Source organism: Streptodolium elevatio, assembly GCF_053592165.1.
Genome location: NZ_JBSFVE010000007.1, coordinates 27,249 through 257,934, shown reverse-complemented (window position 1 = coordinate 257,934; position 230,686 = coordinate 27,249). Strand labels below are relative to the sequence as shown.

The following is a 230,686-nucleotide window of genomic DNA, read 5'->3' as shown; positions in this document are numbered from 1 at the left end:
GGGCGTGCATGAAGTCCCCGCCGACCTTGACCAGGTAGAGGGCCTGGGCGAGGGCGGCGGCGGGCGCGACGGCGAGCACGAGGACCGTGCGCCGCCTCGGCAGGCCGAGTCGGGCGTAGAGCACCGCGGCGGCGGTCAGGAACAGCAGCGGGATCCACAGTTGGTAGGGGCGGTTGAAGTCGGTGACGTAGTCCCAGCCCCTCCCCCACTGCGAGTCGCCGGCTTCCTTGGTGACCGCGGGCATCGGCACGAGTTGGCCGTAGTAGCCCATGCGGAAGACCTCGTACGCCGCCGGGAGCGCTCCCGCGGTCACCGCCATCCCGACCCGCGTCCACCCCGACGCCGGCCCGAGCAGGGCGACGGCCACCAGGAACGCGACCGCCGTGATGCCCAGGTCGGGCCTGATGAGCGGACCGAGGCCGAGGTAGCAGGACAGGCCGAGGAGACGCCGGGCGGGGACGGCGCCCGGCCAGGCACACCACACGGACACCAGCAGCGCCCACGAGGTGCCGATCCAGAACAGGATCAGGCCGATCTCCATCCCGGCGGTCAGGAAGTCCCACACCGGTTCGACGACCACGAAGACGAGCGCTCCGGCGGGCAGGAGCAGGCGGGTCGGGGCCAGGCGCCGGTGCAGGCGGCAGGTGGCGGACAGGGCCGCCCAGAAGCCCAGGACCGCCAGCAGGAGGCCGAGGTAGACGGCGTTCTCGGCGTCGGAGAGCGGGCTCGGGTAATGCACCGCCACCAGCAGCCACTGCCACGCGGTGCTCGTGGACGTCTCGACGCGTTCGCCGACGTTGTAGACCGGGCCGTTGCCCGCGGTGATCTGCCGCACGACGCGCGTGAAGATCAGGCCGTCGTCGGTCATCCAGCGCTGGTTCCAGCCCATCACCGCCAGGAACAGCGTCGGCACCGCCATCGCCAGGAGGTCGGTGCGGCGCCGCGGGCGCGCGGATCCTGGTGCGGGTGCCGTGCCCCCACGGCGGTCCGGCCGGATGGCGGCGAGAAATGTCACACGGTTCCCGTCTCGTCGGTGTCCCGGCCGGTCAGCGCACGGACCCTGTCTCCGTCCACAACGTAGACGAAGGCACCGGACACCACGGGGGCGACCATCGTGAGCGTGCCGTACCAGGCCCGCCACCACCACAGCTCGCGGCCGTGGGTGCGGTCCAGGACGATGAGCACCGAGTCGCTGTGCGAGCGCACGCACACCACCGGGCCGTCGGCCAAGACCGGGAGCGTACGGTCCAGTTGGCCGCCGACCGCGTCGAGGGGCCGACGGGCCGGGATGGGGCCGCTCGTCCAGCGCACCGATCCGTCGGCGAGGTCGACGGCGTGCACGCGGCGGTCCTCGCCGCGCAGGTACGCCTCCGCGGAGTCGACGGCGAGGGACAGCCCGGCCGTACCGCCGGACCACGGGATGCTCCACAGCTGGGCGGCCTGCGCGGGGCGCAACGCCCGGAACTCGCCGCCGCCGAGGACGTAGAGGACGCCGTTCTCGAGGATCGCGGTGTCGCCGGGACTGATGTCGCGGTGCACGAGGCCGCCGTCCTCGGCGGCGCGCACGACGTACGAGCCGACCTCGGCGGTCCCCGGGCGGAACCGGGCGCACAGCACCCAGCCCCGGTCCACCGCGGTGACGATCGAGTCCTCGGCGTCGTCGCGCCACAGCAGTTCGCCGGTCCGCGGGTCGAGAGCGCGCATCGGCTCGCGGCCGTCGCCGCTCAGGTAGACCGCGCCCGCGTCGTCTCGGGTGAACGCCGTGCGGCGGGCCTCCCGGCGGTTCCACAGCAACTCGCCGGAGGCCGGGTCGAGTCCGAAGAGCTCGGTGTGGCCGCCGATCGCCGCGAGCACCCCTTCGGCGGGCTCGAACACCGCGTGCAGTCGGAACGCCCGCTCGGCGCGCGCGAGTCGCGAGGTGCCGCGGGCCCAGAGGCCGCGCGCGGCGGCGACGTCGGTACGCCAGCGCTCGGCCCCGGTGATGGCGTCCAGCAGGGCGATGCGGGTGCCCTGGGTGACGTACACGCGCCCGCCGCGGGGCTCGCCGACGATACGCCAGCCCGGCTTGCTCCACACCGGCTCGCCGGTTTCGGGGGCGAGGGCCACGAGGCTCTCGCCGCCGGCGAAGACCAGGCCGTCGGACATGAAGAGGCTCTGCACACCGGGGATTTCCCGGGTCCAGAGGCATTGTGCGCCTAATGCGGCGGCTTGTTCGGCCGGTTCGGCGGACGTGGCGCCGGCAGTGGCTGTGCCGCCGGCGGTGGCCGCGGGGTCGTCGCCGAGTTCGGGTGAAGTGGGGTGCGCGGAGCCGGTGGTGGCGTCGTGGGCGGAGTCGTACGCCGGGTCGTGCGCGGCGTCGTGCTCGATGCCGTGCTCGATGCCGTGCTCGACGCCCGGCGCGGAGTCGTGTTCGATCTTGTGCTCGGCGTCCTGCTCGACGCCGTGTTCGACGCCGACTGGTGTCGCCGCTTTGGCGGGAAGTTTCCCGCGGCTGCTCACGACGGCGCTTCCGGCACCCGCGGCCCGCTTGCGCGGCGTCTTCGGCTCCTTCTGCCGCCCCTTCGGGTTCGGGGCGGCGCCCGCCTCCGCCGTCGCCGTCCCGACCACCGCGGCCGCCTGCGCGGGTACGCGGCGCTGACGTGCCCTCGGGATCGAACCCTTGGCCACGGCCGCCTCCGCGGCGGTCTCCGGCACCTGCGGTGCCACGTCGGTCGCGGCAGGAGCGTGCACAGGCCGTGGAGTGGCGAGCGCTGTCCCGATCGGCGGTTCCCCCGAACCGGCCGGCTCGGCGTGGGCGCCGATCGCCCGCCGCGCGGCGCGCGGCAGATGGGTCGCCAGTTCGCCGACGGGGCGGCCGAGTTGCGCGACGATCTCGGCGACGGTCGGCCGGGACTCGGGAACCGGATGAAGCAGCCGCGCGGCCAGTGGGGCGACGCCGTCCGGGAGGCCCGCGGCCGATACGTCCTTTCCGCCCCATGCGTCCGACTCCTCCGGCAGGTGCCCGCGGGCACACAGGAGCAGCAGCACCCCCAGCGCGTACACGTCGGCCGCCAGGGTCGCGTCCGCGCCTTCGGGCGGCGCGAACGCCGGACCGGTGAGCGGCACGAGGGCGCCCTGCGCGCCGCCCTGCCCGGGTCCGCCGAACACCCGGGCCAGGCCGCCGTCGACGAGCTGCGCGGTGGTCGCGGTCACGAGCACGTTGCCCGGGGTCACGCCGCCGTGCGGCAACTCCGCGTCGTGCATGGCGGCAAGGCCCCGCGCGACCCCGGCGACGATGCGCAGCGCCGCGTGCGGAAGCGGTCCGGCCGCGGCGAGGACCTCGACGAGCGAGGCGCCGGGGACGTACCGGCGGGCGTACCAGGGCCGTACGCCGTCAGTGCTCCACTCGACGATGCGTCCCGCGCCCAGGTTGCGGACACGGGAGAGGTCGCCCATGACCCCGGCGAAGCGCATCGCGAAGTCCGGGTCGGCGCGCAGCAGGTGAGGGTGGGTCAGTTTGACGGCCAACCGTCTGCCCTGCGGCGTCCTGGCCATGAACACCCGGCCGAATCCTCCCGCGCCCAGCACGCCGACCAACTCGTGGTCGCCCAGGCGGTGCGGATCCCCCGGTTCCAGGTCACGCATGGCGAAGACGCTATCCGACAGACGGGGCATGCCACATCCGCCGTGGCACCCGAACCAACCGTTCGTCACCGCCGCGGACCACCGGTACCCTGCCTGACGTGCGTTCTTTCCGCCTGGGCAAGGAAACCGACCTCGACACGATCATCACACTGGAGGCCGAACCGGACGCGGCGCGCTGGTTGTGCGACATCGGTCGCACCTGGCACGACCTGGTCCTGGTCGACCCGGCCCAGGAACACGTGGTCGTGCTTGAGGACGACCGGGTCGTGGGCTTCGGTGTGCTCGCCGGTCTCGCCCGCGAGGACAAAGCCGTCGAGGTGCGGCGGATCGTGGTCGGTACGGCACACACCGGGCACGGCCACGGGCGGGCACTGCTGCGGGAGTTGCTGACCAGGGCGTACACCGTCCACGGCGCCCGGCGCGTCTGGCTCGACGTCAAGGCCGGCAACGACCGTGCGCACCGCCTGTACCTGGCCGAGGGTTTCGTCGACGAGCCCGACGCCGATTCCGCGCCGTTCGTCGAGGCGGACGGCACGGTCACGCCGCTGATCGTGATGGGCCACGCGGCGGGGCTCGCGCGGTTCGGGCGCGACCTCCAAGAGGTGGTGGTCGACTGCGCCGCACCGTACCGCCTCGCGGTCTTCTGGGCCCGGGTGTTGGGCGGCGACGCGGTCGAGCGGGACGCCGCCTGGGCGTACGTCGACCCGCCGGGCAAGCCGCGCGTCGCGTTCCAGCGCGTACCCGAGGGCAAGTCGGGCAAGAACCGCCTGCACTTGGACGTCCAGGTCACCGACATCCCCGCGGCGACCCGCGCGGTCGAACTCCTGGGCGCGGTAAGCCTGGGCGGCATCGTCAAGGACGACCAAGGCGCCTTCCAGGTCCTACGGGACCCGGAAGGCAACGAGTTCTGCCTGGTCGGAGACTGAACGACCGCCCCTGCGCGCCACCGCCAACGCCGGTCGAACCACTCCCGCGACTCGGTAGTCAGGCGGCGTTGGGGTGGGCGCTGGGCCTGGGGCCCATGGCGTTGACACGCTTGGGCGGGCGGAGTTTGACCATGCGGCGGGTGCCCCACACGCGGTCGTAGACGTACGTCGCGTGGATTCCGGCGCTCAGCACCGTGCGGCGGGCCCGCGACCAGTTGAGGAGGCTGCCCATCCGCGCCATGACGGCGAGGCTGACGTCGCGGTTGACCTTGATCTCCGCGCGTGCGGTCTTCTCCAGCGCGCGCTTGATCTGCAGGCTGCCGCCGACCGCGGTACGCCGCAGCAACTCCTCGTGGCAGTACGCGAGGTGGTTCTCCTCGTCGTCGCAGATCATCCGGATACCGCGCCCGATGTCCGGGTCGTCGCCCAGGTAGCGGCGCAGCAGCCGCATGTCCTCGGCGGCGCGCTGCTCGGTGACCCGCGAGTGCACGAGGTACTCGACCACGTCGGCGTCGGTCATCGGCTCGTCGCGGCGCAGGCGCTCGTGGGCGAGTCCGATGCCCTGCCGTTCGAGCAGCATGCAGTAGTCGGTCTCGGGCGGGACCTCGACCGGGTCGAGGCCGCGCCGGTGGAGCATGGCGTTGAAGATGCGCCCGTGCTTGTCCTCGTCGGCGCCGTGCCGCGCGACCTTGGGCGCGAGTTCCGGATCGGGGACGAGGGCCGCGATCCGCCCGTTCTCCCAGCCGCCCTGGCTCTCGCCCTTGGCGGCGATGCTGCAGAACAGGCGGAACGCGTCGTCGTCCTGGTGGATCTCCTGAAGAATGCCGCGTGCGCTGAGCATGACCGGCCACCCTTCCCCGCAGGTACCGCATAACCACAAATGAACGCAGATACCGACAACGGTAACGCAACCCTGAGTGACTGTCCTGTCAACGTTGCGTGGCCGAAACCTTACTCTCAGCCGATCGTCGCGCCCTCGGCCTGCTCCGGCCGGGCCCTGTCGGGTTTCGGGGCAGGAACCCCGGGGCGTCCGCCGCGTACCAGCAGCACCACGAGCACGGCCGCGACGAGTCCCACCACGCCCGACATGAGGACGACGGCGTCGAGGCCCGAGGCGTACGCCGAGTCCGCCGCGCCGGGCGGCAGGCCTGCGCCGCCCCCGCCCTCGGTGAGCCGGGCCGCGGCGCCGTGGGCCCCGGCGACCCCGGCGTCCCGCAGGACGGTCTCGGCCTCGCCCTGGAACACGACGCCGGTGACGGCGATGCCGAGCGCGAAGCCGAGCTGGCGGAAGGTGTTGAGCGCGCCGCCCGCCATGCCGGCCCGCTCCGGCGGCACGGTGGCGAGGATCGCGGACGCGAGTGCGGGGGTGCCGAGGCCGACGCCGACGCCCGCGACGATCAGGCCGGGTAGGAGGACCGTCCAGTCCGATCCGGCGTCGATGCGGGTCAGCAGCAGCGCGCCGGTGCCGATGAACAGCAGGCCGCCGCCGATCGTCCAGCGTGCCGGTACGTCGTGCAGCAGCCGCCCCGCGGCGCCCGCCACCACGAACGCGACGCCGGCCAGCGGCGCGAGCATCAGGCCCGCGCGCACCGGGCTGTTCCCCAGGTGTGTCTGGAGCCACAGCGACACCTGCGGCATCCACGCGAATGCGGCGATCTGGAGGGTGAGTCCGGCAATCAGGATGCCGGTGAACGACCGGTCGCGCAGCAGGCGCAGATCTAGCATCGGTGCGGCGCTGCGGGTCTCGACCACGCCGAAGAGGACCACGGCGACGGCCGCCGCGGCGAAGGCGCCTCGAACCGTGGCGTCGCCCCAACCGTGTTCACCCGCACGGATGAAGGCGTACGTGAGCGCTCCCGCCGCAAGGGTGAACACCGCCGCGCCGGGCACGTCCACGCGCGTCGTACGGTCGCCGTGCGACTCGCGCAGCCACCGCAGGGCGAGGAAGAGTGCGACGGCCCCGACCGGCAGGTTGATCAGGAAGATCGCGCGCCAGCTCACGTGTTCGGTCAGCAGCCCGCCGACCACCGGCCCGAGTGCCGCCGACGCCCCGGAGACCGCGCCCCACACGCCGAAGGCCACCCCGCGGTCGCGGCCCTGGTACGCCGCCCCGATCAGCGCGATGGCGGTGGCCAGCATCGCCGCGCCGCCGATGCCCTGGACGACGCGCGCGGCCACCAGCGTGCCGGTGCCGGGCGCGAGGCCGCACAGCAGTGAGGCGATGGTGAACACGACGAGGCCGACCGCGTACACGCGTTTGCGGCCCACGATGTCGGCGAGCGCACCCACCTCCAGGAGCAGGGCGGCGAGGGCCAACGCGTAGGCGTCGAACACCCATTGCAGGTCCGCATAGGTCGAGTCGGTGTCGTCGGCGATGTCGGGCAGTGCGACGAGCACGACGGTGGTGTCGACGAGGAGCATGAACGCTCCCAGGCATACCGCGACGAGCGGTCCCCATTTGCGCATGGCGTCTTCATTTCTCGCGTTGGAGCGGTGCGGTGAGTGGTGGGTGGAGCAGCGCTCGGGCGGTGCTCGGGTGGTGCTCGGAGTGGTACGCCCACGCTCCTGGCGTGCCGCAAGGTCAACCAGTCAGCGGCCGCATTCGGCGGAAATCCGCCACGAGTACTCTCTTGTGGATGGAATCCTCCACTCCCCGCACGACCGTCGGCACGACCGGCACGCCGGTGACGCTCGACGCGATCGACCGCGCGCTCATCCACGCCCTGGAGATCGACGGCCGCGCGCCCTTCGCGCGCATCGCCGGGGTGATCGGCGTTTCGGAGCAGACGGTCGCGCGCCGCTACCGCCGACTCCGGGGCACCGGCGTCGCGCGCGTGGTCGGCCTGGCCAACCCGCAGCGGCTCGGCCTGACCACGTGGGTGGTACGCATCCGCAGCACCCCGGACGCGGCGTTCGCGATCGCCGAGGCCCTGGCCCGCCGGCGCGACACATCCTGGGTCGAACTCACCTCGGGCGGCACGGAGATCAGCTGCGTCGCGCGCCTGGGCAGCAACGCCGACGCGGACAATCTGCTGCGGCACACGCTGCCGCGTACGCCCAAGGTCGTCGACATAACCGCCCAGTGCGTGCTGCACATCGCCCATGGCGGGCCGATGAGCTGGCGGGAGAAGTCGGCGTGGCTGACCCCCGATCAGGTCGCCGAACTGGACCCCGGCCACGGCCCTTTGAACCACGATCTGGACACCGGACCGAGCGGCGTGACGCCCACCGAGGCGGACACCCGGCTATTCGAGCAACTGGCTCGCGACGGCCGTTCCGGCTACGCGGAGTTGGCGTCCGCCGCCGGGCAGTCCGAGTCCTGGGTGCGCCGGAGGATGGACGAACTCCGCCGTGAGCGCCTGCTGTTCTTCGAGCTGGACGCCGATCCGGCGGCGCTGGGCCACCGTACGACCGCCGCGCTGAGGATGTCCGTGCCGCCGTCGCACCTGGCCGACGTGCTCGCGAAGCTCAGCCTGCATCCCGAGGTCGTCTTCGCGGCGGCAACCACGGGTGCCACCAACGTCATCGCGGTCGCCTGCTTCCGCGACGAGACCGAGCTGTACGGCTACCTGACGACGCGGATCGCAGCGCTGACGCGGGTCACGTCGGTCGAGACCACCACGGTGTTCCGCCTGCTCAAGCGCGAAGGGGCGATTTTGACCACCCTGCGACCAACCGGCGCCCGCTGATCGAACACGCCCCGGGTCATCCCGCACACCCCGCGGGCCAGATCGCCTTCGTGTGTCTCTCGGATGCTCGGGCGATCTGGTGTACAACGGGTCGACTGATCAAGTTCCGGGAGGTTGGGCCGTGAAGTTCGACCGGCGCGAAGTGGAGGCGGAGTTCGCCCGTTGGTGGTCGATCGGCAACGCCGGCGAGGACTGGGCTTCCTGGGCGCAGCTCTACACGCCTGACGCCTACTACATCGACCACTTCTGGGGTCCGCTGCACGGCCGGGACGAGATCGACCTGTGGATCCACGCCGTCATGAAGGGCGTCCCCGAGATCTACGGCGTGCTCGACTGGTACACGATCGAGAACGGGATCGTCACGTTCCACTACCTGAACCGGCGGGACAACCCGTCCGACGAAGGGCCGCCGTACTGGGACTTCGCCGGGCTGTCCGTGCTCTGGTACGCCGGCGACGGGCTCTGGTCCAAGGAAGAGGACTTCTGGGACCGCACCGGCGCCCGCGACACGAGCGTCGAGTACGCGGCGGCATGCGAGCGGGCCGGCCTGACCGAGCCTCTTCAGCGCATGACGCGAAAGCACTGGCCGGACGCGCCCTCGTGGGCACGCCACGAGGCGCCCCCGTCCCCGTCCTGGCTCACCCGCGACAACGTCCCCGGCATCACGAAGCCGCGCGAATTGCGAGACCTTCTGACCCGCCTGCGCGGCTGACGACCCCCGACCACCACGACAGTCGAGACCCCTCGCCCGCCACCGTCAGACCGGCGGCCCCTCGGCGGCCCGCCTCGCGTCGGCGGCCATCCTCAGGTCGCGCGAGTCCTCGACGGCCAGCCGGGCGAAGCTGATCATCCGCGCGAGATCGCCTCCGGCGCATACCAGGATGTCGTCGATCACATCCTCGTCCGGCGTGATCTCCGCGTAGCAGTCGTGCCACGCGAACTCGACCAGTTCCAAAAGGTCCAGCGCCGCCGGAGCCGCGTCCGCCCCCATCGCGGCCTCGACCTTCGCCGCGCGCTCCGCACGACGTGCCGCCCGTCCCACCACCATGGCAATTCCTCTCCGTCCGGCTGTCGTTCGGTTTCCCGCGACCACACCGTCGCATCTTCCCGACACCGGAAGCATCCGCAATGCCCGCAGCCGGCGAAGCGAAAGGCCGGTGGGAGCGCGAGTCGGTTCCGCTGCCGACGGGCGGGAGGCCGGCTCCGGGGCGGGGGCGGGCGGGATTCTCGGGTGATGCCACCTTGTCATATACCCCCCTGGGGTATATTTTCGATGGATGCGGACGACACAAGAGAACACGGCAGACCTGGGAGCGACACCGATGCACATGAGCGCACCCCCCTGTACGTGCGGTTCACGAGCGCCACCCCGGAGCCGAGCACCGCCTCAGAAGAACGGAAGGGACTCGCCATGCGCCTCTTTGCCATCCGTGACTACCGCTACCTCTTCAGCGCCCAGATCATCGCCCTGTTCGGCACCGGGCTGACGACGGTCGCCCTCGGACTTCTCGCCTACGACCTCGCCGGCCCGAGCGCCGGCGTCGTCCTCGGCACCGCCCTGACCGTCAAAATGGTCATGTACGTGCTCATCGCCCCCATCGCCGCCGCGTACCTCGGGCGCTTCCCCAGACGGACCGTCCTGGTCCTCCTCGACGTAGTGCGGGCCGCAGTGGCCCTGGCCCTTCCGTTCGTCAGCGAGGTCTGGCACATCTATGTGCTGATCGGCCTGCTCCAGGCCGCGTCCGCGGCGTTCACCCCGACGTTCCAGGCCGTCATCCCCGACGTCGTCACCGACGAGTCCGACTACACGCGTGCCCTGTCCGCGTCCCAGGTCGCCTACACCATGGAGAGCCTGCTCAGCCCCGTCCTCACCGCGGTCGCCCTGGCGTTCATCAGCTTCAACTGGCTGTTCCTGGGCACTTCGGCCGGGTTCGTCGTCTCCGCGTTGCTCATCCTGCCCACGCGCATCCCCGAAGCACGCCCCAGCGCCCACACCCGGGTGTGGGACAAGGCCGCGGCGGGGATCAGGACCTTCCTCGGGACCCCGCGGCTGCGCGGCGTCATGGCGCTCAACCTCGTGGTCGCGGCCGCGGGATCGATCGTCGTCGTCAGCACCGTCAACTACGTCCGCGACGACCTCGGCGGCTCGCAGTCGGACGTCGGATGGATGCTCGCCGCCTCCGGCGGAGGGACGCTCCTGGCCGCGCTCGTACTGCCCCGCGTACTCGACCGGGTCCCCGCCCGCGCGACCATGATGACCGGCGCCGGCGTGCTCGTCGGCGGCACGGTCGCCGCGGTGGCCCTCGTCGCGGCCGAACTGGCCACGCGGACCGGTACGGCGGTCGTCTGGGCCGTGATCGGCGTCGGCATGGCGCTGGTCGTCACACCGACGGGCGCCGTCCTGCGCGCCTCCGTCGCACCGAACGCGGTGCCGGGGGTGTTCGCGGCCCAGTTCTCCCTCTCGCACCTGGCCTGGCTCGTCACCTACCCGATCGCGGGATGGCTCGGCACGAGCGCGGGCTTCACGCTGACCTGGTCCGTTCTCGCGGGCCTCGCCGGGACGGGTGCCGTCGCCGCGCTCCTCCTGTGGCCGCGCCACGACGCGCGGCAGGCGCTGTCCGGGGTTCCGACCACCGTCCGGAGCGCGTCCCGGACGGGCAGGTCCGACCTGGTCAAAGCCGTGTGACCGGGGGCTTCCGGCGGGCCAGGGCCGGTACGCCGACCGGCCCCGGGACTTCGGTCGGCCGCGGCAACGCGGGCCAGTAGTGGTCGGTGAACAGCCGTGCCACCAAGGCGCCTCGGGTGGAGACGCCGGTCTTGCCGAACACCGCCTTGAGGTGGTCGCGGACCGTGTGCGGGGAGATGAACAGGGCGGCGGCGATCTCCGCGGTGGACCCGCCGCGGGCGATGAGCTGAGTGACCTGGAGTTCGCGCGAGGTCAGGCCGTACGCCTCGGCGACCAGCACCGCGAGATCGCCCGCCGCGGCCGGCTCGACGACCAGCGCCACCGGCCCCGGTTTCCCGCCGATGCCGGTGAGGCACGACGCGTGGCAGGTCAGCCAGCGGCCCTCGGTGGTCCGGATGCGGATCCGCGCGTCGCCGTCGTCCCGGCCGTGGGCGACGGCGCGCGCCTGAAGTGCCGTACCGATGACCCAGATCGGCAGGTCGAGCCCGAGCGGCGAGGGGCAGGACGGTCCCTCGGGCAGCAGCGCGAGGTGCTGCCTGGCCTCGTCGTTGACGGACGTCGCCTCGCCCGCCTCGTCGAAGAGGATGAGGCCGGTCGCGGGCGCCCCGCTGCCGGGTGAGACCGCGGGCGGCCGGGCGAACCGGCGCAGCCGTTCGGCCAGGGGGCGGGAGAGGTCGGCGAGCAGCGCGGTCTCGTCCGGGCGGAACGCGGTCGCGTCGGCCGTGCGGAACAGGCTGACGAGGCCCCAGGGGCGGTCGGCGATCCGCAGGACGGCGCGGAGTTCGTCGTACACGCCCTGGTGCCCGAGCAGGCGACGGAAGCGGGTGCTGCGCGCCGGGAGGCCGCCGGTTGCCGCGCGAAGTGCCGCGGCGGGCACGGGCGCGCGGGCGAGTTCGCGGAACGGCAGGACGTTCTCCTCCAGCAGTTCGCTCTCCCAGTACGCGGCGCAGCCCTCACCGGAACCGAGGTTCTCCACCAGCATCGGCGCGGTGATCAGGCCGGTCTCCGGGTCGGCCGCGGTCCACACGGCGCAGTCGAACGGCACGCGGCGCCGCAGATCGGCGGAGGCCAGGTTGAACAGCTCGAAGGCGTCGCGGGCCCGCTCACGAGTTCGTTCGAGGGTCTGTTCGCCGGGCCGGGCGCCGAGCCGTTCGCCGGTCGGCAGCGACGAAGGGCGTGGATCGGTCATGGGTATCCCTCCGCAGGTCAGCCTGCCTCTACATGCGAGTGGCGTCCACCCCCCGATTGAGGGGGTCGGCCTCCGCCCGTTCACCCGTGTTCGGGGGATGGGGCTCTCCGGCCTTTGCGGCAAAGGTCGTTGGCACACGACCGACGGAGAGGGCGGACATGGACATCGCAATCATCGGAGGCGGCGCGGCAGCGGTCGGCCTCCTGGACGCACTGGCCACATCGGCCCCGGCGACCGCATCATCTGTGCCCGGGAAGGACGCCGCGGGCCGGACGGGCGGTACGGTGACGATCTTCGAGCCGTCGCCGTGGCTGTGGCGGGGACGGGCGTACGGACCGGACCTGGACGCGGTCCTGGTGAACGCGCCGCCGGCCATCATGTCCATCCGCGCCGACGACTTCGGCCACTACGCGGCCTGGCTCGGCGAACGCGGCGCGGACCACCTCGATCGGCTCTTCGACCGACCGCTGGTCCCGCGGGCGCTCTACGGCGAGTACCTGGCAAACACCGCCGAGAAAGCCGTCGCAGCACTGGGCGAACAGGGTCGGCAGGTCGAGGTCGTGGCCGACCGCGTCACCGAAGTCGCCCGCGCCGGGGCCCGCTTGGCGTTGCGTACGGAAGGCGACGCACAGGTACGCGAAGTGGGCCAGGTGGCACTGTGCGTGGGCGGCGGAACACCGCCGGACCTCTACGGCCTCGCCGGCCACCCCGGGTTCACGGTCGACCCGTATCCGCTGACGGACACCCTCGAACGCGTCGGAGCCGACGCGGACGTGGCGGTCATCGGCAGCGGACTGACCGCTGTGGACGTCGTCGTGTCACTCGCGGCGCGCGGGCACGCGGGGCGGATCACGCTTCTGTCGCGCAGCGGCGTACTGCCGCACGTGTGGCAACGCCCGGTCGAGCGGCGCCCGCGGCACGTGACGGTCGAACGCGTCGCCGAACTCCACCAGGCGCAAGGCGGCCTCGCACTCACCGACCTCGTGGGCCTGCTGCGCGCCGAACTCGCCGAGGCAGGCGAGGACTTCGACGACTTTGCGGCCGAGCTGCGAAGCACCGGGCACGACGATCCCGTCGACCGTCTCCGGCGGCAGATCGCCGCCGTCGACGACCCGCGCATCGGCCGCCGCGTCCTCCAGGTGACCGCGCACACCGTCGGTCCGTACGCGTGGCGCCTCCTGCCCGAAGCCGACCGCGCCCGGATACGCGGCCACCTGCGCACCGCCACCAGCGTCGCGTCGCCCATGGTCCCGGTGAACGCCGTACAGCTCATGGCTCTCCTGGACTCCGGCCAACTCACCCTGGCCGCCGGGCTCGACACGATCGAGATGCGCGACGGACGGTTCCGGGTGCGTACCCGGGACAGCGAACACACCGCAGACCTCGTCGTCAACGCGGTCAACCCGTCACCGCAGGCGGTCCCGGCCGCGGCGCGGGGGCCGGTGCAATCCGTCGTGGACGCCGGGCTCGCCACGATGCACCCCTTCGGCGGCGTGACCCCCGCCGACCCGCGCGTGCACGTGGTCGGGGACCTGGTCGGCGGCGGGTCGTTCATCACGTCGAGCATCCCCGGCCTCGCGGCCCAGGCTTCGCGTACGGCCCGGGCGCTGTCCGCGGCCTGAGGGTCCCGGCCCCGCCGCATCTGCTGTCAGCAGATCTGCCGTGGGCAGATACCGAGGTCACAGGGCCGCGGCGGTGCGCAAGGTGGAGGCATGAGCGAAAACGGCAAGCCTCCGATGTTCCACGAACGTATGCGGCGTGACCTCTACGACCAGCGCGTCCTGGTCCTCGACGGCCCGCTGGACGACGACAACGGCGCTCTCCTCGCGACCCAGTTGCTGAGCCTCGCGGCGGACGACCCGTCGGCGGACATCTCCCTGTGGATCCACTCCCCCGGCGGGTCGGTGCCCTCGATGCTGGCGATCCGCGACGTCATGCGGGTCATCCCGTGCGACGTTTCGACGCTGGCGCTCGGCATCGCGTACAGCGCCGGGCAGTTCCTGCTCTCCTCGGGTACCCGGGGCAAGCGCCGCGCGATGCCACACGCCCGCGTGCTCATGCACCAGGGCTCGGCGGGGATCGCCGGGACCGCCGTCGACATCGAGTTGCAGGCGAACGACCTGCGCCACACCCGCGACACGGTGCTCGGCCTCATCGCCCAGGACACCGGGCAACCCGTCGAGCGGATCTTCGAGGACTCGCTGCACGACCGCTGGTACACCGCGCAGGAAGCCCTCGACTACGGCTTCGTCGACGCGATCGTCGAGCAGTTCGACGACATCGCCCCGAGCGGCGCGGCACGGACCGCCGCCAACACCGGATTCCGAGGAGGCCCGCGGTGAGCACCTACACGATCCCGAACGTCATCACACGCAACTCGCGCGGCGAACGCATCATGGACGTGTACTCGCACCTCCTGGCGGAACGCGTCATCTACCTGGGCACCGGCATCGACGCGGGCGTCGCCAACGCGCTCGTGGCCCAGATGCTGTTCCTGGAGGCCGACAACCACGAGCAGGACATCCAGCTCTACATCAACTGCGAGGGCGGCGACCCCAGCGCCATGCTCGCGATCTACGACACCATGCGGTACGTCCGCCCCCACATCGCCACCACGTGTGTCGGACAGGCCATCGGCGTCGGCGCGGTCCTCCTCGCGGCGGGCGAGGCCGGCAAGCGCGCCGCCCTGCCGCACACGCGCGTGGTGCTCCACCAGCCCGCGGCCCAGGGGCGCGGTGCGATCCCGGACCTGATCCTCCAGGCCGACGAGGTGGTACGCGTCCGCGCCGACATCGAGCGCATCCTCTCCCGGCACACCGGGCAGACGACCGACGCGCTGCGCGCGGACACCGACCACGACCGGGTCTTCACGGCCGCCGGCGCCAAGGAGTACGGCCTCGTCGACCAGGTCATCGCGGAGCGCTGACCCGCGCCGCGACCCGGCCCGCGACCCGCGCGGGGCCGGCGGACGCACCCGCCGACGCCCCGCGCGGTACGTCACACAGCCAGGGCGTACGCGGCCCGGCAGACCGGCGACCGGTGGACGGCATTGGCGACACCGACGGACGCCGCACTCCGCAGGTTCTCGCTCACCGCGATCGTCAACTCGACCAGCGTCACGTCCAGCGCGCCCGCGAGTGCCGCGATCATCTCGCTCGACGGCTCCTTGATGCCGCGTTCCACCTCGGAGAGGTACTGCGGGGACACCCCGGCACGGCCCGCCGTCTCGACAAGGGTCTCGCGGCGCTCGTGGCGGAGCGTACGGAACTGGTCGCCGAGGACATGGCGCCACAGCGGCTCCCGCACCGACGCCCCCGCCGGCCGGGGCGCGCCCCTGCCGGGCACGTCGCCGTCGGTCCCCGAACGCCCGCCGTTCGGTCGGTCGGCATTCGAGTCGGCACCTCTGCCACGCCCCGAAGGCGCGCGGCCCGCAGTCACAGGATCCGCGCTCGCCGGGGCGACAACGGACGGGTCGGCAGTGGACGGAAACAGCGGAACAGTCTCGGCCATACCCCATCGTAGGCAGCCAACCCCGAACCACAGGAGCATGTACGCCCCCAGCGAAATCCGTTCACCCCGCCCCCAAACCGACATGACGCGTGCTGGGGGGACCTTCGCAGCAGGGCGTTGTGGCTGCCCGGGGTGCGGTTGCCGGAGGGCCGGGTGGGCGTGCGGGGGCTGTTTCGGGGGTGGGCTACATCCTCACCTGGAGGGACGTGACGGCCCAGGGGGCGCCGTCGGCGCGGGACAAGGAGATCATCACGGTCTGGGTGAGCGGGGTGCCCTTCCAGCCGTCGCGGCCGACCGGTGTGGCGGTGACCTGCAAGGTGTGCACCGACGTGTTCGTGGTGTCGGGGGGCCGGCCCATCTCGTCGGCGAGTTCGACGGTGACGGACACGTACGCCCGGTGCGCCGCCCACTCCCGCCATTCCGCGCCGGGCCCGGCCACCGGTGGATCGCGTCGCAGTTGGGCGGCGAACTCGGGGGTCAGGTACGGGGCCGCGCGCAGGGACGCCTCCCGTTCGCCCGCGTCGGTGGTGGTGTCGGACGCCCACATGGTGACGACGGCCGCGCGTGCGGTGGCCACCGCGTCCGCACGGTTCACTTCGCCCGCAGCCGGGACGCCGGGCGGCGCCGGGGCGGGGCTGCGCACCGGGAGCGGCTGGGCGGAGGCGGACAGTTCGGGGGATGGTGTGGCCGGGGCTACGGAGGTGGTGGCGGGCAGCGGGCCTGGCGGCGAGCCGACGGTCCCGGTGGGGCCGCCGCCGCCCGGGGGGAACGGGGTCACGCTCCCGGTCGCGGCGCCGTGCACCGGGAACGGCCCTGTCGCGGACGCAGGTTCGGTCGGCGGCGCGGACGACGGCGATCCGGACGAGCATGCCGTCAGTCCGCTCACCGACGCGACGGACAAGACGAGCGCGGCGGCTGCCGTGCCGAGCGTGGTCCGGCTGCGGATCTCCGCGGGGTTGCGGGCGGTTCTCATACCGGCTCCGTGTAGCCGTTGACGGTGTAGCGGCGGATCATCCAGTCCTTGTCGTCGTAGATGGAGGCCGGCGAGATCCGCACGCGCAGCGGGTCCTGCGGTGCCTCGATGATCTGGTTGTTGCCGATGTAGATGGCGATGTGGCTGTACTGGCTGGTCCCTCTGTTCCGGTAGGCGATCACGTCGCCGGCGCGCATGTCGTTGCGCGCGACCGGGGCGCCGTACTGTGCCTGCGCGTTCGCCGGTGGGCTCATGATGAGGCGCTGACCTTGCGGCAGGTGCTTGGTCGCCTGGTAGAAGACGAACTGCACGAGACCGGAGCAGTCGAATCCGGTCTCGCCCTCCGCGTTGGGGCGGTCGCGCGAGCCGTTGTCGGGGCCGTTGATGCTGCCGCCGCCCCACACGTACGGCAGGCCCAGTTGTGCGTGGGCGATGCGCAGCACGTTGGCGACGAAGCTCCCCACCGCGACCGGGTCCGCGATGGGGGCCGGGAGCGGGGCGGAGTATTTCTCCAGCAGCTTGAGGATCTTGACCACATACCTCTGTGTCTCGGCGTAGGGAGGTATGCCCCGGTGGATGCGCACGCCGCACGGTCCGGCGTTGTACGCCGCGAGCATCAGCTCCAGGACGTCGCCGCGTACTTCACCCGCGACCGGGGGCTGGATCAGGCGGCCCAGCCGCTCGTCGAAACAGCGCAGCTTCCAGGTCCCGTTCTGCATCTGCTTGATCTCGGCGGCGAGTTGGCAGTCGTAGCGGGCCTGGGCCATGATCGCGTCCGCCGGGTCGAAGGGACTGACTCCGTTGCCGTTCTCGTCGCGGCCGAACGTGGCCCAGGTGCCGGGCATGAACTGGCTCAACCCCTGCGCTCCCACCGGGCTCACCGCGTTGGGGTTCCACGACGACTCGGCGTCGATCTGGGCGGCGATCAGCGCCGGGGAGACCTCGGCGCACATGGCACCCGCCTTCTCGATCCACGAACGATGGGCCACCGGGACGACGTCGACCGCCAGCACGCCCGAACGCCCGGTGCTGGCCTGCCGTTCCACCTCGGCTTCCCGGTAGGCCTCGGCGGCCTCGGGGATCCAGGTGCAGGACCCGAGGAAGAACGCGACGACGGCCAGGACCCCGAGGAAGGGCCCGGCCAGGAGCATGGCTCGCATGGCGTCAGCCGCCGAACGACTTTTCCTTGCCCATCGCGACGCCCTGGGACGGCGCCCGGGCCGGGGCGCTGACCAGCGCGGCGATGGGTTTGCGTACCTCCGACACGACCTTGGCGCCGACGTCCCCCGCGGCGGTGACCAGTTGGGTCAGTCCGGCCACCGCCACGGTGACCATCGGCGCCGTTCCTTCGTGGATGCCGGCCATGCGCGTTCCTCTCTAGGGGTCGTCGGGCGTTCGGGCGAAGTACGGTCCGCCTCAAATGCGTTCAGAAGTTGGCGCGGAGAACCTGCGTGCGGGCGAGGCGTTCAGGCGAACAGGAAGAACTGGGCGAGTGCCGTCGACGAACCGGCGAGCACCGATGCGGCCAGGACCACGAAGGCCCCTTGCGCCGTCTCGCCGACGCCGCGGGATCGGGCGAGCGCGAGGCGTCCGGCGGAGATGAGGATGCCGACGACGCTGGCGCTGAGGGCGATCCACGTACCGACGGAGAGCAGTTCGCCGAGCGGCTTGGTGACCCCGGGAGGTGCGCTGAAGTCGGTGCGGCTGTACTGGTTGCTGTCCATACGCGGCTTGACGCGGTACGCCCCGGTGAGCACCGGATTGTCGGTGTCGCACTGCGAGATGACCGCGCCGTCCTGGGCGTCGTTGTAGGGCGGCACGTTCTGCGGATCCGAGCGCGACAGGTCGTCGATCAGCTTCCGCCACTGGGTGCACACGCCCTGCGCGCGTTCGGTGCGGAGGCCGTGCAGGTTGAGGCACTGCCGCCGTTCGAGGCCGTTGCCGCCGCGGAAGGTGTCGCAGGGTTCGTCGCGGAGCTTCGCGAAGTCGACGCTGCCGTCCGGCGAACCGTTGCGGGCGGCCCAGCGCCCCAGACTCATGTCGTCGTCCTTGTCGTTGACCCAGTCGCTCTCCCTGGTGGTCGGCCGGAACCCGCTGCCCTGCTTGCCGTTGCGGCAGTACCAGAGGAACCGGCTGCCCGCGGTGTCCTCGGGTACGAAGAACGAGTCGTCGCGGCCCGCGCATTCGTGCATGTCGTCGTCGGCGGGCAGCAGGTTGGGGCGGGCGCGCACGTCGGACCCTCCGGCCGTGCCCGCCGCGGTACCGACGCCCGGTCCGACCGCGGGCCCGACGACAGGGCCGACGACCAGCACCGCCACCAGCGCGGCGAGCACCGCGGCGGCGCGCGTACGGCTCACTTGGCCCACCGCCGGTTCGTGTCGTTGATGGCGAGTTCGGCCTGTGTGAGGGTGACCGCGACCGGGATGCCGGGACGGCCGCCGACCTTGACCATGAACTTGCCGAGGCCGGGCGGGGCGGACTTGCGTCCGGTTCCGGCGTCCCACGACGGCGGCGTCGCCCAGTCGACGATCATGCGCTGCTCGGCGTCCGTCATGCCCACGACGTCGGTCAGCTGCGGCATTTCGGCCCGGGGCAGGCCGCCGCAGATCACCATCCCGGCGCGCTCCACGAAGCCTTTCGCCTTCATGCGGTCCTCCTCGGCGCTCAGCGCGACGAGGTCGGACATCGTGTGCGTGATCATGGCCATGCCCACGCCGCGCTGCCGGTTGAGGCGGGTCAGCGCGTCGACCCGGTCGACGAGCCCCCGGCCCGCACGCAGCACGCGCCACAGCTCGTCCAGGATCACGAAGTAGTTCCGCTGCGGTTCGAGGCCGGCATCGGCCAGTGCCTGGGCCACCGAGATGGCTCCAAACCCGTACGTCCAGCAGGCCAGCAGCGCGGCGGCCTGCAGCTGCATCTCGTTGTCGTCGAGGCTGCTGATGTCGAAGCAGACCGGCCGGTCGCGCCGCATCGGCTCGGTGGTGGGCTTCGAGAACATCGTGCCCATACGACCGCCGCCGACCAGTCCCACGAGTGAGGCCTCCAACTCCTCGGTGATCGCCTGGTACCGGGTCATGTCGTCGCGGTCCAGCGCCGCGGCCCGGACCTCCGGCGGCGCGGACCTGATGACCGCGAGCAGGTCGGCCAACACCGGTACGCCGTCGTGACGTTCGTCCAGGATCCGCAGGGCGGTGTTGAGCACCGTCTCCTCGCGGTCGGTGGGGGCGTGGCCGCGCAGCACGGTGATGAGCGACGCGACGGCGTTGAGCCGCCGTCCGTGCGCCTCGGCCAGCAGGACCTGGCGTGCGGAGGCGGGCAACCGCGGTGCGGCGTCCACGACTTCGCCGGGGTCGAGGATGTTGAGGTACCCGCGTCCGTGGCCCAGGGTGATGACCTGGCCGCCGAGCGCGTGGATGAGGTCGACATAGTCGGGCTTGAGGTCGCCGAAGACGAGTGGCTGCACGCCGTACCCGGACAGTCCCAGCGCCTGCCGTCGGACGATCGTCGACTTGCCCAACCCCGGTTTGCCGAGCACGAATTCGCTGGGGTTGAGGATGAGGTTGGCGCGCTGGAACCAGCTGATCGGATCGCAGCACAACGTCGCGGCGCTGGTGAGGGTGTGGCCGATCGGCACGCCGGTGATGGGTGTTCCCGAGCCCGCGCCGAACGGCCAGAGTCCGCAGGCCTGCACGGTCGTCGCGCGCCATTCGGGGGCGGCCTCGATGTACGCCGCCGAGCCGCGGCCCCATCCGTCGTGCCCGCGCGCCGGGGGGACGAGGCCGCCCCCCACGCCCGGCAACCCGACGCCCGGCATGCCGCCACCCGGCATGCCACCGCCTGGAACCACACCGCCCGGTCCTTCGCCCGCCGGCCATCCGGCGGCACCGGACGCGGAACCGCCGCCCTTCCGGCCCCCGCTCCCCCACCAAGTCCTGCCCCGGCGCCGTCCCGGAGCCGCCTCGAAGGCGGTCATATCGACTCCCTGAGCTTCTGCGGTACGTGCAGGTGCGACGGCAACACCAGGCCGAGCGGCAGGGTCGCCGCGAAGGCCGTGGCCTGCGCGCCGAAGACGCGGCGGAGCAGGACGCGCGACGACGAGGCGAGGCTGTCCACGGTCGACGCCGCGAGCTTGAGCGCCTCGGCGGAGTCGACAGTCGCGGTCACGAACATCCCGAAGCGCACCACGCCCGCGCCGGTGGCCTCCTCGTGGGCCGCCTGCTCGGCGGCGCGTACCGCCACCGAGTCGCGCGCGTTGGGGATCTTCGCCTGCTTGGCCTTGAACAGCGCGTCCTTGCGGTCGCGTTCCACGAGCCGGGCGGCGGTGCCCGGATCGTGCGGCCGGTAGACCAGGGTGACGCGCTTGCGCAGGATGTCGGCGTGCGGCAGCACGAGACGCAGCAGGATCGAGGAGAACACACCGCCGCGCGGGGCCTCGGACATCGACCAGGTCACCGACCAGCCGCTGTCGTGCCGGTAGTGGTCCCACGCCTCGACCGCGCTCATCGGGCCGGTCTCCGACCAGGGGATCTCCTCGCCCTCGCCGTGGCTGCGCTCCAGCGTGGCCGCGGCGCGCGGGTCGTACGCGACGCGTACGGCCTCCGCCAGTTCGCGCGACGTCATGGGCTGGGCAGGGCCCGCACCCGTCATCTGCAAGGCGTCGCACAGCCCCGGCAGCCGGGACCCGATCCCGGCGGCGACCTCCTCGACGGACATGCGGGCGCCACTGATGCGGGAGACACCCGAGTAGGTCAGGGCCACCCACGTGGACAGCCTGGCCGAGCCCTTCGGGTACGAGCGCACCACCTCGCGCAGCACGTCGATGGCCACGGTGGGGGCGTCGGCGGCGAGGTTGTCGGTCACCTCGCGGCGCAGCCGCTCGCCGGAGTCCGGTGCCGCCTCGATGGTGACGGACGCGCCGACCAGCCCGGGTTCGTGGCCGAGTTGGCCGAGCCACTGCCCCCAGTAGCCGACCCAGGTGTCGATCTGGTCGCCGTCCACGAGCGAGGCTCCGTCGGCCTCGCAGGACAGCACGACGGTGTGGTGGCCGACACCCGGGAAGGACACCAGGGCGAACGGGCGGCCGTGCGCGTCGGTGGACGCGTACACCGAGGACGCCGCGCCGACACCGGGCAACTCACAAGTCCCCGCCGGGATTTCGCTGAGCGGACCGGAACGGAACAGGTGCTTCCCGGCCAGCTTCCCGCGGATCCAGGCGACCCGCGCGGTGATGCGCTGGAGGCCGTTCCTGCCGTGCTTGTCGCGGAACACCAAAGGCAGCAGGGCGATTCCGAACACCACCGCAACGCCGACGGCCATGACCATCGACACGAACATGACGATGATGAACAGCAGCATCCCGGTGAACAGCAGCAGGGTGCCCGCCGCGCCGATGCCGCCGATGCCGGGCGACAGCGGTTTGCGCCAGTTGCCGTACGTCCGCGGTCCCAGGGGTTCCGTGGTGGGGGTGGAGTCCATGACGGGTGCCTCGCCTTGCCGGGTAGGGTCCGTTCCGCCGCGCCGGGCTAACGGCGGATGATCTTGCCGACGACCTTGGTGGCGCCGCCCACGGCCTTGGCCCCGGTGACGAGCATGCCGCCGGCGAGCGCCGCGTTGGCGCCGTCCGATCCGGCGGCCGGGCTCACGATGGGCGTGACGATCCGGAGCAGTGCCGGGAGCAGGATCGTGATGAGCATCAGCACGAACACCCCGCGGAACTGCATCTCGGTGGTGAGCGGGTCGTTCGTCTGCGGCGCCCACATGCGCGCGCCCGCGACGAAGACGAGCACGGTCGCGGGTTTGAGCAGGATGAACGCCGCGAGGTACGACAGGTGCCCGCGCATCCAACTGCGGCCCGCCTCCGTGTTGGTGGCGGCGGTGGCCAGTGGCAGCGTGCCGGTCAGCACGATGACCATGAAGAACGCCACGGTCATGTAGAAGTAGTTCATCAGGCTGCTGGCGATCAGGCACACGACGACGATCAGGAAGACGAAGAAGTTCAGGTTCGAGTCGGAGATGGCGCCGGTGAGCGTGGCCAGCGCCTCCTTCGTAGCCTTGCTGGTGTTCTCCGGCGTGATCTCCTGCGGGTTGCTCGGGTCCAGGCCGCGGATCAGCACCCACGACGAGAAGTAACTCGAGGCCCGGACAAGCGCGTTGACCACCATCACGGACAGGCCCGAGACGACGATCAGAGTCGCGATGCTGCGCAGGACGTCGCGGGCGGGCGTCGCGTCGCGGGTCAGCGCCATCCGGACCGCCGCGATCAGAATCGAGACGATCACCAGGAAGTACGTGATGACGTTGGTGTGCCGGACCAGGAAGTCGACGTTCTGCTCCAGCTTGTAGCCGGTGTCGTTGTTGATGACCGGGTCGGGCGAGTTGACCCACCAGGTGGAGACGGTGGCGGCCGCGGCGCCGAGGTTCACCTTCGTCCACGCGATGGGGTCGTCGAGGAACTTGATCGACGGGTCGTACCCGGCGGTGGTGACCGGCCGCGAGTCGCCTCGGTCGCACGCGGCGGCGGCCACCGTGCCGCAGGCGCTCGGCTGTTCCGGGGTGCGTTCGCCGTACTTGAAGTGGTCGTGGAACGCCTTGGTGGCGGCCCGGCACTTCTCCAACAGGCTGGTCGGCCCGCCGCCGGGCAGGCGGTCCTCCGGGCACAGCGACTTGTTGCGGTCCTCGGGCTTGTTCGGGTCGACGCGCGGGTCGACGCAGCTGATCTTGCGCTGCGTCCGCGGTTTCAGGAATTCACAGGGACTGCTGGCGTCCGCGTTCTCGTTGTTGTTTCCCCAGAACGAATCCGGGCCGTACGTGTCGCTTTTCGGGGCGACCGCGCGTTTGTCCGTCTGACCGGCGCACTGCTCGGTGCACAGCCCCGCCCAGGATTCCTGCTCGGCGACCAGGTCCTTGTACTCCTCGGTGCCCGACGTGAAGTTGAACCAGGGCGGTCCGCCGGAGATGTTGTCGGGCTGCCACCACCCGTTGATACGCTCGTTCTTCTCGTTCCGCAGCACCACCGAAGTCGACCAGTTCTGCTGCGGGCAGACGTAATACCACTGCGATCCGCTGATGTTCATCGGGATGTAGATGCACGAGTCCTCGTATTTGAGGTCGGACGGGCCGGTCTCCTCCGCGGTCGCGCTCGGGACGGAGCCGGGCAGCAGCCCGAGCAGGAGTCCCAGCACCAGCAGGACGAGCACGGCCTTCGCGGAGCGACGCGCGCCGGTCATGCGTCTCCCCATTCGACGTAGCCCTCAGGGCCGGTGGCGATCTGCTCCATGAACGCGTCCGAGCCGTCGTCGCGCATCTGCAGCTTCCAGTCCCCTTCGGCCCACAGCACGGTGTGGACGCTCGCCCGCAGTTCGCCGTTCGACATCCGGAAGAGCAGGGCCACCGCGGCGGACTGCGGGGAGTAGCTGACGAATCTGAAGCCGGCCAGCCGGGCCAGCCGGTCCGCGGCCGGCGGGACCACCGAGTCGACGGTCGGGCCGGGCTGCCGCTCGCGCAGCCGCACGTACGCGTCCCGTCCCGGACCCGGCACCACCTGCCGCTCGACCAGGCTGCGCCAGTCGGGCGCGACCGGATGCCGGATCACGATGTTCGCGGCGGCGAGCAGCGCGCCCGCGGGCGTCGGGGCGAAGCAGCGCGCGACGCTGCCGACCCGCTCGGCCGGCCCGGCCATCCGCGACAGCGGCACCATGAGCCCGCGGTAGTCCACCCATTCGATGTGCGACGGCACCTGCGTGGGCTGCGCGGTCGGGCTGTCCTGGAAGGACGGGCACGAGCCGTCCGAGGAGACGGCGGGCCGCGGCGGAGGCACCGTCACGCCGGGGGCCGCCGGATTGGGCGGTGGGGTGGGAGACGTGCCGCCGTCCCCCACGCTCGTGACGGGGCCGCTGCTCCCGGCGGGATCGGCCGCGGCCGCGCGCGGAGCGGTCGTGGTGACGTCCACGATCAGCAGCACCGCGAAGACCAGCACGACGACCAGCACCAGCGCGGCGCCGATGAAGCCCGGCTGGGCGAGCGAGCCGCGATCCGCGCGCCACGCGCCGTCCGCGGCCCGCTCGCCTCGCCTGCGACCGAACAAGGGGATCTCCGTCTTCCACTGGGGGAGTTGCCGGGACCGGGGCGGATCCCGCCCGACGGCCGAAAGAGAGCGCGCGAGAGCACCCAGGGCGCTCGCGGGAATGCGCGCGGGACGCCTCGCGGGTCAGCGCGCGACGACTCGCGGGAAGCTCACGGGCAGGCCCGGGAGGCTCATGGGCGGGCGCCGGCAGGCGCGGGAAGCCGCCCGCCGTCCGTCAAGGTCCGGCGACGATGCCGACGATCGCCGAGGCCGAGCCGACGATGACACACGCGGCCATGGGCATCAGCAGGCCCGGAATGTGCACCTCGCCGCCGGTCTTGTGGGCGTACGCCATGCGCCCGGCGGTGGCCAGGAGCCCTGCCACGCACAGCCCGAGGACGATCCACGACCCGAAGGCGAGGAGTTTGGAGAATCCTCCGGTGAGGCTTTCCGGAATATGCGCCCCGCCGGGTTCCAGAATCGTTTTCGAGTTGTCCGGCGGCGGTGGAGCCGGGGGCGGCGCAGGCGCCATGGGCGCGCCGAGCGACACGTCCCACGAGATCCAGAGTTTCAATAGCGCGTCCATATGACCCACCCTGCGCGAAGTATCGGCCTTGCCCGTGCGTAAATGCGGTCCGGTCGCTGACCCGTCCAGTGTAGGAACGCCCCGAGCAGGCTTGATTGGACAAACGCGCCACAATTCCAGGGTGTACCACGGGATTTGCCCGAGGCATCTTGACGAACTCGGGCGAGGGGCCGGATGGTGGGCGGCACGGCGCCCGCAACTCCCCCTCGGGGCCGATGTTTTCCAAATGCGCCGGCACGGCGCCCGGCCCGTCTGGAGTGCACCGCCGCGTGCATGCGGGTCCGGGCCGACCGCGCCGCCCGCGAGAACGATCGGCGGAGACATCCTGCGATGACGAACCGTGTCAAGTCCCCGGGTGCCGAGCGCACCGGGCCCGCGCGCGACGCCCCCCGCCGGGCACGGGCCGTCGAGGCCACGCCCATGGGTGCGGTCCGGCTGCCCGGGCTCGCCTTCGCGCACCGGCTCGTGGCCGCACGGGACGCCTACGGGCGACCGTACGCGCTGCTCGCCGCCACACCCGGCACGCACACCGCGGTGCTCACGGCGGAGGGCGGCGGCACGCTCGGGCCGGGCGCCACCGGGTCCGGGCGTGCCGGGCCCGAGCGTGCCGGGTCCCCATCCGCTTCCAAGTCGGCCGTCTCCGCACGGGCCGTGTCCGAGTGGGCGGAAAACTGGACGGAGGTGATCGCGTCGCTGGGCGACCATCCCCACCTCGTCGCCGCCACCGTCGCGGTCCGGGTCGACCCGACCGGCCTTCGCGGCCATGTCGGGCTGACCTGGCGTACCGCACCCGAGGGACGCCGGTCCCGGTGGCGCCTCGGCGGGACGGGGGCCGTCGAGGCGGCCGCCATCGTCGGCGCAGCGCTGCCACGAGTCTGCTCCACCCTGGAATCCGCCTTGGACACGGCCGTCGTGCCGCTGACCACCCAGGCGCTGAGCGGACTTGTGCGCAGCGCGTACGACCCGAGCGTCGCCCGCATGGTGGACGCGATGCCGGCCTCGGCCGCGGAGGGACCCAAGTGGGGCCAGGCGGCGCCGCGTTCGTCACTGGACGCCTGGGATCACCTGGCGCACGACGGATGCGCCTCCGTCACGTGGGTCATGTCGGGCGCCCCCGACCGCGAACCGTTCGCCGGCCTGGTCGGGGACGGCCTGCCGGGTGCCACGACCACGCGGCTCGCGCTGTTGCACCGACGCCCCGTCGCGGGCCACGCCCCGCCGCACGGCGGCTCGCGGGCCATGCGCCCGACGACACTCCTGACCGCGACGTACGCGACGGTGCGCCAAGCCCGGGACGCGGCGCTGGACCACTTGTCCCTGGGCACGCAGGTCCGACTGCGCCGTGCCTACGGCTGCCAGGCGGCCGCGTTCGCGGCCGCGCTGCCGCTCGGCGTCCAGGTGCCCACCGGGCTGCGGCCCCCGCAGACCCCGCGGCACGTCCCGTGAGGTACGCCGCACCGCCGCCCGACCGCGGCACCCGAACCACCCGAACCACCCGCACCGGCTTCGGAAGGATCCTGCGATGAGCGCCACGACCCGTCGCCGCGGGCCGTACCCGTTCAGCGAACTCCACGTGCTCCTGGGCCTCGTGGTCGTCGCTTTCCTCGGCTGCGGGGTGGTCTGGCTGGGTGCCTATCTGGCCACGCCGGCGGGTGCGCCGAAGCCGCCCGCGTCGCCCATCACGATGATCTGGCACCTGCGCAACGGCCGTTACACGTGGCCCGGGGCCAAGGCCACCTTGTACGCGTCCCTGCTCGGCGCGGCGTTCCTCAGCTCGGCGCTGATGGTGGGGGTGTCGGTCCTGCTCCGCAAGCGTCGCCGGGTCAAGGTCGACCGCGCGATCCCGTACTTGGCCAGGCCGCGGGACCTGATGGCCACCACCACGCGGGGCGTACGCGAGACCGCCGACAAGATCGGCTACGGGCATGTGGACCCTCCCGGTGTCGCGGTGGGCCGCCTCGTGCGCGGCGGCCAAATGCTGTGGGGTTCCTGGGAGGACATGCACGTCGACATCTGGGGACCGCGTACCGGGAAGACCTCGGCGCGGGCCATCCCCAACATCGTGGCGGCCCCCGGCGCCGTCGTCGTGACGTCCAACAAGCGCGACGTCGTCGACGCCACCCGGAACTCGCGGGCCCGCCGCGGGCGCGTGTGGGTTTTCGACCCGCAGAACCAGGCCAACGAGCCGCCGTCCTGGTACTGGGACCCGCTGGAGTACGTGAACGGCAAGATCACCCTCGCGGTGAAGACGGCGAGCCGCATCGCGTCCATCAACCGCGCCGAACACGTGCGCAGCGACGCGTACTTCGAGCCCGCCGCGGAGGAGCTGCTGGCGAACCTCCTGCTCGCCGCGTCGCTGGACGGACGGGTGATCACCGCCGTCTACACCTGGCTCACCCGGCCCGCGGACGACGCCCCGGTACGCATCCTGCGCGCGCACGGCCACACGCTCTCGGCCGACTCGGTTCTGGCGATCGTGAGTTCGCCCGAGCGGCAGCGCGCGGGCGTGTACGGCACCGCCGCGCAGATGGCGTCGTTCCTGACCGCACCGAGCATGACCGAGTGGGTGACACCCGGCAGCGACCCCAGCCGACCCCGTTTCCGCTACAAGGAGTTCGTGCGCGACGCGACCGACAGCCTGTACCTGCTGTCGGAGGAGACGAACAAGATGGCGGCGCCGCTGATCACCGTCTTCACCGCCGCGCTGGCCGAAGAGGCGGAGAACCAGGGCACCGCCGGGCCGGGCGGCCGACTGCCGACCCCCATGCTGTTCGTCCTCGACGAGGCCGCGAACGTCTGCCCGTGGAAGGCCCTGCCCGACAAGTACTCGCACTTCGGATCGCGCGGCATCGTGATGATGACCATCCTCCAGTCGTGGGCCCAAGGGGTGTCCGCGTGGGGCGAGACCGGCATGGCGAAGCTGTGGGGCGCCGCCAACGTGCGCGTGTATGGCGGTGGCGTACTCGACACCAAGTTCCTCGCCGACCTGTCGTCCGCCTCCGGGGTGTTCGAGCCGCACACCGTCGGCGTCAGCTACTCCACCAGCGACGTCTGGAAGCGCAACATCAGCACCGGGTCCCGCTCCGAACCGGTGCTGGACGTCCCCGACCTGGCGTCGCTGCCGCGCGGACGCGCGTTCGTGCAGGTCAGCGGAAGCCCGCCCGCTCTCGTGCGGACCGTGCCGTGGTGGGACGGCGACCACGCCACGGAGATCCGCGCATCGCTCTTGGAACACGGGCCGGCGCCTCGCACCGAGGCGGTTCCCGGGAAGGCGAGTGCCGCATGATCCTGGTAGCCGAACCGGCGGACCCGGAACCGGCTTTCGACTCGTTGGAGGCGTTCGTACGCGACTACCTCGCGGAGGTCCTGCGCAGAAGGCTCAACCGGGCCACCGCCATCTGGTGCCCTGCCTGGTGGAAGCACCCGGAGGCGATCGCCCGGCTGTCCGTGTTGTGGCGCTCGTTCGAGCACATGCGCGGAGATCCGGCCGTGGGCCTGTCGCGTTGGTGGCTGGACCACGCGGACCCGCACATGCGCCAGTTGATGGACCCGACGTACGGGCCCTTCGCCGCCTGTGACCCGGAGAGCGGCCACGGCGAATTCCCGCCCGAACCCCTGCCGTTGCTGCCCGCACCGCCGGAGGTCGCGGAGCACCCCATGCTCAATGTGCTGCCGTCGCCGGCCGGGCGCGCGGACGGATCCACCACCAAGGGGCCCACGACCACGGGCCTGGCTTCAGCCGACTGATCTGCCTGGCCTGCCTGGCCTGCCTGGTCCAACTGTTCCGAGTACTCCGAGTGATCCGACTGGTCGGCCGATCCGGCGCGTGATGCGGCCGCGGGGCCGGGACCCGCGTGCTAGAGCAGCCGGTCCCGGGTCTGCTCCAGCCTCGCCCGGGCGACGTCGGCGCGCGGGGAATCGGTGATGCCCAATGTCTGGTAGGCGGCGACGAGTTCGCATCCGAGGCCGAACGCCTGATCCGGGTCGTCAACGTGGCCCCAGCTGTAGTGCGCACATTCGGCGAGGCCCAGGACCCACCCGTCCACCGCGGTGCGCAGCCGGAACCAGGCGAGTGCCGCATCCGTGTACAGGCGGGTGGCGCGTACGGCATCGCCCTCGAGGAACGCCAGATACGCCCGGATCTCGCCGAGGGCGACGGCCTCCTCGGCATCGGCGTCGGGCTGGAGCTCCGCCAGCAGGCGGAGCGCCGCGGGGTGGTCGCCCGACTCCGCGAGACCGTGTACTTGGTCGAGGACCTGTACGTGGTGCACGCCCGGCCGAGGCAGCGACGGGTCTCCGGTGACCTCGGACGGGTGGGCGACGGCCCGGACCGGGCCCGCCGAGCCTGCGCTCGCGGGCACGAACTCCGGTTCGTGTCGCGGAGGTTCCGCATATGCCACCGGCGGCCTCGGGAGTTCCTCGGTAACCGTGCTCCTGCGCCGCCGCAGCAGACCGCGCCGCTCGGAGGCGGCCGGTACGGGCGGCCCCGCCTCGGTGACCGCTCCGGTGGGATCGACGATGAGCGGGAACAGCGTCCCGTCGGCCTCCCGGGCATCGACGCGGACCGGACGGCCCAGCCCTTGCGCGGCGTGGGCGGCCCGGCTCATCGCGGCGTCCCTGGCATCCTCGCCCGGACCGTGGACGACGGGTTGGCCGTCCACCTCGGCACGCCCGTCGGGCGACATCCGGATCGTCACCACCGGCCAGTCGGGGACGGCCGTTTCGTCGATCATCCAAGGGCTCCCGTCGGCATCGCGGGCTGGCAGAGGTGGGGCGGGCGGGACTTGCCGTCGCAACGGACCGCCGACAGGCGTCAGCGGCAGACCGGGTCGGCGCGTATGGGCGTGACTCCCGTCGGGCCGCGGACGAGTGTCGCCACGACGACGCACCCGTCGCGGGTCATGGGCGGGGCGGCGAAGACGGCCGAGGTCTCCCCCGCGGACACCAAACGGTGTTCCAGGACGGCGCCTTCACGGCTCTGCGCGACGACCATGAAGCCCACCGCCTCGCCGGCTCGCTCGGGTGGCTGCCAGGTGACCTGGACCTTGTTCTCGAAGCCGCTGAGGGCCAGGGTCCGGGGCATGTACGCGGACGCCGGCCCGGGCGGTGCCGCGGCGGGCGGCGGTTGCGCGGCCGATTGCGGGGGGCCGTTCGGGCGCTTCGCGGTCTTCTCCCCGTCGCCGCCGAGCACGAGGGCGGCGGCCACCACGGCGGCGACGGCGGCGACGCCGCCGAGGATCCAGAGGAAGCGGCGGCCGCTCGACGAGTACACCGGCGGATCTTCGGCACCGTCGAAGGCCCACGCGAACGACCGCTCGGCCTCCGCGGGTGCCGGGCCGCCGCCCCTGCCGTCGTCGCCCGGGTCGGGGTGATCGGGGCGTTCGGGGCCGTCGCTTCGCGGGGTCCCGGCCCAGTAGGGCGGATTGCTCGGCGCAGCGGTGGACCGTCCGCCGTCCGACCACCACAGCGGGATCCGGAGGGACACCTCGGCCGGTACGGCGTCGAGGTTCGGCGGCGCTGCCGCATCGCCCGGCGGTGGCGGCTCGCCCGGTTGTCGCGGCTCGACCGGCAGTTGTGGCTCGACCGGCAGTTGCGGCTCGACCGGCGGTTGAGCCTCGACCGACGGGTCCGGTTCAGCCGGCGGGCCGACCTGGTGCGGCGATTCCGCCTCGGGCCCGACTGCCGCCGCGAGCGCCGAACCCAACTCGGGTGCCGACTCGGGTCCCCGATCGGGTCCCGGATCGAGCGCCGGATCGAGTCCCGGGTCCGGCGGCGGCACCAACCGTCCCGCGGACCGGCTCCCCGCCGGCCCGCGCTTCTCCAGCGACACGTCGACCCGTACGTGCCCCTCCGGCTCGTCCCACGGCGTCACGTCGGCGGTACCGCCCGCAACTGAGCCGCCAGTTCGGTGCGGTTGGCCACACCGACCTTGGCGTACACCCGCGACAGGTGCACCTTGACCGTCGCGCGCGCGATGACCAGGCGCTCCGCGATCGCGGGGTTGAGCAACCCGTCCGCGGCCAGCCGGGCGACGGCGGTCTCGGTCGCGGTGAGGCTCGCCCATCCGCGGTCGGCCCGGACGCGCTTGCCGCGCGTACGGCGGAGGTATCCCGCGACGTCGTCGAGCGTCATGCCGGCGCCTTGCGCGTACGCGGCCTCGCGCTCGGACGCGTCCAGCGCCGTGTCGATCGCCCCGCGCACCGCCGCGTAGGCGGCCTGGCGGTACGGCTCCCGCACGGCACCGCCCGAGGCGTCCGCGGCCGCGACGAGGCACGCGGCCTGCGCCGGACGTCCGCGGGCCACCGCGATCTCGCCGAGGAGTTCCAGCGCGGCGACGGCATGTGCCGGCATCCGCGCCGCGAGGCCGATGCCGAACGCCTCCCGGGCACGCATCTCCGCGCTGCCCGCGTCGCCCGCGGCCAGGTCCGCGTGTGCCGTGCCCAGCGTCGCGGTGGCCTCGGCCACCCGGTTTCCCAGGTCCCGAGCCAGGATCCGGATGCCCTCGGCGTGGCGCCGGGCGGCCGCGGTGTCCCCTTCGGCGAGTGCCGCGCGCATCAGGATCTCCAGGCCCCGCCAGGCCAGGGCCGCGCTGCCACCGCGCTCGCGCTCGTACAGTTGCATGCCGGTGGCACGGGCGGCGGCGTTGTCCCCCGCGGCGAGTTCGGCGCACCCTCGGGCGTGCAGGAGTACGCCGACGCCCCACGGCACCGGTTCGCTCTCGCAGCGGGCCAGTTCGGCGGCGACGAGGGCCGCCGCGCGTTCCGGGTCGCCTTCGTCGACCGCGGTGAGCGCGAGGATCTGGACCGCGCCGTTGTGGCAGAAAGTGCGTACGTCGCAGCCGCCTCGCCCCGGTGTGTCCCCGCCGGTCAGTTCGAGCACCCGCTCGGCCGACGCCCGTGCCCTGGCCGGGTCGTGCCGTGCCCTGGCCTCGTGGGCCTGGCACCACAGCGTGAGCGCTTCGATGTAGTCGAAGCCGAAGATGTAGGCGAGGCTGGCGCTTTCCTCGGCGGCCTCGCGCATGGCCGTGTAGTCCTCCTGCCACATCAGACTGAGCGTCAGGTTGACGAGCGCGTCCCCGAGGACGACCGGGTCGTACGATCGGCGGGCCAGGTCGACGGCCTCGCGCATCACCGTCTGCGCCTCACGGGCGCACGTGGCGGCCAAGCTGCTGCCGAGCCGGACCAGTGCGTGCGCCCGGGCCCGGGTGTCGCCGGTCAGGCTCGCGGAATCCACCGCGGCGACCGCGTAGGCGTGGGCGTCCGAGACGTTGCCGAGCCAGAAGAGCAGCGCCGATTGGTTCGCCAGCACGACGGCGCGCGCCGGATGCGGCGTGCCGGGCGCGGCCTCGAGGGCGCGGGCCGACGCCTCGGCCGCGATCGTGAGGCGGCCGGTGACGCGCCAGTAGAAGCCGAGCGCGGCGGCGAGGCGCAGCGCGTCCTCCGGGTGGTGTGCGCAGGCGTGTTCCAGGGCGGCGTGGAAGTTGGCGGAGGCGTCCTCGAGTTCCTCGCGCCCCTGGAAGTCCAGGACCCACTGTGCGGCGTCGGCGCGCTCGGCCAGCTCGACGTAGTAGCGCAGATGGCGGTCGGCGGACGGGACGCCCGCGACGGGGTGCACGGCCGGGTCGTGGGCGGAGTACACCTGCTCGCGCGCGTAGTCGCGGATCGGCAGCAGCATGCGGAACCGTTCGCCGAGGGGCGTCTCGCGGCGTACGACCAGCGACTTGGCGACGAGGGCGCGCAGGTGGCCCGGTACCGCCTCGGGGGGCAGGTCGTCGTCCGCGCAGACGGCGATCGCGGCCTCTTCCGACCACTGGCCCCGGAACTGCGACAGGCGCCGGAACAGCACCCGTTCGGGGATCGACAGCAGTGAGTAGCTCCAGTCGAGTGATGTGCTCATGGTGCGGTGCCGGGCGTCGCCGCCGCGGCGGGTGGCGGAGAGCATGTGCAGGTTGAGGCCGTCGGCGATCTCGTGGACGGTGAGCATGCGGGCGCGCGCGGCGGCCAGTTCGATCGCGAGCGGGATGCCGTCCACCGCGCGCACGATGCGGCGTACGTCACCGACCGCGGAGGGTGAGACGTCCAGCGTGCGGCGGACCAGGCGCGCGCGGTCGATGAACAGGCGGACCGCCTGGTTGTCGTGGCCGCCCGCACCCTCTGCCTCGGAGTCCACCGCGAGCGGTTCGACGTGCCGCACGGTCTCGCCCTCGGCCCGCAATGGTTCCCGGCCCGTGGCGATGATCCGCACGCCGGGGCAGTCGGTGAGCAGTGACTCGGCGACTCGGCGTGCCTCGGCGGTCAGGTGCTCGCAGTTGTCGAGGACCACGAGGACCTCTCGGTCGCCCAGGAGTTCGGTGAACGACCTGGGCGGCAGGCCGCGCGCCTCGGCGCCGCGCGTGGCCGCTCTCAGGACCGCGTCCTCCAGGCGGCCGTGCGAGCAGATCGGGGCGAGGTCGACCAGGACGACCTCCTGGCCGCGGTCGGCGCGCAGCCGGGCGACGCGCATCGCCAACCGCGTCTTGCCGATGCCGCCGGGGCCGACGAGGCTGACCAGTCGCGCTCCGTTCGCGAACACCCGGGCGATGTCAGCCAGTTCCCGTCGGCGTCCGACGAAGCTGGTGGCGGTGTCCCGGTGCCGTAGTACTCGGTCCCCGTTCACGTCGGCTCCGCCGGTGCCCGGTCGAATGTGCGCCGCTGTACCGCTGTGCGTGTCGAAGTGGCCACAAGAGTCCCCGCATCCCCGTTGCGTCGATTCCCCTTCGGAATCGTAACGCCAATCTTCCCCCGGGATTTCTGGAAAAAGGCGCCATCATTCCGTGGGTTTACCGGTCGGTTTGCCCGAGGCGAATATCGGCGCGTATTTACACGTCCGCCGGGTGTCCGGCGCACATCATGGATTCCACGCCGTACCAGGTGTGTTCGCGATGCGGCCGACGGGCCGGCGGGTTGGGGTGGGGAATGCAGGGGCGCGAGTCCGAGTACCGCATGCCGGAATGGCTGCTGGGCCGCGACGAGATGATCGAGGCGTGCGCGGCCCGGGACATCGGGGCGGTCTTCCGGCTCGCGAGGCGGCACACCGGTTGTTACAACAGCAGGCTCGCACGGCTGTGCGGGCTGACACCGAGCAGGGTGGGCGAGTACATCTCCGGGCGGTCGCACGCGCAACAGCAGCAGGTGATCGAGCGGGTCGCGGACGGCCTCGGAATTCCCGGGCACATGCTCGGCCTTGCGCCGCGTCCCTGGGAATCGGGTGACGTACCGGCGCTGCCCGCACCTCGTGTGCCCCGGATCGGCGGGGAGCCCACCGGTCCGCCGTGGCCCGGGAGCGGGGAGCACGAGGGCGCCTCGTCGGGCCACGACACGGCCCTGGCGGACGCGTTCGACGTCGGCTTCGCGGAGAACGCCGAGAAGGTCGTCGAACTCAGCACCGAAGTCGCCCTGGACATCGCGGTCGGCGGCCACGCCCGCGTCCTGTACCGGCACGTGCTGCTCAACCTCGGTGAACGGCCCATGGCCAGGTTCGCGCGGCAGGTGTGGTTCGAGCAGACCTCGGGGCGCATCTCGCTGGTTCCGGTACGGTCCCCCACCGCCGGAACCGCGCCCTCGCACGCGGTGACCATCCGGCGGGTCCACGAGACGGAGACCTTCCTGAAGTTCGCGTGCCTGATCACCCCGCCGCTCGCGCCCCGGGAGTCGTTGGTCTTGCAATACCTGTGCACCGGAGGGTTGTTCGTGAACGACCATTACTGGCGGCAGGACATCGTCCGGCCGACCAAGCAGCTCCAGTTGACCGTGCGTCAACTCGGGGTCGCCATACTGCGCGGTTGCGACGTGTTGGAGGAGCAGGCCGACGGCCGGGAGGCGCCGTCGTCCTCGGGTGTGGCCTGGACGCACCGCGAGGACGGCACGGTGCTGATCACCTGCTGCCGGGCCGACCTGCACGCTCCCCGTGCGCTCACCCTCCGCTGGGACGTGGCGGCCGCGGGGCGTCCGGCGGCCGAGGGGCCCGTGGCCGCGCCCGACGGGTTGCCGATCGGTACGCCGGCCGAGGCGTAGGGGGTGCCGAGTCGCCGGGACGCCTGCCACACCCGGGCAAGTCCTGGGTAACGGCCTCGGCCTCCCGGCATCGGCCCCGGCGCGCGAAAACTGGCTCGCGGCGGGGCCCGCGCATCCGGGCGGACGGCCTCCGCCGCCCGTGCGGGCCCGCCCTGTGCAAAGGACCGCCGCGATGCCCTCCGCCCGTCCGAACGACCGTGACTGGACCGCGACCAGCGACCGGGCGGTGATCGGCGTCAAGGGCGCGGGTCCGCGCTCGGAACGGGGGCAGCCCCCGACGGACGATCCGTGGCTCGGCCCGTGGGCGTACGCCGCCTGGGACTTCGCCCCGGCCGAACGCCGGCAGGCCGTCGTCCTCGGCTACCCGGTCCCGCACCTCGTGGTTTCCGGGGACCGCGTCGCCGTCGCCGGCGTGTGGACCCGGCGCCACACGCACGAACTCCGGGGAACCGGCAGCGTTCTGGCGGTCGAACTGCGGCCGGGCGCGCTCACCGCCCTGTTCGGCGACCGGGACGCCTCGGCGCTCGTCGACCGCGTGGTGCCGCTGGCGCACTGGACGGGCACCGGAGACGCCGCAGCCCTGCGCGACGCCCTGGCCGCATCGGCCGGGCCCGCGGACATGGTCGCCGTGCTCTCCGAACGGCTGGCGCGATGCCGCGGCCGCGAACGCGAGCCGGTGTGGGCCCGCGACGTCCTGGAGGCGGTGCTCGCCCCCGGCCGGAACCGGCAGGTGCGTGAGGCGGCGGACCGGCACGGCCTGTCGATCCGGTCGCTGCAACGCTTGTTCCACACGCACCTCGGCACCGGGCCGAAGTCGGCGATGCGCCGCTGCCGCATCCTGGGCGCGGCCGCGGCGCTGGTGCGCGCGCCGGATCCGTGGACGCGGGTCGCCTCCCAGTTCGGCTACTTCGACCAGCCGCACTTCATCAACGACTTCAGCCGCAGTCTGGGGGTCACCCCGGCCGCCTTCGCCGCCGAATGCCGGAGGGCCCGCACCTCGGGCGACACCGCCGTGCAGCGGCTTCAACCGCGCGGGCGCCCGTCGGCACCGCGTCCGGTGCCGTGACGCCCGCCTCAGGACCCCGCCCGTTTGCGGTCCGCCGCGGCGGCGCGGTGCACGGCGTACGTCCGCGCCAGCGCGCCGAAGCGCAGCCGCCCCAGCACGTCGGCGGCCCGGGCCCGGCGGCTCCCGGCCATGGCCGGGCCCAGGCCGCAGCGCACGGTCTCGGCGTGGCGGGCGCAGTCGTCGACCACGCGCGGGGAGGCGTCCTGGCCGCCGAAGGAGACCGCGTCCACGATGCCGGCGAGGGCCAGTGCCGCGGACCCGGCGGACTCCCCGAGGCGTTCGGCGGCGAAGCCGCCCACCTCGGTCGACGTCGCGCTGCGCGGCACCGGCGGCCCGACGCGGCCCAAGTCGTCCAGTACTTGGTCCCAGGCTCCGCGGACGCGCCAGCGCGGCGAGCCGCGGGCCCGCCGCCGACGTACCAGTGCCGGACCGGACAGACCGACCACGACATAGCCGCCGACGAGCAGCGCGGCGGCCGCCGCGGCGGCCAACACCGATGCTTCGCCGAGTCCTTCGTCGCCGCCGTGCGGAGCCGACGCGGCGGGCGGGTGCTGCTCGTCCTCGATGGCCCGATCCACCTCGTCCCGGCCGGGTGCCCGGTCGGCGGCCGGGGGCGGCGCGGCCGGGACGGGCGCGGGCGTCGGCACCTCCTCGGTGGGCGGGGCCACCGCCGAGGTCGTCGTGCCGACTCCGGGGGTCGGGAAGAAGGGCACCCAGCCGACGCCCTCGAACTGCACCTCGGCCCACATCAGTACATGGCCGCCGCGCACGGGTGTGGCCTCCCGGGTGTCGGCCTCGGGCACCCGGAAGCCGACCACGACGCGGCTGGGCAGCGCGAGCGTGCGGGCCAACAACACGAAGGCGGTGGCGAATTGCTCGGGCGTGCCCTGCTTGCTGGTCTCGAGGAAGTACTGCATGTGCCGGTACGAGTGCCCGGGGATGGCCTGCGGGTCCAGCACGGCACGGGCGCGCAGCCAGGCGGCGAGCAAGACGGCCTGCTGGTACGGGAATCCGGCGCCCTTGGTGGCTTCCTGTGCATAGCCGCGCAGTTCGTCGACCACGGGGATCGGGGCACCGGAGGCGTCCCGGTCCGGGAGGCGCAGCGCGGCGGCCGAGTCGCCTGCGGCGGCGTACTCCACGGCCCGCGGATCGTGCGCGACCGGTCGGCTGGTCACCTGATAGCGCATGCCGGGGTGCAGGGGTGTCGTGCCCGCCAGGACGCCGGTGTCCGGGTCCACCGCGACCGCTTCGTCGGCCGCGTCCACGCGCAGCGGTCGGTCCGCGGCCGGGAGGAAGACCCCGGTCAGGTCGCCGACCACGACGTCCTGGCGCAGGGTCGGGCCAAGGTTCGCGGCAGCCGAACTCGCGTGCGCTGCCGGGGGGATGCGACCGCCGGTGGGCTGGAAGGCGTCGCTCGGCAGCCACGAGACGCCGTCGAAGTCCTGCATGGCGGCGAGCCGGTAGAGGGTGCCGCCGGGGGTCGGTGGCGGTCCGGTGACGGTGAAGAGCAGCGTCTCGGGCTGCTGCAGCCACGAGGAGATGTAGGCGAGCGGGTTCGTGCCGCGCACGGTCAGCGGCTTCGGGGTGTCGACGTGCGTGCGGGGGTCGAACGCGTGGCGGCCCGCGCCGGGCAGCAGCGGCGCCACGACGGTGGCGGGGACCGCGAGGAGCACCGCGAGCAGGGCGGCCGCGACGGTCTGGCCGCGACGCCGTACCGGCCCGCGCAACGCCGGTACGACGACGGCGACCGCGCCGAACGCCGCGACCAGCGGCAGGGACGCGCCCGGGGCTCCGGTCGCCAGCAGGATCGCGCCGACGAACAGCAGCGTCGCGGGCAGTACGGGAAGCGCGGAATAGCCGGTACGCAGGGCGAGTTCGGCACCCACCGCGGCGGCGGCCCAGACCGCCGCGGGGGCCAGGACCGTCCCGCCGCTTCCCGCCGGCACCGGGGTGACGGTGGTCAGGGCCTCGGACGGCGCGTCGGCGAGGCGGTGGAACAACTCGGCCGCCGCCCCCGGGGTGGGCCAGATCCCGCCGGCGAGGTGGTCGCGGGCATATCCCGCGCATCCGGCGGCCACCGCGATGAGGACGCTCACGGCCGCCGCGACCGGCGCGGGTGCCCGCACCCCGCGGTGCAGCGCCGCCGCGAGGAGTACGGGGACGGTCGACGCCACCAGGGCGGGCACGAGGACTTCGGACAGCCCGTAGACGCGGTGGAACGCAAGGCCGACGGCGAACGCGAGCATTCCGATCGGAATCAGCGCGGCCACGCCTCCACGGGCATGGGTATCGGCCGACATGTCAGCCCCTTTCCTGGCGTGTCAGCTTCCCGGCGTGTCAGCGCGGGGGCCGCCATATGCCCGCCACGTCGGCCGGCGTCTCGACGGTGATGTGGCGTACCGGTTCACGGGCGGCCCCGCGGGCGGCGTCAAAGGCGGCTGCACGGACGGCACCTGACGCGGGGTCGGACGCCTTCGCCGTGGCGCCGGTCGGTGTCGGAGGCCCGTCGGCGCTGCCCTGGCGGGCGCCGACCCGGACGACCACGACGTGTTCGTAGTCGCGCGCCGCTGCCGCCAGGCGCCTTCCGGCGGTGGGGTCCGCGTGGCCGGTCACCAAGGCCAGCACCCCTTGCGCGGATTCGCGGCGCAGCTCGCCGATCGGGTCGGCCGCGCCCGCGTCGGATCCGTCGGATAGTCGTACGTCGGTCAGGAACGCCAGCAGTGCGGCGGCGTCGACGCCCCGGCCCGACGCACCGCCCAATCCCGCGCCGCCTGTTCCGGTACGCAGCCGCAGCGGGAAGTTGTGCACGGCGGCGGCGCTGCCCAGCGACGCCGCGACGTCGACGGCCAGTTCGAAGTCGGCGTCAGGACTGCGCCCTTGGTAGGAAGCGGCCCGGCAGTCGAGCAGCAGGGTGGTGACCGGCAGGCTCACGTCGGCCATTTGACGCACCATAAGCCGACCGGTGCGGGCGGTCGCCCGCCAGTGCACACGGCGCAGATCGTCGCCCTGCGTGTAGTCGCGCAGCGCGTGGAACGTCGTCGTGCCGGTGTCCGCCGTATCGGACGTCGGCCCTTCGAGGTGGTGTTCGCGCCCGGAGGGTGGTAGTTGGGTACGGGTGACGCGGGGCTGCACGAGGAGCGTCGCCGCCGCGCCGATGGGGATGGTGCGGTGGGCCAGGCCGAACAGGTCGCGGCGGACCAGGTGCAGCGGGCCGACGGGGATGCGGCCGCGGCGGGCGGTGGGCAGGACGTACCGTGCGGTCACGGTCGCGCCCGGGGCCAGCACGGGGAGGCGTACCGAGACGGCGGCGCCGTCGCAGTGGTCCTCGACGATCAGGCCGCGGCAGGGGCGGCGGCCCTCGTTGGTCACACCGACCACACCCCCGGCGGGGTCGCCACGGGCGACCCGGGCGGGGTTGAGCCTGCGCTCGGCGGTGAGCCGGGGAGCGGACGACGCGTCCGCGAGCGCGACGCCGACGAGCACGAGGCCGGTCAGCCCGAGCGCCGCCGGTTCCGGGTGACCGGCCGCCCAGCCGCCGCCGAACAGCAGTACCGAGACGGCGAGGACGGACCAGCCCGCGGGTGTCGGGCGCGGCGCGGCGGTGCGGGTCATTCGCACTGCCACAGTTCGGGCGAGAACGTGCCCTGGTCGGAGTTCGGCGTGCGGATGTAGAGGTCTGTGGTCCAGCCCTGGTAGCCGTTCCAGGTCACCTTGTCCCAGACGCTGCTGCGCACGTTGGTGCCGTCGCGCGGGACGGATTCCCCGGTGGTCTGGCAGTGCACGGTGATGGGGCCCGTGTAGCCGGAGGGGATCTGGGCGACGGACCGGGTGCCCGCGACTCCGGGGCCGCTGCGGATGCCGACGGTGACCCCGTCGTTGGCGTTGGGTCCGACGTTGTAGACGCGGCTCGGGGGCCGCAGGTCGGCGACCGCGGTCGCGGCCGGGCCGGTGCCGACCTCGTTCGATGCGGTCACCGTGATGTTGTACGACGTGCCGTTCGCAAGTCCGTTGGCCGTGGCGGACGTTCCGGTCGCGGTGGTGCCGCCCGGCGTGCCGCCGGATGCCGCCGACCACGCGACCTTGTAGGTGACCTTGGATCCGCCCGCGTTGGCCGGCGCCTTCCAGCTGACCGTGAACCCGTGGCCGTTGCGGGGCACTTCGGCCTTGACCGAGGTGGGCGCGGAGACCAGGACGCACGGCCGGACCGGCGTCGAGGCGGCCGACGCGAGCTTGGTGGCGCCGAATTCGGCGACGACCTTGAAGCCGTACTCGCGTGCGCAGCCGAGTCCGGTGATGACGAACTGGAAGGGACCGGACGGCCCGACGGATGCGGGGGTCGCCTTGGCGCCCGCCGGGAGGTCGGCGACCGAATAGCGGTCGGGACGGGCGCCGGGGGAAGCGGCGAACACGAGCGTGATGCGGCCGGGCCCGGACTCCGCCTTGGGCGTACCGGGCGCCTGCGGCCGGGGTGCCGGAGGCGTGGACGGCGGGTTGGACGTCGCAGGTGTCGAGGGCGCGGGCGTCGAGGCCGGGGGCGTCGTCGCGGGCGGCCGCGTGGTGCCCGGCGCGGGCGGCGCGGAGGTGCGCGTCGGCGGCGCGGTCCGCGTCGGCGGGGCCGGTGCGCGGGTCGTCGGGGGGACCACGGGCCGCGTCGTCGGGGCGGGCGGCGGTGCCGGGGGCCGGACCGGCGGCGGCTGCACGGGGGGCGGCTGGACCGGCGGCGCGGGGGCGTTCGTGGGCGGCGGGACGACCGGGGTCTCGGTGACCCATTTGGTGACGGTCACCGCGGGGGCGGGCGGAGTCGGACGCGGCGAAGGCGGTTCGGGGTCGCCGGGCGGTCCGGGCCGGTTCGACCCGCCGGGTGTCGGCGGCGTGCTCGCCGAGGTGGGGCCGGGCGAGCCGGAGGCGGCGTCCGACGAACCGGGTTCGGGGCGGTCCGAGGTCGTGGACGAAGGGCGGGGCGCGGTCGGGTTCGTGGTCGGCGACGGGGTCTTCTCTGCGTCGGAGGGCGCACCCGGCTTGTACTTGTCGACGGGATGCACGGTGCCCCGCGCGTCCACGACCACTGCGGAGGCCTGCGTCTGGTCGTTGGCCCACAGCAGGCCGTCGCGTACGTCGATCTCCAGCGGGCCGGCGCTTCCGGTGACGCGCACGGCGGGAGCGAAGGCGGCCGCGGCCGTGTCGTAGACGATGAGTTGACCGGCCGCGCGATCCGGTACGTACACGCGGTTGCCCAGGACCTCGGGCGCCCCGTAGTCGCTCTGCCCGGCAGTCGTCAGCGGGGCCGCCTGGACCGCGCCGTCGTCGATGTTCAGCAGCACCAACTGCCCCGACGAGGTCGCCAGGATGGGCAGCAGGGGTCCTTCGGTGCGCTCCGGGATCCGCACCGATTCGGGGGCGGCCTTGGCCACCGCGTCGGGCAGGTTGATGGTGCGCACCGGCCCCTGCGGACCCATCACCTTGACCACACCCGCAGTTGCGTCCGTCACGACGGGCCGGTTGTCGGAGATGGTGAGCCGCAAGGTGTGCCCGGGCTCGGCGATCGGCAGCGGCGCGGTCGGCACGGTCCCCTGGATCCGGACGAGTTGGCCGGTCGCGGGAAGCGTCACCCAGAGATTGCCCGACGCGTCCGCACCGGACGGACCGAGCGGGCGCGACCCCAGGTCGATGGCGCCCGACAAGGGCGCGAGCGACACCGGGTCGATCGGCTGGACCGTTCCGGCGCGCGGGTCCACCAGCCACGCCCGGCCGCCGCCGACCGCCAGGGCCAGGCCGTCCGTTCCGTACGAGCGGGTCTGCGGCACCGCGAGCTGCGCCGGATCGATGCGGCTGACGGTGCCCGTCGCCTGGTCCAGGACGAGGACGACGGAGCCGTCCGTCCCGACCTCGATGGGCCCCTCGCCCGCCCCGGGCAGTTCGACGCGCCCGTCGACCTGTCCGGTGGTCCCGTTCACGTGGACCACGGTGTTCGCCCGCGAACTGGACAGCCAGTTGCCGAGGTCGGCCAGCGAGACCTTCGCCCCGGCCGCACCGCTCCCCAGCACCACGGACGTCGCCACCAGCGCGAGGACGACGACGAGCGCACCCCAGCCCGCCCATCGGCGCGGCAGACGGGGCATGAAGCGGCCGGCGGGGGACTGCACGGACTGGGGAATCATCGGTGTACTCCGGATCTCCGGCGCCCGCGGGGACGTTCGCCGCGTCTTACTGTGCGCACCGGACCCATGGCAAGGCATGCAAAAACGCGTCGAATGCGCCCGCAGGCACCGACTTTGGGCGGCCGATGGAAATACGCGTCATATTCCGGGGAAGTGAACGTGCGGCGTTCTGCGAGCGGGTTCACGGGCCTAACCTGAATGCGCGTCAATGCCGTTGCCGCGAATGCGCGCACAACGCCGCGGCCAGGAAGGAACGCGATGAACTCCGGCAGGCTGCCGAACCCGTGGCTGCCGCGCCCGGACCCGGTCGGCGAACCGGTCCCGCCCGCGGACAGCGGCGCCGGGACGCGCTTCGCGCCGGTGCGGCCGCAGGCGGGGCTTGCCGCCGAACCGGCGTCGGACGGCCCCGCCTTCCGGTCGGTGCCGGCCGACGCCCCCAACCCGCCCTGGTGGTGGGTGGGTTGCCATGGCGGCGCGGGTGTGTCGACGCTCGCCGCGGCGGTGCCGGGCGGGCGGGACGCCGAGCGCGCCTGGCCGTTGCCGCCCGCCCGGCGTACGAGCAGGGTCGTCCTGGTCGCCCGCACAAATTCCGACGGTCTGCACGCCGCGCAGGACGCCGCCCGGCAGTGGGCGGCCGGTCGGGTGCCGGGCGTCTCGGTGCTGGGGCTGGTGGCCGTGGCGGATGTGCCCGGGCGCCTTCCCCGGTCGCTCGCGGCGCTTCTGCACCTGGTCGGCGGGGGCGTGCCGCGGCTGTGGGTGGTCCCGTGGATCGAGGCCCTGCGCCTGGGCCGTCCACCGACGGGGACGATGCCGAAGGGGCTGCGCATTCTGGCGGACGAACTCGGCCCGCTGAGAGTGGAGTTGTCGGCGGGTGACTGACAGCGCCTCGGGCGGGGCACCCCCCGGGGCGGGCACCGCGCACACGAGTACGGCCGGGACCCGCCCCCAGCCTGTGGGGCGGTTCCCGGCCGTGGCGCGGCGAATGTTGCTCATCCGCCGTGGTCGGCGATCCGCGTCAAGCGGCGCGTTTTGGACCGTGCTCCGCGCTCGGCGGGCACTCCGGTAGCGGCGCCGCGGCGCGGGCGAACGTGTAGGGGGTCACCCCCAGGGTGTCGGCGAAGTCGCGGGCGAAATGCGAGTCGTCGAAGTATCCGAACTCGGCGGCCAGTTCGCTCCACTTGTCGGGCGCGTTGCGCTCCAGCCGGGCGGCGGCGTGGTGAATGCGGGAGCGCCGCAGCAACCACTTGGGGTTGACGCCGAGTTGGTGCAGGAACAGGCGCTGCACCGTGCGGATCGACAGGTGGAACTCGTCGGTGAGGTGGGTGACGCGGTTGATCGTGCCGTCGTTGCGGATGCGGTCGATCATCGCGCCGATGCGGTCGCGGTCGCGGCTGTCGGCGCACACCCGGTGGCCGCGCAGGTTCCGCTCGAAGGCGGCCTTGAAGGCCGGCAGGCCGTCGCGTACGGCCGCCCGCAGGTCGGTGTCGAGTCGGTGCGCGCGCAGGCCCCAATCGGTCTGGGCGAGCAGGCGGACGCTGTCGGTGTGCTCGGCGGCGTCGCCGCCGATGAGCCCGACGGCGGCGCCCGGCCGCAGCGCGGCACCGTAGAAGGCGCCGCTCCCCGCGACCGGCGTCGTGTGGCGGTTGCGCAGGATGCCGTGGAAGATCAGGCGGTTGCCGTGCAGGACGACGTTGGGCTCCGGGAAGCGCAGGGACACCACGGTGGCGTTCAGCGCACCTGGGCGCACGGCCCAACGGGTCACCCAGAATCTGTCCACGACGTGGGCGAATTGCGGACTGGGGCGAAGAGACTCGGCGGTGACGTCGACGCCCGACGCCCCGATGACTCCGAGGGCGGGGTCCGTCCACCATTGCGTATCGGACGGGAATGAGCGGCGCATGGGAGTCTCCCAATTGCTGGACAATTGCTGGAGAGTCGGTCGACCGGACGGACCGGCACCAGGGGGGCGGTGCGTCCTGTCGGTCGATGGGGGGTGCGTTGTCCACTCTGCGCCGGACGCGCCGCGGAAACCTGACCCAGGTGGCGTATTCCTACGGCCGGTGCTCGGCCGCGTTCCTACGGCCGGTGCTCGGACAGACCGAGGGCGGCGAGTTCAGTACGGTTGCCGACCCCGAGCTTGGCGAAGACGTGTGCAAGGTGGCTCTTGACCGTGCCGCGCGCGATGAACAGTTCGGTTGCGATGTCCGCGTTCGAGAAGCCGCGCGCGGCCAGCCGGGCGACGTTGAGCTGCATGGGGGTGAGGCTTTCCGGCCCGATCACGGGTCTGCCTCGGCTGCCCCGGCCGCGGGCGGCGAACTCGGCGAGTTGCCGGAGGGTGACCGACCCCGGCTCGACGGCATGCATCCGCGGATCCGGGACACCTGCCCACGATTCCGCGAACTCGACGTCCCACCAAGTCTTTTCCTCAGGGAAGCGGACCAGGGACCGTTCCACGCGGGCGGCGCGCACGCCGGAGAAGAGCCGTACCGCGCGGTCGTGGCGGCCGCGGCGGGCCGCGAGGACGGCGAGCGTTTCGAGGACGTCGACGGTGTCCACCCACCAGTCGTTGTCCACCCCCGCGGCAAGGGCCGCGTGGGCGTACGACTCGGCGTCGGCCAGGTCACCGCGCAGCAGTGCGGCGCGGGCAAGTCCGCGGTCGGCGACGGCCTGCGCGCGGCGGTTGCCGAGGCGTTCGGCGACGCACGACAGGTGGCCGGCCTGCTCGACCGCGGCCGCGGCGTCTCCCTCCGCCAGGGCGGCCAGCATGCGCAGTTCCTGCGCGTGCCAGGCGAGGTACCCCGCCCCGTCCCGCTCACGCCGGAACACGGCGGCGGCGATGTCGTGTGTGGTGGCCGGGTTGCCCAGTGCCAGTTCGGCGGCGGCGAGGGCGAGTTGCAGGACGCCGTTGCCCCACCGCACGACGTTGCCCTGGGAGCGCGCGAGTTCGGCGAGCACCGCGCGCCTGGCCTCGTGCGGGTCCCCGGCCATGACCTCGACCAGAGCGCGGGCCTCGACCGCGGCGTTGCCGAGCAGGAGGTCGGAGCCTGCCGCCAAGGCCGCCGCCTGGTCGGCGAGTTCACGGGCGGCGGGCAGGTCGCCGGCCAGCCTGGCCTGATGGGAGCGTCCCCAGATGGCCCAGAAGCGCCCCGCGTCGAAGCCGCTTCGGCGGAAGGCCGGTTCGCCGCGGTCGGCGATCTCGGCCATGCGCGGGTAGTCGTCCTGCCACACGTAGCTGGTCGACAGTGAGCTGTACGCGTCGGCCAGCGCGACCACGTCACCCGCGTCCCGGGCGACGGCGACCGCGCGTTCGAGCAGCGGCTGCCCGGCGGAGGGCCGCATCATCATGGTCGCCGTGCCGACCCGGTTGAGTGCGTGGGCGTGCGCCCGTTCGTCGCCGACGCGCTCGGCCATGGCGATCGCCGACGTCGCGTCGTCCATGGAGCTGTCCAGGTCGCCGATCCAGAAGACCAGCATCGCGCGCATGGCGAGGACCCGGGCGCGGGCCCAGTGGTCGGCGTCCGGGGTGGTGTCCAGCACCCGGCCGAGGACCCGGACGCCTTCCGCGTACCGCCCCTTGACGCGCCAGTACGAGCCGAGTGCGGCCCCGATCCGCAGCGCGTCCTGGTGGCCCGCGTGCGCGGCGTGCTCCAGCGCGGCCCGCAGGTTCGGGGCCTCCTGGTCCAGGCGCGCCCGCCCGTCCGGGTCGAAGGCCCACATCTCGTCGTCGGCGCGTTCGGCGACCGCGAGGAACCATGCGCGGTGCCGGGCGGCCGCCCCGTCCGGGCCGTACACCTGCTGGTGTGCCGCGTGGTGCTCGGCGGCGTACTGGCGGATGGGGGTCAGCATGCGGTACCGCGTCTCGCGGGCGTGTTGGGCGACGTCGACCAGCGACTTGTCGATGAGCGCCATGAGGTGTTCGCGCAGGGCCTCGGGCGGCATCCTCCCGTCCACGCACACGTACTCGGCCGCGGCCAGCGTCCAGCCGCCCTCGAACACCGACAGCCGCCGGAACAGCGCGGCCTCCTCGGGGGTCAGCAGCGCGTGGCTCCAGTCCAGCGAACGCCGCATGGTGCTGTGCCGGGCGTCACCGCCGACCGGCAGCGGCGTGCCCACGGCCCCGGGGACCGGGGCGCCCACGCCGGAGACGGGTGCGGGCACGCTGCGCTCCAGGTCGGCGGCGATGCGGCACGGCGACGTGACGCGGCCGCGGGCGGCGGCGAGTTCGATCGCCAACGGGATGCCGTCGAGTTCGTGGACGATGTGTTCGACGGCCGCGCGGGCGGCGTCGGCGCAGGCGTCCGGGCCGCCGGCGTCGCCGGCCCGGTCCAGGAACAGGCGCGCGGCGTCGGACGGGGGTACGTCGTCCGGTGCACTCCCGGTCGGTTCGTCCAGCCGCGTCGGCAGCGGCGGAACCTGCCACACCGCCTCCCCCGGCAGGCCCAGCGGTTCCCGGCTGGTGGCCAGCACCCGCAGCTCGGGGCAGCCCTCCAGCAGCGATTCGACGACGTGCCCGGCCGCCTCGGTCAGGTGCTCGCAGTTGTCGAGGATCAACAGGCCCGGCTGGTCCCCGACATGGTCGATGACGGCGTTGATCGGCGGACGCCCGCCGTGCGCGCCGATCGCCGCGGCGTCGAGCACGGCGGCGGGGACGAGGTGCGGCTCGGTGACGTTGGCGAGGGGCGCGAAGACCGGGCCGAACACCGGCGCGGCCGGAGCGGCGGCGGCGCGCGGGGTGGGCACCGGACGGGTCCAGGGCACCTCCGGCGTCTGCCAGCGGGCGGCCGCGCGTACCGCGAGGCGCGTCTTCCCGATGCCACCGGGGCCCACCAGCGTCACCAGGCGGCGCGGCCCGCGCAGGGCCGCGCCGAGCGCGGAGAGCTCGGCCTCGCGTCCGATGAACGCGGTGGTCGGCTCCGGAAGCCCGGTGACGCCGAGCACCGTCGTGTTGTCCGCCATAGGTTCGTCCCACCACCCAAGGGCACGACGGCGGCCGGCAGTCCGGCGCAGCCCTGTACCCATGCTCGAACCGCACACCTGCCGGCCCGGCTCGGGGCCCGGCGCGATGTGCGACACCGGTCGGCCTTGGAGGACGACGGCACCCGCCGGGCGGTTCGGGACATCGCGGATGTCGAGGGACTTCCCGCAGTTCAGGGGCACTTCGGCAACCTGGCGCGGTTACTTGGAGCTCTGTATGGGGACGTGTCCCGAAGGCTCGGAGGCGGTGGCAAAGCGCCGTGTTTTTCCGCGACTTCGCCGGCGAGCGGAGCGACGATCACAGGGTGAGCCTCTCGTCGTCGTCCGCTCCCGTTCCGGCCCCGGTCCCGCCGGCCGGCCCCGCGTCCGAGCCCTTTCCCGACGGATCCCCCGGCGCCTCGGCGCTCCCGTTGTTCCGCGAGTGCTTCCAGGCCCTGGGCGACAACATCGAGCGTGTCGTGAAGGGCAAGCGCGAGGTCGTCGACCTGGCCCTCACCGCGTTGTTCGCCGAAGGGCACCTGCTGCTGGAGGACGTGCCGGGAACCGGGAAGACGACGCTGGCCCGGGCGCTGGCCGCGTCGCTCGGAGCGGACTGCCGCCGCATCCAGTTCACGCCCGACCTGCTGCCCTCGGACATCACCGGGGTCTCGGTGTTCCGGCCGCAGTCCGGCGACTTCGTGTTCATGCCCGGACCGGTCCTGACCAACATCGTCATCGCCGACGAGATCAACCGCGCGTCGCCGAAGACGCAGTCCGCGCTGCTGGAGGTGATGGAGGAGGGCCGGGTCACGGTCGACGGGACGGCGCACGCCGTACCGCGGCCGTTCATCGTGGTGGCGACGCAGAACCCGGTCGACATGGCCGGCACCTATCCGCTCCCCGAGGCGCAGCTCGACCGCTTCCTGATGCGCCTTTCGCTCGGGTATCCGGACCATGTGTCGGAAGTGGACGTGGCGTGCGGGGACTCCGGGTCGGCGGCGGTCGACCGCCTGCCGGTGATCGCCACCGCGCACCACGTCGCCGAGTTCACCGACTTCGTCCGTTCGACGGTCGCGGTCGCCCGGCCGGTGGGCGACTACGCGGTACGCCTCGCCGCCGCCACCCGGGTGTCCCCGCACGTCCGGCTCGGGGCGGGGCCCCGGGGCAGCGTCGCGCTGGTCCGGGCGGCGCGCGTGCGGGCGGCCGCCGCGGGGCGGGCGTACGCGGTGCCCGACGACGTCAAGGCCCTGGCCGGCCCGGTCCTGACCCACCGGCTCCTGCTCACCCCGGACGCCGAACTCGCCGGCGCCGGCGCGGCGGACGTCGTGGCCGAAGCCCTGGCGACGGTGCCCGCCCCGCGGCCGCTCCACGACGCGTCGGAGGGCGACGGATCGCGTCGTACCGCCGCCAAGCGCTGACGCCGGGCCGCGGCTGCCGCCCGGCCGCGCTGACGGCCGAGGGCCGCCGCGGTCACCCGGCGGCGGCTCCGGGCAGGGGCAGGACGTCGAAGTCGTGCATGCAGACGGGCGCCGTCAGGGCGTTCAGAATGCCGGCGGCGGCATCGTCCACGCTCATCCAACCGGGCCCGTTGTCGTAGAGGTAGCCGCGGTTCTCCCAGACGCCGGCCAGCTCGCCCAGCAAGTCCCGGTCCCATTCGGCGTGTACGCCGGTGCCCAGCACGGGCCCGACCCCGGCGGAGGCGAAGCACACACCGGCGTGCTCGGCCCGCCACGCGCGCACCGTCTCCTCCAGCGCGGCCTTGCTGGCGTCGTACGGCCCCATGCCCGGCAGCGGACGCCCGACCGCGGACGCCGAGAGGAACACCGCGCGACCCCGCGACTCCTCCAGGTGGGGCAGCACGGCCCGGCAGACGAGCGAGGCGCCGACGACGTTCGTGGCGAGGACGCGTCCCCACAGGTCCGCGTCGGCGTCGGCCATCCGTACCAGCGGATCGACGCCGGTCGCGTAGACCAGGGCGTCGAGTCCGCCGAGTTCGTCGCCGATGCGGGCGGCGAGTGCGTCGATCGACATCTGGTCGAGGACGTCGCAGGTGACCGGTATCGCGTCGGGGCCGGCCTCGTCGGCGGCCTCGGCCAGCAACTCGGCGCGGCGGGCGGCCAGGACGACCCGGGCGCCGGCCTGGGCGGCGTGCCGGGCGAGGGCCCGTCCGATGCCGGACGACGCGCCGACGACCAGGACCCGGCGGTCGTGCAGCGGTGCCTTGCCGTCCGTCGCGCGGTCGGCTGCCTCGAAATGCTCCATGACGTTCTTCCTCCGTGTGCTCTTTCCGGCCGCCCGCCCGGGTTCGGGCGCGGCGGCCGGGTTGCCCGACTACTCCTGCGCGTCGAGCAGTTGGGCCAGGCAGGCGGACGCCGGGTTGTCCCGCCAGATGGTGCGTCCGGGCGGCATGAGGCCGCGGTCCTCGGCGCGGTTCATCGCGCGTATGACGATGACCGTGTAGCGCATTGCGGCCAGCACCTCCCAGACGTGGGTCTCGGCGACGACGCGGCCGGAGTGGGCGGCGTAGGCGGCGCGTTGCTCCTCGCGGGTGGGCTCGCCGGGCAGCCGGGGGACGCCGATCGCCTCGTGCGACGCACGGTCGAACATGAGCCACCAGCCGAGGTCCAGCTCGGGCGCGGCGATGGCGGCGGCCTCGAAGTCGGTGACGCAGACGCACCGGAAGTCGCGCCAGATCATGTTGCCGGGGCGGGCGTCGCCCCACGAGAAGGCGTCCGGCGCGCAGGCGGCGGACGCGGCCGGGAGCCGTTCGCGCAGCCAGGCACGGGCCTGGTCGAGCACCGGATGCTCGCGGCCGCGCAGTTCCTTGTCCGCGCAGTCCTCCCAGATCCGGAACTGCGTCACCGGGGAAGGTGTCTCGGCTTCGGGCACCAGCCATTCGAGTCCGGCCGCGCGCCAGTCGAGGGTGTGGAGTGCGGCGAGCACGCGCAGCCCGTCGTCGATCATCGCGGTGCGCTGCCCGGGGGCGGCGTCCCGGAAGAAGCCCTCGACCGGGTACGGCGGGTTCTCGACGGGGACCTGTCCGGCGACGAACTCCATGAGGAAGAACGGCGCGCCGAGCGGCCTCGGGTCGGGGTTGTAGCCCAGCAGTCCGGCGAGGGGGATGTCGGCGCCGCTGCCGTGCAGGGCCGACATCACCCGGTACTGGAAGTCGATCTCGACGTCGAACCCGGGGACTTGCTGCGGGTACATCGCCGGGCCGGTGCTCTCCCGGCGCAGCACGAGGGGGTGCGCGGTGCGCGCGCCGGCCTCGGTCCAGGTCGCGGTGCAGAAGACCGTGTCGGCGGAGAACCCGCTCCCGCTGGGCCGTCGTACGTCGGAGACCACGACGTCGCCGGCGTTCGGCCGCACGGCGGTGAACCAGTCGGCCAGGGCATCGGCAAGGACCGAGTCGTCGGACACCGTCAAGATTGACTCCAGGGGATGCGCCGGGTGGGCAAGCGGCCCTGGCAGGGCCGATGCAGGGCACATCGTGATCCCGTTAGTGGATGAAGTCAAGCATGTTGTGCCCGCCCCGCCCCCCGGAAAAGGCCCGGCGCCGGCCCGTGTCAGCCCAGCCGGTGACCCGTCACCGCCGACGCGAACGACCGCACCGCACCGATGACTTCGGCACGGGTACGGCGCCCCGCGAGGATCTCCATCTGGTAGCCGTCCTCCAGCGCCACGAAACTCGCCGCGAGCATCCTCGGCGGATCGGTGAGCGTGAACGTGCCCTGCGCCTGACCGAGGATCAGCACGCCGTAGTAGACCGCCGCCTGACGCTCCATCAGCGCACTGTCGAGGGCCGCCGCCTTGGGGTCGCGGAGGCTGCGCGGCCAGAACTCGAAGAGCATCCGCACGAGGCGGTCGTCGGGCCCGGACGCGACGCCGGACTCGATGCAGATGCGCAGGCGCTCGGCGGCGTCCTCGACGCCCTCGACGGCCGCCTCGCGGGCGCCACAGAAGCGCTCCATGGCCTGCTGGAAGGTCTCGTACATCAGCGCGTCGAGGTCTTCGTAGTAGTACAGGACCGCCGCCGGGGTGACCCCGGCCTCCTCCGCGACGTCCCGCAGCCGCAGGCCCTCCAGCCCGCGGCTCACCAGCGCCCGCTGGGCGGCCTCGCCGAGCTGCGCGCGCCGCCCGTCCTGGTCCTTGCGCCGTGCCACCGCGCCCCGACCTCCTTGTCCGCCTGAGTCCGCCCGAGTCCGCTTGAGTCCATTTGTGTCCGTTTGGGCACGCTTGGGTCCACGCGGGTCCGCCCGGGCCGTGCCGGGGTCCGCCGCGAGGGGCCCCGCCCATTCCCTGAAGTTGACCACAACGATACATAGCCCCCTCTTGACGGGATCCTGACAGGTTCCTTAAATGCTCGTTTAAAGAAACTCTCATTTAAAGAATTCCTCAGGAGGCGCTGTGATCACCGACCCGGTACGCGACGATCCGCCGCCGCACCCGTCCCCCGGCACCGGCCCGGCCCCGTCCGACAAGGGGCTGCGTACCGGGTCGGTCGGGCTCGCCGCCTCCGTCGCGCTCGGGCTGTCGTCGGTCGCCCCGGCGTACAGCATCGCCGTCACGCTCGGCTTCGTGACGCTCGTCGCGGGCGACTTCGCGCCGGCCGCGCTGCTGCTGGGGTTCGTCCCGATCCTGCTCACCGCGTTCGCGTTCCGCGAGCTGAACCGGGAGATGCCGGACTGCGGCACGACCTTCGTCTGGAACACCCGGACGTTCGGGCCGTTCGCCGGGTGGCTCGCGGGCGGCTGGGTCGTGCAGTGCGCGACGGTGATCGCGATGACGGCGTTGTCCCAGGTCGGCTCGACGTACCTGCTCGACTTCCTGGGCCTGCACTCGCTCGCCGACGACAGCCTCGCGGTCACCGTGACGGCGGCGGTCGTGCTGGCGCTGGTGACGGCCGTCGCCTACCGGGGCATCCAGCTCGCCGCGGTGGTGCAGTACCTGCTGCTGGGACTCCAGCTCATCGCCCTGGCCGGCTTCGGCGTCGCCGCCTTCGCGCGCGACGGCGCGGCGGCGCCGTCGCTGTCGTGGCTCAACCCGTTCGGCTTCGACGGCACCGGCGCCTTCTCCGAGGCCGTGCTGCTGTGCCTGTACATCTACTGGGGCTGGGACGCGCTGATCACGGTCAACGAGGAGACCACCGACAAGTCCCGGATCCCGGGGCAGGCCGCGGTCATCTCCACGCTGGTGCTGCTCGCGACGTACCTGTTCACCGCCTTCGCGGCGATCTCCTTCGCGGGCACCGGCACCGAGGGCCTGGGGCTCGGCAGCGCGGACAACGCCTCAGACGTCCTGGCCACCCTCGGGTCGCCCGTCGTCGGGGAGTCCTTCGCCAAGGTCGTGGAGCTCGCGGTCTGCGTCTCGGCCATCTCGGCACTGCTGACCTGTGTGGTCGGCAGCTCGCGCGCCACCCTGTCGATGTCGGCACACGGCGCGCTGCCGAGGTCGTTCGCCCGCGTGCACCCGCGCTTCCGCACCCCGACCACCGGCACCGTCTTCTTCGGCGCCGCGGCGGCGGCCACCCTCGCCGCGCTCACGCTGCTCTCCGAGGACTTCCTCGGCGACGCGATCCTGTGCATCGGGCTGCTCATCGCGTTCTACTACGGCGTGACCGGCCTCGCCTGCGCGTGGCACTTCCGGCGTACGCTGCGCGACTCGACGCGCAACCTGCTCCTGCGCGGCGTCCTCCCGGTGGCCGGCGGCCTGATGATGCTCGCCGCCTTCACCCGCAGCGCGTACGACATGTTCGACCCCGGCTACGGCTACACCTCGCTCGGCGGCGTGGGCGGCGTCTTCATCCTCGGCATCGGCACGATCCTGCTCGGCGCCGCCGCGGCGCTGTTCGCCCGGACCCGCTACCCCGGCTTCTTCCGCGACGGACGCCGCACCGTCACCGAAGTCACCGTCACCGACGAGTAGACCGGCCCCGGTCCCCTGCCCCGGGAACCCGCCGCGACCTCGCCCTCGACCTCCTTCGCACCCCTGGCTCCCTCGCCCCCTCGCAATCCCCTGGCCCCTTGCACCCCCGGCGACCACCCGACGCCACGAACTCCCGGAGACCCGGCACCTCATGCACCGCACACGCAAGCACACCGGCGACCGCACCCTTGCGATCGCCGCGCTCCAGACCGCCCCCGTCCCCCACGACCTGGACGCCACCTGGGAGCGCTTCGCCGCCCAGGTGCGGGCCACGAAGGTGACGTTCCCGCAGACGCAACTCCTCGTCGCCCCCGAGCTGTTCCTCGCCGCCGAGGCCCCGCTCCTGGAGGCACGTGCGGACTGGATGGAGGAAGCCGCCGTCCCGATCCCCGGGCCGCTCACCGACGACCTCTGCTCGCTGGCCCGCGAGACGGGCCTGTGGCTGGTCCCCGGCACCCTTTACGAACGCGCCGACGACGGCACCATCTACAACACCGCAATCGCCGTCTCACCCGACGGTGAGATCGCCGCCCGGTACCGCAAGGTGTTCCCCTGGCAACCGTACGAACAGACCGCTCCCGGCAGCGAGTTCGTCGTCTTCGACCTTCCCGCTCTGGACACCCGAGCGGGCCTCGCCATCTGCTACGACGGCTCGTTCCCCGAGACCGCCCGGCAACTCGCCTGGCTCGGGGCCGAGGTCGTCATCCAGCCCACGCTCACCACCACGCGCGACCGCGAGATGGAACTCGTCTGCGCCCGCGCCAACGCCTGGACCAACCAGGTCTACGTCGTCAATCTGAACGCCGCCGCGCCCGCCGCCGTGGGACAGAGCTGCATCGTCGACCCCGAGGGCACGGTACGCCAGCAGGCCGGACCCACCGACGAAGTCCTCGTCGACATCCTGGACCTGGACGCCGTCCCCCGCACGCGCACCCACGGCTCCAACGCCCTCAACCGCCCCTGGCACCAACTCACCGCGTACGGCCAGGACATCAAGCTGCCGATGTACGGCGGCACGTTCCACCCCTCCCCCCACATCTGACCCGCCCCCGCCCCGGCAGGCGGCGGCGCGCGCTACTCCAGCGCGGGTTCCGAAACGGCGTGCGGGCCCAAGGGCACGGCGCTCTCGCCGCACCAGCGTTCGACCGCGGCTATGCGCGGCAGACCTGCAGAAGCACCGGCACCGCAAAGGCCGACCACATCCGCCACCGGCTCGTCCCCGCGTCCGGTACCGCGACGACTCCCCACCCCGTCGGCTTCGCCCGGCGCAGGCGTGGTGTGCCGCCGACCACGAGGCGGGCGGAGCGGAATCGGCCCGAACCGACGACGACGCCGCGGGGCCGGACTCCCAAGTACCGTGCGCCGAACAGCAGCCACAAGGGCCATGTCCCCAGCAGCACGAGCAGGCTGCCCGCAATCGTCAACGGCAACGACGCGGAGGAGTCGAGCGGATCGGACTCCAGCGACACATAGACCAGCGCGGCGAACAGGGGTGCGACGGTCGCGGACACCACACGCTGGTTGCGTCGAAGACGCGCTTCGACAGGAGAGGTTCTCGGCACCGCGGGATCATCGCAGTGCGGATGCCCCGGGGCCACAGAGGCATCCGACCCGCGCGGCAGGCGTCCGACACGCCCGCCGGGTGATCCGCTCCGGCGTCGGATCGGACGCGCGCCGGGCCGTCTCCGACGCTCGCAATCTCGAACCGTCGGGTCAGTCCTTGCGGCCGGTTGCGGCGATCGTCACGCCCAGCCCGATCATGGTCAGGCCGCCCGCGCCCCCGACCGCGGCCAGGCGGCGCGGCGAGTCGGCGAACCAGCCCCGGGCGGTGGCCGCGGTCAGCCCCCAGATACTGTCGAAGACGATCGCTATGGCGTTGAACACCAGGCCCAGCAGCAGCATTTGCAGCACCACGTGACCCTGGCCCCGGTCGACGAACTGCGGGAGCACGGCGGCGAAGAACACGATGGTCTTGGGGTTGGCGACCCCGACCGCAAAGCCTTCACCCAGCGTGCGCCACGTCCCGTGGCGCGGGGTCTCGCCCGCGAAGGCCGCGTGCAGCGAACCGCGTTGGCGTATCGCCTTGACACCGAGATAGACGAGGTACGCGGCCCCGGCCAACTTCAGCATCGTGAACACCAGCACCGAGCGCTCCACGACCGAGCCGACGCCGAGGGCGACCGCCACGACCAGCACGTACGCGCCCAGCGTGTTGCCGACGACCGTCGTCAGCGCGGCGCGGCGCCCCTGCGCCAGGGCCCGGCCCACGACGAACAGGACGCTGGGTCCGGGAATGATGATAAGGAGGAAGGACATGGCCGCGAAGGCGAAGAGCCGGTCTGTGGACACCATGCGCCTATGGCTACCACGCCGCTCACGGGGACGGACATCGCATTTCCGCGCGACCTCCCGGCGTCACCCGATGGCGATGCGGGGATGCTGCGCCGGGTCCAGCCAGCGCAGTGTGGCGGCAAGGAAGTCCTGCGGCACGGACACGCAGCCCGCGGTCGCGCCGGAGCCGTTCACGTGCAGGAAGATCCCCGCACCGCGGTACCGCACCGCCGGGGAGCGGTTGAAGTCGATCACCACCGAGTAGCGGTACGCCGGGTCGTGCCGGGCGAGGCGCTCCGAGCCGTTCGTGGCGCTCTCCGGCAGGGTTCGGTCGAAGCCGCCCTGCGATCCGAGTCGCATCTGGTTGTAGTAGGCCGAGTTGTTGTCCTGCACCCACCAGTGGTCGGCACCCACACGCGTGTACGGCATCGCCGTGCCCGGGTCCGCGTTGATGCCGAACGCCTCGGTGAGGGTGTACGTCCCACTCGGTGTCGTACTCGTGTTCTGGGTGCGTGACGCCCCCGGCACCACGCCGTTCGCGCCGATCCGCGCGTTCTCGGTGACGGTCAGCCTGGTCCAGCTCCCGTCCGCCCGCCGCTGCCAGGTGGCGACCGTGGCGTACGAGCCGCGGGCCGTCACGGTGATCAACTGCCGGGCGTCGCCCAGCTGCACGGGCACCGGGAAAGCGGGCGGCACTGGCTTGGCGGCCGTGGTGGCGGGCGCGGGCGGCCGCGTCGTCGCCGCAGGCGGCGCACTCGGGCTCGCGGTGGTCGGCTTCGCCGTGGCCGACGGAGATTCCGCGGGGGGCGTCCCGGTCGCCGTGGGGGTCTCGGGAGCCGGTGGCGTGGTGGGCACCGTCGCCGGCGGGGCGCTCCCCAGGGACGGCGCACCGGTCGACACGTCCGGAGCCGAGACCGGCGCCGCGGCCGGAGCCGGCGTACCCGGTGCGGCGCCGCCACGGTCGCCACCGCCCCCGCAACCCGCCACTGCCGTCTGCACGATCACGGCCGCCAACAGCCACGTCGCCAGTCGCCGTGCTCGTCTCACGGGCCCCCCTGCTCGGTCGTTTCCGGCCACCCCGCCGCAACGCTATCCGGTACCCGCGTCTCCGGCTGCGGTCCTGGGACACGTATCCCGGCGCGTGCGACGATGAGCCGGTCGGTCCGACGTCGGCATGCGCGCGGGCGGCGACGCGGTGACGCGACGCCGCGGGCGCGCAACTGCGGTGAGGGGACGGTGTGCCATGTTCTATGCGTTCGGTTTCGAGCGTCTCGGCGTGATCGTGAGCGACCTGTACTTCGTCGATCCCGAGCCCGAGGAGGGGCAGGAGGGCGCGGAGCGGGGCGTACGCCTGGAGCTGCGCCTGCTCGCGGCGGGCGAACTGCACGGATCCATCTACTCCGCCCGGCCGATCACCGTCGACCGCCCGCTGTGGCGCGCCGACCTCCTGGAGTCCGTCGCCGGACCGGCCGGCAGTTTCGACCGGACGCACCACCACCCGCGGTTCGACGGATGGGAGCCCGGCCAGCGGGTGTTCGTCGAGGAGTTGTCCGCCGACCCGCTGGCGTGGGTGGCCAAGCGTCTCGCGGATCCCGAAGGGCTCCTCGCCGAGGCGGGCGCGGCACCGGACGAGATCACCCCGGCCGACGCGGCGGAACTACGCGCGGCCGTACCGCAGATCGTGGACGCCGTCCGCACCCTGCTCGACCGCATCCGGGCCGGCGAACTCGCCCTGCCCCCGGGGCCCGAGCCGGTCACCAACGCCCGCGTCAGCTGGCTCTGACCTGCCGCCGGACTTCGGCAACTGCCGGACTTCTCCGGCAACTTCCCCGAGCGCTCCGGCACTGCTCACCGTGACGCCAAGAACTCCTCGACGACGCGGTTGAAGGCCGCCGGCTGCTCCATGTTCGGGTAGTGGGCGGCCCCGTCGACGCGCACGAGACGGGCCTGCGGCACGGCCCGCAGGACGCGGTCGACGGGGCCCACGTCGCGGTAGGCCAGCGGACCGTCCTCGGACTCGAACATGCGTACTTCTCGACCTTCTCGCGGACGTCGAGATGAACGGCCGGCCCGGCGCGCGCAGTCCGAGTCCGGCACACCGCGTGGACCGCCGGACGAAACGAAGGGGAGCTTTCCCCGTACGGCCCTTCGGCATGCGGTTTAACCGCTGTGCGCGAGAATCTCGGGAACCACCGTGTCCCACAGAGCGCGCGGGAACACCTCGTGCCCCGTCGCGGGCATCGCGACGAACCGCGCTCCCGGAACCTCCGCGGCCAGCGCGTGACCGTGGCCGAGCGGGAAGAGCGGGTCCTCGGTGCCGTGCAGGACCAGGGTCGGCACCGCGATGTCCGCGAGCCGGGCCCGCCACGGCTCTCCGGCGTCGATCAAGAACGGGTTGGTGACCTGCGCCGCGATGGCGCCCGCCCGGTCGACCATGCGCTCCGCCGTCGCGCGCACGCCGTCCTCGTCGAACGGACGGGAGCGGCCGGCGAACGGGCGCTCCGCGTCGACCAGGTAGGCAACCACGGCCTCCCGGTCCGACCAGTCCGGACCCGCCTGCTCCTCCCCGGAGCCCTCGGCGAAGATCGCCGCGAGGGCCTCGGTCATCGGCGGCAGGTCGCCGGCCTCGTGGCCCGGCCCGCCCGGTGTCGAGGACGCCAATGTCAGTGTGGCCACGGACTCCGGGTGGTCCAGCGCCAGCAGTTGGCCGACGGCGGCGCCCTGCGACATGGCCACGACGTGCGTCGGGGCGATGCCGAGTGCGGCGATCAGCTCGGCCGCGTCGGCCACGAGCGTACGCAGGTCGTAGTCCGGCTCGCCCACCGGACTCGCGGTGGACCGGCCGGCGTCGCGGCTGTCGTACCGCACCACATGGCGGCCGCCGTGCACGAGGCGGGCGACGAACTCGTCGTCCCAGGCGGCGGCCGAGTGTCCGGCGCCGTGGACGAGCAGCACGGCCGGGTCCGCCGGATCGCCGAACGCCTCGGTGAAGAGTTCGACGCTGCCGCCCGCACCGACCTTGACGAACTGTTCCGTGCCGGCCATGAAGCACTCTCCTCGGAAAGATTCGTTACATGTAACCAACAACCTACACAGTGATCGATTACATGTCACGAACTTTTTTGTAAACTGGCCCCATGCCCTCCTCACCTCGAACCGCCGGCGCCCCGAAGCCAGGACCGGCACCTGGCGCGCCCGCGCGCCGGCCCCCGGACGCGGCCACGCCCCCGGAGACGGACGCGGACATCGCCGCCGCCTGGGACGCGTACCGCCGCCTGCACCAGTTCGTCGACGCCGCGGTCGCCCGCGAACTCGAGCAGCAGTCGGGCCTGTCCATGCCCGACTACGAGGTCCTGGCCGCGCTCGCCGCGATGACCGGCCCCGATTCCTGCATCCGCGTCCGGGGTCTCGCCGCCCATCTGCACTGGGCGCACAGTCGCCTCTCACGCCAACTCGGCCGCATGGAGGCTCGCGGCCTGATCGCCCGCGAGCCGTGCGAACGCGACGGGCGGGGCGACGACGTGGTGCTCACCGACCAGGGGCGCGAGGCGTACGTCCAGGCCGCACCCGGGCATCTGGCTTCCGTGCACCGGCACTTCACCGGTCTGCTGAGTCCCGCCCAGCGCGCCGCCCTCGTCGGCATCGAACGGACGGTCCGACTGGCGGGCACCGGACAGCCCACGGCCTGAACGCCGCTCGGCCGTGGCTCGGACCGCCGCCTGGGCCGGCCCTTCGGCCCCGGCGTTCGGACGTCCGTACGACCGGCCTTGTCACATCCCGGCCGCCACGCGCGTCAGTGCTCCGAGGGACCGCACAGGACGGACCGCGCGGCGCGGACGGTGCGGGTGACGGCGGAGGAGATGGCACGCATGGACGACAAGGACTTCCTTGCCGAGCGCTTCGAGGAGAACCGCGCCCATTTGCGGGCCGTGGCGTACCGCATGCTCGGCTCGCTCAGCGAGGCCGAGGACGCGGTGCAGGAGGCCTGGATCAAGCTGTCGCGGTCGAACGCGGACGAGGTGGGGAACCTCGGGGGCTGGCTGACCACGGTCGTCGGACGGGTCTGCCTCGACATGCTGCGTTCGCGTACCCACCGGCGCGAATCCCCGCTGGAGAGCACCCGCGTTCCCGACCCGATCGTGGGCAGCGCGGAAGGCGACCCCGAACACGAGTCCGTGCAGGCGGACTCCGTCGGGCTCGCGCTGCTCGTGGTGCTGGAGACGCTGCCGCCCGCCGAGCGGCTGGCCTTCGTGCTGCACGACATGTTCGCGGTGCCGTTCGACGACATCGCACCCATCGTCGGCCGTACGCCCGCCGCCGCCCGGCAGTTGGCGAGCCGCGCGCGACGGCGCGTACGGGGCCAGACACCCGAGCCGGAGGCGGACCGGGCCAAGCAGCGCGCGGTGGTCGAGGCGTTCCTGTCCGCCTCCCGCGAAGGCGACTTCGAGGCACTGTTGCGGGTCCTCGACCCGGACGTCGTCCTGCGCGCGGACGTCGGCGCGGGCAAGTTGGGCGTCTCGCAGGTGGTATGCGGCGCCCGGGCGGTGGCCGAACAGGCGCTCAGGTTCCGCGACTTCGCGCACGCGGGCCGGCTCGTCTCGGTGAACGGCGGCATCGGCATCGTCAACGTCCCCGAGGGCAGGCCGCTTTCGGTCGCGGGCCTCACGATCGCGGACGGCCGCATCATCGAGATGGACATCCTCGCCGACCCCGACCGCCTGGCCCGCCTGGACTTCGAGTTCCTGGAGGACTGACCGCCAACGCCCCCGAGGGCGCCGGCCCACGTGCCCGGGTTCCGCCAGACCAGGGCGGACCTTGGTCCCTAGTGCTGTGGCCTGGAAGGTTTGCCGGTTCCCGGTGTTCGGTGCCGCGCCGCCGGGCCTGGCGGCCCTCCCGAGCAAGGCGCAGGCCCGAAGCTCGTACTCGGTCGTACTCGCGAGGGTCTGCAACGCGGCGCTTGGGAGGGCCGTCAGGCCCGGAGGGGTGCCGGGCGCCGGGAACCGGTGAACCTTTCCGGTCACAGCACTAGGCGATGTGCGTCAGCGCCGTCGTCCACAGGAACACGAACAAGCCCAGCGCCACCAGGCCCAGGAGGAGGACGAACGCGGTGCCGACATGGCCGCGGTGGCGGATCGGACCGGTGACGCGGTCCGGGTCCTCGGGGTCGTACACGACCTCGACGCGTGTACCCGAACCGCGCACGGTGGCCCGGACCGCGGTGATCGACCGCGCCTCCCAGAAGCCGCCGTCCGTCAACGGGAAGCGGTAGACGGGCACTTCGGAGCCGCGGTAGCGGCCGCGGCGCAGTACCGGGAGGTGCTCGTACCGCATCAGGTCGCCCGTGACGCGCACTCCGCGCCGCCGCAGGATGAGCGCGTCGCGGATCGGCAGAAGGCCGTCGCGCAGGACACCGAAGCCCAGCACCGCGAGCACGAGGCCGATCGCCGCCATCACGAGGGCAGGCACCATCGCGGCATTGTGGCCGCCGAACGGCCCGGCGCGGTAGACCTCGTCAGCGCGCCCAATGCGCGGGCCTCCCGACGCGGACCGGAAGTCTCGTACGCGCGTCCCCGCGCGCCGCGGCGACCTGTGGCTGAGTCAGGAACACCGCACCGGTGAGGTCCGCCCCCGACACGTCGGCGTCGCGGAAGTCGGCGCCCAGCACGTCCGCCAGCCGCAGGTCGGCGCCGCGCAGATCGGCGCCGACCAGGTACGCCCCGCGCAGACTCGCCCCGCGCAGGTCCGCGCCGCGCAACTTCGCCCCCATCAGGTCGGCTCCCCTGCGGTTCTTGCGCTTTCCGCCGACCTCCGCGCGCGCGAGTTCGCTGGTCCGGGCCAGCAGTTCGCCGACCGGGGCGCGGTGCGCGGCGACGTCGAGGCGCGCGAGCTCACCGGGGCCCAGCAGAGTCAGGCGCTCGATCTCCGACAGGGCGCGGCGCAGGTCCGGGAGCAGCGGGCGGGCGGCGGGCAGTTCGACCGCTTCCGTGAGGTACCAGAGGAGTTCGTGCAGCTGCCGCATGACCGGGAAGACGTCGAACATCGGCCGGGCGACGTCCGGCGACCCACGCCACGACCGGCCGGCGAAGGTGATCTGCGAGACCTTCTGGCCCGCCCCGAAGCAGTCGAAGACCGTGCAGCCGGAGAACCCCTCGCGGCGCAGGGCGGCGTGGATGCCGCAGGTGTGGTCGGGGCGCAGGTTGCCGCACGGTGTGCCGCCGGGCTTGTCGGCGGCGAAGTCCGCCGACTTCGCGAAGGGCAGTGCGACGCAGCAGAGCGCAAAGCAGTTCGCGCAGTCCCCGCGCAGGTCGGCGGGGGCGTTCGCGGGCGGTGGAGCGGTGGGCACGGCGGCGGAGCTGTCCAGACCTGAGGGGGCGTGCGGAGGGCCTTACATCATGCAGAGAGGGGGCGTACGGGAAAAACCGTACACCCCCTCCTGCGCACCTCAGGCCCTCACGACCCGAGGTGCGGTCTCACGGGTCCCGCCGACAGGCCCCGTCGACAGGCGCCGTCGACACAACCGGCAGTCGAACCCGGCTGCCGGACCGGTCGTCGGATCCGGTTGCCAGGACCGGCTGTCAGAACTGGCCGCGCCGGTACAGCCCCACGACCGCGGCACCGCCGAGGCCGATGTTGTGGGTAAGGCCCACCTTGGCCTCGGCCACCTGGCGGGCGTCCGCCTCGCCGCGCAGCTGCCAGGTGATCTCGGCGGCCTGCGCGAGCCCGGTCGCGCCGAGCGGGTGGCCCTTGGAGATCAGGCCGCCCGACGGGTTGACGACCCACTTGCCGCCGTACGTGGTCGCGCCGTCCGCGATGAGCTTGCCGCCCTCGCCGTCCGCCGCCATGCCGAGCGCCTCGTACGTCAGGATCTCGTTGATCGAGAAGCAGTCGTGCAGCTCGATGACGTCGACGTCGTCGATGGTCAGCCCGGACGTCGCGAAGACCTTCTCGGCCGCCGCGCGCGACATCGGCTTGCCGACCACGTTGATCACCGAGCCGTCGAACGCCTCGCCGGTGTCGGTGGTCATGGTCTGCGCGACGATCTCGATCGCCTTGTCCTGGAGCCCGTGCTCGATCACGAACCGCTCGCTGACCACCACGGCCGCCGCCGCGCCGTCCGAGGTCGGCGAGCACTGCAGCTTGGTGAGCGGCTTGTGGATCTCGCGCGCGGCCAGGATGTCGGCGAGCGAGTACTCGTCCTGGAACTGCGCGTACGGGTTGTTGACCGAGTGCTTGTGGTTCTTGACCGCGACGAGGGCGATCTGCTCCTCGGTGGTGCCGTAGCGGTCCATGTGCTCGCGCGCCGCGTTGCCGAAGATCTGCGCGGTGGGCGGCGTCATCTCGAACGGGTACGCCTTGGCCATGATGCCGTAGTGGCGGCCGACCGGGCTGGTGGCGAAGCCGCCCTCGCCGGTGCCGCCGCCCATCGCGCCCTTGGTCATCTTCTCGAAGCCGATGGCGAGCACACAGTCGTTGAGGCCGCCCTCGACGAACTGACGGGCCATCATCAGCGCCGTGGAGCCGGTCGCGCAGTTGTTGTTGACGTTGTAGACCGGGATGCCGGTCAGGCCGATCTCGTACACGGCCCGCTGACCCTGCGTCGACGCGCCGAAGCTGTAACCGACCGGGGCCTGCTCGACGAGGTCGTACGAGATGCCCGCGTCGGCCAGCGCCTTCTCGCCGGCCTCCTTGGCCATGTCGTAGTACTGCCAGTCCTTGCTCTCCGGCTTCTCGAACTTGGTCATGCCGACGCCGACGATGAAGACCTTCTTGGACACGGAACCGCCCTCCCAGAAAAAGCTAGACTCGATCAAGTTACTTCTCGGCGGGCGCCGGGTCACGGGGCAGACCGAGAATTCGTTCGCCGACCACGTTCAGCTGCACCTGCGTCGTACCGCCCGCGATGGTCAGGCAGCGGCTCATCAGGAACCCGAACGAGGCGCGCGCGCCGGCGTCCTCGTCGACCGCGCCCAGCGCACCGAGGATCTCCAGGCTCAGTTCCGACTCGCGCTGCTGGTGGGGCGTACCGACCAACTTGCGCACCGAGGCGCCCGGGCCGGCCTCCAGGCCGGAGATCTGCGCCATCGTGGTGCGCAGGCCGATGAGCGCGAGCGACGACGCCTCCGCGATCAGCGCGCCCAGGCGTTCGCGATAGCCGCCGTCGACGAACTCGCCCGCGGGGCCCGCGACCGCCGCGACCAGGTTCTCGATGCCCGCACCGAACGACGAGTCCGCGCCCATGTGCACGCGCTCGTTGCCGAGCGTGTTGCGCGCGACCTGCCAGCCGCCGTCGACCTCGCCGACCACCATCTCGTCGGGGACGAACAGGTCCTCGATGAAGATCTCGTTGAACATCGCCAGGCCGCTGATCTCCTTCAGCGGCCGAATGTCCAGGCCCGGCGAGGCCATGTCGACGATGAAGTACGTCAGACCGTCGTGCTTCGGCTTCTCCGGCGACGTGCGGGCGAGCAGGATGCCCCACTCGGAGTCCTGGGCCCGAGACGTCCACACCTTCTGGCCGTTGATCAGCCAGCCGCCGTCGACCTTCGTCGCGCGCGTGGTGAGCGACGCGAGGTCGGAACCGGCACCCGGCTCGGAGAACATCTGGCACCACTGGAAGTCGCCGCGCAGCGTCGTGAGCGCGAACTTCTCCTGCTGCTCGGGCGTGCCGTACGCGAGGACCGACGGCAGCACCCAGTTGCCCATCGTGATGTCCTTGAGGCGGACGCCCGCGGCCTTCATCTCCTGCTGGATCACCAGCTGTTCGACGGCGCCGGCGCCGAGCCCGTAGGGCGCGGGCAGGTACGGCGCCGCATAGCCGGTCGGCGCCAGCGCGATGCGTGCCTCGGCGGCGTTCTTGCCCACCGCCGGTGCGATGGCCGCGCGGGTCCGCTCGCGCAACTCCTCGGCGTCCTCCGGCAGATCGAGTACCAGCTCGCGGCGGGCGCCCGCGGCGGCCAGCTCGGTGACGCGCAACTTGTGGGCGGCGCCCGGGCCCGCGTACTGACGCAGGGTCAGCGCGCGGCGCAGGTAGATGTGCGCGTCGTGCTCCCACGTGAAGCCGATGCCGCCGAGGATCTGCACGCAGTCCTTGGTGGTCGTGAACGCGGCCTCGATCGCGTACGTCGCCGCGATCGCGGCGGTGAGCCCGCGCGTGGCGGCGTCCTCGCCGAGCGCACGTGCGGCGTCCCAGGTGACCGCTCGCGACTGCTCGACACGGACCAGCATGTCGGCGCACATGTGCTTGACGGCCTGGAACTGGCCGATGGGCCGCCCGAACTGCTCGCGCACCTTGGCGTATTCGGTCGCGCAGTCGAGCGCCCACGCGGCGACGCCGCACGCCTCCGCCGACAGCAGGACCGCGGCGTGGTCGCGGACCAGCGCGGCGTCCACACCGGACAGCACGCGGGACGCGGGGACCGTCACGGCGTCGAGGACGACCTCGGCACTGCGGCGCGTCGGGTCGACGCTCTTCAGCTCGCGGATCGTGGTCGAGGCCGCGTCGACGACGAACCACACGTCGGCGCCGTCCGCGCGGCGGGCCGCCAGCACCAGCAGGTCGGCGGCCACCGCACCGAGTACCGGCTTCGCCGTGCCGGACACGGTCAGGCCGCCCTCGGCGGACGCGGCGGTCAGGCCGGACGGCTCCAGCGCGACGGCTGCGATCGTGGCGCCCTCGGCTATGCCGGGCAGCAGCTCCTTCGCCAGTTCGGCCGACCCGGACGCGCCGATGACGGCGGAGGCGAGCACGGTCGGCAGGAAGGCGCCGGGGAGCATGGCGTACCCGGCCTGCTCCAAGGCGACGGCCGCCTCGACCGTCCCGTAGCCCGCGCCGCCGAACTCCTCGGCGATGTGCATGCCGAGCAGGCCCTGCTCGGCGAGTCCCGCCCAGTGCGGGGGGCGCTCCTCGGCCCCGGCCTCCAGGGCGCGGCGTACCTCGCCGATGGGTGCAACACGTTGCACCCATCCGCGCACCGACTCCTCAAGAGCCCGGTGCTCCTCCGTGATCCCGATCGCCATGTGCCCTCTCCAGTGCTCTCGCTGTACGTCCGTACCTGCGATGCGTGCGATGCCCGCGAAAACGCCGCCGTCGCCGCGATAGTAGAACGCGTTTCATTTGATGGGGAGGGCCGAAGCCCCGTACGACGCCGGATGTGGCCCTCGACACGGCAGCCCGCGGAGCGCTGCGGCAGGATGATCGCCGACACGCCCCGAAGAAGACAGGGGCGCCGAGGTTCAAGAGCAGGGGACCGCATGACGGACCGCACCACGGACCGCCCCGCCGCCGACGGCGGCGCCATCGACCCGCGCGTGCTGGACGCCTTCGACTCGGCCGTCGGGTTCATGCCCGCCGACGAGGGCGCCGCGCTCTACGCGGCGGCAGTGGAGGCGGCGAAGGTCGGCCCGCTCCTGGAACTCGGCACGTACTGCGGGCGGTCCACCATCCTTCTCGCGGCGGTCGCGCGCGACGCCGGCACGGTCGTCGTGACCCTCGACCACCACCGGGGCTCGGAGGAGCAGCAGCCGGGCTGGGAGTACCACGACCCGACGCTGGTGGACCCCGAGGTCGGGGTCATGGACACGCTGCCCACCTTCCGCCGCACTCTGTTCCGGGCCGGCCTCGAGGAGTACGTGGTCGCCCTGGTCGGACACTCGCGCGCCGTCGCCCCGCTGTGGAACACGCCGGTGGGCATGGTGTTCATCGACGGCGGCCACACCGACGAGCACGCGAACGGCGACTACGAGGGATGGGCGCCGCACGTCGCCAAGGGCGGACTGCTGGTGATCCACGACGTGTTCCCGAACCCGGAGGACGGCGGCCAGGCGCCGTACCGCGTGTACCTGCGGGCGCTCGCCTCGGGTGCCTTCACGGAGGCCGCGGGGCACGGGTCGCTGCGCGTGCTGCGGCGTACCGGCGACGGGATCTGATCCGTCGTCAACCGGCCGCCCGGTGGCGGCCGGGTCCGCGGCCGGCCCTGAGTCAGGGCCGCCACCTTGTCGTCTCGTCGACAAGCCGTTTGGCGGCTTGTCGACGAGGGGTGAGGGAAGTCCGGCAAACATCAACTAAGTCAGTGACACGGCCGTGTCCGAGGCGGGACACTAAGTGCCCCGACGAGGTCCGTACGTGACGGGATCCGAAATGGCCGAGGGCGAGCACTACGAGCGGGTTTGGGATCCGGCGACGCGTCGCTGGACAAGCCGCCCGGCGGATGGTGGGACCCCGGGGGCACCCGCCGAGGACCCATCGACAGCGGACGGGCGCGTACCGGATGGGTCGGCGCCGGACCGGATCGCGCACGACCGGGACGCGAACGACCCGGCCGCACAGGACCAGCCGACGCAGGACCGTCCTGAGCAGGACCAGCCGACGCAGGACCGGCTCGGGCAGGATCGGCCGGCAACGGATCCGGCGACGCGGGACTGGTTGGCCAAGGGGCGCCGCGCCGTCGGAGGGCCCGCGTCACCGCGTGCGCCCGGAGCCGCGCCTGCCGGGGGACCGCCGCCGAGACCCGGCGGCCCGCCACCGAGACCGACCCAGGCACCGAACGTCCACCTCGGTCCCGCGCGGCCCGCCGCGGGCGCGAACCCCCCGGCCCCGGAGGCGGGGACACCGCCCGGACCGGGCGCCGCGCAGGCGACCGGCCCGTGGTCTCAGCCCACCGTCCGCGGCCCGGCCGCGCTGCCGCCGGGAGCGGCGGGACCGCCCACGCTGCCCGGCCCTCCGGGCTCGCCCGCTTCATCCGGTTCGTCCGGTACGCCTGGCTCGCCGGACGCGGCCGCCCCGCTCATGCCCGGTGATGTCGCCTCGGGAGACGGCGACGAGGTCTCCCCCGGCTGGTTCGCCCGTAGCCAGGAACCGCCGCGCATGCCGCGCGGAGCGACCTTTGCCGACGCCGCCGCGGGTCCGCGCACCCCGCCCCGCGGCATGCCCGTGCCGGGGACGCCGCCGCGCGGCACGCCGAGCCCCTTCGGCCCGGGCCCCTACACTCCCCCGCACGGAACACCCGGACCTGTCACGGCCGCCGGAATGCCGACCTCGTCCGGCAACGTTTGGGCACCGATCCCGCCGGCCCCGCCGGCGGGCGGTCCCGGGGGTCCGGGCGGGACCGTCGGCCGGCCCTTGCCCGGTCAACCGCCTGCGCCCGAGCACGGTTCGGGCGGCTCGGGCGATTCCGGCGGTTCGAACGTCCGGATCCTCGCCGTCATCACCGCGATCGTGGTCCTGCTCGCCGTCGCGATCACGGTGGTCGTCATGCAGCCGTGGCAGGACGACGACGGCGCCACCGTCGCCGACTCGTCCGGCCGCCCGACCGCGGGCCCCGGTCACTCCGGCGGGCCCGGGCGTACCACGCAACCCGCACGGCCCGGCGACAGCGCGAACCCGTCCGGCAACACCTCTGCGTCGCCCGGGAGTTCGCCGTCGGCCTCGGCGTCGCCCTCCGCGTCCCCGTCGGCCTCGGGCGACCCCGGCACCCAGGCCGCCGCGCTCAGCGGACTGCTCGACAACAGCGGCGCCTCGCGCCAGTCGGTGATCAACGCGGTCAACAACGCCAGCGGCTGCACGGCGCTCACCGCCGCGGCCTCCGACCTGTCGCGCGCCGCGGACTCGCGCAACGCACTGCTCGCCGAACTGGACACGCTCAAGTTCGACGCGCTGCCGGAGGCGGCCCCCGCGCTCTCGGCCCTGCGTACCGCGTGGCGGGAGTCGGCGAGTGCCGACGCCCACTACGCTGCTTGGGCGCAGGCCCAGGCCGACAGCGGATGCGGGGCCGGGCAGACCAGCAAGGATGCCGGGGACGCCGCGAGCGGCCGGGCGACCGCCGCCAAGCAGGCGTTCGTGCAGGCGTGGAACGACATCGCGACCCGCTTCGGACTTCCGACAAGGACCGAACTTGCCATCTGATCCGTCCGATCCGTGGGAGCCCTGGGACGGCCCGCCGGCCCCCAGGCGCCAGGCCCGCGACCGCCGCGAGGCCGACCGGAGGCGTACCCGCGTCACCGTCGGTGTCGCCGTCGCCGCCCTGGCCCTCGTCGGCGGTACGGCACTGGCGGTCGGCTGGCCGGACGGCGACGGATCCGACGCGGTCTCCGCCGCATCCTCGTCGCAGATCTCCCTGCCGGATGCAACCTCCCCCCTCAGCACGGGAGTTGGCATGCCCTCCGAACCCGTACCGCCGCGGGCCGACGGCCTTCCGCCGAATGTCCAGGGCCCGCCCGCGTCCGTTCCCGGCCCGCCGCCGCCTGCGGTTCCGCCGAGCACCGCGCCGCCGCCCGGGACGGGCGCGCCGGACGCCAGACCGCTCGCGGGCAAGACCGTGGTGATCGACCCGGGCCACAACCCCGGCAACTCGCGGCACACCACCGAGATCGGCCGCCAGGTCGAGGCCGGCGGATTCCGGAAGAACTGCGACGAGACCGGCACCGAGACCAACGGCGGTTACACCGAGGCGGAGTTCACCGTCGACGTGGCCAACCGTACGCGCCAGGTCCTCGTCGCGCTGGGCGCCGACGTGGTGTTCACCTGGGACGGCGACCGGCCGTGGGGCCCGTGCGTGGACGAACGGGCACGTATCGGCAACGACGCGCACGCGGACGCCGTGGTGTCGATCCACGGCGACGGCGCGACGTCCGGCGGCACCGGGTTCCACGTGATCGTGCCCGCGAAGGTGCAGGGCGGCGGGTCGGACACCGGCCCGATCCTGGTCCCGTCGCGAGCCCTCGGCGACGCGCTGGCCCAGGCGTTCGCGCGGAGCACCGGCGCGAAACCGTCGAACTACGTGGGACAGAACGGCATCGACGTACGCGACGACCTGGGCGGGCTGAACCTGTCCACGGTGCCCAAGGTCTTCATCGAGTGCGGCAACATGCGCAACGCGGGTGACGCCGGCCGCATGACCGACCCCGTCTGGCGCCAAAAGGCCGCCCAGGGGATCGCGTTCGGCATTCGCGACTTCCTGATGAAGGGGACGTGAACCGGACGCCCCGACCTGCACGCAGCAACGAACTTCCGTAAGCTCCCCCGGACCCGTCAGCCGTGACGGTCGGCCGCACTCCGAACGCGCGGCGGCGTACGGGACATCCGGGAACCTCGCGCCTACGTCCCCCATCGCGACATTGAGGAGAACCGTGAACCAGAGAGGCATGACACGGGGAGACGGTCTCGTCTTCGTCTGTGTCGCCCTGATCTTCGGCATGTCGTTCGCACCGTATTTCAAGGCCTCGGCCGGCGGCTCGGGCCGGTCCAGCGGCTTTGACGACGACGACAGTTCGAGCGGCGGCGACACGCTCAGCGTGAACGCGTGGGCGCAGGACCACTGGCCGCTCATGGCCGTGGTGATCCTGCTTCCGTTGATCTCTTTCGTGCTCCTGGTGGCGCATCGGTACATGGTGAACGCCGACCAGCGCCCCGTCGGCGGGCTGACGCTGCGTCAGTGGGCCACCGCCTTCGCCGTCGTCGCCGCGTGGGCCGCGTTGTGGTCGCTCGGCGGCAACGTGTTCGGCAACGCGGACGAAGCGTTCGAAGGCTCCAACATCGACCTGGAGCACGGCTTCGGGGCGTTCGTGATCCTGCCGTTCACGCTGATCATGGCGCTGCTGCTGATCGTCATCGACCGCATCCCGGGGCTCGCCTACCCGCTGTTCATCGCCGCGCCGGCGTACCCCGCGGGGTACATCCCGCAGCAGCCGGGTCAGCCGGGTCAGCCGGGCTACGGCACGGGCATGTACGGCGCGCCCGTCGTGCCGCCCGGGACACCCGTCGCGCACATGCCTCCGCCGATGACCCACGGAGCCGGCATGCCCGCAGCGGCGCCTGCTCCGATGCCCGCTCCGGCCCCCGTACCGTCCTCCGGCTCGGGCCCGGGCTCGGCACCGGGCTCCGGCCCCGGCTCGACGCCCGGCTCGACCCCGGCTCCGTCCGCCGCAGCCGACTTCGCGCAGTTCTGGCTCGCGGTGCCGGAAGAGCGCCCGCTGCTGCCCGTGGGCGGCCTCGACAAGACCCCGGTCGCCACCCTGGTGCCCGGCAGCTGGTACCTCGCCGTGGAACCCGCGGGCGACGGCCTGGTCGTGGAGGTGGACGGAGTCCGAGGTGTGCTGTGGGACACCTCGGGTATCCAGCGCGGAGAGTAACGACACCCCGACGCAAGACGAACTTTTCCTATGAATCCGGGCCTTGCCGCGTCGCCCCCCGACCGGCGGGACACCCGCCCCCGACCGGATCTGGCACAGTGTCCGACCGGAAGACATCAACCCCATGCACCGGCAGCGCGCGGGGGCGCGGCCGGTGCGGCAATTCGGGTCGCCCCCGTACCCTGGCGGCGCCCACCCCCTCGGGAGGAGACCCCAACTAGTGGATATCAAGAAACTCACTCGCGGTGATGCGATCGTCGCGGTCGCAGCGCTGCTGATCTTCATCTTCTCGTTCCTGGCGTACATGAAGGCCGAAGTCGGCGACTTCTCGCGCAACGCCTGGGCCAGCGAGCTCGCCCCGGTCGTGACGTCCGAGGTGATCATCCCGATCGCGGCGGCCGTGCTGTACATCCTGGGCGGCCTGCAGCCGCGTCCGCAGGTGCTGTTCGGCCTGACCCTGCGTCAGTGGGCGGTGCCGCTCGCGATCGTCACGCCGCTCAACGCGCTGTGGTCGCTCGCGGCCATCCCGGACGGTGCCGAGGCGGGCATCGGTGCGATCTTCATCATCATCGCCTCGCTGATCCTGGCCGGCGGAGTCATCGCGAACGAGATGGTTCCGGCCCTCAAGGCCCCCCTCGGCCTCGGTGGCGGCGGTTCGGCCGCTCCGGCGGGCGGCTACGGCGGCCAGCAGGCCCCGTACGGTGCCCAGCCGCAGCAGGGTGCCCCCTACGGCGCCCCCCAGCAGGCGCAGTACGGCGGTGCCCCGGCGCCGGCCCCCGCGCCCGCGGCGGCCGACCCGTCCTTCCAGCCGTACTGGTTCTCGGTGCCGGACCAGCGCCAGCTGGTCGACGCGCAGACCAACGCCCCGGCCGGGTCGCTCAACCCGGGCGTGTGGTACCTCGCGGTCGCGCAGCACGGCCAGGGCCTCCTGGTCGAGGTCGACGGCGTCCGCGGCGTTCTGTGGAACGTCTCGGGGATCCAGAAGTCGTAGTCCGGGCCACCACGGCCCACAGTGACCGGCGTCACTCTCGAGGGGGCGCCCGCCGCGTTTCGCGGCGGGCGCCCCCTCGGCGTTCCGCGTGCCGGGGTGTCTCGCGTACGGCGGCGCCCCGGGGCCCATGGTCAACAAAGTAAAACGTGTTCTACAGTGCCAGGCGGAACCTGACGCCCCTTCAGGGGCCGTCCCCGCGGCCATGAGGAGAAACACGATGCGGCTCGGTCTGACATTCGGGTACTGGGGGCGCGGCCCCTCGGCCGGTTTCGTCGAAACCGCCCAGGAGGCGGAGCGCCTCGGCTTCGACTCGGTCTGGACCGCCGAGTCGTGGGGCTCCGACGCCTTCACACCGCTCACCTGGATCGCCGCGAACACGTCCCGCATCAGCCTGGGCACGGCGGTGACGCAGATGACGGCGCGCACCCCCACCGCCACCGCGATGCACGCGCTCACACTCGACCACCTGTCGGGCGGGCGCGTGATGCTCGGCCTCGGCCTGTCCGGGCCGCAGGTCGTCGAGGGCTGGTACGGCCGGCCGTTCCCCAAGAGCCCCCTCACCTTCACGCGCGAGTACGTCGACGTGATCCGCCAGGTCCTGCGCCGCGAGGGCCCCGTCGCCCTCGAAGGCCGGTACGCGCAGCACCCCTACCGCGGCGAGGACGGCACGGGCCTCGGCAAGCCGCTCAAGCCCATCACCCACCCCCTGCGCGCCGACATCCCCCTCTTCCTCGGCGCAGAAGGCCCCAAGAACGTGCACCTGACGACGCAGATCGCCGACGGCTGGCTGCCGCTGCACTGGTCGCCGTACAACCCCTCCGTCTACGGCGAATCCCTCCGCGACAAGCCCGAAGGCTTCCGCATCGCCCCGATGGTGCAGGTCGTCCTGGAGGACGACCTCGAAAAGGCGATGTTCCCCATCAAGGCCGCCATGGGCTTCTACGTCGGCGGCATGGGCGCCAAGTCCAAGAACTTCCACGCCGACCTGATGCGCCGCTTCGGCTACTCGGACGCCGCCGACCGCATCCAGGACCTGTTCTTCGAGGGCCGCCGCGAGGAAGCCATCGCCGCCGTCCCGAGCGAATTCGTCGACGAGATCGCCCTCGTCGGCTCAGCCGACCGCATCCGCGACCGCTACGCCGCCTGGCGCGACGACAAACACGTCACCGACATGATCGTCACCACCAAGGACCCCACCGCCCTGAAACTCCTGGCAGACCTCGCCAACGCATAGCCCCCACAACCACCAAGCGGCGCCCCCAACACGCAGCGGTCTCAACTCCGCCTCCAACCCCACGCTCCGTTCCGGAACGCACGGTTGGGCCCTCAACCCGACCCTGCACTGCAGTCAGGAGCGTGACGGGGGCTCGCCTCACGAGGCAGATCCTCCACGGGGGTTGTGTTCGACGAGCGCAGCGAGGAGAGCGGCCGTGGACATACCGCAACCTCCCGGCGGCCTCCGGCCGCGAAGGGGCGGGACACCATCACGTGGCGGACTGCCCTGCTGACCGCTCCTCCACACCAGCAACTCCGCCTCGCAAAACCGTCCGCAGTCGCGAAGGGGTGGGGCAGCATCAAGAAGACGGACTGTCACGCCAATGGCTGCCGCACATCGGCAACTCCCGCCTCGCAAAACCGACTCCAGCCACCTCGGGGCGAGGCATCATCACAAAAACAAACCGCCACGCGAACGGCCTGTCTGCATTCAGCTGATCGGACACGACCCGTGCTGTGTGAGGTTGCGCGCCGCCGAAGGATCGGCGGCGCGCTGAGCACTAACGCGGCCGGAGCTGCGCAGCGGTGGCGGATAACCCCCCGTTCCGCCTCACCGGCCGGCCGGGGTGGTCCTCACCTGCTGTTCGATGGAGTCGAAGATGTCGGCGTCGGTCTCCTGCTGCCACTCGGGCAGATCGTCCCAATCGGCCACGTGCGCGGGCTTGGGCGATTCCCTCTCGCATCTCGCCGCTAGCGTGCATCCGCTGTTCAGGTGATCTTGGCGCCGCTCGGAGCCAAGAGGCGGCCCCGTTCGTATACAGAGCGAGCGTTGGAGTTGCGCAAGTAGGGACGCAGAGCCGCCAACATGGCGTTGACCCGATCGTCGCACCGGCCAGACTGGACATGCGTATAGCCGTCGAGGGCCCAGTACCAGTCTCGGCACGCCTCTTCGAGTCGCCCCAGTTCAAGTTTGCGTTCGGCGCCCAGCGCGGTCCGTAAGACCTTGTAACGCTGGTAGCTGTCGTGTCGAGCATGGTTCGACTCATCCAGGTGAGTCACAGACTGCTCGCGATCTCCGAGTTCGTAGCGCACTTGGGCAAGGTGGTAGCTCAGTGACGACGGCGCATACGAGCCGAAGGTCTTCGCCTGCGCCTCGGCCCGTTCCATGGCGACCTCGGCTTCGCCGATCTTCATCAGTGCGGTGTTCCGATCACCGGTCGCTGCGGCGGCGTGGGCCTGCTGTCCGGCGAGGAACGCTCGCATGCGCGGACCAGCCCCCGGGGAGGCCGCAGACGCAGCGTCCGCAAGTTGCAGCGACAGCTGTGCGTGTCCCAGATCGACGGCCTGGACACTCATCCCCCGCAGCGTCGTGCAGTACGCCAAGTGGTCGGACGCAGCCAACGCCAGTTCCAGGGCTTTGATGTAGTAGCCCTGGGCGAGACCGTCCGACCGCTCGTCCATCGCCATGTACCCCGTCAGGTAGCAGTGGTCGGCGGCGGCCGACAGCATCGCGCGACGCACGTCCGGCGGCGCGTCCGCCCGCAGGTACGGCCCGATCGTGTTGACCAGGAACGCCGCTGCCATCGGCCGCGCGGCGCGGCCTCCGAACCGGTCGTCGAGTTCGCTGATCTTTTCGGTCATCGCCACCACCGCCTCGACCTCGCGGTAGCCGATGCGTGTGTGCGGGTCGCGGCTCAGCCGTGCGAACCGGTCGATGTTGTCCGGCCACCCGGGCACCGCCACGGCCACCGAGTAGAGCCCCGCGCCCAAAACGGAACGACGTGAGGGGTCCATGTCTGCGCTCCCGAACTCGACCAACCCTGTCACGGTATCCGGGTCGGGCTCGGTCGACGCCTCGGCGGCGAGGGGAAATCCGGCCTCGCGCGCGGTCACAGGCCGGTGGAGGCGACGTGCAAACGTCTCCAGGATCACCGCACGGACTCGGGGCCTGGGCATGGTTCCGGTCAGCCAATGGCACACGGCCGAATCGTCGTAGCGGAGCCGAAGACCCGACTCCGTGCCGGTCCTGTTCACCGCACGCGCGAATTCGCCGTTGAGCCAACACGCCTCGGCGAGCAGATCCGCAAGTCCCTTGTTGGGACGCCGTGTTCGTTCGGTCATGTGCTCCCCCGACCGGCGATTCAAGGATTTCAACGTCACGGTTGCCGCCAACCGTACCGACTTTCCGTGCCTGACTGTTCACTCTTTGTCAGCAGCTTCCGTTCGATCGACTAGGAGTCCCGATGACCGCACCCTCGCGCACGACGCATGCGGATCCCGGGATCGGCGCGATCCTGGACACCGTGTACGGGCCCCAGCGGGTCATGGACGTTCTCGACGCGGCGCAGGATCGGCGTACCGTCTATCTGCGACCTGAACGCGGCGGCCTGGCGTGGACCATCGCGGCGGCCGAACTCGGGCGGGTGGCACGCGGCACCGACGACGGCCCGAGGACGCCTGTCCCGCAGGCCAAGAAGCAGGACGACTCCAACAAGGGTTCCAAGCACGGCGGCGGTGGGTCCGACGAGGGCGGGAACACGAGCGACGGCCAGGGCCCGGCCGACGGGAAGTAGGCAGATGACAGACGACATCACGCGGACAACCCACGCCGACGAGTTGGCCGCGGCCTTGCTGAAAATGGGGGCGCTGACCCCCGATTGGCTCCCTGCGTACCATGCCGTGCCGCGGCATCGGTTCGTTCCCGACGTGATCTGGCCGGGGCACGCCGACGAGAACCGCCAAGACGACCGCGTGATTCGTAGCGACGACCCCGAACTGTGGTGGCGCGCGGTCCACAGCGACGTGCCGATCACCACCCAGTGGGACGACGGAGCCTACGACGGTCCCGGGCGCGGCGCGATCCCGTCGAGTTCGAGCAGCATGCCTCGCATGGTCTTTCTGATGCTGGCCGCCCTCGAAGTCGAACACGGCCATCGCGTCCTGGAGATCGGCACGGGGACTGCGTGGAACGCGGCCCTGCTCGCCCACCGGGTCGGACCCGGCAACGTGGTGTCGGTCGAGGTCGACGCCTCCCTGGCCGAGGAGGCCCGCAGACGGCTCGCCGGATTCGGTGCGGATCCGATCCTCGTCGTCGGCGACGGCTCGCTCGGATATCCCGAACTCGCGCCGTACCACCGCGTCATCGCCACCTGCTCGATCGGGCGCATCCCGCCGGCGTGGATCGCCCAAACACGGCCGGGCGGGGTGATCGTCGCCCCGTGGGGGCCGACGTACGGCGGTGAGGGGATCGTACGTCTCACCGTTGCCGACGACGGTACGGCGTCAGGGCGGTTCATCGGCTCCTCGGCGTTCATGCGCCTACGGCAACAGCGGGTTGAGCGCCCGCCGTTCCGGGCGTACCTGTCCGAGCCGTGGCCGGCCGACGGCACCCGGAGTTCTACCACCCTGTCACCGGACGAAGTCGGCGAATGGATCGACATGTTCGCGATCGGCGTGCAGGTGCCGCGGATGTTCTGCCGCGTCGAACGGTACGACGACGGGTCCTACACGCTGTGGCTGTACGACACGGACGTCACGAGTTGGGCGACCGCGGACTACGAGCCGGACGCCGTCGAGTACGGCGTGCGGCAGGCGGGCCCACGGCGCTTGTGGGACGAACTCGAGAGCGCATGGCGGTGGTGGGACAACCAAGACCGCCCGGACTTCGACCGCTTCGGACTGACCGTGGGACCGGCAGGCAACGAGCGGGTGTGGCTCGACCGCCCGGACAACCTCGTACCGAAATCGGTGCCGACGACGTAGGCCGTTACGGGTAAGTCATCGGTTAGATGGGCCCCAACCCGACGCTACGGTCGGGAGCGCGACGGGGCTCACCTCATGAGGCGGAACCCCGCGTGCTTGGGCTCAACTCCGGCTCCGGCTCCATCTCCCGTTCCGGATCGCCGGGTTGGGCCACCGCCCCGCGAAGGCGCTTCCGGGCCGGGAACTCCCGCAGGGGTGCACGGCAGCCTCCGTCGCCATGGCAGGGAACTCATCACGTGGTGGACCGCCCCTTGGGAACTTGGCCAACCGGCAAACACCCCGGCACCCAACACAGCCGCCACCGCAACCAGGTGAGACAGCGTTCACGAGACGGACCGCCCCATGGGGACCTGTCCCAACCAGTAACCCCCCGCCTGCAATCCGCCTCCACCCCGCACGGGGGCGGACCCCGCCCGGGGTGGACCGCACCGTGAATTGCCGCTCCCAGCCAGGGACTTCCGGTTCGGGGGCGCTCCCTCGCCGGCCTCGCGCGCTGTTTGGTGCGGGCGTGGCGTTGTGCTACAAGGCTGTGCCTGCGAGCCAGTGCGTCAGCAGGGGTTCGTCGCCGAATACCTCTACGGCTTCGGTGACCGGCGCGCGGCGGTTCAGGATGAGCATTACGGCTACCGCATCGCCGCGGAGGGCGGTGTTGCCCTTGGCGTGGCCTCGGGTCCAGTTGTAGCCGTCGGGGGTGAGGGTGATGGTCCACTCGCCCGGGCGGTCGCCGCCTGAGGTGTGGATGTGGAGGGATTCGCCATTACCGTGCGGGAGTTCTCGGTCGCCGAAGCCCGTGCCGGGGATGACGGTCAGGAGTTCGTCGATGCCGTCGACCGCGAGGTCCGGGTCGACCTTGGGGGTGATGCCGAGGGCGAGTTCGGCGTCGATGCGGTGGATCAGGGTCTCGTGCACCATGCGGCGGCCCCAGAACCGGGCGTGCGGGACGGGGCCGAACGTCCAGGCCGGGGCGTCCGGTCCTGCCTCCTTGAGGTACGCCGCCGAGCGCCGTGCGCCCGCCGCCAGCCACTCCGGCAGGCCCGACGGGTCGTCCGGCAGGCCGAGGTCCAGCGAGCGCGCCACGACCGGGGTGGACGCCGCGCCCGCGCGTACGTTCGCCGCCGACCACGCGTGGGCGATCCCGACGTGCTTCACGAGCTTCGCGAGCGTCCAGCCGGGGCAGGTCGGCACTTCGGTCGTGAGGTCCGCTCCCGACACCGCCTCGGCGAGTACGTCCGCCTGTGCGACGAACAGGTCGCAGTAGTGGTCGTGGTCCCAGGCGTAGTACGGCTCGGCCATGGCCTGCCCCTGTCTCGAATGTCCCGGAGAAGTATCGGTCTCGTCAGCAGCATTCGACCCTATTGTTCGTCCTCTTGGGGCCGCTTCGCCGCTCCTCCGACTCGCCGCTCCGGCCGAAGAGCGCGGATCAGCGCGGATCAGCCCGGACCGGCCGGATCACCGGATCAGCCGGACCAGCCGGATCAGCGCGGGTCGAAGCACATCTCCGTGTCGCAGCGCACGTCCGCAGGCGCGAGGCCGACCGGGAGGCCGGTCTCGGCGTAGCCCTCCGCGCCGCCGAAGACGGTCGTGGTGGCCGGCTCGCCGCCCAGGACCGCGGTGGCGAGGATCATCGCCCCGGCGGTCCACGCCGTACGCTCCTCGGGCCATATGGCGTCGTCCTCGAAGACGTAGCCGGTCCAGTAGAGGCCGTCGTCGTGGCGCAGGCGCTGGATCCAGGAGACGATCTCCACCGCGCGGTCGCTCTGTCCCAATGCCCACAGGGCGATGGCCAGTTCGCAGCTCTCCGCGCCGGTGACCCACGGCCGGTCCGAGACGCAGCGCGCGCCGAGCCCGGGGACGACGAAGGTGTCCCACTGGTCGGCGATGCGCGCCTGGGCGGCGTCACCGCGCAGGGCGGTGCCGAGGATCGGGTAGTACCAGTCCATCGAGTAGCGGTTCTTGTCGAGGAACCGCTCGGGGTGCGACACGACCGCGTGGCCGAGGCGGGCGGTGGCCAACTCCCAGTCGGGCTGGGGCTCGCCGAGGTGGTCGGCGACCGCGAGGGCGCAGCGCAGCGCCTGGTACATGCTCGACGAGCCGGTGAGCAGGGCGTCCGGCACCGCGGTGCCGTCGGCCTCGCGCTTCCAGCGGATCTCGCCGCCGGGCGCCTGCAGGTCGAGGATGAACTGCGTGGCCGCCTTCAGGTGCGGCCACATGCGGACCAGGAACTCTTCGTTCCCGGTGAGGAGATGGTGGTGCCAGAGGCCGACCGCGAGGTACGCGGTGAAGTTGGCCTCCTTGTTGTGATCGGTGACCACGCCGTCGGTGTACGCCGCGTACCAGGACCCGTCCTGGTTCTGTCGCGACGCGAGCCAGCGGTACGCCCGCTCCGCCTCGGCGTGTCGTCCCGCCAGGTCGAGTGCCATCGCGGCCTCGGTGTGGTCCCACGGGTCCAGGTGCCCGCCCACGAACCACGGGATCGACCCGTCCGGCCGCTGCACCGACGCGATTCCGTCGATCGTCTTCCCGATCTGATCAACCGTCAGGACCCCGTCCAGGGCCAGGATTTCGAGGGAATCCCGACCCGTGCCCCCGTGGGCCCCGAGGCGCGTCACGCCGCGTCCTCGGTGGAGGCGGCGCGCGGCTTGACCGCGTACACGACGAAGCTCTTGCCGATCAGCGGGTTGAGCGCCTTTTCCGCCCAGCGGGTCGCGCGCGGTGCCTTCATGATGTCCCACACCAGGAGCTTGTGGTACATCCGCACCGGCAGCGCCTTGTCGTTGTCGACGCCGACCGCGCACTTGATCCACCAGTACGGCGAGTGCAGCGCGTGCGTGAAGTGGTCGCCGTACGGCTCGAATCCGGCGGCCTCGACGCGCTCGACCAGCTCGTGTCCGCGGTAGATGCGGATGTGCCCGCCCTCGACCTCGTGGTACGCGTCCGACAGCGCCCAGCAGACCTTCTCCGGCCCGTACCGCGGCACCGTCATCGCCGCGAGCCCGCCGGGCTTGAGCACCCGGAAGATCTCCGCCAGCACGCCTTCGTCGTCCGGGATGTGCTCCAGTACCTCGGAGATGATCACGCGGTCGAAGCTGTCGTCCGGGAACGGCAGGTCGAGCGCGTCACCGGTCACCGCGACCGCGGTGGCGCCCTCGGGGGCCTCGCCGGCCTCGGACATCGCCTCGAACATCGTGTTGACCTCGCGGACGTCCTTCTCGTTGCGGTCCAGCGCGACGACGTGCGCGCCGCGCCGCAGCACTTCGAACGAGTGACGGCCGCCGCCGGCGCCCAGGTCGAGGACCCGGTCCCCGGGCGCGAGCGGGAAGCGTGAGAAATCCACGGTGAGCAAGTCGGCGGCTCCGTCTCCTGTGCAGAACTGCTAAGGCTTCGCGAGGTCGTTCGGGGCGGGGCGGGTGGGGGTTACGCGTGGACCGCGCGGGCGTCGGCGTGGGCGTCGATCGCGACGCGGTAGCGCTCGGCGGTCAGGGCCGCCGCGTTGCGCCACGTGAAGCGTTCCAGGACGCGGGCCCGCCCGTTGCGGGCGAGCCGGGCTCTCAGCTCCGGCTCGTCCAGCAGCCGGCCGATGGCCTTGCGCAGCGCCTCGGCGTCGCCGGGCGGTACCGCAAGGCAGGTCTCGCCGTCGGGGCCGGCGACCTCGGGTATGGCACCTCCGGTGCTGGCCACCAGGGCTGTCCCGCAGCTCATCGCCTCGGCGGCGGGCAGCGAGAAGCCCTCGTACAGCGAGGGTACGCAGGCCACCTCGGCGCTGCGGATCAGGTCGACCAGCTCCGCGTCGGTCAGGTCGCTGACGAAGCGCACCGCGCCGCCCAGGCCGAGCTGCCTGATCGCGCGCATGACCGGACCGTCGGTCTTGGGCTTGCCCACGACGACCAGTTCGGCCTCGCGCTCGGTGCGCAGCTTGGCGAGCGCCTCGACGAGGTGGATCAGGCCCTTGAGCGGTACGTCGGCGCTCGCGGTGGTGACGATGCGTCCGGGCACCTTGGCAACCGTGTCACTCGGCGAGAACAGTTCGGTGTCGGCGCCGACCGGGACGACGGACACGCGGTCCGGGGAGACACCGAGGTGTTCGACGATCTCGGCCTTCGAGGAGCCGGAGACGGTGACGACCTCGGGGAGGCGGGCGGCCACGCGCTTCTGCATGGTGGTGAAGCCGTACCAGCGGCGCAGCGTCAGCTTGCGGCGCAGCGTCGCGGCCCCGGCGATCTCGAGGGCGCGGTCCACGGTGATCGGGTGGTGGATCGTGGTGACCAGCGGGAAGCCCATGCGGGGCAGCGCGAGCTGGCCGTAGCCGAGGGTCTGGTTGTCGTGCACGACGTCGAACTCGGCGCGGCGGGCCTTGAGGTGCCGGGCGGCGCGCAGCGAGAACGTCAGCGGCTCGGGGAAGCCCGCGGTGAGCATGCCGCCGACCTCCAGCACGTCGATCCAGTCGCGGTACTCGCGCGGTCGCGGCAGCCGGAAGGGGTCCGGGTCGCGGTACAGGTCGAGGCTGGGCAGCTTGGTGAGCTTGACCGGGTTGCCGGGGACGTCGTCGACGACGGCGTACGGCGGTCCGGTGATGACCTCGACGTGGTGCCCGAGGCGGGCCAGTTCGCGCGACAGATGCCGGACGTACACTCCCTGACCGCCGCAGAACGGGTCGCCGCGGTACGCCAGGAGGGCGATTCGGAGCGGCCGATCCGCGGGGGAAGGCGCGGCGGAGGCCGGAGATTCCGCGGCCCCCACGGTCTTCCGTATCACGAATGGCCCCCTTCGACGCTCTTGGCGGAGCATAGTAGTCGCGTAATCTAGAACGAGTTTCAGTATTGAGCGCAGATTGGCCCGTCGGAGACTGCAAGATACCGCCGGGCACCGGTCACTACGGCCACGGCGTGACCCGTAACACACGCAACGGCCGTATCTGAAGTGCAGTCAGGTGAACACCAGTGTCCGGCATGCCCAGGACGACGACAGACGGGCGGATGATGACGACGTACACCAAGGCCCCGGGAGCGCCCCTGACCGAGCGCCAGGAGGCCCGCAGACGCAGGATCCTGAGGGCCACGACCCGCCTCGCGGCACAGGGCGGGTACGACTCCGTCCAGATGCGCGAGGTCGCCGAGCTGTCGGAGGTCGCGCTCGGCACGCTGTACCGCTACTTCCCCTCGAAGGTGCACCTGCTCGTCGCCACGATGTACGACCAGCTCGAACAACTGGGCGGGCAACTGCGCCGCAAGCCCAACAAGGGCCTGCCGCCGCGCGACCGGGTCGTGGACACGCTGCTGCGCGCCTTCCGGGGCATGCAGCGCGAGCCGCACCTGACCGAGGCGATGATGCGCGCGCTGCAATTCGCGGACCGCTCGGTCTCGGCGGAGGTGGACGGTGTGAGCCGCATCACCACCCAGATGATCTTCGAGGCGATCCACGAGGACGACACGGTCGAGCCGAGCACCGAGGAACTGGCGGTGATCCGGGTGATCACCCACACCTGGCACTCGTCGCTGATCTCGTGGCTCAACGGCCGCGCGTCGATCTCCCAGGTACGGCTCGACATCGAGACCGTCGCGCGGTTGATCCCCGAGGACGCGCCCGGCGGGACAGCCGGGGAAGGCTCCGCGGCAACGCACGCCAGGTGACACGTGTCGCCCGCGCGGCACGGCGCGCGCGGAGCGGATTCCGGGCCGGCCAGGGCCCGGAACCGCCCGACGCACGTACTCCCCCGTCACCCCCGTCAGGCTCCGCCGCCCGCCGTCACTCCGGCGGGAAGAGCGTCTCGCCGGACTCCGCGTCCACGATGCTGATCGCCTCGACGGGACAGCTCTCGGCCGCCTCCATGATGCCGTCGGAGGAGTCCAGGATCTCCAGGCGCGGGTGCGACTGCCGGCCCGCGTCGAGCTTGAAGTCGTCGGGCGCGCTGCCGATGCACATGCCCGAACCGATGCACACGGACCTGTCGACCTCGACGCGCCACTTGTCGCCCATCGGGTAAGTCACCTCTTCGTTCGCGGTTCTCGTGTCGTACTGGTCGTACTCGGTGGTACTGGGTCGTACTCCGGTCGTACCGGTCGGGCCGGTGGCTCCTTGGTGCCGTCGGCGTGGGCCGTTCCGCGCCGTTCGCGCCGTCCCGCGCCGCGCCGTGCGGGCCCGTCAGCCCTCGTAGCCCTTGGGCATCGCGATCGACTTGCTCTCGACGTACGCCGCCAGGCCCTCGGGGCCGAACTCGCGCCCGATCCCGGAGTTCTTGAACCCGCCGAACGGGCCGTTGAAGTCCACCCCGTAGGTGTTGACCGAGTAGGTCCCGGTGCGCACCTGACGCGCGACGTCGAGACCGCGCTCGATGTCCTCGGTCCACACGCTGCCCGACAGGCCGTACTCCGAATCGTTGGCGATCTTCACGGCCTCCGCCTCGTCACCGTACGGCAGCAGGCACACGACCGGGCCGAAGATCTCCTCGCGCGCGACGCGCATCGCGTTGTCCACGTCGCCGAACAGCGTCGGCTCGACGTACCAGCCGGTGGGCTGCGAGGCCGGGCGGCCGCCGCCGACCAGGAGCTTGGCGCCCTCGTCCTGGGCGATCGCGATGTAGTCGAGCGAGCGCTGCCGCTGCCGGTCCGCGACCAGCGGGCCGACCTGCGTCGCGGCGTCCAGCGGGTCGCCGACGACCAGTTCGGACACCCACGCCGCGATGCGCTCGCTGACCTCGTCGTAGCGGCTGCGCGGCACCAGGATGCGGGTCTGCGACACGCAGGCCTGGCCGTTGTTCATGTACGCGTTCGGCATCAGGCCGGTGACCGTGTGCTCGAGGTCGGCGTCCGGCAGGATGATCGCCGCGGACTTGCCGCCGAGTTCGAGGGTCACCCGCGTGAGGTTGCGGGCCGCGACCTCCATGATGCGCTTGCCGGCGTTGACCGACCCGGTGAACGCGACCTTGTCGATGTCCGGGTGGCCGACGAGGTATTCGCTGACCTCGCGGTCGGCCGGGACGATGTTGAGCACGCCCTCCGGCAAGCCCGCGTCCTTGCATATCTCGGCCAGGATGTACGCGTCGAGCGGCGTCTCGGGGGACGGCTTCAGAACCACCGTGCAGCCCGCGGCGAAGGCCGGGCCGAGCTTGGCGGCGGTGACGAACTGCGGGACGTTCCACGGCACGACGGCCGCGACGACGCCGACCGGCTCGCGGCGTACGACGAGCGGGTTGAGCACGCCGGCGCGGCGCTCCTCCCACTGGTACGCGCGGGCGGTGTTGATGGCCGTGTCGTACAGCATCCCGGCGCCCATCGACTGGGCGAAGATGCTCCACGAGTAGGGCGAGCCGTTCTGCGAGCTGACCAGCTTCGCGATTTCCTCGTACCGCGTCATGAACGCGTCCTTGATGCGCCCGACGACCTCCAGGCGCTCCTCCAGCGTCATGCGCGGCCACGGGCCGTGGTCGAACGCCTTGCGCGCCGCGGCGACGGCGGCGTCCACGTCGGCCTTCGACGCGTGCGGCACGCGCCCGATGACCTGCTCGGTGTGCGGGGACACCACCTCGATGACGTCCGACCCGTGCGGATCGACGAGGCTTCCGCCGATGAACAGTTGACCGTGGTCCAACACGTCCGTCACCTGGTCCTCCTGGGGCTGCTGCGGGGTGTTGCGGGCCGGCTCCGGGCCGGCTGCCCGGATGTCGGTCGCCGTGAGTCACGCGTCCGCGAGAAAAAGAAAGCCGAGTAGAACAGATACCAGTTGGACGCGGTGGTAACAACGGATTCCCGGTACCAATGAGACTGGAGTCTCACCCAGCGTCCCATAAGGCCTGCAAACCACCCCCCGCGGAATTACTAGACCTCGTCAACTATATTGCGCACTAGAATCGTGCATAGTGCACCGACCCGGGGAGGACGCCATGGCGGCAACGGAGCCCGACAAGGCACCTGACAAGGCGTCATCCACCGTGTCCGCCACGGACCTCGGCGGCGGCGTGTGGACCATCCCTGTCCCGATCCCGGACAACCCGCTCGGCAACACCCTCGTGTACGTCCTGGAGAGCGAGCGCGGACCCGTGCTCGTCGACGCGGGCTGGGACGACCCGGCCTCGCTCGCGGCGCTGACCTCCGGCCTGGAGTCGATCGGCACCGCCATCACGGACGTGCACGGCGTCCTGGTCACCCACAACCACCCCGACCACCACGGCCTCTCGCAGGCGATCGTGGACGCGTCGGGGGCGTGGCTCGCGATGCACGAGGCGGACGCCGCCCACGTGCACCTCTTCAACACCGCGCCGCGCTCGCAGTGGCTCGAACACCACCTGGCGATCCTGCAGGCCGCGGGGGCACCGCAGTCGGCGCTCGACGACCTCACCGGCCTGCGTACCGCCTCCATCGCGAGGAAGCCGCGCATGCGCCTCGCGACCCCGGACCGCACCCTCGTGCACGGCGAACTCGCGGATGTGGCCGGGCGCGACGTCCGCATCGTGTGGACCCCCGGCCACACCCCGGGCCACGTGTGCCTGCACCTCGAAGAAACCATCGGCCCGGCCGGCGAACGCGCGGGCCGCCTGCTCTCCGGCGACCACCTGCTGCCTGACATCACCCCGCACATCGGCCTGTACGAAGACACCGAGGAGTCCGACCCCCTGGGCGACTTCCTCGCCTCGCTGGCCAAGGTCGCCTCGATGCCGGTCACCGGCGTACTGCCCGCCCACAAGCACCTGTTCACCGACGCGGCCGCCCGCGTCGAAGAGATCACCGCCTTCCACGAGACGCGCCTCGCGAACCTGCGCGCCCGGCTCGTGGCCGCGCCGCTGACCCTGTGGGAGATCGCGGTCGGCATGGACTGGAACCGCCCCTGGGAGCAACTCAACGCCCAGAACCGGCAGATCGCCCTCAGCGAAGCGGCGGCGCACCTGCGCCACCTCATCAAACGCGGCCAAGCCGGCGCAGCCACCCTCGACGACCCGATCCGCTACACAGCGTCGTAACCGCCCACCGCATCGAACCCCCTACGGCGCCACCCCCAAAGACCTCCCCGACCTCTCCGACCTCTCCGCGGCCGTCGCCTGGAACCGCGCCGCGCCGTCCAAATGCAGGTACTTCAGGCTGACCGGATCCGGCGGCGTGGCCGCCAGCAGCACATGCAGCGCGGCCACGTCCCGCCCCCCGACCGCAGCCATCACCCCGTCAGCATTCGCCGCCCCGCCGGCCACCTCGCCCTCCGCGATCCGCCCGCCCTGGCAGGGCAGTCCGGAAAAGACCACCCAGCCGTCGGGTGCCGCGCTCCGCTCCGCCCGGAACACCGCGACGACGTACGTCGATCCGACCTCGTAGCGCGGCTCCCCCACGAGGGCGTAGGGCGGGCGCCCGTCGCGCGCCCGCACCCCGGCCGCGTACGACCGGAATACCCCGGGCACGGCGGCGCCTTCGCGGCTCCACACCGCCTCGTCGACCCGCATGTCGACCACGCGCAGCCACGGCCCCTCCGGACCGTCGCGCTCCCCGGTGACGGTCACGACCAACACGTGGTCGCCGTAACTCACCCAGTCGACGGCGTCCCGGGCGGGGATCACCCGGGGCTCGGAGAAGACCCCGTCGGACCGCCCCGGCTCCGCCCCCACCCGCGCGTCCCCGCTCCGCCCACACCCGCCAAGCACCGCCGACAAGGCCACCACCCACACCAGCCCCAAAGCCCGCCGCATCCCGCCCCCAACACGCCCCAGGCCACTTCGACGCCCCACCCACCCAACCGGTTCCGAAGCCGAACTCCGCTATTCGCCACGCGTGTTCGATCAAACACGCTTAGTGTTCTCGCGTCGGAGCCGGAGGAGGCGCCAGATTGGGGGCGAATCCGCGTGAGGTTCGCGAACGTGATCGGTCTGCCGGTGCCGCGCAGCCCCATCGACCTGTGGCTGCGCAAGGAACTGGCGGAGCATTTGCGCCTGCCCGACGGCGGCTGGCGGGTCGAGGTCATTGACGGAGACATCTACGTGACGTCGCGGCCGGAGTTGCGCTACGAGGCCATCGTGAGGTCCATCGAGGAGGCTGTCGCGGCGTCAGGATCGTTGTCGTCGGTACGCGGTGACGAGAGCCCGGCACTCGTGGTCACACCCGTCGCCGACGCGGCCGCCGCGCCGCAGGACGGCGTCCCGACGAGCCTTACCGTGGACGTCCTGTCCCCCGCCTTCTTCCGGGAGCACAACCGCGAGGTCGAGGAACGCCACCGCGCGGGCCCCAGGGCGTCGTCGCCGTTTCGGTTGGTGGTCGATGCGGCGCCGGAGGCGTGCCGGGCAACGTTGTTCGGGCCTCCACACGCAGCGGACGGGGGTTATGCGGCGGTCGCGAGTTGGGAGTTCGGAGATCCGGTCGTACTGCCCCAACCGTTCGGTGTCACGATCGACACCACGGCGTGGTATCCGCTGGAGTAGGCGACCCGGGTGCCGCGCCGCCGCCGCCCGCGGGTATGCGGGTGCCCCCGTCGAGGCGGGGGCACCTGTGGGGGTCAGAGGCGTTGGATGAGGGTTGCGGTTGCCTGGCCGCCGCCGGCGCACATGGTGATGAGGGCGAACTCCTTGTCGGTGCGCTCCAGTTCGTGCAGGGCGGTGGTGAGCAGTCGGGTGCCGGTCGCGCCCACCGGGTGGCCGAGGGCGATCGCGCCGCCGTTGACGTTCACCTTGGACATGTCCGCGTCGAAGGTCTTCGTCCAGGCCAGGACGACCGCCGCGAAGGCCTCGTTCACCTCGATGAGGTCGATGTCGTCGAGGCTCATTCCGGCACGGCCGAGGACCGTACGCGTGGCGGCGATCGCGCCGTCGAGGTTCAGCGAGGGGTCGGATCCGACCAGGGCCTGGGCCACGACGCGGGCGCGGGGGCGCAGGCCGAGGGCGGTGGCGGACTTCTTGGAGGACCACAGAACTGCCGCCGCGCCGTCGGAGATCTGTGCGACGGTGCCCGCGGTGTGGATGCCGGCCGGCAGCACCGGACGGAGCGCGCCCAGTGCGTCGAACGAGGTGTCGCGTACCCCCTCGTCCTCCTCGACCAGGTGCCACGCGCCGTCGCCCGCCGGGACCTTGGCGCCGAAGGTCTCGTGCTTGAAGCGGTGGTTGTTCCACGCCTGCCGGGCCCGCTCCTGGGACAGCAGGCCCAGGCCGTCGGCGGCCTCGCGGGAGACGCCGTACTTGCGTGCGACGCGCTCCGCGGCCTCGAACCGGGTCGGCAGGTCGATGTCCCAGGAGGCCGGGTAAGGGCTCCCGGCCGCGGCGCTCGCGGTGCCCAGCGGTACGCGCGACATCGACTCGACGCCGCACGAGATGCCCACGTCGATCGTGCCGCCCGCGATCAGGCCCGCGACGAAGTGGGCGGCCTGCTGGCCGGAGCCGCACTGCGCGTCGACGGTGGTGGCGGCGGTGTCGTACGGCAGCCCGGCCGCCAACCACGCGTTGCGCGCCACGTTGGCGCTCTGCTCGCCGGCCTGGGTCACGCAGCCGCCGACGACCTGTTCGACGATGTCGTCGTGCACTCCCGCGCGGGCCAGCAGCTCGCGGTACGTCTGGCCGAGCAGCTCGGCCGGGTGCAGCCCCGACAGGGCGCCGCCGCGCCTGCCGACCGGCGTGCGCACCGCCTCGACGATGACGGGTTCAGCCATGACAGGTCCTTTCCTCTCGGCCGCACCGGAGCCGCGTTGATCCGGCGTCGTTCCGGCCGTGAGGGGTTTCTAACTCCGCCGCAAGGACCCGCACAAGAGGTTGACATGCTCCTAACTGTCTTACCTAAATACCAACAAAAGAGGCATATAGGCGACCCCAAGGCGGCCTTTGTGGCATTTGGACGTTGTCATGAGGCACCGTCAGAAACGTTGCCGGATAAGGGAGTCCGGCGTCGGGGTGGGCGGCACCCTCATATGCCCGCCCCGACGGACCGTCAGACGCTCTGTGACCTCGCTCACCGGACCGGGGGCCGACGCGCGGTCACACCCGCACACCGGTTACGCCCCCGCACCGGTCAGGCCGGCAGACGACCCCGGCACACGACCCGGCGCGCGGTCAGCGCGCCGGCCCGGTGACCACCGGCTCGGACTCCAGCTCCGCCGCCTCCTCGTCGGTGAACACGCGCGAGCGGATCAGGAAGCGGAACCCGGTGGGCGCCTCCACCGAGAACCCGCCTCCGCGACCCGGCACGACGTCGACGGTCAGGTGCGTGTGCCGCCAGTACGCGTACTGCGCGGCACTGATGTAGAACGGCGTGTCCGCGACGTCGCCGAGGTAGATGTCCGCGTCACCGACCCGGAACTCGCCGAGCGGGTAACACATCGGCGACGAGCCGTCGCAACATCCGCCGCTCTGATGGAACATCAGGGGCCCGTGCCGCTCGGCCAGTTCGCCGAGCAGCGCGGACGCCGCCGGGGTGATCGCCACCTTCTCCAACATGCGCGCCTCCGGCCCGGTTGAAGCCCCGGACGGGCTCCAGTTCGTGTCTCCTAGAAGAACCCGAGCTTCTTCGGGCTGTAGCTGACCAGCAGGTTCTTGGTCTGCTGGTAGTGGTCGAGCATCATCCGGTGCGTCTCGCGCCCGATGCCCGATGCCTTGTACCCGCCGAACGCCGCGTGCGCGGGGTACGCGTGGTAGCAGTTCGTCCACACGCGCCCGGCCTTGATCTCGCGGCCCAGGCGGTACGCGCGCGTCGCGTCGCGCGTCCACACCCCCGCGCCCAGCCCGTACAGCGTGTCGTTGGCCAGGCGCAGCGCCTCCGCCTCGTCCCCGAACGTCGTGACCGACACCACCGGCCCGAAGATCTCCTCCTGGAAGATGCGCATGTCGTTGGTACCGCGGAAGATCGTCGGCTCGACGTAGTAGCCCTCTTCGAGCCCTTCGACGATCTTGCGGCCGCCGCCGATCAGCACCTCGGCGCCTTCCTGCCGCCCGATGTCCAGGTAGGAAAGGATCTTCTCCAGCTGGTCGTTGGACGCCTGGGCGCCGACCATCGTCGCCGGGTCCAGCGGGTCGCCCTGCACGATCGCCCGGGTACGCTCCAACGCCCGTTCCATGAACGCGTCGTAGATCGACTCCTGGATGAGCGCGCGCGACGGGCACGTGCACACCTCGCCCTGGTTGAGGGCGAACATGACGAACCCCTCGACCGCCTTGTCGAGGTAGTCGTCGTCGGCGGCCATCACGTCGGCGCAGAAGATGTTCGGGCTCTTGCCGCCGAGTTCGAGCGTCACCGGGATGATGTTCTCGCTGGCGTACTGCATGATCAGGCGTCCGGTCGTGGTCTCGCCGGTGAACGCGACCTTCGCGACGCGCTTGCTGCTCGCCAGCGGCTTGCCGGCCTCGAACCCGAAGCCGTTGACGACGTTGACGACGCCGGGCGGCAGCAGGTCGGCGATCATCTCCATGAACACCAGGATCGACACAGGGGTCTGCTCGGCGGGCTTGAGCACCACGCAGTTTCCGGCCGCGAGTGCCGGGGCGAGCTTCCACGTCGCCATCAGGAGCGGGAAGTTCCACGGGATGATCTGCCCGACCACGCCGAGCGGTTCGTGGAAGTGGTAGGCCACCGTGTCGTCGTCGATCTGGGCGATCGAGCCCTCCTGCGCCCGGATGACGCCCGCGAAGTAGCGGAAGTGGTCGACGGCGAGCGGGAGATCGGCGGCCAGCGCCTCGCGAACCGGTTTGCCGTTGTCCCACGTCTCGGTGACCGCGAGCCGCTCCAGGTTCTCTTCCATGCGGTCCGCGATCCGCAGCAGCATGCGGGACCGCTCGGTGGTGCTGGTGCGACCCCACGTCTCGGCGGCGGCATGCGCGGCGTCGAGGGCGAGCTCGATGTCCTCGGCGGTCGAGCGGGCGACCTCGCAGTACTGCTGCCCGGTGACCGGCGAGATGTTGGGGAAGTACTCCCCGCGTACCGGCGGCACCTGCTTGCCACCGATGAAATTGTCGTACCTCTGCTGGAAGTTGAGGATGCTGTCGGGCTGTCCTGGCCGCTGGTACACCACGTGTCCTCCTCGGCACGGCGACGGTGCTCGCCACGAACGGAGTTGCGGATGGCTGTCGGGAGCGGAGTGCGGGTCCCGGGGACGCTGACGTACCGACGAAGCTAGTAGTAGTCACGCCGTCACACCACCTATCCGGGTGAACATCACTGGTGAAAGCCGACCGCCCGTCGTGCGCCGCAGTCGTGCCTCCCCGGTCGTGCCACCGCAATCACGCGACGGCCCGACGCGGGTCCCGTCCGGGACAAGGGCTGGGTACGCTTCGGACCATGCCCAACTACGACTTCCGCTGCCGCGCGTGCGGCGACACCTTCACCGTGAACCGCCCGATGTCGGAGTCGAGCGCACCCGCGGCCTGCCCCGCCGGGCACGACGACACGGTCAAGCTCCTGTCCGCGGTCGGGATCTCCGGCGGCCTCGGCTCAGGCCCCGCTCCCGCGCCGCGTCCGTCCGGTGGCGGCGGGGCGTGCTGCGGCGGGGGCTGCTGCGGCTGACCGCCGCGCCCGCGGCAGTCGCCGCGCGCGGGTGCCCGCCGCTTCCGACGCCTCGGAGTCGGCCGCCGCGGACGCACGCAACGCCGCGGGGATCTCGGCTTCCAGATCCCATCGGGCCAGCGCGCGGCGGTCGAGCAATTGCGGGGCGGCCTCCTCGGCGGCGAGGTCGTGGGCCTTGCGGGAGAAGCCGCCCGCGGTGGTGGCGAGGACGCGCGTACGTCCTTCGTGCTGCTCCGCCTCCGCCAGCCGCTCCACCACCGATCCGGACACCGTCGCCGCGCCGGCCACCGCGCGGCACCGCACGACGACGCCCGTTCCGTCGGCCAGAACGCCGGTGACGTCGACCGAGTGCGCGTCGTCGTGCACGCGCACGGCCTCGACCTCGGACAGGCCGTCGCGGCGGCACAGTTCCGCGATGTGCTCGCCCAGGCGTACAGGGTCCATGCGGTCCAGCCGCAACAGTGCGGCCCGGGCATCGCGGTCCTGGTTCTCGCGGCGGCGGACGACCTCGACGGGCCGGGTGTCGCGCGCGAACAACCACCACAGCACGATGACCGCGATGCCGGCCCCGCCGCCGTAGACGCCCAGCAGGTAGGGCTCCTGGTCGACGCCCGCCGCCTCGATCAGCGCCCACGCACCGACCGCGAGCACCTCCGCGCCGACCAGCAGCGCCGCCAGCCATCCCGGTGAACGCCGCGCCCCTGCACGGCCCGCGCGTACTGCCATTTCCGTCTGCCCCCTGTCGGTCCCGGTAGTGCACTCCGTGGCCTGATACCCGCCCTGACGTTCGAAGTCGCATGGCGGTTCCCGGAATTGCGGGGCCGGGGCAGGACGGGGCAGGGGCGGGGCCGGGACCGGGACCGGGCCCAGCCCCGAGCGGGGCCGGACCACAACGGCAGGTCGGCGGCGCAGGCGAAGGAGCCGCCCGGATCCGCCCTACGCCTGGTCGGGCAGGTTGGTCCAGCCCCGGCCGTCCGCCCTGCCGTACCAGCCGCTCGCCGCCGTGGTGCCGCCGTCGACCGGGAGCACATGGCCGGTGACGTACGACGACGCGTCGGACGCGAGGAACAGCACCACCTGGGCGTACTCGTCCGGCTCGCCGAAGCGGCCGACCGGGATCCACGACTGGATCAGCTTCTCGTCGCGGCCGCGCAGCATCTGCTCGCGCGGGGTCTGCAGCGTCTGCGCCATGTCGGGAGCGATGCAGTTGACGCGGACGCCCTTGCGGCCGACGTCGACCGCGAGGCTCTTGGTGAACGCGATGACCGCCGCGTTGTACGCCGAGTAGACCGGGCACCCCGGGATGCCGCGCAGCGCCTCGACCGTCGAGACGTTGACGATGCTGCCCCCGCCACTCTCGATCATCGGCGGAAGCAGCGCCTGGGTGACGCGCAGGACGTGCTCGAAATTGATCGCGTGCGACGCGGCCCAATCCTCTTCGGTGCTGCGCAGGAACACCGACGACGGGCGGTAGTCGCCGACGTTGTTGACCAGGACGTCGACGCGCCCTTCGGGGGTGGCCGCGAGGGCGGCCTCGCGCAGGCGCGCGACGGTTGCCGGCTCACGGATGTCGCCGACCACGGTGACCGCCCGGCCGCCCGCGTCGGCGATGTCCTTGGCGGCGGCTTCGGCGTACCCGGCGTCGATGTCGTTGAGGACGACGAGCGCGCCCGCCCGGGCCAGCAGGCGCGAGGCTCCGCCGCCGATCCCGGCCCCGCCTCCGGTGATCACAGCAACGCGTCCGGCCAGGGGTTCGGGATCCAGCACGCCCATCTCCTCCAAATATGACGCCCCGTCAGATACAGGCATGTTTACCGGAGTGCCCGCACAGGTCAAGCGCCGGGTCGCGCGGGTGGTGGTCGTACGGTCGAATGGTCCGAGTAGTTTCGGGTGCGCCCGCATCCCCGCCGAGCCGATCGAAAAAGAGGCCCCCTGATGGACGTCACCGTCGTTCACTTGCCCGAGAACGACCGATACGAGGTCCGGGTAGACGGCCAGACCGCCGGGTACTCCGAGTACATGGCCACCGAAGAGGTGACCGTGTTCACCCACACGGAGGTATCCGACAAGTTCGAGGGCATGGGGCTCGGCGGCAAGCTCCTGAAGGGCGCGCTGGACGACGTCCGCGCCTCGGGGCGCGGTGTCCTCCCGCTCTGCCCCTTCATGAAGGGCTGGATCGAGCGCCACCCGGAGTACCAGGACCTCCTCGTCGAGGACCCGCGCGGCGAGGCGGCCGGCTGACGGCCGACCTCACCGGCTCCGGTCCGCGGAGGGCGAGGACGGAGACGACCATGACCGAATCGAAAGCCAAGATCTACGAGGCCGAAGACGTCACGGTGACCTTCGACGCGCACCGCTGCCTGCACTCGGGCGAGTGTGTGCGCGGGCTGCCCGCCGTGTTCGACACCGGCCGCAAACCCTGGGTCGACGCGTCCGCGGCCTCGCCCGAGGAGATCGGCGAGGTCATCTCGCGCTGCCCCAGCGGCGCGCTGCACTACACCCCCAAGGGCAACGCCCCGGAGACACCGGTGCACCCGACCACCGTCACGGCGGTGCCCGGCGGCCCCTTCGTGCTGCTTGGCCACCTGGTGCTGCGCACCGCCGACGGCAAGCACACGCACGAAACCCGCGCGGCCCTGTGCCGCTGCGGTCACACCGGAAACCAGCCCTACTGCGACGGCAGCAACGACTGCCTCCTCCAGGGCAAGACCTGGACGTGAGCCGCACCTGAACGCGACCCGGGCCCGCCCGACCACCCCTGGACACGGGCCGTGTGCACGCCCGCCGCGGTCACGGCGCTAGCCTTCCACCATGGACGTGCCCTCGCTCCTCTTCATCTGCACCGGAAACGCCACCCGCTCGGTCCTGGCCGGGGTGCTGGCGGAACGGGAGCGCCCCGCGTGGCGGGTGCGCACCGCCGGGACGTTCGTGATCGAGGGGCAGCCGATCAGTTGGCGCACCCGCCGGGCCCTGGAGTCCCTGGGCCTCCAGGCCGACGCGCACCGCGGTACGCAGCTGACCGCCGACCACCTCGCGGCCGCCGACGTGGTGGTGGCGCTGGCCTGCGAGCACGTCGCGTACATACGCCGCAACCACCCCGAGGCGGCGGCGCGCACGACGACGCTGCACCGGCTCGTCGCCACGTTGCCGAAGGGCCCTGGGCCGCTGGCCGGGCGCGTCGCCGGCCTCGGCCTCGCCGGGGCCGAGATCGACCCGGCCTGGGAGGACGTCGAGGACCCCGGCGGCGGCGAGGTCGAGGACTACCTCGCGTGCGCGGCCGAGATCGACACCCTGATGCGCACCGCGCTCCCTCTCCTCGGCGACTGACCGGGCCCGGGGCCCGGCCCGGCAACCGGAACGGATCTTGCGGGCATAGCGGCAGGAAGCCGTCGCGGCGACCGCGGGAAACTGTCAAATGACCGTTCGGGACGCTACTTTCGGGCCTTTCCCCGCCCACGCCCGACGAGGTCCCCCTGTGACGCAACCTCCCCACGGACGCAATCCCTTCTCGCCGCGGACCCCGGCCGCCGGCGCCCTCGCGGCCGAAGCCCCCGCCGCCGAAACGCCCGCGGCCGAAGCGCCGGACGCGCTGCCCGCGTACTACGCCGAACTCGGCGGCGGGCCGGTCTGCGCCATCTGCGGCGCGTACCCCGCGGTCGAGGCGACGCTGCGCTCGCACGTCGGCCTCGTCCTCCTGATGTCGACGCACAAGGAGAAGGCCGTACGCTGCCGCGACTGCGGACTGGCCGCATTCCGCGACGCGCAGGAGCAGACCCTCAAGAAGGGCTGGTGGAGCGCGTGGTCGCTGCTGGTGGGGCCGCTCGTGCTGGTCACCAACCTGCGTGCCCGCGACCGGGCCCTGAAGCTGGACACACCGCGCCCCGGCGCCCCTCGCCCGCCGCTTTCGGCCGGACGCCCGCTGCACCGGCGCCCCTGGGCGGCGACCCTCGTCGTGGTCCCGCTGCTGCTCGTGGCAATGCTGCTGACCATCGCGCTCAGCTCCTCCGACGACGACGGCGACACCCGCGGCATATCCGAAGCGGTCGTCGGGGACTGCCTGCGCAACTTCGGGACCGAGTCCGCACCGCGCGTGTCGCCGGTCGACTGCGCAGACCCGGAGGCGGATTACACGCTCCTGGTACGCCTCGACGGCGCCACCTCCGCCGAGGGCTGTCCGTCCGTCGCGGTGGCGACGTACGCGTACCCCGGCCCCCAGCCGTTCGTGCTGTGCATGATCGAATCCGGCGGCATCATGTTCACCCCGGGCATGTCGCCCTGATGACACAGTGACGCAGTGACGCAGTGACGCAGTGACGCAGTGACGCAGTGGTGACGCGGCGGAGTGCGCCCTGACGGCTCCCCCGCGGGGCTTGCCCCGTAGGCTCGTCGTGTGGAAAGCCTGCGCGTCATCGAGTCCTGGCCGGTGCCGAACGCCGCGGCCGCCGTGGTCGGCGCCGACGGTGCCGTCCTCGGCACGCACGGCCCGACCGGCATGCGGTTCCAGCTGGCCTCGGTGACCAAGCCGCTGACCGCCTACGCGGTGCTGGTCGCGATCGAGGAGGGCGGCGTCGAACTCGACGAGCCCGCCGGGCCCGAGGGCGCCACCGTGCGGCACCTGCTCGCGCACACGGCCGGGTACGCGTTCGACCACGAGCGCGTCATGGCCCGGCCGGGCGACCGCCGCATCTACTCCAACGCGGGCTTCGAGGTGCTGGTCCGGCATGTCCAGGAGGCCTGCGGCATCCCGTTCCCGGTGTACCTGAACGAGGCGGTGTTCCGGCCGCTGGGCATGACCGACAGCAGCCTGGAGGGCTCCCCCGCGTCCGGCGGCGTGTCGACGGTGGACGACCTGGCCAGGTTCGCCGCCGAGCTGATGGCCCCCAAGCTGCTCGCGCCCGAGACCGTCGCCGCGGCGACGTCGGTGGCGTTCCCCGGCCTGGACGGCGTGGTCCCCGGGTACGGCCTCCAGCGACCCAACGACTGGGGCCTCGGCTTCGAGATCCGCGGCCACAAGTCCCCGCACTGGACCGGTGCCCGCAATTCACCGGCGACTTTCGGCCACTTCGGGCAGCGTGGCACGTTCCTGTTGGTCGATCCGCAGGCCGGCGCCGCAACCGTGTGCCTCGCCGACCGCGATTTCGGCACCTGGGCGATCGAGGCCTGGCCGCCGTTCAACGACGGGGTGCTCGCAGAACTGGCAGGCTGACCGGGGCCGACGCACCAACCGCGCGTCCGCCCGTACCGTCGGGCCGCCGGTGGATATACCGGAAGTGTCGCAACATCTGGAACGCGACACGCCAGAGAAACTGACAGGGCGTCAATTTCCGTGGCCGGAATTGACACTGTGTCCATTGCCCGAGTGGATCGCACACCGGAATCGTTCATGCCCAAGCGGAACAGGGTCCGCAACCGACCCTCTCGGCCCGCTCAGACGCACCGCCCGGTCCATCCCCTCGGTCCCACGCACCGCACGCACCCGGCACGTCACGCATCTCTCCCCGCGCTGCAGGGCGACCACACCCTCCAGGAGGTCCGCCGCATGAACTCCCGGGACATCAGATCCGGTTCCCCTTCCGACCTCGGCCCCGAGTTCGACGACGCACTCGACCGGATGTCCGCCCCGGTACGCGCGGCGGCCGTCCGCAACATCGTCTCCGGCCGCGGCGCCGCGGTCCGCGCCGCGATATCGCGGCGCACGATGCTGCGCGGAAGTGCCGCGGCAGGCCTGGCCGTTGCCGCCGGTGGCCTGCTCACCGCCTGTGGGGACGACAGCGGGAGCGGCGGCGGTTCCGACATCGTCTTCTCGAACTGGCCGCTCTACATCGACGTCGACGAGCAGGACGAGAACAAGCACCCCACGCTCGACGCGTTCACCGCGGAGACCGGCCTCAAGGTCAAGTACACCGAGGACATCAACGACAACAACGAGTTCTACGCGAAGATCGAGCCGCAGCTCGCGAAGGGCTCGGACACCAAGCGCGACCTGATCGTGCTGACCGACTGGCTGGCCTCCACGCTGGTGCGCCGCGGGTACGTGCAGAAGATGGACCCGGCCAACATGCCCACGGCGGTCAAGAACCTCGACCCGCGCTACAAGGGCAACTCATGGGACCCGAACCGGGAGTTCGCGTACCCGTGGACGCAGCTGTCCACCCTGATCGCGTACAACGAACAGGCGACCCGCGGCTTCGTCCCCGCCACCGTCGACGACCTGCTCACCAACCCGCAGCTGAAGGGCAAGGTCGCCCTGCTGACGGAGATGCGCGACACGGTGGGCATGGTGCTCCTGGGCATGGGCAAGCAGACCGAGTCGTTCACCGACGACGACTACAAGGCCGCCATCGACAAGATCCAGAAGGCGGTGGACAGCGGCCAGATCCGGCGCTTCACCGGCAACGACTACGCGCAGGAGCTGCAGGCCGGGGACATCGCCGCATGCCTCGCGTGGTCCGGCGACCTGATCCAGCTCCAGGCGGACACCCCGTCCGTGCGGTTCGCCGTGCCCGAGCACGGATACCCCATCGGCACCGACGAGTTGCTGATCCCGACGAAGGCCGCGCACAAGGCCAACGCCGAGAAGCTGATCGACTACTACTACCGCGTCGACGTCGCCGCGAAGCTGACCGCGTCCATCAACTACATCTCGCCGGTCGTCGGCGTCCGCGACGAACTGCTGAAGCTCGACCCGGAGATCGGCAAGAACGAGCTGGTGCTCCCGTCCGAGGCGATGGCCGCCAAGGCGCACACGTTCCGGGCCCTCACCGAGGACGAGGAGACGCGGTACGAAGAGGCCTTCGCCAAGGTCATCGGCGTCTGACGCAGCCGCCCATCGCCCGACCGAGGGCGGAGTCACCGGACTCCGCGGACGAGACCCCGCGGACGCGACCGCACGGAGGGGTCGCGCCGGGGGCTTCGCCCCTCGGCATGCCCCCGGCAACCAGGTAAGGATCAGCATGAAGGATCAGGGGCGCGACGCCGGCCGGGTCGAACTGACCGGCCTGAGCAAGCGGTTCGGCGGGTTCACCGCCGTACGGCCCATCGACCTGACCGTCCCGGAGGGGTCGTTCTTCGCCCTCCTCGGCGCGTCCGGGTGCGGCAAGACGACGACGCTGCGGATGGTCGCGGGCCTCGAACAGCCCACCTCGGGCCGGGTGGTCATCGGCGGCCAGGACGTCACCCGGCTTCCCCCGCACAAGCGGCCGGTCAACACGGTGTTCCAGAGCTACGCGCTGTTCCCGCACCTCACGGTCGCCGAGAACGTCGCGTTCGGGCTGCGCCGCAAGGGCCGCAAGGATATCGCCGGCCCGGTCAAGGACATGCTCGAACTGGTGCAGCTCGGCGAACTGGGCAGGCGCAAGCCGGCGCAGTTGTCCGGTGGCCAGCAGCAGCGGGTGGCGGTGGCACGGGCGCTGATCAACCACCCGCAGGTCTTGCTGCTCGACGAGCCGCTGGGCGCCCTGGATTTGAAGCTGCGCCGCCAGATGCAACTGGAGCTCAAGCGCATCCAGACCGAGGTCGGCATCACCTTCGTGCACGTGACGCACGACCAGGAAGAGGCCATGACCATGGCCGACACCATCGCCGTCATGAACGGCGGAATGATCGAGCAACTCGGCAGCCCCGCCGAGCTGTACGAGTCCCCGCGCACCGCCTTCGTCGCCAACTTCCTCGGCCAGTCCAACCTGCTGCCCGCCGAGGTCGCCGGCCGCAGCGGCGCCGACCTGCTGCTGGACGTACACGGCACCCGCATGACGCTGCCCGCCGACCGCAGCGCCGCCACCGGCGACAAGCTGGTGATGGGTATACGCCCCGAGAAGATCAGCATGGTCAAGGCCCTCCCCGAGGGCGTCGACGGCCTCAACCACCTGCGTGCCACGGTCACCGAGGCGGCATTCATCGGCGTCTCGACCGAGTACCGGGTGCGCACCGCCGGCGGGCACGAACTCGTGGTCTTCGCCCAGAACCGCGACGACGAGCGTCCCCGGGTGGGCGACGAGGTCGTCCTGCACTGGTCGCCCCGGCACGGCTTCGGCCTCGACGCCGCCCAGGACCTGGAAGCCGGGACCGGGGAGGACGCGCTGTGACGGCCCTGACCGAGGAGCCGGCGGCGCCGCCGGAGGCCCCGCCCCCGCCGTCACTGCTGATCCGCGCGGGACGCGAACTGCGGCGTACGCCCTACCTCCTGCTGCTGCCCGGCATCGCGTGGCTGGTGTTCTTCTTCCTCGTCCCGCTGTACTTCCAGGCGAAGATGTCGGTGTCGTCGGGGTCGCTGGAGAGCGGCTTCAGCGTGACGTGGGCGTGGGACACGTTCAGCGAGGCGTTCAAGGCGTACGACGAGCACTTCCTGCGCTCGGTCTACTACGCGGGCGTGGCCACGGTGCTGTGCCTCGTGCTGGCCTACCCCCTCGCGTACACGATCGCGTTCCGGGCCGGGCGGTGGCGCAACCTCCTGCTGGTCCTGGTGATCGCGCCGTTCTTCACCAGCTTCCTGGTGCGCACCCTGGCCTGGAAGACGATCCTGTCCGACAGCGGCACCGTCGTCGGCTTCCTCAACTGGGCGCACATCACCGACGCCACCGCGACGCTCGGGCTGACCGAGGGCGACCGTGTGCTCGCCACACCGCTCGCGGTGGTCACCGGACTCACGTACAACTTCCTGCCGTTCATGATCCTGCCGCTGTACGCGTCCCTCGACCGGATCGACCCGCGCCTGCACGAGGCCGCCCGCGACCTGTACGCGAGCCCGGCCGCGACCTTCCGCCGCGTCACCCTGCCGCTGTCCATGCCCGGCGTGGTGGGCGGCACGCTGCTCACCTTCATCCCGGCGTCCGGCGACTACATCAACGCGCAACTGCTGGGCACCACCCGGGAGACGATGATCGGCAACGTCATCCAGTCCGAGTACCTGCGCGTACGCGACTACCCCACCGCCGCCGCCCTGTCGTTCGTGCTCATGGCGGTCATCCTGGCGATCGTCACCGTCTACATCCGCCGCGCCGGAACGGAGGACCTGGTGTGAGCGAGCGAAGCCGACGAGTCAACCGGAGTATGTGTTTCGGGTACGCGGCCACCGGGCGCGGCGAGGTGGGGGCGTGAGCACCGTGGTGGGCTGGATCCGGCGCAACCTGGTCGTCCTGTGCGGCCTCGGCACGCTCGTCTACATGCTGGCGCCGAACGTCGTCGTGATGGTCTTCTCGTTCAACGATCCCGAGGGCCGCTACAACTACGAGTGGGCGCAGTTCTCCACCGAGGCGTGGAGCGACCCGTGCGGCGTGTCGGGCATGTGCGACTCGCTGACGCTCAGCTTCAAGATCGCCATCCTGGCGACGCTGTTGGCCACCGTTCTCGGCACCCTCGTGGCGTTCGCCCTCGCCCGCTACCGGTTCCGGGCGCGCGGCGTCGTCAACTCGCTGATCTTCCTGCCGATGGCGATGCCGGAGATCGTGATGGCCGCGTCGATCGCCATGCTGTTCCTGAGCATGGGCATGGACGCCGGCTTCACCACCATCCTCATCGCCCACGTCACCTTCTGCGTCAGCTTCGTGGTCACCGCCGTCAAGGCCCGCATCCTCGGCATGGACCCGGCGCTCGAAGAGGCCGCCCGGGACCTGTACGCATCGCCGGTCCAGGTCTTCCTGCGCGTCACGCTGCCGCTCGCCGCGCCCGGCATCGCCGCGGGCGCGATGCTCGCCTTCGCCCTGTCCTTCGACGACTTCATCATCACCAACTTCAACGCGGGCCCGGACACCGTCACGTTCCCGATGTTCGTCTGGGGTGCCGCGCAGCGCGGAACTCCCCCGCAGATCAACGTGATCGGCTCCGCCATGCTCCTCGCGGCGGTGGCCATCGTGGTGGCCGGCCAGATCGTCGGGCGGCGCAACCGCGCGAAGGTCTGACCGGCCGCGCGCCGGGACGCGGCCGTCGTCCGCGTTCCGGCTCCGGACACACGCACCGTCATGGGAATTCCGAACGACCCGAAGGGCTTTGCCATGCCCGAAAAAGGCCGTACTCCCGAGCCGTCCGACTCCACCGACACCCCGACTTCCGCGTCGGCCTCGGCCACCCTGCCTTACTCGTCGGCCGCGCCGTCCTCACCCGATCCGGCGCGCGACCGTGAGCTCGGCATGCACCGGCGCATCCAGCGCCGCGACTTCCTCAACGGCATGGCGGTCACCGCCGGGGCCCTCGCCGCCATGCAACTGCCGGGTATGACCGGCCAGGCCGCCGCCGACGCGCCGCGCCACGGCGGCGGACCGGGTTACGGGCACGGCGACGGGCAGGGCGGGCCGTACCCGCCCGGGCTCACCGGGTTGCGCGGCAGCCAGCCCGGTTCGTTCGAGACCGCCCACGAGGTACGGGACGGCACCTTCAAGCCCGGCCGCACGGTCCCCACCGGCGAGAAGTACGACCTGGTCGTGGTCGGCGGCGGCATCAGCGGCCTCGCCGCCGCGTGGTTCCACCGCGAACGCCACGGCCGGCAGGCGCGGATCCTCGTCCTCGACAACCACGACGACTTCGGCGGCCACGCGCGGCGCAACGAATTCACCGTCCGCGGCCGCAAACTGATCGGCTACGGCGGCACCCAGTCGCTCGACGGCCCGGCGACCTACAGCCCCGAGGCGAGCGGCCTGATCAAAGCGCTCGGGGTGGACACGCAGAAGTTCTACAAGGCGTACGACGGCGGCTTCGGCGAGCGCTGGGGCCTGGGCGACGCCACGTTCTTCAACCGCGAGGCCTTCGGCCGCGACGTGCTCGTCAAGGGCAGCGGGTTCGGCGACCCGGCCGCGTTCGCCGCCGGCACGCCGTTCTCCGAGGCCGGACGCGCCGACCTGGTGCGGCTGTTCTCCGACCCCGCGGATCCGTTGGCCGGGCTGACCGACGACGAGAAGAAGGCCAAGCTGATTCGTATCAGCTACGAGGCGTACCTGCGTGACGTACTGCGCGTGGGCGCCGAGGTCCGGCTGATGCTCCAGCGCGACACGCACGGCCTGTGGGGCGTCGGCATCGACGCGGTGTCCGCGCTCGACTGTTGGGCGACGTGGCAGCCGGGTTTCCAGGGGCTGAACCTGGCGCCGACGCCGTACCCGGGGCTGGGCAAGACGCCGCGGCACGCCATGGAGTCGGAGGAGCCGTACATCTTCCACTTCCCGGACGGCAACGCCTCGGTGGCCCGGCTGCTGGTGCGCAGCCTGGTGCCGGACGTGCTGCGCGGGCACACGATGGAGGACATCGTCACCGCCCGCGCGGACTACACGAAGCTCGACCGGTCCTCGAACCGGGTGCGGATCCGGCTCGGGTCGACCGCGGTGCACGTGGCGCACGACGGCCCGGTGCGCAGGCCGCGCGGCGTGACCGTGACGTACGCGCGGGGCGGGCGCACCTACTCGGTGAGCGCCGACGCCGTCGTGATGGCCTGCTGGAACACGATGGTGCCGTACCTGGTGCCCGAACTGCCGCCCGAGCAGAAGGCGGCCCTCGCCTACTGCGTCAAGGTCCCGCTCGTGTACACGAACGTCGTGCTGAACAACTGGCGCGCCTTCACCAAACTGGGCATCGAGGGAGCGCGGACGCCGGGCATGTACTGGGAGGGCTTCGGCCTGGACTTCCCGGTGTCGCTCGGCGACTACCGCTTCTCCAGGGACCCGTCCGAGCCGGTTGTCGTGCACGTGTCGAAGGCGCCGACCAAGCCCGGCCAGGGGCTTCCGGCGCGCACCCAGCACAAGGCCGGGCGGGCGGAGCTGTACCGGACCACCTTCGAGACGTACGAGCGCGAACTGCGCGAGATGCTGGGTCGCTCGTTGTCCGGCGGCGGCTTCGACCCGGCGCGGGACATCGCCGCGATCACCGTCAACCGGTGGCCGCACGGGTACGCGTACGAGTACTCGTCGCTGTGGGACCCGATCGGTCCGGACGAGGAGATGCCCTTCGGCATCGGCCGCCGGACGTACGGCCGCATCGCGATCGCCAACGCCGACTCGGCGGCCTTCGCCTACACCGACGCGGCCATCGACCAGGCGTACCGGGCGGTGCACTCGCTGCCGCGGCACTGAGCGGAGCCGGGCAGCGCGGGGCCGGCCGGGGGCGGTACGGGGGTGGTGCGGCGCGGGCGCAGGACCCCCGTTGGGGGACGTGTCATGCCGGTGCCAGGCGGCGTGCGCCACCTAGCGTGACGGGATGATCGTCTCGTTGCTCGCCGCGGTCGCGGCGGCCTTCTTCTACGGGGTCGCGACCGTCCTCCAGGCGCTCGGCAGCCGCCGCGTGCGGCAGACCGGGGGCGGCGGGCTCGACCCGCGACTGCTGGTCCGGGTGTTCCGGCAGTGGCCGTTCGTGGCCGGCACGCTGCTCGACCTCGCCGGGTTCGCCGCGCAGTTGGTGGCTCTCGCGGAACTCCCGGTCTTCGCGGTGGAGGCGGCGCAGGCCGCGAACCTCGCGGTGACCGCGGTGGTCGCGGTGCCGCTGCTCGGCGTCGTCCTCGGGCGGCGCGAGTGGGGGGCGATCTTCGCAGTGTGCGTCGGGCTCGCACTGCTGGGCCTGTCGGCGGGCCGCGAAGGGCCCGCCGAGACCGGCGACGGGTTCCGGTACGCGCTGCTCGGCTCGGTCGCGGTGATCGTCCTGCTCGGCGTGTGGGCGGCCCGGCGCACGGAGCCGTGGCGCTCGCGTCTGCTCGGGCTCACGGCCGGCTTCGGCTTCGGCCTGATCGCGCTCGCCGGACGCGTGCTCACCGACGTGGCGGTGCGCGACCTGTGGACGAACCCGGCGACGTGGGCGCTGGTGTTGGCCGCCGTCGTCACGATGCTGATCTACGCGACGGCGCTCCAGGGCGGCGCGGTCACCGCCGTCGCGGCGGCCCTGGTGGTGGGCGAGACGGTGCTGCCCGCCGCGGCGGGCATCATCTTCCTCGGCGACCACAGCCGGCCGGGGTTCGCGCCCGCCGCGGCGGCGGGGTTCGTGTGCGCGGTGGCCGGGGCGATGGCGCTGGCGAAGTTCGGCGAGGGCGGCGACCCCGATCCCGCCGACGGCGACAGCGGTCAGGCGAACGCGGCGGCCTGCTGACGGAACATCAGCGCGTAGCTGCCGTCGCGTCCCACGAGTTCGTCGTGCGTGCCGATGTCCTCGACCCCGCCGCCGTTCATCACGATGATCAGGTCGGCCATCCGGACCGACGAGAAGCGGTGGGCGACCAGCAGCACGGTGCCGCCGTTCTCGCGTACGCGCGCGGCGGCCCCGACGTACCGCTCGTACAACGCGTGCTCGGCGACCGGGTCGAGCGCGGCGGTCGGCTCGTCGAGCACCAGCAGCAGCGGCGCCGGGTGCATCATCGCGCGCGCCACAGCCAGCCTCTGCCACTGCCCGCCGGACAGTTCGGCCCCCTCGCGGTACGACCGGCCGAGCGCCGTTTCCAGGCCCTCCGGCCAACGCGCGAGCAGGGCCTCCGCGTCGGCGCGCCGCAGCGCCGCGGTGACGGCGGCGGGGTCGTCCATGCGCTCCGCCAGACCGGCCCCCACGCTGTGCTGAACGCTCGTCTCCAGCCGCAGGAAGTTCTGGAAGGTGCCGGATGTCCGGGCGCGCCACGCCGCGATGTCGAGGTCGGCGAGGTCGGTGCCGTCCACCGTGATGCGTCCGCCGTCCGGGCGGTGGAATCCGCAGAGCAGCTTCACCAGGGTCGTCTTGCCCGCACCGTTGACACCGACCACGGCGACGGTCCGCCCGGCCGGCAGGACGAGGTCGACGCCGTCCAGGGCGGGGCGTGCGGCCCCGGGGTAGCTGAAGCGCACGCCTTCGAGGCGGATTCCGGCGGTCAGTCCGTCGGGGACGGCGGCGGTCCCGGAGTACCGGGCATGCTCCTCGGCCGCGCGGTCGACGAGCCATGCGTACCGGTCGGCCATACGCAGCCCCGCACTCACCTGGCGCGTCGTGGTCGCCAACGCCGATACGTTGCCGCGCAGTTGCACGAGGACCTGGGCGACGAGGAGGACGTCGCCGGGCGTGGCGCGGCCGGCCCGGGCCTCGGCGACGACCAGGAGCAGCGCGCCCACGTACCCGGCCGCGACGACGAGCCATCCGGCAACCGCGGTTGCGGACGCGCGGACCGCTCCCCCGAGGCGGATGCGGGCGGCCCGGGCCCATGCCTCGTCCGCACGGCGGTCGAGTGCGTCCGCGCAGTCGAAGACGCGCATCTCCATCGCGGCGGTCGGGTGGGTGAACAGGCCGTGCAGGTGGTCTGCGGTACGCACGTGCTCGGCAGCGTCCAGCGCCGCACGTTCGACGTGTGCCTGCGCCCGCCCGGCGAGCAGGACCGACGGGACCGCCAGCAGCGGCGCCACGGCCAGGAGCGGGTGGACCCAGGCGAGCAGCGCGACGGCGATGAGGACGCGTACCGCCAGCGAGACGAGGTCGGCGATCGAGAAGGCGGCCCGGACCAGCGGGGCGCCGCCCTTGCGCAGCAGCGCGATCTGGTCGGCGTACTCAGAGTGTTCGAGGTGGTCGGTGCCGGGCATGTCGCCGGTGATGCGGACCGTCTCGGTGTTGATGCGCGCGCCGACGGTGGCGGCGAGCGAGTCGTGGGTGTTGCCGTAGACGCGCAGGCAGGCGCCGTTCACGCCGGCCGCGAGGGCCGCGATGCCGGCCGAAGTGAGGGCGTAGCCCCAGGCACCCTCGGCGGCGCCGTCGACCATGCCCTTGAGGGTGAGGCTGGTCGCGGCCCCGGCCAGGCTGACCAGCACGATCATCAGGGCGGCCGAGCGGAGGAGGCCGGGGCGGCCGTGTGTGACGGCTTCGCGCAGGATCCGCCGGCGCCTGCGCGTCGGGGCCGGCCGCACGGTGTCGCCGTCGGCTATGCCGCGCCAGGTGACGTTCATGTGCGGTCCTCCTCGCGCGCGGTGCGGGCGGCCGGGGCGGCTGTGTGGCGGGCCGCGGGACCCGGTGCGGGACCGACTGGGGGATCGGCTGGGGGACCGACTGGGGGATCGGCGGCCTCGCGGGCTTCGTCGCGGAAGCGTTCGGCCTGGAGTTCGTGGAGTTTGCGGTACATCCCACCGAGCGCCATGAGTTCCGGGTGGCTGCCGTCCTCGGCCACCCGGCCGTCGTGCACGACCACGATGCGGTCCGCCCGGCGGACCGTGGAAAAGCGGTGCGACACCACGATGTTGGTGAGGTCCTGGGCGGTTTCCATGAGGCGGTCGAACAACTCCGTCTCGGCGGTGACGTCGAGTGCGGCGGTCGGTTCGTCGAGGACGAGGATGCGGGCGCCCTCGCGCGCCGCGTAGAGCGCGCGGGCGAGGGCGACGCGCTGCCACTGCCCGCCCGAGAGGTCGCCGCCGCCCTTGTACGCGGGCGACAGCACGGTGTCCCATCCGTGCGGCAGCGCTTCGATGCGTTCGAGGAGGCCGACCGCGCGGGCCGCCTCGTGCAACGCGGCTTCCCGCAACGCGGCTTCGTTCGGCGTCGCCTCGTTCCGTGCCGACCCGGCCGCCGTGGTCCGGCCCAGCGCCGCCAGCCCGACGTTGTCCCGCGCGGACAGCTCCAGGCGTACGAAGTCCTGGAACACGACCGCGATCTGGTCCCGCCACAGTTCCGGCGGGACGGCGTTGACGTCGATCCCGTCGACGAGGATGCGGCCGCGCGTCGGTGCGAAGAACCCGCACATCAACTTGAGCAGCGTGGTCTTGCCGACGCCGTTCTCGCCGACGATCGCGACCGAGTCGCCGGCCGGGACGGTCAGGTCGAGGCCGCGCAGGACGTCGCGTTCGGTGCCGGGGTAGCGGAACCAGACGTCCTCGAAGACCACGGACGCGCCCGTTCCCGGGGAACGCACCGCCTCGGCGGCGGTCTGCCGGTGCCCCTCGGGGTGCCCCGTCGGCGCCGGGGCCCGCAGCAGCCCGTCGACCACGCGCAGCGCGTCGAGTTGGCGCAGCGCCGCCGCGATGTAGACCGCCTCGAACCCCATGACTCCCATGGATGAAAGCCCCAGCACACCGCCCAGCGTCGTCGCGAGCCGTGCGGGCGTGAGGTCACCGTCGAGCGCCGAGATGGTCATGAGGACGAAGGGCACCCCCGCGCCGACCGAGGAGAGGATGAATACCGCCCAGTGGCTGGCCAGCGCCGACTGCGTCAAGCGGCGCATGACGTCCGCGTGTGCGTCCGCGTGTCGGCCGAACTCCCGGGTGGCCCAAGGCCCGAAGCCGAACACGCGGGACTCCTGCGCGCCGGCTGCGCCGCCCGCCACCTGCTCCCAGTAGTCGGCGCCGCGCTTGGCGGCGTTCATCTTGGGGAGTTCGCGGACGACCTTGGTGTACTGCCGGACCAGGACGGCGCGTTGCACCAGCATGCAGGCGAGGACGAAGAGCGCGAGCCACGGCGAGTACAGCGCGACCAGGGCGGTGGCCGCGGCAGCCCCGAAGAAGCGGGCGAGCAGCCACAGTTGGCCCTCGACACCGGTACCCAGGTTGATCGACCCGGTGTCGACGGCCGGCATTCCGGCGGCGTCCCGCATCGTCTGGTCCTCGACGTGGGCGATACCCGCGGGCGAGGAGAGCGCCCGGCGTACGCGTGCCCGCACCGCGCCGTTGACGCGCAACGCGGCCCAGTCGCGGAACGCCTGCAGCAGATCCGGCGCGACGAGGTCCAGGACCAGGGCCACGGCCACCAGTACGAGCGGTGCGGTGAGCCCGGTGAGGCTCGCGTCGTCGCGCACGATGACGGTGGCGCGGGCGACCAGCCAGCCGATCGCCCCGGCCGTGACCGCGGGCAGCAAGCTCACCACAAGCATCAAGGCCGCCAGGCCCGCGATCACGCGCGGGCCCAGCGGCCGCAGAAGTGCCAGCAAATAGAACCGATCGCGCACGTGTCCCCCGTCGCGTCCCGTCGATCTCGGTAACGCGCAAGTTGGCAGAGATCGGCGGGTGTTGCAAGCAAGTTGGCGGGCGCGGAACCACTTGACCGTTCCTTTGACGGAAAGCGCGACGGCCCCGTCACCGTGAGGTGCGTGGCCTGTCCCGGCACCGGACCGGACGGGTCGCGAGGACGGCTCCCGCGCCGCCGGGCGGCTCAGTCCTCCGGCTCGATCAGGGCGTACTCCAACTCGCCGACAGCGTGCGCGAATTCGCCCGGTGTGAAGATCGCGCCCTCGTAGACGAAGGCGGGTTCTATCGCGGTCTCGACGTCGCCGCCGGCGGTGGTGTCCACCACGACGACGGCCCATCCGATGACCGGGCAGAGCACCGAGTCGGCACCAGGCCTGGTCAACTCGAGGTCCCAGCCCGGCTCGGCGGGAGTGAGGTTGACGACGCTGCGGCGGGTGTAGCGCATGGCGGAGGCTCCTCGGGCTGCGGGGGCGCACGAGCGGTGACGCTGTGTCGGGTGTCGGGTGTCGGCACAGCCTATGGTGCGCAAGTGACAGGCGTGCGACGCGGTGCGATGTGATCGTCCCGCCGACGCATCGTCGGGGACGATCGGGGCACGATGGTGGGGAGGTGCGCCCGAAGGGCACCCGGAATGCGCGGCGCCGCCACGTCGTTCCACAGCTCGTCGGGAATCCATCAGGATGATCCACACAGGACGGACACGCAGGACGGAGAGGCACATGGCCACGGTCGAACTGACCAAGGAGAACTTCGACGAGGTCGTCGCGGGCGACGGACTGACCGTGATCGATTTCTGGGCGGCTTGGTGCGGACCGTGCCGGCAGTTCGCCCCGACGTTCGAGAAGGTCTCCGAGAACGAGCCCGAGGTCGTCTTCGCGAAGGTGGACACCGAGGCGCAGCCCGAGCTGGCGGCCGCGTTCTCGATCAGCTCGATCCCCACGATCATGCTGGTCCGGGACAACGTGATGGTGTACTCGCAGCCGGGCGCGCTGCCCGAGACCGCGCTCGTCGACCTCATCTCGCAGGCCAAAGGCCTGGACATGGACGAGGTCAAGCGCAAGGTCGCGGAGGCGCAGACCGAGCAGGCGAAGGCCACCGGGCAGTCGGTCAACGGGGACCACGCGGGCGAGGCCTGACCCCGCAGACCCGCGGGGAGCGGCCCGCGCCCGTACCCGCGCAGGCACCGCGTACGCGAATCGGCGAGTGATCCCTTTGCACTCGGCGGCCGGCGGAGGTGTACTGGAGGGAACGGGAGAAGTCCGCAAGAGACAGACGCGGAGTAGCGGTCCTTGTTGGCCGTGCACCGCGCAATCAGGGTCCGCGAGAAGTGGACGGGGCTTCTCCCGCTCAACTCGTCCGAGATCCCCTGGTCCGCCCTCCGGGAACGGCCAGGCGCCGGCGAAGCAGATGGCCCGGCACCCACAGGGTGCCGGGCCTTCGCCGTGTCCGGGCGGCGGCGATGCGGGTGCAGGCATCTTCACTAAACGGGCATATACGGCAAAACGGTACTACGTTGAAAGGGAATGGAGGCCAAACGGCCTGCCGAACAAGGCTGGGCACACCCGGCCACAGCTTGGGAGCACGCCATGGCACGCACGAAAAGCGGGTTCAACGCCTGGTCCGGATGGGTGGCGTTCGCGGCGTTCACGCTGCTGACGCTCGGCATCCTCAACCTGATGATGGGTCTGACCGCGCTGTTCCGCGACGGCTACTTCGTGACCAATTCCGGCGACCTCCTGGTGTGGAGCTACACCACGTGGGGCGTCATCATGCTGTGCTTCGCCGCGCTGCAACTCGCGGTGGGCATGGGCCTACTGACGGGCGCGAGTTGGGCCCGGTACATCGCCGTCGGCCTGGCGATGCTGAACATCATCGGCCAGATCGGCTTCCTCGACGCGCACCCGGTGTGGTCCAGCATCGTCATCGCGCTGGACATCGTGGTCCTGTACGCGCTGACCGCGCGCTGGAACGACGCCCAGGGCCTCGGCCAACCCACGTCGATGACGGAGGAGGCCGAGTGGCGGGCCGGTGACACGGCAGGCCGGCACGCGGCCGGCGCGCCGCAGCAGTCCCCGCGCGGCGGTGGGGCGGACGGCAGCCAGATGGGTCCCTCGTAGCGCCCAGCCGAGCAGTCGCGGTGGCCCCGCCCCTCCCCCGGGGCGGGGCCACCTGCGTTTCGGCGCCGGAATCCCTGACCGGCGCCGTCGTCCGTACGGCCGCTCGCGGGTCGGCCTCAGGCGCCGGGGCGCGTTATGTAGTGCGGCTGGACGACGCCGGCCGGCAGCACCGTGTCGGCCGCCTCCAACGGGTGCTCCGCACCGAAGACGGTCCGCTCGACGACGGTCACCAGCGCGCTTCGGGCGACGTTGAGCAGGCGGGCCTCGTCGGTCGTGACGCCGCGCGGGACCAGGTCCTCGTTGACCCGGATCGCCGGGAGTCCGATCGCGGCGAAGCGGGCGAGCACCCCCTTACCCGCGTGCGGACCCTCCTCGGGGAAGACGATCGGGGTGCCGCCCGTGAGGTGCAGCGGCTCCCAGCTGGTGATCAGCGCGTACGGGCGGCCGCCCGACGTGCATTCGTACGTGGTCCTCATGACGTCCGCACCGATGTCGACCGCCAGGCGCTGCGCGACGTGGCGGTCCGCGGTCACGGTCGTCGTCTCGTGGGTGTACGCGGTCGCCCGCCCGTCCTCGAACGCCGGTGCCACCGAGCCGCCGCCCGGCTGCATGACGCGTGTGACGGCCCGCCGCGTGAGCCCGGTGAAGTACACGCCCGCTCCCATGCGGCCCTCGACGATCCCCTCCACCGCGAGTTCCCGCAGGGCGACCTCGGCGACCGCGAGGTCGCACCCGCCTTCCCGGGCCAGTTCCTCGGGCGGCGGGAGAGCGGAACCGGGCTTCCACTCCCCGGCCAGAATGCGCTGCCGGATCCGGTCCGCGAATTGCCGGTACTGCGCAAGATCGGCTGCTGCCATGCGAGTTCCCCCCATCACCTACCACTGACAGGCGGGCCAGGGTACTCACGCCCACGAAGCGTCACAAGGTCCACACCACTCCCCCGCGTCCCGCCCGCCCCGGGGTTCGTTCACCCGAACGACGTACCTAGTTGAAATTTCAACGAAAGCGAGGTACTGTCCTGGGGTCAGGTTGAACGTTCAACAATCACGGACAGGATTCAGTCATGGGCCTCTTCTCCCGCACCCCCAAGTCGTCCCCGGCCACCTCGGCCGACTCCGCAGTCGCGGTCGCCACCGGCCCCGACCTGGCGCACCTGACCGGCAACTACGTCATCGACACGACGCACAGCACGATCGGCTTCTCGGTGCGCCACGCGATGGTCACCAACGTGCGCGGCGCCTTCACCGAGTACGAGGGCCTTCTGCACCTCGACGGCGCCGACCCGGCCGCGTCCAGCGCCGCCATCACCATCAAGGTCGCGAGCATCGACACCAACCAGGCGCAGCGCGACGAGCACCTGCGCACCGGCGACTTCTTCGCCGTCGAGGCGCACCCGGAGATCACCTTCCGCAGCACCTCGGCACAGCGCCTCGGCGACGACAGCTACCGCATGACCGGGGACCTGACGATCAAGGGCACCACGCGCCCGGTCGTCCTGGACCTGGAGTACACCGGCACGGCGACCGACGCGTACGGCATCGACCGCGTGGGCTTCGAGGGCGGCACGACGATCGACCGCACCGACTGGGGCCTGTCGTACAACGCCGCGCTGGAGACCGGCGGCGTGCTGATCGGCGAGAAGGTCAAGCTGAGCTTCGACATCTCCGCCGTGAAGGCCGCCTGAGCCCGCCTTCACCTCGGGGGGCCGCCGCGGCGCGGCCCCGCGGCGTCAGAGGCCGAAGTCGGCGCGCGCGATGCCGAGCGCGACGCACGCCTCGCGGACGACCGCTCGCTCCGTCGGGTCGAAGCGGCCGTCCGCACCGCCGATGACGATGCCGATCTGGACGACCGCGCGTGCCTCGTCCGGATCGGCCTTGACGGCGGCGATGTCCTTCACGACCCGCGCCTTGCCGGAGCGGGTGTCCGTCCGCAGCACGTCGATGTAGTCGTGGAAGCGGCGCTGCAGGTCGTTCTTGTCGAAGCCGCGCAGCGCCTCGTTGTCGACGATCAACTGCGCGACCCGGCGGGTCTCGGCCGGGTCGATGGTCCCGTCCGCGGCGGCCACCAGCGCGCACATGGCCATGCTCGCGTCGCGGAACGCCTCGCTGGTCAGGCTGTCCTTCCGTGCCGTCAACTGCGCCTGCATCTGCTGCACGGACTGCTTGAGCTTGTCCCAGAGGGGCATGGCGTCTCTCCCGAGGTCTTCCGTGTCGCCGGTGCCGCGCGCCGACGAACCGGGGCGCATCCGGTGCCACGACGTTAGACGAACACGGCGATCAGGACGTGAGTACGGCGCCGTACCGGACCAGAAGCGCGCCGATGCCGTCGAGGACGCCCTTCAGGCCCGCCTCGAACTGCCGGTCCAGCTCCAGTTGGAAGGGCCTCGGCTTGCGGAACGCCGAGGAAAGGCGCGGCAGGTCGGCGAGCAGCTCCGGGTTCACGTGGCTGCCCTCGCGATCCCACCACTGCTGGGCGGTGACCCCGGTCTTCCGGGTCAGCTCGACGTCGTTGACGTGGATGAGCGCGATGCCCTGGGTGAACGCGACCACGATCAGCAGCAGCCGCAATTGCTCCTCGGGCGGCACCGCGAGGCCGTCGAACGCGGCCAGCGCGCGTTCGCCGTCCAGTGCCGCGTTCCGCGTCCAGCGCATGCGCGAACCGACCATCGCGTGCTGCAGGATCCACGGGTGCCGGCGGTAGAGTCCCCAGTCGCGCCGCGCGGTGTACTCGAGCCCGGCCCGCCAACCCGCCGGGACCGGATCGGGCTGCGGCTCCTCGCCCATCGCAGACTCGACCATCAGGTCGACGAGTTCGTCGCGCCCGCCGACGTGGCGGTACAGGGACATCGTGCCCGCGCCGAGGTACGCCGCGAGGCGCCGCATGTGCAGGTTCTCCAGCCCCTCGTCGTCGGCGAGGGCGATGGCGGCCGCGACGATGCGCTCGGTCGACAGGTGGGGGCCGCCGCCCTCCGCGTGGTCGGGAGGATCGACCGGCACCGGACGCCCGCCGCCCGGTGCGCGCCGGGTCTGCGGTGCCGGCGCCCGGCCTGCCGTGGCCTTGCGCGCGCGGTACGCCTTCGCCCGGCACGAGCGCGAGCAGTAGTCGCGGGGGCGGCCCCGGCCGCCGTCGTCGGCGATCGCCTCCCCGCACCACGCGCAAACAGCCATTGCCGACCCTTCTTTTCGTCACGCTCGACTTCGTGTCGAAATTCTACCGGGCAGAGCTTCGAGCGTGACGAAATATTCCATCAAGACCGCGTAAATAATGCATTGAGACTTCTTCCGGGCCATGCGTATCGTGTACGCGGCACTGCGTACGACGTACCCGAGGAGTTTCGATGGCAACGCCGGATCCGCCCGAGCAGGTGCACGGCAAGGCGGGCACCAAGGAGTGGATCGGCCTCGCCGTCCTCGTCCTCCCCTGCATGCTCGTGTCGATGGACATGTCGGTGCTGTTCATGGCGCTGCCGTTCCTGAGCTCGGACCTGGACCCGAGCAGCTCCGAACTCCTGTGGATCATGGACGCCTACGGCTTCCTGCTCGCCGGGCTCCTCATCACCATGGGCACGCTCGGCGACCGCATAGGCCGCCGCAAGCTGCTGCTGATGGGCGCGGTCGGGTTCGGCGTCGCCTCCGCGCTCGCCGCGTACGCCACCAGCCCCGCGGGCCTGATCGCCGCCCGCGCGCTGCTCGGCGTCGCCGGCGCGACGCTCGCGCCCTCGACGCTCTCCCTGATCCGCAACATGTTCCACGATCCCGCCCAGCGCACGACCGCCATCGGCATCTGGACGGCCGGGTTCGCCGGCGGCGGCGTCCTCGGGCCGGTGATCGGCGGCGTGCTCCTCGAACACTTCTGGTGGGGCTCGGTCTTCCTGATCAACGTGCCGGTGATGCTGCTGCTCCTGGTGCTCGGCCCGCTGCTGCTCCCGGAGTTCCGCGACCCGCGGCCCGGCCGCTTCGACTTCCCCGGCGCGGCGCTCTCGCTGGTGTCGGTCGTGGCCGTCGTCTACGGCATCAAGAAGATCGCCGAGGACGGCTTCTCCTGGACGTACCTCGGCATCAGCCTCGCGGGCCTCCTCGTAGGCGCCGCGTTCCTACGCCGCCAACGGGTGATCGACCACCCGATGATCGACGTCGGCCTGTTCCGCTCCCGCACGTTCAGCGTGTCGCTGGCCACGAACTGGCTGATGATGCTGGGCCTGGTCGGCTTCGGGCTGTTCTCCTCACAGTTCGGCCAACTGGTTCTCGGCATGGGCCCGTTGGAGGCGGCGCTGTGGTCGCTGCCCACCTTCGTCGTGATGCCGGTCGGCATCGCGATCGGCACGGCGCTCGCGCCGCGCATCGGCAAGCCCAACGTCATCGTGCTGGGCCTCGTGGTCGCCGCGGTGGGCTACGCCGTCCTGGCCCGCATCCAGGCCGATTCCAGTATCTGGGGCCTGCTGGTCCCGAACATGATCACCGCGCTCGGCATCGGCACGGTGTTCGCCCTGGTCACCGACCTGATCCTGGGCTCCGCGCCGCCCGAGCGCGCGGGTTCGGCGTCCGCGATGTCGGAGACCGCGGCGGAGTTCGGCGGGGCGCTCGGCATCGCCGTCCTCGGCAGCATCGGCACCGCGATCTACCGGGGCGACCTCCAAGACCACGCACCGGCCGGCGTCGGCGAACACCAACTGGAGTCCGCACGCGACACGTTGGGCGGCGCGGTCGAGACCGCCGCGACGCTGCCGCCGGGGCCCGCCAGGGAGCTGCTGGACGCCGCGTTCGAGGCGTTCGCAAAGGAGATGCGCGTCATCGCGCTGGTCGCCGTGGTCCTGATGGCGGTCACCGCCGTCCTCGTCGCGGCACTGCTCAAGCGGCAGGACGGCGAGGCGCACGTGGAGTCGCGGCAGTCCGCCGGGCCGGAATCCGACGGGCCGGCCGCGCAGTCCGGGGACCTGGACGACCGCCCCCCGACCGGCCGCGAACCGGAGTCGGCGAGCGCGCCCCTCTAGGCTGGCGTCCATGGGTGCTGGTGATCGTTCCGGGTCGCGGCGGGGGTTCTCGGGGAATCTGGAGCGCTTCCTCCTCGTGGCGCTCGCCGCGTCGCTCGCCATCAGCGCCGTGCAGTACGCGGTGCAGTACTCGAACCAGTCGCCGCCGTGGTGGCAGGTCCTCGCCGAGTGGGTGCTCATCCTCAGCGCGTGCGCCGTGCTGTGGTTCGGGCAGCGCTTCCCGGTCGCGGCCTGCACGTACGTGCTGGTCGCCACCGGGGCGCACTTCGTCTTCGGTGCGGTCGACGTGGCGCTGATGATGGCCCTGCTCATGGTCGCGCTGTACGCCGTCGCGGCCCGGGGGCGGCTCGCCGCGGCGACGGTCCTGGGCGCCGCCACCGTCGCCGGGGTCGGCGTGGGCACCCTCGGCGGCAACGAAGAGATCACCCTGGCTGCGCTGTTCATGCTGGCCGGCTGGGTGGTCGCGGTCATCGCACTCGGCGCCTCCAGCAACACGCGCCGGGCGTACCGCCAGGAGGCCGAGGCCCGGCTCGCGACCGCGCAGCGCGGGCGCGAGGAGGAGGCCCTGCGCCGCGCGACCGAGGAACGCCTGCGCATCGCCCGCGAGTTGCACGACCTCATCGGGCACAACATCTCGCTCATCAACGTGCAGGCCGGGGCCGCGCTGCACCGGCTGAAGAAGGATCCCGCACAGGTCGAGGAGGCGCTCGGCGCCATCAAGACGGCAAGCCGCGAGACGCTCCGCGAACTGCGCACGACCCTCGGGGTGCTGCGGCAGGTCGACGAGGACGCGCCCACCGCGCCGGCGGCCGGGCTCGCACGCCGGGCCGACCTCGTGGCGTACGCCGAACTCGCCGGGCTGGACGTGCGCTCCGAGACCGAGGGCCAGCCCCGCGAACTCCCGGTCGAAGTGGACCTCGCGGCCTTCCGCATCATGCAGGAGTCGTTGACCAACGTGACCCGGCACGCCGCCGCCGCATCCGTCGTACTGCGCGTCGTGTACGGCGTGACCGGGGTGCGCGTCGAGGTGGCGGACGACGGGGCAGGCTCCCCTCGCCGTGCCAAGGAGCCCGCGGGAGAGGGATCCGGCAACGGCATCCGCGGCATGCGCGAGCGCGCCCGGGCGCTCGGCGGCGAACTGACCGCGGGCCCCCTTCCCGGCGGAGGCTTCCGGGTACGCGCGTACCTTCCCTACGAGGCAGAGGAGATCTCCGGATGATCCGGGTGCTGCTGGCCGACGACCAGCGTTTGGTACGGGCCGGGTTCCGCTCGATCCTGGAGGACGAGGACGACGTCACGATCGTCGGCGAGGCCTCCGACGGCGAGCAGGCCGTCGCGCTGGCCCGCGAACACCGGCCCGACGTGCTGCTGATGGACATCCGGATGCCCGGCGTCGACGGGCTGGAGGCCGCCCGCCGCATCGCCGCCGACCCGGCGCTCGCCGACGTGCGGGTGGTCATCCTCACGACGTTCGACCTCGACGACTACATCTACGGCGCGTTGCGCGCGGGCGCGACGGGCTTCCTGGTGAAGGACACCGAGCCCGAGGAGCTGATCCAGGCGGTGCGCGTCGCGGCCCGCGGCGACGCGCTGATCAGCCCGTCGATCACCCGGCGCCTGATCGCCGAGTTCGCGGGGCGCGTCAAGCAGCCGGAGCCGAACCCGCGCCTCAACGGCCTCACCGAGCGGGAGCGCGAGGTCATGGAGCTGGTGGCCGGCGGGCTGACCAACGACGAGATCGCGGCGCGCCTCGTGCTGTCCCCGGCGACCGCGAAGACGCACGTCAGCCGGATCATGACGAAGTTGTCGGTGCGGGACCGCTCGCAGTTGGTGGTGCTGGCGTACGAGTCGGGCATGGTCAGCCCGGGCTGGCTGAGCTGACGCCGACTCCCGCGGTACGCCCGGCCAGGGCGGGCCGCGTCGGCCGTGCCCGGACCGCAACCGTGGGGGTACGCGCCCGCGCCGAACCGCAACCCGTGGGGTACGCCGGGTGTCCGCCCCAGGCCGACGCCCGGCCCCGAGCCGTCACCCCACGCTGTGGGACATGACGCAGACACAAGGCACCAGCATCCGTCCCCCGGCGGACCCACCCCGCCGAAGCAGCGTGTTCGCCCGGCTCGCCGGCTGGTCGCAGCGCCGCCGCTGGGCTGCGCTCGCCGTCTGGCTGCTCGTCGTGGTGGCGACCGCGGTGGGCGCGCAGGCCGTCGGCAGCGCGTGGAAGAACGACTTCTCGCTGCCGGGCACCGAGTCGCAGGAGGTCACCGATCTCCTGGAGAAGCACGGCGCGGTGCAGGCGGGCGACACCGTCGAGATCGTCTTCAAGTCGGACCGCGGGGTCGCCGCCGACCGCGACGCGGTGACGAAGGTCGCCGACGCGGTGCGCGTCTCGCCCGGAGTCGCCGACGTCCGCACGCCGTTCGACGACCCGTCCGCGGTCTCCGGGGACGGCCGCATCGGGTTCGCGACCGTGACCCTGACGGGGCTCTCCACGGATGTCCCCGCGGAGGACATCCGCACGATCATCGACATCGCGCAGAACGCCGAGACCGACACGCTGCAGGTCGAGGTCGGCGGGGGCGCCGTGCGCGAGGCCCAGGAGGAGTCCGGCGGCGCCGCCGAGGGCGCGGGCATGCTCGCCGCGCTGGTGATCCTGGTCCTGCTGTTCGGCTCGGTGCTGGCCGCCGCACTCCCCCTGATCACCGCGCTGTTCGCGGTGGGCGGCGCGATCGGCGTCATCACGATGGCGTCGCACGTTTTCACGGTGGCCGACTTCACGCCGCCGATCATGATGCTGGTCGGCCTCGGTGTCGGGGTGGACTACGCGCTGCTGATCTTCTACCGCTTCCGCCACGAACTGCTGCGCGGCGCCGAGCCGGCCGACGCGACGCGCACCGCATTGGACGCCGCCGGACGCACGGTCTTCTTCGCGGGCTGCACGGTCATCATCGCGCTGCTCGGCCTGGTGACCCTCGGCCTGGGCTCGCTCCAGGGCGTCGCCCTCTCGGTCGCGCTGACCGTGCTGGTGACGATGGCCGCGTCGTTGACCCTGCTGCCCGCGCTGCTCGCGGTGTTCGGCAAGCGCCTGCGCCGCAACGTGATGAAGAAGGTCGCCAAGGCCGAGCGCAAGGGCAAGGCGGAGGGCGCGGGTTGGCGCCGCATGGCCGCCGGGGTGCAGCGGCGTCCGTTCGCCGCGCTGCTGGTCGCGGTGGTCGCGCTGCTGGCGCTGTGCGCGCCGGCGCTGGACATGCGGCTCGGGTTCGCGGACGCGGGCAACGACGCGGAGAGCACCACGAGCCGGCAGGCGTACGACCTGATGGCGGAGGGCTTCGGCCCGGGCTTCAACGGTCCACTCGTGGTGGTCGCCGAGGGCGGCGCCGAGACGGGCGTGGAACTGCGGCGTACCCTCGACGAGTTCCCCGGCGTCGCGGCGGCGACCCCGCCGATGCCCTCGCGGGACGGCGTGCTGGGCACGGTGCTGGCGTTCCCCGACAGCGCCCCGCAGGACGAGGCGACCGAGGACCTGGTCCGGGCGCTGCGCGACGGCGGGCTCGACGCGTTCGAGACCCGGACCGGCGCCGCGGTGTACGTCGGCGGCGCGACGGCCGCCGAGGTGGACTTCTCCGAGACCGTCGCCGACCGCCTGCCGCTGTTCGTGGCGGTCGTGGTGGGCCTGTCCTCGCTGCTGCTGCTCCTGGTGTTCCGCTCGGTGCTCATCCCGCTCAAGGCCGCGGTACTGAACCTGCTGAGCATCGGCGCCTCGATGGGCGTCATGACGCTGGTGTTCCAGCACGGCTGGTTCGGTGTGCAGCCCGGTCCGATCGAGGCGTTCCTGCCGGTCATGATCTTCGCGATCGTGTTCGGACTGTCCATGGACTACGAGGTGTTCCTGCTGTCGCGCATCCACGAGGAGTGGGAGCGTACGAAGGACTCCGCGCACGCGGTCCGCGAGGGCCTGGCCACGACCGGCCGCGTCATCACCGCGGCGGCGGCGATCATGATCGTGGTGTTCGGCGCCTTCCTGCTGAGCCCGGACCGCATGATGCAGCAGTTCGGCCTGGGCCTCGCGGTGGCGATCCTGCTGGACGCGCTGGTGATCCGGTGCCTGATCGTGCCTGCCGTGATGCAGCTGCTGGGCGACCGGGCGTGGTGGCTGCCCAAGGCCCTGGCGAAGTGCCTTCCCCGCGTGGCGCTGGAGGGTTCGCCGCGGGAGCCGGCGGCACCGGTCCGCGGCTGACGCGGAACCGGCTCCCGACGCACGACGCGGCGAGGCCCGCCCCCTTGGTCGCAGGGGGCGGGCCTCGCCGCTTTGCCGGGTCTTCCCGCGTTGCGTGTGCTCGGCGCGTGCTCGGCTCAGCGCGGCGCGCGCTGGTCCATGCCGCCGTTCGACCCGGCGTCGGGGACGTCCAGCAGCCCGGTCTCGACGCCGCCGACGCCCCAGCCGTACGCGAGCTTGTGCACTTCGAGCACGAAGAACGAGTCGGTGGAGACCACTCCGTCGATCAGGTGCATCCGGCGGTTCAGCAGGTCGGTGAAGTGGTCGGTGTCCCGGCAGATCACCTCGACCATGATGTCGTACTGCCCGGCGGTCATGACGACGTACGAGGTCTCCGGCAGTTCGCGCAGCGCGCGGCACACCTCGTGGGCGCTGCCGGGCCGCACGCGCATGCCGATCATGGCGAGCCGGTCGAAGCCGATCGTCAGCGGATTGGCGATGCCGACGATCTGCAACACCCCGGTGTCCTCCAGGCGTTGCACGCGGTAGCGCACGGACGAGGCCGGGATGCCGAGGTCTTCGGCGATCTGGCTGTACGCGCGCCGGCCGTCCGCCTGGAGGATGGCGATGATGCGCCGGTCGATGTCGTCGAGCGGTCCTGCGGTCATGCGGGTGCTCCGGGGCTCTCGCGGTGTCTGGTCCTGGTCACCCATGATCGCCTGTGTCTCCCCGTCTGTCGGTGTGCTGCGGCTGCCGTACTGCTCAGGAATCGAAGCCGAGGCCCAGCCGGTCCAGGGTACGAAGCCACAGGTTCCGCCGGCCGTTCAGGTCCTCGCGCGCCATCGACCAGCGGGTGGCCTGGATGCCCAGGTAGCGCACCGGCTCGGGCGGGAACGGCAGCGGCTTGCGGCGGATCATCTCCAACCGGGTCCGCTCGGTGCGGCGGCCCTCCAACATGTCGAGCATCACGTCCGCGCCGAAGCGCGTGGCGCCGACGCCGAGTCCGGTGAACCCGAGGGCGTACCCGACGCGTCCCTGCGCCGCGGTGCCGGCGAACATGCAGAACCGCGTGGTGGAGTCGATGACGCCGCCCCACGCATGCGAGAAGGGCACGTCGGCGAGGGCGGGGAAGGTCTCGGCGAACTGCGCCGCGAGGGTGTCGAAGGTCGCGGGCCGCTGCGTGAGCGCCTCGTCCACGCGCCCGCCGAACGGGTAGATCGCGTCGTAGCCGCCCCACAGGATGCGGTTGTCGGCGGTCTTGCGCAGGTAGTGGAACTGGTTGCCGGCGTCGGTGATCCCGTGGTCACCGGTCCAGCCGATGGCGGCGAGCTGATCGTGCGTCAGGGGCTCGGTGGTCAGGGCGTAGTCGTAGACCGGGACCATGCTGAGGCCGAGGCGCTTGAGCAGCGGCGGGAAGATGTTGGTGGCGAGCGCGACGCGGCGGGCGGTGACACGGGCGTACGGCGTGGTGAGCCGGACGCGGTCGGTGCGCTTGGTGTCGATGGCGGTGACCTCGGTGTTCTCGGCGATGCGTACGCCGAGTTCCAGGCACGCGGCGCGCAGCCCCCAGACCAGCCGGGCGGGGTCGAGCAGCGCGTAGTCGGGCTGCCAGAGCCCGGCCGACCACATCGGCGAGTCGACCCACTCGCGGAGCTCGTCGCGGTCGAGGAGGCGGGACTTCTCGCCGTGGCGCTCGCCGAGTGCGGCGGCCTCGCGCAGCGCGTCGGCCTGCCACGGCGTCGCGGCCACCGAGACCTTGCCGGTTCGGGCGAACCCACAGTCCACACCGTGTGCTTCGAGGTCGCGCTCGAAGGCGTCGAGGTTCGCGTTGCCGAGCCGCTGGAGGGTGTCGATCTCGTCGGGCCAGCGCGTCGCGCCGTTGGCGAGGCCGTGCGTGAGGCTCGGCGAGCAGAAGCCGCCGTTGCGTCCGCTGGCGGCGTGCCCGCAGGTCGCGGCCTCCACCACCAGGACGTCGCGGGCGGGTTCGCGCTGCTTGGCGATGAGCGCGGTCCACAGGCCGGTGTAGCCGCCGCCCACCACGACCAGGTCGGCGGTGGTGTCGGCGGTCAGCCTGGGGAGGGTGTCGGGGCGCTCGGGGCGGTCGAGCCAGTAGGGCTCGGTGGACGTGGCGCGAAGTGCCGAGCGGTGGGCGTCGCGAGCGGGTCCGGTGGTGGTGTCGACGCTCATGGGCGGGTCCTTGCTGCGTGGAGCGGGGCGGCCGCGCGACGGCGGGTGCGGGCTTCGTGCGGCGGCGAACGGGGCGGCGGCGGTTGCCTGTTCGGAAGCGCCCGACCGGACGGGGGAGACCGGTCGGGCGGGCCCGAGTGGCCCGGGTGCGGCGTACCGCTGCGAAGTTCCGTACGCCGCACCCGGATTCGCGTCACAGGCTGATGACGCCGGTACGCAAGTCGGACATGTCGAGCAGGGTGTGCTTGCCGCCGATGCGGCCCCAGCCGGTGCCGCGGTTGCCCGCGCCGCCGAACGGCATGTTGATGTCCCAGAAGCAGGTGCTGTCGTTGACGATGACCTGGCCGACCGCCATCTCCTCGATGAACCGGAAGGCGGCGCCCATGTTCCGGGTGAAGACCGCGCCCTGCAGGCCGAGCTTGTCGTCGTTGGCGATGCGCAGCAGCTCGTCGTCGTTGGCGCCGGTGATGATCGGCACGACCGGGCCGAACGACTCCTCGCGCGACAGCAGCGCGTCGACCGGGACGTCGTCGACGACGGTGAACTCGTAGTAAAGGTCGGTCGGCTGGCCGCCGCGGCGGCCGCCGCCGGTGAGGATCTTCGCGCCGCGCTCGCGGGCGTCCGCCATGTGGCGGTCCATCTTGGCGGCGACGCCCTCGTTGTTGAGCGGGCCCAGGTTGGTGGTGGCGGCGAACGGGTCGCCGAGCACGACGTCGGCGGCGGCGCGCAGCACGGCCTCGACGAACCCGTCGTGCGCGTCCTGGTGGACGACGACGCGCTCGGTGGCGCAGCACACCTGGCCGGAGCACAGGTACGCGCCGTACACCGCGGCCTTGGCGGCGGCGTCGAGGTCGGCGTCGGCGAGCACGACCAGCGGGCCGTTGCCGGAGCACTCCATGATCGAGCGCTTGAGACCCGCGGCGGCCTGGATCTTCGCGCCGGTCGCGGACGAGCCGATGAAGCCGATCGCGTCGATGCCCTCGTGGCGGACCAGCGCGTCGCCGGTGGCGCCCTCGCCCGCGACGATGTTGACCAGGCCCTCGGGCAGGCCGGCGGCGACGAACGCCTCCATGGCCTTGAGCACCGTCAGCGGCGTGTTGGCCGGGGGCTTGACGACGTGCGCGTTGCCGGTGGCCAGGCCCGGGGCGACGAACTCGGCGAGCATCAGCAGCGGGAAGTTCCAGGGCGTGATGATGCCCCAGGTGCCGACCGGCGCGTGGAAGGTGAACATGCGCTTGTTGCCGACCGTGGACGGCATGGTCTCGCCGTGCAGGCGTACCGCGTCCTCGGCGTGCAGGTGGAACAGCTGCGCGGCTTCCTCGATGTCGGCGACCGACTCGGCGAGCGGCTTGCCCTGCTCCAGGGTCTGGAGGCGGGCGAGCTCGTCGACGCGCTTGGCCAGCTCGTCGCCGATGCGGTGACAGACCTTGGCGCGCTCCCAGACGTTGACGCGGGCCCACTTGGCCTGCGCGTCGTTGGCGGCCTTGACGGCGGCGTCGAGGTCGGCGGCGGAGGGAACCGGGATGGTGCCGACGTGCTCGCCGGTGGCGGGGCTGTGCACGTCGTACGAGTCCGGCCCGGTGCCGTCCACGTAGGCGCCGTTGACGAAGAGCTGGTACTGGGCGGGGCTCGTGGTGCTCATGGGATCCCTCTCCAACGGGGTCGGGCCGCGTCGGGCGGCTGCGGAGACCCCCTCAGAGTTCACCCAACAAGTTGAACCTGTCAATACTTCAGAATCCGCAACTCAGATCGGTCTCATTTGACGATTCCGCAGACTCAACCGTTGACAGGGTCAATTTGACGCGCTTATAACGGGACCCCTCGATCCCCATCACCCCACTTCGTCCGAAGGGCACGCACATGTCCGCCCAGATCTCCACCCAATCGCCGCCGCCGGCGCCCGAACAGGCGCCCGCACTGGCCAAGAAGATGCGCTGGTACGACGGCTTCGCCATGTCCCTGGCCATGCCGGCCGCACTCATCGCGTCACTCGGCGCGTCCATCGGGGGTCTGGGCGCGTGGGGGGCCATCGCCCTGTGGGCCATCTCCATGGTCCTGGCCACCGGAGCCAACTGGATCTACTCCGAGATGGCCGCGATGTTCCCCGAGTCCTCGGGCGGCATCGCGCACTACGCCACCGAGGGCTGGAAGTCCCGCGCCCCCTGGGTCGGCCCGCTTGCCAGCATCGGCTACTGGTTCGCCTGGACCACCGCGCTGTCGGTGTACGCGGGCATCATCGGATCGCTCGTCCAGGCCCAGTGGTTCTCCGGCCAGGACTGGACGTGGGAGTTCGGGCCCGCGACCGTCACCTTCCCGGTCGCGGTCGGCATCGGCATCGTCCTGCTGCTCTTCGCGGCCGCGATGTTCGGCCTGCACGTGGCCATGTGGGTGGTCTACGTCACCGGCGGCATGCTGCTGGTCCCGCTCGCGGTGTTCCTCGTCGTGCCGTTCTTCAGCGGCGACTGGAGCGCGAGCGGCCTGCACTGGAACCTGCACGGCATGGGCGGCCTGCGCGAATCGCTGGTGTGGCTGTACGTGATGGCGTGGACGTCCTTCGGCGTCGAGGTCTGCGCGACCTTCGCCCCCGAGTACAAGGACACCGTCCGCGACACCTCGCGCGCGCTGCGTGCCGGCGTACTCTTCTCGCTCGGCGTCTTCATCCTGCTGCCGCTGTCGCTGTCCGGCTACCTCGGCGAGGAGCGCATCGCGGAGGACCCGACGACCTTCTACGTCGGCGCGTTCAACGACCTGGTCGGCGGGGCCGCGGACCTGATGGTCGTGTTCCTCATCGCGTCGCTGCTGCTCATCATGATCACCGGCCTCGCGGACGGCTCCCGGGTGCTCTACAACATGGGCAAGGAGGGCACCACGATCAAGCAGGTCGGCGTGCTCAACAAGCGCGGCGTCCCGGCCCGCGCGCTGACCGTCGCCCTGGTGATCAACATCCTGGCGCTGGTGTTCCTCGAGACACCGCTCGCGATCGTGGTCACCGGCAACCTCGGCTACATCCTGACCCACATCCTGGCCATCTCCGGCTTCGCGATGCTGCGCCGGGACCGGCCCGACCTGGCACGGCCGATCCGACTGCCGGGCTTCTTCGTACCGTTCGCGTGGCTGCTCACCGCCCTGCTCGCGGTGATCCTCGTGGTCGGCGCCACCGGCTTCAAGATCACCGGGTACGGCGGCTACAAGGAACTCGGCATCGCCCTGGCCGTCCTGGCATCGGCCGTAGCACTCTGGCTGTTCCGCACGAAGGTCCAGGACCGACGGGAACCGCAGCAGATCGGCCGCCGCTGAAACGCGGAGCCCGGTGTTCCGTCGGACCGGCGGACGCTGAACGTCGGACTGCCGAATGGCTGAACCGCTGAACCGCTGACCCGCCGAAAGCGAACCGCCCCATGCCGTACGTGTTCCTGTCCTTCGCCATCGTCGTCGAGGTCGTCGCGACGAGCCTCCTCAAGTCCACCGAGGGCTTCTCGCGGCCGCTCCCGTCCGTGATCTGCCTGGCCTGCTACGGCGCGTCGTTCTACCTGCTGTCCAAGGCGCTCCAGCACGGGCTGCACGTGGGCGTCGGGTACGCGATCTGGTCCGGCGTGGGGACCGCGCTCATCGTGGTGATAGGCGTCCTGTTCCTGAACCAGGCCGTCAACCTCCCGACGCTGCTGGGCATAGCGATGATCGTCGGCGGCGTGGTCGTCCTGAACATGGCCGGAGCGCACTGAGGACACGAGCGGGGGACACGAGCCGGGGACACATACGCACCGGGAAGTCCGCCCCGGCGGCCACCGCGACACATGAGGCCAGGCACCCATCGGGGTGCCTGGCCTCATGCTTTGCGGACGTCGGGTGTCAGGCTGTGGCCTTCTTGGCGCTGACAGACCACGCCATGTCATCGCAGTCCCACGCGACGCTGTTCTCGGTGAGGCATGCGCGGAACCACACGGTCGCGCCTTCCGGGAAGTCCATGTTGAACGCCTTGACCGAACCCTTGCCGCCGTTGTTGACGAGCAGCGGCTTGGCGTAGCTGTCGTTGATCCGGTACTGGACGGCGACTCCGTGGCTGTCCGCGGACAGGTCCTGTGCGTAGAACCAGTCGCCGTCATGGTCGAACCAGACCTTGCCGGTGGCGGTGCCGCCTGTGTAGACGTAGTCGGAGTTGTTGGTGCCCGCGTGGGCCGAACCCGCGGTGGCGGCCACCATGCCAAGGCTCATGGCAATGGCGCCGAAGCCGACGACGATTTTGCGCTGGTGCTTCATGGGGTCCTCTTTCCGGCCGTCGTACGACCAGGACGGCGTGGGGAGGAGGTTGGCACTGGCTTGAAATCGTCGCTATCCAGCAAGAACACCCGCGTATCGCGCTCCTCGGCTTGACACCGCGCAATCCGGCCGCTCGCGGCGCATTTGCATGTGCCCGGCGAAACTCGTGAGCCAACTCGTTGGACCTGGTGAAACCGCCTACGCCGCAAGCCATTTGCTATCCGGACCATGATCTTCCGCTTCTCCGCACCTCATGCACGCGATGACATGGCTGGAACCGATCGCCGCCATCGCAAGGGTCTGGCAGATCGACGAAAAAAACCCGAGTCCGGGACGAAAGTTGAGGGAGTTTCATGCCACCGCGACCGTACGCACCCGGGCGGTCCGCCCCGGCGGCCACAGGCAAGGGCGGCTGGCCTCACCTATCCCCGGTGTGCGCCGCGCCGCTCGGGCGCTCCCCGGCTTGGTACGGAAGTCACCGCGTTCAACCTGGTCTGCGCCGATAACCGAGATGCAAACCGGGCGGCCGCGTCGGGCCGCGGACGTCGCACCGTTCGGCTCCGGATCGCCACATCGCGCCCCTGCGGCCACCACGGGCACAGGCCGGGTGCGGGGCGCTGTCAAACGCGACGGCACCGCCTCGAACGCGGCGCCCCAACGCCTGGGTTGCGACGGGTGGCGGTGGGGCGAAGAGTGGGAGTTGTCATACCTGCCCACCGTTGAGTGCTCGTTCTCCGGTGTCCCCCGAGCCGCCTCAGGCCAAGCCGACGCAACGGCGGAGCAGCCACGCCGCCACGCACCTGGAAGCCTCATGCCCAAAACCGCTCGTCACCAACTCTCCCGCATTGTCGGAACGTCATGCCTGGCCGTCGCACTCGCTCTACCGGTCACGGCGGTGACCGCGGGCGCCGCCCCCGCGGCGGCGCCCGCCGCACTCCCCGGCGACACCCCGCCCCCGCCGCAACCGCCCGACCCACCCGATCCGGACACTCCTGAGCCCGACGGACCGAAGACCCCGGCCGAACCCGACGGGCCGAACTCCCCCGCCGAGCCGGACGGCCCGTCGTCCGCCGATCCGGGCACCCCCTCCGATGACGGCCCCAGCACCCCGTCGGACGAGTCGTCGTCAAGTCCCGCCATCCAGAACCTGGTGCCGCCCGAGCAGAAGAAGGCGCTGGAGGACCAGATAGCGAAACTCGACGCTCCGGACGACGTAAAGAAGCAGCTCAAGGAGAGCCTGGACAAGGCGGCCGCGGCGATCGCGGACCCGAAGACCACGCCGGCCGACAAGGCCGCGTACGAGAAGTACGTGTCCGGGCTCGACACCACCTTGAAGGCCATCAACAACCCGCAGACGACCCCCGAGGACCGGGCCGCCCTCCTGACCGCGATGGACGGGGCCAATGCGGCGATCAAGCTGGCCACCGACCCGAAGACCTCGGCCGCCGACAAGACCTTCTACGCACAACTCGGCGAAGTACTCGCGAACGCCTCGACGCAGCTCCAGGACAAGAACATCACCGTGGAGCAAAAGGCAGCCCTCGTACGGAACATCAAGATAATCAGCGCCGGCCTGGTGGCCCTCGCGGACCCGAAGACGGCGCCGCCGAAGGAAGAGGACAAGAAGAAGGTCCAGGAGGTCCTGGAGCGCAACACCCAGGCCCTGGCCACCCTGCAGGACCCGAACGCCTCGACGCAGGAGAAGGCGACGGCCCAGAAGACCCTGGACGAAGCCGCCGCCGCGACGCAGAACCCCCAGTACCTGGCATTCCTCGAAGAGGTCAAGAAGTACGACCCCTCCACGGAGTGCCTCGACACCATCACCGCCCGCACCGAACAGGCCGGCTGGCCCGACGGATCCTTCTGGGGCCTGGCCGACGAATCGTGCGACGACACCCTCGCCGACGCGGTGAAGGACACCGACAGCAAGTGGAACCAGGTGTTCGAGTGCGTGCAGAACAGCGCATTCTCCACCTGCGCCGCCTACATCCCCGAGACCGACAACTGACCAACCCACCCCACCGGACTCGGCGTCACCGGCGCCGAGTCCGGAGCCCTTCCATCGGCGCCACCCAGCCCAGCCCCGGTCAGCCGACACAGCGCCGACGAAGTCCCGGCACGAGCAGCACAGTTGACACCCGCCCCCACCCCAGCGGCGTTGATGTCAGAGAGAGATGCCAGAAGCCCCGAAGCGTGGTTGCTTCGGGGCTTCTTGGCTGGTGGGCACAGACAGACTCGAACTGTCGACCCCTGCTTTGTAAGAGCAGTGCTCTAACCAACTGAGCTATGCGCCCGCGCGGACGGGTGGGGCTGTCCGGCAGGGGGACAGCGTACCGAATCGGCGCAGGTGCACGCGCACGTGTTTCGTCGGGGGCGGGTGGGGCGCCTGTCGGCGGTGGCGGGGGCGGACCTGGGAGGATGGGAGCGGCAGTCCGCGGACGGCGACGGGAGCGGGAGTGGCACTCGGGGCGGTACGGCACCGGATCGGTTCGGGGGTGGCTGTGCTGTGGCCGGGGGTCGTGCTGCTGCCTGCGGCGGCTGCGGTGGCGGCGCTTGCGGTGCCCGGCGCGTTCGCCGGGGGTGAGACGCGGCCGTGGCGGCGTCGGCGGGAGGCGGCGCGGGCCGCGGCGGCGACCGCGCGGGAGGCGGCGGGTGAGGCGTTCCTGCGGCTGGACACCGCGCAGCGGGATCTGCGGATCTCGTTGGAGACGGTACGCGCGGTGGAGCCGTCGGACGCCAGTGCGGAGGCGCTGCGCCGGTTCGAGGCGCTGAACGATCTGGTCGACGAGGCGAGTGCCGCGTACATCGGGGTGATGGACCGGCATCCGCTGGACTCGGAGGATCTGGATACGACTGATTACGACGCCGCGCGGCGGGAGTTGGAGGCGGTGGCGCGGCGGCTCGACGAGGTCGGCAAGGAGTTGGAGCGCTTCGGCGAGTCGGTCGGGCCGATGATCGCGCGGGCCGATGTCGCGCTCTCGCAGTTGCCGCCGAAGACCGAGCACGCGCGTCAGACGGTGCGGGCGGCGGAGGCGGCGGTGCAGGTCGCGGTACGCGAGGGCCTGGCGTCGGCGGCATACGAGCAGCGGTTGGCGGCGGTGCACGCCGACCTTGCCGAGTTGGACAAGGGCGCCTCGGTGCACGGGGTGGGCGGCACGCTGGAGCTGGCCGCGAAGGTGACCGCGACCGCGCAGACGCTGTACGAGGAGGCCGACCGGCTCCCGCGGCTGCGCGACGACGTGACCAAGCGGCTGTCCTCGCTGCGCACGCGCGCGCAGGCCGTGGCGTCGCGCGCCGACAACCTGGAGCCGGCGCTGAGCCGCCTGCGCCAGGGCTACAGCGCGGCGTGCTGGACCGATCTGGAGGGCACCGGGGCCGCGGTCGCGCGGGCTGTCGAGGTGGCCGGGACGCGGATCGACGAGGCGGGGGCGGCGGCGAACGGCCGCGAGTGGGCGGACGCGGTGAGCCGCCTGGCCACCGCACGGGCCGCGCTGAACAACGCCGACGAGGCGATGGCGGCGGTGCACGACCGGCTGCGGGACCTCGACGAGGTCGCCCGCGACCCCGACGCCGAGATCGAGCGCACCCGGTTCGCGCTGCGCGACGCGCAGCGGCTGGCGGTGGGCGCCCGGGCGGCGGCCGAGGAGAAGTACGCGCGGAGCCTGGACGCGCTCGTCTACCGTCTGGAGGCGGTCGGCGGGCAGGTGGACGCCCCGCATCCCGACTGGTGGAGCTTTCTCACCGAGACCCGCGCGATCCGCGCCGAAGTCGGTCGCGTCGTGCAGCAGATCCGCGATGACCGGGCCGGCGGGCAGGCGTGATCTCCACCACAGCACCACCGACAAATTAGGACATAGGCCACAGAGTGATCAACAGTCGGTCAGTCAACGGCAACCCCCGGCGACGATCGCCACAATCCTCCCGCGCCCCCCTGCCTTATCCGGCGTTTTGACGTTTAAGGTGCTCTGAACCGCGGTAAGGCCCGGGACCTTGGTCCCGCCCGCTCAGGACCGAGTCCCCTGTGCCGCGGAAGCCGCAACTGTCACCTCGGGGACGTGCCATGCCCGTGATGCTCATTCCGATGCTCGCCTTCGTCGCGCTCGCCGCCGCGCCCTGCGTCGCCGCGCTGCGCCGTACGCCGAAGGCCTCCAGCGCGCAGCACATACCGATGCACGGCTCGGACCTGCACGAAGTGCGCCGGATGATGCACACCGCCTACGAGGAAGAGCGCGATCTGCTCCACGAGCAGGCCGTACGGTGGCTCAACTCCCTCGGCCGCGGCCCCCTCCGCGTCACCGACGCGCACCCCGCCCCGCGCGGCCTCGGCGGCGACACCGTCGTGCTGAGCGACGGCACCGTCCTGTGCCTGTCCGCGACCGGCAGCGTGATCCACGATCTCGTACGCGCCCTCGACCACTTCACCGAGGTGGCGCTGACCCGCGTACGGGCCGCCCGCGACGGCTTCGAGCTCACCTTCGACATCGAGGGCAGCCCGCTGCACGCCAGCGCCGAGCTCCTCACGGTGCGCGGCGCCGACGTCTGACAGCGGCTCGGGCCCCAGGCGGCAGCGCCCGGTAGGCCGGGCTACGCCGCCGCGGCCTCGACTCGGCCGAGCAGCCAGGTCAGGATCTCCTCGCCCGCGCGTACCCCGGCATGGCGCGTCACGGTGACGTGCGGCGCCGTCCACCCGGTCTCGGCCAGTTCACCGTGCGCCGGGCGGATCCCCTCGTCGGCGGCGCGCAGCAGCTCGATGTCGAGCAGCGAGTCCCCCGCGGCGAGGACCGTGTGCACCCCGGTACGCCGGCGTACCTCGTCCACCGCCGCGCCCTTGGTCAGCGACTGCGGCACGAAGTACAGCTTGCGGCCCTGCAGCGAGACGCCCCAGCCGCGCTCGTCCGCCCAGCCGGTCAGCTCCTCGACCATCCCGGCCGGCACGAGTTCGCGCTCCAGCACCAGATAGGTGAACAGTTCCTCGGCGACCCGCAGTTTGCGCACCCACTCGGGGGCCACGACCGCTTCCAGGTGCGCGATGACCTCGGTCAGCGGCGCGGACTCCTCGGCCAGGCGCTTGCGTACGCCCGCGTTCCAGTCCTCGTCCGTGACGCCGTCCACGAGCAGGTGGCCGCCGTTGGCGCAGATCGCGTACTCGGCGGTGCGGCCCGGCAGTTCGATGCGGTCGTACTGCTTGCGTGTGCGCGTGGTGGTCGGAACCAGCATGGCCCGCGCGCCGAGTTCGACGAGTATCCGGGCGGACGCGCGGGACAGGAACGAGATCGGCTTGCCCTCGTGGATCTCGACGCATTCGAGGTCGGGCGGCTGCTCGCCCGGCCCCAGGCCCAGGCGGGCTGCGGCCTTCGAGTAGATGAGGGTACGGTCCAGGTCGCACGCGGCCACCACGGAGTGGGCGGTCGATTGCGGGTTGTCGTGCCTGGCCTTCGTCACGTGGCTCCAATGTCGCGGCGGAATCCGGGCTTGACCAGGCCCACGCAGGAGTACGGGAGGTCGTCCACCTCGACGACCTCCACCCCCCGCTGGTCCGCGAGCATGCGGACATGGTCGAGCTCGGTGCCGACACCGCGTCGCGCGAGGATCTTCCACGGGACACGGCGCAGCAGAACCCGCGTGGTTTCGCCCACGCCGGGTTTGATCAGGTTGACGTTGTCGATCTCGAACTCGGTTCCGATCCGCTCGACCGCACGCCAGCCGTCCCAGGTCGGCGAGCGGTCGGACGCGGCCAGCACCGGCCAGTCCCGGGCGACGGCCTCGGCCACCGCCGGGAAGCGGGCGCTGACGCTGTCGAGGAACTGGTTCGACACGTCGGCATCGAGGAGGTCGCGGTAGAACTTCGCGCCGTGGAAGTCGTCCGGTCCGATCAGGCCCTCGCGCAGCACGGTGCGCGAGACGAGGCCCGAGACGGTCGAGTTCAGGCAGGCGGACGGGATCAGGAAGTCGTCGCGGGTGCCGTACGTCGTGACGCACGAGCCCGGGTCCGCGAGCACCGCCAGCTCGTCGGAGAAGCGCATCCCGGTCGCCGCGTGCAGTTCGTCGAGGGCGGCGGTCAGCTCGCGCGTGATGGCGCCCTTGCCGGTCCAGCCGTCCACGAACATGATGCGCGACGGGTCGTACGCCCGGCCCAGCCAGCGCAGCGCGACCGCGTCGATGCCGCGCGCCCGGACGATCGAGACGGCGTAGTGCGGCAGGTCGAGGCCGTGCGCGTACGCCGCCCACCGCCGCATCAGGATGCCGATCGGGGTGCCGGCCCGGGCCAGCGACACCAGCACCGCGTCGCGCCCGCGCTCGGCGAGCACGATCTCGGTGACGACGCCGACCGCGTGCGCGAGCCGGTCGGCGGACAGCTCCAGCGCGCTGTGGAACAGCGCCTGGTACTCCGGCGAAGGCTGGTACTCGATCGGCAGCGACTCGGCGTAGTGCGCGCCGCCGTGCTGGATCGCCTCTTCGCGCTCCTCCAGCGGGGCTTCGAGTTCGACGTCCGACAGGTCCTTGAGCAGCCAGGCGACCTCGTCCGCGGCATAGGAGGAAAACCCGGGGCCGAAGAGCGGCTCGGGCAGTTTTCCGGTGTCGCGAACGGTCATACGGCTACCTCGCTGTCGGGGACGTTTCCTGTGCTGCTGCTTGAGACACTGCCCGGGACGCCGCCGGGGACGCGGCTGGGCTGGTGGCCGGGCTCGTGGTCCGCGGCCTGGCGCGGGATGTAGCTCGGCACGACCACGAGGGCGACGCGGTCCGCGACGCCGGCGAGCACGTCGAGGAGCCCGTCCTCGGCGTGCAGCGCGGGTGTGTCGGCCGTCGAGTCGACGACCAGGACAATCGTGTCGAACCGCCGTGCCGGGTCGGCCCCCGGGTCCACGTTGTAGGTGTACCGGTCGCCCGGGCCGTCCGCCGGATCGTCGTGGGACGGGAAGGTCAGGCGCGTCCGGATCGCATAGCCGGGGTCGTCGACCGCGAGGACGGGGGAACGCGTCGTCGTCGAGTAACGGACCTCGGGTACGGGAGGTCCGGCGGGTACGGCCGGTCCGTCCGCGGAGCCGGACGCGGCGGAGTCGGACGCGGAACCGACCGACGCGGATCCGGATGAGGCAGATTCGGATGAGGCGGAACCGGGCGCGGCGGAACCGGCCGCCGGGGCGGTCGCGTCGGCGAGCGCGCGGGCGAGGCGGAGCGGGACGTACATCAGCTCCTCGCAACCCAGGACCAGCACACGCCGGGCGCCGGGAAGTCCGCCCGCGAGACGCGCGCCGAGTTCCGGCAGCGCCTTCTCCAGGGCCGCCTGGTGGTCGGCGGTGAAGCCGTGCCGCCCGCCGTCCGGCAGGCCCTCCGGCCAGTCCAGGGCGATCCGTTCGACCGAACCGCGTGTGGTCTCCCGCGCCACCGGGTTCGCGGCCTGTCCTTCCTGCCCTGCCTCCCCTGCCTGCCCGATTTGCTTGGTCTGCTCGGCCTGTCCGGCCCGTCCGGCCTGTCCGGCCTCCTCTGCGGCCACCAGGTCGGCGCCGCGCGTCAGGGCGTCGTGCGGCAGGTCGACGACGCCCGTCGCGAGCGAGACCACGTCGACGCGCGCGCCCAGCCGCTCCGCGAAGGCGGCCATCGTGCGGCGGTCGGCGGGTGTGCGGACGTCGATGAGTGCGGCGATGACGTACCGTTCGCGCGGCGCGAGCTCGTGGAGCGCCTCGATGGTGTTCAACACCGTGCGCCCGGTGGAGAGTTCGTCGTCCACCAGCACCAGCGGCCCGGGGCCGGACAGCAGATCGCGGTCCTGCGGCAGCAGCAGGTGGGAGGTGGCGTGCGAGTGCTCCTCCTCGAACCCGCCCAGCGGGGCCACGCCTTCGACCGGGCGGCGCGTCGAATGCAGGTACGTCGCACCCGGCAGCGCCTCCGCCACGCAGTGGCCCAGGCCGGTCGCGGTCTCCGCGTACCCGAGCACGACCGGCGTCACGCCGTCGCCGCCCAGGACCTCACGGACCTGCGCCCCCAGGGCCAGTCCCGCGTCGTGCACGATATGCGGCAGCTGCGGCACGTGCTTGCCCAGGACCGTCGACACGAGCAGGTGCGCGCGGCGCGGGTTGCGGCGCAGCGCGAGGCCGACGAGAGCGCGCAGATCACCGGTCCCGTCGTCGGCTGCGAGCATGTCGGTCGAGATGCGCGGGCCTATGGACGCCGCGGCGGAGCCCAGGCGTATGCCCAGACGCTGCGAGACCCACGTCCCGCTCCATTCGGCGGCGGCCGCCGTCACCAGCCCGCTCACGCCGGTCCGCTCCCGTCCAGATCACTTTGGTTCGTTTCGTCACGGCTCATGGTGGCGCGGCCCGCGGTGCCATGGCTCGTGTTGGCGCTGCCCAGGTCACCGTGGTCCGGATCCGCGCGGTTCGGGTCGTCGCGGTACCGCGGCGCCACTACCGCCCGCACCGGACCCTGCGCCGACGCGTCGTCGAGGGTCGTCTGAGTCCACCCCGCCTGCGCGTTCGCCGTCGCCGCCAGCAGGTCGACGAAGCTGAGCTCTTCCGCGGCCACCCCGAACGCCCCGGCACGCCGCATGACGGCCTCGGCCCACGCGCGGTGCGGCTTCACCTCGTTCATCTTGTTCGTGTACGCCGACCGCAGCACGCCGCCACCCGACGCACTCTCCGCCAGGATGTCCGACGCGTCGCTGAACTCCTCGTGCGTCACCACCGACATCGCGTGGATGACCGCCACGTGGCTCGGGTGGATCGCGGTTTTTCCGAGCAGGCCGTTGGCCTTGTCGAGCTCCAGCTCGCGGATCAGGCCGTCGAGGTCCGCCGAGATCAGGCGCGAGCGCAGCGCGACCGCCTCGTCCGGGTCCTCGGCCTCCGCGAACGGCGACCGGCGCAGCTGCGGCTTGAAGAGCCGCTCGCCCTGCGGGAAGTACTCCCACACCGGTCCGGAGATCACGAAGCCGGTGCCGTCGGAGCGGCCGAAGACGTTGACGATGTCGGCGATGAGGCCCGCGACCAGGTGCACGTCGTACGCGGTCAGGTCGCGCGAGCGGCGCAGCGCGTACGCCGACGCGAAATCCGTGGCGCCTATCCGCACCGCGAGGATGTGCTCGCGGTGCGCCTGGATCAGCGTCGACAGCTCGGTCAGCATGCGCTGGCGGTACTCCAGGTACGCGATGCACGGCGACTCCAGCACCGGCATGCCCAGCAGGCGCCGCCCGCTGTCCAGACTCGCCTCCACCAGGGCCTTGAGGTAGCGCGCACCGCTGTCCGGCTCGAACTTGGGCATGACAAAGCCCGTCAGGGCGGATAGGGACGGCCCCAGGCGCTCGGTGAGGTCGGTGATCTGCTCGGGTGCGCGTACCCGGACGAAGAGCATCGGCCCCTGGGCCCCGGACTCCGCGTGCTCGGTGAGCTGCGCGACGAGGTTGTGCTCACCCATCTCGACGTCGCGGTCGTCGATGGCGTCCTCGAGGCACAACACCATGGACGTGACGCCGCGCGCCGCCTGCTTGGCGATGTCGGCGGCAAGGGTCGTACGGGTGGCGGGGCTGTAGAGGGTGGCGCCGAGCGCCGCAGCCAGCACGGCCGGTTCCGAATCGCGGCCGAACTCCTGCGGCGGTCGGTGGAACAGGTGCTTCAACTCCCGGTCGTCCAGGAAGGCGAAGTGGCGCATCTTGTTCCCCCTTGCTGTCGGGTATCCGGACGGGCGCGTCCCCCGCGCGCGTCTGCGGTTGCGGGACATGTTTCGCGCCCCTTGGCGCGGTCGCGCCCAACCGGGAATCCCGGCAGGCACACATACGGTAACTGAAAAGCAAAATGACAGAAGATCTCCCGGGCGCATGCGTCAGACGTTCACGGGCTTGTCACAGAGGTGACACACACGGTCCGATCCGGAGGGCCTTCGTCCATCCCTGAGGCGAAATGCCTGACGGGAGTACACTCCGGTTCCCGCGGTCACACAACGTAGCGGCCCGGAAACGCCTGTAACACCGGCACAGATCAGGCCGCGCATTCCGGATAACGGACGACCCCGCCCTTCCGGTTCCCCGGCGCCGCGCCGCGTCGCCCGCGTTGAGTACGGGGTACGGAAGCGGGCAGGATGGGCGCATGACGCAGGTGATGACCAAGGGCGCGAACACGGTCCTGGGCGCGGACTCGGTCCGGGTCGTCCTGGAATGGCGTACCGGTCCGGGGGTTCCGGACATCGACTGCTCGGCGCTGCTGCTCGGCGACGACGGGCGCGTGCGCAGCGACGCCGACTTCGTGTTCTACAACCAGCCCACGCACCCTTCGGGCGCGGTTGTGCACGGGGACAAGATCGTGGCGCCGTCCGGGTGCTCGGACGCCTTCCGGGTGGACGTGAAGGGGCTGGAGGCGGGCATCACGCGTGTCGTGGTCGCCGGTTCCGCGGACGGCGGACGCGTGAGCGCGGTGCCGGGCCTGATCCTGCGGGTCTTCGACGCGGCGGGCGGGCGCGAGCTGCTCAACTTCCCGATCGCGGGCGCCACGACCGAGACGGCGTTCGTGTTCGGCGAGATCTACCTGCGTAACGACCAGTGGAAGTTCCGCGCGATCGGCCAGGGGTACGACGCCGGGCTCGCGGCCCTCGCGACCGATTACGGCATCAACGTCGATGACGACGACGAGCCGGAGCCGCCCGCGGCCGTTCCCGCGGCTTCGACGCCGGGGCGTTCGCCTGCGTCCGCTCCTGCCGTTGCGCCGGCGCCGGCGCAATCGCAGACACCCCCTCGGACGCCCGCGCAGACGCCGCAGAGTGCGCCTGCCGCGTCGTCGTGGCCCACTCCGGCCCCGACCACGGCAGGCCCGAACACCCCGTCTGCGCCGTCCCCGACGCCGGCTTCGGCCGGCCCTGCCGCCGTGCGACCCGGTGCCGCCGGGCCGGGCGCGTCCGGGCCCGGCTCCGGTCGGCCGGGTGCCCCGACGCCGCCGTCCGACCTCGCCCCGACCGCGCTGATGCCCGCGTCGCTGCCGCACGATCCGCCGCCGCTGCCCGCGTCGCCCGGCCGACCGGGCGCGGGTGCCCCGGCCACCCCCGGTGGTGCGTCCGCGGGCGCCACGGGCCCCCAGACGCCGTACGGCGGGGCGCCCATCCCCCCGCCGCCCGGCCCGCACACGCCCGTGGGCGGCTCCGGCTTCCCGCAGACGCCGTCGCAGGGTGCGCACGTACCGCCGCCGCCCACGCTGGGCACACCGCCCGGTGCGAGCGGGCCGGGGGCCGGCAGCACGCCGGGGGCCGCCTTGTCGACGCCGCCCGGGATCATGCGGATGCCGCAGGGCGGTCCGCAGTACGCGGTCGGTGCAGCCGCCCAACACTTCGGCGGTTCCCAGCCGGGCTCCGGCCTCGGGTCCGCTCCGGGCTCCGGCCCCGGGCACCAGCCGTACCAAGAGCCGTACCAGGGGCAGCACCACCAGATGCAGCCGCACCCGGGCCAAGGGCACGCGCCCCAGGGCCACATCCAACCGCCGGCAGGCCCGGCCGGTCACCCCCCGCAGACCCAGTGGCTCAACTCCCCGCCCCAAGGCCCGCAGTTCCAGTAACCCGCGTTGGACCGACACCACGTTGGACCGACGTCGACGCGCCTCCCAGCGCGCACCGCCCGCGGAGACGCGCACTCGACCAAGCCGCCGCACGCGCGGCACGCCTACTTGTAGCCGCGCGCCCAGACCAGGCCCCAGCCGAACGCGCGGTCCAACTCGGCCTGGAAGCCGTCGATGTAGCGCACCACGCGGCGCACGGTCATGTCGTCGCCGTGGTTCTCCAGCAGTGCCACCGCGCACGTCCGCGCGCCCGCCGAGCGGTCGTCGAGGCGCACCTCGATGGGGCGGCCCGCGTTCGGGAACAGGCTGACGACGCCGTTCGCCTGGTCGAACGCCGGGGTGCCGTCGTAGATGTAGACGAAGATCAGCAGCCGCTTGAGCAGCCTGGTCTGGTCGAGGTTGATGAACATCGTCTCGCCCGACGCCGACCCGGTGCGGTCGTCGTGGTCGAGACGCACGTACGGAGCCTGGTTGAAGTCCCCGTAGAGGTTGCCCAGCGCCTGGACGACGCCCTTGGAGCCGTCCGACAGTTCCCACATGCACCCGAGGTCCAGGTCGATCTTCTGCGGCAGCGGCGGTGCGTCGACCTGTAGCGGGCGGAAGAGCCCGCCTCGCGGTTTCGCCGGCGGCTCCTCGTAGAACTGGTTCCAGTGCAGGTTGACGCGCAGCGTCCCCGTCGCGGAGCCCTGCCGGGTCAGCGACACCTCCGGCGAACTCCGCGTCAGCGTGACCTTGTGGCTGCCGGTGTCGGTCTCACCGACCAGCCCCTGTTGCCGACCGAACAACGGCATTGCGCCCTCCCCGCCGTGCGACCCACCGCGTGCAGTGACGGTGTAGCCACAAAAATAGCCGTACCGCACGCGCCGTGTGGCTGCGCGTGCGGTACGGCTTTCCCGGGACCGGGCGCCGGGGACGGGCCGCGTACGGTCCGGGCCCCGGGTCAGGGCCTGCGGGTCGGAGCTTCAGGGCCCGGGCAGGACCCTCTCCGGACTGTCCGACCGAACGTTTCGGCGGACCCGGCTCCCCTCGGACCCGAAGGTCCGACGAGCGGTTGTCAGACCTTCGCCTCGACTTCCGATTCGGAGCCCTGCCCGTTATTTTTTCCCGGTTCGTGGCCGATCCGGCGGTTGCGCACCACCGATGACCAGAACGCCAGGGCGATCAGCGCGACCCCGATGACGCCGGTGACCACCTCGTTGATGTGCTGGCCGATGGTGACCAGCAGGATGATCGCCAGCGCGCCGATCGCGTAGTGCGCGCCGTGCTCCAGGTAGACGTAGTCGTCGAGGGTGCCCTTGCGGACGAGGTACACGGTCAGCGACCGGACGTACATCGCGCCGATGCCGAGGCCGAGTGCCATCTCGAAGATGTCGTTGGTGATGGCGAAGGCGCCGATGACGCCGTCGAACGAGAACGACGCGTCGAGGACTTCCAGGTAGAGGAACAGGAAGAACGCCGCCTTGCCGGCGAGTCCGACGAGTTCGCGGTTGCCGCCGTTCTTGGTGGCTCCGCCGCCCTCTTCCGCCTTTTCGGCCTTCTCGTCGTCCTCGGCCGCCTCCTCGTCGTCCTCTTCGAGTTTGTTCTCGAAGTGGTCGGACAAGCCGCCGACGACAAGATAGGTGATCAGTCCCAGAAGACCGGAGATGAGGACTGTGGCGGTCTTGTCGGCCGTTTCGTGGTCCCCGACGAGCGCTTCCGCGCCGTACGTCGTCGCGACGACCAGCAGCGCGCTGAGCGCCACCAGGACGGAGAGGACGTCGAGCTTGCCGAGCCGGGCGAGCGGCTTCTCCAGCCACGCGAGCCACTTGTGCTCGCGGTCCTCGAAGATGAAGTCGAGGAAGATCATCAAAAGGAAGATGCCGCCGAACGCCGCGATGGACGGGTGCGCCGCGGTGACCAGGCGCTCGTATTCGTCCTTGTCGTTGATCGCCAGGTCGATCGTCTCGATCGGTCCCAGCTTCGCCGTGATGCCGACGATGAGCAGCGGGAAGACCAGGCGCATGCCGAATACGGCGATCAGAATGCCGATGGTGAGGAAGATCTTCTGCCAGAACGCGTTCATCTTCGCCAGCACGCTGGCGTTGACCACCGCGTTGTCGAAGGACAGGGAGATCTCCAGGATGGACAGGATCGCGACGACCGCGAAGCCCTCCCACCCCCAAAGAATGAAGGCCAGTGCCAGGCCGACGCCGGTGACGGCGAAGGACCAGCCGAAGGTACGGAGCAACACGGGGCAGGAGTCCCTTTCCTAGTCCAGAGTCCAGACTGCCGAGCGATTACGAGGGTGCGGGCTTCGGGCCCGAAAACAGCAGAGGGCCGGTCACCGTGGCAACCGACCCTCGACCGGACCGATCACTGCACGCTGACCCCGAAGTCCAGGGCGATGCCCCGCAGCCCCGAAGCGTACCCCTGGCCTACTGCGCGGAACTTCCACTCCCCCTGGTAACGGTAAAGTTCTCCAAAGATCATGGCCGTCTCGCTTGACGCATCCTCGGTCAAGTCGTAGCGCGCAAGCTCGTTTCCGTCCGCCTGGTTCACGATGCGGATGTAGGCGTTGCGGACCTGTCCGAACGTCTGGCCCCGTGTCTCGGCGTCGTAGATCGACACCGGGAAGACGACCTTCTCGACCGTCTGCGGTACGAGCGTGAGGTCGACCATGAGGACCTCGTCGTCGCCCTCACCCTCACCGGTCAGGTTGTCGCCGGTGTGCTCGACCGAACCCTCGGGGCTCTTCAGGTTGTTGTAGAAGACGAAGTAGTCGTCGCCCAGCACCTTGCCCGCCGCGCCGCACAGCAGGGCGCTGGCGTCCAGGTCGAACGACGCGCCCGTGGTGGCCCGCGCGTCCCAGCCCAGACCCACTAGCACGGTGGTCAGGTTCGGAGCGGCCTTGGTGAGCGAGACATTGCCGCCCTTGGCGAGGGTGACCCCCATGAATTCCTCCTGCTTCGCATAGTCCCCGGTCGAAGCGTAGTCAGCAGTGGTATGCCGCGTCTCGACCCCTGATGAGCTTCAAGGGATATCCCTCTGGAATGCGCCCGAGAACGCGCGAGAACGCGCGACGCCCGCCGGCTCGGGGCCGGCGGGCGTCTTCAAGGCGTTTGTTCGTCAGACGTTCACGCCGAAGTCCTGCGCGATGCCGCGCAGACCCGACGCGTAGCCCTGGCCGACCGCGCGGAACTTCCACTCGGCACCGCTGCGGTACAGCTCGCCGAAGACCATGGCGGTCTCGGTCGAGGCGTCCTCGGTGAGGTCGTACCGGGCCAGCTCGTTGTTGTCCGCCTGGTTCACGATGCGGATGAACGCGTTGCGGACCTGGCCGAACGACTGCTGCCGCGTCTCGGCGTCGTAGATCGACACCGGGAACACGATGCGCTCGACGTCGGCGGGGACGGTCGCGAGGCTGACCTTGATCGCCTCGTCGTCGCCCTCGCCCTCACCGGTGAGGTTGTCGCCGGTGTGCTCGACGGAGCCGTCCGGGCTCTTGAGGTTGTTGAAGAACACGAAGTGCCCGTCGGACAGGGTCTTCCCGCCGGCATTGAGCAGAATCGCGCTGGCGTCGAGGTCGAAGTCCTGACCGGTGGTGGTACGGACGTCCCAGCCCAGGCCGACCAGGACGGCCGTAAGGCCCGGGGCCTCCTTGGTCAGGGAGACGTTGCCGCCCTTGCTCAGGCTGACTCCCACGAGTCCTCCATAAGATCGTGGAGCTCGCCGCGGTGGCGGTGCTCCGGAATTTGCCGTGTACGGCTGGACAACGATCCGATCCTAGTCACGAGTTCCTGACCCCGGCATGATCTGGCAGGTGTCGTCGGCAAAGCCGAGGGATCTCCCGAATTCCAGGGGCGTGCGCCGGCGCACTCGGACCGGGGCCGTAGCCGGGCTCAGAGGGTGCCGAGCGCCTTGACGTACTCGTTCAGGTCGCGCGCGTCGGGCAGCGCGTTGACGACGCTCCAGCGCACGACGCCGTCCTTGTCGATGATGAAGGTGCCGCGGACCGCGCACCCCTTCTCCTCGTTGAACACGCCGTACGCCTGCGCCACCGCGCCGTGCGGCCAGAAGTCGGACAGCACCGGGTACTCCAGGCCCTCCTTCTCCGCGAAGACCTTCTGCGTGAACATCGAGTCGCACGACACCGCGAGCAGCTGCACGTCGTCGTTGACGAACGTCGGCAGCTCGTCACGCAGCGCGCACAGCTCTCCCGTGCACACACCGGTGAAAGAGAACGGGTAGAAGAGCAGGACGACGCTCTTGCTGCCCTGGAAGTCCGAGAGCTTGACGACGCTCCCGTGCTGGTCCTTCAGCTCGAAGTCGGGGGCCTTGCTGCCGATCTCGACGGCCATTGGTGCGTCCTTTCGACCAACTGCGGTGTGACTGCGGTGTGACGGTGTCGCGCCCCGGGCGGGGCTTCACAGGCCACAGTCTGGCACCCGGCCCGAGCACGCGTTCGGCCCGGCCGCTTGGCAGCGATATGTCCCGGGAAAGATGTTCGTCATGTCCACGACCGCACGGCCGTACGAACCGGCGGGCCCGCCCGGCCCCGCGTCCGAGGGTGCCGCGCTCGGCGCAGCGTCCGCCCCGCTCGCCGAGCAGCGCGCCCGTGCCCTGCTCGCGTGGGACGCGTTCCGCGACCTCGCCGCCGCGGCCGACCCCGACGCGCCGTCGCGCCTGCCTGGGTGGACGGGCCGGGCCGTCGTCGCGCACCTGGCGTCGTGGCCGGACGAGCCGCTGCTCGCCCGCCTGCTGGCCGAGGCGCGCGGCACCCGCTCCGCGGACGCCGAACCGCTCGACCAGGACACCGCGAACGCCGCCCTCGTCGAGGCCCACCGCGAAGCGACCGCCGCCGAACTCCTCGCCGCGCTCGACGACGGCCGCACACGCCTCGTGGCGGCCTTCGACGCGGTGGAGCGGGAGGGCATAGGGCTGGCCCGCACGGGTTCGCAGGTGGGACCGGTGCCGTTGCTGACGCAGTTGGGGGCCATCGCGTACGAACTGGCCGTGCACGGCGCCGACCTGGTCCCGTGCGGCGCGCCCGAGGCGGACCCCGAGCTGGTCGACGCGGGCCTGCTGGCACTCGCCGACATCACCGGAGCACTGGCCGCGCGGTACGGCCTGACCGCCGAGAGCGCACTCGTCGGCCCCGGCGGAGGCTGGGCCTTCGCGGCCGACGGCGGCGGTTGGTCGGTGCGGGCGGTCCCGGCCGGGAAGAGCACGGGCCCCGCGGTCCGCGCGAGTTCCGCCGCCTTGCTGCTGGACGCCTCGGCCGGACGCCGCTCGGTGCCGCCGCTGCTCGTCAAGCGCGACCTGCGCCTCGACAACGTGCCGGGGCTGCTGGCGCTGGCCCCGCTGCTGGACCGCGTCCCCGGTCTGCCGGGCGGGCCCGCCCTGAACGTCGCGGCGGGCTGGCTGGGCGGACTGGGCCGCGCGATAGGCCGCTTCCAGCGCTGACCGAACTCCCCGGATCGGGCACCTCAACACGACCGGGCACCGCAGCACCGCACCGCGACGGGCCGCCGAAGCGACCGAACGCCGACGGGGGCGCGAGGCCGGTCGGAGCACACATGCGCCCACCGTTCCCGCGCCCCCGCCGGGTGCGCTGGTTCGTCCGATTCCCCGGGCCGCCCGGTCGTGTCTCCCCGGGTCCCAGGACGGTACGGCCTGCCGGCCGCCGCCTCGGGCCGCTACTTGCGGCCGCTGCTGCGGGCCGTCTTCGGGGCGACCAACCGGGCTCCGGACCAGTCCTTGGCGATTGCCGTGGTGGTGGTTCCCGACAGACCGGCCGTCTGGGCCGACTCGCCGATGTCGCTCGGCTCGACGTACCCGTCCCGACCCGTCTTCGGGGTCAGGAGCCACACGGTGCCGCCGTCCGTGAGCGTGGTCAACGCATCCACCAGGGAGTCGGCGAGGTCGCCGTCCCCGTCCCGGAACCAAAGGATGACAACGTCGGCGACGTCCTCGTCGTAGTCCTCGTCGACGAGGTCATTGCCCGTGATCTCCGCGACGGCGTCGCGGAACTCCTCGTCGCAGTCGTCGTCATAACCGAGCTCCTGGACCACCTGTCCGGGCTGGAACCCAAGCCGCGTCAGCGGGTTGGACCGTTCCTCCGCGTGGTCCGCGGTCGCGCTCACGAAGTGACCTCCCATGTTCGGCCCCGCTGTGTTCCGGAGCTGTGGCCGTAGTCCACACGCGCCGGGCTGTTCGCGCAAGTACCCAGGTCACGCCGCCACCCAAACACCGCCGCGGGGACGTATGTGGCGGACGCTCCGGCGTACGCCCGGCGCGCTGTCCCCCGAAGCCGCGCCCGCGCGCGCCCCGGGGTCGCCACGGAGTCGGCCGGAAGCCGACCCGGAGCCGGGCCCAAGCCGCCGCGGGCCGCCGCCGGCCGCCGACTTGCCGCCGCCCGGGCGTCCGTCGGCCCGGCCGCCTACCAGCCCTGCCGCCGCCCACCCGGCACCGGAGCCCCGGCGTGTCCGGGCAGCCCCGCCGAGGCCGCCTCGACCTCCGCGTCGGGTCCCGGGAAGATCAGCCCGGTGTGTCCGTCGTCGAACCGCACGACGTACGGCGGCGCCCCGTCGGGGCCCCGTACCTCGAGGATCTCGCCGATCCGGTCGGCCCGGCCGACCGCGTTGCCGTGGACGTGGAGCCGGTCGCCGATCGTCGCGTGCATCGGATCTCCTTCCGCCGAGGATGCCCCGCTGTGTCCCCCCTCACGGCATCCATACACCTCCCAGACAACTACGCCGGTGCGGTCCGCGAAAGACTCCGGGCGTAATCTTCTTGATGGTTCGCGGATGCGGTTACCCCGTACCCGCGTGCCGCCGCGTGTGGCGTCCGGCGACAGCCGGAGTCAGGGCATCGCCGCCCCTTGTCGCGGTAGCCGGAGAAAGAGTGATACGGATCCACGAGATCGATACGGCAGGGATGAGCACGTCTGGGCGCTAAGACCAGCACCAGCCGGGTTCATTACCGATCGGTAGAGATGACGGATACGACGTCCGGGTACCACGATGGAGGCGGCGCGACACCGCTCAGTGGCGGCCGATGTGCGAAGCGGCCGAAGAAATTCGGACATTTCGCGCCCGGCCGATGATCGCAACATCTACCGATATGCGAAGGAACAGCGTGGCATCCGGACGAGAGCGCTTCTCGATCATCAGTGACGGCCTGCCGAGCCAGCTGCCGGACATCGACCCGAGCGAAACCGGCGAGTGGCTGGAGTCGCTGGATTCCGTCATCAACGAGCAGGGGCGGCAGCGCGCCCGCTACATCATGCTCAAGTTGCTCGAACGCGCCCGCGAGCGGCAGGTCGGCGTGCCTGCCCTGCGCAGCACCGACTACATCAACACGATCCCGCCGGAGAGCGAGCCGTGGTTCCCCGGCGACGAGGACATCGAGCGCCGCATCCGCGCCTTCGTGCGCTGGAACGCCGCGATCATGGTGTCGCGCGCCAACCGCCCCGGACTGGGTGTGGGCGGCCACATCGCGACGTACGCCTCGTCCGCGAGCCTCTACGAGGTCGGGTTCAACCACTTCTTCCGCGGCAAGGACCACGGCGAGAGCGGCGACCAGATCTTCTTCCAGGGCCACGCCGCCCCCGGCATCTACGCCCGTGCGTTCCTCGAGGGCCGGCTCACCGAGCAGCACCTCGACGGGTTCCGCCAGGAGCACTCGCAGGCGCCGTACGGCCTCTCGTCGTACCCGCACCCGCGGCTCATGCCGGACTTCTGGGAGTTCCCGACCGTCTCGATGGGCCTCGGCCCCCTCGGCGCGATCTACCAGGCGCGGTTCAACCGCTACCTGCACAACCGCAACATCAAGGACACCTCGCGCAGCCACGTTTGGGCGTTCCTCGGCGACGGCGAGATGGACGAACCGGAGTCGCTGGGCAACATCGGTCTGGCGGCCCGTGAGGAGTTGGACAACCTCACGTTCGTCATCAACTGCAACCTGCAGCGCCTCGACGGCCCGGTACGCGGCAACGGCAAGATCATCCAGGAGCTGGAGTCGTACTTCCGCGGCGCCGGCTGGAACGTGATCAAGGTCGTGTGGGACCGCTCGTGGGACTCCCTGCTCGCGCAGGACACCGACGGCGTGCTCGTCAACAAGATGAACACGACCCCCGACGGCCAGTTCCAGACGTACGCCGTGGAGTCCGGCGCGTACGCCCGCGAGCACTTCTTCGGCGACGACGCGCGCCTGCGCAAGATGGTCGCGCACCTGACCGACGACGAGCTGGTCAAGCTCGGCCGCGGCGGGCACGACTACCGCAAGGTGTACGCGGCGTTCAAGGCGGCCCGTGAGCACACCGGCCAGCCGACCGTGATCCTCGCGCAGACGGTGAAGGGCTGGACCCTCGGTCCGAACTTCGAGAGCCGCAACGCGACGCACCAGATGAAGAAGCTCACCAAGGCCGACCTCAAGATGTTCCGCGACCGGCTGTACCTGCCGATCTCGGACAAGGACCTGGAGGCCGACGTCCCGCCGTACTTCCACCCGGGCGAGAAGTCCGAGGAGATGGAGTACATGATGGAGCGCCGCGCGGCGCTCGGCGGGACCATGCCGCAGCGGATCGTGCGCGCCAAGCCGGTCAAGCTGCCCGGCGACGACGTCTACGCGCCGATCAAGAAGGGCGCGCGGCAGCCGATGGCCACCACGATGGCCTTCGTGCGGCTGCTCAAGGACCTCATGCGCGACTCCGAGATCGGCAAGCGCTTCGTGCCGATCGCGCCGGACGAGTACCGCACGTTCGGCATGGACGCGATGTTCCCGACCGCCAAGATCTACAACCCGCACGGCCAGACGTACGAGGCCGTGGACCGCGAACTGCTGCTCTCCTACAAGGAGTCGTCGAGCGGTCAGATGCTGCACGAGGGCATCTCGGAGGCGGGCTGCACCGCGTCGCTGATCGCCGCCGGTTCGTCGTACTCGACGCACGGCGAGCCGATGATCCCGGTGTACGTCTTCTACTCGATGTTCGGGTTCCAGCGCACCGGCGACCAGTTCTGGCAGATGGCCGACCAGCTCGCGCGCGGCTTCGTACTGGGCGCGACGGCGGGACGCACCACGCTCACCGGCGAGGGCCTCCAGCACGCGGACGGGCACTCGCACCTGCTGGCGTCCACGAACCCGGCGGTCGTGGCGTACGACCCGGCCTACGCGTTCGAGATCGCGCACATCGTCAAGGACGGCCTGCGGCGCATGTACGGCTCGTCCGACGAGCACCCGCACGGCGAGGACGTCTTCTACTACATCACCGTCTACAACGAGCCGATCGACCAGCCGGCCGAGCCGGAGGGCGTGGACGTCGAGGGCATCCTCAAGGGCCTCTACCGGCTCAAGGAGGGCGAGCCGCGGGACGGCGCGCTCCGCGCCCAGATCCTGGCGTCCGGCGTCGGCCTGCCGTGGGCGCTCGACGCGCAGCGCATGCTCGCCGAGGAGTGGAACGTCGTCGCCGACGTGTGGTCCGCGACCTCGTGGAACGAGCTGCGCCGCGAGGCGGTGGAGTGCGAGGAGCACAACCTGCTGCACCCGGAGGAGGAGCCGCGGATCCCGTACGTCCAGCAGGTGCTGGACGGCAAGCCGGGTCCGGTCATCGCGGTCTCCGACTGGATGCGCTCGGTGCCGGACCAGATCGCCCGCTGGGTGCCGTCCGACTACGCGTCGCTCGGCACCGACGGCTTCGGTTTCGCGGACACCCGCGGCGCGGCGCGGCGGTACTTCCACGTGGACGCCGAGTCGGTCGTCGTGGGCGTGCTCTCCGAGCTCGCCCGCCGCGGCGAGGTGGACGCGGCGACGGTCAAGAAGGCCATCGACCGCTACCAGATCCTCGACGTGAAGGCCGCGGGCGTCGGCACGGTGGGCGGAGACGCGTAACCGGCACGACATCAGCGCACGGCACCGCCGGAGGGCCCGGAACGCATCCGCGTTCCGGGCCCTCCGGCGTTCGAGGGGTCGGTCCGCGGGAGCGGTACGCGGAGTTCTCACAGCGGGTCAATGTCGGGCCACGAGACTACTGGAGAGTAGGATTCCGCTCCTGGAGTCCTATGATCACGCAGCTACGCGCGTCATCCGTTATGTGAATTTGACATGACTGGCATCCCATCTGAGGTCCACATGATGGGAAACTGCGTCGTGATCTCGGCACGGACAACAAGTGTCCGTATCGATCTTTTTCACGCACGACCCGTCCCGGTCGGCTGATCCGCTTCCCCATGGAGGACCCTCGATGACTGCACTCTCGGCGCGTCGCCGTACCCTCGCGGCCGGCGCCGTGCTTGTGGCCGGAGCGCTCCTGCTCACCGGTTGCGGCGACGACGACAAGAAGGACGACGTCAAGTCCACCCCGTCCGGCGGCACCGCCCCCACTTCGGCGGGTGCGTCGGCGCCGCCGGCCGGCGGCGCGCTGTTCGTCAAGCTCCCGAAGCAGTACCAGGACTCCAAGGTCGTCAAGATCGGCTCCGAGGTCGCGTACCCGCCCGTCGAGTTCAAGGACAAGGACGGCAAGACCTTCATCGGCTTCGACATCGACCTCGCCAAGGCCATCGGCGAGAAGCTCGGCGTCAAGGTGGAGATCGAGGACATGACCTTCGGTTCGCTCATCACGGGGCTCGACTCCAAGCGCATCGACCTGATCATGTCGGCGATGAGCGACAACAAGGACCGCCAGACCGGCATGGACGAGGGCAAGAAAGTCGGCGACGGCATCGACTTCGTCGACTACTTCAACGCCGGCGGCTCGATCCTGGTGAAGAAGGGCAACCCGCAGAACATCAAGACCCTCGACGACCTCTGCGGCAAGACCGTCGCACTGCAGAAGGCGACCACGCACGAGGAGACCGCCAACAAGCAGAGCGACAAGTGCAAGGCGGACGGCAAGGGCGCCATCACGATCCAGGCCTACGAGCACGACAACGAAGCCCTGTTGCGCGTCAAGCAGGGCGCGGCGGCCGCCGACATCAGCGACTTCCCGGTCGCCGCCTACGCGGCGCAGACCGGCGGCGACGGCAACGACTTCGAGGTCGTCGGCGAGCAGATCGATCCCGGCCCGTACGGCATCGGCGTCGCGAAGAACAACAGCCAGTTGCGCGACGTCGTCAAGGAGGCCGTCGAGCAGCTGATCGCAGACGGCACCTACGGCAAGATCCTCGAGAAGTGGAACGTCAAGCAGGGCGCGGTCACCGAGGTCAAGATCAACGGCGGCTCCTGATCCGCCGGCTCCGAAAGGTCATCCCCGGTGCCCCCCTCCAGTGACAAGGAGCCGGCCGGCAAGACGCCGGCCGGCTCCGGCCCGGCCATCGTCGCCGGCCCTGTCCCGATCAAGGCGATCCCAGTACGGCACTACGGTCGTTGGGCCGGCGCGGTAGTCGTCCTCGGCCTCCTGGGCCTGCTGGTCAACGCCTTCGCGACCGCCAACATCAACTGGGACACGGTCGGCGAGTACCTGACGTTCGACACGATCCTCGAAGGTGCCGGCAACACCCTCCTCATCAGCGTGTGCTCGATGATCCTCGGTGTCGTCCTCGGCGTGGTCCTCGCGGTCATGCGCCTTTCCGACAACCCGCTGCTGCGCTCCGTCGCCTGGGGATACATCTGGATCTTCCGCGGCACGCCGGTCATCGTGCAGCTCACCATCTGGTGGAACCTGTCGCTGGTCTTCCCGAACTTCAACCTCGGGTTCTACAGCGAGCCCATGAACACGTTCATGACCCCGTTCCTCGCCGCGCTGCTCGGCCTCGGGCTCAACGAGGCCGCGTACATGGCGGAGATCGTGCGGGCCGGCATCCAGTCGGTGGACGAAGGCCAGAGCGAGGCGTCGCACGCGCTCGGCATGAGCAAGCGCAAGACCATGCAGCGCGTGGTCCTGCCGCAGGCCATGCGCGTGATCATCCCGCCGACCGGCAACGAGTACATCAACATGCTCAAGACGTCGTCGCTCGCCTTCGTCGCGCAGTACAACGAGCTCTACAAGCGCAGCACCGACATCTCCTCCAGTTCACTGGCGGTCATCGAGATGATGCTGGTGGCGTCGGTCTGGTACCTGATCCTGACGTCGGTGTTCAGCATCGGCCAGTTCTACCTGGAGCGGCACTACGCAAAGGGATCGCTGCGGAGCCTGCCGGACACGCCGATCCAGAAGATCAAACGCATGGCGTTCTCGCTGCGCCGCCCGGAGGTGCCGCGCTCATGACCGTCGTGGACAAGAGCCGGCCGATGGTGCTGGCCGAGCAGGTGCACAAGTCGTTCGGTCTGATCGACGTGCTCAAGGGCATCGACTTGCAGGTGATGCCGCAGGAGGTCTTCTGCGTCGTGGGCCCGTCCGGGTCCGGCAAGTCGACGTTTCTGCGGTGCATCAACCACCTGGAGAAGATCAACGCGGGCCGGCTGTGGGTCGACGGGCGCCTGGTCGGCTACCGGCAGAAGGGCGACAAGCTCTATGAGCTCAAGGACTCCGAAGTCGCCTTGCAGCGCCGGGACATCGGCATGGTGTTCCAGCGGTTCAACCTGTTCCCGCACATGACGGCGCTCGGCAACGTCATGGAGGCGCCCGTCCAGGTCAAGCGCGAGACACGGGCCGTGGCCCGGGAGCGCGCGCTGAAGCTCCTGGACCGGGTGGGGCTCGCGAACAAGAAGGACGCGTACCCTGCACAGTTGTCCGGCGGGCAGCAGCAGCGCGTCGCCATCGCGCGGGCGCTGGCGATGGAGCCGAAGCTGATGCTCTTCGACGAGCCGACGTCGGCGCTGGACCCCGAACTGGTCGGCGAGGTGCTGGACGTCATGCGCGGGCTCGCGGAGGACGGCATGACGATGATCGTCGTGACGCACGAGATGGGCTTCGCGCGCGAGGTCGGCGACGCGCTGGTGTTCATGGACGACGGCGTGGTGGTGGAGTCCGGGCATCCGCGCGAGGTCCTGACGAACCCGCAGCACGACCGGACGAAGGCGTTCCTGTCGAAGGTGCTGTAGCTGTAGGTGGGTTGGTGTGCGGGGCGTCCCGGTCGGGGCGCCCCGTACGCGTGTCCGGGGGCGCTGCCGGGCGCCGCGTGTCAGGCGTCAGGCGTCAGGCGTACACGATGTCGTGCTTGTCGCGGTCCTGGGCGGCGAAGGCGAGCAGGCGGCGGCCTTCGTCCTCGATCGCGCCGCGCTGCGCCTTGAGGGCGTTCCTCGGCTCGGGACCGGAGGAGATCAGCAGCGTTGCGGTGTCCTTCGTACGCTCGATCCGCCACGCGGCCCGGCCGAACCCGTCGACCAGCAGGCCGCCCCAGAGCATGTTGCCCTGGTCCATGCCCCACTGCTGCCATTCCTTCGTGACCACGCGGGAGCGGTCGTCGTGGGAGAGGAAGATGTTGTCGAAGTCGGCGAGGAAGCGTACGGGCGCCGGGGTGTCCGCGGCCGGGCGCGGGGCGTCGGGCAGGTCGAACAGTTCGCGGCCGTTCTGGTCGCGGAAGGTGGTCAGTTGCGGCCGCAGGCGCTCCAGGACCTCCTTGAGGCGGGTGAGCCCGCACCATACCTGCACGTCCTTGACCGACATCGGGCCGAGCGCGGCGACGCAGCGCAGCACCATGGCGTCGACCGACGGCTCGGCCTCCAGTGGTCGGCCGAGCCAGTGCTCCAGCGTGGTGTGCGCGACGGCCCCGCTGCGCCCCCACAGGCCGCGAGGGGGCACCTGGACGAGCGGCGCCCACGTACGCAGGGCGGCCGACAGTGCGGACGGCTGCGCGTCCGGCCAGCGCGCCCCGAGGTGCGTGCCGACCTCGGCGAAGGTACGCGGCTCCGCCTCGATGAACGCGCGTCCTGTCGCGGTGAGTTCGTCGCGGTCCGCACCGGCCGTCCGGCGCGAGTGCGACGACTTGTACATGCGCTCCATGACGGGGAGCAGCAGCGGCCGCCAGGCGAGCGCGTCGTCCGCCGTGACGGTGTGGATGGTCGAGCGCATGAGCGCGATACGGACGACCTGACGGCCGGTCATGAGCCCGACCAGTTCCTCGGGGTCGAAGTCGGCGATGCGCGTCCAGAGCGTGAAGTAGGACGAGGTCGGGTGCTGGGCCTGGAGCCCGGCGAGGTGGCGGACCATGTCGAGCGCGGGCATGCGTACGCGTTCCAGCAGGTGCTGCCGCGCGAGGGTGGCGCGGTTGAGCTCGCGGAGGGTGAGCGCCCGTGGGGCTGCGTTCGTCATGCCACCGACTCTACGAGCCAATCAGGAACGGAACGCTCCTATATACGTTCCTGTTTCTGGTTCCGGGTTCTGGTTCCTGCTTCTGGGCGCCTACTTGACCGCGCCCGCCATCACCCCCTGGACGAAGTAGCGCTGGAAGGCGAAGAAGACCATCAGCGGCACGATCAGCGACAGGAAGGCCCCGGGCGCCAGCACGTCGATATTGGCGCCGAACGCGCGCGTCTGCGACTGGAGCGCGACGGTCAGCGGCGCGGAGTCGGTGTCGGCGTAGATCAGCGCGATGAGCATGTCGTTCCACACCCACAGGAACTGGAAGATGCCCAGCGAGGCGATCGCGGGGAGGCCGAGCGGCAGGATGACGCGGAAGAAGATCGTCAGGTCCGTGCCGCCGTCCATGCGGGCGGCCTCCAGCAGGTCCTTCGGGATGCCGGCGAAGTAGTTGCGCAGCAGGAACACCGCGAACGGCAGGCCGAAGGCGACGTGGAACAGCACGACGCCGAAGATCGTGCCGAACAGGTTCGTCTCGCCGTACAGCTTGGAGATGGGGATGAGCGCGACCTGCACCGGCACCACGAGCAGCCCCACGACGATGAGGAACAGCCAGTCGCGGCCCGGGAATTCGAGCCAGGCGAAGGCGTACGCCGCGAGCGAGCCGATGAGGATCACCAGCAGCGTGCTCGGCACCGTGATCCAGATCGTGTTGAAGAACGCCCGCATCATGTCGTCGTTCGACAGCAGCTTGTCGTAGTTCGTCCAGGTGATCTGGCCGGGCTCGGAGAAGACCTTCCACCACCCGGACGTGCTGGTCTCCTTCGGCGGCCGCAGCGACGACACCAGCAGCCCGAAGGTGGGCATCAGCCAGAACAGCGCGACCAGGACCAGTCCGACCGCGACCGCGCCGCCGCCGGTCCGCGCCACGATCCGCGACGCGACACCGCGCTTGATGCCTCCCGTCCCACCCGGCTCCGGACCTCCGGAGCCGGGTTCCTGGCCCGTTCCGACGCCCGTGGCGGTCGCCTTCGCGACACCGGCCGGCGCCCCTTCTGCCCCCGCGGTCATTTGTTCTCCCTTCGGAAGCGCCGGATGTTGAAGAGCATCGCCGGCAGGACCAGGAGGAACAGGACGATGCCGATCGCGCTGCCCAGGCCCTGGTTGTTGCCGCCGCCGAAGGAGGCCAAATACATCTGCAGGGCGAGGACGTTGGCCTCTTTTTGCGACGAGCCGAGCGAGATGATGTAGACGAGGTCGAAGACCTTCAGGACGTTGATGACGAGTGTCACCATCACCACCACGAGCACGGGTGCCAGCAGCGGCACGGTGACGCGGCGGAAGACCTGCCACTCGGTGGCGCCGTCGACCCGGGCCGCCTCCAGGGCGTCGCGCGGGATCGCGGCCAGGCCGGCGGCGATGAGGACCATCGCGAAGCCCGCCCACATCCACACGTACGCGCCGATGATGGCCGGGGTGATGAGGTTGGGGCCGAGCCAGTCGTAGCCGGCGAAGGACTGGGCGAAGTTCGACTCGGCGAGCCGGACTTGCACGGGTCCGTCGGCGGTGGCCTCCTCGGGGAGCGTGAAGGATCCGTCGGTGCCGGTCGTCGCGGAGCCGACCGTACGGCCGTCGCGCACCGCCTCGACGCGCACTCCCGGCAGGCCGCGTTCGCCCGGATCCACCTGGCCCGGCTTGCCGACGTTGCCGCGGCTGAAGTCGAGCCACACGACGCCGGACAGCGCCGGTCCGGTGGCGGGCGGCGCCGCCGGGGCCGGCAGGGCGTCCGCCGGGATCTTGTCGTCGGGCAGCGCCACGAGCGGCAGCAGCACCGGGGCGCCCGGGCCGCTCGGCGCCGCGGTGATGAAGCCGCCGCCCTCCTCGTCGATGCCGCCGTTCGGACGCGGTCGGGCGCCGGGATAGGGCGCGCCCTCGGAGAACGCGTCGTGCACGGTCACCAGCGCGGCGTTGGCCACGCCCTTGTCCGCGTCGCGGTCGTAGACGAGGCGGAAGATGATGCCGGCCGCGAGCATCGAGACGGCCATCGGCATGAAGATGACCAGCTTGAACGCCGTTGCGAACTTCACCCGTTCGGTGAGCACCGCGAAGACCAGCCCGAAGGCCGTCACGACCGCGGGCACCACGAGCACCCAGATGAGGTTGTTCTTCAGTGCGGTGAACGTGTCGTCGTCGGTGAACAGGTCCTGGTAGTTGCCGAGCCCCGCGAAATCCGACCAGCCTTCCGCACCGAAGAGGCTGCGGATCAGCGTCCAGACGATCGGATAGACCACCAGCACCGCGAGCACCAGCAGCGCCGGGAGCAGGAACAGCCAGCCCAGCAGCCGCCCGGTACCGAGGCCGCGGGAGTCGTCCCCCGCGGCCTCGGCCGGCTTGCGCGGCGGCGGCTGGTCGATGCGGGTCGGGTCGGTCGTGTCCGCCATGTCCGCGATGACCCCCGTCGGTGTCAGGTGCCGGTGTACGCCTTGGCCGCGCTCGCCTCCAACTTGGCCTGCGCGCCCGCGACATCGGACGGGTTGCGCAGGAAGTCCTGGAGGTCGCGCCACATGCCCTCGCCCTTCGTGCCGCCGAACGCCGCGGGCGCCTGGTCGGACATGTCGAAGCGGAACTCGTCGCCCGCGCCGATGAGGTTCTGGGCGATCTCGCGGTACGCGTCGTCCCGGTACGCCGCGAAGTCGAGGTTCTTGTTCGGCGACAGGAACCCGCCCTGCTCCGCCCACACCTTCGCCGCGTCGGGCGAGGCCAGGAAGTTGAGCAGGGCCATCGCGCCCGGGCTGTCCTTCATCGCCACGGCGACGTCGCCGCCGCTGACCACCGGGGCCTTGCCGGGCGAGACGGCGGGGAACGCGAAGAACTTCGCGTCGGTGCCGATCTCGGAGTCGGTGTCCTTGATGATGTTGGTGCCGACGAAGTCCGCGCCGGGCAGCATGCCGGCCTTCGGCGGGTCGCCGAACACCAGCGGGACGGACGCGGGGAACTCGGTCTGGAGCGCGCCGCCGGGGCCGCCGGGGAACCACGCGTTCTGGCCCCACACCTTGGCGAGCGTCTCGAGCGCCGCCTTGACGCTCGGGTCGGTCCACGGGATCTGGTGCGCGGCGAGCTTGTCGTACATGTCGGGTCCGGCCTGGCTGAGGTAGACGTTCTCGAACCAGTCGGTGAGGACCCAGCCGTCGGCCCCGCCGGTCGCGAACGGCGGGGTGCCGGAGTCCGATACCAGGCCGGCCGTCTTGACCAGGTCGTCCCACGTCGTGGGTTCGGTGGCGCCGGCGTTGGTGAAGACGTTGGCGTTGTACCAGACCAGGGACTTGTTGGCGCCCTTGTAGTAGACCCCGTACAGCTTGTTCTCGTACGACCCGAGCTTCTGCCACTGCGGCGCGAAGTTCGCCTGTACGGACTGCTGCACCTCGGCGGAGACCGGCTTGATCCAGCCCTTCTGCGCGAACTGCTTGAGTACGCCCGGCTGAGCCAGGAACGCGACGTCGGGCGGCGCGTTGCCCTCGACCCGCTGGCCGAGGAAGGTCGAGGCGCTGTCGCCGGTGGGGATGAACTCGGTCTTGGCGCCGGTGCGCTTCTCGAACTCGGACAACACCTTCTTGAAGGACGCCAGTTCGTCGTCCGTCCACACGCCGGCGACACTGACCGTCTGTCCCTTGAGGGACTGCCCGGCCGGTGGGTTGGCGCCGTCGCCGCCGTCGTCGTCGTCGCTGCAAGCGGCCAGCCCCAGCGTCAGCATCGACGCCGCCGCCAGCGCCCCCACGAGTCGCCTCACGATTCCTCCCTCACGGAAAGACCCGTCTCCGGGTCGAAGAAGTGCATGCGATCGGTGGCCACCCGCAGCATCGCGGTGTCGCCCTCACGGACCCGGGTACGCGGCCCGAAGCGGGCGACGAGTTCCGAGTGCGCGGTCCCGGGATCGGGCACCTGGTCCTCGGCCCCGACGTCCTCGGCGAGTTCCTGCACGTCGGCGGTTACGGCCGGCGGGGCGGCGAGGCGTACGTGCACGTGCACCTCGGAGCCCATCGACTCCACCAGGTCGGTCTCGGCGCGCAGGAGCATCCCGTCGGGCGCGGGCGCGTCGTCCTCGGCCGCGTCGAACAGGTCCTCGGGACGGATCCCGACGACGACGGAGCGGCCCACGTAGGCACGCAACGCCGGTCGTTCGGCGAGGAGTTCGGGTGGCACGGCGAGTGTCTGGTCGCCGAGCCGCACGGTTATGCCCCCGCCTGTGCTCGCGCCCTCGCCCGCCGCCTCGCCCTTGCCCTTGCCGTCGGGCGCACGGTCCAGTTCCCCGCTGAAGAGGTTCATCGCGGGAGAGCCGATGAAGCCGGCGACGAAGAGGTTCACCGGCCGGTCGTACAACTCCTGCGGCGGGGCCACCTGTTGCAGGATGCCCTTGCGCATGACGGCCACGCGGTCGCCGAGCGTCATCGCCTCCACCTGGTCGTGCGTCACATACAAGGTGGTGACGCCGAGTTCGCGGGTGAGCCGGGCGATCTGGGCGCGCATCTGCACCCGGAGCTTGGCGTCGAGGTTCGACAGCGGCTCGTCCATCAGGAACGCCTGCGGTTCCCGCACGATGGCGCGGCCCATCGCCACGCGCTGCCGCTGGCCCCCGGAGAGTTGGCGGGGCTTGCGGCCCAGGTGCTCTTCGAGGCCGAGCGTACGGGCCGCCTGTTCGACGCGCTTGCGGATCTCCGGCTTGGGCAACTTGCGCAGCCGGAGCCCGAATCCGATGTTGTCGCGGACATTGAGGTGCGGGTAGAGCGCGTAGCTCTGGAACACCATCGCGACGTCGCGGTCGCGGGAGGGCACCCGGTTGACGACGCGTTCGCCGATCCGGATCGTGCCCTCGCTGATGTCCTCCAGCCCTGCGACCATGCGCAGGGCGGTGGTCTTGCCGCACCCGGACGGACCGACGAGCACCAGGAACTCGCCGTGTGCCACTGCCAGGTCGAGCGAATCGACGGCTCTGGTGCCGTCCGGATAGATCTTTCCGACCCCGTTCAAAACCACGTCAGCCACAGCACCCCCAGGGGTGACACGATCGCCTCGATCCCCTGTTGCTACGCCTCGTGGTGCGAAGGTCACAACCCCCCAGGTGGTGACCGACGCCCATTTGTAATCTTAGGAGTACGGTGTGTGATCACTTTTGCTACGCGCGTCGCGCTGTGTAGGCGAATTGCGCAATTTGGCTGAGCTGGTTGCGAATTCCGGTGCGGTGTGCGGGCTGTGGCCGTGCGCTTGCGCACCGCACCGGCGGATGTCGCTACTCGCGGCCCGGGCCGACGTACGTGTGCGTCATGACCGCGTACCGGTCGCCCGACACCTGGGCGCCGATCGGTTCGAGCGCGGCCAGTTCGGCGTCGTCGAGGACGATGCCGACGGCGGCCGCGTTCTCGGCGAGGCGGGCGCGCTTGGTGGTTCCGGGGATCGGGACGACCGGCATCGCCCACACGTCGCCGCGCATCTGGATCCAGGCGAGCGCGACCTGCGCCGGGGTGACGCCGCGCGCCTGTGCGATGTCCTTGAGCGGGCGCAGGAGTTCGGCGTTGTTCTTGGCGTTGTCCCCGGTGAAGCGCGGCTGCGCGCGGCGTGTGTCGCCGTCGGGCAGGTCCTCGAAGGACGTCCACAGCGCGCTCAGGAACCCGCGGCCGAGCGGCGAGTAGGGCACGACGGCCGCGCCGACCTCACGCGCCGCCGGCACCACCGAGTCCTCGATGTCCCGGGCGAACAGCGACCATTCGGCCTGCACGGCGGCGATCGGGTGCACCGCCGCCGCGGCGCGGATCTCCTTGGCGGTCACCTCGGAGAGCCCGAGGTGGCGTACCTTGCCGGCGGCGACCAGGTCGGCCATCGCGCCGACCGTCTCCTCGATCGGCACGGCGGTGTCGCGGCGGTGCATGTAGTACAGGTCGATGGTGTCCACGCCGAGGCGCGCAAGGCTGGCGTCGCAGGCGGACCTGACGTACGCGGCGTCCCCGCGGATGTCGCGTCCGCCCGGCGCCGCGTGGCGGTCGATGCCGAACTTCGTGGCGAGCAGCACCTCGTCGCGCCGGCCGCCGCGGAAGAACTCGCCGAGCAGCTCCTCGTTGGCGCCGGTGCCGTACATGTCGGAGGTGTCGAAGTGGGTGACGCCCAGGTCCAGCGCGTACGCGAGGGTCGCCGACGACTCGGCGCGGTCGGGCGCGGCGCCGACGTAGAAGTCGCTCATGCCCATGCAGCCCAGGCCCTGGAGCGAGCTGATCGGGCCGTTGGTGCCGAGGGCGGTGGTGCCGAGTGCGGTGGTGCGGGTGGTGCGGGTGGTGCGGGTGGTGCGGGTGGTGCGAGTCATGGGGTCTCCGCCTTCCCGGTAGTCGCGGCGGGTTCCTCCGCGACGACGGCGCCGTAGTACTCGATCTTGTAGTCGAGGACGAGCAGGCAGGAGGTCAGGTCGGTGATGCGGGCGCGGACCTCCTCGCGGTGGTCCACCAGGATCTGGTGGCGCTCGGCGAGGGTGTGGTCGCCCTCACGGGCGAGTTCGGCGTACCGGATCATGTCGGCGACGGGCATGCCGGTCGCGCGCAGTTTGCCGACGAAGTCCAGGAAGCCGAGATCGCGTTCGCTGTACCGGCGCTTTCCCGCCTGCCCTCCCCCGCTCCGGGAGGTCTCGCGGCCGACGTGCGGCATGAGGCCGATGCGCTCGTACCAGCGCAGCGTGTGCGCGCTCAGGCCGGTCCGGGCCGCGACCTCGCTGATCGTGTACCGGCCGACCTCGGTCTCGTCGAGGACGTGGTGGTCGGTCACCTCGTGGACGGCGGTCGACTGGGCCGGCGACATGGCATGCCTCCTGGAGCTGGGGTACGGCCGCCCTCCTGCGACGGCCGCGACGACGACGCTACGGACTTCGAGTGCACTCTAAGCAAGACCCGGTGGCACTCACCCGCTCCGCTCCAGCTCCCGGAACTCGATCCCCGCCCGGCGCAGCCGCCCGATCAGCGCATCGCCCATCGCGACCGCGGTCGTGACCTGCCCGGACGTCTTGGGGACCTGGTCGAAGGCCAGGCAAAGAGCCGCCTCCGCGAGCATCTTGGCGGTCTCGTCGTACCCCGGGTCGCCGCCTCGCACCTCGGTGACGACCCGCTCGCCGCCGCCGTCCGCGACGAAGCGCACGCTGAACCAGGCCTTCGCGCGGCGGGCCGGGGCGGGGCCGTCGCCGGGGGCGAGGCGGGTCTGCAGCGCGCGGCGTACGGGCGCCACCTGGGCGAGCAGCACCAGCGACCCCACGCCGACGGCACCGGCTACGGCGGTCGGAAGGCGGCGTACCGACGCATAGTGCGTGTACGAGAAGTCCGGCCCGTACGACTCCAGCGCCCGCGCGGACCGGGCCACGATCTGCGGGTCGATCGTCGGCAGCGGCACCAGCCAGCCGCCGGTCTCCCGGTCGCGCCGCGGCTTGCCCTCCACCGCGCGCGCCCGGCGCCCGTGCGGGCCCTTGTCCACCCGGCGGCGCGCGTGCGCCGCGTCGCGCGTCGAGCGCAGCCGCGAGAAGGCGGTGAGCGCCGAAGCGAACGTCCCGCCGGAGACCGCGCCCCCGGCCCGTACGCGCCCCTCCACCCGCACCGGCACCCCGCGCGGCAGCAGCCCCACCGTGAACAGCACGCCCAAATCGTGCGGCACCGAATCGAACCCGCACGCGTGCACGAGCCGAGCCCCGGTCCGCACCGCGGTCTCGTGGTGCGCGACGAACATCCGGTCGACGAACTCCGGCTCCCCCGTGAGGTCGAGGTAGTCCGTCCCGGCCTCCGCACACGCCGCGACCACCGGCTCGCCGTACTCGATGTACGGCCCGACCGTCGTCGCCAGCACCCGCGTGCTCCCGGCCAGCGCCCGCAGCGACGCCGGATCCCCGACGTCCGCCGTCAGCAGCTCCAACCCCGCACACGCCGGATTGATCTCCGCAAGCCGATCGCGCACCGCCCGCAACTTCTCCGGGCTCCGCCCCGCGATGGCCCACCGACACGCGGCCGGCACATGCCGCGCCAAATACTCCGCCGTCAACCCCCCGGTGAACCCGGTGGCCCCCAACAACACCACGTCGAACGCCCGGTCCAGCGACGGCAACCCCGCCACCCCACCGCCAGAACTCCCAGACCCCATCCCACTCCTTCCCTCAGCGCCCCCTAAACGCAACACCCCACCCCAACGTTCCCCAACCACAGCCTATTGACCCAAGGTCAACAATCCTTCCGGCGGATCAGCCGCTGACGATGCGCGAAGACTGGAACACGCTTGTAGGCATTGGGACGGCCAACTCCCAGGTGACACTCATCGGCCGCGCACCGGCATGCTCGATGTAGCGAGCAGGCCCGAGCAGCATGTACGGAGCACCAGCACCGGCCGCCGTACTCTTCGCTTCCCGAATGAACAGCAACACCCGCGTGCCCAGTTGCTCGTGCGTGATGTATCGACGCCCTGTCTCCGTTTCTGGTGACGTACTGTTCTGCGATTCCCAGTGAAAGAGCTTGGGGCTGATTGCATAGTCTTTATAGAGAGTTTGCGGGGAAAAGTCCTTTTCATCCTTTTTGCTAGTGATCAGTAGCGCGTCTGCGGCTACGACGTCAGACCACGCAACGCCAGCTACCCACTTCCCCGGCATCCGTTCCATGGATGACCACTTGAGAGCGGTCAGGAGCTCTTCGCGGGTGTAGTACGCGTGCATCGCGAGCGGCAGATCCTGGAGGGAGCCACTCATCGCGATGGGTACATGCGCCGCCTGGGCAAGGCCAAACTGGAGAACATCCCGAAGCTCCGCGCGGAAGGTCCGGCACGGCCGCAAGGTTTCCAGACCTTCCTCGTACGCTGCAAACGTTGCGCCGCCGTTTGGCCAGATGTTGTAGAACAGCATCTGGGCGTAGAGCTGTTGCTCTTCCGTGAGTTGCGCGTACGGCGGAACGTCGTCGCTCAGCAGGTACGTGTAGGCGTCCACTCGGCGTCGGTCATCAACGTGCAGGAATGCGCGGATGCGCTCCAAGAGCTTCGCTTCGCCGTCAACAAGGGAAGGCTCGACAAGGCCGGCTCGGCGCAGGAGGTCCATCCAGCTCCGCTTCGACACATACAGTTCGCTGATCTCGCGCTGGCTCTCCCGGAGAAACTTCGCGAAGCTCAGCTCGCCATAGGACTTCACCTCCAACGCCAACTTGCTCACGGTCAAGCCAAGTTGGCTTTGCAGGTTCTCGATGACGATATGCTTGGCGACCCGATCGAGAATGATCTCGCACCCTGTCGGCAGGTGCGGGAAGTCGTTCTCGACATGCGTCTGCAGCAAATGACGCCGTACGCCTGTCAGCGCACGGAAGCGTGACTCAAAGCGGAACTCCTTGCGCTGCTGTCCAATGAAGTCGAGAACCGTAAGAACAGCCTTGTCCGGCGAACGACGCAGCCCCCGACCCAGTTGCTGGAGAAACACGGTGGCACTCGATGTAGGCCGGAGTAGCAGCAAGGTGTCTACGTGCGAAATATCGAGGCCCTCATTGAAAAGATCCACACTGAAAATGACCTGGAGCTTGCCCGCCCGCAAGTCTGCGAGAGCTTGCGCACGCTGCTCCTTCGATGAACCACCCGACAATGCCATCGCGTTGAGCCCTGCCGCCTTGAACTCTCGCGCCATGTACTCAGCGTGTGCCACCGTGACGCAGAACCCAAGGGCCCGCATGCCGTCGGGGTTCGCGACCTTGTCCTCAATAGCCTTTAGGACATACAACACTCGTTCCTTGTTGCCCACATATAGTTCGCTGAGTGCATCCTGGTCGTAGCGACCGCCCTTCCATCGGATTGCGGTCAGGTCGGTGTTGTCGGACACGCCGAAGTAATGAAAGGGGCACAGAAGATCCGCCTCAAGAGCATCCCACAGGCGCAACTCAGAGGCGATGCGGCCGTCGAAGTACTCATCATGGACATCCTTACCGTCCATACGCTCTGGGGTGGCGGTCAGGCCTAGAAGTTCCAGGCCATGAAAGTGGTCAATTACCCGGCGATACGTGGGCGCCGTCGCGTGGTGAAATTCATCAATGACCACGACATCAAACTGGTCAGGCTGCAGAGATTCTAGCGTTTTCGGAGTCAACGACTGCACGCTCGCAAAAACGTGCTTCCACTGATCAGGTCGCTTCCCATCAACGAGCATTTCACCGAACGTCGCATCGCCCAACACCTCGCGATACGCTCGCATCGACTGAGCCAGGATCTCTTTACGGTGTGCCACGAAAAGCAGGGAGAGATCGCGCCCGTGCCGTGCCCTCAGCTGCTTGTAGTCCAATGCGGCAATGACCGTTTTCCCGGTGCCAGTGGCAGCAACGAGCAAGTTGCGATGGTTATCGTGCACCTCGCGTTCCACGTCCAGGTCTTCCAGCATCTCCTTCTGATGCGGATAGGGACGCACCTCAAGCCCGGACAACGCCAAAGAGAAACCGGCGTCCCCGGAATCCGACCGCCCGGCAGCGCGCAGCGCGTCGTCAAGCCGCTGGGCATCGGCTGCAGGGTCGTACATTTCAAAAGCGGAGTCATTCCAGTAGGAATCGAAAGCCGCTTCAAACTTGTGCAAGACCTCCGGGGTGGCGACGCTCGATAGCCGCACGTTCCACTCAAGCCCGTCCAGGAGAGCCGACTTGGAGAGGTTCGAGCTTCCGACGTACGCGGTGTCGAACCCCGACTTTCGCCGGAACAGCCACGCTTTCGCGTGCAGCCTCGTGGACTTGGTCTCGTAGTTGACCTTGACCTCGGCTCCGAACTCCTTGACCAGCCGGTCAAGAGCTCGTCGCTCAGTGGCACCGATGTACGTGGTGGTGATGACGCGGATCGGCACGCCGCGTTCATGCACCGAGCGCAGCGACTGCTCCAACACGCGGAGCCCGTGCCACTTGACGAAGGCACACAGCAGATCGACGCGGTCTGCACTCTCCAGTTCGGCGCGCAACTCGTAGCCCAAGCTGGGGTCATCGGGCGAGTTTGTGAACAGGGCTGTCTCGGACAGTGGCGTCGCAGGCCGTATCCGGTAGACGCCCGGGGCTTCTTGCTCAGCAATGCTAATGAGCTGCCGAGGACCCTCGACGATCTTCGCCGGCGTGGTTCCCACACGGTCCAAGTCGCGGATGACGTCCAGGATCCGGTTGGCCGCGGGAACTCTCGCCTCAGGAGAGAGGCTGCCGAGAGCCCGGATGAGAGCGTGCGCAAGATGTCTGCTCAGCACCTGACTTGATGCGTCGTCACCCACCTGCTGATCGACAACGATGCCGCCTGCGTCGCGCAAGGCGCCGAGCGCGGCTTCCAGTTCGTCGGTCATGAGCAGTTCGTACACACCCGCCGCGGGTGCCATATCGGTGCCTGAAGCATCGACCACGCTGGTCCCCATCCCCTGAGCCCGGCCAACCGCACTTGAGTGCGTCCGGCAATTGCGTTGGACGTACTCAACCACCAACTGGCATGTCCACGCGGCTGGGGACAGCGTCAGGGGAGGGTGGTGTGCATTTCCCAGAGGAGGAGTTCTGTGGGGGTGGTGGCGGTCAGGTGGGGGGTGTCGGGGGTGGTGAGGCGGACGGCGTCGCCTTCGGCGAGGGGGCCGGCGCCTTCGAGGGTGGCGGAGCCCTGGGCGATGAAGAGGTGGAGGTACGGGGCGGTGGGGAGGGTGACGGTGTCGCCGGGGGCGAGGCGGGCGGCGTGGAGGGTGGCGTCCTTCTGGTGGATGCGGATCGCCGAGTCGTGGGCGGGGTTGCCGGAGGCGACGGGGACGAGGGCGCCGGGGGTGAGGTCGGCGGAGACGTCGCGCTGTTCGTAGCCGGGGGTGATGCCGGCCTCGTCGGGGACGACCCACATCTGGACGAAGCGCACGGGCTCGGGGGTGGCGGAGGCGCGCACGTCGTTCTTCTCGGAGTGCAGGATGCCGCTGCCCGCGCTCATGCGTTGGGCGAGGCCCGGGTGGATGACGCCGTTGTGGCCCTCGGAGTCCTGGTGCACGAGCGAGCCGGAGAGCACCCAGGTGACGATCTCCATGTCGCGGTGCGGGTGGGTGTCGAAGCCGGTGCCCGGGGCGACGATGTCGTCGTTGCTGACGAGGAGGAGGCCGTGGTGCGTGTTGGCCGGGTCGTAGTGGCGGCTGAAGGAGAAGCTGTGCCGGGAGTCGAGCCAGCCCGCCTCGGTGTGGAAGCGGTCGGCGGCGCGGCGTACGTCGTACGTGGTCATCGGGCGTTCCTCGGATCGGCACGGGGCGGGGGTACTCCTCCCCGCAACGGTACGGCGCACGGTCGGTTGGTATCGTCCTGAATCCGGCGGAACCGTTCTGCCGAGACGCTGTGCGCAGCGAAGTCCGGTGTGATCCCGGCGCTGTCCCGCAACTGAGATGCTCCCGCGCCCGTGCGGTCCGGGGGATGAGCCAGGTCGCCTCGCCTGCGTCGACGACATCTGCCCTCGTAGGAAGGGCGAGCCGTCCACGGGTCCTGCGTCCCCTTCCCCGTGGTGCACGCGGGAGAAATCCATGAAGCTCACCACGCTGCTGCGGCCTGCCGCGGCGGTCGTCCTGGGCGCGCTGGTCCTGACCGGCTGCGGCGACGACGACAAGGACAAGAAGGACGACCAGGGCGCCGCTCCGTCCGGTTCGCAGTCGGCTACCGCGACCGCCGGGCAGGCGCCGGCCGACGCGCCCAAGAAGATCGTCTCGCTGGCCCCGACCGCGACCGAGATGCTGTACGCGATAGGCGCCGGCAAGCAGGTCGTCGCCGTGGACGGCCTGTCGAACTTCCCGGCCGACGCCCCCAAGACCGACCTGTCGGCCTTCAAGCCGAACGCCGAGGCGGTCACCAAGTACACCCCCGACCTGGTGGTCATCTCCGACGACATCGACGGCATCAAGCAGAAGCTGGAAGCCGTCAAGATCAAGGTCGTCGAGGTGCCGGCCGCGAAGACGTTCGCGGAGATGTACACGCAGTTCAACACGCTCGGCACGGCCACCGGCCACACCGCCGAGGCGGCCGCGCTCGCGGAGAAGATGAAGAAGGACATCGACGACGTCGTCGCGAAGGTCAAGAAGCCGGCCAAGCCGCTGACCTACTTCCACGAGCTCGACAGCACGGGCTACAGCTCGACCTCGAAGACGTTCATCGGCGAGGTCTACGCGCTGTTCGGCCTGCAGAACATCGCGGACGCGGCCGACAAGGACGGCTCGGGCTACCCGCAGGTCTCCAGCGAGCACATCGTGCAGTCCAACCCGGACCTGATCTTCCTGGCCGACACCAAGTGCTGCCAGCAGGATCTTGCCTCGGTCTCGAAGCGTCCGGGCTGGGACAAGATCAAGGCGGTGCAGACCGGCAACGTGGTCGCGCTGGACGACGACATCGCGTCGCGCTGGGGTCCGCGCGTCGTCGACCTGGTCAAGACCGTCGGTGCGGCGGTCGAGAAGGCCGGCGCGAACGCGTGATCCGCGGCCTCGCGATCCGGCGCCGCGCGGCGGGAGAGGGCCACGCGTACGTCGCGTACGCGGTCGGCTCCCTCGCGTTGCTCGGCGCCGTCGTCGCGGGCCTGCTCGTCGGCGCCGCGGACCTGCCGGTGCGCGGCGTGCTGCTGGCCCTGGTCGACGAGTTGCCCTTCGTCGACGTCGACCACGGGCTCAGCCCCGTGCAGCACTCGGTGCTGATGGAGATCCGTATGCCGCGCGTGCTCGGCGCGGTCGTGGTCGGGTCGCTGCTGGCCGTGGCGGGCGCGGGCTACCAGGGCGTCTTCCGCAACCCGATGGCCGATCCGTACCTGCTCGGTGCGGCGGCCGGGGCGGGCGTCGGCGCGACGGTGGTGATCGCCTACTCGGACGTCGAGTCGGTGGCCGGGATCGGGGTGATCCCGCTCGCGGCGTTCGTCGGGGCGATCGGCGGCGTGCTTATGGCGTACGCCCTCGGCTCGACCGCCGGGCGCGCCGACGGCACCGTCACCCTGGTCCTCGCGGGCGTGGCCGTGTCGGCGTTCCTGTCGTCGGTGCAGACCTTCGTCATGCAGGCGAAGGTCGACGAACTGCGCCGCATCTACTCGTGGATCCTCGGCAGTCTGGCCACGATCGGCTGGAAGGAACTCGGGCTCGTGCTGCCGTACGCGGCGACGAGCACCGTCGTCCTGCTGCTGCACGGCCGCCTTCTGGACGTCATGACGGTCGGCGACGAAGAGGCCGCGGTGCTGGGCGTCAACGCCGGCCGGGTGCGCTTCGTGGTGCTCTTCGCGGCCTCGCTCGCGACCGCGACCGCGGTGGCGATCAGCGGCCTGATCGGGTTCCTCGGCATCGTGATCCCCCATGTGGTGCGCCGTCTGGTGGGCGGCAGCTACCGGCGCATCCTGCCGCTGTCCGTGCTGGTCGGCGGCGCGTTCCTGGTGGTCGCCGACATCGTCGCGCGCACCGCGACGGCACCCGGGGAGCTGCCGATCGGCGTCGTGACGGCGTTCATCGGCGCGCCGTTCTTCGTGGTGGTGCTGCGCGCGACCCGCAGGATCGACCTGTGACCGGGGTCGACGTCGCGGCGCTCGACGTGACGCGCGAGCGGCGGCGCATCCTGCACGGCATCGACGCGCACGTGGGCACCGGCGGCTGGCTCGCGGTGATCGGGCCCAACGGCGCGGGGAAGTCGACGCTGCTCAAGGCCGTCGCGGGCCTGCTGCCGTACTCCGGCGACGTGCGCGTGGACGGAGTGCGGCTGCGCGACCTGCCGCCGCGCGAACTCGCCCGCACCATCGCCTACACGCCGCAGAACCCCGTCGTGCCCCCGCAGATGTCGGTACGCGAGTACGTGCTGCTCGGCCGCACCCCGCACCTCGGCTACCTCGCGGTGCCCGGACGCCGCGACCGGGCGGTCGCCGACGGCGTCATCGAACGCCTGGACCTCGCCGACTTCGCCCACCGTGAAGTGGGCCGCCTGTCCGGCGGCGAACGCCAACGCGTGGTGCTGGCAAGGGCGTTGACGCAGCAGACACCGGTCCTGCTGCTCGACGAGCCGACCACCGCCCTCGACCTCGGCCACCAGCAGCAGGTGCTCGAACTGGTCGACCTGCTGCGCCGCGACGACGGCCTCACGGTCATCACGACGCTGCACGACCTGGGCCTCGCCGCGCAGTACGCCGAACGCATGCTCCTGCTCGTCGAAGGCCGCGCGGCCGCCGCGGGCACGGCGGCCGAGGTGCTGACGCCGGACAGCATCGCCGAGCACTACCAGGCGCACGTCGAGGTGGTGGCGGGGCGGGACGGCCGGCCGCAGGTGCACCTGGTGCGTCCCCGTGACAATGCCGGTGGCGGCCAGGCACGGCCGGCGGCCGACGTGGGAGGGAAGGCGGGACCATGACCGGGTTGTGCGAGGAGGGCGCGGAGCCGTCCGATCCGACCGAACGCGACCAGGGCGATCACGACCTGATCGATCCCGAGGCCACCGACGCCGCACTCGCCGGCCCTGAACTCGCCGACCCTGAACTCGTCCGCCACGACGGCTGGCCCGCGCTGCTATGGCGCGCCGGACCCGGGTGGCGGATGGTGTCGAGCGCGATCCTCGGCGGCGGTCTCGGCCCGCGCGCGTGGGTGCTGAACATGCAGGTGCCGCCCGGGTATTCGCGTATGGACCCGGTCGACCACCTCACCGAGACCGCGGCCGCGGAAGGCCTCTCCGGGGCCGACGGCGCGGGCGTCGGGCTGATGACCGCCGCGGACGTGGCCGCGTTCACGATCGGCGAGGACCACGGCGTACGCGCGTGGGTGACGACCGGCATCGGCATCCCCGCCTGGGCCGCCGCCCCCGAACCAGCTTCTCTGCCAAGCCAGTTGGCGCAAGGCGAGGACGGCGACAGGAGCCCCGCGTACCCTCCCCCGGGCACCATCAACACGATCGTCGCGATCCCCGCGCCGCTCACCGACGCGGCGCTGGTCAACGCCGTGGCGACGGCCACCGAGGCCAAGGTCCAGGCGCTCGTGGAGACGGGGTACGCCTGCACCGGCACACCCTCCGACGCCGTCTGCGTCGCCGCGCTCACGCCCCGGCCCGGCGACTCCCCCGAACTGTTCGGCGGCCCCCGCTCGGTCTGGGGCTCCCGGCTCGCCCGCGCGGTCCACGCGGCGGTCGTGCAGGGCGCCCGCGACGACCGCGTCCGGCGCGACGGTGTGCGCCCCCGCCTCCCGAAGGGGTCATCATGGTCCCCGTGACCTCCCGATCTTCCGGCTCCGACGCCACCAAGCGCGCCGCGACCGTACGCCGCCTGGAGAAGTCCGCCGGCACCCTCGCCGGCGCGGCCGCCGCGCGGATGGACGAGACGCTGCCGTGGTACCGGAACATGCCGGCCGACAACCGCTCGTGGATCGGCCTGGTCGCGCAGGCCGGCATCGCCGCGTTCACCGAGTGGTTCCGGCACCCGGAGGCGCCGTACGCGGTCAGCGCCGACGTCTTCGGCACCGCGCCGCGCGAGCTGACCCGGGCGATCACGCTGCCCCAGACCGTCGAACTGGTGCGCGTCACCATCGAGGTCGTCGAGGCGCAGATCGACGAGCTGGCCGCGCCCGGGTACCAGCAGGTGCTGCGCGAGGCGCTGCTGCTGTACTCCCGCGAGATCGCGTTCGCCACCGCGCAGGTCTACGCGCACGCCGCGGAGGCACGCGGCGCGTGGGACGCCCGGCTGGAGGCGCTGGTCGTGCACTCCCTGCTGCGCGGCGAGGCCGACGAGGGCATCCTGTCGCGGGCCGCGGCACTGGGCTGGGGCTCGCCGGAGTCCGTGATGGTGGTGGTCGGCAACGCGCCGGACGCCGACACCCAGGCGGTCGTGGACAGCATCCACCGCGCGTCCCGGCACGCCCGGCTGAACGTCCTCACCGGCGTGCAGGGCGACCGGCTCGTGGTCATCCTCGGGGGCGCCGACGACCCGCTGCGGGCGACGCGTACGCTGATCGGGCAGTTCGGCCCCGGTCCGGTCGTGGTGGGCCCGACCGTCCCGGACCTGCTGGCCGCTGTACGGTCGGCACAGTCCGCGACCGCCGGGCACCGGGCGTGCGCCGCGTGGCCGGACGCCCCGCGCCCGGTCCTCGCCGACGACCTGCTCCCCGAGCGGGCGCTCGCCGGGGACGAGGAGGCGCGGCGGCAGCTGGTGGAGGAGATCTACATACCGCTGCACGGCGCGGGGTCCGCGTTGCTGGAGACACTGTCGGTGTACCTGGAGCAGGCGTCGTCGCTCGAAGGTGCCGCGCGGATGCTTTTCGTGCACCCCAATACCGTTCGTTACCGGCTGCGACGCGTCATGGACGTGACCGGCCTGGTACCGACGGAAGCCCGTTCCGCTTTCACGCTGCAGGTCTCGCTGATCCTCGGGCGCCTGGCCGCAGCCGAGGGCGGTTTGTAGGGATCCCACAAAACCGTCTTCTGATCTTCGTCGGCGACAATACGGGGTCTCGACCCCCTGATAGCGAGAGGGTTGATACGTGCTCGTACTCGTCGCGCCCGGACAGGGTGCCCAGACTCCCGGTTTCCTCACGCCCTGGCTCGACCTGCCCGGGGTCGCCGACCGCCTCACGTGGTGGTCCGCGGTCACCGGCCTCGACCTCATCCACTACGGAACCAAGGCCGACGCCGAGGCGATCCGCGACACGGCGGTGGCCCAGCCGCTGCTGGTCGCGTCCGGTCTGGTGGCGGCACTCGCGCTGTTCCCGCACCCCTCCGACGCGTACCGCGTGGTCGGCGGCGCGGCCGGGCACAGCGTCGGCGAGCTGACCGCCGCGGCCGGCACCGGCGTGATCACCGCCGAGTCGGCGATGGTCCTGGTGCGCGAGCGCGGCAAGGCGATGGCGGCCGCGGCGGCGGTGACCGAGACGGGCATGTCGGCCGTCCTCGGCGGGGACGCCGAGCAGGTGGTCGCCAAGATCGCCGAACACGGCCTGACCCCGGCCAACATGAACGGCGCCGGCCAGATCGTCGCGGCCGGCACCCTGCCGCAGCTCGCGGCGTTCGCCGCCGACCCGCCCGAGAAGGCGCGGGTACGCCCGCTCGCGGTCGCCGGCGCGTTCCACACGCACCACATGGCCCCGGCCGTCGACCGGCTCGCCGAGCTGGTGCCCGGCGTCACCGTGCGGGACCCGCGCACGCCGTACATCTCGAACACCGACGGGACCGTGCTGCACGACGGGCGCGAGATCGTGAAGCGCCTGGTCAGCCAGGTGTCGAACCCGGTGCGCTGGGACCTGTGCATGGAGACCATGCGCGACCTCGGGGTCACCGCGATCATCGAGGTGCCCCCGGCCGGCACCCTCACCGGGCTCGCCAAGCGCGCGCTGCCCGGCGTCGAGACGCTGGCCCTCAAGACCCCGGACGACCTCGACGCGGCCCGCGTCCTCGTGGAGAAGCACGGGACGCCGAGCCAGATCGACGCGTCGCCCACCTGGCGCCTGGTCGTGGCGCCGTTCAAGGGCACCGTGCACCGCGCCGAGGTCCGGCCCGGCGACGACCTGGCGCCGGGCGCCGAGGTCGGCGTCGTACGCTCGCACCGCGACGAGCAGGCCGTCACCGTCCCGCACGGCGGCACGGTGGTGGAATGGCTCGTCGAGGACGGGGACCCGGTCGCCCCGGGGATGCCGCTGCTGCGCATCCACCCGCAGGGATCGGTGTGACTCGCGTGACCGTTCGCGCAGGAACCAGCATCGTCGACCGGGAGGCCGCAGCGTGACCGCATCCATCCGTCCCGCCGTCGGAGCACCGCACGCCCGCATCCTGGGTGTCGGCGGCTACCGTCCGGTGCGGGTCGTGCCCAACTCCGAACTGATCGAGCGCATCGACTCGTCCGACGAGTGGATCCAGTCGCGCTCCGGGATCAAGACGCGCCGCTGGGCCAACTCCGAGGAGACCGTCGCCGAGATGTCGATCGCGGCGGCCGGCAAGGCCCTCGCGCACGCCGGTGTCTCCGCGGAGCAGGTCGGCTGCGTCATCGTCTCGACGGTCACCCACCTCAAGCAGACCCCCGCGATCGCGACCGAGATCGCGTACCGGCTCGGCGCCGGCGGCGGTCGCGCGGCGGCCTTCGACGTGTCGGCCGCGTGCGCGGGCTTCTGCTACGGGCTCACCCTCGCGAACGACATGGTGCGCGGTGGCAGCGCCGAATACGTGCTGGTCATCGGCGTCGAGCGGCTGTCCGACCTGACCAACCCCGACGACCGCTCGACGGCGTTCATCTTCGGCGACGGCGCGGGCGCCGTCGTGGTGGGCCCGTCCGACGTGCCGGGCATCGGCCCGGTGGTCTGGGGCTCGGACGGCGCCAACAAGGACACCATCACGCAGACCGAGTCGTGGGAGGAGCTGCGGAACAACTCCGAGGCCCCCTTCCCGACGCTGCGCATGGAGGGCCAGACGGTCTTCCGCTGGGCCGTGTGGGAGATGGCGAAGGTGTGCAAGGAGGCCCTGGACGCGGCCGGCGTCGAGGCCGCCGAGCTCGACGCGTTCATCCCGCACCAGGCCAACATGCGCATCACCGACGCGATGATCAAGGCCCTCAAGCTGCCCGCCGAGGTGCCCGTCGCACGCGACATCGCCGAGACCGGCAACACCTCCGCGGCGTCCATCCCGCTGGCCATGGAGCGCATGCTCGAAACCGGTGAGGCGCCCAGCGGCGGCACCGCGCTCGTCATGGGCTTCGGGGCCGGTCTCGTCTACGCGGGCCAGGTCATTACGCTTCCCTAGTCCCGCGCAGACCCGCGGTCTTCCCCAGGACCTTCCCGGCTTCCGGGGTTCCCGGGGCATCCAGGACTTCTGCACATCGGCCGGCACACCGCACGGCCGAGGACAACCACCACAGGCAACACCGACGCATTCAAGGAGCACCATGGCAACGCAGGAGGAGATCCTCGCGGGTCTCGCCGAGATCGTGAACGAGATCGCGGGCACGGACGTCGAGGACGTCCAGCTCGACAAGTCGTTCACCGAGGACCTGGACATCGACTCGCTGTCGATGGTCGAGGTCGTCGTCGCCGCCGAGGAGAAGTTCGACGTCAAGATCCCGGACGACGACGTCAAGGGCCTGCGCACCGTCGGCGACGCCGTCAACTACATCCTCAAGGCCGCCTGAGACCCGACCGAGGCCGACCGCGGGTCCGGGTCCCGGGCACGACCGCCCGGACATCCCGCCGGGACAACCGGGACCCGGACCCGCCGGCCGCCGGCCACCGACCGGCGTCAGAACCACCTTCCGTTCCAACCTTCGTGGGAGTGATCTTCCAGTGAGCCCGACCAAGCGCACCGAGACCCCGCGCACCGTGGTCGTCACCGGTCTGGGCGCGACCACTCCGGTCGGCGGCGACGTCGCATCGACCTGGTCCGCACTGCTGGCCGGCAAGTCCGGCATCCGCACGCTGACCGAGGAGTGGGCAGAGCAGCTCCCCGTGCAGTTCGCCGGCCGCATCGCCGTCGAACCGCTGGACGTGATGCCGAAGGTCGAGGCACGCAAGCTCGACCGGTCCGCGCAGTTCGCCATGATCGCCGCCCGCGAGGCGTGGCTGGACGCGGGCTACACGGCCAAGAACACCGCCGCCGAGGACGGCACCGGTGCCACCGTGGAGCCCACCCGGCTCGGCGTGGTCATCGCGTCCGGCATCGGCGGCGTCACCACGCTGCTGGACGCGTGGGACGTCTTCAAGGAGAAGGGCCCGCGCCGCGTCGGACCGCTCGTGGTCCCGATGCTGATGCCCAACAGCCCGGCCGCCAACGTCGGCATCGAGCTGAGCGCGCGGGCCGGTGTGCACACCCCCGTGAGCGCCTGCGCGTCCGGCGCCGAGGCCGTGGCGTACGCCCTGGAGATGATCCGCTCGGGCCGCGCCGACGTCGTGGTCTGCGGCGGCACCGAGGCGGCCATCCACCCGCTGCCGATGGCCGCGTTCGCCAACATGATGGCGATGTCGAAGCGGAACGACGAGCCGCAGCGTGCGTCGCGCCCGTACGACAAGGGCCGCGACGGCTTCGTCATGGGCGAGGGGGCCGGCTGCCTGGTGCTGGAGAGCGCCGAGTACGCCGCCGCCCGCGGTGCCCGGGTGTACGCCGAGGTCGCCGGCGCCGGCATGACCTCGGACGGCCACCACATCGCGCAGCCCGAGCCCGAGGGCCGCGACATCGCCCGCGCGATGGCCTACGCCATCGAGGACGCCGGCGCCTCCGTCGACCAGGTCGTGCACATCAACGCGCACGGCACCTCGACGCCGGCCGGCGACATCACGGAGCTGAAGGCCATCCGCTCGGTGCTGGGCGACGAGGCCGCCGACAAGGTGACCGTCACCTCCACCAAGTCGATGACCGGCCACCTCCTCGGCGGCACCGGTGCCGTGGAGTCGGTCGCCACCGTCCTCGCGGTCTACCACCGTATGGCTCCGCCCACCATCAACGTCGACGACCCGGACGACGAGGTCTGCCTCGACATCGTCCGGAACGACCCGCGTCCGCTCCCGGACGGGGAGATCGTCGCGCTCAACGACTCGTTCGGATTCGGCGGACACGACGTGGTCGTCGCCTTCCGCAGCGCGGGCTGACGCCCGTTCAGGACGGAGCTTTCCCCTCAACATGACAGTCATGGAGAACCGACCGGCGGCCGCCGTACCCGGCAAGCCCGACCGGGACAGCGATCCGCGCAACCCGCGGCTGCGCTTGCAGCGTCTCGTCGACGAAGGCAGCTACGAGGAGATCTCGCCTTACGACCGCTCCGGCATGCTCGCGTGTGTCGGCACGGTCAACGGCGCGCGCGTCGTCGCGTATGCCTCCGACCCGACCGTGCAGGGCGGCGCCATGGGCGTCGAGGGCTGCCAGGTCGTCGTCGAGGCCTACGAGCGGGCGCTGGCCGAGAGCTGCCCGATCATCGCCCTGTTCCACTCCGGCGGCGCGCGCCTCCAGGAAGGGGTGGCCTCGCTGAACGCGGTCGGCCGCATCTTCCACGCGATGACGCTGGCCTCCGGCAAGATCCCGCAGATCTCGGTGGTGCTCGGTGCCGCCGCGGGCGGCGCCGCCTACGGCCCGGCGCTGACCGACCTGGTCATCCTCGCGCCCGAGGGCCGCGTCTTCGTCACCGGTCCGGACGTCGTGCGCTCGGTCACCGGCGAGGACGTCGACGCCCTGCGTCTGGGCGGCCCGGAGCCGCACGGCCGCCGCAGCGGCGTCGTGCACGTCGTCGCGGACTCCGAGCAGGACGCCCTCGACCGCGCCCGGCAGCTCGCCGACCTGCTGGCGAACCAGGGCGAGATCGACGGCGCGCGCCTGGACCGCCGCGAACTGGCGGCCCTGCTGCCGGAGTCGGCGAAGCGGGCGTACGACGTGCACCCGGTCGTCGAGAACCTGCTCGACCAGCCGGGCCTCGAACTGCACCCGAAGTGGGCGCCGAACATCACCACCACGCTCGGCCGCCTCGGCGGGCGCACGGTCGGTGTCGTGGCCAACAACCCGCTGCGCCTCGGCGGTTGCCTGGACTCGGCGTCGGCGGAGAAGGCCGCGCGCTTCGTGCGCATGTGCGACGCGTTCGGTGTGCCGCTGGTCGTGGTCGTGGACGTGCCGGGTTACCTGCCGGGCGTCGGGCAGGAGTGGGACGGCGTCGTACGCCGCGGCGCGAAGCTGCTGCACGCGTTCGCCGAGTGCACGGTGCCGCGCGTGACGCTGGTGACCCGCAAGTCGTACGGCGGCGCGTACATCGCCATGAACGCCGCGTCGCTCGGCGCCACGAAGGTGCTGGCCTGGCCGACCGCCGAAGTGGCCGTCATGGGCGCCGTCGCCGCGATCCGCATCCTGCACCGCCGCCGCCTGGCCGAAGTGCCGGACGAGCTGAAGGCACAGGTCGAGCAGGAGCTCGCGGCCGAGCACGAGAAGGTCGCGGGCGGGCTGCAGCGCGCCGTCGAGATCGGCGTCGTGCACGAGATCATCGACCCGGACGAGAGCCGCGTGGCGCTGGCGAAGGCCATCGCCGAGGCCCCGCAGGTGCGCGGCGCCCACGGGAACATCCCGCTGTAGGGACACGAACGAAGGTGGGCGGGCCGAGGGTTGTTCTCCTCGGCCCGCCCACCGGCGTTTGCGCTTCCCGGGCGACCGTGGACAACCGTTGGGCCGTCAGGGTGACGCGGTGTGCCGAAGCGCGGCGTCCGGTCGTTGGGCGGGGTGTCCATCCGTCCAGCCAGGAAGGTCCTCTCATGCGCGTAAGCCGAGCCGCCGTGGCCACCGCCGTCGCCTTCGGAGTCGGGGCGGCCGTCGCACCCGCCGCCCACGCCGACGCCGCCGACTCCACCGCGCTCACGGTGCCCGTCGAGCAGCTGAACCCCGTGTCGAACTGGTTCGGCCCCACCGACCTCTGGTACGCCGGAGGTTCCTTCGGCGGCTCGGGCACGACCTCGTTCGGCGGCTCGGGCGACACGTCCTTCGGCGGCTCCGGCAGCTGAGGCGGACGGTACGACGAGGGGCCGCTCCCGGTCGGGAGCGGCCCCTCGTCGTACCGCTGCGGTGCGTGCCGGTTGTCGGGTCGGCGCCGGCCCGAACGGGGGCGGACGGGGCGGCCGGGCTCAGACCACCTGGTGCAGCCAGCGCACCGGCGCACCCTCACCCGCGTAGCGGAACGGCTCCAACTCGTCGTCCCACGGCTTGCCGAGCAGCTTCTCGATCTCGCTCTGCAGGTCGCACTCGCCGCGCGCGGCCCGGCCGAGCACCGCGCGCAGGCGGTCCTCGGGGATCAGGATGTCCCCGTGCGCGCCCGTGACGGCATGGAAGATGCCGAGGTCCGGGGTGTTGCTGTAGCGCTCGCCCTCGGCGCCGGGGGACGGCTCCTCGGTCACCTCGAAGCGCAGCAGGTGCCATCCGCGCAGCGCGGACGCCAACTTGGCCGCGGTGCCGGGGCGGCCGTGCCACGACATCTCAGCGCGCAGCATCCCTGGCGCGGCCGGCTGACGGACCCAGTCCAAGCTCAGGCGCACGCCAAGAACGCCCTGTGCGGCCCACTCGACGTGGGGACACAGCGCGCGCGGCGCGGAGTGCACGTACAAGACTCCACGTGTCGTCACCGGGACCTCCAGGCTAAGGACGAGGTTCGCCTTCCCCAGCGGCCTCGGGACCTGCCTTGATCACCTGCTCCGACCCACGTGCCCTACCGTGCGTCCGTCTTCTTGCGTCCTGCTGTTCTGCTGTTGTGCGGTTCAGCTCCTCGGCTGCCGGCCGGAACCGGCCGCATGTGCTCCTACGCGCGGTTTGTGCGATTCATTGTGCCTCACGCAGTGCCTCACGCACATCGGAAGCACCACGCGAAACAATCACTCTCCGTATACACGATCAGGATTACACCGGAAACCGGAGTTCCAAACGTCACTCACAGTCTCGGATTTTGTGAGCCACTGCACTCACCCTGCCCCGCGGATCCCGAACCCATCCCTCCGCACCCCAGCATTCACCCGAAGGGATGACATACCGTCAGGAGGAGCCGCAAACGCCAACCGCCCGCGACACCCGATGTGTTCGAGGGTAGGCGGCGGGGCGCGGATGCGCAGGAGGATTCGGCCGGGCAATCCGCGTGGGTGGGGACGGAGGGGGCAACAGTGGGCATCGGGAGCGGGGCGGGGCTGCCGCGCGCACGGGCGACCATGCCGCGCGCGGGGGCGGCAAAGGCTCGGGCCGAGGGCGCCGGCAGGCGAACACCGGGGCGTGGCACGGGCATACGCGGAACGCTCCGCCGCAGAGCCGGCGCCGTCCTGGCCTCTCTCACCCTCGCCGCGGTCGCCGCGTGCTCCTCGGGCGGCGGCTCCGACAACGTGCAGCGCGCGGGCGACGAGCTGGGGGTGGTTCCGGCCGGGCCGCCCGGAACGTCGGCCGCTCCCCTTGCCACGTCCTCGCCGACCACATCCGCACGGACCACCACCCCGTCGACGGGGCCGTCCGCGGCCACGAGCAAGGCACCTGCGCGGCCGTCCGGCCCGTTCCCCAAGCCGAGGTCGATGGCAGCGCTCGGCGACTCCATAACGCGCGGGTACGACGCGTGCTCGGTGCCGCTGAAGGACTGCCCGTCGAAGTCGTGGGCGACGGGCGACGACGTCGACAGTCACGCCAAGCGCCTCGGGGTGCCGCGCGACGCGGTGCACAACGACGCGCGTACGGGCGCGCGAATGAACGAACTCGACGACCAGGCCCGCGTCGCCGTCGGACAGGGCGTGGAGTACGTCACGATCCTCCTCGGCGCGAACGACGCCTGCCGCGACAAGGAGTCGCAGATGACGTCGGTCTCCGACTTCGAGCAGCAGCTGCGCGAGGGGCTGACCGTGCTGCGCCAGGGGCTGCCCGGTGTGCGCGTGCTCGTGGTGAGCGTTCCGGACGTCGCACGACTGTGGGAGGTGGCGCGCGGCGAGCGCCTGGCCCGGGCGGTGTGGTCGACCGGCATCTGCCAGACCGTGCTGGCCGATCCGGAGTCCACCAAGCCGGACGACATCGAACGGCGCCAACGGGTGCGGGACCGGGTCGTCGCGTACAACGAGGTGTTGCGCAAGACGTGCAACGAGTGGGCGGAGCAGTGCCGCTACGACGGCGGCGCGGTCAACGCGCACCGGTTCACGAAGAACGACCTGAGCCACTGGGACTGGTTCCACCCGAGCGGCCAGGGCCAGGGAGTCATCGCCGAACTCACGAGCCGCAACGGCTTCCGCTGGCAGGCGTAGTCGTTTTCCGGTCGGCGGGGATCGGCGTCGTGGACGCGCGGCACCTAGCGGACCGGAGTACGCGCCGCTCGGGCGCCACCCCAACGCCACCCACCCGAACGGGTGAAACGTCGCGGTTCGTTGCGGACAGTGTTGCTAAGCTCGCGGGCGAAGCGCGACAGTAGCCGGGCAAACACAATCCGTGATCGGCGTTCGCACCTGGTGCGTACGGTTCCCTCCGGACCTTCGGAGGAAACCACGTCATCGGTCGGCCGATCATGCGCGCCGACGTGAGTGGGGCGGGTGGGACTCGAACCCACGACCGAGGGATTATGAGTCCCTTGCTCTAACCGGCTGAGCTACCGCCCCGTGCCGACACCTACCTGTATCGGCCCCGGCAGCATAGCCGTTCGCGATGCAACCCTGCTCGCCGGGTTTCCTCTCGGCCGCCCTCCGCGCTCCCCGCACGCACTCCCGGTACGCCGTCCGCGCACCGGTCCTGCCGTCGCGTACCGCCTGTGATCGGGTGAAAAGCCGTGCCAGGCAGCCGTTTTCGCGTTCCGCTCCGCCGGCATGCTGCGTTCGGGTGAAGGCCGAGTGCGGCCACACCGCGACCAGAGGGCTGCCAGCGGGCTGCCGGGTCCACCCCGAGTCCGCACCGGGAGCCGTGTCGATTGCGGGGTGGCGGCGGGTCGAACGCGCGCGGAGCGGGATCGACACGAGCTGCCTGCGGGCTGCGCGCCGGCTGTCCGCAGTTGCGTATGGGCGACGCACGACGACAGCACGGCGACGGCCGACGACGGAACGGCGGACGAAACCGCGACAACACAAAGCCCCATGGTGATGACCATGGGGCTTGCCTGCCGGGATCTTCGTGGGGCTGCTCCCCCGACTGGACTCGAACCAGTAACCTGCCGGTTAACAGCCGGCTGCTCTGCCAATTGAGCTACAGGGGATTGCGCTGACCGCCTTGGCGATCGCTGCGTGGAATACATTAGCGCACTCCGAGGGGTGCCTCGTACACGGGTTTTCCGGGGCGATACGCCCGCGGTCGGCGGGGCACACCCGACCTGCGGGCCCCCACCTGGCAGACTCGCGACCGACCCCGGCTTCCCGTGCCGTGCCCCGGCCTGCCCCCGCGGCGGTTGTCCTGCCGTCGTCGCGGGTAGTCGTGGACTCGCAGCAATCGACGGGACCGCACCTTATGGAGGGATTCCCCATGGGCACCCGCATCACCTTCGTCGCCGGCCTCGCGGTCGGGTACGTCCTGGGCGCCAAGGCCGGACGCGACCGGTACGAGCAGATCCGCAAGGCGACCCGCAGCGTCGTCGACAGCGCGCCCGTGCAGAGCGCCGGCCACGCGGCGGCGGGCTTCAGCCGCGACGCCGGCGGCAAGGCCGTGCAGAAGCTCGGCGAGCACCTGCCGGAGCGCGTCGGCCGCCACCTGCCGGACAAGTTCGCCTCGTCGGACGGCGTCCACCACAACGGGCACACCGCGGCGAACCGGCGGTACGACGACGGCCTGTAGGGCCGCCGACCGGTAGGACGGCCGGTCGGCCCGGCGGGCGTACCGCGTGCGTCACCGGCTCGCCGCCCGGGTCCCGGCCGGACGGCGGCCGCACGGCCGCGCCGGGCCGCGCCGGCTACGCGCCGACCGGTCAGCCGCGGCGGTGCCGGCCGGTCACCCCGCCCGCGTCGCGCGACGCGGCCTCCGGATGCAGCCCGTCCCGCACCTCCGCGTACTGCTCGCGTACCGCGATGCCGACCGCGAGGTCCTCCTCGCCTGCCCCCGCGAACACGGTGGCGGACCGGGGCCATGTCGGGACGTCCGGCTTGCCGGACAACGCCCAGGCCGCCTGCCGGGCCACCCCGAGCGCGGCCGCGCGGGCCGCCTCGGTCGGCTCCGGGACGGCGACCGGGACGCCGAAGAGCATGGGGGCGACCGAGCGCACCGCCGCGGAGCGGGCCCCGACGCCGACGAGGATCACCCGTTCGACGACCACCCCGCAGGCCCGCAGCACGTCGAGGGCGTCGGCCAGCCCGCACACCATGCCCTCGACCGCGGCCCGGGCGAAGGCCTCGGGCGTCATGCTCTCGCGGTGCAGCCCCGTCAACGTGCCCGCCGCGTGCGGGAGGTTGGGCACGCGCTCCCCGTCCAGGTAGGGCAGCATCACCAGCCCGCACGCCCCCGGGGTCGCCCGGAGCGCGAGTTCGTCGAAGCCGGCCGTGTCGACGCCGAGCATCGCGGCGGCACCGCGCAGCACGCGGACCGCGTTGAGGGTGCGGACGATCGGCAGCCGCCGCCCGGAGGCGTCCGCCAGGCCCGCGACCATGGGGTCCGCGGTGGGGGCGTCGTGCACCGCGAACGCCGCGCCCGCCGCGCCGACCGCGATGACGACGTCGCCGTGTTCGAGGCCGAGGCCGAAGGCGAGAGCCGCCTCGGCTCCCGCGCCCGCCGAGATGACCAGCCCCTCGGGGGTGCGCCCGGCCGTCTCGCCGGGGCCGACGAGGCGCGGCAGGCGTACCGGGCGCCCGAAGGCCTGCTCGGCCAGGTCCTCGCGCCAGCCGCCGGTATGCGGCGACCAGTAGCCGGTGGTCGAGGCGTCCGAGCGGTCGGTGGTCAACTCGGCCGGGCAGCCGAGGAGTTGCCAGGTGAGCCAGTCGTGCGGGAGAGCGGCGGCCACGACGCGGGCGGCGGCCTCGGGCTCGAAGCGCAGGAAGCGGCGCAGGTGGGACACCGCGGTGGCGGCGTTCGGGACGAGTCCGGTGGCGGTCAACCACTCCTGCGGCCCGCCCAGTTCCTCGACGAGTTCGGCTGCGGCGCCCGATGCGCTGATGTCGTCGTGCGGCAGGGGTGGGGCGACCACGACGCCCGTGGCGTCGAGCGCTATGAGGCCGTGGCCCTGGGCGGTGACGCCGATGGCCTCCACGTCGTCGAGGGTGCCGCCGCCGGCCGCCTCGCCGAACGCCCGCAGCCACGACACCGGGTCGCCGTGCGCGCCGTCCGCGAAGCGGACCACGGCCTGGCGGCGGATGTCGCCGGTGTCACCGTCGCACACGACGATCCGGGCGGCCCGGTGCGAGCAGTGGACCCCGGCGACGAGACGACCGCGCATGCTGACCATGGCGGCAGTTTAGGAGGCGGCGGGGACGGCGCGAGGCCGGACGGTACGTCCCGGACCCGGCCGGCGCCGGGCCCGAGACGGGGTCCCGACCTGGGCCCGGCCGTTGGTACGGCCCTTGGTACGGCTGGTGTCACGTGTCGAGGTAGCCGCGCAGTTGGTCGGCGTACGACCGGTCGCGGAGCTTGGACAACGTGCGCGATTCGATCTGCCTTATGCGCTCGCGCGTGACGCCGAACTTGCGTCCGATCTCCTCCAGGGTGCGCGGCTGCCCGTCGGCCAGGCCGTAGCGCATCTGCACGACGCTCTTCTCCCGGTCGCCGAGCGTCGAGAGCAGCGCCTCCAGATGTTCGCGGAGCATCAGGTACGCCGCGGACTCGGCGGGCGAGGCCGCGTCGGCGTCCTCGACGATGTCGCCGAGCAGCACCTCGTCCTCGCCGACGGGCGTGTGCAGCGACACCGGTTCCTGGGCGAGCCGCAGCACGTCCACCACCCGCGCGGGGTCGAGGTCGAGCACGGCGGCCAGGTCCTCGGGGGTCGGTTCCTCGCCGCGCTCCTGCACGAGGCGGCGTTGCACGCGTACTACCCGGTTGATGAGTTCGACGACGTGCACCGGTACGCGGATCGTGCGGGCCTGGTCGGCGAGCGCGCGGCTCATCGCCTGGCGGATCCACCAGGTCGCGTACGTGGAGAACTTGTAGCCGCGCGTGTAGTCGAACTTCTCGACGGCTCTGATGAGTCCGAGGTTGCCCTCCTGGACCAGGTCGAGGAGGCTCAGGCCGCGTCCGACGTACCGCTTGGCGACCGAGACCACGAGCCGCAGGTTGGCCTCGATCAGGCGGCGCTTGGCCGCGCACCCTTCCGCGACGAGGTGTTCGAGCGCGGCCCGCAGGGCGGGGTCGTCGAGGGAGGGCTCGCGGGCGAGCTTCTCCTCGGCGAAGAGCCCGGCCTCGACGCTCCGGGCGAGTTCGACCTCGTCGGCGGCGGTGAGGAGCTGGATGCGGCCGATCTCGCGCAGGTATTGGCGCAGGAGGTCGGCGGAGGGGCCGTGCGAGTCGTCGGGAACCGGGGCTTCGGGAGCGGGCTCGGCCTCGTCGGACGCGGACGCGGACTCGGACTCGGACTCGGGCGGGGGTTCGGGCGGAGGGTCGGGCCCCGTCGCGCGTGCGGGCGTGCCGGGGTCCGCGGTCACGGCCGGGTCGTCGGGGGCGTCCGTCCTCGTGTCCTGCGGAGGCGGCCGGCCGGGCGCCTCCGCGCGCCTCGTTGTGTGCTGCTGCACGTCCCCCAGTTTGGAGCACGTGGCACCCGGATGCCGAGAGTGTGAACCCGCCGAGAATGACGAAATTGTCGGCGGGCTATGGCAGATCCGGCGGAATCAGGGGTAATCCGAGGATTACGGCACGGCGTGTCTCCTAGGCCGGGCGGTCAGATACCCAGTTTCGCCGCGATGCCGTCGAGCACGCAGTCGAGTCCGAACTCGAAGCGCCCTTCGGTGTCGTCCTTGCGGACCGCGCCGAGCCCGTAACGGTGGTAGACGGGGTAACGCCCGGTCTCCATCAGCCATTTCATGTGCGGCGCGTACGCCTCGCGGAGGTCGTCGCGGGACTGCCACTGGCGGTTCTTCAGCAGTTCGAGGTGCCCGACTTCGTCGGTGATGGCACCGCGGACGTACGCCATGACGGCGTACTGCCCGTCGGCCATGGCGTCGATGTCCAGGCCCAGCCCGTCGAAGGCGGCGAGCGCGCGTTCCACACTGGCCATGACCCGCGGCGTGATGCTGACGACGCTGCGCAGCGCGAGTTCGACGGTCCAGGGGTGGCGCATCGCGATGCCGCGCATCTGGTGGGCGTGGACCCGCAGGACATCGCGCCAGGTCTCGTCGGGCACGGCGGGGTTGCGGTACTTCGTGTACGCCTCGTCGAGCATCAGCTCGAACAGTTCCTCCTTGTTCGCGACGTAGCGGTACAGCGCCATCGTCGTGACGCCGAGGTGCCCGGAGAGCTTGCGCATCGAGACGGCGTCGAGGCCTTCGGCATCGGCGATCTCGACGGCCGCGGCGGCGATCGCGGCATGGGTCAGGGTCGTGCGCGGAGCCTTGGCGGGCTTCTCCATGCGCTCCCAGATCGACACCTGGGGCGCTTGGGCCTGCTTGTCCGCCGAGTCGTCGACCGGCCTGCCGGCCGACTTGCCGGGAGGGTCGTTCGGCTTCTCGTCCACCTGGGCCATGGACGGCTCTCCTCTCGCTGGTTGCGTACACCGTATCAAGGGTTGTACACCGTACACATTGATGTGTACGGTGTACGCAGCTCGATACGCCGTACACACGCCGCTCCTCGGGAGGATCCCCATGACCGCCACCGCCACGACCGGCACTTCCGCCGCCGACACCACCCCGGTCCGCCTTGCCGTCGTCCTGGCGAGCACCCGCGACGGCCGCTTCGGTCCGACCGTCGGGACCTGGTTCACCGGGCTCGCCGAGCAGCGTGAGGACCTGGTGGTCGACGTCGTCGACCTGGTCGAGACGCCGGTCCCGTACACGATGGGCTGGGGCGACCCGGCCCCGGCCGACGCCGCGCTGTTCGCCGCGGTGACGCCCCGGTTGGCCGCCGCCGACGCGTTCGTCGTGGTGACGCCGGAGTACAACCACAGCTTCCCGGCACCACTGAAGAACCTGATCGACCAGCACTACGTCGAGTGGCAGGCCAAGCCGATCGGGTTCGTCGCGTACGGCGGCCTCGCGGGCGGCCTGCGCGCCGTCGAGCAGCTCCGGCAGGTGTTCGCCGAACTGCACGCCGTCACGGTCCGCGACACGGTCAGCTTCCACGGCGCCGCGGGCACGTTCGAGGGGTCCGAGCCCCGTGACCCGGAGGGCTGCGGCACCGCCGCCAAGACGATGCTCGACCAGGTCGTGTGGTGGGCGCGGGCGCTACGGGACGCCAAGGCCGCCCGGCCGTACGGCTCCTGAGCCGCCGTCCGTATCCGCCGGCGCCCGCTGCCCCCTGCCACCCCGCCGACGAGTAATCGGAGCCCCGTGATGACCACGACCGCACCGAAGAGGTACGACAGCCCGGGAGAGGCACCGGGAACCGCGCCGCCGCCGGGGAAACTCGACCGGAACCTGCTGGCGGTCGCCCTCGTGGTGGTCCTCGGCATGGCCATGACCGGCCTCGACATGACCGCCGTCAACGTCTCGCTCAACAGGCTCTCGTCGGACTTCTCGACGTCGCTGGCGACCGTCCAGTGGGTCGCCACCGCGTACACGCTCGCGCTGGCCGCGGTGATCCCGGTGAGTGCGTGGGCGATCGGCCGCTTCGGCACGCAACGCGTGTTCATGGCCTCGGTGGTGCTGTTCCTCGGCGGCTCGGTGCTCTGCGGAATGGCGTGGTCGATCGAGTCGCTGATCGCGTTCCGCGTGCTCCAGGGCCTGGGCGGCGGCATGATCATGCCGGTCGGCATGACGATCATGACGAGGCGTGCGGGCGAACGGATGCCGCAGGTCATGGCGATCGTCGGCATCCCGATGCAGCTCGCGCCGATGGCCGGCCCGCTCGTCGGCGGCTGGCTGGTCGACGCGGTCTCGTGGCGCTGGATCTTCTACCTCAACGTGCCGCTGGCGGTCTTCGCGCTGGTGCTCGCGGCGCGCGTACTCGGTCCCGACGAGCCGTCGCCCACCCGGCCGCTGGACGTCAAGGGGCTGCTTCTCCTGTCCCCCGGGCTGTCCGCGCTGATCTTCGGGCTGACGACGGGTGCGCACCACGGCGACTTCGGCGATGTCTCGGCCGCACTGCCGACCGCGGCGGGAGCGCTGCTGGTCGCGGCGTTCGTGCGGCACGCGTTGCGCACCGAGCACCCGCTCATCGACCTGCGGCTGCTGCGCGAACGGGCGGTGGCGATGTCGGCGACCACGCTGGCGCTGTTCATGTGCGGGTTCTTCGGGATGATGCTGCTCGCGCCGATGTACTACCAGATGGTGCGCGGCGAAAGCGCCACCGCCACCGGCCTGTTGCTGGTGCCGTCGGGGCTCGGCACGCTGGTCACGATGCCGCTGGGCGCGCGTCTCATCGGCCGGGTCGGGCCGCGGCGGATCCTGCTGACCGGGCTGTCGCTCTCGGTCGTCGGGCTCGGTACGTTCGCGGTGCTCGTGGGGGCCGGCGCCTCGTACTGGGCCCTGGGCGCGGCACTCTTCGCCACCGGCGGGGGCATGGGCATGACGATGATGCCCACGATGGCGTCCGCGATGCAGACGCTCCGGCCCGAGGCCGTGCCGGTGGCGAGCACTCTGCTGAACATCGTCCAGCAGGTGGGCGCGTCGGCCGGTACGGCGCTGATCTCGCTGGTCCTCGCCAACGCCCTGGCGGGCCGCGCGGCCGCGGACGCGCCGGGCGCCTTCCAGGTGAGCTACGCGGTCGGCATCGCGCTGCTGGTGCTGGCGCTCGTCCCGGCGTCCCGGGTGGCCCGCGCGATGGCTCCCGGGCCGCAGGCGCCGGTCGTCCACGAGAGCTGACCAGGGGCGTCCGGTACGTCTGAACGGGAGCCGTCCCGCGCGTGCTGGACGGGGCGCTCCGCAGCCCGGAGCACGGGGCGCTCCGCATCTCAGATCACGGAGGCGCCCCGCACGTCACAGTGCGGAGGCGCCGCCGTCGATCAGCGAGCGGCGGTACTTCTCCAGGTCCATCAGCTCCTGGAACGTCGCGGCGTACTCTTCGGGGGCGGCGACCGGATCGAGGCGCTGGAGGCGCGACTTCACGTCGGCGATGCGGCGGTCGGCGGAGAAGGTACGCAGCCGGACCAGGCACTCCCCCGCGTACAGCTCGTCGGGGGCGCCGGGGGTACGCACCGGTTCGACGGCAAGCTCGGTGACCAGCGCGCGGACCGCGTCGTCGGCGGCCGACTCGCGAACCGCCGGGATCCAACCGGTGTGCGCGGACGGGCCGTTGAGGCCGCCGGCGGCGGTCATCGCCTCGCGGACGGCGGCGTAGGGCGGGACGGTGAACTCGTCGGTGCCGTAGCTGTCGAACACCCGGGCGACCAACGACGGGTACTGCAACGCCAGCTTCAGGACCTCGCGCTGCACCATCTGGCGCGGGTCGCGGACGTCGGCGCGGAAGCCGCGCTGCTGCGACGCGGGCGTCGGCTGCCGCTGCGGGTCCGGGCGGCCGTCGCGCCCGGTCGGCTGGCCGCCGCGGGCGCGCTCGCGCTTCCACCGGGCCAGCTGGCCGACCCGGCCGACGACGAAGCGCTCGTCGAGGAAGCCGAGCCAGGAGTCGAGGCGTACCGCATAGGTGTGCCGCAGTGCCTGGTCCTTGATGTCCGCGACGATCGGCGCGGCGGCGTCGAGGGCCGCGACCCGGCCTTCCGCGGTCGCCAGGTCGTACCCCTCGATGCGGCTGCGGATCGCGAACTCGAAGAGCGGCACACGCGCGTCCACCAGGTCGCGCACCGCCTGGTCGCCGCGGGCCTGGCGCAGGTCGCAGGGGTCCATGCCGTTCGGCTCGACCGAGACGAACGTGCGGGTCACGAACCGCTGGTCCTCCTCGAACGCGCGCAGCGCCGCCTTCTGCCCCGCGGCGTCGCCGTCGAACGTGTAGATGACCTCACCCCGGAACTCGCCGCTGTCCATGAGCAGGCGCCGCAGGATCTTGATGTGCTCCTCGCCGAACGCCGTGCCGCAGGTGGCGATGGCACCGGTGACGCCCGAGAGGTGGCACGCCATGACGTCGGTGTAGCCCTCCACGACGACGGCGCGGCCGGTGCGGGCGATGTCCTTCTTGGCGAGGTCCAGGCCGTACAACACCTGGGACTTCTTGTAGATCGGCGTCTCGGGGGTGTTGAGGTATTTGGGCCCGTTGTCGTCCTCGCGGAGGCGGCGGGCGCCGAAGCCGATCACGTCGCCGCTGATGTCGCGGATCGGCCACACCAGGCGGCCCCGGAAGCGGTCCATGGGCCCCTTGCGGCCCTCACTGGCCAGGCCGCTGGTGAGCATCTCCTGCGGGGAGAATCCGCGGCCGCGCAGGAAGCGTACGAGGTGCTCCCAGCCGGCCGGGGCGTACCCGACGCCGAAGTGCTCGGCGTCCGCCTGCGTGAAGCCGCGGTCGGCGAGGAACTGCCGGGCGATCATCGCCTCGGTGGAGCCCAGCTGCTCGGCGAAGAACGCCGCGGCCACCTTGTGCGCCTCGACCAGCCGGGTCCGCTGCCCCTGCTGGCGGCCGGGGTTGTAGCCGCCTTCCTCGTAGCGCAACTCGATGTTGTACTGCCCTGCCAGCCGCTCGACCGTCTCCGAGAACGTGAGGTGGTCGACCTTCATCACGAACTCGAGGACGTCGCCGCCCTCCTGGCACCCGAAGCAGTGGTACAGGCCTTTGGCGGGCGAGACGTTGAACGACGGGGACTTCTCGTCGTGGAAGGGGCACAGGCCCTTGAGGTTGCCGCCGCCCGCGTTGCGGAGCTGGAGGTGCTCGCCGACCACGTCCTCGATACGAGCCGCTTCGCGGACCCGCTTAACGTCCTCGTCACGAATCCGGCCCGCCATGGGCTGAAGTGTACGTCGCCGGAGCGACAGCTCCGGTGGCGCGGCCGGTAACGTCGCGCTCTTCGGCCGACGGCAGTCGCCGGAGTCCTCGGGGAGCCGCCATGGCCCGCTCGCGTCGCCGCCGATCGTCCGCGACTTCCCTGTCGACCCACGGGTCGCGTGCGCGTGGGACCGGGTCCGTCCCCGGGCAGTCGCTCGACCTCTCGGCGGCCGCGGCGCGGGTGGCGGAGAGGTTCGCGGGATCGGCCCTGCGGTCGCCGCAGGACGGTTGCGGCCACTGCTTCGACGAGCGCGAACTGCTGCTCCTGGCCACCCCCGACGCGCCGCTGACGCGGGACCTCGCCATGCGCGCCGCGTGGAAGGCGCACCAGTTCGACGATGCGCACGGCCTGATGCGGCGCGTGTTGCCGTCGTTGGCGACGGCGATCGTGGACCGCGAGTACGACATGGGCCGGGCGCTCCGCGGGCTCGCGCAGGCCCGGTTCCACACCTGGCCGCCGAGCACGGCCGCCCCGGTGCTCGACCTGCTCGACACCTGGTTCCTCACGACGCTGCGGGCTCCCGGGACCGGCGCCCACCTGGTCCTGGAGGCATGTGCCGCGGCCGGCGACGGGGTGGGCCGATGGCTGGCGATGTGGGAGCGGGAGAAGACACCGGTCGCGGACGCCCACCTCGCCCAGGCGACCTGGTGGTGGGCGGGCGACTGCGCCCCGCCCTCGATCGACTGGCTCCTGGCCCCGGAGGACGTCGTGCCCGAACTGTGTGCCTGGCTCGCGGGGTACGCGGCGGAGCGGATGGCCGCGTACGGTGCGCCGCCGGAGACGGTCCGGCGGCTGCGCGGCCTCGTACCGCCGCCCGGGTCGGAGCGGGGCGCTGACGAGACAGGCGGAGACGGGTGGCCCTGCGAGGGGCAGATCGGCGAGGGGCGGCTCGGCAAGGAGGGAGACGGCGCGGAGTGGGACGGCGCGCCGCTGCCGCGGCCGGAGGAGTGGCCCGGGGTCAGGCGTCCACAGGGGTCTTGTACGTGAAGACGTAGTGGGGCGTGTGCGTCGGGGCCGGGTGGAACAGCTCCCCGGTCGCGGCGAAGCCGAGGTGCTCGTAGAAGTCCTGAGCCGACGTACGGCCGTTGCACCAGACCAGGTCGGCGCCCTGGGCGGCGGCTTCGGCGATGCCGGCCCGCAGGACGGCGGCACCATAGCCCTTGCCGCGCACGTCGGGCGCGCTGGCCATGCCGCGGAAGCGGTACGCGGGGGCGCCGTCGAGCGGGTCCGGAAAGAAGGTGACGCATCCCGCGACGCGCCCGTCGGGGTCGTAGGCGGCGAGGTGGAACGTACCGGGCAGCGCGTCCTCGGGGTAGACGGCGGTCTCCCTCGGAAGGCCTTCCCGCAGTACGGACCAGCGGAGGTCGAATATCTCCTCGACCGGGACACGTTCGATCCGCACTCGTCTCTCCGTCTTCGCGCCCGGGTCTTCGCGCCCGGGGTGGCTCTCCGGCCCCCGGCCGGTTGTCGCCGTCCAGTTTTCCACGCGGGTCCGGCGGGGTCCGCGGGGGCTCCGGCGGTCAGGTGCCGAGGGCGCGGTGCAGCGCGAGGGCGGCGTCGTCGGTCAGCGAGGCGACCTGGTCGACGATGACCCGCAGGCGCGCGGCGTCGGTCGCGGCTGCCTCGTAGTCGGGGCGCAGCGCGGGGTCCAGCGCGTCGGGGGCGCCGGCGGCCAGCATCTCCACGAGATCGGTCACGACGGCCCGCTGGCGGGCGCGCAGTTGTTCGAGGTCGGCGCGCGCCATCACGTAGTGCGCGGTGAGCGCCTTGAGGACGGCGCATTCGAGGCGGGCCTCGCGCGGTACGAGGAGGTCGGCGGCGTACCGCACGCCCGGGACCGGCCCGAAGAAGTCGCGCGTCTCGCTCTCGGCGGCCAGGCACAGGCGGCCGATCAGCTCGCTCGTGGTGTTCTTCAGCCGGGCCTGGGCACGGCGCGAGCCGTCGAAGCCGGTGGGCCAGAACTCGGTGGCCAGCAGGCGGTCGAGGGCGGCGGCGAGTTCGTCCTCGGGGGCGAGGGCGTAGCGGCGGGCGGCCAGGGCGAAGACGTCGGCGCGTTCGCCCGGGGCGTTGAGGCGGTCGAGGTCGATGCGGCCGGAGTACACGGCATCCTCGAAGTCGTGGACGCTGTAGGCGACATCGTCGGACCAGTCCATCACCTGGGCCTCCAGGCTGCGGCGTCCTTCGGGCGCGTCGCGGCGTACCCAGTCGAACACCTCGATGTCGTCCTCGTAAACGCCGTACGTGCGCACGCCCTCGCGCCGCGGCCACGGGTACTTGAGCACGGCGTCGAGTCCCGCGCGCGTGAGGTTCAGGCCGACGCTCCGGGTCGCGTCGAAGGTCTTGGGCTCCAAGCGGGTCAGCAGGCGCAGGCTCTGCGCGTTGCCCTCGAAGCCTCCGCACGAGGCGGCGGCCCGGTCGAGTGCCTCCTCGCCGTTGTGGCCGAACGGCGGGTGGCCGAGGTCGTGGGCGAGGCACGCGGCCTCGACGAGGTCCGGGTCGCAGCCGACGGCCTGGCCGAGTTCGCGGCCGATCTGGCCGCATTCGAGAGAGTGCGTCAGGCGCGTACGCGGGACCTGGCGGCCGTCGGGCGGGGTCTCGCCGGGCACCACCACCTGCGTCTTGCCGGCGAGCCTGCGCAGCGCGGCGGAGTGCAGGACGCGCGCGCGGTCGCGCTCGAACGCGGTGCGTCCGACGCGCTTGCCGGACTCCTGGACCCAGCGCTCGCGGTCGGTGTCGTGGTACGCGGTCCGGGGTTGGGCGGGCATTCTTATCCGGCTTATCCGGTCAACCATGGCTCAACAGTAGGTACCGAGTCGGACAAGGGCGGTCGGACCACGCCGACGGGGCATGCCGGATCGGCAGCGTGCGGGCGGGTTCCGCTGCCGGGCGTGCGGGCAGGTGACTCGGGCGGGGCGTCGCGGGGACCGGGGTCAGATGACGCCATGGCCGAAGCCGGAACTTCGGCGCAGGATCCACCAGTGCAGGTACCCGGCGGTCTCACGCCCGACGTACTTGGCCTGCGTGGACCGGCTGCGCACCGCGGGGCCCTGCCGGGCGGGCGACGCCGAGGCGTCCAGCCCCTCGGCCCGAGCCATCGACCGCGAACGCAGCGCATGCCAGGGGTCGGTGACGATGACGACGCTGTTCCAGCGGTACGCCCGCATCATCTCGGCGACCGCGCGTACGCTCTGCAACGTGTCACGCCCCTCGGGAACCGCGAACACGCTTGTCTCGGCGACCTCGTGGGCGATCAGCCAGCGGCGGCCCGTGCCCGCCTCGGTGAAGCGGTCGCCCGGCATGTTGCCGCCGACGGTGACGATGCGCGGCGCGACGCCCTCGCGGTAGAGCGCCAGGGCGTGTTCGAGACGCGCCAGCAACACCGGGGAGGGGCGGCCGTCGTACTGGCTGGCGCCGAGGACGAGGATCGTGTCGACGGTCGGACGGGCGTCCTGCCGGGCGACCCACCACACGCGGGCCGCGGTGCCGACGATGACGGCGAGGACTGCGCACAGGGTCCACGCGACGACCTGACGCGCCCGACGCAAGAGCATGCGCCCGCGCGTCGGTTTCCCGCCGCCCGACTTGCGCCTTCCAGCCGCCATGCTGCAGGTGTCGCCGGTGCTCCGGCCCCGGCCCGCGGAGTCCGAGCCTCGCTCGGAGGCGCGGCCCTCGCCGGGGCCGCCGGCTCCTGACGAGGCATCAGGCGAAGCATCAGGGGAGGCATCGGGCGAGGCGTCGGGCGAGGTGCCGGAGGGACGAGGGGCCGGGAGGCGGAGATCCGTGCGCTGCATCGCCTCACACCCTATGCCCTCAGAGTGATCGTTATGCAACACGCTGTGACAGTGCGCAGGTCGGCGACGTGCCGTTCAGCGCATGTCCGAGAGCTTGCCGCGCAGTTGCAGCACCGCCTTCGTGTGGATCTGGCAGGTACGGCTCTCCGTCACCCCGAGCACGTGGCCGATCTCGGCGAGCGTCAGCCCCTCGAAGTAGTACAAGGTGACCACCGTCTTCTCGCGCTCCGGCAGCGCGTTCACGGCGCGCGCGAGCAGGTGGCGCATCTCGCGCGCCTCGGCGACCTCGACGGGGTTGTCCGCCGTGGTGTCCTCCAGCGTGTCGACCAGGCTGAGCCGGTCGCCGGTCTCCGAGCCGGCGTGCAGGAGTTCGTCCAAGGCCATGACGTTGACCAGCGACAACTGGCTGAAGATGGTGTGCAGGTCGTCGAGCGGGATGCCCATCTCCGTCGCCACCTCGGCGTCGGTGGGCGTGCGGGTGAGGCGGCCTTCGAGGGTGGCGTACGCCTGCTCGACGTTCCGCGCCTTCTGGCGTACCGAGCGCGGGATCCAGTCCAGCGCCCGCAGTTCGTCGATGATCGCGCCGCGGATGCGGCTGATCGCGTACGTCTCGAACTTGATCGCCCGGTCGAGGTCGAACTTCTCGATCGCGTCGATGAGTCCGAAGATGCCGTACGAGACGAAGTCGGCCTGGTCGACGTTCGCCGGCAGACCGACGCCGACCCGGCCGGCGACGTACTTGACCAGCGGCGAGTAGTGCAGGATCAGGCGTTCCCTCAGCCGCGGGTCCCCGGACAGCTTGAACTCACGCCAGAGGGCGTCCAGCGCGCGGTTCGGGTCATCACCACCGCGCGGTCCGGCCGTTTCCGGCTCGGACACGGTCGTGGTGCTGCCGTCACGCCCTGGGATGTGCTTGGGCATACGTGGCCTTGAGTCGTTCCACCGAGACGTGCGTGTAGATCTGCGTCGTCGCGAGCGTAGCGTGACCGAGCGGTGCCTGAACGCTATGAAGGTCCGCGCCTCCTTCGATCAGGTGGGCCGCGGCGGTGTGCCGCAACCCGTGCGGACCGGGGTCGGGCGCGCCCGGAACGTCGGCCCGGCGCGCGTGCACCAAGGAGCGCACGGCCAGCTGATCGAGCCTGCGCCCGCGTACGCCGAGCCACGGCGCCGCGCCGCTGCGCTCCCCCCGCAGGGCCGGTCGTCCCCGCTCCGGCCAGGCGGGGACCGCCCTGACGGCCGGGGCGCCCAGGGGCACCGAGCGCTCCTTGCCGCCCTTGCCGAGGACGCGTATGACGCGGCTTTCGAGGTCGATGTCGCCGATGTCGACGCCGACCAGTTCGCCGACCCGGACGCCCATCGCGCAGCGGACTTCGAGTACTTCGAGTACGGCGCGATCCCGTAGCTCCACGGGCGTGTCGGGCGCAGCCGGGCGCTCAGGGCCGTCATCTGTGCCCGCACGGTCGGACCCGCCGCCGTCGGCCAGTTCGGCAGGCAGCGCAGCGCCGCCGCCAGTACTTTCTGCGGGAGCCATCCCCTTACGGTGATCAGTCCGCCCCTCGGGGTCAAGCACCGCCACGGCCAATGGGCGCGGCCCGCACGGCCACCGAACACGTGTCCGCGGACGCTCAGGACAGCCCGCCGGCATCCACCGAGGCCGCCGGGGCTCAACGCGGTACGGTGCGGATCCATACCGCCTCCTCCCCCGGCGCTGCCTCCGCGCTGTCACTGCCGGGCAGAGCCTGGGCGGCGACCAGACCCCGTTCGCTCAGGGTCCGCAGATGCATGCGCACCGCGGTACGGCCCACGCCCGCGTCGCGAGCGATGGCACTCTCGGGAGCAGGTCGGTGCGGCGGCACCGCCTCCAGGACCCGGGTCGGCTCCGGGGCCAGGTTGTCCCAGACCTGGAGCGGGCCCTCCGCCCGCGGCGCCAGGTCGTCGCCGATCACACCGACGTTTTCGATCACTTCGGCGGCGCACGTGACCAACGCGGTCTCCTCCTCGCGCAGGAGCTGGTGCACGCCGGCCGACTGCGGTGCGGTGACGGGACCGGGCACGCCCATGACCACGCGCCCGAGCCGCCGCGCGCGGCGCGCGGTGATGAGCGCGCCGCTGCGTACCGCCGCCTCCACCACGACCGTGCCTCGCGACAACGCGGCGATCACTCTGTTGCGCTCGACGAATCTCACCCGGCTGGGTGAACACCCCGGTGGCAGCTCGCTCACCAGAGTCCCGGTCTCCGCGATCCGGGCCAACAGGCGCTCGTGGCCGCGCGGGTACGCGACGTCCACTCCGCAGGCCAGCACGGCGACGGTCGGGCCGCCGCAGGCGAGGCTGCCCCGGTGTGCGGCGCCGTCGATGCCGTACGCCCCGCCCGACACCACCGTCCACTTGCCGTCGGCGAGCCCCCCGGTCAACTCGTGCGTGACATACGTGCCGTAGTCGGTGCACGCCCGCGACCCCACCACCGCGACCGAGCGCAGCACGGCATGCCGCAGACGGACCGGGCCGCGCTCCCACAGCCCGACCGGACGCGCGTCCCCCAGGTCGTCCAGCTGCGTCGGCCAGTGCCGGTCGCCGGGGATCACGAATCTGCCGCCGATGCGCGTCAGGGTCGCCAGGTCGTCGGCCGCCGAGGGGCCGCCGAGCCGGACCCGGTAGCCGTCCGGGTCGCGTCTGCGGAACTCGGTGGGCAGCGGCCCGTCGGCCTGCAGAACGCGCAGCACCTCGTGCGGGCCGTGCACCCGCAGGGCCGCACCCAGCGCACTGTCGCCCGGTTCGCCGAGGCGGCACAGCGCCGCCCTGGCCACGTGCTCCTCGTCCACTACGCCTCCCCGGCAAAGTCGAACTCCGGGTCGTGCAGCTCCCGGTCGACGTCCATCGTGGCGAGCTGGGCCAGCGTCGCCTGGGCCATGTCGGTCGTGATGCGGCCAGCACGCGCCGCATGCCCGAGACCACCAAGGCCGCCAGAACCACCGCTGCGACCGGTACGCCCGGTGTGCTCGGCGTCCCCGACCGGCTCGACTGCCGCCGCTGCGCCGCGGCGTACCCCGGTGCGGAACTCCAGGGCGGTGTCGACGTCGGCCATCGCCGGCCGGTCCCGCCCGCGCAGGTCGGCGATGGTCCAGGCGACCCGCAGCACCCGGTCGAGGCCGCGGGCGGTCAGCATGCCGCGCTCGAGGTCGCGCGCTGCCGTGGCCAAGGCGTCCGGCTCGGTGGACCATTGGGTACGCAGCTCGCGGCCCGGCACCTCGGCGTTGGTGGTCCACGGCGTGCCCTCGAACCGGTGCGCCGCGCGATCCCGTGCCTCCCGCACCCGGGCCGCGACGACCTTGGTGGACTCACCCGTACCCTCGGGCTCCAGCAGTTCGGCACGCGAGACGGGGTCGACGGTGACCCGCACGTCGATGCGGTCCAGCAGGGGCCCGGACAGCCGCGCGAGGTATTTCGACCGCATCGCCGCCGAGCACGTGCAGTCCAGCCCCTTGCCCGCGAAGCGCCCGCACGGGCACGGATTGGCCGCCAGCACGAGCAGGAAGCGGGCCGGGAAGCGCAGCGTGCCCGCGCTGCGGGCGACCGTGACCGTGCCGCCTTCCAACGGCTGCCGCAACGCGTCCAGCGCCCGGCTGCTGAACTCCGGCGCTTCGTCCAAAAACAGGACGCCATGATGCGCCAAGGAGACGGCTCCGGGGCGCGGGAGGCCGTTGCCGCCGCCGACGAGGCTGGGCATGGTCGCCGAGTGGTGCGGAGCGCAAAACGGCGGCTCCTTGACGAGCGGGCGGTCGGGCGGGAGGGTGCCCGCGACCGAGTGCACGGCGCTGACCTCCAGGGCGGCGGCCGTGCCGAGTGGCGGCAGCAGGCCGGGCAGGCGCTCGGCCAGCATCGTCTTGCCCGCCCCCGGCGGCCCCAGCAGGTACAGGTGGTGCCCGCCCGCGGCGCACACCTCCAGGGCGCGCCGCGCCCGGGCCTGCCCGGCGACCTCGGCGAGGTCCGGCGCCGGTACGCCGGGCACGCTCGGCCCGCTGACCAGCATCGGTCCGACCGTGTCGGGGTCGGGGCCGGGCCGGGTGGCGAGCAAGGGCTCGTCGGGCACGGGCTGCCCGCGCAGCACCGCGAGCAGGTGGCGCAGCGAGCGCACGCCGAGGACGGAGACATCCGGCACGAGGCGGGCCTCGACCGCCACCGACTCCGGCACGACGACGCGGCGGCAGTCGGCCGCGGCGGCCGCCATGACGGCTGGGAGGATGCCGCGTACCGGTCGGACGCGGCCGTCCAGCCCCACTTCGCCGACCATCACGAGATCGGTGAGCCGGTCGGGGTCGAGCTTGCCGTTGGCCGCGACGATCGCGCAGGCCACCGCGAGGTCGAAGCCGCTGCCGGTCTTGGGCACGGTCGCCGGCGACAGGCCCACCGTGATGCGCCTCGGCGGCCACTCCTCGTCGCTGTTGACGAGTGCGGCGCGCACGCGGTCGCGGGACTCGCTGACGCTCTTGTCGGGCAGCCCGACCAGGTTGAAGACCGCGAGCCCCGGCTCGATGTCGGCCTGCACCTCGACCAGGACGCCGTCGACGCCGAGCAGGGTGACCGAGCGGGTACGGGCGAACGCCATGTCAGCACGCACCCTTCACGTGCTCGAACAGGGCCGCGCCGCGCACCGCCGGGATCACCGAGACCAGGTCGATCCGCACCTCGCAGTCCGCCCGCACCAGGTGCGGATGGGCCGCGATCCAGTGCTCGGCCAGGACTCTCAGCCGGGCGGCCTTGTCGGGGCGGACCGCGGCGCACGGGTGCTCGAAGCCGGGTGAGCTGCGGGTCTTCACCTCGCAGACGACCAGGACCGGTCCGTCCAGCGCGACCAGGTCGAGTTCGCCCGCCGCGCACCGCCAGTTGCGGTCCAGGACGACCAGGCCCGCCTCGACCAGGCGGCGCTCGGCCACCCGCTCGCCGTACCCGCCCACGGCGGTGTTCCGGGGAGCCCTTCCCGACGGCCCGGCTCCCGGGACCTTCGCCTTGCCGGTCATGCGACCACCTCCGCCCCCGACCCTGCCGGGCCCGGGGGCGGAGGCGCCTCTTCAAGATCACCAGCCTGTGGAAAACCCCGCCCTGTGGACGGGGCTTCCCCCATTCGGCCGCTTGCGGTCCGCCGCCATCGCGATTAACGGCGGCCCCGCAGCGCCCGCGACCACGCCCCGTAGCCGTCGCCGTGGCCGTCGCCGTAGCCGTGGCTGTAGCCGCAGCCCGTGGCCAAAGTCGCGGGCGCCCGCGGCTACGTTCCGAAGCCTTCGTTGCCCGAAGGCATCTCCAGGTCGCTCTTCGTCAGCTCCTCGACGTTGACGTCTTTGAAGGTCAAAACCCTGACGTTCTTCACAAAACGGGCGGGCCGATACATGTCCCAGACCCACGCGTCCGCCATGGCGAGCTCGAAGAACACCTCGCCGTCGGCCGAGCGCACATGCAGCTCGTACTGGTTCGTGAGATAGAAGCGCCGCTCCGTCTCGATGACGTACTTGAAGAGGCCGACGACATCGCGGTACTCGCGGTAGAGCTGAAGCTCCATCTCGGTCTCGTACTTTTCGAGATCCTCCGCACTCATGCGCGCCCCTCGCTCCTGCGCTTCGCTGTCGTTCCCATTGTGTACCGGGCTCCGGTCCACACTCGCGCGGTACCGCTCAGTTCCACCACTCGAACGGCTCGTCCACCAGTTCTCCGGCCAAAAACCCGGGCAGCAGCGCAGGGAGCCGTCCGGGGTAGAAGTGCATCGGACTGGTGACGATCTCCTCAAGGGTCCACCACCGCGCGCCCACGTACTCGTCGACCTCCTCCTCGGTCCAGCCGTGCGCGTCGATCTCGGGCGCCTCGGCGTCCACCCTGGCAGCCACGACGTACTCATGCTGCACCCGACGGTACGTCCCACGCGTCCACGTCGAACTCCGCCGCCACAACGGCGCCCCGATCGCCTCGGGAGCCAGCCGCAGGCCGGTCTCCTCCGCGATCTCCCGCACCGCCGCGTCGACGTACGTCTCCCCCGGGTCCAGCCCGCCGCCCGGCAGGTCCCACCACTCGTCCGGCGTGCTGGCCGACACCTGGTTGTGGAACAGCAGGATGCGGTCCGAGGCGTCCAGCAGGACCACCCGCACGGCCTTGCGGACCAGGTCTACCCGCAGGTCGGGCGGGTAGTCGGGGACCGGATGAGGCGAGGCCTCCGGCCACGGGTTGAGGTGTCCCGCCGGATGCGGGACGGCGGCGTTCGATGTCATCTGCCGATTGTGCCCCCACAGGACGGACAAGAGGCCGGAATTCGCACTGGCGTGCGAATTCCGGCCTCATCACGTCCGCGACAGCGGTCAGGCAGGCGGCGCACCCGCCGCCGCGTCCGACCGCCGCGACTCGACCCAGCGCCGCCGCCACAGCAGCAGTGGCACGGCCCCCGCGGCCCCCAGCGCCATCGGCGCGGCCGACGACGCCAGGCCCTTCTGGTCGAACGTGTCCGGGACACCCAGCCAGTGGATACGCCCCAGCGGCCAGATCACCGTGAACGCGCGCCCGATGACCTGGTCCTTGTCGACCGTGGCCGCTTCCGCGTCGCCGCCGCTCAGCTCGTAGTGCGCCCGCGAGTCACGCGAGTTGCTGCGGTTGTCACCCATCACCCAGATGCGGCCCTTGGGGACGGTCACCTTGAACGGCTTGTCCGACGGCAGCACGCCCGGCTTCAGGTACGTCTCGTTCAGCGGCACGCCGTTGACCAGGATGCGGTTCTGGTCGTCACAGCACTCGACCGTGTCGCCGCCCACCCCGATCACGCGCTTGATCAGGTCCTTCTCGTTGGTCGACGGCATCAGGCCCACAAACGACAGGCCCTTTTGCAGCCCGCGCACGAACCCGTTGCTCGACTGCTCCGGCTCGCCCTCGAGCCAGCCGCCCGGGTCCTTGAACACGACGACCTCGCCGCGCTCCGGCTCGGCGCCGAACCACGGCGTGAGCTTGTCGACGAGCACCCGGTCGCCGACCTTGATGGTGTCCTCCATCGACTCCGACGGAATCGAGAACGCCTGCACCAGGAAGGTCTTGATGATCAGTGCGAGAACCAGCGCGATGCCCAGCAGCAAAGGCAGTTCACGCCAGAACGAGCCCTTCTTCGGGGGCTTCTTGGCCTTCTTCGCCTTGGCCGGCTCGTCCTGCGTGTCGGCCTCGCGGGCGGCCGTGGCGCCACCCGCCGCGTCCGAGCCGGGCGTACCCGGAGCAACCGGCGGTACGGGGGGCACGTGCGGGACCGGTGCGACCGGCACCTCGTGGGGCGGCGCGGGCCCGTCCGATGGCGGCCCGCCCGGGGCACCTCCGTCCGGCGCGGTCCCGGGATGCGGTACGGACGGCCCCGCGGAGTCGGAGTCAGGCACCGGAGCACCGTTCGACGACGCGCCGCCCGGCGGCCCGTCGTCCTCCTGCGGATCGTGCGGACGCGGCTCCCCGGGCCGGCGGCCCGACTCGTCGTCCCCACCTGCGGACCGTGCTCCGACCACGACTTCCCCCACGGCGCCTCCTCGTACCTGTGACGGCGTCGTCCGGCGTGCCGGCGCGCTGCCATCCGTCCATCGTCATGCTTCTCGTATCGGCACGCATCACGTGCCGGGTAGGCGCGCCTGGAAGTCCCGGTCCCGCGGCCGCGAGCGTACACGCCGACGGACCAGGATCACCGGAACGGCACCCGCCACCCCCATAACGACCGGGACCGTCGGGAGAACCGCAGCTGTATTGCCAGGATTGGTAAATTTCCCAGCACCCTCGAACGTCTTCGGGACCGGCAGTCCGCGCCATCTGCTCACCGGCCACGCGACCGTGAAAGCCCGCCCGACCACGTCGTTCTCGGAGATCGTGCCCTGGTACGGACGGTCCTGGTGGGCGCGGGAGTCGGAGGAGTCGCCGCGGTGGTCGCCCATCACCCACAGCCGCCCCTTCGGCACCTTGACCGAGAACGGCAGGTTCGACGGGGCGTCGCCGGGATAGACGTACGGCTCGTCCAGCGGCACGCCGTTCACCGTCACGCGTCCCGTCGCGTCGCAGCACGCCACCGTGTCGCCGCCGACCCCGATGACCCGCTTGATGAGGTCTTGCTCGTCGTCCGACGGCAACAGTCCCACAAAGACCATGGCCTGCTTGAGCTGCTTCACACCGGGCGGCGGGTCGGACTTCTGCTTCCGGCTGAGCCAGCCGCCCGGGTCCTTGAAGACGACGACCTCGCCGCGCTGCGGCTTCGCGCCGAACCACGGCGTGAACTTGTCGACGAGCACCCGGTCGCCGATGCCGATCGTCGTCTGCATCGAACCCGAAGGGATGAAGAACGCCTGTACGAAGAAGGTCTTGATGACCAGCGCGAGTATCACCGCCACCACGACCAGCAACGGCAGTTCGCGCAGCAGCGACACCGGACGGTCCTTGCGGCGCCAGCGCCGCCGGGGAGTGCGCCCGCGCGCGGCGGCGCGGCCGCGGTAGGGCTCCCGCGCCGCGCCGGGCGACACCGCGCGCAATTGGGCCGTCGCCTCGGGGTCCGGAGATGTCGGGGCGATGCCGGCGACCTCGGGCTCGGCGGACGCGGAATCCGCGGGGCGCGGAATCGCGCCTTCGTGGGGCCTGACAGCGGAAGGACCACCCGTACGAGGGACACCGCCCGGGACTCCGTCGCGCGCAACCCCGTTGCGAGGCACCGAGGACGGCCCGGGCGGCGCCGACCCGGCAGCCGTCGCCCCGGGCTCCGCCGGTCCGGCCTCCGTCGCCCCCGTCCGCTCGCGCCCACCCGAAAACCGTGACTCGCGGGGCTTTCCCCGCTTACCCACGGCCCGGGACCAACGCGGGCTCCTGCCGACCGATGCCGGGCTGCGAGAACGTCGAAGGCCGGTCGACCCCGCCCATCCGACCGAAGGGCCAGATGATCCAGTCCACCCGCCCGACGACGCGGTCCTCGGGGACGAAGCCGCCACCCGGAGCGGCAATGTGTTCGCGTGAATCGGCGGAATTGGCACGGTGGTCGCCCATGACCCACAACTCGCCCTTGGGCACGATCACATTGAAGGGCATCGCCGAGGGCACGTTGCCGGGATAGAGGTAGCCGGTCTCGTCGAGCGGCACACCGTTGACCGTCACACGCCCTTGTGCATCGCAGCAGATGACGTGGTCGCCGCCGACACCGATGACGCGTTTGACGAAGTCGGTCTCGTCGGAGTCGCCGAACCCGAACATCGAGCCGACGCCCTCGAACGCCTTGCCGAACGGGTTCGAGGAATGGCCCTTGCCCTCGTCGGTGAAGATGCCGGTTCCGTCGAACACCACGACGTCACCGCGCTGCGGCCGGTCGCCGAAGGTGTACGCGAGCTTGTTGACGAGAACGCGGTCGCCGACTTCAAGCGTGTGCTCCATGGAACCGCTGGGGATCACGAACGGCTGCGCGACGTAGGAGTGCAGCACGACGACGACCAGCAGGCCGAACGCGAGCATGAGCGGCAGCTCTACCCAGGCGGGCAGCCGTCTGCGTCGGCCCTCGGCTTCGTCGTCCTCGTCCTCGTCGGTGTCGTCGTCCGCCTCGTGTTCGGGGGCGGTAGGCCGTACGTCGTCCGCGGTCCGGCGCTTGGCACCTGGCGGGACGGTCTTCTCGGGAGCGGGCGCGGAAGCGGGCGCGTCGGTCGAAGGCGCCTTGGAGAGAACGACCTTGGGCGCGGCCGCCTTCGTGGCGCCGTCCGGCCCGGCCGGAGCCGCCGAACGCCCAGGTGTGGCGGGCCGCGCGGCGCGAAGCTGCGCGGTGCGGTCGACAACATGCGTCCCGTCAGCGGGGTCGGTGCCGCCCGCCTCGGAGGGTTTGGAGGGCTTGGAAGTCTTGGGCCGAACCGACGCACCGGCAGACGCCGACGGTCCGGCACCGCCGTCACCCGTTCGTGGGGCAGTTCGTGAAGCAGTTCGTGGGCCCGCCGCGGGACGCCGGTCGGCACCCGGCGTACGACGAGGCGGCGCGTCATCCGCGTCGCCGGGGGCACGCGGACCGCGTTCCGTGCCCGGCGCCCCGGACTTGTCCTCGGTCTTGGCCGAATCCTCCGGGGACACCCGGGAATCCGCATCAGCGGCCCCGGACTTCCCGGGCTTGGGCGGCGACTTCGTACGCTCGGCGGCGGACGCGGCCCCCTTCTCCGGTGTCTCACCGGCGCCCGATGCCGGGGTCTGATCGGCAGCCTTGTGCGAACCCGAGGGGGACGTACGGGAATCCGCTTCCGAAGCCGCCGAATCGGTGGCGGCCGCGAATGCCGAACCGCCAAGCTGCCCGGGCCTGGGAGCACGCAGCCGCACTGTACGGTCGCCGGCACCCGCCGCATCGCCGCTGTCGGACTTGCGGTCGGCTGTCTGCTTGGTGGGACGGGTCGCCCCCGCGGGTCGAGGCGCGCGCAGTTGCACGGTGCGGTCGACGGGCTCCACGGTCTCGACGGGATTGGCCTCGTCACCTGTGCCGGGCTTGTCACCGCGACTTGGCTTGCCGCCTGGCGTCTGCTTCGCGGGCGACTTCGCACCCTCGTCGCCGGCGGCGGCCTTGCCGGTCGACTCCCCGCCGCCACCGGCAGCGGGCGGCGGAAGGGCCCGCAACTGAGCGGTGCGTTCACCGGCGCGCGGCGACCGGGGAGCTTCGCCCGGCGCTGGGACGGCTTCGCCCGCCGCCTCGGCCTCGGCGTCCGCGGCGTCGGCAGTCCGCCTCCTGGCCGCGGTTGCCGCCGACTTCTTGTTCGGCGCGGACCGGCCGGCGGGCGTCGGGGGTGGGGCACCCGGTGCGGGGCGCGCGGCGCGCAGTTGGGCGGTGCCGTCGGGGCCGTCGGGGCCGGAGTCGGCGGGCGGCGGCTCACCCGTCCGCGGGGCCGGGGGCTCTTGGGCATGCGTCGGCCGCGGCTCCGCGCGCTCCTCGGAGGGAGCGCCGGTGGAGGTGTCCACCGTGGAGCCGCGGCCGGTGTCCGGTGTGGCGGGTCGCGGGGTCTTCCCCGTGTCGACCGTGCGCGCTGCTTCGTCCATTGCGAAGGAGCCTAACGGGCAGGTCGGCCCGCCTACTCGGGACTAGACCGTGGTACGGCCGGCGGCGTCGCGCTTCTCCTTGATCTTCGCGGCCTTGCCGCGCAGGTCACGCATGTAGTACAGCTTCGCGCGGCGGACGTCGCCGCGGGTCACGACCTCGATCTTCTCGATCACCGGCGTGTGCACCGGGAAGGTGCGCTCGACGCCGACGTTGTAGCTGACCTTGCGGACCGTGAAGGTCTCGCGGACGCCGGCGCCCTGGCGACGGAGCACGAAGCCCTGGAAGACCTGGACGCGGGACTTGTTGCCTTCGATGACGCGGACGTGCACCTTGAGGGTGTCGCCGGCCCGGAAGGCCGGGATGTCGTCGCGCAGGGAGGCTGCGTCGAGGCCGTCGATGATGTTGGCCATGGTGGCGTCGCTTTCTCGCGGGTGCCACAGGTCACCCACGGCATGTCGTGGTGTCTACGAAGAGAGGGCCGTCGACCTTCGCGGTGGTACTCCCCCTGTGGCAGGGGCACCCCCGGCGCCCCCGCGGTTGGAGCGCGGCGCCGGATCAGGTCGTACGGCAACAGCTGTTCAGTCTGCCACAGGGGTGGCGTCCGGAGAAAACCGGCCGTCCCGCTCCGTCCACCCGAGGGCCGCCAAAGCGGCCCGGTCGTGCTTGTCGACGTCCCCGGACGTTAGGCGTTCCAGCAGGTCAGGGCGGTTTTCCGCGGTCCGGCGCAGGGCCTGGTCGCGGCGCCACCGGGCAATCGCGCCGTGGTTCCCGGACAGCAGTACGGGCGGCACCTCGCGCCCCCGCCACTCGGCCGGCTTCGTGTAGACCGGCCCTTCGAGCAGGTTCGCCATGGCCCCCGGCGCGAACGAGTCGTCGCGTACCGACTCCGCGTTGCCCAGCACGCCGGGCAGCAGCCGGGCGACGGCCTCGACCATCACCAGGACGGCGACCTCGCCGCCCGCGAGCACGTAGTCGCCGATGGAGACCTCGTCCACGCGCATCCGCGTGGCGGCGTCCTCGATGACCCGGCGGTCGATGCCCTCGTAGCGCGCGGGGGCGAAGAGCAGCCAGGGCTCGGAAGCGAGTTCGACGGCAAGCTCCTGCGTGAACGGCCGCCCCGACGGCGTCGGCACGATCAACCGCGGCACCCCCTCGCCGTCCGGCGGCGCGACCGCTTCGAGTGCGGCCGCCCACGGCTCGGGCTTCATGACCATGCCCGGGCCGCCGCCGTAAGGCGTGTCGTCGACCGTGCGGTGCACGTCGTGGGCCTGGTCGCGCAGTTGGTGCAGGCGTACGTCCAGCAGCCCCTTCGCCCGCGCCTTGCCGACCAGCGAGACGTCGAGCGGCGCCAGGTACTCCGGGAAGATCGAGACGACGTCGATCCTCATGACCGGGGCTCCGCGCCCGGTTCCCCGCCCGGTTCCCCATCCGAGTCGCCCTCGTCGCCGTCGGGGGTGTCACCGTCCGCGGCGTCGCCGTCGCGCGAGGACGCCACCTCCGCCTCGTCCGGGTCGATCAGCCCCGGCGGCGGTGTGACCACGAGCCGCTGCTCCTCGAGGTCGATCTCGGGCACGATCTCCTCGACGAACGGCACCATGACCTCGCGCCCGTCCGGCCGCACGACGATGAGCAGGTCCTGCGACGGAAGGTGCGCGATCTCGCGTACCTCGCCGATCTCGGTCCCGTCGGCCAGCACGACGTCCAGCCCGACGAGCTGGTGGTCGTAGAACTCCTCGGGGTCCTCCGGGAGTTCGTCGGGGTCGATCTCCGCGATGAGGAGCACGTTGCGCAGCGCCTCGGCGGCGGTCCGGTCCGCGACGCCCTCGAACGACAGCAGCAGCCGTCCGCTGTGCACCTTGCCCGCGGCGATGGTCAGCGGCCCCGCGGACGGCGGGTCGGTCATCAGCACCGCGCCCGGCGCGAGCCGCAATTCCGGCTCGTCCGTGCGCACCTCGACGCTGACCTGTCCCCGGATGCCGTGGGCCCGGCCGATGCGGGCAACCACCAACTGCACTGTTATCTCCTCAACGGGGCACTTCGCGGAGCGGCACGCGGGCGAAGCGATTCACGGGCGAAGCGAAGGGGCCAGGGGAAAAGGACCGGGGAACGAAGGAAAAAGGGCGGCCCTCCACATCGCTTGCACAGATGTGGAGGGCCGCCCATAGCGCTTGACGCGCGCCGGGTGCTTCTTCAGCGCACCTGGTCGACGTCGACGAGGTCGACGCGGACTCCCCGGCCGCCCAGGGCGGTCACGACGGTACGCAGCGCCCGAGCCGTACGCCCACCGCGCCCGATGACCTTGCCCAGGTCGTCGGGGTGGACACGGACCTCAAGGATGCGGCCGCGGCGCAGATTGCGCGCGCGGACCTTCACGTCGTCCGGGTTCTCGACGATGCCCTTGACCAAATGCTCGAGGGCCTCCTCGAGCATGGTCAGCCCTCGCTCGGCGCCGACTCGGCGGCCTCGGCGGCGGGAGCGGCGTCGGCCGCGGGGGCCTCGGCCTTCTTCTCCTTCTTCGCCTTCGGCGTGGTGGCGCCGTCCTTCGGCTCGTCCGCGGCTTCCTTGGCGGCAGCCTCGAACAGGGTCTTCTTGTCGGTCTTCGGCGCGGCGACCTTCAGCGCGTTCTCCGGAGCCGGCAGGCCCTTGTGCTTCTGCCAGTCGCCGGTGAGCTTGAGGAGCACGGCGACCGCGTCGGTCGGCTGGGCGCCGACGCCGAGCCAGTACTGCGCCCGGTCGGAGTCGACCTCGATACGCGAGGGGTTCTCCATCGGGTGGTAGATACCGATCTCCTCGATCGCGCGACCGTCACGCTTGGTGCGGGCGTCGGCGACGACGATGCGGTAGTGCGGGCTCCGGATCTTGCCCAGGCGCTTCAGCTTGATCTTGACTGCCACGAGAGTGGTGTCTCCTGCATCTTGACGTGGGTGAGCGACCGCGTCGTCACGTGGGGACATGCGACCGGCCGGTCAGTGGACACGAAGTCATGCGGAGAGAGGGTCCGACGATGCTCCGGGTACTCAGCGGGCCATTCTGCCAGACATGCCGCCGGGATCCCAAACCGCGCCGACCCCCTCACCCCCGCGGCCCGGGTCAGTAGGCGCGGGCCAGGATCGCCACGTTGCCGGCCTGGTCCTCGGCGTCCGGCACCCCGCCGTCGGCGGTCACCAGGCAGCGCACCGAGACGCCCTGCTCGGCGAGCTTCGCCTCGCCCTCGGCCCCGAGGTCGGCCCACGGCATGCGCGCCCACCCGGTGGACGCGGCCTCGACCGCCTCGCCGATCGAGGTGACGTCGGCGGTACGCGCGACGCGGCGCTCACGCGACTGCGCGAGCAGCAGCGCCTGGTCCTCGTCCAGCACGGTCGCGACCGTCTCGACGACCGTGTCGAGCGCCACCGGGCTCTTGCCGCCCGCGATCCGGCGGGCCAGCATCGCGGTGCCGCCCTCCAGGTCGCGCGGCCCGATCTCGAGCCGGATCGGCACGCCCTTGAGCTCCCAGTCGACCGCGCGGCGGCCGAAGGGGGTGTCCGTCTTGTCGTCCACGACGACGCGTACCCCGGCGGCCTTGAGGCGGTCGCCGAGCGCCCGCACCGCGTCGACCACCGCGTCGTCGCCCTTGATGGCCATGACCACGACCTGGACCGGGGCGAGGCGCGGCGGGACGCGCAGGCCGTTGTCGTCGCCGTGGCTCATGATGAGGCCGCCGACCATGCGGGTGCTGGCGCCCCACGAGGTCTGCCAGACGTACTCGCGCTCGCCGGTGTCCGCCAGGTACTGCGTGTTGAAGGCCTTGGCGAAGTTCTGCCCGAGCTCGTGCGACGTGCCCATCTGGAGGGCCTTGCCGTCGCCCATCATGCCTTCGAGCGTCAGGGTGTTGATGGCGCCCGCGAAACGCTCGCGCGCGGTCTTCCGGCCGAGCACGACGTCGATGGCGAGCACGTTGCGCATGAAGTCGTCGTACACGTGGCGGTGGATGCGTGTGGCGTACGCACGCGCGTCCTCGTACGTGGCGTGCGCGGTGTGGCCTTCCTGCCACAGGAACTCGGTCGTCCGCAGGAAGATGCGCGGCCGAAGCTCCCAACGCACCACGTTTGCCCACTGGTTGATGAGCAGCGGCAGGTCGCGGTACGACTGCACCCACTTCGAGAAGTACTCGTTGATGATCGTCTCGGACGTCGGCCGTACCACGACCGGCTCCTCCAGCTGCTTGCCGCCGCCGTGCGTGACGACCGCCAGTTCGGGGCTGAAGCCCTCGACGTGCTCGGCCTCGCGCGTGAGGTAGTTCTCCGGGATGAACATCGGGAAGTACGCGTTCTGCGCCCCGGCGTCCTTGATACGGGCGTCGACCTCGGACTGCATCCGCTCCCACAGCGAGTAGCCGTACGGTCGGATGACCATGGTGCCGCGCACCGGCCCGTTGTCCGCCAGTTCGGCCTTGCCGATCAGGTCCTGGTACCAGCGCGGAAAGTCGTCCGCCTGGGGGGTGAGGATGGGAGCCTTTGCCATGAGGCCACATGGTACGGGCATCCCGACCGCCGTCCGAACCCGATGGCCCGCGCGGCTCAGCCGAGCCCCGGCCACTCCTCCGCGGTCATCGCGAACCGCTCGTGGTCGCGCCACGCGCCGTTGATGTGGATCATGCGCGGCGAGAAACCCTCGTGCCGGAACCCGAGCCGTTTGGCGAGCGCGATCGAACGCTCGTTGCCCGGCTGCACGTTGACCTCCAACCGGTGCAGCTCCAGCCCGCCTCGCGAGGCGGGGGCGAAGCAGCGGTTCACGACCAGGGCGAGGCCCTCGCTCATGCGGCCGGTCCCGGCGTACGGCAGGTACGCGTCGTAGCCGATCGTCGCGTTGCGGAACCCGCCGCGCACGATGTTGGCGACGTTGATCTTGCCCGCGAGGCCGCCGTCCGCGAGGTCGACGACGAAGAACGTGCGCATCGTCGCGCCCTGGGCCGCGAGGATCTCCGGGAACCCGTCGGGCCGCGCCGGGTTCCACGCGGTGATGTGCTCCATCGACCGCAGGACCGCGGCCCGGTACGCGGCCGCGTCCTCGTCCCGCACCGGCCTGATCCCGACCCGGTAGCCCGGACGCGTGTAGGCGGTCGTCACGTGACGCCGCCGCCCGGGACGGGAAGTACGGGGAGTGCCATGGCCGTCGTCCGGACTACTTCAGGTAGTCCTCGAAGCCCTTCGGGAGTTCGAAGTCCGACGGGTCCGCGGCGCCGTCGCCCGGCAGCTGGAAGGCACTGGCGGCACGCTCCTCGCGGCGCTGCGCCGCGGCGAGCTCCTCCTGCTTGCGCTTCATCGGGTTGCCCGACTGGCGCTTGCCCTTGGCCTGCTTGGGTGCCTTGCCCTTCTTGCGGGCACCGCCGCCGCCGGGCATGCCCGGCATCCCGGGGAAGCCGCCGCCGCGCGCCATCGACGTCATCATCTTGCGGGCCTCGAAGAACCGCTCGATGAGGTTGTTGACCTCGGTGACCGTGCAGCCGGAGCCCTTGGCGATACGCGCGCGGCGCGACCCGTTGACGATCTTCGGGTCGTCGCGCTCGCCGGGGGTCATCGACTTGATGATGGCCGCGACCCGGTCGAGGTCGCGGTCGTCGATGCTGTCGATCTGCTCCTTCATCTGCCCCATGCCGGGCAGCATGCCGAGCAGCTTGGAGATGGACCCCATCTTCTTGACCTGCTCCATTTGCTGGAGGAAGTCGTCGAGGGTGAAGTCCTTGCCGCCCTTCTGGATCTTCTCGGCGGCCTTGAGCGCGAGGTCGGCGTCGTACTTCTGCTCGGCCATCTCGATGAGGCTGAGCATGTCGCCCATGCCGAGGATGCGCGACGCCATGCGGTCCGGGTGGAACGCGTCGAAGTCGTCGAGCTTCTCGCCGTTGGAGGCGAACATGACCTGGCGGCCGGTCACCTGGGCGACGGACAGCGCGGCACCGCCGCGCGCGTCGCCGTCGAGCTTGGAGAGCACCACGCCGTCGAAGCCGACGCCGTCGAGGAACGCCTGCGCGGTGGTGACCGCGTCCTGGCCGATCATCGCGTCGACGACGAACAGGATCTCGTCCGGGCTCACCGCGTCGCGGATGTCCGCGGCCTGCTGCATCATCTCGGCGTCGATGCCGAGGCGGCCGGCGGTGTCGACGACGACCACGTCGTACTGCTTCTCGCGGGCGTACTCGATCGAGTCGCGGGCGACCTTGACCGGGTCGCCGACGCCGTTGCCGGGCTCCGGAGCGTAGACCGCGACGCCCGCCCGCTCGGCCACGACGCTGAGCTGGTTGACCGCGTTGGGCCGCTGGAGGTCGCACGCGACCAGCAGCGGCGAGTGCTTCTGGGTCTTGAGCCACTTGCCGAGCTTCCCGGCGAGGGTGGTCTTGCCCGCGCCCTGGAGGCCGGCGAGCATGATCACGGTCGGCGCGGTCTTCGCGAAACGCAGCCGCCGCGTCTCGCCGCCGAGGATGCGGACCAGTTCCTCGTTGACGATCTTGACGATCTGCTGCGCGGGGTTCAGCGCCTGCGACACCTCGGCACCGCGCGCCCGCTCCTTGACGTGCGCCACGAACTCGCGCACGACGGGCAGCGCCACGTCGGCCTCGAGCAGCGCGACCCGGATCTCCCGGGCGGTGGCGTCGATGTCGGCCTCGGAGAGGCGACCCTTGCCACGGAGGTTCTTGAAGGTCGCTGCGAGGCGGTCGGAAAGAGTGTCGAACACGTCGGCAGAGGTCCTTCGTCGCGAGAGTTGGGTTGCGGTCCGCTCCAGCCTACCCGGGGACCGCTCGGGAACGTCCCGAGCGGTCCGGCCGATTCCGGCCGGGTGCCCGGCCCGCGGTCAGGCCAGGGCTTTCTCCAGGCTCTTGGCCAACTGCCGGGCCGCGTCGGCGGCCAGCGGCTCCCCGTCGCCGCCCACCACGTAGAACGCGTCGACCGCGTCCGCGCCGTGCGTGCTCACGCGCGCCTGCCGCACGCTCACGTGGGCGTCGGCGAGGGCCTTGCCGATGCGGTGCAGCAGGCCCGGCCCGTCGTGGGCGCGCACCTCCAGAACAGTGGCCGTCTCGGACGCGCCGTGCACGACCTCCACGCGCGGGGGCGCGGGGGTGGTGCCGCGCCGGGGCGCGTACGCCGCCTCGCGCCGAGCGAGCTTGCCCGCCACGTCGAGCCCGCCGTCCAGCGCGCGCCGCACGTCCTCGCGGACCGCGGCGGGGTCGGGCAGGGACCCGAACTCGGTCTCGACGGTCCACACCGTGATGGCCCTGCCGTCCACGACGTCGGCGACCGCCGAGCGCACGGTGAGCCGGTGCAGGGCCAGCACGCCCGCGGCGAGCGACAGCAGCCCGACCCGGTCCGGTGCCGCGACGGTGACCTCGGCGCCGTACGACAGCGGTTCCAGCGTGACCGCGAAGCCGCCCGCGCCGGCCCGTTCGAACTGCTCGGCCAGGCGTACCCGCGCGGTGTCGATCGGCTGCCCGACCGCCGCCGGACGGCCGACCAGCACCGCCCGCGCCCGCGCGACCAGGTCGCGGCACAGCGCGTCCCGCCAGTCGCTCCAGGCGGCCGGGCCGGTCGCGGCGGCGTCCGCCTCGGTGAGGGCGTGCAGCAGCTCCAGCGTCTCCACACTGCCGATGGCCTCGGCGAACGCCGAGACCGTGACCGGGTCGTCCAGGTCGCGGCGGGTCGCGGTGTCGACGAGCAGCAGGTGGTGCCGGACCAGGGTGGCGATGACGTCGACGTCGTCCTTGGGGAACCCCATGCGGGCGGCCGCCTCGCGGGCGATGACCTCGCCGCTGACGCTGTGGTCGCCCGGCCAGCCTTTACCGACGTCGTGCAGCAGCGCGGCCACCAGCAGCAGGTCGGGCCGCGACACGCGGCGGGTGTGCGCGGCGGCCTGGATGGCCGCCTCGACGAGGTGGCGGTCGACGGTGAAGCGGTGCACGGCGTTGCGCTGCGGGCGGCAGCGCACCCGCTCCCAGTCCGGCAGCAGCCGGGTGACCAGGCGCTTGGACTCCATCGCCTCCCACACCGGGAGCGCGCTGCGGCCGGCGCCGAGCAGGGCTACGAAGGATTCGCGCACCGCGGGCGGCCACGGGTCGGGCATCGGGGGGCTCTCCACGGACAGCCGCTCGACCGCGTGTCGGGACAGCGGGAGCCCGGCCTGTGCGGCGGCCGCGGCGGCGCGCAGCAGCAGCCCGGCATCGCGCGAGGGGTTGGCGCCGTGGGCGAGGACGGCCTCGCCGCCGTGCTCGACGACGCCCTCGGCGAGCGGACGGCGCTCGGGGCCGGACGTGCGCCCGCGCAGGACCCGGCGCACGGGTCCGACGCGCGCCGCCAGCACGCGGTTGACCTCGCGCCAGGTGACGTCGAAGGCGTACGACAGGGCGCGCGCCGACTCGGAGACGCGCCGCAGCAGGGTGTCCGCGTCCAGCAGTCCCAGGCCGCGGGCGACGGCGTCCTGCTCCTGCAGCAGCAGGCGGTCCCCGGCCCGGCCGGTGGCCAGATGCAGCGCGTCGCGTACGTCGAGCAGCGTCGCGCGGGCGCTGTCCACCTCCTCGTGCGGCGCGTCGGCGATCCACGAGGCGGCGACGGCGCGCAGTGCGGCCGCGTCGCGCAGCCCGCCGCGGGCCTCCTTGAGGTCCGGTTCGAGGAGGAAGGCCAGCTCGCCGAACTTCTCGGCGCGCTCGTCGCAGGACTCCAGGAGCTCGGGCAGCCGCTTGGGGGCGTTGGTGCGCCAGGCGGTCAGGGCCGCGGTGCGGACCTGACCGGTCAGTTCGACGTCGCCGGCGATGTGCCGGGCGTCCAGCAGGCCGAGGTGTACACGCAGGTCGTCGTCGGCCGCGCGGCGTGCCTCGTCGGGGGTGCGTACGGAGTGGTCGAGGGGCACGCCCGCGTCCCACACGGGGTACCAGACGGAGTCGGCGAGGGCGGCGATGTCGCGGCGGCCGTCGTGCAGCAGCACGACGTCGAGGTCGCTGCCGGGCGACAGTTCGCGTCGGCCGTAGCCGCCGACCGCGACGAGTGCCACGCCCGGCGGGGCTCCTCCGGCCTCGTCCAGGAGGCCGACGAGCCAGCGGTCGGCCAGCACGGCGTGCGCGCGGCGCCGCTCCCGGCCGGTCTGCGCCTCGGCGCCGAGCAGTTCCTCGCGGTCGCGGGTGTAGCGGACGGTCGACGGGCGGGGTTCCACGACGGGCGGCCCTCCTTGTCGGTGACGGCCCTGATCACCGTAGGTCATGTGCGGTGATCGCTCTCGGTGCTGGGCCGAGGCAGTCGGTGTGCTTCGGCCGACTCGGTCTTCGACGACGCAAGCCCGCCCGCCTGGTGGGCGGTGCGGGCTCGCGTCGCGTTGCGTGCGCTGTCTTGCACGGTCGGACCGGGGTGGCCTAGAGGGCTTCCGGACCGCGTTCACCGGTGCGGACCCGGACGACGCTGTCGACCGGAACCACCCAGGCCTTGCCGTCGCCGATCTTGCCGGTGCGGGCGGCCTTGACGATGACCTCGAGCAGTTCCTCGGCGTCCTCGTCCTCGGTGACGACCTCGATGCGGACCTTGGGGACCAGGTCGACCTGGTACTCCGCGCCCCGGTAGACCTCGGTGTGGCCGCGCTGCCGGCCGTAGCCGCTGGCCTCGGTCACGGTGAGGCCGTGCACCCCGTACGCCTGGAGGGCGTTCTTCACGTCGTCGAGCCGGTGGGGCTTGACGACGGCGGTGATGAGCTTCACGCGTCCACCTTCGTCTCGGTCGTCTCGGTCGCGATACCGGCGCCGGCGCCGACGGTCGCGCTCGGGCGCCCGACCGAGCCGCCCAGGCTCGCGAAGTCGTAGCCGGTCTCGGCGTGCTCGACCTGGTCGATGCCGTTGACCTCGTCGTCCTCGGAGACCCGGAAGCCGATGGTCTTCTGGATCAGCACCGCGATCACGTACGTGGCGACGAAGGAGTACGCGAGCACCGCACCGACCGCGGTGAGCTGCTTCACGAGCTGCTCGGTGCCGCCGCCGTAGAAGAGGCCTTCGGCGTCGCTCTGGATCTTGCCGGTGGCCAGCAGGCCGGGCGCGATCGAGCCGACGATGCCGCCGACCAGGTGGACGCCGACGACGTCGAGCGAGTCGTCGTAGCCGAGCTTGTACTTGAGGCCGACCGCCCAGGCGCAGACCGCACCGGCGACGATGCCGAGCGCGATCGAGCCCATCGGGCTGAGCGCACCACACGCGGGGGTGATGGCGACCAGGCCGGCGACCGCGCCGGACGCGGCGCCCAGCGTGGTGAAGTGGCCGTCGCGGATCTTCTCCAGGGCGAGCCACCCCAGGACCGCGGCCGCGGTGCAGATCTGCGTGTTGATCGCGGCACGTGCGGTGACCCCGTCGGCGCCGAGCCACGAGCCCGCGTTGAAGCCGAACCAGCCGAACCACAGCAGGCCGCAGCCGAGCATCACGAACGGCAGGTTGTGCGGGCGCATCGGGTCGCGCTTGAAGCCGACCCGCTTGCCGACCACGAGGACCAGGGCCAGTGCCGCGATACCCGCGTTGATGTGCACCGCGGTGCCACCCGCGAAGTCGATGACGCCCTTCTTGAACAGCCAGCCGTCCGCGGCCCACACCCAGTGCGCGACCGGGAAGTAGACGATGGTGACCCACAGGGCCACGAAGACCGCCCACGAGACGAACTTGACGCGGTCCGCGACCGCGCCGCTGATCAGTGCGGGCGTGATGATCGCGAACATCAGCTGGAAGATCGCGAAAGCGGTGACGGGGACCGTGTAGCCGTCCCACAGCTCGCTGAGTCCGATGTCGCGCATGCCGTACCAGTCGAGGTTGCCGACCAGTCCGCCGAAGGCGTCCGTGCTGAACGCCATCGAGAACCCGTAAAGCACCCACAGCACGGTCACGACGGCCAGGCAGATGAAGGACATCATCAGCATGTTGAGGACGCTCTTCACGCGGACCATGCCGCCGTAGAAGAACGCCAGCCCGGGCGTCATGAGCATGACCAGTGCGGCGCTCAGGAGTACGAAAGCGGTGTTACCCGTGTCCATACTCTGCCTCTCTTCTCCGTGCCCCGGCCGACCCCCGGGGCTCATGGGAAGGAGCTTCGAGCCGTGAGGTTTCACGGCGTGTCGCCGCGTGTTTCGCACGCGTGACGGTTCTCGCACGAGTGTTTCGGGGACGTGAACGCCTGCGCACGGCCGGATGCGGAGGCCCGGTTCGGCTCCGGAGGGCCCTCGGTGGCGCGGTCGGCGGTGCGGCGGAGGGTACGGACGGCTTCACGCGTACGCGTGCGTATGGAATGACATCGCGTCAGATCCGCCCGCCGAAGCCTAATCGTTACTGGTCAGACGGGATGCGAAAACTCCCACCGGACGGTTGGTAAAGCCTCGACGGGGCGGTGAGACGGATCACCCGAATGCATTGACATTGATCGCACTCACTGCCGTAATTAATCACCGCGCTTAACTGACGGGCCGTCATGGCACGTGTCACCAACCGGAATCGCCCCGTCACCCGGCGCGCGGCCGACGCGACGCACCCCGAGGGGTGCCACGCCGGCACACAGTTCCACAGCCCCGAAATCCTTCCACACCGTCAGCCGACCAGACCTGCGAGAGGGGGTGACGCCGTCGTGTTGCGCCTGCTCGGTCGCAAGGTCCTTCATCTGATACCGGTGTTGTTCCTTGTCACGCTCGCCACCACCGCGATGCCGGACATCATGAAGCTCGGCGATTCGTCCGCAACTCCGGTGGCGCCCTTGCTCACCGCCGACATGACACCTGCGGATGTCAAGGCGCTTGAGCACGACTACGGATTCGACCAGCCGCTGTTCGAGCGCTACGCGCGATGGGTGGGCAACGCCCTCCAAGGCGACCTCGGTACGACGCTGCTCAGCAAGCAACCCGTGATGGACGGGATCAAGGAGCGGTACCCGGTCACGCTGGAGCTCGCGCTGGTCGCGCTGCTGCTCGCGCTGGCGGTGGCCGTCCCGCTGGGCGTCTGGTCCGCGGCCAAGGCGGGCCGCCTGCCCGACAAGATCCTGGGCGGCGTTTCGTCCGGCCTCCTGGCCATCCCGCCGTTCATCAGTTCGATTCTGCTGGTCTACCTGTTCGCGGCCCCCGGAACTCTCGGCCAGGTCTTCCCGAACCAGGGCTGGGAATACGCCTCGGACTCGCTATCGGGCAACATCGAGTATCTGATGCTGCCCGCGATCGTCCTGGCGCTCGCGGAGATCCCACAGTTCCAACGCCTGTTGCGCAGCGACATGCTGGCCACGCTGCAAGAGGACTACATCCTGACGGCGAAGTCCAAAGGGATGTCGTCACCGTACGTCTTGTTCAGACACGCGCTCAGGCCGTCGTCCTTCTCGCTGATCACCATCTCCGGCCTGACCCTCGGCCGCCTCATCGGCGGCACGGTCATCGTGGAGGTCTACTTCAGCATCCCGGGCCTCGGCAAGAACGTCGTCGACGCGATCACGAGCAACGAGGTCGTGGTCGTCCAGGGCACGGTCGTCGTCATCGCGGTCGGCTACGTCCTTCTGAACACGCTGGTCGACATCGCGTACATGCTGATCGACCCGAGAGTGAGGGCGCGATGAGCCTCGTCGAAACCGAGAACAGCCTCGGCCTGACCGATCCGGGCGTCGAGACGCCGGGCGAGGCCGCGGCCGAACGCAAGGGCAAGAAGAAGAAGGCAGGGCTGCTGTGGTGGTTCGCCATCACCTGGCTCTCCCTGGTCGTCCTGATGGTGATCATCGCGGACTTCCTGCCCGCCGCGTACGACCGGCCGATCGGCGACTCCAACCTGTCGCCCTTCCAGGCGTGGCCGGAGTTCCTGGGCACCGACTACCTGGGCCGCAGCACCCTGTCGCGCATCGCGGCGGGCGCCCGGACCTCGTTGATCGTGTCCACGCTCCCGATCGTCAGCGGCGTCGTCATCGGCGGCCTGCTCGGCCTCACCGCGGCGTACTTCCGCGGCATGGCCGAGACCGTGATCGACATCTTCGCGGACGCGCTGCTGGCCTTCCCGCCGCTGCTGCTCCTGCTCATGCTGTCCTCGGTGCTCAAGCCGCCGAGCGTGTGGACCATCACCCTGGGCCTCTCGGTGCTGACCATCCCCGGCTTCTACCGCCTCACCAAGGCCAACGCGATCGCGCAGTCCAAGCGCGAGTACGTGGTGGTGGCCAAGGCGATGGGGGCGAAGCCCGGGCGGATCATGTTCAAGGAGCTCATGCCGAACACCGTCGCGACGATCATGTCGTACGCGGTGATCGTCATGGCGATCATGATCGTCGCGGAAGGCTCGCTGTCGTTCCTCGGCGTCGGTGTCCCCGACCCCGAGCCGAGCTGGGGCGGCATGGTCTACAAGGCGAAGGACTCCCTCGAGGACTACCCCGCCCAGGTGTTCGTCCCCTGTGGCGTGCTCTTCCTGACGGTGTTCTCCCTCAATGTCATCGGCGACCGCCTGCGGGCGAAGTTCGATGTGCGCGACTCCAACCTGTAGTCGGCGCCTCTAGTCAGCCACAGACCCAAGTCTCGACAACGGGACTGTATTCATGGAGCGATTCATGGAACGGAACAAGGACGCACCTGCGTCGGATGTCCCGCTGCTGGAGGTGCAGGACCTCAAGGTTCACCTCAACACCCCGCGCGGCGTTCTCAAGGCGGTCGACGGTGCGTCGTTCCGCATCGGGAAGGGTGAGACCCTGGGCCTGGTCGGCGAGTCCGGCTCCGGCAAGTCGATGCTCGTACGCGCGCTCATGGGCATCAGCCCGGCGATCGCGAAGATCAGCGGCAGCGTGAAACTGGACGGCACCGAACTGGTGGGTATTCCGCGCAAGCAGGCGCGGAAGACCTGGGGCAACGACATCGCCATGGTGTTCCAGGACCCCATGACCTCGCTCAACCCGGTGGTGCTGATCGAGCGTCAGCTCACCGAGTCGATGCGCGAGCACATGGACATCTCCCGGGCGGACGCCAAGACCCGCGCGGTGGATCTCCTCAAGCTGGTCGGCATCCCCGAGCCGGAGAAGCGCGCCAAGCAGTACCCGCACCAGCTCTCCGGCGGCATGCGCCAGCGCGTGACCATCGCGATGGCCCTCGCGTGCGACCCGGAGCTGCTCATCGCGGACGAGGCCACCACGGCACTCGACGTGACCGTGCAACGGCAGATCCTGGACCTCCTGCAGGAGATCCAGGCGGACCGAGGCATGGGCATGATCCTGGTGAGCCACGACCTCGGCGTCGTGGCCGGGCGTACCGACGAGATCGCGGTCATGTACGCAGGCCGCATGGTGGAGCACTCCCCCACCGAGGAGCTGTTCCAGCACCGCAAGCACCAGTACACCGAGGCCCTGCTCGCCGCGGTGCCGCGCCTGGACGTCCCGAAGGCCCAGCGGCCCAAGCCCATTCCGGGCACGCCGCCGGACCTGGTGACGTTCAAGGGCGGATGCGCTTTCGCGGCACGCTGTGCGGCGTCCGACGACAAGTGCGCGACCGAGCAGCCGCCGATGATCTCGAACGGCAACGCGCGGCACCTGTTCGCGTGCCACCACCCTGTCGGGGGCGGGGCGGCCGAGGCCGAGGCGTCCGACGACGCCGCGGCGAAGGCCGACACGAGTCTGACCAAGGAGGTCTCGGCATGACCGCCGGAACCCTGGACGGCGTGGCGCCCGCGCCCGCCCCCAACGAGGACGACGTCCTGCTCACCGTGACGGACCTGGTCCAGCGCTTCCGGGTGCCGGGCGGCGTCATGAACGCGGTGGCGGGCGTCGGCTTCGAACTCAAGCGCGGCCGTACGCTCGGCCTCGTCGGCGAGTCCGGCTGCGGCAAGTCGACGCTCGCCCGGGCGATCCTCCAGCTCACCAAGCCCACCGCCGGCTCCGTGCTGTTCGACGGGCAGGAGCTGACCAAGCTCAACAAGGAAGCGCTGCGCGTCATGCGCCGCCGCATCCAGATGGTGTTCCAGGACCCGATCTCGGCGCTCAACCCGCGCCGCAAGATCAAGGACATCGTCGGCGAGGGCCTGGTCATCGCCGGGGTGCCCAAGGAGGAGGTCGAGCCCCGGGTCGCCGCGATGCTGCGCAAGGTCGGCCTCGACCCGGACCTGGTCTCCGAGCGCCGCCCGCACCAGTTCTCGGGCGGCCAGTGCCAGCGCATCGCCATCGCGCGGGCCATGGTGGTCAACCCCGACCTGCTGATCTGCGACGAGCCGGTCGCCTCGCTAGACGTGTCGGTCCAGGCGCAGGTCCTGGACCTGCTGGACGAGATGAAGGCGTCGACCGGGGTGTCGATGATCTTCGTGGCGCACGACCTCGCGGTGGTCCGCAACATCAGCGACGACGTCGCGGTGATGTACCTGGGGACGATCTGCGAGACCGGGGACACGGACGCGATCTACGACTCTCCGGCGCACCCGTACACGCGGGCGCTCCTCGACGCCGTCCCGGCGCCGAACCCCGGCGCCCAGCACTCGGGCCCGGCGCTCAAGGGCGAGATCCCGTCGCCGATGAACCCGCCGAGCGGCTGCCGGTTCCGGACCCGCTGCCCGCTCGCGTCGCCGCGCTGCGGCACCGAGGTCCCGCAGCTGCGCGAGGTGGCCCCGGGCCACCGGGTGGCCTGCCACTACCCGCTGGTCGGGGACGTGGCACCGGAGCTGGTCGAGCTCTCCGCCACGGTGGAGGACACGGCGCCGGAGCCGGCCGAGGACACTCCCGAGGCGACGACGGAGACGACGGCCGAGACGACGGCCGAGGCGGCAAAGACGGAGGTGTCGAAGACCGAGGCGTCGAAGACCGAGGCGGGCCCCGAGGTGGAGACCGCCACGGAGACCGCGAGCGGGACGAAGTCCGAGGCCGTTGACGCCGACGCTGCCGACGACGCCCCGAAGGCGGCGGAGGAGCCGGCCGCGAAGGCGGACGGCGAGGCCGCGGCGGAGACGGACGAGAAGGCGACCGAAGCCACTGGCGAAGCCGCTGACGAGGAGTCCCCGGAAGCGGCCGAGAAGGCTTCCGACCCGCCGGGCAAGTCCGACTCACCGAAAGCCTCCTGACGCCGAGTCAGGACGCCGCTCGACCGCAAGACCGCACCACTGAAGCTGTAACCGCAACATCACCAGCGTGCCGCCGGGCCGCCGGGGCCTTCGGGCCCGGCGGCCCGGCGGACGGCTTTTCCGGGGTGGGGGACGAATCACCTCCAACCCCACGGAAGCCCATACGCGGACTGTAACGGCGTTATATGGGATGCGTCACGTACGCCCCGCCCGGCCTCCCGACAGTCCGTACGACCACCGCAGCACGATCGCAACACCACCGCAGCGCCGCAGCGCCACCGCGGTTGCCCGCCAAGGCAGTTCCGCCCGACCAGCGGCACACACCTCGGGCCCCACCGCCGGCCGGCACCACAGCACGCCGGCACCACCGCACGTCGCACCGCCGCAAGTCAGCACGTCAGCCCGTCCCGCACGTCAGCACCTCTTCGGCACCACCGGCCGGGCCCGCCCGGCCGGGCAACGCGTAAGGAACCTGTCAGCAGTGGTACACGCACGACCCTCGCACCGCCCCTCGCACCGCCCTTCCCGCCGCTCCCCGGGCGGGTTCCGCAAACCGCTCCTCCTGCTCGCCACCGCGGGCCTCGTCCTGGTCTCCGGCTGCGGATCGGATTCCCAGGGCAGGCCCCTCGCGGCGGGCACCCCCAGGCAAGGCGGCGCCCTGACCGTCCTGCTCCCCGGCGAGGCCCGCGGCCTCGACCCCTTCTCCGCGAGCTACATCAACGTGACCGACGGGAACCGGATGGCGGCGCTGTACGACATGCTCGTATGGACGAACCCCTCCACGGGTTCGGTCGAACCACAGGTGGCCGACCGCCTCACGGCCAAGGACGCCACGTCCAAGACCTGGCAGCTCGTCCTGCGTCCGGGGATCAAGTTCACCGACGGGGAGCCGTACGACGCCGCCGCGGTCAAGGCGAACTGGGACCTGCACGCCGACCCCGCCGTCCAGTCCGTGCAGCGGGCCGCCGCGGCCGGGCTGATGACCCGGGTCGTGGACCCGCTGACCCTCGAGGTCACCCTCCCCCAGCCGAACGCCAACTTCGACCGCATGGTGGCCCGGCACCTCTCGTTCATCGCCTCGCCCAAGGCCATCGCCGGCGGCAAGCTCGCGGAGAACCCGGTCGGCGCGGGCCCGTTCATGCTCCGCGCGGGCAACTGGGTCAAGAACCAGACGCTGACGCTGGACCGCAACCCCGGCTACTGGAAGTCCGGGGCGCCGTACCTCGACCGCGTCGTGTTCAAGGTCGACCCGGACCCGATGCACGAAGTCGCCGCCATCAAGGACGGCGAGGCCGACGTGACCATCACCGTCGACCCGCTCGCCGCGGCCGCCGCGGAGCGCGACGGGCTGGGCACCAGCCAAATGCTGTTGTCCGGTGGTCAGATGCTCTCGTTCAACACCGCGAAGGGGCCTTTCGCGCAGTCCGAGGCCCGCCGTGCGGTGGCCTACGCCCTGAGCGGCGAGACGATCAACAACGAGGTCTTCCAGGGCACCGGGACCGTCGCCCGCGGCATCTTCGGGGCCAACACCCCCTTGGCGAGCATCCAGTTGGCGGCGCCGGGCAACGACCCCGCCACGGCGGCACAGCTGTTCGACCAGGTCACCGCTGGCGGCACCCGGCAGTTGGCGGCGACGCTCATCATCCCCGACACACCTGCCACCGTGCGGATCGCCGAGTACGTGCGCACGACGCTCAACAAGTACCCCGGGGTGAGCATCAGCGTCGAGGCGCTCGATCTGCCGACGTTCATCCACCGCGCAAACGTGGAGCAGCGCTTCGACGTCAAGGTGGACCAGGTCTGGCTCGACGACCCCGAGCCCGGGCTGTTCGGCCTGCTGTCCGGCGGAAACGCCGGCAACTGCTGCTTCTACAACGACCCCGAGGTGAACGACGCGCTGACAGACGCCCGCCAGACCAGCGACGTCGAGGCGCGACGCAACGCGTACACGCGGGTGCAGGTCGCCCTGAACCGCGACATGCCGATGTGGGTGTACCAGGAGGCCGTCGCCGTGGGCGTGTTCTCGTCGAAGGTCACCGGGGTCCAGATGTTCAACGACGGTGTCTTCATGTTCGACCGTATCGGCATGAAGCGGTGACTCCCGGGCCGAAGGCCCGACCCCGGATGGACCCGATCGGCCCAAGGCAGTAGAAAGGGGCAGCCCGATGGACCTGGGGGAGGCCGGACGCGCCGCGTGCCGCGCGGCCCGCCCGGCCTTCCCCTGCCCTCTGGCCACGGCACCGCACCACCGGTGCCGTCCGCACCACCCGGGTCCTCCCACCGGAGTACCCGGCAGCACGGAGCACGAACCAAGCACTGCCGAACCACGCACAACCCGGCACCGCTTCGGCCGGCCATCCCCCGACGGCAGACCGAGCGAGACCGGCCCCGCGCACCACCGCCGCCCTACACAACGGACGGCCCGTCAGGTGAAGGTTGGCCCGTAGTGACTCGTACTTCCCACGCACTTCGAATACCCCCGTCGCCCCGGCGGAATGCCTCATTCCGCAGGGGCCGGATCGTCGCAGCCGCAATGGCCCTGGGCATCCTCGTGGCCGGCTGCGGCAGTTCCGACGACGCACCGCCCTCTCCCGCGGGCACGCCGCAAAAAGGCGGCTCGCTCACCATGACCCTGCCGGGCGATGCCGCCAGCTTCGACCCGACCCAGACCTCGTTCGTCAACGTCGCCGACGGCAGCCGCATGGCCGCCGTCTACGACTCCCTCGTGTGGACCGACCCGTCGACCGGCTCGGTGCGCCCGAAGATCGCCGAGAGTCTCGCGTTCGAGCGCGACGCCTCGATCTGGACGCTCCGTATTCGTCCCGGTGTGAAGTTCAGCGACGGCCTGCCCTACGACGCCGCCGCGGTGAAGGCCAACTGGGTACGGCACCAGGACATGGCGCTGAAGTCGTTCCAGATCATGGCCGTGACGAACATCAAGCAGTTGGACGTCGAGGATCCGCTCACCCTGAAGATCACTCTTCGGACACCGAACGCGAACTTCGACCGCATCGTGGCGCGCAATCTGTCCTACAACGCGTCTCCGGCCTCGCTCAAGCCGGACACTGTGGGATCACTCCGCGACAAGCCGGTGGGCGCCGGCCCGTTCATCCTCGAGCAGTGGCTCCCGGGCGACAAGCAGGTCTACAAGCGCAACGACACGTATTGGCAGAAGGACAAGGGGCTGCCGTACCTTGACCAGCTCGTCATCCGCGTCGACATGGACGTCAAACGCGGCGTCGACAGCCTCGGCAAGCAGTCCGACCTCATGGTCACCGTCGACCCGGAGAACATCGTCCTGGGTCGCGACCGCGGGCTGGGTGTCGAGGAACTCCGCCTCAACGGCGGCGCGATGGTGCTCTTCAACAATCTGAAGGGACCGTTCGCCGACGCGAGGGCGCGCAAGGCCATGGCGCTCGCGCTGAGCGGCAAGGAGATCAACGAGACGTTCTACAGCAATGCGGGGGTGCCGGCGAAGGGCATCTTCAGCTCCACGTCTCCGCTGGCCAGCATCCAACTGGCGGCGAGCGAGAACAATCCGGCGGAAGCCCAGAGGCTGTTCGACGAGGTGACGGCGAACGGCACCAAGCCGCTCACCTTCACCTACATCGCACCGTCCGCTCCCACCACAGTGGAAGTGGCCCGGTTCATCCAGCAGAAGCTGAGCGCCTACCGAGGCGTGACGATGAAGGTCCAGCAGGTGGACATCCCCACCTACATCAGGACCGTGCGGCAAGGCCAGGACTCCTGGAGCGCCGCGGTGGGGCAGCAGTGGATCGAGGACCCGGAACCCGGGATCTTCGACATGCTGCACTCCCAGAGCCCCGGGAACTCGTCCGGCTACAACAACCCTGAGGTCGACCGCGCCCTTGAAGAGGCGCGTCGTTCGACCGACCCCGAGGCACGTCGGGCCGCCTACACCAAGGTCCAGGTCCACGTGAACAAGGACATGCCCTTCTGGGTGTACCAGGAAGCGATCACCGCCGCCCTGTACACCTCCAAGGTCACCGGGCTGAGCCTGTACAACGACGGCCTCATCCAGTGGGACCAGATCGGCATCAGGAAGTAGCGGACCGCCGCACGCCGCACCACCGCACCGCGAGCACTGCCTGCACGACGAGCACGACTTGACCCCGCGCGGCCTTCCGGCCGCGCGGGGCCACAGAGCGCCATCCGCAGCAAGGCCACGACACAGGTGGAGGTCAGGCATCCGTGAATCAGCACGTCCGTAGACGGTGGAGCCGCAGGCAGTTTCTGCGGAGGACACGAATCGGCTGTGCCGCAGCCGCACTCGTCGTGCTCGCCGCATGTGCGCAGTCGTCGTCCGGATCCACCCCGGATCCCCATGCGACGCCCCGTTCGGGCGGAACCCTCGACATGTTGCTGCCGGGGGACGCACGTGGGTTGGACCCGTACAGCGCGAGCGCGAGCAACGTCGCGGACGGCAGCCGCCTCGCGGCCTTGTACGACGTCCTGGTCTGGAGCGACCCGTCCACCGGCACGGTGCGGCCGCAGATGGCCGAGTCCCTGGTCTCCGACGCCGGGGACACCTCGAAATGGACCCTCACCCTGCGCCCCGGGATCACCTTCACCGACGGTGAGGAGCTGAACGCCGATGCCGTCAGGGTGGCGTGGTCCACCCACCTGCGCCCCGAGCTGCGCTCCCTCGGCATGACGGCCGTGCGGAACGTCAAGCTCGCCGTCGTGGACAAGTTGCAGCTGCGGATCGAACTTCCCTCCCCCAACGGCAACTTCGACCGCATGGTCTCGCGCCTGCTCAACTTCATCCCGTCGCCCAAGACGCTGGTGTCGCTGGAGACCATCGCCGCGTCGACGCGCGCACCGGTCGGAGCCGGCCCGTTCAAGCTCCGCGAGTGGGCGCCCAAGTCGCACATGACGTTCGACCGCAACCCGAACTACTGGCAGAACGGGCCGTACCTCGACAGCGTGACCTTCCGCGTCAACCCGGACACGCCCGGAGCGGCGCGGATCATCGACGAGGGCAAGGCCGACGTCACGGTGAGCACCGACGCGCTGCTCATCGGGGACGCGCGCAAGCGCGGGCTCGCGGTGGGTGACATCCCCCTCAACGGCGGCCAGATGATCGCCTTCAACATGAGCCGTACGCCGCCCGGCGTGAAGACCCCCCGCGCGTTCGCGAACGCGGAGCTGCGCCGGGCGGTCGTGCTGTCGCTCAGCGCCGCCGAGATCGACAAGCTCTTCTACGAGGGCATAGGTGCCCCGGCCAAGGGCATCTTCGACTCCACGTCGCGCCTCGCCAGCATCCAGCTCGCCTCACCGGAGAACCAACCCGCCGAGGCCACCCGGCTGTTCATGCAGGTGACGCAGAACGGCACCAAGCCGCTGGAGCTGACCTACGCCGTTCCGGACAGCCCGAAGGCGCGGACCATCGCGGAGTTCTTCCGGACCCGCGTGGACGAACTCTCCAAGGGCTCGGTGAAGTTGAAGCTCGTCGTCGAGGACATCGCCTCCTTCATCAAGCGCACTTCGCTGGACGGCGACTTCGACGCGGCGGTGTTCCAGCTCTGGGCCGACGACCCGGAGCCCGCGCTGTACCAGTTCCTGCACTCGCAGGCCGGCTTCTCGAACGTCACCGGCTACAACAACCCGACCGTCGACGAGGCACTCCGGCTGGCCCGGCTGAACACCGACACCGACCGGCGCGGCGAGGCGTACACGCGGGTGCAGGTGGAGCTCAACAAGGACCTGCCGTTCTTCGTCTACCAGGAGGCCGTCGCCGCGTACGTGTGCGACCCCAAGATCACCGGGCTGCAGCTCTTCAACGACGGGCTGCTGCTCTTCGACCGGATCGGCGTACGGAAGTGACCGTGGCGTAGACCCGATTCGCGCGCCCCGAGAGCGCGCTCGTTGTACCAGCGGCCCCGTACCCACGCGCACACCGCGTGGGCGGGGCCGACCTCCGATGGTCTCCGGCATCGTCGGCGTCAGAACGGCGGGATGCTCATGGACCCGGTCGGGGTGAGCGGCTGAAACCGGTCGCCCGGAACGGCGCCGCTGTCATCGTTCGTTGACACGACCGCCACCCGGTCCGGGCGCTACTCCGCGTGCCGTTGATCAATGGCACATCCGAATCTGACGATGTAACAGATTCGCGTCGACAAGGTGTCTTCCCCGCGGCATCCGCCTACGGTGGCCGGACACCACCACGCACCGGCGCGGGATCACGGTCCCGTGCCGGTGCGTGCACCACCGCACGAAGCACCGCACGAAGCAACGCACGTAACCGGCACAGAACGCTCTGCACACCTCGCACGACCTTGCACAGGCTCCACTCTCCCGGCCCGCCCCGGCGTCCGGGAACCGCACGGCAGCACGATCAGGCCGGCCCGGTCCGGCCGCCACGTACTCGCCAGGAGGAGGCAAGACGGTGTCAGCACGACGTACGGTACGACCCGGGCTCGGCCGGTTCGCGACGCTCGGCCGCGGGGGCCCTACGCGCCGCGGCGCGGCGATCGCCGGCATGATCGCCCTGGGCCTCGTGGCCAGCGCCTGCGGGGGCGACGACGACGAGAAGTCCCCCGGCCCGAGCAATGCGCCCGCCACCGCGGCCGCCAAGAGCGGCGGCAGGATCACGATGCTGGCGGTGCAGGACTCCGCCGCCCTCGACGTCTTCCGCACGTCGAACGTCGCGGTCGCCGACGAGCCGCGGCTCGCCGCCCTGTACGACCCGCTGGTCTACATCAACCCCAAGGACCAGAAGGTCAACGCGCACCTGGCGGAGTCCCTGTCCAGCGCGGACAACGGCGCGACCTGGACGCTGAAGCTGCGCCCGGGCGTGACGTTCAGCGACGGGACGCCGTTCGACGCGAACGCGATCAAGGTGAACTACGACAAGCAGGCGGACATGGCCACGCGCTCCGTGCACATCGGCGCGGCGTCCACGTTCAAGGCCGAGGTCGTCGACCCGCTCACCGTCAAGCTGACCCCCGTCGGCGCGCCCAACCCGAACCTGGACCGCCTCATCGCGGTCGAACTGCCGTACATCGAGGCACCGTCGGCGATCAGCAAGGGCCCGGAGGCCTACGGCGCACAGCCGATCGGCGCCGGCCCGTTCGTCCTCAAAAGCTGGTCGCGCGGCAACGAGCAGGTCTTCGAGCGCAACCCGAACTACTGGCAGAAGGACAAGGGCCTGCCCAAGCTCGACGGGTTCACGGTCAAGAACGTCCCGGACATCCAGCAGCAGTACACGAGCGTCAAGTCCGGCCAGGCGGACCTGTTCGTCAGCTCCGACCAGAAGCTGCTCGGTGACGCGGCCAAGGAGCTGAACGCCTCGGAGCTGAAGACCGACGGCGGCCAGATGGTCCAGTTCAACCTGCGCAAGGGCCCGTTCACCGACCCGCGCGCGCGGCGGGCCGTCACGCTCGCGCTGGACCCGGCGGACATCCCGAAGACGCTCAACAACGGCTACGTCCCGGCGAAGGGCTTCTTCAACCAGTCCGGGCCGTACGCCGACCCGGCGGTCACGCAGGCCGCGCAGAACAAGGCCGAGGCGCAGAGGCTGTTCAACGAGCTCGCCGCGGAGGGCAAGAAGCTGAACTTCCGCTACCTGGTCCCGCAGAACCCGTCGTCGGTGCGCGTCGCCGAGTGGATGCAGGGCCAGCTGCGGACGTTCCAGAACGTCGACATGAGCATCGACTCCGTCGAGATCGGCGCGTACATCCAGAAGTACGCGATCTCCCGCGACTTCGACGCGATGCTCTTCCAGCAGTGGGTGGTCGACCCCGAGCCGACCGCGTTCAGCGCCTGGTACTCGAAGAGCCCGTTCAACGTCATCGGCTGGAACAGCCCGGCCGCCGACGAGGCGCTCGCCAAGGGCCGGGGCAGCACCGACCCGGCGGTGCGCAAGCAGGCGTACTCGGACCTGCAGAAGGCGATCGTCGCCGAGCTGCCGTTCTGGGTGTACGCGGAGTCGTCCAACGGCGCGATCTTCAACGACAAGGTCACCGGGATCGAGCACTACAACTCCGGGGTCTTCTTCATGGACCGGATCGGCCTGAAATAGCCGTTCCGAAGGTGTCCGGCACCGCCACGGCACCGCGCCAGGACGGTTCCTGACGACCCGTCGACAGCGATAACCTCAGGGTGATCACCCGGCGCCCCTCCGAGACGGAGGGGCGCCGTCACATGTCCAGCGGACGACAAAGAAACTTGACTGTGTAACAGATCGGCTTCGGAGACGTGCACTTTGGCCCAACTACTCCTACGGTGGCCCCCAGCGCGACAAGATCCGTGATCTTACGCACACACCGGTGGGGGTGGCCTTGTCGCCAACTCCCCGAAGCACGGCCAAGGCTCCAAATAGCACGACAGCACCATCCGACCGGCCCTTGTCCGGTCGTCATGTTCTCGGCGGAGGTGGCAAGACGGTGTCAGCACGACGCACGGCAGCACGACGCACCACGAACAGCTCGGTGGTACCCGCAATACCCGGCGGCTCGGGTCTCAGCCGCATACGCAAGCACGGCACAGTCGTGGCGGGCCTCGCGGCCCTCGCCCTGACCGTCTCCGCCTGTGGCAGCGACGACAAGGACAGCAAGTCCGGCGGCGCCTCCAGCAGCCCCGGCGGCGAGGCCAAGGCCGGCGGCAAGATGACCATGCTGGCGGTCCAGGACTCCAAGACCCTGGACGTGTTCCGCACCGCGTATGTCGCGGTCGCCGACGAGCCCCGGCTCGCGGCCCTGTACGACCCGCTGTTCTACATCGACACCAAGACCGGCAAGGTCGAGCCGCACATGGGCGAGTCCCTCGCGAGCGCCGACGGCGGCGCGACGTGGACGCTGAAGCTCCGCGCGGGTGTCAAGTTCAGCGACGGCACCCCGCTCAACGCCGAGGCCGTGAAGCTCAACTACGAGACGCACGCCAAGCAGGAGACGCAGTCGCAGCACCGCGCCGCCGCCGCGATGATCAAGACCGAGGTGGTCGACGAGACCACCGTCAAGATCACCAACCTCATGGGGCCGAACCCCAACTTCGACCGCACGGTGGCCACCGAGCTGACGTACATCGAGGCTCCTTCGGCCATCAACAAGGGCATCGACGCCGCGGGCGCCGAGCCGGTCGGCGCCGGACCGTTCATGCTCAAGAACTGGGTCCGCGGCTCCGAGCAGCAGTTCGTGAAGAACCCGAACTACTGGCAGAAGGACAAGGGCCTGCCCAAGCTCGACGAGCTGACGATCAAGAACGTCCCGGACATCAAGCAGCAGTACGCCACCATCAAGTCCGGCGGCGCTGACATCTTCCACAGCTCGGACGGCGCCCGCCTGGCCGACGCCGAGAAGGAGCTGCAGGTCCAGAAGATGGCCGACCTGGGCGGCCAGATGATCCAGTTCAACATGACGAAGGCGCCGTTCGACGACCCGCGCGCCCGCCGGGCCCTGGCGCTGGCGTTCGACCCGGCCGACATCCCGAAGACGCTCCAGAACGGGTACGTCCCGGCCAAGAGCTACTTCAACCCGTCGTCGCCGTTCTTCGACCCGACGCAGGTCCAGGAAGCGCAGAACAAGGACGAGGCGCAGCGTCTGATCAACGAGCTCGCGGCCGAGGGCAAGAAGCTCGAGTTCAAGTTCCTCATCCCGAAGAACCCCTCGTCGCAGGCCGTCGCGGAGTACATGCAGAGCCGCCTCGCGCAGATGCAGAACGTCAAGATGGAGATCGACTCCGTCGAGATCGGCGCGTACATCCAGAAGTACGCGATCGCCCGTGACTACACGGCGATGCTCTTCCAGCAGTGGATCGTGGACCCGGAGCCGCAGCTGTTCAACAGCTTCCACTCGGCCAGCCCGCTGAACTTCATCGGCTGGAAGAACCCGGAGGCGGACGCGGCGCTGCAGAAGGGCCGCGCGAGCACCAACCCGGACGAGCGCAAGGCCGCGTACAACGAGCTCCAGAAGCAGATCCTCAAGGACCTGCCGGTCTGGGTGTACGCCGACTCGCTGATCGGCCCGATCTACTCGAAGAAGGTCACCGGCGTCCAGCAGTACAACACCGGCGTCGTCTTCATGGACCGCATCGGCTTCAAGAGCTGACGCACCCCACGGCCCCGGCGGCGCCCCTTCGCGACTCGCGGAGGGGCGCCGCCTCTTTTCCGGACCCGTGCCGCGCGGCCTCACACCAGGGGGAAGGCCGCCTCGGGCAGTTCGCCCTGGAGGCGGTCGGCGAGGCGGCGCACGCACGGCTGGTCGCCGAACAGGTCGACGGCGCTCCGCACGGTGCGCCGCAGACGCGTGGTGAGCCGCTCGGAACGCACCCGGGCGGCCAGGGACAGGGCGCCCCCCGCGGCGTCGCAGGCCCGCTCGGCGTCGCGGACGAGGACGTACACGGCCGCCAGGCCGACGCGGCCGAGGGCGTGGGACCGCTGGTACTCCGGAGTGCCCGCGAAGAGGCGTACGGCCTCCTCCAGCGGCTCCCTGGCCCGCTCGGCGGGCGCCGCCCCCCGGTAGGCGAGGTCGCGGAACGCGAGGCCGGTCTCGCAGGACAGCTCGGCGTCGCCGAAGTAGCGGATCCAGTCGGGCTCGTCGGCCTCGGGGGCGTCCGCGTGGAGCTGCTCCGCGACGGACAGGGCGCGGCGGCACTTGTCGGCCTGGCCGAGCGCGGCGTGGGCCCGTCCCTCGACGGCGTACAGCATGGCCTGGGTACGCGCGCCCGCCGTGTCGCGCGAGCCGTACTGCGCCAGGTGGATCAGCTCCAGGGCATCCGATGGCCGGTCCAGATGGATCATCTGACGGCTCATCACCCCCAGCACGTTGGCGCCGAGCGGCCGGTCGCCGGCCTCCTTGGCGGCGTGCAGGGCGAGCACGAAGTACTTCTGCGCACCGGGCTGCATGCCCACGTCGTAGGACATCCACCCGGCCAGCAGCGAGAGTTCGGCGGTCAGGCGGAACAGGCGCTCGCGCACCGGCGCGGGGTAGACGTCCTGGAGGAGGTCGGTGACCTCCTGGAGCTGGCCGACCACCGCCTTGCGCCGCAGACCGCCGCCGCACTGCATGTCCCAGCTGCGGAACAGGCGTACGGTCGCCTCCAGTTGCTCCAGCTCGCCGATCCCGAGCCGGCCCGGCGCCTGGGGTGCCTTCGGCGGTAACGGCGGTACGGGCGACGGCGCCAGCCACCGCTGCATCGGCTCCACCAGCGCGGGGCCCGCGGACAACGCCAGAGACGCGCCGAGGAAGCCGCGGCGGCCCAGCATGAGGTCGCTGCGCGAGAAGTCGCCGAGCAGTTCGACGACCGACTCCGGAGCCCACGGCAGGTCCACGCCCGAGCCGGTGAACAGCGCGCCCGGTTCCTTGAATCCGAGGTCCTCGACCGCGACGACGCATCCGAAGTGCTCGCTGAACAGCTCCGAGATGATGCGCGGTATCGGGTCGCGGGGCTGCTCGCCGTCGAGCCACCGGCGCACGCGCGACGTGTCGGTGGAGACGTGCAGCGCGCCGAGGCGGCGGGCGCGTCGGTTGACCTGCCGGGCGAACTCGCCCTTGGACCAGCCGGTGCGCTCGAACCACGAGGCCAGGCGGTCGTTGGGCTGCTTGCCGCCGGATATGCGGGTGGCCCCGAACGTGGGTGCGAGCGGATCGCCGAAGCGCCCGTCGGCTGGTGCGCCGGACGGGCGTTCGGCTTGTGCGTCGGCTTCGGTTTGGGCGATTGTCACCGGCTTCTCCCCCTGTGCACCCCACACAGCCCGAGAAGACCGTGCGCAATGTCCCGTATGCCGAAAGTAGGCCGCTCGCCCGGCTCCCGGGGTGGGAACGGCAAAACGCCAGTGTTCGCCACCCCTCGCGCCAGGGGCCCGCCCCCGGTCATGCGCGGTTGACTTGGGGGCGTCCGTACAGTCCGCACAGTTCACACGGTGTTTCGCAGCGTTCCCGAGCGGCCCGCCCCCCGGTGCGCCGGCGCCCGCGGCAGGGCCTCGGCGGACGCGCCCCACGGTCCGTACACGGCGGGTTCACGGGCACGTCGCGGGAGGACACCGGGACCGTAACCAAACGTGACGGGAGCCGTTGGGAGGTCATGGACATCATGCTCGGATCGCGCCGACGCACCCGGACTGCCCTGTGGCAGGCGGTGTCGGAGTATGTCGAGCAGCGGCGCTGGCCCGTCACGCAGGGCACGTACCTCGTGCGGGACGGGCGCAGCACCCGCTGTTCCTGCGGCCGGTCGGCGTGCGCCGCCCCCGGCATGCATCCGTCGGACCCGCAGTGGTCCGCGCACGCGACCAGCGCACCTGCCGCGGCACGGTACCTGTGGTCGCAATGGCCGGACAGCACGGTCGTCCTGCCCACCGGCCATGCCTTCGACGCCATCGGCGTGCCGCGCCACGCCGGCCGCCGGGCCCTGGTCCGCCTGGAGCGCATGGGCACACCGCTCGGCCCCGTGCTCGGCACCCCCACGGGCCGGATGTTCTTCCTGGTGGCCCCCGGTGCCGCGACCGAACTGCCGCACCTGCTCTACCAGATGGGCTGGGACGACGCCGAACTCGACCTGCGCTGCCACGGCGAGGGCGACTACATCTTCGCGCCGCCGTCCCCGCTCGGGATGCTCGGCGCCGCCGAGTGGGTGCGCCCGCCGGACGCGGATGAGCTGGTCTTGCCGGAGGCCCGGCTGCTGCTCGGGACGCTGGCGTACGCCTGCCACCGCAACAGCGCGCGGACCGGCAGCGGCATGTGGCTCGCGTCCTGATCCTCCGCTGACCCCGCCCGGCATGCGCGTGCCTGCAGCCTGACGGCAATGCGGGCGGCGTGCCGGCGGTACGGGCGGCCCGCTCGTCCGCGTGCCCGGCCCTCCGCCCCCCGCCCACGCGAGCGGCGGCCGGAAGCGGCCCGCGACGACCGGCCTGCCGGGGGCGGCCGGGGAGTCGGCCGCCGGC

Annotated in this window: 195 protein-coding genes, 3 tRNA genes and 2 pseudogenes (1 of these 200 running past the window's edge); 86 read left to right on the top strand and 114 right to left on the bottom strand. The window is 71.5% G+C overall.

Annotated features, from left to right (window positions below; translation table 11 throughout):
- A protein-coding gene (locus ACWD12_RS16120; RefSeq protein WP_450100047.1) for a hypothetical protein crosses the window boundary here: on the bottom strand, positions 1–919 show its 5' portion. It extends 800 nt beyond the left edge of the window; the window shows 919 of its 1,719 coding nt (coding positions 1–919); its start codon is at positions 917–919; its stop codon lies beyond the left edge, outside the window.
- Between the two features lie 92 nt (positions 920–1,011).
- Positions 1,012–3,624, bottom strand: coding sequence for an outer membrane protein assembly factor BamB family protein (locus ACWD12_RS16115; protein ID WP_450100046.1), 2,613 nt, complete (start codon positions 3,622–3,624; stop codon positions 1,012–1,014).
- Positions 3,625–3,722: 98 nt separating this feature from the next.
- On the opposite strand from ACWD12_RS16115, the gene ACWD12_RS16110 reads away from it, so the two are divergent.
- Positions 3,723–4,550 (top strand): GNAT family N-acetyltransferase, encoded by an 828-nt coding sequence (locus ACWD12_RS16110; protein ID WP_450100045.1) that lies wholly within the window; start codon positions 3,723–3,725, stop codon positions 4,548–4,550.
- A 58-nt stretch (positions 4,551–4,608) separates the two neighbouring features.
- Here ACWD12_RS16110 and ACWD12_RS16105 read toward each other — a convergent pair whose 3' ends face one another.
- Both ACWD12_RS16105 and ACWD12_RS16100 read right to left on the bottom strand, forming a co-directional pair.
- On the bottom strand, positions 4,609–5,391 hold the full coding sequence (locus tag ACWD12_RS16105) for a ferritin-like domain-containing protein (protein ID WP_450100044.1): 783 nt from the start codon (positions 5,389–5,391) through the stop codon (positions 4,609–4,611).
- Positions 5,392–5,507: 116 nt separating this feature from the next.
- The gene (locus ACWD12_RS16100; RefSeq protein ID WP_450100043.1) at positions 5,508–7,016 is read right to left on the bottom strand and encodes an MFS transporter; all 1,509 of its coding nucleotides are present in this window, start codon (positions 7,014–7,016) and stop codon (positions 5,508–5,510) included.
- Positions 7,017–7,186: 170 nt separating this feature from the next.
- On the opposite strand from ACWD12_RS16100, the gene ACWD12_RS16095 reads away from it, so the two are divergent.
- Positions 7,187–8,239 carry an Lrp/AsnC family transcriptional regulator gene (locus tag ACWD12_RS16095; protein ID WP_450100042.1) on the top strand — a complete coding sequence of 351 codons (1,053 nt, stop codon included), beginning with the start codon at positions 7,187–7,189 and terminating at the stop codon, positions 8,237–8,239.
- Positions 8,240–8,360: 121 nt separating this feature from the next.
- Positions 8,361–8,951, top strand: a complete 591-nt coding sequence (locus tag ACWD12_RS16090; protein WP_450100041.1) for a nuclear transport factor 2 family protein — start codon at positions 8,361–8,363, stop codon at positions 8,949–8,951.
- A 45-nt stretch (positions 8,952–8,996) separates the two neighbouring features.
- Here the strand turns inward: ACWD12_RS16090 and ACWD12_RS16085 are convergent, their stop codons facing one another.
- Positions 8,997–9,287, bottom strand: coding sequence for a hypothetical protein (locus ACWD12_RS16085; protein ID WP_450100040.1), 291 nt, complete (start codon positions 9,285–9,287; stop codon positions 8,997–8,999).
- Between the two features lie 363 nt (positions 9,288–9,650).
- Here ACWD12_RS16085 and ACWD12_RS16080 point away from each other — a divergent pair, with 363 nt between their 5' ends.
- Positions 9,651–10,925: an MFS transporter gene (locus ACWD12_RS16080; protein ID WP_450100039.1), complete on the top strand. Its 1,275-nt coding sequence runs from the start codon at positions 9,651–9,653 to the stop codon at positions 10,923–10,925.
- On the opposite strand, the gene ACWD12_RS16075 is transcribed toward ACWD12_RS16080, so the two are convergent.
- Positions 10,912–12,114 (bottom strand): LuxR C-terminal-related transcriptional regulator, encoded by a 1,203-nt coding sequence (locus ACWD12_RS16075; protein ID WP_450100038.1) that lies wholly within the window; start codon positions 12,112–12,114, stop codon positions 10,912–10,914. The genes ACWD12_RS16080 and ACWD12_RS16075 overlap by 14 nt on opposite strands.
- Positions 12,115–12,272: 158 nt before the next feature.
- Between ACWD12_RS16075 and ACWD12_RS16070 the strand changes: the two genes are divergently transcribed.
- The 3 genes from ACWD12_RS16070 (at position 12,273) to ACWD12_RS16060 (ending at position 15,040) form a co-directional block, all read left to right on the top strand.
- Positions 12,273–13,736, top strand: a complete 1,464-nt coding sequence (locus tag ACWD12_RS16070) for an FAD/NAD(P)-binding protein (protein WP_450100037.1) — start codon at positions 12,273–12,275, stop codon at positions 13,734–13,736.
- 90 nt (positions 13,737–13,826) lie between these two features.
- Positions 13,827–14,456: a ClpP family protease gene (locus ACWD12_RS16065; RefSeq protein ID WP_450100036.1), complete on the top strand. Its 630-nt coding sequence runs from the start codon at positions 13,827–13,829 to the stop codon at positions 14,454–14,456.
- Positions 14,453–15,040: a ClpP family protease gene (locus ACWD12_RS16060; RefSeq protein ID WP_358351405.1), complete on the top strand. Its 588-nt coding sequence runs from the start codon at positions 14,453–14,455 to the stop codon at positions 15,038–15,040. Before ACWD12_RS16065 ends, ACWD12_RS16060 begins: the two co-directional genes overlap by 4 nt.
- Positions 15,041–15,111: 71 nt before the next feature.
- Here the strand turns inward: ACWD12_RS16060 and ACWD12_RS16055 are convergent, their stop codons facing one another.
- The 10 genes from ACWD12_RS16055 to ACWD12_RS16010 form a co-directional block, all read right to left on the bottom strand.
- Positions 15,112–15,420: a helix-turn-helix domain-containing protein gene (locus tag ACWD12_RS16055; protein ID WP_358351408.1), complete on the bottom strand. Its 309-nt coding sequence runs from the start codon at positions 15,418–15,420 to the stop codon at positions 15,112–15,114.
- Positions 15,421–15,808: 388 nt separating this feature from the next.
- Positions 15,809–16,597, bottom strand: a complete 789-nt coding sequence (locus tag ACWD12_RS16050; RefSeq protein ID WP_450100035.1) for a hypothetical protein — start codon at positions 16,595–16,597, stop codon at positions 15,809–15,811.
- On the bottom strand, positions 16,594–17,757 hold the full coding sequence (locus ACWD12_RS16045) for an NlpC/P60 family protein (RefSeq protein ID WP_450100034.1): 1,164 nt from the start codon (positions 17,755–17,757) through the stop codon (positions 16,594–16,596). Before ACWD12_RS16045 ends, ACWD12_RS16050 begins: the two co-directional genes overlap by 4 nt.
- Before the next feature lie 4 nt (positions 17,758–17,761).
- On the bottom strand, positions 17,762–17,962 hold the full coding sequence (locus tag ACWD12_RS16040) for a hypothetical protein (RefSeq protein ID WP_358351416.1): 201 nt from the start codon (positions 17,960–17,962) through the stop codon (positions 17,762–17,764).
- A 101-nt stretch (positions 17,963–18,063) separates the two neighbouring features.
- Positions 18,064–18,954, bottom strand: coding sequence for a hypothetical protein (locus ACWD12_RS16035; RefSeq protein ID WP_450100033.1), 891 nt, complete (start codon positions 18,952–18,954; stop codon positions 18,064–18,066).
- Complete coding sequence (locus tag ACWD12_RS16030) at positions 18,951–20,444, bottom strand: ATP/GTP-binding protein (protein WP_450100032.1); 1,494 nt, start codon at positions 20,442–20,444, stop codon at positions 18,951–18,953. Before ACWD12_RS16030 ends, ACWD12_RS16035 begins: the two co-directional genes overlap by 4 nt.
- 122 nt (positions 20,445–20,566) lie before the next feature.
- A complete protein-coding gene (locus tag ACWD12_RS16025; protein ID WP_450100031.1) occupies positions 20,567–22,072 on the bottom strand; it encodes an SCO6880 family protein in 1,506 nt (501 codons plus the stop codon).
- 47 nt (positions 22,073–22,119) lie between these two features.
- Positions 22,120–23,823 (bottom strand): hypothetical protein, encoded by a 1,704-nt coding sequence (locus ACWD12_RS16020; protein WP_358351428.1) that lies wholly within the window; start codon positions 23,821–23,823, stop codon positions 22,120–22,122.
- Positions 23,820–24,680 (bottom strand): hypothetical protein, encoded by an 861-nt coding sequence (locus ACWD12_RS16015; protein WP_450100030.1) that lies wholly within the window; start codon positions 24,678–24,680, stop codon positions 23,820–23,822. Before ACWD12_RS16015 ends, ACWD12_RS16020 begins: the two co-directional genes overlap by 4 nt.
- A gap of 214 nt (positions 24,681–24,894) precedes the next feature.
- Positions 24,895–25,245 (bottom strand): hypothetical protein, encoded by a 351-nt coding sequence (locus ACWD12_RS16010; protein ID WP_358351434.1) that lies wholly within the window; start codon positions 25,243–25,245, stop codon positions 24,895–24,897.
- A 330-nt stretch (positions 25,246–25,575) separates the two neighbouring features.
- Here ACWD12_RS16010 and ACWD12_RS16005 point away from each other — a divergent pair, with 330 nt between their 5' ends.
- The 3 genes from ACWD12_RS16005 to ACWD12_RS15995 all read left to right on the top strand — a co-directional run bounded on the left by ACWD12_RS16005 (position 25,576) and on the right by ACWD12_RS15995 (position 28,992).
- On the top strand, positions 25,576–26,691 hold the full coding sequence (locus tag ACWD12_RS16005) for an SCO6880 family protein (protein WP_450100029.1): 1,116 nt from the start codon (positions 25,576–25,578) through the stop codon (positions 26,689–26,691).
- 76 nt (positions 26,692–26,767) lie between these two features.
- Positions 26,768–28,531, top strand: a complete 1,764-nt coding sequence (locus ACWD12_RS16000) for a type IV secretory system conjugative DNA transfer family protein (RefSeq protein ID WP_450100028.1) — start codon at positions 26,768–26,770, stop codon at positions 28,529–28,531.
- Positions 28,528–28,992 carry a DUF4913 domain-containing protein gene (locus ACWD12_RS15995; RefSeq protein WP_450100027.1) on the top strand — a complete coding sequence of 155 codons (465 nt, stop codon included), beginning with the start codon at positions 28,528–28,530 and terminating at the stop codon, positions 28,990–28,992. Before ACWD12_RS16000 ends, ACWD12_RS15995 begins: the two co-directional genes overlap by 4 nt.
- A 110-nt stretch (positions 28,993–29,102) precedes the next feature.
- On the opposite strand, the gene ACWD12_RS15990 is transcribed toward ACWD12_RS15995, so the two are convergent.
- The 3 genes from ACWD12_RS15990 to ACWD12_RS15980 form a co-directional block, all read right to left on the bottom strand.
- The gene (locus ACWD12_RS15990; RefSeq protein ID WP_450100026.1) at positions 29,103–29,978 is read right to left on the bottom strand and encodes a hypothetical protein; all 876 of its coding nucleotides are present in this window, start codon (positions 29,976–29,978) and stop codon (positions 29,103–29,105) included.
- Positions 29,979–30,058: 80 nt separating this feature from the next.
- Entirely contained in the window at positions 30,059–31,117 is a 1,059-nt protein-coding gene (locus tag ACWD12_RS15985; RefSeq protein ID WP_450100025.1) for a hypothetical protein, read from the bottom strand.
- Positions 31,114–33,900: a helix-turn-helix transcriptional regulator gene (locus tag ACWD12_RS15980; protein WP_450100024.1), complete on the bottom strand. Its 2,787-nt coding sequence runs from the start codon at positions 33,898–33,900 to the stop codon at positions 31,114–31,116. The genes ACWD12_RS15985 and ACWD12_RS15980 overlap by 4 nt, the downstream gene beginning before the upstream one ends.
- A 299-nt stretch (positions 33,901–34,199) precedes the next feature.
- Between ACWD12_RS15980 and ACWD12_RS15975 the strand changes: the two genes are divergently transcribed.
- Together ACWD12_RS15975 and ACWD12_RS15970 are read left to right on the top strand one after the other, a co-directional pair.
- Entirely contained in the window at positions 34,200–35,297 is a 1,098-nt protein-coding gene (locus ACWD12_RS15975; protein WP_450100023.1) for a hypothetical protein, read from the top strand.
- 172 nt (positions 35,298–35,469) lie between these two features.
- A complete protein-coding gene (locus tag ACWD12_RS15970; RefSeq protein WP_450100022.1) occupies positions 35,470–36,363 on the top strand; it encodes a helix-turn-helix domain-containing protein in 894 nt (297 codons plus the stop codon).
- A gap of 8 nt (positions 36,364–36,371) precedes the next feature.
- Here ACWD12_RS15970 and ACWD12_RS15965 read toward each other — a convergent pair whose 3' ends face one another.
- The 3 genes from ACWD12_RS15965 to ACWD12_RS15955 are packed head-to-tail and all read right to left on the bottom strand — an operon-like array spanning position 36,372 to position 42,521.
- Positions 36,372–38,663, bottom strand: coding sequence for a transglutaminaseTgpA domain-containing protein (locus tag ACWD12_RS15965; protein ID WP_450100021.1), 2,292 nt, complete (start codon positions 38,661–38,663; stop codon positions 36,372–36,374).
- 37 nt (positions 38,664–38,700) lie between these two features.
- On the bottom strand, positions 38,701–39,975 hold the full coding sequence (locus ACWD12_RS15960) for a DUF58 domain-containing protein (RefSeq protein WP_450100020.1): 1,275 nt from the start codon (positions 39,973–39,975) through the stop codon (positions 38,701–38,703).
- Positions 39,972–42,521 (bottom strand): fibronectin type III domain-containing protein, encoded by a 2,550-nt coding sequence (locus ACWD12_RS15955; RefSeq protein ID WP_450100019.1) that lies wholly within the window; start codon positions 42,519–42,521, stop codon positions 39,972–39,974. The genes ACWD12_RS15960 and ACWD12_RS15955 overlap by 4 nt, the downstream gene beginning before the upstream one ends.
- 258 nt (positions 42,522–42,779) lie before the next feature.
- Between ACWD12_RS15955 and ACWD12_RS15950 the strand changes: the two genes are divergently transcribed.
- Positions 42,780–43,400, top strand: a complete 621-nt coding sequence (locus ACWD12_RS15950) for a DUF6668 family protein (RefSeq protein ID WP_450100018.1) — start codon at positions 42,780–42,782, stop codon at positions 43,398–43,400.
- 136 nt (positions 43,401–43,536) lie between these two features.
- On the opposite strand, the gene ACWD12_RS15945 is transcribed toward ACWD12_RS15950, so the two are convergent.
- Complete coding sequence (locus ACWD12_RS15945; protein WP_450100017.1) at positions 43,537–44,421, bottom strand: helix-turn-helix domain-containing protein; 885 nt, start codon at positions 44,419–44,421, stop codon at positions 43,537–43,539.
- 176 nt (positions 44,422–44,597) lie between these two features.
- On the bottom strand, positions 44,598–47,477 hold the full coding sequence (locus ACWD12_RS15940; RefSeq protein ID WP_450100016.1) for a helix-turn-helix transcriptional regulator: 2,880 nt from the start codon (positions 47,475–47,477) through the stop codon (positions 44,598–44,600).
- A gap of 323 nt (positions 47,478–47,800) precedes the next feature.
- Here ACWD12_RS15940 and ACWD12_RS15935 point away from each other — a divergent pair, with 323 nt between their 5' ends.
- Positions 47,801–48,892, top strand: coding sequence for an AAA family ATPase (locus ACWD12_RS15935; RefSeq protein WP_450100015.1), 1,092 nt, complete (start codon positions 47,801–47,803; stop codon positions 48,890–48,892).
- A 52-nt stretch (positions 48,893–48,944) separates the two neighbouring features.
- Here ACWD12_RS15935 and ACWD12_RS15930 read toward each other — a convergent pair whose 3' ends face one another.
- From ACWD12_RS15930 to ACWD12_RS15920, 3 genes are all read right to left on the bottom strand, one after another.
- Entirely contained in the window at positions 48,945–49,736 is a 792-nt protein-coding gene (locus tag ACWD12_RS15930; protein ID WP_450100014.1) for an SDR family oxidoreductase, read from the bottom strand.
- A 69-nt stretch (positions 49,737–49,805) separates the two neighbouring features.
- Entirely contained in the window at positions 49,806–50,900 is a 1,095-nt protein-coding gene (locus ACWD12_RS15925) for a phosphotransferase family protein (protein WP_450100013.1), read from the bottom strand.
- A gap of 140 nt (positions 50,901–51,040) precedes the next feature.
- Positions 51,041–51,637: a TetR/AcrR family transcriptional regulator gene (locus tag ACWD12_RS15920; RefSeq protein WP_450100012.1), complete on the bottom strand. Its 597-nt coding sequence runs from the start codon at positions 51,635–51,637 to the stop codon at positions 51,041–51,043.
- Between the two features lie 244 nt (positions 51,638–51,881).
- On the opposite strand from ACWD12_RS15920, the gene ACWD12_RS15915 reads away from it, so the two are divergent.
- Positions 51,882–53,399 carry an APC family permease gene (locus ACWD12_RS15915; protein ID WP_450100011.1) on the top strand — a complete coding sequence of 506 codons (1,518 nt, stop codon included), beginning with the start codon at positions 51,882–51,884 and terminating at the stop codon, positions 53,397–53,399.
- Positions 53,400–53,550: 151 nt separating this feature from the next.
- Complete coding sequence (locus ACWD12_RS15910) at positions 53,551–54,441, top strand: carbon-nitrogen hydrolase family protein (protein ID WP_450100010.1); 891 nt, start codon at positions 53,551–53,553, stop codon at positions 54,439–54,441.
- Positions 54,442–54,550: 109 nt separating this feature from the next.
- Here the strand turns inward: ACWD12_RS15910 and ACWD12_RS15905 are convergent, their stop codons facing one another.
- The 3 genes from ACWD12_RS15905 to ACWD12_RS15895 all read right to left on the bottom strand — a co-directional run bounded on the left by ACWD12_RS15905 (position 54,551) and on the right by ACWD12_RS15895 (position 56,408).
- Complete coding sequence (locus ACWD12_RS15905) at positions 54,551–54,910, bottom strand: hypothetical protein (protein WP_450100009.1); 360 nt, start codon at positions 54,908–54,910, stop codon at positions 54,551–54,553.
- A gap of 202 nt (positions 54,911–55,112) precedes the next feature.
- Positions 55,113–55,751: a LysE family translocator gene (locus ACWD12_RS15900; RefSeq protein ID WP_450100008.1), complete on the bottom strand. Its 639-nt coding sequence runs from the start codon at positions 55,749–55,751 to the stop codon at positions 55,113–55,115.
- 63 nt (positions 55,752–55,814) lie between these two features.
- Positions 55,815–56,408, bottom strand: a complete 594-nt coding sequence (locus tag ACWD12_RS15895; protein WP_450100007.1) for a L,D-transpeptidase family protein — start codon at positions 56,406–56,408, stop codon at positions 55,815–55,817.
- 565 nt (positions 56,409–56,973) lie between these two features.
- On the opposite strand from ACWD12_RS15895, the gene ACWD12_RS15890 reads away from it, so the two are divergent.
- Positions 56,974–57,513: a hypothetical protein gene (locus ACWD12_RS15890; RefSeq protein ID WP_450100006.1), complete on the top strand. Its 540-nt coding sequence runs from the start codon at positions 56,974–56,976 to the stop codon at positions 57,511–57,513.
- 65 nt (positions 57,514–57,578) lie between these two features.
- Here the strand turns inward: ACWD12_RS15890 and ACWD12_RS15885 are convergent, their stop codons facing one another.
- On the bottom strand, positions 57,579–57,755 hold the full coding sequence (locus tag ACWD12_RS15885) for an alpha/beta fold hydrolase (protein WP_450100005.1): 177 nt from the start codon (positions 57,753–57,755) through the stop codon (positions 57,579–57,581).
- A 135-nt stretch (positions 57,756–57,890) separates the two neighbouring features.
- Positions 57,891–58,775, bottom strand: a complete 885-nt coding sequence (locus ACWD12_RS15880; protein ID WP_450100004.1) for an alpha/beta fold hydrolase — start codon at positions 58,773–58,775, stop codon at positions 57,891–57,893.
- 92 nt (positions 58,776–58,867) lie between these two features.
- Here ACWD12_RS15880 and ACWD12_RS15875 point away from each other — a divergent pair, with 92 nt between their 5' ends.
- Positions 58,868–59,419, top strand: coding sequence for a MarR family winged helix-turn-helix transcriptional regulator (locus ACWD12_RS15875; RefSeq protein ID WP_450100003.1), 552 nt, complete (start codon positions 58,868–58,870; stop codon positions 59,417–59,419).
- A gap of 180 nt (positions 59,420–59,599) precedes the next feature.
- Complete coding sequence (sigJ, locus tag ACWD12_RS15870; RefSeq protein WP_450100002.1) at positions 59,600–60,484, top strand: RNA polymerase sigma factor SigJ; 885 nt, start codon at positions 59,600–59,602, stop codon at positions 60,482–60,484.
- A 271-nt stretch (positions 60,485–60,755) separates the two neighbouring features.
- Here the strand turns inward: sigJ and ACWD12_RS15865 are convergent, their stop codons facing one another.
- From ACWD12_RS15865 to ACWD12_RS15850, 4 genes are all read right to left on the bottom strand, one after another.
- Positions 60,756–61,199, bottom strand: coding sequence for a DUF3592 domain-containing protein (locus tag ACWD12_RS15865; RefSeq protein WP_450100001.1), 444 nt, complete (start codon positions 61,197–61,199; stop codon positions 60,756–60,758).
- A gap of 43 nt (positions 61,200–61,242) precedes the next feature.
- Positions 61,243–62,073, bottom strand: coding sequence for a pentapeptide repeat-containing protein (locus ACWD12_RS15860; protein WP_450100000.1), 831 nt, complete (start codon positions 62,071–62,073; stop codon positions 61,243–61,245).
- 232 nt (positions 62,074–62,305) lie between these two features.
- Positions 62,306–63,505 carry a lipid-transfer protein gene (locus tag ACWD12_RS15855; protein ID WP_450099999.1) on the bottom strand — a complete coding sequence of 400 codons (1,200 nt, stop codon included), beginning with the start codon at positions 63,503–63,505 and terminating at the stop codon, positions 62,306–62,308.
- Positions 63,506–63,542: 37 nt separating this feature from the next.
- A complete protein-coding gene (locus tag ACWD12_RS15850; protein WP_450099998.1) occupies positions 63,543–65,747 on the bottom strand; it encodes an acyl-CoA dehydrogenase in 2,205 nt (734 codons plus the stop codon).
- Positions 65,748–65,981: 234 nt separating this feature from the next.
- Between ACWD12_RS15850 and ACWD12_RS15845 the strand changes: the two genes are divergently transcribed.
- Positions 65,982–66,656 (top strand): class I SAM-dependent methyltransferase, encoded by a 675-nt coding sequence (locus ACWD12_RS15845; RefSeq protein WP_358351519.1) that lies wholly within the window; start codon positions 65,982–65,984, stop codon positions 66,654–66,656.
- A 723-nt stretch (positions 66,657–67,379) separates the two neighbouring features.
- Here ACWD12_RS15845 and ACWD12_RS15840 read toward each other — a convergent pair.
- Entirely contained in the window at positions 67,380–67,685 is a 306-nt protein-coding gene (locus ACWD12_RS15840) for a hypothetical protein (RefSeq protein WP_450099997.1), read from the bottom strand.
- A gap of 163 nt (positions 67,686–67,848) precedes the next feature.
- Here ACWD12_RS15840 and ACWD12_RS15835 point away from each other — a divergent pair, with 163 nt between their 5' ends.
- The 5 genes from ACWD12_RS15835 (at position 67,849) to ACWD12_RS15815 (ending at position 73,081) form a co-directional block, all read left to right on the top strand.
- Positions 67,849–68,631: a hypothetical protein gene (locus tag ACWD12_RS15835; protein WP_450099996.1), complete on the top strand. Its 783-nt coding sequence runs from the start codon at positions 67,849–67,851 to the stop codon at positions 68,629–68,631.
- A complete protein-coding gene (locus tag ACWD12_RS15830) occupies positions 68,621–69,700 on the top strand; it encodes an N-acetylmuramoyl-L-alanine amidase (protein ID WP_450099995.1) in 1,080 nt (359 codons plus the stop codon). Before ACWD12_RS15835 ends, ACWD12_RS15830 begins: the two co-directional genes overlap by 11 nt.
- 169 nt (positions 69,701–69,869) lie before the next feature.
- Positions 69,870–70,856, top strand: a complete 987-nt coding sequence (locus ACWD12_RS15825; protein WP_450099994.1) for a hypothetical protein — start codon at positions 69,870–69,872, stop codon at positions 70,854–70,856.
- A 220-nt stretch (positions 70,857–71,076) separates the two neighbouring features.
- Entirely contained in the window at positions 71,077–71,847 is a 771-nt protein-coding gene (locus ACWD12_RS15820) for a hypothetical protein (protein ID WP_358351531.1), read from the top strand.
- Positions 71,848–72,064: 217 nt separating this feature from the next.
- A complete protein-coding gene (locus ACWD12_RS15815; RefSeq protein WP_450099993.1) occupies positions 72,065–73,081 on the top strand; it encodes an LLM class F420-dependent oxidoreductase in 1,017 nt (338 codons plus the stop codon).
- Positions 73,082–73,830: 749 nt separating this feature from the next.
- Here ACWD12_RS15815 and ACWD12_RS15810 read toward each other — a convergent pair.
- Complete coding sequence (locus ACWD12_RS15810; protein ID WP_450099992.1) at positions 73,831–75,183, bottom strand: tetratricopeptide repeat protein; 1,353 nt, start codon at positions 75,181–75,183, stop codon at positions 73,831–73,833.
- A gap of 122 nt (positions 75,184–75,305) precedes the next feature.
- Between ACWD12_RS15810 and ACWD12_RS15805 the strand changes: the two genes are divergently transcribed.
- On the top strand, positions 75,306–75,635 hold the full coding sequence (locus tag ACWD12_RS15805; protein ID WP_450099991.1) for a hypothetical protein: 330 nt from the start codon (positions 75,306–75,308) through the stop codon (positions 75,633–75,635).
- Positions 75,636–75,639: 4 nt separating this feature from the next.
- Entirely contained in the window at positions 75,640–76,824 is a 1,185-nt protein-coding gene (locus tag ACWD12_RS15800; protein ID WP_450099990.1) for a methyltransferase domain-containing protein, read from the top strand.
- Between the two features lie 519 nt (positions 76,825–77,343).
- Here ACWD12_RS15800 and ACWD12_RS15795 read toward each other — a convergent pair.
- The 4 genes from ACWD12_RS15795 to ACWD12_RS15780 form a co-directional block, all read right to left on the bottom strand.
- The gene (locus tag ACWD12_RS15795) at positions 77,344–78,117 is read right to left on the bottom strand and encodes a maleylpyruvate isomerase family mycothiol-dependent enzyme (RefSeq protein ID WP_450099989.1); all 774 of its coding nucleotides are present in this window, start codon (positions 78,115–78,117) and stop codon (positions 77,344–77,346) included.
- Positions 78,118–78,299: 182 nt separating this feature from the next.
- Positions 78,300–79,433 carry a prenyltransferase gene (locus tag ACWD12_RS15790; protein WP_435839214.1) on the bottom strand — a complete coding sequence of 378 codons (1,134 nt, stop codon included), beginning with the start codon at positions 79,431–79,433 and terminating at the stop codon, positions 78,300–78,302.
- Positions 79,430–80,167, bottom strand: coding sequence for a class I SAM-dependent methyltransferase (locus tag ACWD12_RS15785; protein WP_450099988.1), 738 nt, complete (start codon positions 80,165–80,167; stop codon positions 79,430–79,432). The genes ACWD12_RS15790 and ACWD12_RS15785 overlap by 4 nt, the downstream gene beginning before the upstream one ends.
- Positions 80,168–80,238: 71 nt before the next feature.
- The gene (locus ACWD12_RS15780) at positions 80,239–81,609 is read right to left on the bottom strand and encodes a glycosyltransferase family 4 protein (protein WP_450099987.1); all 1,371 of its coding nucleotides are present in this window, start codon (positions 81,607–81,609) and stop codon (positions 80,239–80,241) included.
- Between the two features lie 161 nt (positions 81,610–81,770).
- On the opposite strand from ACWD12_RS15780, the gene ACWD12_RS15775 reads away from it, so the two are divergent.
- Complete coding sequence (locus ACWD12_RS15775; protein ID WP_450099986.1) at positions 81,771–82,451, top strand: TetR family transcriptional regulator; 681 nt, start codon at positions 81,771–81,773, stop codon at positions 82,449–82,451.
- 115 nt (positions 82,452–82,566) lie between these two features.
- Here the strand turns inward: ACWD12_RS15775 and ACWD12_RS15770 are convergent, their stop codons facing one another.
- Positions 82,567–82,797 (bottom strand): ferredoxin, encoded by a 231-nt coding sequence (locus ACWD12_RS15770; protein WP_450099985.1) that lies wholly within the window; start codon positions 82,795–82,797, stop codon positions 82,567–82,569.
- 165 nt (positions 82,798–82,962) lie between these two features.
- A complete protein-coding gene (locus ACWD12_RS15765; RefSeq protein WP_358364057.1) occupies positions 82,963–84,420 on the bottom strand; it encodes an aldehyde dehydrogenase in 1,458 nt (485 codons plus the stop codon).
- Between the two features lie 280 nt (positions 84,421–84,700).
- Between ACWD12_RS15765 and ACWD12_RS15760 the strand changes: the two genes are divergently transcribed.
- Entirely contained in the window at positions 84,701–85,774 is a 1,074-nt protein-coding gene (locus ACWD12_RS15760) for an MBL fold metallo-hydrolase (protein ID WP_450099984.1), read from the top strand.
- A 21-nt stretch (positions 85,775–85,795) separates the two neighbouring features.
- Here ACWD12_RS15760 and ACWD12_RS15755 read toward each other — a convergent pair whose 3' ends face one another.
- Entirely contained in the window at positions 85,796–86,407 is a 612-nt protein-coding gene (locus ACWD12_RS15755) for a hypothetical protein (protein ID WP_450099983.1), read from the bottom strand.
- A gap of 249 nt (positions 86,408–86,656) precedes the next feature.
- On the opposite strand from ACWD12_RS15755, the gene ACWD12_RS15750 reads away from it, so the two are divergent.
- Positions 86,657–87,214: a hypothetical protein gene (locus tag ACWD12_RS15750; protein ID WP_450099982.1), complete on the top strand. Its 558-nt coding sequence runs from the start codon at positions 86,657–86,659 to the stop codon at positions 87,212–87,214.
- A 74-nt stretch (positions 87,215–87,288) separates the two neighbouring features.
- Here the strand turns inward: ACWD12_RS15750 and ACWD12_RS15745 are convergent, their stop codons facing one another.
- The 3 genes from ACWD12_RS15745 to adh form a co-directional block, all read right to left on the bottom strand.
- The gene (locus ACWD12_RS15745) at positions 87,289–88,431 is read right to left on the bottom strand and encodes a steroid 3-ketoacyl-CoA thiolase (protein ID WP_450099981.1); all 1,143 of its coding nucleotides are present in this window, start codon (positions 88,429–88,431) and stop codon (positions 87,289–87,291) included.
- Between the two features lie 397 nt (positions 88,432–88,828).
- Positions 88,829–89,212: a DUF779 domain-containing protein gene (locus ACWD12_RS15740; RefSeq protein ID WP_450099980.1), complete on the bottom strand. Its 384-nt coding sequence runs from the start codon at positions 89,210–89,212 to the stop codon at positions 88,829–88,831.
- 50 nt (positions 89,213–89,262) lie between these two features.
- Positions 89,263–90,780, bottom strand: coding sequence for an aldehyde dehydrogenase (adh, locus tag ACWD12_RS15735; protein ID WP_450099979.1), 1,518 nt, complete (start codon positions 90,778–90,780; stop codon positions 89,263–89,265).
- A 266-nt stretch (positions 90,781–91,046) separates the two neighbouring features.
- Here adh and ACWD12_RS15730 point away from each other — a divergent pair, with 266 nt between their 5' ends.
- The gene (locus ACWD12_RS15730; protein ID WP_450099978.1) at positions 91,047–91,271 is read left to right on the top strand and encodes an FmdB family zinc ribbon protein; all 225 of its coding nucleotides are present in this window, start codon (positions 91,047–91,049) and stop codon (positions 91,269–91,271) included.
- On the opposite strand, the gene ACWD12_RS15725 is transcribed toward ACWD12_RS15730, so the two are convergent.
- Both ACWD12_RS15725 and ACWD12_RS15720 read right to left on the bottom strand, forming a co-directional pair.
- On the bottom strand, positions 91,200–91,997 hold the full coding sequence (locus ACWD12_RS15725; RefSeq protein ID WP_450099977.1) for a restriction endonuclease: 798 nt from the start codon (positions 91,995–91,997) through the stop codon (positions 91,200–91,202). The genes ACWD12_RS15730 and ACWD12_RS15725 overlap by 72 nt on opposite strands.
- 210 nt (positions 91,998–92,207) lie before the next feature.
- Entirely contained in the window at positions 92,208–93,080 is an 873-nt protein-coding gene (locus ACWD12_RS15720; RefSeq protein WP_358364709.1) for an SDR family NAD(P)-dependent oxidoreductase, read from the bottom strand.
- A gap of 126 nt (positions 93,081–93,206) precedes the next feature.
- On the opposite strand from ACWD12_RS15720, the gene ACWD12_RS15715 reads away from it, so the two are divergent.
- The 11 genes from ACWD12_RS15715 to ACWD12_RS15665 all read left to right on the top strand — a co-directional run bounded on the left by ACWD12_RS15715 (position 93,207) and on the right by ACWD12_RS15665 (position 104,324).
- Complete coding sequence (locus ACWD12_RS15715; protein ID WP_358364712.1) at positions 93,207–93,512, top strand: GNAT family N-acetyltransferase; 306 nt, start codon at positions 93,207–93,209, stop codon at positions 93,510–93,512.
- 50 nt (positions 93,513–93,562) lie between these two features.
- Positions 93,563–93,991, top strand: coding sequence for a (4Fe-4S)-binding protein (locus ACWD12_RS15710; RefSeq protein WP_450099976.1), 429 nt, complete (start codon positions 93,563–93,565; stop codon positions 93,989–93,991).
- A gap of 91 nt (positions 93,992–94,082) precedes the next feature.
- Entirely contained in the window at positions 94,083–94,598 is a 516-nt protein-coding gene (locus ACWD12_RS15705; RefSeq protein ID WP_358364718.1) for an arsenate reductase/protein-tyrosine-phosphatase family protein, read from the top strand.
- Positions 94,599–94,746: 148 nt separating this feature from the next.
- A complete protein-coding gene (locus ACWD12_RS15700) occupies positions 94,747–95,550 on the top strand; it encodes an LppU/SCO3897 family protein (protein ID WP_450099975.1) in 804 nt (267 codons plus the stop codon).
- 111 nt (positions 95,551–95,661) lie between these two features.
- Positions 95,662–96,477: a serine hydrolase domain-containing protein gene (locus tag ACWD12_RS15695; RefSeq protein ID WP_358364724.1), complete on the top strand. Its 816-nt coding sequence runs from the start codon at positions 95,662–95,664 to the stop codon at positions 96,475–96,477.
- A 405-nt stretch (positions 96,478–96,882) separates the two neighbouring features.
- Positions 96,883–98,088: an extracellular solute-binding protein gene (locus ACWD12_RS15690; protein WP_435839229.1), complete on the top strand. Its 1,206-nt coding sequence runs from the start codon at positions 96,883–96,885 to the stop codon at positions 98,086–98,088.
- A gap of 136 nt (positions 98,089–98,224) precedes the next feature.
- Positions 98,225–99,355 carry an ABC transporter ATP-binding protein gene (locus ACWD12_RS15685; protein WP_450099974.1) on the top strand — a complete coding sequence of 377 codons (1,131 nt, stop codon included), beginning with the start codon at positions 98,225–98,227 and terminating at the stop codon, positions 99,353–99,355.
- On the top strand, positions 99,352–100,290 hold the full coding sequence (locus tag ACWD12_RS15680) for an ABC transporter permease (protein WP_450099973.1): 939 nt from the start codon (positions 99,352–99,354) through the stop codon (positions 100,288–100,290). Before ACWD12_RS15685 ends, ACWD12_RS15680 begins: the two co-directional genes overlap by 4 nt.
- Before the next feature lie 73 nt (positions 100,291–100,363).
- Positions 100,364–101,167 carry an ABC transporter permease gene (locus ACWD12_RS15675; RefSeq protein ID WP_358348273.1) on the top strand — a complete coding sequence of 268 codons (804 nt, stop codon included), beginning with the start codon at positions 100,364–100,366 and terminating at the stop codon, positions 101,165–101,167.
- 93 nt (positions 101,168–101,260) lie between these two features.
- The gene (locus ACWD12_RS15670) at positions 101,261–103,321 is read left to right on the top strand and encodes an NAD(P)-binding protein (RefSeq protein WP_450099972.1); all 2,061 of its coding nucleotides are present in this window, start codon (positions 101,261–101,263) and stop codon (positions 103,319–103,321) included.
- Between the two features lie 124 nt (positions 103,322–103,445).
- Positions 103,446–104,324, top strand: a complete 879-nt coding sequence (locus ACWD12_RS15665; RefSeq protein WP_450099971.1) for a hypothetical protein — start codon at positions 103,446–103,448, stop codon at positions 104,322–104,324.
- Here the strand turns inward: ACWD12_RS15665 and ACWD12_RS15660 are convergent.
- From ACWD12_RS15660 to ACWD12_RS15650, 3 genes are all read right to left on the bottom strand, one after another.
- Positions 104,300–106,129, bottom strand: coding sequence for an ABC transporter ATP-binding protein (locus ACWD12_RS15660; RefSeq protein ID WP_450099970.1), 1,830 nt, complete (start codon positions 106,127–106,129; stop codon positions 104,300–104,302). The genes ACWD12_RS15665 and ACWD12_RS15660 overlap by 25 nt on opposite strands.
- Complete coding sequence (locus ACWD12_RS15655; RefSeq protein WP_450099969.1) at positions 106,126–108,114, bottom strand: ABC transporter ATP-binding protein; 1,989 nt, start codon at positions 108,112–108,114, stop codon at positions 106,126–106,128. The genes ACWD12_RS15660 and ACWD12_RS15655 overlap by 4 nt, the downstream gene beginning before the upstream one ends.
- A 203-nt stretch (positions 108,115–108,317) precedes the next feature.
- A complete protein-coding gene (locus tag ACWD12_RS15650; RefSeq protein ID WP_450099968.1) occupies positions 108,318–108,578 on the bottom strand; it encodes a hypothetical protein in 261 nt (86 codons plus the stop codon).
- 235 nt (positions 108,579–108,813) lie between these two features.
- On the opposite strand from ACWD12_RS15650, the gene trxA reads away from it, so the two are divergent.
- Together trxA and ACWD12_RS15640 are read left to right on the top strand one after the other, a co-directional pair.
- A complete protein-coding gene (trxA, locus tag ACWD12_RS15645) occupies positions 108,814–109,269 on the top strand; it encodes a thioredoxin (protein WP_358348257.1) in 456 nt (151 codons plus the stop codon).
- A gap of 450 nt (positions 109,270–109,719) precedes the next feature.
- Positions 109,720–110,250 carry a DUF7144 family membrane protein gene (locus ACWD12_RS15640; RefSeq protein WP_450099967.1) on the top strand — a complete coding sequence of 177 codons (531 nt, stop codon included), beginning with the start codon at positions 109,720–109,722 and terminating at the stop codon, positions 110,248–110,250.
- 116 nt (positions 110,251–110,366) lie between these two features.
- Here ACWD12_RS15640 and ACWD12_RS15635 read toward each other — a convergent pair whose 3' ends face one another.
- The gene (locus ACWD12_RS15635) at positions 110,367–111,107 is read right to left on the bottom strand and encodes a GntR family transcriptional regulator (protein WP_450099966.1); all 741 of its coding nucleotides are present in this window, start codon (positions 111,105–111,107) and stop codon (positions 110,367–110,369) included.
- A gap of 206 nt (positions 111,108–111,313) precedes the next feature.
- Between ACWD12_RS15635 and ACWD12_RS15630 the strand changes: the two genes are divergently transcribed.
- Complete coding sequence (locus ACWD12_RS15630) at positions 111,314–111,934, top strand: YceI family protein (protein WP_358348248.1); 621 nt, start codon at positions 111,314–111,316, stop codon at positions 111,932–111,934.
- 45 nt (positions 111,935–111,979) lie between these two features.
- Here ACWD12_RS15630 and ACWD12_RS15625 read toward each other — a convergent pair whose 3' ends face one another.
- Both ACWD12_RS15625 and ACWD12_RS15620 read right to left on the bottom strand, forming a co-directional pair.
- A complete protein-coding gene (locus tag ACWD12_RS15625; RefSeq protein ID WP_450099965.1) occupies positions 111,980–112,435 on the bottom strand; it encodes a tellurite resistance TerB family protein in 456 nt (151 codons plus the stop codon).
- Positions 112,436–112,526: 91 nt separating this feature from the next.
- A complete protein-coding gene (locus ACWD12_RS15620; RefSeq protein WP_450099964.1) occupies positions 112,527–113,417 on the bottom strand; it encodes a TetR/AcrR family transcriptional regulator C-terminal domain-containing protein in 891 nt (296 codons plus the stop codon).
- Between the two features lie 170 nt (positions 113,418–113,587).
- Here ACWD12_RS15620 and ACWD12_RS15615 point away from each other — a divergent pair, with 170 nt between their 5' ends.
- The 4 genes from ACWD12_RS15615 (at position 113,588) to ACWD12_RS15600 (ending at position 119,474) form a co-directional block, all read left to right on the top strand.
- Positions 113,588–115,240, top strand: a complete 1,653-nt coding sequence (locus tag ACWD12_RS15615; protein ID WP_450099963.1) for an MFS transporter — start codon at positions 113,588–113,590, stop codon at positions 115,238–115,240.
- 10 nt (positions 115,241–115,250) lie between these two features.
- Positions 115,251–116,459 carry a sensor histidine kinase gene (locus ACWD12_RS15610; RefSeq protein ID WP_450099962.1) on the top strand — a complete coding sequence of 403 codons (1,209 nt, stop codon included), beginning with the start codon at positions 115,251–115,253 and terminating at the stop codon, positions 116,457–116,459.
- The gene (locus ACWD12_RS15605; protein WP_450099961.1) at positions 116,456–117,121 is read left to right on the top strand and encodes a response regulator; all 666 of its coding nucleotides are present in this window, start codon (positions 116,456–116,458) and stop codon (positions 117,119–117,121) included. The genes ACWD12_RS15610 and ACWD12_RS15605 overlap by 4 nt, the downstream gene beginning before the upstream one ends.
- A 163-nt stretch (positions 117,122–117,284) precedes the next feature.
- The gene (locus tag ACWD12_RS15600) at positions 117,285–119,474 is read left to right on the top strand and encodes an MMPL family transporter (protein ID WP_450099960.1); all 2,190 of its coding nucleotides are present in this window, start codon (positions 117,285–117,287) and stop codon (positions 119,472–119,474) included.
- 116 nt (positions 119,475–119,590) lie between these two features.
- On the opposite strand, the gene ACWD12_RS15595 is transcribed toward ACWD12_RS15600, so the two are convergent.
- The 3 genes from ACWD12_RS15595 to ACWD12_RS15585 all read right to left on the bottom strand — a co-directional run bounded on the left by ACWD12_RS15595 (position 119,591) and on the right by ACWD12_RS15585 (position 123,282).
- Complete coding sequence (locus tag ACWD12_RS15595; RefSeq protein WP_358348229.1) at positions 119,591–120,121, bottom strand: Lrp/AsnC family transcriptional regulator; 531 nt, start codon at positions 120,119–120,121, stop codon at positions 119,591–119,593.
- A gap of 94 nt (positions 120,122–120,215) precedes the next feature.
- Positions 120,216–121,640: an NAD(P)/FAD-dependent oxidoreductase gene (locus ACWD12_RS15590; RefSeq protein ID WP_358348227.1), complete on the bottom strand. Its 1,425-nt coding sequence runs from the start codon at positions 121,638–121,640 to the stop codon at positions 120,216–120,218.
- Positions 121,641–121,833: 193 nt separating this feature from the next.
- Positions 121,834–123,282: an aldehyde dehydrogenase family protein gene (locus ACWD12_RS15585; RefSeq protein WP_450099959.1), complete on the bottom strand. Its 1,449-nt coding sequence runs from the start codon at positions 123,280–123,282 to the stop codon at positions 121,834–121,836.
- A gap of 218 nt (positions 123,283–123,500) precedes the next feature.
- Between ACWD12_RS15585 and ACWD12_RS15580 the strand changes: the two genes are divergently transcribed.
- Positions 123,501–124,937 carry an APC family permease gene (locus ACWD12_RS15580; protein WP_450099958.1) on the top strand — a complete coding sequence of 479 codons (1,437 nt, stop codon included), beginning with the start codon at positions 123,501–123,503 and terminating at the stop codon, positions 124,935–124,937.
- A 101-nt stretch (positions 124,938–125,038) separates the two neighbouring features.
- Positions 125,039–125,362 carry a DMT family transporter gene (locus ACWD12_RS15575; protein WP_358348220.1) on the top strand — a complete coding sequence of 108 codons (324 nt, stop codon included), beginning with the start codon at positions 125,039–125,041 and terminating at the stop codon, positions 125,360–125,362.
- A gap of 127 nt (positions 125,363–125,489) precedes the next feature.
- On the opposite strand, the gene ACWD12_RS15570 is transcribed toward ACWD12_RS15575, so the two are convergent.
- Positions 125,490–125,897, bottom strand: a complete 408-nt coding sequence (locus tag ACWD12_RS15570) for a hypothetical protein (RefSeq protein ID WP_450099957.1) — start codon at positions 125,895–125,897, stop codon at positions 125,490–125,492.
- 811 nt (positions 125,898–126,708) lie between these two features.
- Here ACWD12_RS15570 and ACWD12_RS15565 point away from each other — a divergent pair.
- Entirely contained in the window at positions 126,709–127,905 is a 1,197-nt protein-coding gene (locus ACWD12_RS15565; RefSeq protein WP_358348214.1) for a hypothetical protein, read from the top strand.
- A gap of 209 nt (positions 127,906–128,114) precedes the next feature.
- Here ACWD12_RS15565 and ACWD12_RS15560 read toward each other — a convergent pair.
- Positions 128,115–128,191: transfer RNA gene (locus tag ACWD12_RS15560), tRNA-Val, on the bottom strand.
- 162 nt (positions 128,192–128,353) lie between these two features.
- On the opposite strand from ACWD12_RS15560, the gene ACWD12_RS15555 reads away from it, so the two are divergent.
- Positions 128,354–129,718 carry a hypothetical protein gene (locus ACWD12_RS15555; protein ID WP_450099956.1) on the top strand — a complete coding sequence of 455 codons (1,365 nt, stop codon included), beginning with the start codon at positions 128,354–128,356 and terminating at the stop codon, positions 129,716–129,718.
- Between the two features lie 239 nt (positions 129,719–129,957).
- Positions 129,958–130,440: a hypothetical protein gene (locus ACWD12_RS15550; RefSeq protein WP_358348208.1), complete on the top strand. Its 483-nt coding sequence runs from the start codon at positions 129,958–129,960 to the stop codon at positions 130,438–130,440.
- Positions 130,441–130,481: 41 nt separating this feature from the next.
- On the opposite strand, the gene ACWD12_RS15545 is transcribed toward ACWD12_RS15550, so the two are convergent.
- From ACWD12_RS15545 to ACWD12_RS15530, 4 genes and pseudogenes are all read right to left on the bottom strand, one after another.
- Entirely contained in the window at positions 130,482–131,339 is an 858-nt protein-coding gene (locus ACWD12_RS15545) for an HAD family hydrolase (protein ID WP_450099955.1), read from the bottom strand.
- On the bottom strand, positions 131,336–132,490 hold the full coding sequence (locus ACWD12_RS15540; RefSeq protein WP_435838968.1) for a cysteine protease StiP family protein: 1,155 nt from the start codon (positions 132,488–132,490) through the stop codon (positions 131,336–131,338). Before ACWD12_RS15540 ends, ACWD12_RS15545 begins: the two co-directional genes overlap by 4 nt.
- A complete protein-coding gene (locus ACWD12_RS15535) occupies positions 132,487–134,157 on the bottom strand; it encodes a phosphoribosyltransferase family protein (RefSeq protein WP_450099954.1) in 1,671 nt (556 codons plus the stop codon). The genes ACWD12_RS15540 and ACWD12_RS15535 overlap by 4 nt, the downstream gene beginning before the upstream one ends.
- A 224-nt stretch (positions 134,158–134,381) precedes the next feature.
- Positions 134,382–135,542, bottom strand: a pseudogene (locus ACWD12_RS15530) (HpcH/HpaI aldolase/citrate lyase family protein); the annotation flags it as partial.
- Between the two features lie 434 nt (positions 135,543–135,976).
- Here ACWD12_RS15530 and ACWD12_RS15525 point away from each other — a divergent pair.
- Positions 135,977–137,428 (top strand): TerD family protein, encoded by a 1,452-nt coding sequence (locus tag ACWD12_RS15525; protein WP_450099953.1) that lies wholly within the window; start codon positions 135,977–135,979, stop codon positions 137,426–137,428.
- Between the two features lie 104 nt (positions 137,429–137,532).
- Here the strand turns inward: ACWD12_RS15525 and ACWD12_RS15520 are convergent, their stop codons facing one another.
- From ACWD12_RS15520 to ACWD12_RS15500, 5 genes are all read right to left on the bottom strand, one after another.
- Positions 137,533–138,219: a TerD family protein gene (locus ACWD12_RS15520; RefSeq protein WP_358348199.1), complete on the bottom strand. Its 687-nt coding sequence runs from the start codon at positions 138,217–138,219 to the stop codon at positions 137,533–137,535.
- A gap of 263 nt (positions 138,220–138,482) precedes the next feature.
- On the bottom strand, positions 138,483–139,658 hold the full coding sequence (locus ACWD12_RS15515) for a DUF475 domain-containing protein (protein ID WP_450099952.1): 1,176 nt from the start codon (positions 139,656–139,658) through the stop codon (positions 138,483–138,485).
- 122 nt (positions 139,659–139,780) lie between these two features.
- Positions 139,781–140,359 carry a TerD family protein gene (locus tag ACWD12_RS15510; protein ID WP_358348194.1) on the bottom strand — a complete coding sequence of 193 codons (579 nt, stop codon included), beginning with the start codon at positions 140,357–140,359 and terminating at the stop codon, positions 139,781–139,783.
- A gap of 174 nt (positions 140,360–140,533) precedes the next feature.
- On the bottom strand, positions 140,534–141,109 hold the full coding sequence (locus tag ACWD12_RS15505; protein ID WP_358348191.1) for a TerD family protein: 576 nt from the start codon (positions 141,107–141,109) through the stop codon (positions 140,534–140,536).
- 197 nt (positions 141,110–141,306) lie between these two features.
- Positions 141,307–141,765, bottom strand: a complete 459-nt coding sequence (locus ACWD12_RS15500; RefSeq protein ID WP_358348188.1) for a peroxiredoxin — start codon at positions 141,763–141,765, stop codon at positions 141,307–141,309.
- A 151-nt stretch (positions 141,766–141,916) separates the two neighbouring features.
- On the opposite strand from ACWD12_RS15500, the gene ACWD12_RS15495 reads away from it, so the two are divergent.
- Positions 141,917–142,870 carry a maleylpyruvate isomerase family mycothiol-dependent enzyme gene (locus ACWD12_RS15495; RefSeq protein WP_450099951.1) on the top strand — a complete coding sequence of 318 codons (954 nt, stop codon included), beginning with the start codon at positions 141,917–141,919 and terminating at the stop codon, positions 142,868–142,870.
- A 233-nt stretch (positions 142,871–143,103) separates the two neighbouring features.
- On the opposite strand, the gene ACWD12_RS15490 is transcribed toward ACWD12_RS15495, so the two are convergent.
- Together ACWD12_RS15490 and ACWD12_RS15485 are read right to left on the bottom strand one after the other, a co-directional pair.
- Complete coding sequence (locus ACWD12_RS15490) at positions 143,104–143,550, bottom strand: DUF3052 domain-containing protein (RefSeq protein WP_358348183.1); 447 nt, start codon at positions 143,548–143,550, stop codon at positions 143,104–143,106.
- A gap of 296 nt (positions 143,551–143,846) precedes the next feature.
- On the bottom strand, positions 143,847–144,089 hold the full coding sequence (locus ACWD12_RS15485; RefSeq protein WP_358348180.1) for a DUF1918 domain-containing protein: 243 nt from the start codon (positions 144,087–144,089) through the stop codon (positions 143,847–143,849).
- 440 nt (positions 144,090–144,529) lie between these two features.
- Here ACWD12_RS15485 and aceE point away from each other — a divergent pair, with 440 nt between their 5' ends.
- The 4 genes from aceE (at position 144,530) to ACWD12_RS15465 (ending at position 150,385) form a co-directional block, all read left to right on the top strand.
- Entirely contained in the window at positions 144,530–147,295 is a 2,766-nt protein-coding gene (gene aceE / locus ACWD12_RS15480) for a pyruvate dehydrogenase (acetyl-transferring), homodimeric type (protein WP_450099950.1), read from the top strand.
- A 352-nt stretch (positions 147,296–147,647) separates the two neighbouring features.
- Entirely contained in the window at positions 147,648–148,628 is a 981-nt protein-coding gene (locus ACWD12_RS15475) for an ABC transporter substrate-binding protein (protein ID WP_358348174.1), read from the top strand.
- Positions 148,629–148,655: 27 nt separating this feature from the next.
- On the top strand, positions 148,656–149,609 hold the full coding sequence (locus ACWD12_RS15470; protein ID WP_435838966.1) for an ABC transporter permease subunit: 954 nt from the start codon (positions 148,656–148,658) through the stop codon (positions 149,607–149,609).
- Positions 149,606–150,385 carry an amino acid ABC transporter ATP-binding protein gene (locus ACWD12_RS15465; RefSeq protein WP_358348171.1) on the top strand — a complete coding sequence of 260 codons (780 nt, stop codon included), beginning with the start codon at positions 149,606–149,608 and terminating at the stop codon, positions 150,383–150,385. The genes ACWD12_RS15470 and ACWD12_RS15465 overlap by 4 nt, the downstream gene beginning before the upstream one ends.
- Before the next feature lie 94 nt (positions 150,386–150,479).
- Here ACWD12_RS15465 and ACWD12_RS15460 read toward each other — a convergent pair whose 3' ends face one another.
- The 10 genes from ACWD12_RS15460 to ACWD12_RS15415 form a co-directional block, all read right to left on the bottom strand.
- Positions 150,480–151,595 (bottom strand): winged helix DNA-binding domain-containing protein, encoded by a 1,116-nt coding sequence (locus ACWD12_RS15460; RefSeq protein WP_450099949.1) that lies wholly within the window; start codon positions 151,593–151,595, stop codon positions 150,480–150,482.
- A 90-nt stretch (positions 151,596–151,685) separates the two neighbouring features.
- On the bottom strand, positions 151,686–152,654 hold the full coding sequence (locus tag ACWD12_RS15455; RefSeq protein WP_450099948.1) for a carbohydrate ABC transporter permease: 969 nt from the start codon (positions 152,652–152,654) through the stop codon (positions 151,686–151,688).
- Positions 152,651–154,024, bottom strand: a complete 1,374-nt coding sequence (locus ACWD12_RS15450) for a carbohydrate ABC transporter permease (RefSeq protein WP_450099947.1) — start codon at positions 154,022–154,024, stop codon at positions 152,651–152,653. Before ACWD12_RS15450 ends, ACWD12_RS15455 begins: the two co-directional genes overlap by 4 nt.
- A 23-nt stretch (positions 154,025–154,047) precedes the next feature.
- Positions 154,048–155,370, bottom strand: coding sequence for an ABC transporter substrate-binding protein (locus tag ACWD12_RS15445; RefSeq protein WP_358348159.1), 1,323 nt, complete (start codon positions 155,368–155,370; stop codon positions 154,048–154,050).
- A complete protein-coding gene (locus ACWD12_RS15440; protein WP_450099946.1) occupies positions 155,367–156,623 on the bottom strand; it encodes an ABC transporter ATP-binding protein in 1,257 nt (418 codons plus the stop codon). The genes ACWD12_RS15445 and ACWD12_RS15440 overlap by 4 nt, the downstream gene beginning before the upstream one ends.
- Positions 156,624–156,867: 244 nt before the next feature.
- Positions 156,868–157,932 carry an aldo/keto reductase gene (locus ACWD12_RS15435; RefSeq protein WP_450099945.1) on the bottom strand — a complete coding sequence of 355 codons (1,065 nt, stop codon included), beginning with the start codon at positions 157,930–157,932 and terminating at the stop codon, positions 156,868–156,870.
- Entirely contained in the window at positions 157,929–158,417 is a 489-nt protein-coding gene (locus ACWD12_RS15430; protein WP_358348149.1) for a MerR family transcriptional regulator, read from the bottom strand. The genes ACWD12_RS15435 and ACWD12_RS15430 overlap by 4 nt, the downstream gene beginning before the upstream one ends.
- Before the next feature lie 99 nt (positions 158,418–158,516).
- On the bottom strand, positions 158,517–159,737 hold the full coding sequence (locus ACWD12_RS15425) for a saccharopine dehydrogenase family protein (RefSeq protein ID WP_450099944.1): 1,221 nt from the start codon (positions 159,735–159,737) through the stop codon (positions 158,517–158,519).
- A 97-nt stretch (positions 159,738–159,834) separates the two neighbouring features.
- Positions 159,835–162,987 (bottom strand): DUF3427 domain-containing protein, encoded by a 3,153-nt coding sequence (locus ACWD12_RS15420; protein ID WP_450099943.1) that lies wholly within the window; start codon positions 162,985–162,987, stop codon positions 159,835–159,837.
- 95 nt (positions 162,988–163,082) lie between these two features.
- A complete protein-coding gene (locus ACWD12_RS15415) occupies positions 163,083–163,814 on the bottom strand; it encodes a pirin family protein (protein WP_450099942.1) in 732 nt (243 codons plus the stop codon).
- Between the two features lie 292 nt (positions 163,815–164,106).
- On the opposite strand from ACWD12_RS15415, the gene ACWD12_RS15410 reads away from it, so the two are divergent.
- The 11 genes and pseudogenes from ACWD12_RS15410 (at position 164,107) to ACWD12_RS15360 (ending at position 175,017) form a co-directional block, all read left to right on the top strand.
- The gene (locus tag ACWD12_RS15410) at positions 164,107–165,045 is read left to right on the top strand and encodes an ABC transporter substrate-binding protein (protein WP_450099941.1); all 939 of its coding nucleotides are present in this window, start codon (positions 164,107–164,109) and stop codon (positions 165,043–165,045) included.
- The gene (locus ACWD12_RS15405) at positions 165,042–166,109 is read left to right on the top strand and encodes a FecCD family ABC transporter permease (protein WP_358348135.1); all 1,068 of its coding nucleotides are present in this window, start codon (positions 165,042–165,044) and stop codon (positions 166,107–166,109) included. The genes ACWD12_RS15410 and ACWD12_RS15405 overlap by 4 nt, the downstream gene beginning before the upstream one ends.
- Positions 166,106–166,942 (top strand): ABC transporter ATP-binding protein, encoded by an 837-nt coding sequence (locus tag ACWD12_RS15400; RefSeq protein ID WP_450099940.1) that lies wholly within the window; start codon positions 166,106–166,108, stop codon positions 166,940–166,942. Before ACWD12_RS15405 ends, ACWD12_RS15400 begins: the two co-directional genes overlap by 4 nt.
- Positions 166,939–167,790 (top strand): adenosylcobinamide amidohydrolase, encoded by an 852-nt coding sequence (locus ACWD12_RS15395; protein WP_450099939.1) that lies wholly within the window; start codon positions 166,939–166,941, stop codon positions 167,788–167,790. The genes ACWD12_RS15400 and ACWD12_RS15395 overlap by 4 nt, the downstream gene beginning before the upstream one ends.
- Positions 167,778–168,974: a PucR family transcriptional regulator gene (locus tag ACWD12_RS15390; RefSeq protein ID WP_450099938.1), complete on the top strand. Its 1,197-nt coding sequence runs from the start codon at positions 167,778–167,780 to the stop codon at positions 168,972–168,974. The genes ACWD12_RS15395 and ACWD12_RS15390 overlap by 13 nt, the downstream gene beginning before the upstream one ends.
- A gap of 79 nt (positions 168,975–169,053) precedes the next feature.
- Positions 169,054–169,980: pseudogene (locus ACWD12_RS15385) on the top strand (ACP S-malonyltransferase); the annotation flags it as partial.
- 307 nt (positions 169,981–170,287) lie between these two features.
- The gene (locus tag ACWD12_RS15380) at positions 170,288–171,298 is read left to right on the top strand and encodes a beta-ketoacyl-ACP synthase III (RefSeq protein ID WP_450099937.1); all 1,011 of its coding nucleotides are present in this window, start codon (positions 170,288–170,290) and stop codon (positions 171,296–171,298) included.
- Positions 171,299–171,440: 142 nt separating this feature from the next.
- A complete protein-coding gene (locus ACWD12_RS15375) occupies positions 171,441–171,683 on the top strand; it encodes an acyl carrier protein (RefSeq protein WP_358348122.1) in 243 nt (80 codons plus the stop codon).
- A gap of 151 nt (positions 171,684–171,834) precedes the next feature.
- Complete coding sequence (gene fabF / locus ACWD12_RS15370; RefSeq protein ID WP_358348119.1) at positions 171,835–173,133, top strand: beta-ketoacyl-ACP synthase II; 1,299 nt, start codon at positions 171,835–171,837, stop codon at positions 173,131–173,133.
- Between the two features lie 40 nt (positions 173,134–173,173).
- Entirely contained in the window at positions 173,174–174,595 is a 1,422-nt protein-coding gene (locus ACWD12_RS15365) for an acyl-CoA carboxylase subunit beta (RefSeq protein WP_450099936.1), read from the top strand.
- 176 nt (positions 174,596–174,771) lie between these two features.
- Entirely contained in the window at positions 174,772–175,017 is a 246-nt protein-coding gene (locus tag ACWD12_RS15360) for a hypothetical protein (RefSeq protein WP_358348113.1), read from the top strand.
- A 120-nt stretch (positions 175,018–175,137) separates the two neighbouring features.
- On the opposite strand, the gene ACWD12_RS15355 is transcribed toward ACWD12_RS15360, so the two are convergent.
- On the bottom strand, positions 175,138–175,632 hold the full coding sequence (locus ACWD12_RS15355) for a DUF3145 domain-containing protein (RefSeq protein ID WP_358348110.1): 495 nt from the start codon (positions 175,630–175,632) through the stop codon (positions 175,138–175,140).
- Positions 175,633–176,160: 528 nt separating this feature from the next.
- On the opposite strand from ACWD12_RS15355, the gene ACWD12_RS15350 reads away from it, so the two are divergent.
- Positions 176,161–177,270, top strand: a complete 1,110-nt coding sequence (locus tag ACWD12_RS15350; protein ID WP_450099935.1) for an SGNH/GDSL hydrolase family protein — start codon at positions 176,161–176,163, stop codon at positions 177,268–177,270.
- Between the two features lie 274 nt (positions 177,271–177,544).
- Here the strand turns inward: ACWD12_RS15350 and ACWD12_RS15345 are convergent.
- Positions 177,545–177,618: transfer RNA gene (locus tag ACWD12_RS15345), tRNA-Ile, on the bottom strand.
- Positions 177,619–178,132: 514 nt separating this feature from the next.
- Positions 178,133–178,205: transfer RNA gene (locus ACWD12_RS15340), tRNA-Asn, on the bottom strand.
- Positions 178,206–178,468: 263 nt separating this feature from the next.
- On the opposite strand from ACWD12_RS15340, the gene ACWD12_RS15335 reads away from it, so the two are divergent.
- A complete protein-coding gene (locus ACWD12_RS15335) occupies positions 178,469–178,777 on the top strand; it encodes a YtxH domain-containing protein (protein WP_358348105.1) in 309 nt (102 codons plus the stop codon).
- A 130-nt stretch (positions 178,778–178,907) separates the two neighbouring features.
- Here the strand turns inward: ACWD12_RS15335 and ACWD12_RS15330 are convergent, their stop codons facing one another.
- The 3 genes from ACWD12_RS15330 to ACWD12_RS15320 all read right to left on the bottom strand — a co-directional run bounded on the left by ACWD12_RS15330 (position 178,908) and on the right by ACWD12_RS15320 (position 182,597).
- A complete protein-coding gene (locus ACWD12_RS15330; RefSeq protein WP_450099934.1) occupies positions 178,908–180,374 on the bottom strand; it encodes an FGGY family carbohydrate kinase in 1,467 nt (488 codons plus the stop codon).
- Between the two features lie 130 nt (positions 180,375–180,504).
- On the bottom strand, positions 180,505–181,650 hold the full coding sequence (locus tag ACWD12_RS15325) for a sigma-70 family RNA polymerase sigma factor (RefSeq protein ID WP_450099933.1): 1,146 nt from the start codon (positions 181,648–181,650) through the stop codon (positions 180,505–180,507).
- 146 nt (positions 181,651–181,796) lie between these two features.
- Positions 181,797–182,597 (bottom strand): TetR/AcrR family transcriptional regulator, encoded by an 801-nt coding sequence (locus ACWD12_RS15320; protein WP_450099932.1) that lies wholly within the window; start codon positions 182,595–182,597, stop codon positions 181,797–181,799.
- 121 nt (positions 182,598–182,718) lie between these two features.
- Here ACWD12_RS15320 and ACWD12_RS15315 point away from each other — a divergent pair, with 121 nt between their 5' ends.
- Both ACWD12_RS15315 and ACWD12_RS15310 read left to right on the top strand, forming a co-directional pair.
- Complete coding sequence (locus ACWD12_RS15315) at positions 182,719–183,336, top strand: NADPH-dependent FMN reductase (protein ID WP_450099931.1); 618 nt, start codon at positions 182,719–182,721, stop codon at positions 183,334–183,336.
- A 69-nt stretch (positions 183,337–183,405) separates the two neighbouring features.
- On the top strand, positions 183,406–184,875 hold the full coding sequence (locus ACWD12_RS15310) for a DHA2 family efflux MFS transporter permease subunit (RefSeq protein ID WP_450099930.1): 1,470 nt from the start codon (positions 183,406–183,408) through the stop codon (positions 184,873–184,875).
- Between the two features lie 114 nt (positions 184,876–184,989).
- On the opposite strand, the gene dnaG is transcribed toward ACWD12_RS15310, so the two are convergent.
- Entirely contained in the window at positions 184,990–186,900 is a 1,911-nt protein-coding gene (gene dnaG / locus ACWD12_RS15305; protein ID WP_450099929.1) for a DNA primase, read from the bottom strand.
- Between the two features lie 101 nt (positions 186,901–187,001).
- On the opposite strand from dnaG, the gene ACWD12_RS15300 reads away from it, so the two are divergent.
- Positions 187,002–187,928, top strand: a complete 927-nt coding sequence (locus ACWD12_RS15300; protein WP_450099928.1) for a hypothetical protein — start codon at positions 187,002–187,004, stop codon at positions 187,926–187,928.
- Here ACWD12_RS15300 and ACWD12_RS15295 read toward each other — a convergent pair.
- The 24 genes from ACWD12_RS15295 to ACWD12_RS15180 all read right to left on the bottom strand — a co-directional run bounded on the left by ACWD12_RS15295 (position 187,900) and on the right by ACWD12_RS15180 (position 212,783).
- The gene (locus ACWD12_RS15295) at positions 187,900–188,343 is read right to left on the bottom strand and encodes a GNAT family N-acetyltransferase (RefSeq protein WP_450099927.1); all 444 of its coding nucleotides are present in this window, start codon (positions 188,341–188,343) and stop codon (positions 187,900–187,902) included. The genes ACWD12_RS15300 and ACWD12_RS15295 overlap by 29 nt on opposite strands.
- 118 nt (positions 188,344–188,461) lie before the next feature.
- The gene (locus ACWD12_RS15290) at positions 188,462–189,706 is read right to left on the bottom strand and encodes a deoxyguanosinetriphosphate triphosphohydrolase (protein WP_450099926.1); all 1,245 of its coding nucleotides are present in this window, start codon (positions 189,704–189,706) and stop codon (positions 188,462–188,464) included.
- A gap of 165 nt (positions 189,707–189,871) precedes the next feature.
- The gene (locus ACWD12_RS15285) at positions 189,872–190,492 is read right to left on the bottom strand and encodes a YdcF family protein (RefSeq protein WP_450099925.1); all 621 of its coding nucleotides are present in this window, start codon (positions 190,490–190,492) and stop codon (positions 189,872–189,874) included.
- Between the two features lie 315 nt (positions 190,493–190,807).
- Entirely contained in the window at positions 190,808–191,653 is an 846-nt protein-coding gene (whiG, locus tag ACWD12_RS15280; RefSeq protein ID WP_358348078.1) for an RNA polymerase sigma factor WhiG, read from the bottom strand.
- A complete protein-coding gene (locus ACWD12_RS15275) occupies positions 191,628–192,263 on the bottom strand; it encodes a tyrosine-type recombinase/integrase (protein ID WP_450099924.1) in 636 nt (211 codons plus the stop codon). The genes whiG and ACWD12_RS15275 overlap by 26 nt, the downstream gene beginning before the upstream one ends.
- Before the next feature lie 133 nt (positions 192,264–192,396).
- Positions 192,397–193,554, bottom strand: a complete 1,158-nt coding sequence (gene dprA / locus ACWD12_RS15270; protein WP_450099923.1) for a DNA-processing protein DprA — start codon at positions 193,552–193,554, stop codon at positions 192,397–192,399.
- Positions 193,554–195,338: a YifB family Mg chelatase-like AAA ATPase gene (locus ACWD12_RS15265; protein ID WP_450099922.1), complete on the bottom strand. Its 1,785-nt coding sequence runs from the start codon at positions 195,336–195,338 to the stop codon at positions 193,554–193,556. Before ACWD12_RS15265 ends, dprA begins: the two co-directional genes overlap by 1 nt.
- A gap of 1 nt (position 195,339) precedes the next feature.
- Complete coding sequence (locus ACWD12_RS15260) at positions 195,340–195,750, bottom strand: YraN family protein (RefSeq protein WP_450099921.1); 411 nt, start codon at positions 195,748–195,750, stop codon at positions 195,340–195,342.
- A gap of 245 nt (positions 195,751–195,995) precedes the next feature.
- Complete coding sequence (locus ACWD12_RS15255; RefSeq protein ID WP_345673291.1) at positions 195,996–196,322, bottom strand: DUF2469 domain-containing protein; 327 nt, start codon at positions 196,320–196,322, stop codon at positions 195,996–195,998.
- Positions 196,323–196,398: 76 nt separating this feature from the next.
- On the bottom strand, positions 196,399–196,986 hold the full coding sequence (locus tag ACWD12_RS15250; protein WP_358348063.1) for an NUDIX hydrolase: 588 nt from the start codon (positions 196,984–196,986) through the stop codon (positions 196,399–196,401).
- Positions 196,987–197,073: 87 nt separating this feature from the next.
- On the bottom strand, positions 197,074–198,258 hold the full coding sequence (lepB, locus tag ACWD12_RS15245; RefSeq protein ID WP_450099920.1) for a signal peptidase I: 1,185 nt from the start codon (positions 198,256–198,258) through the stop codon (positions 197,074–197,076).
- Positions 198,259–198,345: 87 nt separating this feature from the next.
- Positions 198,346–199,242, bottom strand: a complete 897-nt coding sequence (gene lepB / locus ACWD12_RS15240) for a signal peptidase I (RefSeq protein ID WP_450099919.1) — start codon at positions 199,240–199,242, stop codon at positions 198,346–198,348.
- Positions 199,243–199,549: 307 nt separating this feature from the next.
- Positions 199,550–200,215: a signal peptidase I gene (gene lepB, locus ACWD12_RS15235; RefSeq protein ID WP_435838972.1), complete on the bottom strand. Its 666-nt coding sequence runs from the start codon at positions 200,213–200,215 to the stop codon at positions 199,550–199,552.
- A 1,590-nt stretch (positions 200,216–201,805) separates the two neighbouring features.
- Complete coding sequence (rplS, locus tag ACWD12_RS15230) at positions 201,806–202,174, bottom strand: 50S ribosomal protein L19 (protein WP_358348052.1); 369 nt, start codon at positions 202,172–202,174, stop codon at positions 201,806–201,808.
- 168 nt (positions 202,175–202,342) lie between these two features.
- Positions 202,343–203,152, bottom strand: coding sequence for a tRNA (guanosine(37)-N1)-methyltransferase TrmD (gene trmD / locus ACWD12_RS15225; protein ID WP_358348050.1), 810 nt, complete (start codon positions 203,150–203,152; stop codon positions 202,343–202,345).
- Positions 203,149–203,778, bottom strand: coding sequence for a ribosome maturation factor RimM (gene rimM, locus ACWD12_RS15220; protein ID WP_358348047.1), 630 nt, complete (start codon positions 203,776–203,778; stop codon positions 203,149–203,151). Before rimM ends, trmD begins: the two co-directional genes overlap by 4 nt.
- Before the next feature lie 176 nt (positions 203,779–203,954).
- A complete protein-coding gene (locus ACWD12_RS15215) occupies positions 203,955–204,194 on the bottom strand; it encodes an RNA-binding protein (RefSeq protein WP_235052715.1) in 240 nt (79 codons plus the stop codon).
- 2 nt (positions 204,195–204,196) lie between these two features.
- Entirely contained in the window at positions 204,197–204,658 is a 462-nt protein-coding gene (gene rpsP, locus ACWD12_RS15210; protein ID WP_358348044.1) for a 30S ribosomal protein S16, read from the bottom strand.
- A 196-nt stretch (positions 204,659–204,854) separates the two neighbouring features.
- Positions 204,855–206,267, bottom strand: coding sequence for a proline--tRNA ligase (proS, locus tag ACWD12_RS15205; RefSeq protein WP_358348041.1), 1,413 nt, complete (start codon positions 206,265–206,267; stop codon positions 204,855–204,857).
- 56 nt (positions 206,268–206,323) lie between these two features.
- Complete coding sequence (locus ACWD12_RS15200) at positions 206,324–206,872, bottom strand: GNAT family N-acetyltransferase (protein ID WP_450099918.1); 549 nt, start codon at positions 206,870–206,872, stop codon at positions 206,324–206,326.
- A gap of 55 nt (positions 206,873–206,927) precedes the next feature.
- Positions 206,928–208,475 carry a signal recognition particle protein gene (gene ffh, locus ACWD12_RS15195; RefSeq protein ID WP_358348036.1) on the bottom strand — a complete coding sequence of 516 codons (1,548 nt, stop codon included), beginning with the start codon at positions 208,473–208,475 and terminating at the stop codon, positions 206,928–206,930.
- A 117-nt stretch (positions 208,476–208,592) separates the two neighbouring features.
- Entirely contained in the window at positions 208,593–210,986 is a 2,394-nt protein-coding gene (locus ACWD12_RS15190) for a [protein-PII] uridylyltransferase (protein WP_450099917.1), read from the bottom strand.
- Between the two features lie 148 nt (positions 210,987–211,134).
- Positions 211,135–211,473: a P-II family nitrogen regulator gene (locus ACWD12_RS15185; RefSeq protein WP_358348032.1), complete on the bottom strand. Its 339-nt coding sequence runs from the start codon at positions 211,471–211,473 to the stop codon at positions 211,135–211,137.
- Positions 211,470–212,783, bottom strand: coding sequence for an ammonium transporter (locus tag ACWD12_RS15180; RefSeq protein ID WP_358348029.1), 1,314 nt, complete (start codon positions 212,781–212,783; stop codon positions 211,470–211,472). The genes ACWD12_RS15185 and ACWD12_RS15180 overlap by 4 nt, the downstream gene beginning before the upstream one ends.
- A gap of 626 nt (positions 212,784–213,409) precedes the next feature.
- Here ACWD12_RS15180 and ACWD12_RS15175 point away from each other — a divergent pair.
- The 9 genes from ACWD12_RS15175 to ACWD12_RS15135 all read left to right on the top strand — a co-directional run bounded on the left by ACWD12_RS15175 (position 213,410) and on the right by ACWD12_RS15135 (position 227,855).
- Entirely contained in the window at positions 213,410–214,336 is a 927-nt protein-coding gene (locus tag ACWD12_RS15175; RefSeq protein ID WP_358348026.1) for an ABC transporter permease, read from the top strand.
- Positions 214,333–215,241 carry an ABC transporter permease gene (locus ACWD12_RS15170; RefSeq protein ID WP_358348024.1) on the top strand — a complete coding sequence of 303 codons (909 nt, stop codon included), beginning with the start codon at positions 214,333–214,335 and terminating at the stop codon, positions 215,239–215,241. Before ACWD12_RS15175 ends, ACWD12_RS15170 begins: the two co-directional genes overlap by 4 nt.
- 64 nt (positions 215,242–215,305) lie before the next feature.
- The gene (locus ACWD12_RS15165; protein WP_450099916.1) at positions 215,306–216,382 is read left to right on the top strand and encodes an ABC transporter ATP-binding protein; all 1,077 of its coding nucleotides are present in this window, start codon (positions 215,306–215,308) and stop codon (positions 216,380–216,382) included.
- Positions 216,379–217,788: an ABC transporter ATP-binding protein gene (locus ACWD12_RS15160; RefSeq protein ID WP_450099915.1), complete on the top strand. Its 1,410-nt coding sequence runs from the start codon at positions 216,379–216,381 to the stop codon at positions 217,786–217,788. Before ACWD12_RS15165 ends, ACWD12_RS15160 begins: the two co-directional genes overlap by 4 nt.
- A 481-nt stretch (positions 217,789–218,269) precedes the next feature.
- Positions 218,270–219,886 (top strand): ABC transporter substrate-binding protein, encoded by a 1,617-nt coding sequence (locus ACWD12_RS15155; RefSeq protein ID WP_450099914.1) that lies wholly within the window; start codon positions 218,270–218,272, stop codon positions 219,884–219,886.
- Positions 219,887–220,321: 435 nt separating this feature from the next.
- Complete coding sequence (locus tag ACWD12_RS15150) at positions 220,322–221,857, top strand: ABC transporter substrate-binding protein (RefSeq protein ID WP_450099913.1); 1,536 nt, start codon at positions 220,322–220,324, stop codon at positions 221,855–221,857.
- A 308-nt stretch (positions 221,858–222,165) separates the two neighbouring features.
- Complete coding sequence (locus tag ACWD12_RS15145; protein ID WP_450099912.1) at positions 222,166–223,635, top strand: ABC transporter substrate-binding protein; 1,470 nt, start codon at positions 222,166–222,168, stop codon at positions 223,633–223,635.
- A 562-nt stretch (positions 223,636–224,197) separates the two neighbouring features.
- The gene (locus ACWD12_RS15140; protein WP_450099911.1) at positions 224,198–225,832 is read left to right on the top strand and encodes an ABC transporter substrate-binding protein; all 1,635 of its coding nucleotides are present in this window, start codon (positions 224,198–224,200) and stop codon (positions 225,830–225,832) included.
- A 364-nt stretch (positions 225,833–226,196) separates the two neighbouring features.
- Positions 226,197–227,855 carry an ABC transporter substrate-binding protein gene (locus tag ACWD12_RS15135; protein ID WP_358348005.1) on the top strand — a complete coding sequence of 553 codons (1,659 nt, stop codon included), beginning with the start codon at positions 226,197–226,199 and terminating at the stop codon, positions 227,853–227,855.
- Between the two features lie 80 nt (positions 227,856–227,935).
- On the opposite strand, the gene ACWD12_RS15130 is transcribed toward ACWD12_RS15135, so the two are convergent.
- Entirely contained in the window at positions 227,936–229,363 is a 1,428-nt protein-coding gene (locus ACWD12_RS15130; protein WP_450100086.1) for a hypothetical protein, read from the bottom strand.
- Between the two features lie 467 nt (positions 229,364–229,830).
- On the opposite strand from ACWD12_RS15130, the gene ACWD12_RS15125 reads away from it, so the two are divergent.
- Positions 229,831–230,499, top strand: coding sequence for a bifunctional DNA primase/polymerase (locus ACWD12_RS15125; protein ID WP_358361594.1), 669 nt, complete (start codon positions 229,831–229,833; stop codon positions 230,497–230,499).
- Positions 230,500–230,686: the final 187 nt, after the last annotated feature.

Coding starts and splice junctions, on each gene's coding strand:
- ACWD12_RS15180 (WP_358348029.1), bottom strand. CDS start 212,783: ATGGACACGGGTAACACCGCTTTCGTACTCCTGAGCGCCGCACTGGTC.
- ACWD12_RS15395 (WP_450099939.1), top strand. CDS start 166,939: ATGACCGGGTTGTGCGAGGAGGGCGCGGAGCCGTCCGATCCGACCGAA.
- ACWD12_RS15165 (WP_450099916.1), top strand. CDS start 215,306: ATGGAACGGAACAAGGACGCACCTGCGTCGGATGTCCCGCTGCTGGAG.
- ACWD12_RS15650 (WP_450099968.1), bottom strand. CDS start 108,578: ATGCGCTACACCCGCCGCAGCGTCGTCAACCTCACTCCCGCCGAGCCG.
- ACWD12_RS15715 (WP_358364712.1), top strand. CDS start 93,207: ATGGACGTCACCGTCGTTCACTTGCCCGAGAACGACCGATACGAGGTC.
- ACWD12_RS15815 (WP_450099993.1), top strand. CDS start 72,065: ATGCGGCTCGGTCTGACATTCGGGTACTGGGGGCGCGGCCCCTCGGCC.
- ACWD12_RS15620 (WP_450099964.1), bottom strand. CDS start 113,417: ATGGCTGTTTGCGCGTGGTGCGGGGAGGCGATCGCCGACGACGGCGGC.
- ACWD12_RS15335 (WP_358348105.1), top strand. CDS start 178,469: ATGGGCACCCGCATCACCTTCGTCGCCGGCCTCGCGGTCGGGTACGTC.
- ACWD12_RS15775 (WP_450099986.1), top strand. CDS start 81,771: ATGCCCAGGACGACGACAGACGGGCGGATGATGACGACGTACACCAAG.
- ACWD12_RS15250 (WP_358348063.1), bottom strand. CDS start 196,986: ATGACATCGAACGCCGCCGTCCCGCATCCGGCGGGACACCTCAACCCG.
- ACWD12_RS15600 (WP_450099960.1), top strand. CDS start 117,285: ATGACGCAGACACAAGGCACCAGCATCCGTCCCCCGGCGGACCCACCC.
- ACWD12_RS16040 (WP_358351416.1), bottom strand. CDS start 17,962: ATGGCCGGCATCCACGAAGGAACGGCGCCGATGGTCACCGTGGCGGTG.
- ACWD12_RS15485 (WP_358348180.1), bottom strand. CDS start 144,089: ATGCACGCGACGATCGGCGACCGGCTCCACGTCCACGGCAACGCGGTC.
- ACWD12_RS15810 (WP_450099992.1), bottom strand. CDS start 75,183: ATGACCGAACGAACACGGCGTCCCAACAAGGGACTTGCGGATCTGCTC.
- ACWD12_RS15420 (WP_450099943.1), bottom strand. CDS start 162,987: ATGGGGACCAGCGTGGTCGATGCTTCAGGCACCGATATGGCACCCGCG.
- ACWD12_RS15255 (WP_345673291.1), bottom strand. CDS start 196,322: ATGAGTGCGGAGGATCTCGAAAAGTACGAGACCGAGATGGAGCTTCAG.
- ACWD12_RS15215 (WP_235052715.1), bottom strand. CDS start 204,194: ATGCTCGAGGAGGCCCTCGAGCATTTGGTCAAGGGCATCGTCGAGAAC.
- trmD (WP_358348050.1), bottom strand. CDS start 203,152: ATGAGGATCGACGTCGTCTCGATCTTCCCGGAGTACCTGGCGCCGCTC.
- ACWD12_RS15690 (WP_435839229.1), top strand. CDS start 96,883: ATGTCCGCCCCGGTACGCGCGGCGGCCGTCCGCAACATCGTCTCCGGC.
- ACWD12_RS15865 (WP_450100001.1), bottom strand. CDS start 61,199: ATGGTGCCTGCCCTCGTGATGGCGGCGATCGGCCTCGTGCTCGCGGTG.
- ACWD12_RS16070 (WP_450100037.1), top strand. CDS start 12,273: ATGGACATCGCAATCATCGGAGGCGGCGCGGCAGCGGTCGGCCTCCTG.
- ACWD12_RS15990 (WP_450100026.1), bottom strand. CDS start 29,978: ATGATCGACGAAACGGCCGTCCCCGACTGGCCGGTGGTGACGATCCGG.
- ACWD12_RS15575 (WP_358348220.1), top strand. CDS start 125,039: ATGCCGTACGTGTTCCTGTCCTTCGCCATCGTCGTCGAGGTCGTCGCG.
- ACWD12_RS15275 (WP_450099924.1), bottom strand. CDS start 192,263: ATGGCTCCCGCAGAAAGTACTGGCGGCGGCGCTGCGCTGCCTGCCGAA.
- ACWD12_RS16115 (WP_450100046.1), bottom strand. CDS start 3,624: ATGCGTGACCTGGAACCGGGGGATCCGCACCGCCTGGGCGACCACGAG.
- ACWD12_RS15665 (WP_450099971.1), top strand. CDS start 103,446: ATGATCGTCTCGTTGCTCGCCGCGGTCGCGGCGGCCTTCTTCTACGGG.
- ACWD12_RS16010 (WP_358351434.1), bottom strand. CDS start 25,245: ATGGACGCGCTATTGAAACTCTGGATCTCGTGGGACGTGTCGCTCGGC.
- ACWD12_RS16065 (WP_450100036.1), top strand. CDS start 13,827: ATGAGCGAAAACGGCAAGCCTCCGATGTTCCACGAACGTATGCGGCGT.
- ACWD12_RS15615 (WP_450099963.1), top strand. CDS start 113,588: ATGGCAACGCCGGATCCGCCCGAGCAGGTGCACGGCAAGGCGGGCACC.
- ACWD12_RS15540 (WP_435838968.1), bottom strand. CDS start 132,490: ATGACCGTTCGCGACACCGGAAAACTGCCCGAGCCGCTCTTCGGCCCC.
- ACWD12_RS15300 (WP_450099928.1), top strand. CDS start 187,002: ATGGCCCGCTCGCGTCGCCGCCGATCGTCCGCGACTTCCCTGTCGACC.
- ACWD12_RS15425 (WP_450099944.1), bottom strand. CDS start 159,737: ATGGGGTCTGGGAGTTCTGGCGGTGGGGTGGCGGGGTTGCCGTCGCTG.
- ACWD12_RS15320 (WP_450099932.1), bottom strand. CDS start 182,597: ATGGCCCAGGTGGACGAGAAGCCGAACGACCCTCCCGGCAAGTCGGCC.
- ACWD12_RS15260 (WP_450099921.1), bottom strand. CDS start 195,750: ATGACCGGCAAGGCGAAGGTCCCGGGAGCCGGGCCGTCGGGAAGGGCT.
- ACWD12_RS15170 (WP_358348024.1), top strand. CDS start 214,333: ATGAGCCTCGTCGAAACCGAGAACAGCCTCGGCCTGACCGATCCGGGC.
- ACWD12_RS15330 (WP_450099934.1), bottom strand. CDS start 180,374: ATGGTCAGCATGCGCGGTCGTCTCGTCGCCGGGGTCCACTGCTCGCAC.
- ACWD12_RS16085 (WP_450100040.1), bottom strand. CDS start 9,287: ATGGTGGTGGGACGGGCGGCACGTCGTGCGGAGCGCGCGGCGAAGGTC.
- ACWD12_RS16045 (WP_450100034.1), bottom strand. CDS start 17,757: ATGCGAGCCATGCTCCTGGCCGGGCCCTTCCTCGGGGTCCTGGCCGTC.
- ACWD12_RS15310 (WP_450099930.1), top strand. CDS start 183,406: ATGACCACGACCGCACCGAAGAGGTACGACAGCCCGGGAGAGGCACCG.
- ACWD12_RS16075 (WP_450100038.1), bottom strand. CDS start 12,114: ATGACCGATCCACGCCCTTCGTCGCTGCCGACCGGCGAACGGCTCGGC.
- ACWD12_RS15595 (WP_358348229.1), bottom strand. CDS start 120,121: ATGACCGCAGGACCGCTCGACGACATCGACCGGCGCATCATCGCCATC.
- ACWD12_RS15945 (WP_450100017.1), bottom strand. CDS start 44,421: ATGCGCCGCTCATTCCCGTCCGATACGCAATGGTGGACGGACCCCGCC.
- ACWD12_RS15500 (WP_358348188.1), bottom strand. CDS start 141,765: ATGGCCGTCGAGATCGGCAGCAAGGCCCCCGACTTCGAGCTGAAGGAC.
- ACWD12_RS16050 (WP_450100035.1), bottom strand. CDS start 16,597: ATGAGAACCGCCCGCAACCCCGCGGAGATCCGCAGCCGGACCACGCTC.
- rplS (WP_358348052.1), bottom strand. CDS start 202,174: ATGGCCAACATCATCGACGGCCTCGACGCAGCCTCCCTGCGCGACGAC.
- ACWD12_RS15455 (WP_450099948.1), bottom strand. CDS start 152,654: ATGACCGCGGGGGCAGAAGGGGCGCCGGCCGGTGTCGCGAAGGCGACC.
- ACWD12_RS15435 (WP_450099945.1), bottom strand. CDS start 157,932: ATGACTCGCACCACCCGCACCACCCGCACCACCCGCACCACCCGCACC.
- ACWD12_RS15625 (WP_450099965.1), bottom strand. CDS start 112,435: ATGCCCCTCTGGGACAAGCTCAAGCAGTCCGTGCAGCAGATGCAGGCG.
- dnaG (WP_450099929.1), bottom strand. CDS start 186,900: ATGGCGGGCCGGATTCGTGACGAGGACGTTAAGCGGGTCCGCGAAGCG.
- ACWD12_RS15360 (WP_358348113.1), top strand. CDS start 174,772: ATGCGCGTAAGCCGAGCCGCCGTGGCCACCGCCGTCGCCTTCGGAGTC.
- ACWD12_RS15125 (WP_358361594.1), top strand. CDS start 229,831: ATGGACATCATGCTCGGATCGCGCCGACGCACCCGGACTGCCCTGTGG.
- ACWD12_RS15930 (WP_450100014.1), bottom strand. CDS start 49,736: ATGGAGCATTTCGAGGCAGCCGACCGCGCGACGGACGGCAAGGCACCG.
- ACWD12_RS15890 (WP_450100006.1), top strand. CDS start 56,974: ATGTTCTATGCGTTCGGTTTCGAGCGTCTCGGCGTGATCGTGAGCGAC.
- ACWD12_RS15805 (WP_450099991.1), top strand. CDS start 75,306: ATGACCGCACCCTCGCGCACGACGCATGCGGATCCCGGGATCGGCGCG.
- ACWD12_RS15780 (WP_450099987.1), bottom strand. CDS start 81,609: ATGCTCCGCCAAGAGCGTCGAAGGGGGCCATTCGTGATACGGAAGACC.
- ACWD12_RS15150 (WP_450099913.1), top strand. CDS start 220,322: ATGGCCCTGGGCATCCTCGTGGCCGGCTGCGGCAGTTCCGACGACGCA.
- ACWD12_RS15525 (WP_450099953.1), top strand. CDS start 135,977: ATGACGCAGGTGATGACCAAGGGCGCGAACACGGTCCTGGGCGCGGAC.
- ACWD12_RS15975 (WP_450100023.1), top strand. CDS start 34,200: ATGCAGGGGCGCGAGTCCGAGTACCGCATGCCGGAATGGCTGCTGGGC.
- ACWD12_RS15710 (WP_450099976.1), top strand. CDS start 93,563: ATGACCGAATCGAAAGCCAAGATCTACGAGGCCGAAGACGTCACGGTG.
- ACWD12_RS15160 (WP_450099915.1), top strand. CDS start 216,379: ATGACCGCCGGAACCCTGGACGGCGTGGCGCCCGCGCCCGCCCCCAAC.
- ACWD12_RS15760 (WP_450099984.1), top strand. CDS start 84,701: ATGGCGGCAACGGAGCCCGACAAGGCACCTGACAAGGCGTCATCCACC.
- ACWD12_RS15770 (WP_450099985.1), bottom strand. CDS start 82,797: ATGGGCGACAAGTGGCGCGTCGAGGTCGACAGGTCCGTGTGCATCGGT.
- ACWD12_RS15580 (WP_450099958.1), top strand. CDS start 123,501: ATGTCCGCCCAGATCTCCACCCAATCGCCGCCGCCGGCGCCCGAACAG.
- aceE (WP_450099950.1), top strand. CDS start 144,530: ATGCGAAGGAACAGCGTGGCATCCGGACGAGAGCGCTTCTCGATCATC.
- ACWD12_RS15965 (WP_450100021.1), bottom strand. CDS start 38,663: ATGTCGGCCGATACCCATGCCCGTGGAGGCGTGGCCGCGCTGATTCCG.
- ACWD12_RS15725 (WP_450099977.1), bottom strand. CDS start 91,997: ATGGCAGTACGCGCGGGCCGTGCAGGGGCGCGGCGTTCACCGGGATGG.
- ACWD12_RS15850 (WP_450099998.1), bottom strand. CDS start 65,747: ATGGCGATCGGGATCACGGAGGAGCACCGGGCTCTTGAGGAGTCGGTG.
- ACWD12_RS16005 (WP_450100029.1), top strand. CDS start 25,576: ATGACGAACCGTGTCAAGTCCCCGGGTGCCGAGCGCACCGGGCCCGCG.
- ACWD12_RS15145 (WP_450099912.1), top strand. CDS start 222,166: ATGTTGCTGCCGGGGGACGCACGTGGGTTGGACCCGTACAGCGCGAGC.
- ACWD12_RS15550 (WP_358348208.1), top strand. CDS start 129,958: ATGCCCGTGATGCTCATTCCGATGCTCGCCTTCGTCGCGCTCGCCGCC.
- ACWD12_RS15430 (WP_358348149.1), bottom strand. CDS start 158,417: ATGTCGCCGGCCCAGTCGACCGCCGTCCACGAGGTGACCGACCACCAC.
- ACWD12_RS15510 (WP_358348194.1), bottom strand. CDS start 140,359: ATGGGGGTCACCCTCGCCAAGGGCGGCAATGTCTCGCTCACCAAGGCC.
- ACWD12_RS15630 (WP_358348248.1), top strand. CDS start 111,314: ATGGGCCTCTTCTCCCGCACCCCCAAGTCGTCCCCGGCCACCTCGGCC.
- ACWD12_RS15970 (WP_450100022.1), top strand. CDS start 35,470: ATGCCCTCCGCCCGTCCGAACGACCGTGACTGGACCGCGACCAGCGAC.
- ACWD12_RS15670 (WP_450099972.1), top strand. CDS start 101,261: ATGCCCGAAAAAGGCCGTACTCCCGAGCCGTCCGACTCCACCGACACC.
- ACWD12_RS16100 (WP_450100043.1), bottom strand. CDS start 7,016: ATGCGCAAATGGGGACCGCTCGTCGCGGTATGCCTGGGAGCGTTCATG.
- ACWD12_RS15660 (WP_450099970.1), bottom strand. CDS start 106,129: ATGAACGTCACCTGGCGCGGCATAGCCGACGGCGACACCGTGCGGCCG.
- ACWD12_RS15460 (WP_450099949.1), bottom strand. CDS start 151,595: ATGACGAACGCAGCCCCACGGGCGCTCACCCTCCGCGAGCTCAACCGC.
- ACWD12_RS15795 (WP_450099989.1), bottom strand. CDS start 78,117: ATGGCCGAGCCGTACTACGCCTGGGACCACGACCACTACTGCGACCTG.
- ACWD12_RS15410 (WP_450099941.1), top strand. CDS start 164,107: ATGAAGCTCACCACGCTGCTGCGGCCTGCCGCGGCGGTCGTCCTGGGC.
- ACWD12_RS15605 (WP_450099961.1), top strand. CDS start 116,456: ATGATCCGGGTGCTGCTGGCCGACGACCAGCGTTTGGTACGGGCCGGG.
- sigJ (WP_450100002.1), top strand. CDS start 59,600: ATGGACGACAAGGACTTCCTTGCCGAGCGCTTCGAGGAGAACCGCGCC.
- ACWD12_RS15590 (WP_358348227.1), bottom strand. CDS start 121,640: ATGAGCGTCGACACCACCACCGGACCCGCTCGCGACGCCCACCGCTCG.
- ACWD12_RS15900 (WP_450100008.1), bottom strand. CDS start 55,751: ATGGTGTCCACAGACCGGCTCTTCGCCTTCGCGGCCATGTCCTTCCTC.
- lepB (WP_435838972.1), bottom strand. CDS start 200,215: ATGCTCGCGTTCGGCCTGCTGGTCGTCGTCGTGCTGCACTCCTACGTC.
- whiG (WP_358348078.1), bottom strand. CDS start 191,653: ATGCCCAAGCACATCCCAGGGCGTGACGGCAGCACCACGACCGTGTCC.
- ACWD12_RS15375 (WP_358348122.1), top strand. CDS start 171,441: ATGGCAACGCAGGAGGAGATCCTCGCGGGTCTCGCCGAGATCGTGAAC.
- ACWD12_RS15290 (WP_450099926.1), bottom strand. CDS start 189,706: ATGCCCGCCCAACCCCGGACCGCGTACCACGACACCGACCGCGAGCGC.
- ACWD12_RS15880 (WP_450100004.1), bottom strand. CDS start 58,775: ATGGCCGGCACGGAACAGTTCGTCAAGGTCGGTGCGGGCGGCAGCGTC.
- ACWD12_RS16105 (WP_450100044.1), bottom strand. CDS start 5,391: ATGCTCAGCGCACGCGGCATTCTTCAGGAGATCCACCAGGACGACGAC.
- ACWD12_RS15415 (WP_450099942.1), bottom strand. CDS start 163,814: ATGACCACGTACGACGTACGCCGCGCCGCCGACCGCTTCCACACCGAG.
- ACWD12_RS15465 (WP_358348171.1), top strand. CDS start 149,606: ATGACCGTCGTGGACAAGAGCCGGCCGATGGTGCTGGCCGAGCAGGTG.
- ACWD12_RS15730 (WP_450099978.1), top strand. CDS start 91,047: ATGCCCAACTACGACTTCCGCTGCCGCGCGTGCGGCGACACCTTCACC.
- ACWD12_RS15950 (WP_450100018.1), top strand. CDS start 42,780: ATGAACTCCGGCAGGCTGCCGAACCCGTGGCTGCCGCGCCCGGACCCG.
- ACWD12_RS15635 (WP_450099966.1), bottom strand. CDS start 111,107: ATGGCAGCAGCCGATCTTGCGCAGTACCGGCAATTCGCGGACCGGATC.
- ACWD12_RS15885 (WP_450100005.1), bottom strand. CDS start 57,755: ATGTTCGAGTCCGAGGACGGTCCGCTGGCCTACCGCGACGTGGGCCCC.
- ACWD12_RS15450 (WP_450099947.1), bottom strand. CDS start 154,024: ATGGCGGACACGACCGACCCGACCCGCATCGACCAGCCGCCGCCGCGC.
- ACWD12_RS15315 (WP_450099931.1), top strand. CDS start 182,719: ATGACCGCCACCGCCACGACCGGCACTTCCGCCGCCGACACCACCCCG.
- ACWD12_RS15875 (WP_450100003.1), top strand. CDS start 58,868: ATGCCCTCCTCACCTCGAACCGCCGGCGCCCCGAAGCCAGGACCGGCA.
- ACWD12_RS15745 (WP_450099981.1), bottom strand. CDS start 88,431: ATGGCTGAACCCGTCATCGTCGAGGCGGTGCGCACGCCGGTCGGCAGG.
- ACWD12_RS15570 (WP_450099957.1), bottom strand. CDS start 125,897: ATGAAGCACCAGCGCAAAATCGTCGTCGGCTTCGGCGCCATTGCCATG.
- ACWD12_RS15960 (WP_450100020.1), bottom strand. CDS start 39,975: ATGACCCGCACCGCCGCGCCGCGCCCGACACCCGCGGGCTGGTCCGTC.
- trxA (WP_358348257.1), top strand. CDS start 108,814: ATGATCCACACAGGACGGACACGCAGGACGGAGAGGCACATGGCCACG.
- ACWD12_RS15520 (WP_358348199.1), bottom strand. CDS start 138,219: ATGCCGTTGTTCGGTCGGCAACAGGGGCTGGTCGGTGAGACCGACACC.
- ACWD12_RS15800 (WP_450099990.1), top strand. CDS start 75,640: ATGACAGACGACATCACGCGGACAACCCACGCCGACGAGTTGGCCGCG.
- ACWD12_RS15910 (WP_450100010.1), top strand. CDS start 53,551: ATGCACCGCACACGCAAGCACACCGGCGACCGCACCCTTGCGATCGCC.
- ACWD12_RS15740 (WP_450099980.1), bottom strand. CDS start 89,212: ATGTTGGAGAAGGTGGCGATCACCCCGGCGGCGTCCGCGCTGCTCGGC.
- ACWD12_RS16080 (WP_450100039.1), top strand. CDS start 9,651: ATGCGCCTCTTTGCCATCCGTGACTACCGCTACCTCTTCAGCGCCCAG.
- proS (WP_358348041.1), bottom strand. CDS start 206,267: ATGGCAAAGGCTCCCATCCTCACCCCCCAGGCGGACGACTTTCCGCGC.
- ACWD12_RS16095 (WP_450100042.1), top strand. CDS start 7,187: ATGGAATCCTCCACTCCCCGCACGACCGTCGGCACGACCGGCACGCCG.
- ACWD12_RS15825 (WP_450099994.1), top strand. CDS start 69,870: ATGACACGGGGAGACGGTCTCGTCTTCGTCTGTGTCGCCCTGATCTTC.
- ACWD12_RS15475 (WP_358348174.1), top strand. CDS start 147,648: ATGACTGCACTCTCGGCGCGTCGCCGTACCCTCGCGGCCGGCGCCGTG.
- ACWD12_RS15365 (WP_450099936.1), top strand. CDS start 173,174: ATGGAGAACCGACCGGCGGCCGCCGTACCCGGCAAGCCCGACCGGGAC.
- ACWD12_RS15190 (WP_450099917.1), bottom strand. CDS start 210,986: ATGACCTACGGTGATCAGGGCCGTCACCGACAAGGAGGGCCGCCCGTC.
- ACWD12_RS15720 (WP_358364709.1), bottom strand. CDS start 93,080: ATGCCTGTATCTGACGGGGCGTCATATTTGGAGGAGATGGGCGTGCTG.
- ACWD12_RS15390 (WP_450099938.1), top strand. CDS start 167,778: ATGGTCCCCGTGACCTCCCGATCTTCCGGCTCCGACGCCACCAAGCGC.
- ACWD12_RS15585 (WP_450099959.1), bottom strand. CDS start 123,282: ATGAGCACCACGAGCCCCGCCCAGTACCAGCTCTTCGTCAACGGCGCC.
- ACWD12_RS15610 (WP_450099962.1), top strand. CDS start 115,251: ATGGGTGCTGGTGATCGTTCCGGGTCGCGGCGGGGGTTCTCGGGGAAT.
- ACWD12_RS15285 (WP_450099925.1), bottom strand. CDS start 190,492: ATGCTCTTGCGTCGGGCGCGTCAGGTCGTCGCGTGGACCCTGTGCGCA.
- ACWD12_RS16000 (WP_450100028.1), top strand. CDS start 26,768: ATGAGCGCCACGACCCGTCGCCGCGGGCCGTACCCGTTCAGCGAACTC.
- ACWD12_RS15995 (WP_450100027.1), top strand. CDS start 28,528: ATGATCCTGGTAGCCGAACCGGCGGACCCGGAACCGGCTTTCGACTCG.
- ACWD12_RS15705 (WP_358364718.1), top strand. CDS start 94,083: ATGGACGTGCCCTCGCTCCTCTTCATCTGCACCGGAAACGCCACCCGC.
- ACWD12_RS15565 (WP_358348214.1), top strand. CDS start 126,709: ATGCCCAAAACCGCTCGTCACCAACTCTCCCGCATTGTCGGAACGTCA.
- ACWD12_RS16025 (WP_450100031.1), bottom strand. CDS start 22,072: ATGGACTCCACCCCCACCACGGAACCCCTGGGACCGCGGACGTACGGC.
- ACWD12_RS15955 (WP_450100019.1), bottom strand. CDS start 42,521: ATGATTCCCCAGTCCGTGCAGTCCCCCGCCGGCCGCTTCATGCCCCGT.
- ACWD12_RS16020 (WP_358351428.1), bottom strand. CDS start 23,823: ATGACCGGCGCGCGTCGCTCCGCGAAGGCCGTGCTCGTCCTGCTGGTG.
- ACWD12_RS15940 (WP_450100016.1), bottom strand. CDS start 47,477: ATGGCGGACAACACGACGGTGCTCGGCGTCACCGGGCTTCCGGAGCCG.
- ACWD12_RS15845 (WP_358351519.1), top strand. CDS start 65,982: ATGACGGACCGCACCACGGACCGCCCCGCCGCCGACGGCGGCGCCATC.
- ACWD12_RS15495 (WP_450099951.1), top strand. CDS start 141,917: ATGTCCACGACCGCACGGCCGTACGAACCGGCGGGCCCGCCCGGCCCC.
- ACWD12_RS15265 (WP_450099922.1), bottom strand. CDS start 195,338: ATGGCGTTCGCCCGTACCCGCTCGGTCACCCTGCTCGGCGTCGACGGC.
- ACWD12_RS15640 (WP_450099967.1), top strand. CDS start 109,720: ATGGCACGCACGAAAAGCGGGTTCAACGCCTGGTCCGGATGGGTGGCG.
- ACWD12_RS15685 (WP_450099974.1), top strand. CDS start 98,225: ATGAAGGATCAGGGGCGCGACGCCGGCCGGGTCGAACTGACCGGCCTG.